Here is a 228,138-nt window from a genome sequence, read left to right as displayed (position 1 = left end):
GGTGTCTCCTGGAATGCGCCGTCCCTCAGGACGGGGACCGTCTCCGAGGTGTCGGCCTCGGCGGCCACCGCGACGTCCTGCGGATAGCCGTACTCGTACAGTTCACGCCCCGAATCGCAGCGGTGCAGCTCCGCCACGGGGTCGTCCGTCGCCTCCCACAGCGTGGCCGCCGCCCTCGCCTCGGGCGTCAGGGCGTACGGCCCCAGCGCGCACAGGGCCGACAGCACCGCGCCGGCGCCGAGGAGGTCCTCCAGGGCGGGGCGCAGGGAGCCGTCCGGCCACCGTTCGCCCGAGGCGATGACGGTCAGGGGGCGGGACTCGGAGCCGTACCCGTGCCGGGCCAGCCAGCGGGCGACGGCCGTGCGGTTGCGGAGCGAGGCGGCGACCACGGTGGCGTCCGCGGCCGCCGCGGAGATCGTGGAGCCGTTCGGGGAGGGCAGGACCAGGCGCGGAGTCGGCGGGGCGGCCCGCAGGGCGGCCGGGGAGAGGGTCCACGGCGTCCGCGGCGACGCCTCGCCGCGGCCGACGGCCAGCGCGGCGTCCAGCCCGGCCGCGTACGGCGCCGCCGTCTCGTCCCTCCAGCGGTACGGGAAGACGGCGGTGCCGGACTCCACCGCGACGCCGACCGACGTCGTGAAGGAGAGGACGTCGACGACCACGAGGCACGCGGCGTCGCGGGCGAGGACGGCGGCCTCCGTGGGCCCCCAGCCGAAGGTGACACCCATCAGAGTTCGGTCACCTTGCCGGCCGCGACCTCGACGCGGCGGGTCGTGCGGACCGCGTCCAGCATGCGCCGGTCGTGCGTGACCAGGAGGAGCGTGCCGGTGTAGGAGTCGAGCGCGGATTCCAGCTGCTCGATGGCCGGCAGGTCCAGGTGGTTCGTCGGCTCGTCGAGGACGAGGAGGTTGACGCCCCGGCCCTGGAGGAGGGCGAGCGCCGCGCGGGTCCGCTCGCCCGGGGAGAGCGTGGTGGCGGGGCGCAGGACGTGTTCGGCCTTGAGACCGAACTTGGCCAGCAGCGTCCGTACCTCCGCGGGCTCCGTCTCGGGGACGGCCGCGCAGAACGCGTCGAGCAGCGACTCCGAACCGTGGAAGAGCTTGCGGGCCTGGTCGACCTCGCCGACCACGACGCCCGAGCCGAGCACCGCGTCCCCCGCGTCGAGCGGGAGCCGGCCGAGGAGCGCGGCGAGGAGGGTCGACTTGCCGGCGCCGTTCGCGCCGGTGATCGCGACGCGGTCGGCCCAGTCGATCTGGAGGGTGGCCGGCCCGAATCGGAAGTCGCCGCGCAGGACCTCGGCCTCGCGCAGGGTCGCCACGACCGAGCCGGAGCGCGGCGCGGCGGCGATCTCCATCCGCAGCTCCCACTCCTTGCGGGGCTCGTCGACGGTGTCGAGCCGCTCGATCATCCGCTGCGTCTGCCGGGCCTTCGCGGCCTGCTTCTCGCTCGCCTCGCCCCGGAGCTTGCGGCCGATCTTGTCGTTGTCGGTGGCTTTACGGCGTGCGTTGCGCACGCCCTTGTCCATCCAGTTGTGCTGCATCAGGGCGCGGCCTTCGAGGGCGGCCTTCTTGTCGGCGTACTCCTCGTAGTCCTCGCGAGCGTGCCGACGGGCGGTGTCCCGCTCCTCCAGGTACGCCTCGTAGCCGCCGCCGTAGAGCGTGATCTGCTGCTGGGCGAGGTCCAGTTCGAGGACCTTGGTGACGGTGCGGGTGAGGAACTCACGGTCGTGGCTGATGACGACCGTGCCCGCGCGCAGCCCCTGGACGAAGCCTTCGAGCCGCTCCAGACCGTCGAGGTCCAGGTCGTTGGTGGGCTCGTCGAGCAGGAAGACGTCGTAGCGGGAGAGGAGGAGGGAGGCGAGGCCGGCGCGGGCCGCCTGGCCGCCGGAGAGCGAGGTCATCGGCTGGTCGAGGCCGACGGTGAGCCCGAGGGAGGCGGCGACCTCCTCGGCCCGCTCGTCCAGGTCGGCGCCGCCGAGGCCGAGCCACCGCTCCAGGCTCACGGCGTACGCGTCGTCGGCGCCGGGTGTCCCGTCGACGAGGCCCTGGGTGGCCTCGTCCATGGCGGTCTGGGCCGCCGCGACGCCCGTACGGCGGGCCAGGAACTCCCGGACCGTCTCGCCCTCGCGGCGCTCCGGCTCCTGCGGGAGGTGGCCGACGGAGGCCGTGGGCGGCGAGAGCTTGAGCTCGCCGTCCTCGGGGGTGTCGAGTCCGGCGAGCAGCCGCAGCAGGGTCGACTTGCCGGCGCCGTTGACACCGACGAGGCCGATGACGTCGCCGGGGGCGACGACGAGGTCGAGGCCGGCGAAGAGGGAGCGTTCGCCGTGGCCGGCGGCGAGGTCCTTGGCGACGAGAGTGGCAGTCATCAGGAGACGAATCGTATGCCACCGCTCAGGGGCCGACGGGGACGACCAGTTCTCCTCCGGTGGTACGGGCGACCAGGAAGGACTCGCCCTTCGCCGCCTTGGCGTCGAAGGGGATCCGATGGGTGCCCGGTTCCAGTACGCCCTCGAAGAGCACCTTCGTGTGGGTGCGGTGGAGGGGGTCGAGGCGGTGGGCGACGAGCTGGACGCCGACGGCCTGGGAGATCTCCACCGTGGCCGCCGTGGAGACGGCCGCCAGGGCGCTGAGGCGGCGCCGCTCGGGCGGGGTGGGGTCGAGGGCGGAGAGGATCTGGGCGACGAGGACGGGGATGACGGGGGCGAAACCCTCCAGGTAGGCGACGTCGACCGCGCCGGCGCGGGTCAGGTCGTCGCGGACCTGCCGCCGGAACGCCTCCGGCACGGCCCGGCCGAAGACGACGGCTCCGTAGCCGCGCTTCTCGGCGTCCGTCATGCCCGTGGTGTCGGGTACGACACCGGATCCGACGCCGACGGCGTCCAGGGCGGCGGCGAGCTCGTGGAGGACGGAGGTGCGGGCGCCGAAGAGCAGGGCGCGTCGGCCGCGGGCGGTGGACTCCGCCGGGCCCGCGGGTTGCAGGGTCGGCAGCAGGCGTTCGAGCTCGGCGCGGTACAGGTCGCCGCGGAAGCGGTACGGGCCGATGTCCTGCCGGACGTGGAGGTCGGCTGAGCCGCCGGTCCGGCGGGCGACGTCGCGCCAGACGATGTCCTCGCCGTCGCGGTCGACGACGGCGGTGACGGCGTCGTGGCAGCGTCCGTCGTGGTCCGGGCAGCCGTAGAGGGTGTGACGTCCGCCGGCCGGCGGGGCCCCGGCGTCGAGGAGGAGGCCGCGGACGCTCGCGGAGAGGGCCGCGGGCGGGACGTCGGAGGCGAGGGACGAGACGGCGTCGAGGTCGGGGAAGCGGAAGAGTAACGGCCGTCCGTCGACGACGAAGTCGAGGAACTTCCGGTGGGCGCGGGGGCTTCCGTCGGGGGCGATGCCTCCGGGGCGGATCGCGGGGGCCAGGGCGAAGGTCGCGTACTCGGCAGACATGCCGGTGAGTATTCCGCTCCGTCGACGGTCGCGCATGGTGCGCTGGTCCTAGGTCTGGGTACCGTCTCGGCTCATGGACGACGTGATCGTGGTGGGTGGCGGGGTCATCGGGCTGACGACGGCGGTGACGCTGGCGGAGCGTGGAGTCCGGGTGCGGGTGTGGTCGCGGGACGCGGTGACGGAGACGACGTCCGCGGTGGCGGGTGCGCTGTGGTGGCCGTACCGGATCGAGCCGGTGGAGGAGGTCGGCGGCTGGTCCCTGGAGTCGCTGCGGGTGTACGAGAAGCTGGCGGACGATCCGGCGGCGACGGGGGTGCGGCTGGTGGCCGGTGTCCATGCCGACACGGTCCTCGCCGAGCTGGGTGTCTGGGCCGGGGAGGTGCCGGGACTGCGGCAGTTGGCGGCGTCGGAGGTGCCGGGGCCGTACGGGACGGGGCTCGCGGCGCGGCTGCCCCTGCTCGACATGCCGGTCCATCTGGCGTGGCTGAAGGGCCGGTTGGAGGAGGCGGGCGGGGTCCTGGAGCGCCGCACGGTGACCGGTTTCGCCGAGGCGGCCGAGGCGGCGCGGGTGGTGGTGGACTGCACGGGTCTGGGCGCCAGGGAGCTCGTACCGGACGCGCGACTGCGGCCCGTGCGGGGGCAGTTGGTGCTGGTGGAGAACCCGGGGATCGAGGAGTGGTTCACGGCGGCCGACGCGGCGTCGGACGAGACGACGTACTTCTTCCCGCAGCCCGGCCGGCTGATCCTGGGCGGGACGGCGCAGGAGGGCGACGAACGGCCGGAGCCCGACCCGGCGACGGCGGCGGCGATCGTGGCGCGGTGCGCCCGGATCCGTCCGGAGATCGCCGACGCGCGGGTCATCGGCCATCGGGTGGGGCTGCGCCCGGCCCGCGCGGGCGGGGTCCGGATCGCCGCGGAGCCGCTGCCGACGGGCGGCCGGCTCGTCCACAACTACGGTCACGGCGGCGCGGGCGTCACGGTCGCCTGGGGCTGTGCCCGCAGGGCGGCGGAGCTGGTCCTCGCCTGATCGCCCCGTCAGACGACACGGCTCCGGGCCCGATCCTGGGATCGGGCCGGAGCCGGGCGTGTGGGGGTTACTTCCAGGGCTTCGGCGCGTTGTTGTCCGCGTCGACGCAGTTGCGGATCTGCCGGTCGAGCGCGTCGGCCTGGGCGCGGACCTTGCGGGCCTCCGCCGTGGCGCCGAGGCGCTGGAGCTTCGCCGCCTTCGCGCGAAGGTCCGCCGACTGCTGCCGCATCTTGCCGACGTTGCAGACGACCTTCTTGCCGGCCGCGTGCGCGGGCTCTGCCGTCACCGTCTGCCCGAGCAGCAGGCCCCCGGCCAGCAGCGTCGTGGCGGTGAGGGCGGTCAGGGTGCGGCGCAGCGGCGTCGCGTACTTCATGTGGTTCTCCAACTTCCGAGCCGTGGGGACTCGTTCAGGTACGGTCAATACCGGTCGGTAACCCTAGCCCACCTGGATCAGGGCTTCTCGTCCGGCGTCCCTGTGCCCGGACCGATCCGCAGCTCGAAGTCTCCGTCGTACTTCTCGTGGCCCGCGATCACGGCGAGTTCGATGACCTCCTCGCCCACCTCGCCCCGGACGATGAGCGGGTCGTGGCGCAGGTCCCGCATCAGCGCCACGCACATGCCGATCATCACGAGGACGAACGGTGCCGCGACCAGGATCGTGAGGTTCTGCAGGCCCGCGAGCGCGTCGCCCTGACCGTCGCCGATGAGGAGCATGATGGCGGCGACGGCGCCGGTCACCACGCCCCAGAACACGACCACGGGGCGGGTCGGTTCGAAGGTGCCACGCTGCGAGAGCGTGCCCATGACGATCGAGGCGGCGTCCGCGCCCGACACGAAGAAGATGCCGACGAGGATCATCACGAGCAGGCTCATCACGCCGGTGATGGGGAACTCCTGGAGGAGGCCGAAGAGTTGCCCCTCCGGGGTGGTCTCCTCCGCCAGCTCGCCCCGCTCGCTCAGCTTCATCGCCGTACCGCCGAAGACGGCGAACCAGACGAGGCTCACCGTGCTCGGCACGAGGATGACTCCGCCGACGAACTGACGGATCGTCCGGCCCTTGCTGATGCGCGCGATGAACATGCCGACGAAGGGCGTCCAGGAGATCCACCAGGCCCAGTAGAAGACCGTCCAGCTCCCCAGCCAGTCGTGGACGTTCTCCCCCGCGGTCACCTCGGTGCGGCCGATCAGCTGCGGCAGGTCACCGATGTAGGCGGCGATCGAGGTGGGCAGGAGATCGAGCACGACGATGGTCGGGCCGGCCACGAAGACGAACACGGCCAGGATCAGGGCGAGCACCATGTTGATGTTGGAGAGCCACTGGATGCCCTTCTCGACACCCGAGACGGCGGACAGCACGAACGCCACGGTCAGGACGGCGATGATGGCGACGAGCAGACCGGTTCCGGTCTTCTCCATCCAGTTCAACTCCTCGAACCCGCTGCCGATCTGGAGCGCGCCGAGACCGAGCGAGGCGGCCGAGCCGAAGAGGGTGGCGAAGATGGCCAGGATGTCGATGACCCGGCCGGGAGCGCCGTTGGCCGCCTTCTTCCCGATCAGCGGGACGAAGACGGCGCTGATGGTCTGCCGCCGACGGCGCCGGAAGGTGGAGTAGGCGATCGCGAGCCCCACGACGGCGTAGATCGCCCAGGGGTGGAGGGTCCAGTGGAAGAGGGTGGTGGCCATCGCGACCTGCATCCGCTCCGCCGAGTCGGCGGGGTTCGTGCCGGGCGGCGGGGTCCCGTAGTGGGCGAGCGGTTCGCTCACCCCGTAGAACATCAGGCCGATGCCCATGCCGGCGCTGAACATCATCGCGATCCACGACACGGTCCGGAACTCCGGGCCCTCCGTCTCGTGACCCAGGGTGATCCGGCCGTACCGGCTGATGGCGAGCCACAGGGCGAAGACGACGAAGCCGGAGGCGGCGAGCATGAACGCCCATCCCCCGTTACGGATCAGGCCGTCGAGGAGCTTGCTGGAGACGCTCTCCAGGCTGTCCGTGGCCGTGGCGCCCCAGACCACGAAGGCCACGGTGAGGACAGCGGTGACACCGAACACGACCCAGTCGGTCCGGGCCTTGGGGTGGTGTCCGGGGCGGCGCGGGAGGTCCGCCGTCACCGCCCGGACCTCCCGCTCCTCCCGGTCTCCCCCGTCCCCGGGCTCGCCCGCTCTCTGATCTTCCTGCGACACAGGTGCCACCTTTCACGGCATTACGGGACAAACCTCACCCGTAAGGCAGTACCACACGCGACGCGCTACGTCCGGCACCAACTCAGCCCGTTCGGCAGACCTCCACCGGCCGTCCGGTGGTGAGCCGGTAGGTCGCCCGGCCGTCCAGCAGCAGCGGGACGAGCGCGCGCTGCGACTGGCGCAGGGAGACGAACGCCCCCTGCCCCTCCCCGCGGACCGTGATCCCGTGCAGCGCCAGCTCGTCGCCGAACTCGGCGTACTGTGCCGCGTCCAGGCGGTAGCCGCAGGGCGGGTCCCGGAGGATCTCGGCGGGCTCGGCCGGATCGTTGTCGGCCCCGCCGAGGAGCACGGGCCCCCGGTCGGCGAAGCCCGTGTGGCGGGCCGCAGCCGTGGCCGCGCCGAGCCGGCCGCGGCGCTCCTCGACGTAGGAGAAGGCGCCCTTCAGCGCCGCGAGGTGGGTGCCGACACGGCGACGGTGGTTGCGGGCCTCGTCGGCCTTCTCCGCGTCCGTCAGGGCCTCGATCCGGGTCTCGACGAGCAGTCCGACGGAGTGCTTGACGCCGGCCGTGTTACGCAGGATGCGCTCCTGGCCGTCGCCCGCGACCTGCTTGACCGGCTGCCCGGTCAGGGGGTCGGTCCAGATCCCGTAGAGACCGCTGCTGAAGCCCGCCCGCCCGGCGGCCGGACGGACGTGGGACTCCGACAGGGCGTGGGCCTCGTCGTGCACGTGGTCGTCGGTGTTGAGGTTGCGGGGCCAGAGGGCGAGCAGGTCCTTGTCGTAGTACGGCGAGGTGCCGTCGTACTCGTGCAGGTCGTAGATCAGCTCGGGGCGCCGGTCGCGGATGAGGGCGGCGAGCGCCCGGCCCTCGGCGGTCTCCAGGGCGATGTGGTCGCGGTTGACGTCGACCCCGTCGGCGTTGCCCCGGGTGTCGGCCTCGCGTCCGTCCGGGTTGGCGGTGGGGACGACGAGGACGGTCGTACGGGAGAGAAATCGGAGGGTCTCCCGGTCCCGCGCGTACGCCAGGTCGCGCACCGTGGTCAGACAGGCCTCGCGGCCCGACGGCTCGTCACCGTGCTGCGAGCAGACCAGCAGCACGGTGGTGCGGGCGGCGCCGGGGCCGACCGTGGCGAGCCGGATCGGACGGCCCTGCTTCGTCGTGCCGACGGTCCGTACAGCGACCCGGTCGCTGCCCCGGTCGACGGCGGCGAGGAAGTCGGTCTCCTGCCGCTCCGTGGTCCACCGGGCTCCGTGGCTCTCCTCGAAGCCGGTCCGCGGGGGCGGCGCCGGGGCCCCGCCGCCGGCCGCCTCGGCGGGCACTCCGACGAGCGGGAGGCCGAGGGCGGCGGCGCCCGCCACGAGGGCGAGGGTGCGCCGGGAGCGGCGGCTCGGTGTGCGGGTCATCGGGCCTCACCCGGGACAGGGATGCCCGGGCGTGCGTGCCCGACACCGGTGAGCGGGGGCCCGGTCCGCGCCGGGCGTGCGTCGACCGTACCGGCCGTCGCCCGCGCGAAGGCCGAGGCGCCGCCGACGAGGGCGAGCCTTGCCGACGTACGGGTGAGGTCGAGGGTGAGGGTCGGTGTCGTGGACGGAGGATCGAGGAGGTCCTTGTCGGTGCCGCCGACGATCAGGGCCAGCCGGTGGCCGGCCGGGACGACGTGGTCGGTGGCCGCCAGCTTCAGCGTGATCGTGTACGCCGTGCCGGGGGTCAGCGGCCGGCCCTTCGCGGGGTTCGCCCAGGTGCCCAGGTCGGCCCAGCCGCGGCTGACGACGGTGAAGCCCACGTCCGCCGTGCGGGCCTCGGTCTCCTTGAAGCAGGCGCTGTCGCCGCTCGTGCTCGCACCCCAGCAGGACCGCTCGATGAGGGTGGTGATGCCCTCGCCCGCCGCCCCGTAGTCCCGGATCGTGTCGGGGCCGAGGTCGACGAGCACGGCGGTCAGATGCGCGGTCGCCGTCGTCGGGGTGGCGGTGACCGTCACCGTCGAGGAGCCGGAGAGCCGCAGGTCGCGGGTGAGCGTACGGGTCGTGAAACCGGCCTTGGCGGGGGTGGATTCGTCGATCCGCGCGGCCCAGTCGGTCTCGCCCTGGGCCGGGTCGTCGGTGAAGGTCTCCGTGGCGCCGGGGGCGGCCGGGGTCCGGCCGAGGGTGCCCACACCGGGCGCCGGCCCGGTGCCGGGACGCAGCGTGGTCGGCTCGGTGGCGCGCGGCGGCCAGACGCGGTCGGTGGTCCAGCGGTCCGGGGCCCGCTCGATGTCCGCCATCGGCTCGCGGTCGATGCCGTTGTCGTAGCCGAGGAGGTGGTGGTCGAACCAGCGGTGCAGAGTGCGGACCCAGTCGGCGCGCCGGAAGTCGAAGGGGTCGACATGGCCGGTCTGGGAGAGCCAGATCTTGCGCTCGACGCCGTGGGCGGCCAGCGCGTCCCACCACTGGCCGAACTGGTTGGCGCGGACGTTGAGGTCCTGCTGTCCGTGCACGACGAAGACGCTCGCCCTCACCTTCCGGGCGTCCGGGACGTGGTTCCGCTCGCTCCAGGCGCGGGTCCAGTCGCCGCTGTAGGGGGTGGCGGCGGTGATGCGCTCCTGGACCGCGCCGCAACGGCCTTGCGCCTCGGGGCTGTTGACGTACTCGGAGAGCCAGCTGGGGTTGGCGTCGTAGAGCGGGGCGCCCTGCGAGTGGAAGTAGTCGTACCAGGAGGAGATCGCGCCGATCGGGACGATCGTCTCCAGGCCCTCCACTCCGGTGGCGGCGACACCGTTGGCGACGGTGCCGTCCCAGCTCTTGCCGATCATGCCGACCTTGCCGGTGGACCAGGTGGTGGCGCGGGCCCGTTCGGAGCCGGTACGGGTCGTGTAGCCGCGGGCGCGGCCGTTCAGCCAGTCGACGACCGCCTTCGCGGACTGGACGTCGGAGCGGCCGCCGACGTCGTCGCAGCCGTCGGAGCGGTTGGTGCCGGCGAGGTCGACGGCGGCGAAGGCGTAGCCGCGCGGCACGAAGTAGTTGTCGTAGAAGAGCGGGAACTGTACGGGGTTCCCAGCCGCGTCGTAGGTCTTCTTCTGGCTCTCGTTGCCCCGCCCGCAGCAGGCGTAGTACGGGCTGGCGTCCATGATGACCGGGATCTTCCGGCCGGACGCCGCGGCCTCGCGGGGGCGGACGATGTCGACGGCGACCCGGTCGGCGCGGCCGTCGCCGTCGCCGTCGAGTCCGGTGTCCACCCAGACGGACTCCCGTACGGCGTCGCCGTAGGAGTACACCGGCCGGGACTCCCGTACCCCTGGGGCGGCCTGGTCGGCGGCGCCGGCCTGGGGGACGAGGGCGGACATCAGGGCGGCCGTCGCGGCCACGGCCAGGGTTCTGCACGACAGACGGGCTCCGCGGGTTCTCCGCACACGTATCGGCATGGGGCGGAACGTACCCCTGTCAACTCCTGCGCAAAAGAGTGCCGTCGTGAGCGGGAAGGGGTCAACGGCGGTCAGAGGGTTCGTTTCGGCCGAATGGCGATCGTGTGAAAGGAGGTGCTCTGGACGTGACGGGGCGTCGGGTGCTGAATAGCGTCGCTAAGGACCGAACACCCTTCGGGCGTCTTACTGATTCCTCTCCTCACCGACTTGGAGCTCTCGTGCACCGCAGACTTGTCGTTCCGAGCGCACTCGCGGCCTCTCTCCTGCTGGCGATCCCGGCATCGGCCGCCGACTACGTTCCGGGCGCATCGGGCATCGGCGACCCCTACTACCCGGCCAGTGGCAACGGCGGCTACGACGTCTCCCACTACGACCTGCGGCTGGCCTACCAGCCCGCGACGGACCTCCTGGAGGGCACGGCGACCATCGTCGCCACCACGAAACAGAACCTGTCCCGCTTCAACCTGGACCTCGGGCTGAAGGTGAGCGAGGTGCGGGTGAACGGCAGGAAGGCGCAGTTCACCACCAGCGGCGAACAGGAACTGGTGGTCACCCCGGCGGCCCCGCTGGAGAAGAACCGCACGGTCACGGTCGTCGTGCGGTACGCGGGCAAGCCCTCCGAGGTGAAGATCGGCGGCTGGACCGCCTGGCACCGCACTCCCGACGGCGGCGTGGCCGCCCAGGAGCCGGACTCGGCCGCCTGGTGGTTCCCGTCCAACGACCACCCCCGGGACAAGGCCACCTTCGACGTCTCGGTCTCGGTGCCGGACGGCACCCAGGCGATCAGCAACGGCGTGCTCCAGTCGCAGTCCTCGCGACTGGGCCGGACCCGCTTCAACTGGCGCTCGAACAAGCCGCAGGCGACCTATCTGGCCACGCTGGCGATAGGGAAGTTCGACATCACCACCGACACCACGGCGGGCGGGCTCCCGGTCCTCAACGCGTACAGCAAGGACCTCGGCGACAACGCGGGCGCGGCGCGCGCGTCGATCGAGCGCACGGCCGAGGTCGCGGAGTGGCTGGAGGAGGTGTTCGGGCCGTACCCCTTCAACGCGCTCGGCGGCTACGTCCCCAACGTGACCAGCGGATACGCCCTGGAGACGCAGACCCGGCCGTTCTACAGCCCCCGGCAGTTCGCCAACGGGTCGAACGTGTCGGTGGTCGTCCACGAGCTGGCGCACCAGTGGTACGGCGACAGCGTCTCGGTCGACAACTGGAAGGACATCTGGGTCAACGAGGGCTTCGCCCGCTACAGCCAGTGGCTGTGGTCGGAGAAGGAGGGCGAGGGGACGGCCCAGGAACTGGCGGACTACGTCTACGCGACCCGTACGGCCGAGGACCCGTTCTGGACCGTCGCGCCGGGTGACCCGGGGCCGGAGAACCAGTTCCACATCGCGGTGTACGACCGGGGCGCGCTGGCGCTCCAGGCGCTGCGCAACGAGATCGGCGACGAGGACTTCTTCGCGATCCTGAAGGGCTGGCCGACGGAGTTCCGGTACGGCAACGCCGACGTCAAGGACTTCGTGACGTACGCGGAGCGGATCTCGGGCAAGCCGCTGGCCGCGCTCTTCGACACCTGGCTGTACGAGCCGGTGAAGCCGGCCGCGTCGACGGCGGGTGAGGCGAAGGCCGGCGGGGCGGCGGACAGGGCCAGGGCCGCTGTGCGGTCGGCGCACGGCGGGGCCACGGCCACGGCGCCGGCGGCGAAGCCGGTGCAGCCGAAGTCCTGGAAGAAGATCGCGGCGACGAACACGATCCACGAGCACGGGGGCCACTGAGCCTTCGCGTACGCGCACCGCTTCCGCCCCCCCCCGGGCGGGGCGGGGCGCGTCCATGTGCCGTGGGTAGGCTCGCCGGCTGTACGGATGCGACAGGCGGGAGCGGACGGTGGCAGTGGTGACGGAGCGGTACGGCGACCCGGCGGTGCGGGAGGCCGTCGCGCGGCGGGTCGAGGCCGAGTGGGGGCTCGAACTGCCCGGCTCCTTCTTCCGGTTCGCGGACTTCCTCGCCGCACTCGGTCCCGTCGAGCGGCGGGCGCTGGCGGACCTGGGGCTCGCGCCGTACGGGGTGACGGACCTGTTCGCCGACCCGGAGGCGCTCCCCGGGGAGGGGCTCGACGTGCGGGTGCACGGCCGGTACTACCGCGATCCGCCGGAGTTCCTCACCTTCCTGCACGGCGGCTCGGGGGGACTGCACTTCGGGCTCTGGTCCGACGACGGGCGCGTGTGCGACGGCGTCGCCTCGTATTGCAACGACGACGGCGAGGGGATCCAGCGGTACCACCGGACCCCGCTGGAGGCCGTGCGCGCCCGGATCGAGGCGGCGCAGCGCGATCTCGCCGACTACGCGGCCGACGGGGACGAGGACGAACTCGCGCGCCTGGAGGATCTGGGGCGCCTGCGGACGGCCCTGACTGCCGTCGAGACCGGGGAGCGCGCGGATACGGGTCAGGCGTACGCCGACGCCCACCTGTACCGGCGGCAGCCCGTCGACCCCGCCCGGATCACGACCATGGACGGCGCGGGGGCCCTGGTCTCCGGCGCGACGGTGCTGGACCGTCCGCCGCTGGGCGCGGCCGACGAGTACCGCTTCGGCACCGCCATGGAGGAGCTCTTCGACGACGCCGAGGCCGTACGCGCGGCCCGCGACGAGGCGCTCCGGAGGGCGACGGCCGGCGATCCGGCCGAGGCGCTGGTGCTCGGGCGCGACCTGCACCGGGCGTCGTACGGCAGGGCGGAGCACGAGGCGTACGCGGGCGAGCTGCTGGCGGTGGCCTACCGCGAGCTCGGCCGTCCGGCGCTCGCGGGTATCGCGGCGGCCCATCGACGGCACCGGGCGCTGCCGACGGTGGACGTCCTGCGACCCGCCCGCTGAACGGGCCGGCGAGGGGTTTCCCCCTCCGCGCCCACGCGGCCGGAGAGAGCGCTTCACAGGAGGCCTCGCGGGACGCCCGACAGGACGCCGACCAGGAGTTACCCTCGACGCTGTCAGCACCGTCGCACCACCGTGCCCGTGGGGAGCCAGCCTTGAGCGAAACGACGTCCGGGACACGCCCGACCCTGGAAGCCGTCGCCGCGCGCGCCGGGGTGTCCCGGGCGACGGTGTCCCGTGTCGTCAACGGCGGCGCCGGGGTGCGGGACGCCCTCGCGGAGAAGGTGCGCGAGGCCGTCGAGGAGCTCGGCTACGTCCCCAACCACGCCGCGCGGACCCTGGTGACCCGGCGCAACGGCGCCGTCGCCGTGATCATCGCCGAGCCCGAGTTCCGGATCTTCTCCGACCCGTTCTTCGAGCAGCAGGTGCGTGGTATCAGCCGCGAACTCACCGCGCACGACGCCCAGTTGGTTCTCCTCTGGGTGGAGGGCCCCGGTGACCACGAGCGCATCGCGCGCTATCTCGGCGGCGGCCATGTCGACGGGGCGCTCGCCTTCTCGCTCCACAACGACGACCAGCTCCCGGAGATCGTCCGGCGTGCCCAGGTGCCGACGGTCTTCGGCGGACGGCCCGGCTGGACGGGGCCCGCGGGCGAGCCGCCCGTCCCGTACGTCGACTGCGACAACCGCGGTGGCGCCCGCACCGCCGTCCGTCATCTGCGCTCGCTCGGCCGCCGGAACATCGCGCACATCACCGGACCGCGCGACCAGACCTCGGCGCTCGACCGGCTCGACGGGTACCGCGACGAACTGCCGGACGCCGGAGCCGACCTGGTGGCCGAGGGGGCGTTCACGGAGGAGAGCGGAGCGCGCGCGATGACGGAACTGCTGCGCCGCCGCCCCGATCTGGACGCGGTGTTCGCCGCCAACGACCTGATGGCCTCGGGTGCGCTGCGCGCGCTGCGCGAGCACGGCCGGCGCGTCCCGGAGGACGTGGCGCTCGTCGGCTTCGACGACGTCCTCCCGGTGGCCGCGGTGACCGATCCCCCGCTCACGACGGTCCGCCAGGACATCGAGGGAATGGGCCGGCTGATGGTACGACTGCTGATGCGCACGCTCGACGGCGCGGGCGACACCGAGCCCGTGATCACCGAGACCGAGCTGGTCCGCAGGGCCTCCGCCTGACCCTTCCCGACCAGGGATTCCACCCTTCGGGACGCGCGTACGGCTCCTGAAGCGGCCGGACAAGTTCCGGCGTACTCCGAGCTGTTACGCGTTCGACTCTTGACGGGAACCCGGGCCGGGAGGCACGCTCCAGACGCATTCCTGAGAGCGCTCTCAAAACGGAGGCTTCCCATGCCCACTGCCCGAGCCGCCAGAACGACCGCCGCCGTGAGGATCGGCGCGGTCGTCCTCACCGGGGCCCTGCTCGCCGCCTGCGGATCCGGGGGATCCGACGGCTCGTCCGACAGCGCGGGCGGAAAGGTCACGATCACTGTCGACCTCTTCGGCTCGTTCGGCTACAAGGAGGCCGGGCTCTACGCGGCGTACGAGAAGCTGCACCCGAACGTCACCATCAAGCAGACCGACACCGAGGACGAGCAGGACTACTGGAAGTCGCTCCAGACCCGGCTGGCGGGCGGCGGCGGGCTCGCCGACGTCCAGGGCATCGAGGTCGGCCGGATCGCCTCCGTGACCCAGCAGCAGGCGGACAAGTTCGAGGACCTCACGAAGTACGGCGCGGAGTCGCTGAAGGGCGAGTTCGCCGACGCCAAGTGGTCCGCCGCGACCACCAAGGACGGCAAGGTGCTGGGGCTCGGCACGGACGTCGGCCCCGAGGCCATGTGCTACCGCACGGACCTGTTCAAGCAGGCCGGACTCCCCACGGACCGCGCCGAGCTGGCACAGAAGTGGTCCACCTGGGACGGCTATCTGGAGCTCGGCCGGCAGTACAAGGCCAAGGCCCCGGGCAAGAGCGCCTGGCTGGACAGTGTCGGCAGCCTGTTCACGGTCATGATCGGCCAGGAGAAGGAGCGGTACTACGACGCGTCCGGCACCCTGATCTACGCCGACAGCCCGGCCGTGAAGACCGCCTGGGAGACCTCGGCGAAGGCCGCGCAGGAGGGGCTGAGCGCCAAGCTCGACCAGTGGTCGCCGCAGTGGAACCAGGCGTTCTCGACCGGCTCCTTCGCCACGCTCCCCTGCCCCGCGTGGATGCTGGGCTACATCAAGGGCCAGGCCGGTGACGCCGGCAAGGGCAAGTGGGACATCGCCAAGCTGCCCGGCGGTGCCGGGAACTGGGGCGGCTCGTACCTGTCCGTACCGCGCGCGGCGAAGCACAAGAAGGAGGCGTACGAGCTGATCAAGTGGCTCACCGCCCCCGAGCAGCAGGCCGCGCTCTTCACGAAGCAGGGGAACTTCCCCTCGTCGACCGGCGCCATCGCCCAGGTCGCGACGGCGACGGACCCGTACTTCTCCGGTGCGCCGATCGGGCAGATCTTCGGCGACGCGGCCAAGGCGGCCCCGGTGCAGGTGCTCGGGGTCCACGACAAGAACGTGGCCGACCAGATCACCAACGCGCTGAGCGAGGTGGAGCGTAAGGGCACCTCGCCGGAGAAGGCGTGGTCCAACGCGCGGAAGGGCGTCGAGAACGCCGTCGGCTGACCCGCGGCCGGGGGCGGGGAGCCCACCTCCCGCCCCCGGCCCGCGGGCCGCACCCCCGGAAGGCCGTCGACGGGCCGCACGCCCGGGAGGCTCTCCTCCCCCGGCCAGCGGACCGCACGCCCGGGAGGCTCTCCTGCCCGGGCCTTCCGGACGCGCCGGCCCCGATGCCCGCCCACGCGGCTGCTCCCCCGCCTCTCCCGTTCATCCGACCCGAAGGGCCGCACCGTGACCCTGACCGCCTCCGGGCCGACGAGGGCGCCCGTCCCGCCGTCGTCGGCCCGGTCCTCCGGACCGGCGCGTCGCCGCCGACGGTCCTCGCTCGTCCCGTACGCCTATCTCGCCCCGTTCTTCACCCTGTTCGCCGCGTTCGGCCTCTTCCCGCTGCTCTACACCGCCTTCGTCTCGCTCTACCGCGTCGAGCTCCAGACCCCCGGCGACATGGAGTGGCGCGGCTTCGGCAACTACGCGGCGCTGCTGACCGACGAATTCTTCTGGACCGCGCTGCGCAACACGTTCACCATCGGGGTCCTCTCCACCGTGCCGCAGCTCGCCATGGCGCTCGGCCTCGCCCACCTGCTCAACTACAAGCTGCGCGGCCGGACGTTCTTCCGCACGGCGATGCTGCTGCCGTACGCGACCTCCGTCGCCGCCGCCACGCTCGTCTTCGCCCAGCTCTTCGGCAAGGACTACGGGCTCATCAACTACGCGCTGTCACTGGTGGGTTTCGGCCCGGTCGACTGGCAGAACTCCACGCTCGCCTCGCAGATCGCCGTCTCGTCGATCGTCGTCTGGCGCTGGACGGGCTACAACGCGCTGATCTACCTCGCGGGCATGCAGTCCATCCCGGCCGAGCTGTACGAGGCGGCGGAGGTGGACGGGGCATCCCGCTGGCGGCAGTTCTTCCACGTCACCCTGCCCGGGCTCCGCCCCACGATCGTGTTCACCACGGTCGTCTCCACGATCGGCGCGACCCAGCTCTTCGGCGAGCCGCTGCTCTTCGAGGGCTCCGTCTCGGGCGGCATCTCCCACCAGTACCAGACGCTCGGTCTCTATCTGTACGAACAGGGCTGGGGCTTCTTCCACCTCGGCCGCGCCGCCGCCATCGCCTGGCTGATGTTCCTGCTGATCCTCGTCCTGGTCGGGGTCAACGCCCTGATCGTGCGCCGCCGTTCACGGAAGGAGGGCCGGGCATGACCACGCGTGTCGCCGGCCGTACGGGCCGCGGAGGCCGGATCACGTACGCGATCCTGATCCTCGCCGTCCTCGTCTCCGCCTTCCCGTTCTACTGGACGATCGTCGCCGCCAGCCGTTCCAACGCGGACCTCGCGCAGGTGCCGCCGACGCTGCTGCCCGGGCCGAACCTCTTCCGCAACTTCGAGGCGGTGATGGAGGAGGCGGACATCGGAAAGGCCCTCGTCAACTCCCTGATCGTCTCCGGCTCCATCACCGTCGGCACGGTCCTCTGCTGCACACTGGCCGGCTTCGCCTTCGCCAAACTGCGCTTCCGGGGCCGGGGCGCACTGCTCGCGATCACGGTCGGCACGATGATGATCCCGCCGCAGCTGGGGGTGATCCCCCTCTTCATGCTCATCGCCGAGCTGGGATGGGTGAACCAGCTGCAGTCGGTCATCCTGCCGGGTCTCGTCTCGGCCTTCGGGGTGTTCTTCATGCGCCAGTTCCTGGTGCAGGCCCTGCCGGACGAGCTGATCGAGGCGGCTCGCGTCGACGGCGCCTCCTCGGCGCGGATCTTCTGGTCGATCGTGGTGCCCGTGGCCCGGCCGGGGATGGCCGTGCTCGGGCTGCTCACCTTCATGGCCGCGTGGAACGACTTCTTCTGGCCGGTCATCGCGCTCTCCTCACAGGAGCCGACCGTGCAGGTCGCGCTCCGCCAGCTCGGCGGCGGGTACGTCCACGACCAGTCCGTGATCATGGCGGGCACCCTGCTGGGCACGCTGCCCGTGCTGCTCGTCTTCGGCCTGCTGGGCCGGCAGATCGTGGGCGGCATCATGCAGGGCGCCGTCAAGGGCTGAGCCGTCCCGGACCGCCCCTCCCTCCCCTCTCACAGAAGGTCTCCGTCCATGAACGCTCTCTTCCCTGACGGCTTCCGCTGGGGCGCGGCCACCGCCGCGTACCAGATCGAGGGCGCCGCCTCCGAGGACGGCCGTACCCCGTCCATCTGGGACACCTTCAGCCGTACGCCGGGCAAGGTACGCAACGGCGACACCGGTGACATCGCCGCCGACCACTACCACCGGGTGCGCCAGGACGTGGCCCTGATGAAGGAGCTGGGCCTCACGGACTACCGCTTCTCCCTCTCCTGGTCCCGGATCCAGCCGACCGGACGCGGCCCGGCCGTCCAGAAGGGGCTCGACTTCTACCGGGGGCTGGCCGACGAGCTCCTCGACGCCGGGATCCGGCCGGTCGCCACGCTCTACCACTGGGATCTGCCCCAGGAGCTGGAGGACGCCGGCGGCTGGCCGGAGCGGGCGACGGCGGAGCGCTTCGCGGAGTACGCCGGGCTCGCCGCCGAGGCCCTCGGCGACCGGGTCACCACATGGACGACCCTCAACGAACCCTGGTGCGCGGCGTTCCTCGGATACGGTTCCGGTGTCCACGCGCCCGGCCGCACCGACGACGAGGCCGCCCTGCGCGCCGCGCACCATCTCAACCTGGCCCACGGCCTGGCCGCCGGGGTGCTGCGCGCGGCCGTGCCCGCGTCGACGGAGCTCTCGCTGACCCTCAATCTCCACGCGATCAGGGCGCTGTCCGACTCGCCCGAGGACCGGGACGCGGCCCGCCGCATCGACGCCGTCGGCAACCGGATCTTCCTCGACCCGGTCTTCCACGGCCGCCTCCCGGCCGATCTGGTCGAGGACACCGCGCGGATCACCGACTGGTCCTTCGTCCGCGACGGCGACCTGGAGGCCGTCTCCACGCCGATCGACTCACTCGGGGTCAACTACTACTCCCCCTCCGTCGTCGGCGCGGGCGTCTCGGAGTCCCCCTCGCCGTGGCCGGGCGCGCCGGAGCGGGTGCGGTTCGTCCCCGCGCCGGGACCGCGCACGGCGATGGACTGGCCGGTGGACGCGGACGGCCTGTACGAACTGCTGGTCCGGCTCCGCGACGAGCTGCCCGGGGTGCCGCTGCTGATCACCGAGAACGGCGCCGCGTACGACGACTACGCCGACCCGGAGGGGGACGTCCACGATCCGGAGCGGGTGGCGTACCTCGACGCCCATCTCGCGGCCGCGCACCGCGCGATCGCCGACGGCGCCGACGTCCGGGGGTACTTCCTCTGGTCCCTGCTCGACAACTTCGAGTGGGCGTACGGCTACGGGAAGCGGTTCGGGATCGTCCACGTGGACTTCGCGAGCCAGCGCCGTACGCCCAAGGACAGCGCGCGCTGGTACGCGGAGGTGATCAGGCGCGGCGGACTGTCGCGCTGAGCCGCCGCGCGGCGCGTCTCAGCGTGCTGTCGCGCCGAGCCTGGCCTCGCGGCGCGCCTCAGCGTGCTGTCGCGCCGAGCCTCGCCTCGCGGCGCGCCTCACGCGCGATCGGCAGGTAGCGCAGTCGCTCGGGGAGTACGGGTACCACGGCCCGTACGACCCGGGCGAGGCGGCGGAGCCGGCGCTCCTGCGCGTCGGTCCACTCCAGGCCGACGGCCTCGCGGGCGTCCGGCGGCATCAGGCCGATGGTGACGAAGGCGCGGAAGCGGGCGAGCCGGGGCAGGAGGACCGGCCACAGCGCCCGGAGCAGCAGCCGCAGCGGAAGGGGACCACGGTCGGGCGGCGGCACCGGCTGGTCGGTGGCGACCAGCTCGCGCAGGACGACGGTGGCCTCGAGCTCGCCGAGCATCTTCCGGTAGTAGGGCCAGAAATCCTCGACGGTCTGGGGCATGTCCCGGTCGTGGATGCCGAGGATGCGGCCGACCTGGAGCCACTCGGAGTAGAGCCGACGCTCCTGGGCCTCGGTGAGCGGGCGGTGCAGCAGGCGCAGACCGTGCTGGTAGACGGGGAAGCCGGTGGCGTGCACCCAGGCGTAGTTGGACGGGGTGAGCGCGTGGTAGCGGCGGCCGTGGGCGTCGGTGCCCTGGATCGTCCGGTGGAGCGCGCGGAGCCGGCGGCCTTCCTCGGCGGCGGCCTCGCCTCCGTACACCCAGAGCAGGGCGGAGCGCAGGGAGCGCTCGCCGCGGCCCCAGGGGTCGGTGCGGAAGACGGAGTATTGGTCGACGCCGGCTCCCACGGCGGGGTGGGCGACCTGGAGGGCGAGGGCGGAGGGCAGCATCAGAAGCCCCCGGACGTCGCCGGCGACGCTCCAGAGGACCCCACCGACGGGAGGCGGCGCGGGTGCGTCCCGCGTGGGCGCGCGGCCCTCGTCCGCCGCGGTGCCTGCCGAGCCCACCGGGGCGTCCGTAGGGGCCGAGCGCCGCGCCGCACCGCCCGGGGGGCTCTTCGGTCCGGTCATGCGGGCACTCTCCTCACGTTCTCAGCCTGCCTCGGCCGGCCGTCTCCGGCAAAGGGCGCACATGGATCGGGGCCGTACTCCGGGCCTCGGCCCGGGGTACGGCCCCGATCTCGTGGTGCGTGTGGGCGTCAGCCCCGGTCGGCGCCGACCGGCTCGCCGACGATGCGGCCGGCCAGGGCGCGCGCCCAGGCCTCGACGTCCTGGTTGAGCTCGCGCTCGGCGGAGGCGCGCTCGGTGGCGATGCGCTCGGCACCGGCGGCGAGGATCGCGTCGCGCTCGCGGACACCCTCGGCGCGGGCGGCGGCGATGGCGGCCGCGCCCTCCTCGGTGGCCTGCGAGCGGATGCGGGCCGCCTCGTGGCGGGCGTCGGCCAGCTCGGCCTCGTACTGCTCGCGGATCTGCGTGGCCTCGGCGCGCAGGTCGTCGGCGCGCTCGGTGCCGCCGGCGATGGCGTCCTCGCGCTGGGCGAGGGTCCGGTTGATCTTCGGCAGGATGCCCTTCGCCAGGATGAGGAAGGTGAGGGCGAACAACACCACGCCGAGGATGAGCTCAGCGGTGACGGGGTTGAGCGGACCGAGGTCCATGTCGAAAATCGTCGAATTCTGCGCGAGGGTCATGCGCGCATGATACCCGCTCGGAATCGCCGCCTTCTCCGGCGGTCCTCGACCGTCGGCACGTTCATGCTGACATGACCGCGCAAGATTCCTGGCACCCAATGGCTACCGCAAGGTAACTACGGCTGATTTGATGTGCCGCGCCGCTCCAACCCCCCACCTACACACGGGAGTTTCAGTGCCGCTCGCCGCACACCGCCGTCGTGCCTCCGGCGCCGCCCTGTCCCTGGCCCTCGCCGCCGCGACCCTGGCCACGGCAGCCCCCTCGGCCTCTGCCTCGGCCGCCGAGGCCCCGCGCCTGAAGGTGCTCAGCTACAACGCCTTCCTCTTCAGCAAGACGCTCTACCCGAACTGGGGACAGGACCACCGGGCCAAGGCGATACCCGCCGCCTCCTTCTACCAGGGCCACGACGTCGTCGTGATCCAGGAGGCCTTCGACAACTCCTCCTCGGACGCGCTCAAGGCGAATTCGGCCGCCCAGTACCCGTACCAGACCCCCGTCATGGGCCGCAGCAAGTCCGGCTGGGACGCCACCGGCGGGGCCTACTCCGCCACGACGCCGGAGGACGGCGGCGTGACGATCCTCAGCAAGTGGCCGATCGTCCGCAAGGAGCAGTACGTCTACAAGGACGCGTGCGGCGCGGACTGGTACTCGAACAAGGGCTTCGTCTACACCGTCCTCGACGTGAACGGCACCAAGGTCCACGTCGTCGGCACCCACGCCCAGTCCACCGACCCGGGCTGCTCCGCGGGCGAGGCGGCCCAGATGCGCAGCCGCCAGTTCAAGGCGATGGACGCCTTCCTCGACGCCAAGAACATCCCGGCGAACGAGCAGGTCATCGTGGCCGGCGACATGAACGTCGACTCCCGGACGCCCGAGTACGCAACGATGCTCGGCGACGCGGGCCTGGCCGGCGCGGACGCCCGCACGGGCCACCCGTACTCCTTCGACACCGAACTGAACTCGATCGCCTCCGAGCGCTACCCGGACGACCCGCGCGAGGACCTCGACCACGTCCTGTACCGCTCGGGCAACGCGCGCCCGGCGAACTGGACGAACCACGTGGTCCTGGAGAAGAGCGCGCCCTGGACGGTCTCCAGCTGGGGCACGCAGTACACGTACACCAACCTGTCCGACCACTACCCGGTGACCGCGTTCTGACCGGGAACCGTCCGACCTGACCGCACCCGGCCCGCCGCGCCTCGCGCCCGGCGGGCCGGGTGCGTACTAGTACCCGTACACGCCGAACTGGGTGTAGACCCAGAGGCCCAGGATCCCGGCGACGCAGAGCACGACCACCCAGGAACCGAGGCTCGTGTGGCGGCTTCTGCGGGGGCGGGCGGACTTGGCCGGGCGCTCGGCGCGGGGTGCCCGGGAGGGGCGCTTGGTACGGGCCCGGGACGGTTCCGTGTCCGCGGCGGCGACGTCGGCGAGGAGCCGACGGCAGACGGCGGCCAGCTCTGCCGTACCGACGGAGAGGTCCACCACGGTCTCCGACCGTGCCGGCGCCGTGGTGCCGCCGTCCAGGAGGCGGCCGGCGCGCAGCCGTGCCTGGTCCTTGCCGCCGGTCGGGGCGAGGCTGATCCAGCGCCCGACGTGCTCACCCCGGATCACGACCCCACCGCCCCGCTCCCGGTACACGGTGTGCTCCTTCCACAGGACCGCGGCCAACTCCGCGGCCGTCTCCCTGAGTTCCGTGTACATGACCCTCCCCGTGACTGTTCCCCGATTCGAACAAGCACGTGACTCTAGCGGCAGGTACACGCCACACCGCGCGCGGGTGGGAGGGTGCCCCGTACGTCCGCTTACGCTTCGAAGTCGTACACCGCGCCGCTGTCGGACCGGGTCGGGCGGCCCGGGGCCGTACGGGCCCCGGGGGTCGGTCCTTCGGGCGCGTCACCGGGTGGTGAGGCGGGGCTCCCGGGACGGGGTCGGGGCGAGGCGGTGGCGGCGGGTCGGGAGCAGCATCGTCGGGTGGGTGACGCTCCAGACCGTGGACGCGCAGATGAGCTCCTTGATGCGGGCGCCCATCCGGCCCGTGACGACCGTGGACGTGACCTGGTCGTCGTGGGTCACGCGCTGCAGGATTCCGTCGCGGCGGCCGAGGCTGACGCACTGGGCGGCGTAGCCGATCTCCGTCTCGGGCACCTTGCGGCCGGTCAGGCGCGCGGCGAGGGCGTCGGCGGCCAGCCAGGCCATCGGAGTCGCCGTGGCGCAGGACATCCGCAGGGGCCTGCCGCCCGGCCCTTCGGCGAGGGCCGCGTCGCCGACGGCGTACACGTCGGGGTGGGAGACCGAACGCATCGTGCCGTCGACGACGATCCGCCCGGTGTCGGACACCTCCAGGCCGCTGGCGGCCGCGATCGGGTGCACGGCGAAGCCCGCGGTCCACACGGTCACCTGGGCCGGGATCCCGCCCGACGCACCCACGACCACGCGGTCCGCTTCGACGCGCGTGATGTCGGCCTGCTCGTGGACCGTGATGCCGAGCCGGTCGAACGCGCCGCGCAGGTGGCGGCGGGCCTTGTCGCTGAGCCAGTCGCCGACACCGCCGCGGGCGGCGACGGCCACCTTGAGCCCCGGGTGCGCCTCGGCGATCTCGGCGGCCGCCTCGATCGCGGTCAGGCCGCCACCCGCGACCAGCACCGTCCCACCCGGCTCCAACTCGCCCAGCCGCGCCCGCAGTCGCAGCGCCTCCCGCTTCCCGGCGACGTTGTGGGCGTGCTCGGCGACACCGGGCACGCCGTGGTCGGTGGCCGTGCTCCCCAGGGCGTACACGAGGGTGTCGTAGCCGATCGTCTCGGCGCCCCGCTCCGTGGTGGTGACCTCGACGCTCCTGCCGTCCACGTCGACCGCGGTGACCCGCGCCTGGCGGACCTGGACGCCGGTGCCCGCGTAGATGTCGCGCAGCGGGCGGTGCGGCAGGTCCTGCCCGCCCGCGAGCTGGTGCAGACGCACGCGCTCGACGAACTCGGTGTCGCCGTTGACCAGGGTGATCTCGACGTCGTCGCGGTGCAGCCGCTTGGCGAGGCGACCGGCGGTGATGGCTCCGGCGTACCCGGCTCCGAGGACGACAATGCGGTGCTTCATGGCTCGCTCCTATCCGGTGGGACTCACCTCCTGAACCGGACAGCCCTGCGATCCCTGACAACCCCCGGGTGTGACGTGGGTCACCACATCTCCGCGAGGGGGCGATGGGGGCCGTCGGCCGCCCACTGGCGCGTGATGCGTTCCAGCTTGTCGGGGTTGACCTGGATGTGGAGCGCCCCGACGCCGCCGGGGGCCGTGTCGAGGGAGAGGACGCCGACGACCCGCTCGCCGACCGCCACCAGCACGGCGGGTCCGCCGTTGACGACGGCGGAGTGGAACGCCGGCCGGCCGCCGACGATGGCGCGCTTGTGATCGGCCGGCCGGAACAGACCCCGTAGGTACCGCGCGATCCCGAGCGCGCCGACGACCGGGGCCCGGCGGGCCGGAACCCGCGGGCCGCCGTCGGCCACGCTGACCGCGTCGTCGGTCAGCAGCCGGATCAGCGGCTCGGTGTCACCGCTGAGCGCCGCGGCGAGGAACTCCTCGACGACCTTCCGCGCGGCGGCCGCGTCGACCTCGGTACGGGCCCGGTCGGTGGAGAGGTGCTGCTTGGCGCGCCGGTAGATCTGCTGGCAGTTCGCCTCGGTGAGGTCGAGGATCTCCGCGATCTCACGGTGCGCGTACCCGAACGCCTCGCGCAGCACGTACACCACGCGTTCGTTGGGCGACAGCCGCTCCATGAGGGTGAGCATCGCGATGGAGACCGACTCGCGCTGCTCGACGGTGTCGGCCGGGCCGAGCATCCGGTCACCGGCGAGGACCGGCTCCGGGAGCCACTGCCCGACATAGGTCTCCCGCCTGGCCCGCGCGGAGGTGAGCTGGTTGAGGCAGAGGTTGGTGAGCACCTTCGTCAGCCACGCCTCGGGCGTCTCGATCCGTTCCCGGTCCGCCGCGTGCCACCGCAGGAACGTGTCCTGCACCGCGTCCTCGGCGTCACCGGCCGATCCCAACAGCCGGTAGGCGATGGCCTCCAGACGGCCCCTGGAGCTCTCGAACAGATCGGTCTCGTACATGCGGAGCGACATCACGCCATGATCGGCCATGTGCGCGGGCGGCGTCCACCCGCCCCGACATCGCCCGGAGCCGCGGAGCGACCTCGCGCGCGGCCTTTTACAACACTGATGAGACAGCAATACTGTTGCACCGAGGCGACGGCACCGGAAGCGAGGCACCTCAGATGGCCACCGAGACCGAGGCGCAGCCCGAACAGCCCGACCGGCCGGAGCAGCGCGATGGCGCGCCGACGTTCACCGTCGACGAGCTGGCGGCCCGGGCCGGCGTCACCGTGCGGACCGTCCGCTTCTACGGCACCAAGGGGCTGCTGCCGCCGCCTGTCATCGGTCCGCGCCGGGTCGGGCACTACGGGCCCGGCCACCTCTCCCGCCTGGCCCTGATCGAGGAGCTCCAGCGCCAGGGGATGACCCTCGCCGCGATCGAACGCTACCTGCACCAGCTGCCGCCGGACCTCAGCGAGCGCGACCTCGCCGTCCACCGGGCCCTGGTCGCCGCCTGGGCGCCCGAGTCCGCCGAGGAGATCACCCGGCGCGAGCTGGAGCGGCGCGCCGGGCGGGCCCTCGCCGACGAGGACGTCGACCGCCTCGCCGCCATGGGGGTCCTCGACAAGGGCGCCGACCCGGACGTCTTCCGCCTCGACGCCTCGCTGCTGCGGCTCGGCGTCGAGCTGCTCGACGTGCCCATCGCGCACGAGACGATCCTCGCCTCCCGCACCGTCCTCCTGGAGCACGCCCGCCTGGCGGCCCAGGAGTTGTCCCGGCTCTTCCGGGAGGAGGTCTGGAACCCCTACCGGGAGAGCGCCGAGGACCCGGACCACCTCGCCGCAATGAAGTCGCTCTCCGCGCACATGCAGCCGATGGTGATCCAGGCCCTCGTCACCGCCTTCCAGCGCTCCCTCAGCGAGGAGCTGCGGACGGCTTTCAGGAGTCCGTGAACACCTCGCCCCGCTCCGCCTTCTCCACCAGCAGCGCCGGCGGCAGGAAGCGGTCCCCGTACTTCTCCGCCAGCTCACGCGCGCGTGCCACGAAACCGGGAAGCCCGCCCTCGTAGCCGTTGATGTACTGGAGCACACCACCGGTCCAGGCCGGGAAGCCGATCCCCATGATGGAGCCGATGTTGGCGTCGGCGACCGAGATGAGGACGTTCTCCTCCAGGCAGCGGACCGAGTCCAGCGCCTCGGAGAAGAGCATCCGCTCCTTCATGTCCTCGAAGGGGATCTCGACGTCGGCCCGGGTGAAGTGCTCGCGCAGGCCGGGCCAGAGGCCGATCCGCTTGCCGCTCTCGTCGTACGCGTAGAAGCCCGCGCCGCCGCTGCGTCCCGTACGCCCGAACTCGTCCACCATCCGGTCGATCACCGCGTCCGAGGGGTGCCCGGCCCAGGTGCCGCCGGCCTCCTCGACCGCGCGCCGGGTCTCGTTGCGGATCTTCCGGGGCAGCGTGAGGGTCAGCTCGTCCATCAGGGAGAGCACCTTGGCCGGGTAGCCGGCCTGCGCGGCCGCCTGCTCGACCGAGGCCGGGTCGGCGCCCTCGCCGACCATCGCCACGCCCTCGTTGATGAACTGGCCGATCACCCGGGAGGTGAAGAAGCCGCGCGAGTCGTTGACGACGATCGGGGTCTTCTTGATCTGCCGTACCAGGTCGAAGGCGCGGGCCAGGGCCTCGTCGCCGGTGCGCTCGCCCTTGATGATCTCCACCAGCGGCATCTTGTCGACCGGCGAGAAGAAGTGCAGTCCGATGAAGTCGTCCGGGCGGGAGACCCCTTCGGCGAGCACGGTGATCGGCAGCGTCGAGGTGTTGGAGCAGAGCAGCGCGTCCGGCTCGACGACGTCCTGGATCTCCTCGAAGACCTTGTGCTTGAGCGCGGTGTCCTCGAAGACGGCCTCGATCACGGCGTCGCAGCCGGCCAGGTCGGCCGGGTCGCCGGTCGGGGTGATCCGGGCGAGCAGCTCGTCCGCCTTCTCCTGGGTGGTGCGCCCCCGGGAGACGGCCTTGGCGCACAGCTTCTCGGAGTAGCCCTTCCCCTTGGCCGCCGCGTCCGCCGTGACGTCCTTGAGGACGACTTCGATGCCCGCGCGGGCGCAGGAGTACGCGATGCCGGCGCCCATCATGCCCGCGCCGAGGACGGCGACCTTGCGGACGGGGCGCGGCTCGATGCCCTGGGGGCGGTTGGCGCCGGAGTTGACGGCCTGGAGGTCGAAGAAGAAGGCCTGGATCATGTTCTTCGCCGTCTGGCCGGTGACCAGCTCGGTGAAGTAGCGGGCCTCGATGGTCAGCGCGGTCTCGAAGTCGACCTGGGAGCCTTCGACGGCGCAGGCGAGGATGTTGCGCGGGGCCGGGTAGGGCGCGCCGGCCAGCTGCTTCTTCAGGTTGGCCGGGAAGGCCGGCAGGTTGGCGGCGAACCGCGGGTTCGACGGGGTGCCGCCGGGGATCTTGTAGCCCTTGACGTCCCAGGGCTGCTGCGACTCCGGGTGCGCGTCGATGAAGGCGCGCGCCTGGGCCAGCATCTCCTCGGGCGTGGCCGCCACCGCGTGGACCAGCCCGTTCTCCAGCGCCCGCTGCGGGGAGTACTGGGTGCCCTGGAGCAGCACCTTCAGCAGGGCGTCGGCGATGCCCATGAGGCGTACGGTACGGGTGACACCGCCGCCCGCCGGGAGGAGACCGAGGGTGACCTCGGGCAGGCCGATCTTGGAGCCGGGGGCGTCGAGCGCGACGCGGTGGTGGGAGGCGAGGGCGATCTCGTAACCGCCGCCGAGCGCCGCTCCGTTGATGGCGGCGACGACCGGCTTGCCGAGGGTCTCGATCCGGCGCAGCGAGCGCTTGATCTCGGTGCCGGTGTCGAAGGCGATCCGCGCGTCCTCCGGGCGCAGCCGGATCATGTCCTTCAGGTCGCCGCCCGCGAAGAAGGTCTTCTTCGCGGAGGTGTAGATGATGCCGCGGATGGAGTCCTTCTCGGCCTCGGCGCGGTCGGCGATCGCCGCGATGGAGTCCTTGAACGCCTGGTTCATGGTGTTCGCGGACTGGTTGGGGTCGTCCAGGACGAGGGTGACGACGCCGGTCTCGTCCTGCTCCCAGCGGATGGTGGTGCTCTGGCTCATTGCTGCATCTCCGTAAGGCTGGTGAAGTCCGGTGGCGGGAGGGACGGTCAGACGCGCTCGACGATCGTGGCGATGCCCATGCCGCCGCCGACGCACAGCGTGGCCAGGCCGTAGCGCTTGTCCTGGCGCTCCAGCTCGTCGATGAGGGTGCCGAGGATCATCGCGCCGGTCGCGCCGAGCGGGTGGCCGAGCGCGATCGCTCCGCCATTGACGTTGACCTTGTCGAGGCTGATGCCCATGTCCTTGACGAAGCGGAGCACGACGCCCGCGAAGGCCTCGTTGATCTCGACCAGGTCGATGTCGTCCATCGTCAGGCCGGCCTTGGCGAGCGCCTTGCGGGTGGCGGGCGCGGGCCCGGTGAGCATGATGGTCGGCTCGGAGCCGGAGACGGCGGCGGCGACGATCCGGGCGCGCGGGGTCAGCCCGTACCGCTCACCGACCTCACGGGAGCCGATGGCGACGAGCGAGGCGCCGTCGACGATGCCGGAGGAGTTGCCGGCGTGGTGGACGTGGTCGATCTTCTCCACCCAGTGGTACTTCTGCAGCGCGACCGCGTCGAAGCCGCCCATGTCGCCGATGGCGGCGAAGGAGGGCTTGAGGGAGGCGAGCGAGTCGGCGGTGGTGCCGGGGCGCATGTGCTCGTCGTGGTCGAGGACGACCAGGCCGCTGTGCCGGTCCTTGACGGGGACGACGGACCGGTCGAAGCGGCCGTCCTTCCAGGCGGCCGCGGCGCGCTCCTGGGAGAGCGCGGCGTACTCGTCGACGTCGCGGCGGGAGAAGCCCTCGATGGTGGCGATGAGGTCGGCGCCGATGCCCTGGGGCACGAAGCCGGTCTCGTAGTTGGTCATCGGGTCGGCGAACCAGGCGCCGCCGTCGGAGGCCATCGGGACGCGGGACATGGACTCGACGCCACCGGCGAGGACGAGGTCCTCCCAGCCCGAGCGGACCTTCATCGCGGCCATGTTGACGGCTTCGAGACCGGAGGCGCAGAAGCGGTTCTCCTGGACGCCCGCGACGGTGTCGGGCAGGCCCGCGGCGATGGCGGCGATGCGGGCGATGTCGGAGCCCTGGTCGCCGACCGGGCCGACGACGCCGAGGACGATGTCGTCGACGGCGGCCGGGTCGAGACTGGGGAAGCGGTCGCGGATCTCGTGGATGAGTCCGACGACCAGGTCGATGGGCTTGGTGCCGTGCAGGGCGCCGTTGGCCTTGCCGCGGCCGCGCGGAGTGCGGATCGCGTCGTACACGTACGCTTCGGTGCTCACGAGAAGCCTTTCAACGATTCGGCGATGAGGGTGGGGAAGAGGGGTCAGCCGAGGAGGGAACGTCCGATGATCTCCTTCATGATCTCGGTCGTCCCGCCGTAGATGGTCTGGATGCGGCCGTCGGTGAACGCACGGGCGACGGGGAATTCGGCCATGTAGCCGTATCCCCCGTGCAGTTGCAGACAGCGGTCCGCGACCCGCTTCTGCAGCTCGGTGGCCCACCACTTGGCCATCGAGGCGTGGACCGCGTCGAGTTCCCCGTTCGAGTGATCGACGATGCACCGGTCGAGGAACGTACGGGTGACGGCGCACTCGGTCGCCATCTCCGCGATCTCGAAGCGGATGTGCTGGAGCCTGGCCAGCGGGCGCCCGAAGGCCTCGCGCTCCTTCACGTACCGCGTGGTGATCTCCAGGAGGTGTTCGGCGGCGGCGATGCCGGCCACGGCGATGGCCATCCGCTCCTGGGCGAGATTGGTCATGAGGTGGACGAAGGCGCCGTTGAGTTCGCCGAGGAGGTTCTCCTTGGGGACCTTGACGTCGTGGAAGAACAGTTCGGCCGTGTCCTGGGACTTCTGGCCGATCTTGTCGAGGTTCCGGCCGCGCTCGAACCCCTCCGCGCCGCGCTCGACGACCAGCAGCGAGAGCCCGTGCGCGCCGCCTTCGGGGGTCGTCCTCGCGACGACGATCACCAGGTCGGCGAGGATGCCGTTGGAGATGAAGGTCTTGGAGCCGTTCAGGACCCAGTGGTCGCCGCGGTCCTCGGCGCTGGTGCGGATCCCCTGGAGGTCGGAGCCCGCGCCCGGCTCGGTCATCGCGATGGCGGTGATCAGCTCGCCCGTGCAGAACCCGGGCAGCCAGCGGCGCTTCTGCTCCTCGGTGGCGAGCGAGGTGAGGTAGGGGCCGATGATGTCGTTGTGCAGGCCGAGGGCTATGCCCGGCGCCCCGGCCCGGGTGAACTCCTCGGCGAGGACGGCGCTGTAACGGAAGTCGGCGTTGCCGCCGCCGCCGTACTCCTCGTCGACGGCGAGGCCGAGCAGCCCCTGCCGTCCGGCGGCGCGCCAGGCCTCGCGCGCGACGATGCCGTCCTTCTCCCACTGCTCGTAGTGGGGCAGCACCTCCTTGGCGAGGAAGGTACGGACGGTCTCGCGGAACGCCTCGTGGTCGGCGGTGTAGAGCTGGCGCTTCATGCTTCGGGCTCCTGAGGGGCTTCGTCGCGGATCAGGGAGGGTACGGCCCAGTCCCGGGCGACCTCGTCGGTGTCGGCGCCGGGTGTGGCGGGTCCGGTGCGGACGGCGCCCGGGGTGACGGAGAAGCGGGGCGCGGGGGCGGGCTGGGTGAGGCCGCCGTGCTCGACGAAGGTGGCGCGGGCGGCGAGGTGCGGGTGGGCGGGGGCCTCACGGAGGGAGAGGACCGGTGCCACACAGGCGTCGGTCCCCTCGAAGACGGCGGTCCATTCCTCGCGCGTACGGGTCCGGAAGCGCGCGGCGACGGTCGTGCGCAGCTCGTCCCACCGTCCGAAGTCCCGTCGGGCGGGGGCGAGGTCCTCGATGCCGAGGAGGCGCGTGAACTCGTCGTAGAACTGCTGCTCCAGGGCGCCGACGGCCATGTACTGCCCGTCGGAGGTCTCGTAGGTGCCGTAGAAGGGGCAGCCGCCGTCGAGCAGGTTGGAGCCGCGCCGGTCCTGCCAGCCGCCGGACGCCAGCATCCCGTGGATCATGCTCGCGAGGTGGGCGGTGCCGTCGACGATGGCCGCGTCGACGACCTGGCCCTCACCGTGCGCGCGGGCGTGCTGGAGCGCGGCGAGGACGCCGACGACGAGGTAGAGCGAGCCGCCGGCGTAGTCGCCGACGAGGTTGGCGGGGACGGTGGGCGGGCCTGCCGGGTCGGGGCCGATCATGCCGAGGGTGCCGGTGATCGCGATGTACGCGATGTCGTGTCCTGCGGTCGTCGCGAGAGGCCCGTCCTGGCCCCAGCCGGTCATCCGGCCGTAGACGAGCTTCGGGTTGCGGGCGAGGCAGGCGTCCGGTCCGACACCGAGGCGCTCGGCGACGCCGGGCCGATAGCCCTCGATCAGGATGTCGGCCCTGTCGACGAGGTCGAGGACGGTCTCGGGGCCGCCGTCGGCCTTGAGGTCGACGAGGACGGAGCGCTTGTTGCGGTTGGTGAGGTCGTACTCCGGGTCGATGCCGAGCCCCGCCCCGCCGGGCCGGTCGATCCGTACGACGTCGGCGCCGAGGTCGGCGAGGAGCATGGCCGCGAAGGGCCCCGGCCCGATCCCCGCCAGTTCCACCACACGCACCCCGGTGAGCGGCCCGCTCCGGGCGTTCCGGGTCGTTGCCGTCGTCGCCGCCATCAAGCCCCCAGCTATGTGACACCAATGATGTAACACCGGTGATGCTAGGAACACGTTCCACTCCGCACAAGCCCCCCGGCCGAGCAAGCGCTTGGAAATTCGCTCGGAGGGAAGGGGCATCCCGATCCTGCGCAGGATCACCCCGGCGACCACCACTGGCGGGACCGGCGGGAGGTACCGCTAGGCTCCGCCGTCGCAGGGGAAGCCGTAGGTGAAGGCGAGGGGCTGGATGGAGACCGGGAACGGCACGGGGCGGGACGCGAGCGAGCGGACGTACGACGTCGTCCTCTTCGGGGCGACGGGGTTCGTGGGCGAGCTGACCGCGGAGTATCTGGCCGAGTACGCTCCGGCCGGGTGCCGGTGGGCACTCGCCGGGCGCAGCCGCGACAAGCTGACGGCGCTGCGTGAGCGGCTGGCGGCACGCTGGCCGCGGTGCGCCGAGCTTCCGCTGGTGGTCGCCGACTCGGCCGACGCGGACGCGGTACGCGAACTGGCCGCGTCCACACGGGTGGTGGCCACCACCGTGGGTCCGTACGTCTGGTACGGCGAGGGCCTGGTCGCGGCCTGCGCGGAGGCCGGCACGGACTATGTGGACCTCACCGGCGAGTCGGAGTTCGTCGACGAGATGTACGTGCGGTACGACGCACGCGCCCGGGAGACCGGGGCGCGCCTGGTGCACGCGTGCGGCTTCGACTCCGTACCCCACGACCTGGGCGTGTACTTCACCGTCCAGCAGCTGCCGAAGGACGTGCCGCTGCGGATCGACGGCTTCGTGCGCGCCGGTGCGGTCTTCTCGGGCGGGACCTTCGCGTCGGCCCTGACGGCGATGGGGCGCGGCCGGGAGATGATGCGTGCCGCGCGCGAACGCCGCCTGTACGAACCGCGGTTGGTGGGCCGACGGGCTCGCGCACCGCTGGGCGGGCCGCGCTTCAGCGGGGAGACCGGCACCTGGGCGCTGCCGCTGCCGACCATCGACGCCCAGGTGGTGTCGCGTTCGGCGCGGGCGCTCGAGTCGTACGGCCCCGACTTCCGCTACCGGCACTACGCGTCGGTCAAGACGCTCCCGATGGCGCTCGGCGGCACCGCCGTGATCGGCGCGGGCGTGGCCGCGGCCCAACTGGCCCCCGTACGGCGCTGGATGATGGACCGTTACGAGCCGGGCCAGGGCCCGAGCGCGGAGCGGCGCGCCCGCAGCTGGTTCTCCGTCCGCTTCGTCGGCGAGGGCGGTGGGCGTCGCGTCTTCACGGAGGTGTCGGGCGGCGATCCCGGGTACGGCGAGACGGCGAAGATCCTGGCCGAGTCGGCGCTCTGCCTCGCCCTGGACGACCTGCCGAAGACCTCGGGGCAGGTCACGACGGCCGTGGCCATGGGTGACGCCCTGCTCGGCCGGCTGCGGGAGGCCGGTATCCGCTTCCGGGTGGCGTACAGGGGCTGACGCCGGGCGTGTGCCTCAGTGGCGTACGAGACAGAAGGGGTGGCCGGCCGGGTCCGCGTAGATCCGCCAGGCCCGGTCGCCGCCCCCGTCGTCGAGCAGCCACGCCCCGGCCTCGAGCACCGCGTGGTGGGCGGCGTCCTGATCGGTCACGCGGATGTCCAGGTGGAACTGCTGCTCGGGCGCGCCCCAGACCGGCGGCTGGTGGTCGGCCACGCCCTGGAAGGCGAGGACCGGCGCGCCGGCCGCGTCGTGCAGGGTGGCCCAGGCGTCGCCGACGGCCCACTGGGGATCCGGCCGGTTGATCTCACCGCCCAGCACCTTCTGGTAGAAACCGGCCAGTTCCATGACGTCGGTGCAGTCCAGGACGACGCACTGCAGGCTCCCGATCATGCGATCACCCATGCGGCGACGGTGTAGACCATGGCGCAGACCCAGGCCAGGGCGGCGAGCCCGGCGGTGGCGAGCAGGATGATCAGGCCGCGGTCGGCCGAGCGCGGCGGGGCGGTTGCGGGGGATGTCATGCATCCCAGCCTGCCGTCCATGATCGATTCTCGCCATCCGTACGCGTACTCAGTCGTCTACTCATCCCCCTAGGCCCGGTCGTCGAAATGGCTCCCGGCCGCGAGCGGCGTCTGGCGCGGTGCATCGCAAGGCGGAGGATCGCCCTCGTACTGGACGTACTCGGGCGGCTCCGACAACGCGGCGAGGTGCCGTGCCAGGCGTCGGGAGCAGGGGGCCATTTCGACGACAGGGCCTAGGCGCCCTGGGCTTCGCGCAGGGCGCGGCGGCAGAGGGAGTCGGCGTGGCGGGTGCTCTCGGGGAGGCGAAAGCGCGGGGCGAGCAGCAGCGTGTGGGCGCAGGCGTTGTCGAGGGAGACCCGGTGGCCGACGGAGACGAAGACGGGTTTGACCCCCGCCTGGGTGCGCAGGGCGCGGCCGACCTCCTCCGCACCGGCCACGAGGGGGCTGACGTCGCCGCGGGCCTGGCCGGGCGGGTCGTAGGAGAAGGTGAACGGGTTCTTCGCGACGCCGATCGAGGGGCGTCCGGTCAGCACGCCGAGGTGGCTCGCGAGGCCGAAGCGGCGCGGGTGCGCGAGGCCGTATCCGTCGCAGACGAGCAGCCCCGGGTCGGCGGTCAGCGAGGCGAGCGCGGCGAGCACCGTCGGGATCTCGCGGAAGGCGAGGAGACCGGGGACGTAGGGGAACGACACCCGGCCGACCGCCGTCGCCTCCTCCACCACGTCGTGGGTCCGGGCGTCGAGCACGACGGCCGCGGCGACGACGAGATCGCGCTCGTCGTCGTACGCGACGTCGAGCCCCGTGACATGCCCCGTGCCGGGCTGCGGTCCCGCCTCGTCGAGGACGAGCCGGGACCGCAGCTCCCCCTGCACGGCCCGGGCCGAGGTCTCGTCGGTGGGCCAACCCTCGGGAACGTCGATGATCGTCATGATGACGGCCACCCTACGGCGCCCCTCCGTCCGACAGGCGAGCTGTTCTCCCGTCGCCCGCCGGCCCGCGGGTAGCCTGGCGATCATGTTCGTACTGGAATTGACCTATACCGCCCCCGTCGAGCGGGCGGACGCGCTGCTCGACGCGCACGTCGCGTGGCTCGACGCGCAGTACACCGCCGGTGTGTTCATCGCCTCCGGGCGGAAGAACCCGCGCGACGGCGGCATCATCCTCGCCGCCGGGGTCGACCGCGCGGAGATCGAGAAGATCGTGGCGGCCGACCCGTTCACCGTCGAGGACGTGTGCGCCTACCGGATCACCGAGTTCTACGCGACCAAGACGGCCGACGCGCTCGCCCCGTACCGGGAGCAGCTGCCCGCGTAGGGGCTGTCCGACGGACCGGCGCCGGGGCTCTGAGCCACCGGCCCTGATCCGTCGGCCCTGATCCGCCGTCCCCCTGGGACCCCCGGGGCCGCTATCTCCGGCCGAGGCGGGCGATGCGGCCCTGCTCGCCGGAGGCCCAGCACGCGCCGTCCCGCGTGCAGTCGACCGTGTCGTACGAGCCGGTGTCGACGGTCCGCCAGGTGCGGCCGCCGTCGGTCGTCAGGTCCGTTCCGGTCGGTCCGACGGCGAGAGCGGCCCTGGAGGAGTGCGGGAGCCAGGCGACGCCGGAACGGTAGGCGGGCGGCGGGGCGGAAGCGGCCTTCCAGCGGCGTCCGCCGTCGCCGGTGACCGCGGCCGCCTGCGGCGAGGGCTGGTCCTTGCGGTAGTCGCCGCCGACCGCGATCCCGTGCGTACGGTCGCGGAAGGCGAGCCCGAAGACGCCCCGCGCGGGATCGCCCGCCGGAACGGTCGTCTCGGCGACGGTCCAGTTCAGACCCCGGTCGCGGGAGTGCAGCACGCGGGCCGTGGCGCCGCCGCCGGTCGCCAGCCAGACGTCCTTGGGTCCGGAGGAGACCAGGCACTGCCCGCTCGCGGCGAACCCGGCCTCGCCCGGCAGCGCCGCCGGCATCCCCTTGTCGGGGAGCACCGTCCAGGAACGTCCGCCGTCGCGGGTCGACAGGATGCGGTACTTCCCGTCCACCGGGTCGCTCATGGCGAGCCCGTTGCGGTGGTCGAAGAACGTGATGCAGTCGTAGAACGCCCGCGGGTCGGTGTTGCGGAAGGACTCCGTCCAGGTCGCCCCGCCGTCGTCCGTGCGCAGGACCCGTGACGCCTCGCCCTCCCCGATCGCGAGGACCACGGCGCGCCGGGCGTCGAACGCCTCCACGTCCCGGAGCTCCAGCTCCCCGGCTCCCGGCGGCGACACGTTCCGCCAGCTCCGGCCGCCGTCCGTGGTCCGCAGCACCGTCCCCTTCGAGCCCGCGGCCCAGGCGGTCCTGCGGTCGACGGCCGCGAGACCCCGGAAGCGGGCGTCCACGCCGGTCTCGGTCAGCTGCCAGTCGGCCCCGCCCCCCGCGACCTGCGACGCCACAGGCGAGGCCGCGCGCGGCGCTTGTGGCGACGCGGCCTGCGGCGCGCCGTGCGCCGGGGCCGTGAGGGCCAGTGCGAGGGCCGCCCCGCTCAGCCCCACCGACATCGTTCGTCTCGTCTTCCCCTTGGACGTCATGGCGCCGGAAGCTAGTCCACCCCGGTGGCCCCGTCCAGGGTGCCTCGGCCCGGGCGCGCGCGGTGACACAGCTCACGTCACCCTCCAGTGCACGTTCCGGCCCGTTCGTTCGTCTTCCCTTGTGTCAGGGAGACGTCACGAACCGAAGCCGCGCGACAGGAGCTGGCCTTGTCCACCGTCATCGAGCAAGCCGTGCAGGCCCGTCTGGTCGCATCCGCTCCCCGGATGGAAACCGTCCCCGCCACACTCCGGTACGACCGCGAGGACCCCTTCGCCGTGAGCATGGCGTTCCCGCCGCCCGCGACGCTGGAGGGCGTCGAGGTGTCCTGGGCCTTCTCGCGCGAACTCCTCGCGGAGGGCGTGGACGGGCCGGCCGGGCTCGGGGACGTCCGGGTCCGCCCGTACGGCTACGACCGGACCGTGGTCGAGTTCCACGCGCCCGAGGGCGTGGCCGTGGTGCACGTCCTGACGTCCGAGCTGCGGCACTTCCTGGAGCGTTCGCAGCATCTGGTCCCGGCCGGGCGCGAGCACCAGTACCTGGACTGGGACCAGGACCTGGCCCAGCTCCTGGACGACTGAGCGCGTACCTCCGCGGTCGCGGCCGGGAGAGCGCTCCTTCGCCGCCGGGCCCGAGTGCGCGCTCCGCGTCGGCTCCCCGCCCCGTCCGCCGGCCCGCCCGTAAATCGATTGTGTACCGCCCCGCGCCGGGCGTACCGTCCTGATCTGGCCCTGTTGTCGCCCGATCGGAGAAGGCCGTTGCTCGTCTGAGGATGCGAGACACCGTGCCGCGCGTGCCCTTTGATGCCGCGTGTGCCGTCTTCGCCCTCGGCGTACGAGCTTCCTCTGCCTGCCCGCGCCCCGGTGTCTCACCCGTTGCCCCAGCCCACGCTCTCGCAACAGGGAGGCCCCCATGGCGACCCATCCCACTTTCATCACCTGCTCGTCCGTCTCGTTCTCGTGGCCGGACGGCACCGAGGTCCTGGACGACTTCCGGCTCGCGGTCGGCCCCGGCCGGACCGGCCTCATCGGTCTGAACGGCTCCGGAAAGTCGACGCTCCTCAAGCTCGTCGCGGGTGAGCTGACACCGGCCGACGGCACGATCCGTACGGTCGGCGAGGTCGGCTACCTCCCGCAGAACCTCGTCCTCGACACCGCGCTGCGGGTCGACGAGGCCCTCGGCATCGCGGCGACGCGGGCCGCGCTGCACGCCATCGAGGCGGGCGATCCCGCCGAGGAGCACTTCGCGGCGGTCGGCGACGACTGGGACGTGGAGGAGCGGGCCCGCGCCACCCTCGACCAGCTGGGCCTCGGGCACATCGGCCTCGACCGGACCATCGGCGAGGTGTCGGGCGGCGAGTCGGTCCTGCTGCGGCTCGCGGCGCTGCTGCTGGCCCGGCCGGACATCCTGCTGCTCGACGAGCCGACCAACAATCTCGATCTGCACGCCCGCGCACGGCTCTACGAGGCGGTGGACGCCTGGTCGGGTGTGCTGGTCGTGGTGAGCCACGACCGTCAACTCCTGGAGCGTGTCGACCAGATCGCCGATCTGCGCGACGGCGAGGTCACCTGGTACGGCGGCGCCTACTCCGCGTACGAGGAGGCGCTCGCGGCCGAACAGGACGCGGCGGAGCGGATGGTGCGCGTCGCGGAGGCCGACGTACAGCGCCAGAAGCGGGAACTCTCCGACGCCCAGGTCAAGTTGGCGAAGCGCAAGCGGTTCGCGCAGAAGAGCGCCCAGAACAAGGTGGTGCCGAAGATCGTCGCCAACAACCGCAGGAGCGCGGCGCAGGTGTCGGCGGGCAAGCACCGCGCCCTGCACCCCGAGCGGCTGGCCGAGGCGCGGGAGCGGCTGGACGTGGCGGAGGAGGCGGTACGGGACGACGACGAGATCAGGATCGAGCTGCCGCGCACCACGGTCCATCCGGGCCGCGGGGTGCTGACACTGCGCGAGCTCGAACTGCGTTACGGCTCCCGGGTGGGCGGCGAGTTCGAGCTGCGCGGGCCGGAGCGCATCGCGCTCGTGGGGCGGAACGGGGCCGGCAAGACGACCCTGCTGCGGACGATCGCCGGGGAGCTGCAGCCGGTCTCGGGCGAGGTCGTGACGCACGTGCCGCTCCGCTTCCTGCCGCAGCGACTCGACGTGCTCGACGACGAGTTGAGCGTGGTGGAGAACGTCGCCCGGTTCGCGCCGGAGGCGACGGCGAACACCATCAGGGCGCGGCTCGCGCGGTTCCTGTTCCGGGGCGCGCGGGCGGATCAGCCGACCGGCACTCTCTCGGGCGGGGAGCGCTTCCGGGCGACCCTGGCGGCGCTGCTCCTCGCCGAGCCGGCACCGCAGCTGCTGATGCTGGACGAGCCGACCAACAACCTGGACATGGCGTCCGTGCGGAAACTGACGGCGGCGCTGGAGGCGTACGAAGGGGCGCTGATCGTGGCGAGCCACGACGTCCCGTTCCTGGAGTCGCTCGGGATCACCCGCTGGCTGCTGCTCGACGGCGAGCTGCTGCCGGCGACGGCGGAGGCGGTGCGGGAGGGCATGCCACGCGCGTGACGGCGCGGGGCTCGCGCGACGCCCGTCGGGTGACGGATGACGGTGAGGGGTGACGGGAGCCGGGCCGCGGCCCCGCTCCCCGGCTTTCCGGGCCGGGAGCCGCGGGGGCCGGATCCCGACCGTGGAAGGCGATCTTCCGGTGTTCTCCACGCTCCGCGCCGGGTGTGGTGGATCACCTGCTCTGCGTAGCCATGATCACGACACCCCCGACACACCGGGGCTGTGACCTGCCTCTCCGTACGACCTCACCAGCAGCACACATAACGGAACGTAACCGGACATCGCCGAGACGGGCTTGGCCGACGCCTTACGGGGCCTTAACCTACGGTTTCGTAACCTACGAATGCGTAGGTATTTTCCGTCCCCCCTTCTCCGTCCCCAGGAGTCCTCGTGACGCTCACTTCTCCCCACCTCGGCAGCTCGACCGGGTGGACCGACGCCCGCCTGCTGTACGCGCTGGAAGAAGTCGTGGAGAAGGAGCTCAACCGGCATCTCAAGGTCACCAAGGACTGGATGCCGCACGAGTACGTCCCGTGGTCCGACGGGCGGAACTTCCCCGGGTTCTTCGAGGACGGCGAGGCCTGGGAGCCGTCCCAGTCCAAGGTCACCGAGATCGGCAAGATCGCCCTCGTGGTGAACCTGCTCACCGAGGACAACCTGCCCAGCTACCACCACGAGATCGCCTCGCTCTTCGGCCGCGACGGCGCCTGGGGCACCTGGGTGCACCGCTGGACCGCCGAGGAGGGCCGTCACGGCATCGTGATGCGCGACTACCTCCTGGCGTCGCGCGCCGTGGACCCGGACAAGCTGGAGCAGTTCCGGATGGCGCACATGAGCGAGGGCTTCGAGTCCGACAACCGGCACTCGATGCTGCACTCGGTCGCGTACGTCGCCTTCCAGGAACTCGCCACCCGCATCTCGCACCGGAACACGGGCCACCAGTCCGGCGACCCGGTCTGCGACCGGATGCTGGCGCGCATCGCCACCGACGAGAACCTGCACATGGTCTTCTACCGCAACCTGCTGGGCGCGGCCTTCGAGATCGCCCCGGACCTGACGATGCAGGCCGTGCGGGACGTCGTGGTGAACTTCCGGATGCCGGGACACGGCATGCCGGGCTTCGAGCGGGCGGCGGCGCAGATGGCGATCGGCGAGATCTACAACATGCGCATCCACCACGACGACGTGCTGCAGCCGGTCCTGCGCTTCCTCAAGGTGCTCCAGATCGACGGTCTCGGCCCGGAGGGTCTGAAGGCCCAGGAGGAGCTGGGGCTGTACATGAACGGCCTGGACAGCGAGGCCTCGAAGTTCGACGAGAAGCTGGCGGCGCGCAAGGCACGCCTGGAGGCCCGCAAGGCGGGCTGACCCGCCACCGGGGGCCCCACGGGCCCACGGGATGGCGCCGACAGGTGCCAGGAGTAGTGCCGTGACTCAGGTGCCAGGAGTCAGGTGTCAGGAGTCAGGTGCCGGGGCTTGATGAAGGCGCTCGCCCTCGCCCGCGTCCCTTTACGGACGCAGGTGACGGCGGGCGCCTTCCGCGCGCTTCAGCCGACCCCGCTCCTTCTCGGAGAGGCCGCCCCACACCCCGAACCGTTCGTCGTGCTCCAGCGCGTACTGGAGGCAGGCGACCCGCCCTTCGCACGCTCCGCACAGCTGCTTCGCCTCGCGCGTCGAGGAGCCGGGGGCCGGGAAGAAGAACTCGGGCCCGGTCTGGGCGCACAGCGCGTTCTCCTGCCAGGACATGTCGGGTGCGGCCGGGGCGGTCATCACGGTGGTGTCGTTCTGCATGGCCGATACGCTGCCCTTCGGCCGTAAACGGTCCATCAACGTTCGATCAATGCGGCGCGCCGGACGTGCCGGGAGCCGTCGCGCCGCAGGTCATGCCGCCTCCTCGACCGGGGTGCTCGTGATCACCGCGAAGCGCGCGCCGAACGGGTCGGCGAGCTTCGCCAGGCGGCCGACGCCCTCCATCGCGATCGGGGCGAGCCGCACCGCGCCGCCGAGCCGCTCGGCCGCCGACACCGCCGCGGCGGTGTCGGGGACCTCGAAGTAGGGCAGCCAGGCCGGACCGCCCGAGGCCTCGACGGGGTCGAGACCGAGCGGGACGACACCGCCGAACATCGCTTCCTCCCCCTGCCCCGCCGGGTTCAGCACGAGGTACGAGCCGCTGCCCTCAGGCATCGGCACGGTGGAGGTCTCCAGGCCGAAGACGGAGCCGTAGAACGCGACGGCCGCGTCCACGTCCGGCGTGTGGAGCTCGGCCCAGGTCAGCGAGTTCGGGCCGTCGACGAGGTCGAGGCCCTTGTTCCTACCGGGCTGCCAGGTGGCGAACCAGGCGCCCGCCGGGTCCGCGAAGACGGCCATGCGGCCGAGGTCGATGACGTCCATCGGCTCGAACAGGACCGTGCCGCCGCCCGCCTGGACCGCCTGTGCCGTGGCGTCGGCGTCGGCCGACTGGAAGTACAGCGTCCACGCGGGCGGGCCGCCCTGCCCGGGCTCGACCGTCATGCCTCCGGCGACCGTGGCATCGCCCGAGCGGAACATCCCGTAGCCGCCGGCCTCGGGTCCCGCGGAGACGAAGTCCCAGCCGAAGACGCCGTGGTAGAAGCCGGCCGCCCGGTCGATGTCCGGAGTGCCGAGGTCGATCCAGTTCGGGGAGCCGGTGACGAAACGCGTCGTGAGCATGGTGGCGCTCCTTCGGGGCCCCGGGAGGTGGTACGTCTCCGAGTCTCCTCCGGACCCGGGGCCCGCGCGCGGTCAGGTCAGCGGGTTCGCCGCCCCGGGCCGGCGGAAGAGGGCCGTCCACAGGAACGCCTCGCCGAAGTGCGGGGAGTCGGCAGGCTCGTCCCGCATGCGGCGCAGCTCGACCTCCGTCAGATCGGCGAAGATCCAGCGCAGGGACTCCGGCGTGTAGGCGAGACCACCGTGCAGGCCCGGCTCGCGGTAGAAGTCGGCGTCGGGCAGCTCCGAACCCATGGCGCCCGACGCGAAGCAGGTCAGGGCGAGGTGCCCGCCGGGCGCGAGCAGCCGGTCGAGCAGGGCGAGGTAGCTGACGCGACGGTGGGGCGGCAGATGGTGGAAGCAGCCCGAGTCGACGATCAGGTCGTACGGGCCGGTGAGCGCGCTCCCGGCGAGCTCGAAGGCGTCCCCGTGGTGGAACCGCACCTGGGCACCCGCCTCCTGGACGCGCTGCCGGGCCCAGGTGATCGCTTCGTCGGAGAGGTCCACGGCGTCGACCTCGAAGCCCTGGGTCGCCAGATACAGGGCGTTGCGCCCCGGGCCGCAGCCCAGGTCGAGGGCGCGGCCGCCGGGCGCCACCCACCCGCGTTCGAGGCAGGAGACGAGACTCTCGTCCGGCTTCGCGACGAAGAACGGCACCGCTCTGGAGCGGTCGCCGTAGAAGCCGTTCCACCAGCCGGCCGCGTCGGCGGTCCAGCGGTCGGCCTCCCTCGCGAAGAGCCCGTCGAGGAGCTTCAGCACATCGTCGACGTCACGTATGTTCCGGTCCATCCGGCACCCCTTTCCTGTACCGGGAACGGTAGGGGAAATCGCGATGAAAGCCCAGGTCAGGGGCTGTTTCGCCGAGCCCGCGAAAGGGCGCGTACGGCCGTTCGCCGGAAGGTGGCGAGGGGGTCGGCCCACCCCCTCGCGATCACCGGTGCGCGGGTGCTCACGGCCCCGCCCAGGGCCGTCCGGGGGCCTTCTCCCGCCGCCCTGGGCCCGCTTTTCCCGGCGGTCGCGTCAGTCGGCCTTCTTCGCCCTGCTCGGCTGGACCCGCTTCGGTTCGCCGGGCATCTTCGGGTACTCCGGCGGGTAGGGCAGGTCGCCGAGGCCGTGGTCCGCCTCGTCACGGCGGGCCAGTTCCAGCAGGCTCTCCAGGCTGAAGCGGTGGTCGTCCATGTCGGCGTGAACGTCGCCCACCTCCGCGTACCGGGCCGGCATCGTCCTGATGTCGAAGTCCCGCGGAGTCGCGTCGTCGATCTCGTCCCAACTCAGCGGCGCGGAGACCGGGGCGTGCGGGCGGGGCCGCACGGAGTAGGCGGAGGCGATCGTGCGGTCGCGGGCCGTCTGGTTGTAGTCGACGAAGATCCGCTCGCCGCGCTCCTCCTTCCACCACTTGATCGTCACGCGCTCCGGCATCCGGCGCTCCAGCTCGCGGCCGCAGGCGATGGCCGCGCGGCGGACCTGGGTGAAGGTCCAGCGGGGCTCGATCGGCACGAAGACGTGCAGCCCGCGTCCGCCCGAGGTCTTGGGCCAGCCGCGCACGCCGTGCTCGTCCAGGACGGCGCGCAGCTCGTGGGCGGCGCGTACGGCGTCGGCGTAGTCGGTGCCGGGCTGGGGGTCGAGGTCGATCCGCAGCTCGTCGGGGTGGTCGGTGTCCTCGCGCCGCACCGGCCACGGGTGGAAGGTGACCGCGCCGAGGTTGGCCGCCCACAGGACGGCCGCCGGTTCGGTCGGGCACATCTCGTCGGCCGACCGGCCGCTGGGGAAGGTGATGTGCGCGGTCGGGATCCAGTCCGGGAGGTATTTGGGGGCGCGCTTCTGGAAGAAGGACTCGCCGGTCACTCCGTCGGGGTAGCGCTCCAGGGTCGTGGGCCGGTCCCGCAGCGCGCGGGTGATGCCGTCGCCGACGGCCAGGTAGTAGCTGACCATGTCGAGCTTGGTGTAGCCGGGTTCGGGGAAGTACACCTTGTCCGGATTGGAGACGCGCACGGTCCGCTCTCCGACTTCCAGCTCCACCGCTGCCGCCTTGGTCGCCATGCGAGTCAGCGTAGAGCTCGCCGACATTCCCCGCATACCGGACAATCGGGCCATGGATCTGCCGGTGATGCCGCCCGTGAAGCCGATGCTGGCCAAGGCCGTGAAGAAGATTCCGCCGGGCATGCAGTACGAGGCCAAATGGGACGGCTTCCGCGCCATCGTCCACCGCGACGGCCCGGAGCTGGTCATCGGCAGCCGTACGGGCAAGCCGCTGACCCGCTACTTCCCCGAGCTCGTCGACGCGCTGCTCCCCCGGCTCCCGCAGCGCTGCGTGGTCGACGGCGAGATCGTGATCGAGCACGGCGGCCGGCTCGACTTCGACCGGCTCACCGAGCGCATCCACCCCGCCGACTCCCGCGTGCGGATGCTGGCCGAGAGGACCCCGGCCCGGTTCATCGCCTTCGACCTGCTCGCCCTCGGCGACGACTCCCTGCTGGAGACACCCCTCACCGACCGGCGGGCCGCCCTGGAGGAGGCCCTGCGCGAGGCCGACGCCCCGGTCCATCTGGCGCCCGCGACCACGGACCCGGAGGTCGCCGCCCGCTGGTTCGAGCAGTACGAGGGGGCCGGCCTGGACGGGGTGATCGCCAAGCCGCTGGATCTGCCGTACCGGCCCGACGCCCGGCTGATGTACAAGATCAAGCACGAGCGCACGGCGGATGTGGTCGTGGCCGGCTACCGCTTCCACAAGAGCGGGCCGGTGGTCGGCTCGCTGCTGCTCGGCCTGTACGACGACGGTGGCACGCTCCAGCACGTCGGGGTCTGCGCGGCCTTCACCGCCAAGCGCCGCGAGGAGCTGGTCGCCGAGCTGGAGCCGCTGCGGATGGACCCGCCCGACGGGCACCCGTGGGCGGCCTGGGCGGAGGAGGCCGCGCACGCCGGCGCACGGCTGCCGGGGGCGCCGAGCCGCTGGTCGGGCAAGAAGGACCTGTCGTGGGTGGCCCTGCGACCGGAGCGGGTCTGCGAGGTGGGGTACGACCACATGGAGGGCGACCGGTTCCGGCACACGGCCCAGTTCAAGCGGTGGCGGCCGGACCGTACGCCGGAGTCCTGCGGTTACGGCCAGCTGGAGGAGCCGGTCTCGTACGACCTCTCCGAGGTGCTGGCGTAGCCGCCGGTACGGGCCTAGGGCGTGTTTCGGAAGTAGCGTCGTCCGCCCGAAGGGCGGGGCCGGGGGCGTCTGGTGCGTGCGATCGCAAGGCGGAGGGAGGAGAGCGCAGCGGGCTGCGCCGACGACCGACAACGCGGCGAGCGTGCGTGCCAGGCGTTCCCGGCCAGACGGGACTTTCGAAACACGCCCTAGCAGCCCGGTACCGGCCGCGTCGTCAGCGGAGGTGTCCTCGTCAGATGACGGAGGTGTGCGTCAGCGGCGCCGTGTCGGGCACACTCGTCGCCTCCTTCGAGCCGAACGGGGCGGTCGCGCTGCCGGTGCCCTTGTACAGGTACGTGCCGTTGGGGCCGTACGCGTAGAGGTCCGGGCGACCGTCGCGGTTCGCGTCGCCGACGCCGACGAGGTGCGTGTACGCGTTCCAGCCGGAGCCGACCCTCGTACGGGGCGCGAACGTACCGTCGCCCCGGCCCTGGTAGAGCCAGAGGACACCGGAGGAGTCGCGGGCGACGAGATCCCCGGCGGCGCTTCCGGCGATGTCGCCGACGGCGGTGAGCTGGTTGAAGATGCCCCAGCCGGTGCCGACCTTGACGCGGGCGGAGTACGGCGCCGTGGCGCTGCCCGTGCCCTTGTAGAGGTAGAGCGCACCGGCGGTGTCGGTGGCGAGGAGGTCGGGGCGCCCGTCGCCGTTGAGGTCGGAGCCCGCGGCGATCTTGTTGTAGATCTGCCAGCCGGGACCGATCTTCACGCGGCTCGCGAAGGTGCCGTCCCCCTTCCCGAGGTAGTGCCAGAGGACACCGCTGGTGTCGCGGGCGACCAGGTCACCGGCCGGGCCGCCAGCGATGTCGCCCGCCGCCTCGATCTGGTTGAACATGTTCCAGCCGCTGCCGACGAGCTCCTGCTCCGCCGGGCGCAGTTGCCCGTTGGTGACGTCGTAGTGGGAGTCGGTGCGCCAGAGCTTGCCCGCGCTGTCGCGCACGAGCACGTCCGGGGAGCCGTTGTCGTCGTAGTCGTGCGGGGCGGCCTTGCGCGTGGCCGTGAAGGCGCCCGTCTCCTTCAGCGTCTGGCCGATGCCGTTCATCGGCTCGGCGCTGATCTCCCAGGTGTACGCGCCGGGGAGCGCGCTCTCGGCACCGTAGCGGTCGTTGTCGAGGTCGGCGGTCCAGTCGAAGCGCACGACGCCGTTCTCGGGCTGGACCGAGCCCACGACGTACACCTTGCCGGTCTGCACGTGCCGCAGGGTCACCTGGGCGCGCACGTTGTACCGGGAGAGCGTGAACTCGAGCGGGATCCTGCCGCCGTGGGCGTCGAGGTCGACCACGGCCGGGACCTTGCTTCCGAGCAGGGCGACCTTGGTGGACTCGCCGCTGCTCGCGACGAGCGTCGCGGCCGGGGTGCCGTCCGCCCCGGGCGCGATCCGGTAGACGCCCTCGCCCTGCTCGACTGTTCCGCCGCGCACCGTCTGAGCGCCGTCGGGCGCGACGGCGGCGGTGAGGGTGTGGTCGAGGAGCTTGCGGGTGGTGGTCCCGTCCTTCAGGCTGCGCGCGGTCAGGGCTGCCAGGGGCTCCGGCTCGACGTCGTCCGTGAGGCCGCTGCGGGTGCCGTACGTGACCCAGTCGCCGACCAGGCCGAGCTCGACGTCCTTGCGCCACGCCGCGCCGACCTCGAACCTCTGCTGGTTCTTGGTGGCGCGGTCGACGGCCACGACGGTGACGTTCTCGTTCGCGTCGTACTCGACCCATGCGAAGTGCGTGGCGGAGACGGCGAAGTTGCTCTTGCCGGTCGTGGCGACGGGGGGAACCTCGTACGTCTCCGTGATCGCGTTGGCCGCCAGGTCGAGCAGGCCGATGTGCTTCTCGGCGTCCGCGTCCGTGCCGGTGGAGTAGGTCACGAGGGCGTGGGTGGCCGTGCCGGCCTTGACGGTGACGCCCGTGGCGTTGCCCGGGAGACCGGCGGTCATCTTGCCCGACCCGCTGGTCGTGGTGTGCATGTGGATGAGCCGGTCGCCGTTCACGTTGAGCACCGTGGTGAACAGGGCCTTGCCGGCGGCGCCCGCGTAGGTGTGACCGGTCTCGAAGGTGACCGACCGCAGCTTCGCCCCCGTCGCCACGTCGGTGAGAGAGGCCTTGGTGGCTCCGTGGGAGGCCACGATGTCCCCCGAGCCGGTGCTCTCGAAACCCCAGCCGATGTCCTTCACGGCCGAGCCGTCGGCCGGGACCCAGTGGGCGCTGTAGGTGGGGCCGGCCTCGTCCATCGGCGGGACCTCGGTGGAGGTCAGGAAGCCTGTCGCGGTCGCGCCGAAGACGGTGCTCTTGGCGGGGAACGGCGCGACCTCGGCCGCGGCCGCGGTGTGCGTGGCCTCGACGGCCGGCGCGGCGACCGCCGGAGCGGCCAGCGCGCCCCCACCGGCGGTGACGGCGAGAACGGTGACGACGGAGACGACGAGCCGACGACGCGCGGGACGGGCGTGGATCAAGACGGATTCCTCTCAAGCGACCAGACGCACCCGGGGGATGCGCCTGGTCAGACCCTTGATCGTGTCGAATGGTTGTACCCGTCCTCAATGGATTTCACGGCCGATCGAGTCTCGGGAAGACGCCCATCCGAGTTGACGTAGAACGAAGCGTTGGCGGTGGTCCCGCGGGGAGGGCCGTACGCGCCTCCCGTACGGCGCCGTCCTCCCGTACCTCGGTGGGAAAGCGGTCCCGCAGACCGGGGTGTCTTTGCGTCGGCCCGTGGAGGGCTCCTGTTCGCGGCGGGCGGGCGGAGAGTGAGCGAAGCCTCGGGAGCTACCGGCAAGTCAACTTGCTGAGCCGTAACCCGATTTCAACCCCGTGCGCACGATCGCCGTGGACGGGACGCACACCGAACGGCCCGCACCTCCCGGAGTGAGATGCTTCACACTCCCCCGCGGGGCACCGAGACCGTGTTCGGCGAACAATCGACCGATACGGAAGGTCGTTTCGGAAGGAAGATCGGCCCGCGCGGCGCGCACCTGCGAGAACACCGCGCGACGTCGTGCGGCGGAGAGCGAGGGCGCGCCCGGACCGTCCGCACACCCCGCCGAACGGCGGGCGTGCCGTTGCGCCGCGGAGACATCCCCGTCGACGAACCCGGAAGCCCATCCTGTACGTATGGAGAGGGATACCCCACCCCCGACCCGTACCCACAAGGACTGGCCCGTGATCACCTCGCCCTCGCCCCTCGTCCCCGTCCCGATCCCCGACCGTGTGGCCGCCATGATCGGCTCCTGTCTGCCGCTGCACGTCCTGCAGGCGGAGATCGACGCCGACAGCGCGGCGCGCGAGGTGCTGCGCTTCCGAGGGCCGCTCTGCGCGGAGGACCGGGCGGACCGGGAACACGCGCTGTCCGCCCTGGCGCGGGCGAACAAGATCCTGGCCAAGCACCACCCGCTGCTCCCGGTCCGCCGCTGACCCTTCCGCCCGCGCCGACCGGTCCGCCTGCGCCGGCCGTCCGCCGCTGACCCGTCCGCCCCCGCCGACCCGTCCGACCACGTTGGCCCGTTCGGGGCGCGGTCCCGGCGCCGCACCGGTTCGGACGTCTCCCGCATGCGGGCGGGCCCGGCCGGTGTGAGGCTGCCAGGGTGACCACCACCAGCCAAGCCGCACCTGCGCCCCCGGCCGCCGAGCCACCCGTGCTCGACAGCCGTCGCCGCAACATCGTCTTCGGCACGATCATGCTCGGCGTCCTCCTCGCCGCGCTCGACCAGACGATCGTCGGCACCGCCCTGCCGACCATCGTCTCGGACCTCGGTGGCGCCGCCCACATGTCCTGGGTGGTCACCTCGTACCTGCTGGCCGAGACGGTCGCCACTGTCCTGGTCGGCAAGTTCGGCGACCTGTTCGGGCGCAAGGTGATCTTCCAGATCTCCGCGATCGTCTTCATCACCGGCTCGTTCCTCTGCGGACTCGCCACCAACATGACCCTGCTGATCGTCTGGCGCGGACTGCAGGGCATCGGCGCCGGCGGTCTGATGGTCACCTCCATGGCGCTGATCGCCGATGTGATCCCGCTGCGCGACCGCGGCAAGTACCAGGGCGCGATCGGCGCCGTCTTCGGCGTCTCCACGGTCATCGGCCCGCTGCTCGGCGGGCTCTTCACCGACCATCTGACCTGGCGCTGGGCGTTCTACGTGAACGTCCCGATCGCGATCCTGGTCGTGATCGCGGCCGCCCGCACGATCCCCTCCGTACGGTCCGCGAGCAAGCCGGTCATCGACTACGCCGGCATCGCGCTGGTCGCCGCCGGATCCAGCGCCCTGATCCTGGCGACCAGTTGGGGCGGGAACGAGTACGCGTGGGGCTCCGGCGTCATCATCGGACTCTTCGCCGGCGGTCTGATCGCGCTGGCGCTGTTCTGCTGGGTGGAGACCCGGGCCGCCGAACCGATGCTGCCCATGCGGCTCTTCGCCAACCCGGTGTTCACCGTCTGCTCCGTGCTCAGCTTCGTCGTCGGCTTCGCGATGCTCGGCTCGATGACCTTCCTGCCCTCGTACCTCCAGTACGTCGACGGGGACTCGGCCACCGTCTCCGGCATCCGGACGCTGCCGATGGTCCTCGGCCTGCTGATCGCCTCGATCTACAGCGGCAACGTGGTCAGCAAGACCGGCACCTACCGGATCTTCCCCATCGTGGGCTGTCTGGTGATGGGGGTCGGTCTCTTCCTCCTGTCGCTGATGGACACCGGCACCAGCGCCTGGCTGGAGTCGCTGTACATGTTCGTGCTCGGCGCCGGCATCGGCCTGTGCATGCAGGTGCTGACCATCGCCGTGCAGAACACGGTGGACTACGCCGACCTCGGCACCGCCACCTCGGGCGTCACCTTCTTCCGTACGCTCGGCAGCTCCTTCGGCACGGCGGTCTTCGGCACCATCTACGCCAACTCCCTGAAGCCCAACCTGGCCCAGGGGGTCGGCGAGGCGGCGGCCGTCGCGGGACCGGGCCTGGACCCGTCCGAGATCGCCACGGCCGCGACGAGTCCGGCCGGCGTGCACGCCCTGCCGGACGAGGTGGCCGCGCCGATCGTCCAGGCGTACGCGGACACCCTGCACACGGTCTTCCTCTGGACGGTGCCGGTCGCGGCGATCGGCTTCGTCGTGGCGCTCTTCCTCAAGCAGGTACCGCTCCGGGACACGGCCCGCGCCTCGGCGCCCGACATGGGCGAGGGGTTCGGCTCGCCGACCACGGCGGGCGACTCGGCCAAGCTGCTCGAACTCACCGTCGGAAGGATCCTGCAGAAGACGGACCTGGAGACCGCGCGCCGGATCGTCGCCGACTCCGACACCCGGCTCGACACCGCGGCCGCGTGGGCGGTGATGCAGGTCGAGCTCTTCACGAGGACGGTCGGGCACGCCAGTCTCGGCCTGATCTCCGCCGGCCGCCGGGTCCCCCCGGAGGTCCTGCTGCCGGTGTTCGACCGCATGGTCGACGAGGGGTTCCTGACCCGGGACGGCAACCTCCTCTCCCACACCCCGGCGGGGCGGCGCGAGGCAGAGGTCATCACCCACGCGTGGGGCGACTGGCTGAGCGACCGGGTCGAACGGGAGACCGGCCGGCCGAGCGGCCCGGAGCTCAGGGCCGCGACGGACGCGATCACGAAGAAGCTGATCGCGGAGGACCTGGCGCAGGGCCTGCCGCGGAACCGCCGGGAGCCGGTCGGCGTCACGTCCTGATCCGCGGACCCGTGTCCGGCGACCGGCGGGCCGCTCAGGGCTCGTCGATGAAGTCGCCGTCCACGTACACCCACGCGCCCTCGTGGCGCCGGAAGCGGCTGCGTTCGTGGAGCGAGCCGGCCTCGCCTCCGTGGGTGTAGCGGGCGACGAAGGTGACCGTGCCGGACCGGTGGAAGGCCGTGCCGTCGCCGGTGTCGCGGATCTCAAGACCCGCCCACCGCATCTTCGGGTCGAAGTCGACCTCGCCGGGGCGGGTCTCCGGGGCCCAGGTCCGCAGCAGGTACCCGGCGTCGCGCGTGACGAAGGCGCTGTAGCGGGAGCGCATGAGCAGTTCGGCGGTGGGCGCGGTGGCCGGCCCGGAGTGGAAGCGTCCGCAGCACTCCCCGTACGGCGCGGGCAGGCCGCACGGGCAGGGCGAGCTCGCGGTGACGGCGGGCGAGTTCGCGGTGACGGCGGGCGCGGAGGGCGTGGCGGGGCGCCGCTTGGGGCGGGTGGGGCGTCGGGACATGACGTCATTGTCCCGTGTACGCGGGGACGGGATCGCGCCATGTGCGCGGTGTGGCCCGCACGACGCTTCCGGGAGCCGGGGGAGGCCCTTATGCTCCTGCGCCGGACGTGACCGTTACCGCCGGTAAGGCAAAGGGGCTGGGGCATGAACCGTACGGGTACCTCGCGACGCACCTTCGTGACCACGGCCGCCGCGGCCACCGCGGCCGCCGCCACGGCCACCGTCGGAGCGACGCCGGCCCAGGCGAGCGCCGCGGCCGCGGGGGCGACGGACGGGCCGCTCTCGGTCGCGGTCCTCGGCGGCGGCGTCGCGGGCCTGACCGCCGCCCACGAACTGGCCGAACGCGGCTTCCGCGTCACCGTCTACGAGCGCCGGGCGCTCGGCGGCAAGGCCCGCTCGATGGACGTGCCCGACAGCGCACGCGGCGCCCGCCGGCCCCTCCCCGCCGAACACGGATTCCGCTTCATCCCCGGGATCTACCACAACCTCCCCGACACGATGCGGCGCATCCCCTTCCCGGGGAACGCCAACGGCGTGTGGGACAACCTCGTCGCCCCGGCCGAGATGGCCTTCGCCCGCACCGGCCGCGAGGACCTCCGCATCCCGCTCCCCTGGCCCGGCCACCGGCCCGCCGAACTCACCCTCGACGAGATCCGCCGGGCACTGACCGCGCTCCTGGAGACCGCCGGCTCGATCCCGCTCCACGAGACCGCGTACTTCGTCAACCGCTTCCTGGTCTTCCTCACCAGCTGCGACGAGCGGCGGAACCGGACCTGGGAGGCCACCCCCTGGTGGGAGTTCCTGCGGGCCGGGCGGATGAGCTACGACTACCAGCGCATCCTCGCCGTCGGCCTCACCCGGAACATCGTGGCCACCAAGGCGGAGGAGGCCAGCACCCGTACGGTCGCCACGCTCCTGGAGGCGTTCGCCTTCAACGCGCTCGGCCGCGGCGCCGACGGACCGCTCGACCGGATCCTCGACCTGCCCACCAACGAGGCCTGGATCGACCCGTGGGTCAGCCATCTGACGGGCCTGGGCGTGGAGTTCAAGGTCGGCTGGACGGTACGGGAGATGGCGTACGACGCGGCGGGGCGGAGGATCTCCGCCGCCGTGATCGAGGACCCCGGCGGCGTACGGCGCTCGGTGACCGCCGACCACTACATCTCCGCGATGCCGGTGGAGCACGCCCGGCGGACCTGGGGCGCCGCGCTGCGGGCGGCCGATCCTCAGCTGGCCCGGTGCGACAGGCTGGAGACGGACTGGATGACGGGCATCCAGTTCTATCTGACCGAACGGGCGCCGCTGCTCGCCGGACACGCCAACCTGATCGACTCGCCCTGGTCCCTGACCTGCATCCAGCAGGCCCACCACTGGCCCACCCGTGACTTCCCTGCCGACTACGGCGACGGGTCGGTCGTGGACTGTCTGTCCGTCGACGTCTCCGAGTGGGACGTGCCCGGCATCCTCTACGGCAGGACGGCCAAGCAGTGCACCCGTACGGAGGTCGCGCGCGAGGTCTGGGCGCAGCTCAAGGCCGCGTTCAACGACACGGGCCGTACCGTGCTGAAGGACGGCGCCCTGCACTCGTGGTTCCTGGACCCGGGCGTGGACGGTCTGGGCACGCCGAACCCGACCAACGACGACCAGCTCCTCATCCACCCGGTCGGCACCTTCCACAACCGCCCGCAGGCCGCCACGAACGTGCCGAACTTCTATCTGGCCGGGGACTACGTGGCCGTCGACATCGACCTGGCCACCATGGAGGGCGCCAACGCCTCCGCCCGGCAGGCCGTCAACGCGCTGCTCGACCGGACGGCCTCGACGGCGGCGCGCTGCACGGTCCAGCCGCTGTTCCGCGCCCCCGAGCTGGAGTCGCTCAAGCGCCACGACCGACTGCGGTACCGGCTCGGCCTGCGCAACGCGCTCGACGTGGGGTGATCCGGCCGGCCGGTCAGGGGCGGTAGCGCAGGGGATGGTCCTCGGGGACCTCGACGACGACGATCTCCACGCCGTCGGGGTCCGCGATCCACATCTCGACCAGTCCCCAGGGTTCGGTCACCGGCTCCCGCAGGATCTCGACGCCCTGGCCGACGAGGTCCCGGTGCGCCGTCCGCACGTCCGCCACCTGGAGCCAGAGCCGCAGCCGTGGCGCGGGCTCGGCAGGGGCGGCGCGCCCGGAGACCTCCAGGAAGCCGCCGCCCAGGAAGTAGACGGTGCCCCGGTCGGGCCCGGTGCCGAACTCGCGGTACACCGTGAGGCCGAGCCGGTCTCCGTAGAAGCGCCGCGAGCGGTCGGGGTCGGACGGCCGGAGCAGGATCCGGCTGCTCAGTACATGCATCCCGGTAGCGTACGACCATGAAACTGACGATTCTCGGAGGCGGCGGATTCCGGGTCCCGCTGGTGTACGGCGCGCTGCTCGGCGACCACGCCGAGGGGCGGGTCACGCGGGTGACGCTGCACGACCTCGACGGCGGGCGGCTCTCGGCCATCGCCCGGGTCCTCGCCGAGCAGGGGGCGGGGGTGCCGGACGCGCCTGAGGTGACGGCGACGACGGATCTGGACGAGGCGCTGCGGGGGGCGGACTTCGTCTTCTCGGCGATCCGGGTCGGCGGTCTCGCGGGGCGGGCGGCCGACGAGCGGATCGCCCTCGCCGAGGGGGTCCTGGGCCAGGAGACGGTCGGCGCGGGCGGCATCGCGTACGGGCTGCGGACCGTGCCGGTCGCGGTGCAGATCGCACGGCGGATCTCGGTCCTGGCCCCGGACGCCTGGGTCATCAACTTCACCAATCCGGCGGGTCTGGTGACGGAGGCGATGGCGCGGGTGCTCGGCGACCGGGTCGTCGGCATCTGTGACTCCCCCGTCGGGCTCGGCCGCCGGGTCGCCCGGATCCTTGGCGCCGACCCGGACGAGGCGTGGATCGACTACGTCGGGCTCAACCACCTCGGCTGGCTGCGGGGGCTGCGCGTCGGCGGACGCGACGAGCTGCCGCGGCTGCTCGCGGACGAGCAGGCGCTCGGCTCCTTCGAGGAGGGCCGGCTCTTCGGCCCCGAGTGGCTGCGCTCGCTCGGCGCGATCCCCAACGAGTACCTGCACTACTACTACTTCAACCGCGAGGCCGTCCGCGCCTACCAGCAGGCCGAGCGGACGCGCGGCGCCTATCTCAGCGACCAGCAGGCCGGGTTCTACGGGGAGATGGGGAAGGCGGACACGCCTCCCCTGGCCACCTGGCACCGTACGCTCGCCGACCGCGAGGCGACCTACATGGCCGCCAACCGGGAGGCGGCCGGCATCGGCGAGCGCGACGAGGAGGACCTGGAGTCGGGCGGGTACGAGAAGGTGGCCCTGGCGCTGATGCGGGCGATCACGCGGAACGAGCGGGCCACGCTCATCCTCAACGTCCGTAACGGCACGACCCTTTCGGTGCTGGACGCGGACGCGGTGATCGAGGTGCCCTGCGTCGTGGACGCGGCCGGCGCCCATCCGGTCTCCGTGGCGCCCCTGCCGTACCACGCGGTGGGTCTGGTGACGGCGGTCAAGGCGGTCGAGCGCGAGGTGCTCGCGGCGGCGGAGAGCGGATCACGGGCGACGGCGGTGAAGGCGTTCGCGCTGCACCCGCTGGTCGACTCGGTCTCGGTGGCGCGCCGGCTCGTCGACGGCTACACGGCCGAACACGCGGAACTGGCGTACCTGCGCAGCTGACACGGCGACCGGACGACTGTCCGGCGAACATCTTTACGCCACAGGGGGCGCGGCATACGCTCGCGCCCCATGGACTCACCTGGCACACGTCTTCGAAGGGCGATGGCCCGTCTCGCCACGGGCTGTCTGCTGACCGCCGGACTGGTGGGAGCAGGACCGGCGGTCGCCGAGTCCGCGGCGCCCGCCGGCATCGCCCCCGCCTCGGCGGAGGTCGTCCCCGTCCAGCTCACCGGACCCGCCGAGAAGCGCTTCAACCTCGTGGTCATGGGCGACGGCTACACGGCCGAGGAGACGGACGAGTTCCGGGCGGACGTCGACAGGCACCTGGGCGTGCTGTGGAGCATCGAGCCGTTCGCCTCGTACCGCTCGTACATCAACGTCTGGGCGGTGGAGGTCCCTTCGCCGGAGTCGGGGGTGGACTGCGATCCGGGGCTCGACGCGCCCCGGCGCGACACCCCGCTCGACATGGCCTTCTGGGGCGGCTGCAACCCCGGCAGCGTACAGCGGCTGCTGACCGTCGACAGCGCGAAGGCCGGCGCGCTCGCCGATCTGGTCCCGGGCACGACCGGCGCCAACCGGCAGATCGTGGCCCTGGCGAACAGCGACACCTACGGGGGCGCGGGCGGCAGCTACGCCACCGCGTCCGGCGGGAACGCGCTGTCCTCGCTGATCACCCCGCACGAGATCGGCCACTCGCTGGGCGGGCTCCAGGACGAGTACGACTACTACGCGCGCGGGGTCGCGGGCGGCACGTACGAGGGGACGGAGCCCGCGTCGGCGCACCACACCCTGCTGACCGAGCGGCAGATGCGGGAGCAGCGCGCCAAGTGGTGGCGCTGGCTGGGCGAGCCGAGCGAGGCGGGCGGCGTCATCGGCCGGCACGAGGGCGGTCTGTACAGCACCGAGGGCGTCTGGCGGCCGAGCAGGCACTCGATCATGAAGACGCTGGGCTACGCCTTCGACCAGGTCGAGCGCGAGGTGATGGTGCGGGCGATCTCGGCCAAGGTGAACCTCGTCGAGGCCCACACACCCACCGCGGCGCCGATCGGGGCCGACCGGACGGTCTGGGTCGACACCCTGCATCCGCTGGGCGGTGAACTCGACGTGGTGTGGAAGCTCGACGGCCGGACGCTCGACACCGGGGGCGCCCGTACGGTCGACCTGCGTGCGCTGCGCCTCTCCCCCGGCGCGCACACCCTGACGGCGACGGTGAGCGATCCGACGCCCTTCGTGCGCGACCCCGCCGTCCGCGGTTCGGCGGCGCTGACGCGCACGGTGAGCTGGACCGTGGACCGCGCCCTGACCACACCGGAGGCGGCGGTGGAGGCGGCGTTCACGGGCCACACCCCGACGACGTCCCCGGTCGGCGCGCGCTCGGTGGTCCACGCCGACACGACCCATCCTGTGCGCCGTACCCTTCCCGTCCGGTGGCGGCTCGACGGCCGTCCGGTCGCCAACCCGGGCAACGACCGTGATCTGGACCTGCGTTCGCTGCGGCTCACCCCCGGCAGCCACGCGCTCACCGCCCGGATCCCGGGCAGCGGAGCCGAGTTGACGTGGACGGTGGACGCCCGGCCGGCGACGGCGTCGTACGAGCTCTCCGAGCCGCTGCGCACGGTGCACCGGCCGGGCCGTCCCGTCGAGTACGTCTACGACGGCGCGTTCACGATGGGGCTGACGGCCCGCGACGACCAACCCGGCTCCGTGGTAAGCCAGTTCCGGGTGGACGGCGACGGCTGGTACACGTACTACGGCTGGCCGACCGATGCCGAGGCGCCGTTCCGCTTCTCGCCGAGCGGGACGGTCATCGACGATCTCGTCTACGGAAAGCTGGGACGGAGCCGGGCGGTGCCGTGGGACGACGCCACGCCGGACTACGGCACGCATACGGTCGAGTACCGCACGATCGACGCGGCGGGCAACGTGGGCCCGGCGAAGTCCTTCCTGGTGACACTCGTCAAGCCCCGGAGCTGAGGCAGCCCGGCGCCGGGCGTCGGAGGCACACGAAGGCCCGCGGACCGGAGGGTCCGCGGGCCTTCGACGCGTACCGGCGCCCGTCCGTCAGCCCTTGCGGCCGACGGCGGCCCAGCCGGGGATCGGGTCGTCGCCCTGGACCGGGACGACCTCACCGAGCTCCGGGTGCCACTCGGCGGTCAGCGTGACCCCGGGCTCGACGAGCTCGAGCCCGTCGAAGAACGCGGCCAGCTCGTCGCGCGAGCGGGGCCGCAGCGTCAGTCCGCGGGCCTTGTACATGCCCACGGCCTTCGCGGCGCCCTCCGGGTCGAAGTCCCCGGTGACGTGCGAGAGGACGAGGTAGCTGCCGGGAGCCAGCTTGTCGACGAGCTTGCCGACCAGGTCGTACGCCCCGTCCTCGTCCCCGACGAAGTGCAGCAGGGCGAGCATCGACAGAGCGATGGGCTGGTCGAAATCAAGGATCTTTCCGGCCCTTTCGAGGATGACCTCGGGGTCGCGGGCGTCCGCCTGGATGTACTCGGTGGCCCCTTCGGGCGTCGATCGCAGCAGCGCGGCCGCGTGCGCGAGCACGATCGGGTCGTTGTCGCAGTAGACGATCCGCGAATCGGGCGCGGCCCGCTGGGCTATCTGGTGCAGGTTCGGCTCGGTCGGGATGCCGGTGCCGATGTCCAGGTACTGCCGTACGCCGTTGGCGCTGAGCCAGCGGATGGCGCGGTGCATGAAGGCCCGGTTGACCCGCGCCATGTCCCGGCCGCGGGCGTCGACGGTGAGAAGCTGCCTGGCCATCTCCTCGTCGACGGGGTAGTTGTCCTTGCCGCCCAGGAACCAGTCGTACATCCGCGCGGGGTGCGGCTTGCTGGTGTCGATCCGTACGGTTGCGGGGTCCTGGCTCATCGGGGCTCCTGGTCCGGGAGTGGAACTACTGGCACTGCAGCAAGAGTTACGCGACGGTAGGGGTGTGACGGAAGGGGTCAGGTGAGCAGAAAGTCGGCCTGACCTGATTTCGCTCCCTGGATGAACGCGGCGATCTCGCCGTGGGTGTAGATGAGCGCCGGTCCTTCAGGGTCTGCGGACTGTCGCACGGCGACTCTGCCGTCGGCCAGCTTCATGGCCTCCACGCAGTTGCCCCCGTTGCCGCCGCTCCACGGCTTGTGCCAGCCTTCGGCACCGAGATCCGCGGCGGGCATGCCGTTGTATATGCGATCCATTCACAGCTCCTCGCGGAGACCCCGGAGGATCTCCTTCGTGCGTTGTGCAGTCGCGGCCTGAGCCGCCATTCGGTCCATGACCTCGAGATGGGAGGCCACCTCGGGGCGCGCGTCGAGATAGACGGCGCCGGTGAGGTACTCGCTGTAGACCATGTCCGGGAGTTCGGGCACGGCGAAGCGGAAGAGGACGAACGGTCCGTACGTTCCGGGATGATGGCCGGACGCGAACTCCGCGATCTGCAGGGTGACGTTCGGCAGCTCGGACGCTTCGAGCAGCCGGTCGAGCTGGTCGCGCATCACTTCGGGCCCGTCACCGACCGGTCGGCGGAAGACCGTCTCGTCCATGATCACCCAGAGCTTCGGGGCGTCCTCCCTGGTCAGCAGGGACTGACGCTCCATCCGCAGGGCTACATGACGATCGATCTCCTCGGCACTGCCGCCGCCGACCGCCCCGCTGCGCAGAATGGCGCGGGCGTACCCCTCGGTCTGCAGCAGACCGGGGACGAACTGGGGCTCGTACGCGCGGATGAGGCTCGCGGCCCCCTCCAGGCTGACGTACATGGAGAACCAGCCGGGCAGCACGTCATGGAACCGCTGCCACCAGCCGGGAAGGTTGGCCTCCTCGGCGAGGGCGACGAACGCCTCGGCCTCGGATTCCGTGATGCCGTACGCCTTCAGCAGGAGCTGGACGTACGGGATCTTCAGCGCGACCTCCGCGGTCTCCATGCGGCGGATGGTGGCCGGAGCGACGCGGAGGATCCTGGCGGCCTCCTCCCGCTTCAGGCCGGCCCGCTCGCGCAGATCCTGCAGACGCTTGCCGAGAACGACCTGTCCCACCGTGGGGGCGGACCGCGGCTCGCTCACTCTCAGACCTCCCCGACGCGCTGTTTGGCTTGAGTGTGCCACGAACCCGGCCAGAGAGAACACAGCACTCTGCAATTTTCAGAGTGCCACTTGCCAAGTGTCCGAGTCGGGAGCAGAGTATTCCGGTGAACCAGTACGCGCTGCTGCCGTGCGCTGCCTCGGGGGCGACTCACGGCACTGCTTACCCACTGTTGTGAGGAACCGGTCGTGGCTTCTGGTAACGCGCTCCCCTCAGGTCTCATGAGCCCCCGCGTCATGCAGCAGCGCCCACACACCGATGTTCTCCGTCACGACGTCCGCCGGTTCGCCTTCGAGCTTCCCGCCCGTACGGATTCCGTCTCGCGCGCCCGCCGGCTGGCGGAGGAGCGGCTTATCCTCTGGGGCTGCGACCCCGATATACGCGACACGGTCACGTTGATCGTCTCCGAGCTGGTCACCAACGCGGTCGTGCACACCGCGAGCAGCCATGTCGTCTGTGAACTCCGCGAGGGGGAAGAGCAGTTGCGCATAGCGGTACGGGACGAGGGCGGCCCCGCCGATCCGCTGATCCGGGACTGCGGCGAGGAGGAACGCGGCCGGGGGCTGGTGCTCGTGGAAGCGCTGTCCAGCGCGTGGGGAGCGGACAGTACGGGACACGGCACGGCGCGTGTCGTCTGGGCCGAGCTGGCCCACGGCATGGGGTACACGTGCTGAGGTCGATGGCGACCCTCCTGACGCCGAGGTCGCGCAGGGTCCCGGAGCAGAGCGGCACCGGCCGGGCGGCCGGCGCGGACGCCCCGACGGGCGACGGCTCGACCCGCCTGGTCGTCCCCCAGGACTTCCTCACGACGCTGGGCTGCGACGCGGTCGGCGTGCCCGCGCGCTACGGCTTCCGGATCCTGTCCCGGCTGCCTTCCAAGGGCTGTGTCTACGCGGACACCGACTGGTGGTGGTGGCTGGTCCCGACCGGCTCGGACCTGGACGTGACCTGGCCGCTGCCGTCCTGCTACGCCCCCGGCGCGGAGATCCCCGACCGCCGCCCCCGCCTGATCCACCACCCCGACGGCACGTCTCCGTACACCCCGCCGATCCCCCTCTATCTGCTCACCTGCCAGCTGACCGGGATCGCACCCTCCTGGACGGCCCTGCGCACGCGGAGTGACGGCGTGGTGTCGTGACGACGTAGGGTCGGGGCATGTTCACCCCACAGGGCCCGACCGTCCGTGAGCTGACCGTCCAGGCGCTCTCCTCGGTGGAGCGCGGCTACGACCTGCTGGCGGAGAAGTTCGACGCGACGCCGTTCCGCACCTCGGACCCGATGCTGTCGGCGGTCACGGACGCCCTGCGCCCCCTCGGCCCCTTCGACGCGGGCCTCGACCTGTGCTGCGGCACGGGCGCCGGCCTCTCCGTCCTGCGTTCCCTGTGCGCGGGCCGGGTCACGGGCGTCGACTTCAGCGCGGGCATGCTGGCGGAGGCGGGCCGGGCCCACCCCACGGCCACCCTGGTCCGGGCGGACGCGCTCGCTCTGCCCTTCGCCCCCGCGTTCGACCTGGCGGTCAGTTTCGGGGCCTTCGGCCATTTCCTCCCGAAGGACCAGCCCACCCTCTTCCGCCAGGTCCACGCGTCGCTCCGGCCGGGCGGCCTCCTCGCCTTCCCCCTCCCGGCACCGCCCCGCGTCGGTTCGCTCCCGTACTGGACGCTGCTGGGCTTCGACGCGGCGATGCGCGTACGGAACGCCCTGTGGCGACCGCCCTTCGTCATGTACTACCGGACGTTCCGCCTCGCGGACGTGCGCGAGCGGCTGACCCGGGCGGGCTTCGCGGTGGAGACCCGTCCGATCGACGCCCTGGGCCGGCGGGAGGACGGAAGCCCGCGGTGCCGTCTGGTGGTGGCGCGGAAGACGGCCGTGTGACCGATCGGGGACGGCGCCCGGGGGGAACACCGGGGGCCGGTCACACGAAAACGCGGATGGCGACTGTCGAGTCGCCATCCGCGCATTTCTCTTGTGTCCGAGGGGGGACTTGAACCCCCACGCCCGATAAAGGGCACTAGCACCTCAAGCTAGCGCGTCTGCCATTCCGCCACCCGGACCAGGTGTCTGTCGTCCCGGGGTGTTCCCCGCGGCGACATGGACAACTCTACCAGGGGTTTGAGGTGCCTTTCACCTACGTTTCCCGTGGTCAGTGACGTGCGGAGACCCGGGAGTCCTTGATCGGGTCCGGTCACCACGGCCGCGTACACAGAGTGTCGTCGTACGCCTACGCGTGGTCGCGACCCGGGCCGCCTAGCCTGCGCTGGGTGAGCAACGCCTTCGAACAGCGCGGGCCCGCCGGCCGCGTGCCCACGTACCGCAGACCCCGGATGCTGTCGCCCATGCGGGAGCATCTGCGGGACACCTTCTGGTTCGCCCCGGTCGCGGCTCTGGTGGCCGTCTTCCTGCTGTGGCTGGTCGCGACCGAGGTGGACACCGCCATCGTGCGGCATCTGCAGGGCGAGGAGTCGTACGACGAGGTCACCGAGCTGATCGGGATCGTCGACGACGCCAAGACCATCGTGACGACGATCAGCTCCGCGATGATGACCTTCATCGGTGTCGTCTTCTCCATCTCGCTGGTCGCCGTCCAGATGGCCAGCGGACAGTTCACCCCCCGCGTCGTCCGGATCTTCATCCGGAGCCGCATCACCAAGGCGACCTTCTCCGTCTTCCTCGCGACGTTCGCCCTCTCCCTGCTCGTCCTCACCTCCTACGACAGCGAGACCGATCCGCGGTACGTGACGACCGTGCCGCTGGTGTCGTCGGTGCTGACCCTGCTCATGGTGGCCCTGAGCCTGCTGCTCTTCGTGGCGTACGTGAACTCGACGTTGCGGCTGATGCGGGTGGGTCACGTGGTGGACCGGATCACCCGCGAGGCGTTCGGTGTCCTCGCGAAGCAGCCCTGGTACGCGGGTGAGGCCGTCGAGCACGGGGAGGCGCCCGACCACGTCCTGCACCGGGGGCACGCCGGGCTGCTGCGGGATGTGAACGTCGCCCTGCTCGTGCGGCTCGCCCGGCGTCACGGGGTCGTGCTGCGGCTGCTGCCGCGGATCGGGGACTTCGTCGTGCCGGGGACGCCGATCCTGGCCGTGTACGGGGGGCGGGTGCCCCGCCGGATCGGGGCGGCCGTCTCGGTCGGGGTGGAGCGGACCTTCCACCAGGACCTCGGTTTCGGGCTGCGGCAGCTCGCGGACATCGGGCTGCGGGCGCTCTCCCCGGCCGTCAACGACCCGACGACCGCCGTCCAGTGCCTGGACCGGATCACCCAGTTCCTGGCCGCCGTGGCGAACCGCCCGCTGGGGGCGGTCCACCACCGTGACCGCAAGGGCACGGTCCGGCTGGTGCAGGACGTGCCGGGGTGGACGGATCTGGTCGATCTGGGCCTCACCGAACTCCGGGGCTGCGCGCCGGGCAACCCTCAGGTGTCACGGCGGATGCTGGCGGGGATCGAGGATCTCCTCTCCCTTGTGCCGGCGGAGCGCCGGGAGCCCCTGGTCCGGCACCGCACGCTGCTGACGCAGCTGGTGGAACGTACGGCACCGGAGGCGGCCGACCGCGCGTTCGCCCTGGAGGGGGACCGCCAGGGGATCGGGTGATCCGGACGTCCGTGTCACGAGGCGGCGGGCTGCGGGGCCTTCGTGCTCGCCGGCCGGGACGTGTACGCCTGACGGGCCCGGGGTTTCAGCGGTGCTTCTCGCGCAGGGAGTGCAGGTGCGCGCTGGACTTGCGGGCGAACGCGAAGGATTCGACCGGGTTGTCGTGTTCGGCCTGCCAGTGGTGGGCGCGGTAGCCGTGGTGGGTGCGGTTCACCGCGGAGATGAAGCGCCGGTAGTCGATGTCTCCGTCACCGACGTCTGCCATGCGGTAGCCGTCGGTGGCGGATGCGTCGCGTTCGCCGTCCTTGACGTGGAAGAGCGGGTAGCGGTGGGGCTGGTCGAGGACGTAGCGCAGCGGGTCGAAGGGCGCGGGGGTGCCGTCGGCGCGGCGGGAGTAGCGGTGCTGGGCCACGTAGGCCCAGTAGACGTCCATTTCGAGGTGGACGAGTTCGGGGTCGGTCTCGGCGAGCAGGACGTCGTAGAGCCGGACGCTGGGCCGGTCGGTGGCGAAGGAGAACTCCTCGGCGTGGTTGTGCTGGTAGAACTTCATGCCGCGCTTCTTCGCCTCGGCTCCGTACCGGTTGAACTCCTCGGCGCAGCGCTTCCATCCGTCGACGGTGGCGCCGTAGCGCCAGGGGCCCGAGGCGGTGCCGATGTGCGGGAGGCCGAGGGCCTGGGCGTCGTCGAGGACCTTGTCGAGGTTCTGGGCGAACGTGTACGCGTGGGGGTCGGAGGAGTAGTACCCGACGTGGCTGCCGATGCCGCGCAGGCCGTTGTCGCGGGTGAGCCGCCGGAGTTCGGCGAGGGTGATCGGGCCGGCGGAGCCCTGGGTGTAGCCGGCGAACTCGACCTCGTCGTATCCGTACCTGCTCAGCTCGGCGAAGACGGCGGCGAAGCCGAGGGTGGCGACCTTGTCGCGCAGGGAGTAGAGCTGGATGCCGAGGCGGCCGGGCGGCAGGACGGGGCGGCCCTTGCCGTGGTCATGGCCGTGTTCGTGGCCGGGGCCGTCGCCGTGTCCGGGGCCGTGTCCGTGGCTCTGACCGGCCGACTGGGCGGCGGCGGCCTGCGGTGCGGCGGCTCCGAGGAGGGCGGCGGCGGTGGCGCCGGCGGCGATGCCGAGCATGTTCCGGCGCTTGAGCCTGTGGGTGAGTTCGGCGTCGGGGGTGGTCTGCGAAATGCGGCGGGAGCGGGTCATCTGTGGATAACTCCTGGTTGTCGGTCGGGTCTGCTTCACTGGAGTCCGGTCAGTGAAGACCGGCCAGTTGGAGCAGGAGGGACTTCACATCGGTGGCCGCTACGCGGCCGCTCACAGCGCGGGGGGTGGAGCACAGAATGAGCGGACCTTCGTCGTCGCTCGTGGGGAGGCGGCCATGGCTGCCGCGAATAGGTGACGGGTCGAGGGGCACGACCGCCAGCCGGTAGCGCATGCCGAGCTTCTTGCGGGCGATCGCCTTCGCCGCCTTGACCCGTACGTAGGGGTCGAGCGGGTCCATGAAGAGTTCGGCGGGGTCGTAGCCGGGTTTGCGGTGGATCTCGACGAGCTGGGCGAAGTCGGGCGCGTGCGCGTCGTCGAGCCAGTAGTAGTACGTGAACCACGCGTCGGGTTCGGCGAGGGCGACGAGCTCCCCCGAGCGGGGGTGGTCGAGGCCGTGCTCCTTCTTTCCCTCGTCGTCGAGGAGTCGCTCGATGCCGGGCAGTCCGGCGAGGGTGTCACGGACGGCGTCGAGGTCCTCGGGGCGTCGGACGTACACGTGGGCGAGCTGGTGGTCGGCGACCGCGAAGGCACGCGAGGCCATCGGGTCCAGGTACTCCATGCCGTCCTGGGTGTGGACCTCCAGGAGGCCTGCGCGGCGCAGGGCGCGGTTGATGTCGACGGGCCGGTCCACCCGGGTGATGCCGTACTCGGAGAGGGCGACGACCGTCCGGCCTTCTGCGCGGGCGTCGTCGAGGAGGGGGGCGAGCGCGGCGTCCAGTTCGGCCGCGGCGCGGAAGGCGCGCGGGTCGTCGGGGCCGTAGCGCTGGAGGTCGTAGTCGAGGTGGGGGACGTAGGCGAGGGCGAGGTCGGGGCGGCGGGTGCGGAGGATGTGGCGGGTGGCGTCGATGATCCACTGGCTGGAGACCAGGTCGGCGCCGGGGCCCCAGAAGTGGAAGAGGGGGAAGGTGCCGAGTCTCTCGGTGAGTTCGTCGTGGAGGGCCGGGGGCCGGGTGTAGCAGTCGGGTTCCTTGCGGCCGTCGGCGTAGTAGACGGGGCGGGGGGTGACGGTGATGTCGGTGTCCGCGCCCATGGCGTACCACCAGCAGATGTTGGCGACGGTGTAGCCGGGGTGGGCGCGGCGGGCGGCGTCCCAGAGTCTGTCGCCGGAGACGAGGCCGTTGTGCTGGCGCCAGAGGAGGACGTCGCCGAGTTCGCGGAAGTACCAGCCGTTGGCGACGATGCCGTGCTCGGAGGGGAGGGTGCCGGTGAGGAAGGTGGACTGGGCGGTGCAGGTGACGGCCGGCAGGACGGTGGAGAGCGCCGCTTGTGATCCGGTCCGGCCGAGGGATCGCAGGTGGGGCATGTGCTCCAGGAGGCGGGGGGTGAGGCCGACGACGTCGAGGACGAGAAGGGGGGTGGGCCGGGTGTCGCTCCGGGGGCTGGTCATGGGAGTTCCTTGAGGCCGAGGTCGGTCAGCAGGTCGCGGGCCAGGGTGAGTTCGGCGGCGATTCCGTCGGCGAGGCGGGCGCGGTTGCGGGGGCGCCGGTCGGCCGGCAGGGCCTGCCAGGTGTAGGTCTCGACCTCCAGGTGGCGGGTGCGGGGGTGCGGGCCTCCCACGAGGAGGGAGAGCGTGGTCGTGAGCACCGGAAGAGTGGAGGTGAGGGGAGGCTCGGGCGGGGCGTGCAGGGGGACGTGGAAGTGGGAGCGCCAGGCGGCGCCGTCCGGCAGGGCCCGGCCGGAGACGGCTTCCGGGAGGTCGTCGGTGCCGCGCAGCCCGGCGGCGGTCCGGGTGCGGGTCTGGTGGAGGAAGCGGGGTTCGGCGAAGGCGGCGAGTGCGGAGCGGACCTCGGGGAGGTGGGGGTGCTCGGCGTGGAGGGCGGCCGAGAGCTGGGTCTTGACCACAGGGATACCGGCGGCCTCGAGGGCGCCCAGGGCGGTGTGCGGGTCTTCGAAGGAGGTGGCGAGATGGCAGGTGTCGACGCAGACGCCGATGCGGGGGCTTGAGACGGCGGTGAGCGGGGCGATGGCGTCGGCGGTGGTCTCGACCCTGCAGCCGGGTTCCGGTTCGAGTCCGATCCGGATGCTCTTTCCGGTGAGCTCTTCGAGGGCGTCGAGGCGCTCGGCGAGGGTGGTCAGGGCGGCCAGGGCCGTGTCGGCGGCTCGGGAGTCGAAGGGGGTGCGCCAGGCGAGCGGCAGGGTGGAGACGGAGCCCTCGGTGACGTCGTCGGGAAGGAGTGCGGCGAGAAGACGGGCGAGGTCGGTGGTGTGGGCGAGACGTTCGGGGCGGGTCCAGTCCGGCTGGTAGACGCGGTACTTGACCTCGGCCGCGCCGAACCCTTCGTACGGGAAGCCGTTGAGGGTGACGACCTCCAGGCCGCGGCGGTCGATCTCGGCGCGGAGCGCCCGCAGGGAGCCCGGGTCGGTGATGAGGGCCTGGGCGGCGTCCCGGGCGAGCCAGAGGCCGATGCCGAGCCGGTCGCGGCCGAGGCGCCGGCGGACGGGTTCGCAGTGGTCGCGCAGTTGGGCGACGACGCCGTCGAGGGTCTCGGCCGGGTGGACGTTGGTGCAGTAGGCGAGGTGGACAGTGGTGCCGTCGGGGTGGCGGAAGCGCATGGGCGGGCCCGCCTCATTCCCCGCCGCGGAGGATGGAGTTGCCCTCGTGGGAGGTGTCCGGTGAAGGGGGGTCGAGCCGCAGGCGGCCGCTGAGTCCGTAGAAGGCGACGGGGTTGCGCCAGAGCACCCGGTCGACGTCGTCCTCGGAGAATCCGGCGGCGAGCATGGCGTCGCCGACCTTGCGGGTCTTGAGCGGGTCGCTCTTGCCCCAGTCGGCGGCCGAGTTCACCAGGACCCGCTCGGGCCCGTGGTCCTTGAGCACGGCGACCATGCGGTCCTCGTCCATCTTGGTGTCGGGGTAGACGGAGAAGCCCAGCCAGGCGCCGCTGTCGGCGGCCTCCTTGACCGTGGTCTCGTTGAGGTGGTCGAGAAGGACCCGTTCGGTGGGGAGCGCGGACTCGCGGACGACGTCGAGGGTCCGGCGCAGGCCGGCGAGCTTGTCGCGGTGGGGGGTGTGGACGAGGGCGGGCAGGCCGTGGTCGGCGGCGAGCTGGAGCTGCGACGCGAGGGCGGTGTCCTCGGCGGGGGTCATGGAGTCGTAGCCGATCTCGCCGACGGCGACGACGTTGTCCTTTTCGAGGTAGCGGGGCAGGACGTCGAGGACGGGGGTGCAGCGGGGGTCGTTGGCCTCCTTGGGGTTGAGGGCGAGGGTGCAGTGGTGGGCGATGCCGTACTGGGCGGCCCGGAAAGGTTCCCAGCCGAGGAGGGAGTCGAAGTAGTCGAGGAAGGAGGCGGGCGAGGTGCGGGGCTGACCGAGCCAGAAGGAGGGTTCGACGAGGGCGCGGACTCCGGCGTCGTACATCGCCTGGTAGTCGTCCGTGGTGCGCGAGGACATGTGGATGTGGGGGTCGAAGATGCGCATCAGGACTCCTCCGTGGGGGCGGTGAGGGCGAGGACGCGGTGGAGATCGGCGGGGACGGTGCGGCCGGCGGCGGTGCGTTCGGCGGCGTAGTCGGTGAGCATCCGGGCGAGTTCGGTGTCGTCCCGGGCGCGGTCGTGCAGCCCGGCGACGGTGTCGACGGGGACGCCGGTGAAGAGGCACTTGAGGACGGCGTGGCGCCAGGCGTGGGGGGCGAGGTGGGAGGCGGCGTACGGGCCGAGGGCGGCGGCGACGAGGTCGGTGTCGTTCGTGCGGAGGGCGTCCTCGACGAGGGGCAGGGCCTCGGGTCCTGTGACGAGTGAGGGGAGGGAGAGGAGCACGGCGCGGCGTTCGGCGGCTGAGCCGTGGTGGTAGAGGCGGGTGAGGACGGCGGATTCGGCGCGGGCGGCCTTGAGGAGGAGGACCCGGACGGAGTCGGCGTGCTCGGGACCGCAGTGCCGGCCGGCGGAGGCGAAGCGCAGCTCCCACAGGGCCGTGCGGGCGGTGGCGGCGGTGAGGGCCTCGTCGAGCCAGGCCCGGGCGGTGTCGCTCAGCATGCCGGGGCCTCCTGTGGGGCGGAGTGTCTGCGCAGGAATGCGAGGGAGGAGCGGGCGAGTTCGGGGCCGGCGTGGGAGTGGCGGGGCAGTTCGACGACCGTCAGGCCCGGGTAGCCGGCGGCGGTGATCTCGGCGAGGGCGGCGAGGACGGGCGGGAAGTCGATCTCGCCGTCGCCGAACGGGAGGTGCTCGTGGACTCCGCGCCGCATGTCCTCGATCTGGACGTGGTGCAGCCAGGGTGCGGCGGCGCGGACGCAGTCGGCGGGGGGCGCCTCTTCCAGGCACTGGCAGTGGCCGATGTCGAGGGTGAGGCCGAGGTGGCGGGGGTCCGGGTCGCCGAGGAGGCCGCGGAGGGTGTGGAAGTCGTCGAGGGTGGCGAGGAGGTGACCGGGTTCGGGTTCGATGGCGAGGGGGACGCGGGCGGCGGCCGCGGCTTCGAGGACGGGGGCGAGAGATCCGGTGAGGCGTTTCCAGGCGGTCTCGTCGGTGGTCGCCGCGGGGGTGACGCCGCTGAAGCAGTGCACGGCGTGGGCGCCCAGGTCGGCGGCGACGCGGACGGCGCGCAGGAGGAGGCGGACGCGTACGGCGCGGGCGTCGGGGTCCGGGTCGAGCAGGGAGGGTCCGTGCTTGCGGCGGGGGTCGAGGACGTAGCGGGCGCCGGTCTCGACGGTCACGCCGAGGCCCAGGGTGTCCAGGCGCCGGGCCACCTGGGCGGTCCGGGCCGGGAGGTCGGGCGCGAGGGGGTCGAGGTGCATGTGGTCGAGGGTGAGTCCGACGCCGTCGTGGCCGAGGTCGGCGAGGAGGGCGAGTGCGTCGTCGAGCCGGAGGTCGGTGAGGCCATTGGTGCCGTAGCCGAAGCGGATGGGGGGCGCGGCGGGGCTCGTGGGGTGTGTGGGGGGCGCGGCGGGGCTCGTGAGGTGTGTGGGGGGCACGGCGGGACTCGGGGGCAGCGTGGGGTGTGTGGAGCTCATGTCGGGCTCACCTTCCGGGCGAGAGCGCGGGCGAGCGGGGCGAGGCCGAGCACCAGGAGCGCGGTGCCGGGCGCGCCGGCCCGGGCGGCGAGGGTGGCCTGGAGGGGGATCAGGGCGCGGATGCCGGCGCCGACGGAGCGCTGGGTGAGGGGAGGTGAGGGGTTGAGGGCCGCGTGGAGGAGGGGGGTGGCCGGGGTGCGGGCGTAGGAGGTGGCGAGGGCGGCCGTGACGAGGGTGCCCACCGCCGGGGCGAGGCGCGCTGCTCCGGTCGATGGCCTTCGGGCGGTCAACGCCGCCGCCAGGGCCAGTGTGGTGGCGAGGGCCAGGAGTGGGGTGCGTGTCGAGCCGCCCTGGGTCTCGTGGCGGGAGACCGAGGTGACCGCGTAGGTGTGGGCGCCGACGGCCGCGGCCGCCTGCCACGCGGCCGCTCGCGGGCGGGCCCGGCGGGGGCCCGGGGCGGAGGGGCTCGTGGACGTGGCGACCGTGCCGAGGAGGAGGTTCAGGGCCCGGGCCGTGGCCATGGTGGCGGGGGCTGCCGGGGTGTGTTTGAGGTGGAGGTCGTAGGACCAGACCGTCGCGGTGAGGGCGGTGGCGGTAGCGAGGGAGGGGCGGCCGGCCCGGGCGGCGAGGGTCAGGCCCGCGGCGGTCAGGAGGGCGGCGGCGCCGAGGGCGGCACGGGGGGTGATGCGGCCGGAGGGGAGGGGGCGGTGGGGGCGGTCGACGGCGTCCTCGGCGCGGTCGGCCCAGTCGTTGAGCGCCATGCCGGCTTCGTAGAGACAGAGGGAGGAGCCGATGGCCAGCAGGGTGGAGCGGTTGGGGCGCAGGCCGGCGGCCGCCGCGCCCGCCAGGGCGTCGCCCGGCACCGTGGCCAGTGCGGAGATGCGGAGGAGTTCCGCCCAGGCGGCCGTGCGGCCGCTCGCCCGGGTCACCGGACGTCTCCCAGGCGGGCGCCGAACGCCACGAGCCGGGTGTACTGGTCGGCGAGGCCCGCGGGCGGGTCGCCCTCCGGGTCCTTGAAGTAGAAGGCGAGGTCTTCCAGCGGGCCGGTGAAGCCGCGTTCGTGGGCGCGGGCGGTCAGCCGGGCGAGGTCGATGACGAGGGGCGCGGCGAGGGCGGAGTCGCAGCCCTGCCAGGTGGTCTGGAGGGTCATCCGGGAGCCGAGGAAGCCGTCGAAGGCGATGTGGTCCCAGGCGGTCTTCCACTCGCCCAGGGCCGGGACGTCGTCGATGTGGACCTCGCCCTCCGGGACGTGGCCGAAGACGTCCGCGAGGACGCGTTCCTTGCCCGCGTTCTTCGCCGCGGCCGCGGCCGGGTCGGCGAGGGCCGCGCCGTCGCCGCCGCCGAGCAGGTTGGTGCCCGACCAGGCCCGTACGGTCAGGGCGCGTTGGTGGAACATCGGGGCGAGGACGGAGCGCAGGAGGGTCTGGCCGGTCTTCCCGTCGCGTCCCGCGTGGGGAAGGCCGCTCGCGGCGAGGGGGTCGGTGAGGGCGGGGTGGCGCAGCCCGGTGGAGGGGGTGAAGTTGACGTGGGGGCAGCCGGCGCGCAGGGCTGCGGCCGCGTAGAGGGAGCTGGGCGGGAGCGCGGCGCCCTCCGGCGCCGCCTCGGTGGAGGCGACGTTGACCACGACGACGCGGTCCAGGTCGAGCCGGTGCCGGAAGTCCGTGATGTCGGCGGCGAAGGAGGCGATGAGCTCTTCCTCCTCGCGGGTGTCGCCCGGCAGCGGGCCGCCGGGGCGGATCTCCGCGTCGGCGGCGTGCAGTTCGGCCGCGACGGCGGTGGCGAGTCCGTGCGGGAGGACGCCCGCGACGGTGAGTTGCTCGGCGCGTTTGGGCAGCGGACACGCCGCCGTGTCGTGTCCGCCGAAGACGAGGGTGGCGAGGGGTGGGAGGCCGGCGGCGGCGAAGGCGGCGGTCTCGGTGACCATGCCGGTCGGCGGGTGCAGGCCCGCGGTGGTCGCGGCGCAGCCGGCCACCGCCGTGGTGGCCACGGAGCCTCTCGCGCCGATGAGCCAGACTCCCGTACGTGTTCCTGTGGTCACGACCCTGCCTCCCTGGACTGTGGTGGAGACGGCGGGCGGGGGGTACGGCGCCTCCCCGCCCGCCGCCGGCTGAGCGGGCGCTCTACGAGGGGAGCTCCCTGAGTTTGATGTTGCGGAAGGACACCTGGTCGTCGGCTCCGTGGTTCTGGATGCCGATGTGGCCGTCCTTGAGGCTGCGGGCCGGGTCCGTGTTGGTGAAGTCGTTGATCTTCACTCCGTTGAGGAACACCTGGAGCCGCTCGCCGCGCACGCGGATCTCGTAGCTGTTCCACTGCCCGGGCGGTCGCAGCACGCGGTCCCTCGCGGACAGGTCGGCGGACTTGAAGCCGTAGACGGCTCCAGTGGTCCGGTCGGCGGCGTCGGTCGCGTCGATCTGGATCTCGTACCCCTTGTTCACGGCGGACCAGGGGTCGTCGGAGGCGGGGAAGCCGACGAAGATGCCCGAGTTGTCGTCGCCCGCCGCCTTCCAGTCGAGCGTGAGGGAGTAGGAGGAGAGCTCCTTGGCCTGGTACCAGAGCATCCCCATGCCGCCGACCGAGCGCAGTTCGCCGTCGACGACGTCGAAGCTGCCGGGGCCGGCCTGCTTCCAGCCCTCGTTCGTCTGGCCGTTGAAGAGGTCGCGGTAACCGGTCTGCGGCCGGCAGTCGGCCGCGGTCCGGCCGGTGGCGTAGCGGAGTCCGCCGAGGAGGTGCTGCCGGAAGGCCGGCTCGGCGTACGACTCCTTGGTGTGGCCGCCGCCGGTGTAGAAGGAGCGGCCGCCGCCGTAGGTCTTGCACCAGGCGATCGGGTGGTCGCCCTTCATGGTGCCGCCCTGGTAGGTGGTCTCGTCGAGGGTGGCGAGGATCCGGGCCTGACCGCGCGGGTTGGTGCGGTAGTTGTACCACTCGTCGGTGCGCTGCCAGGGGCCGTCGAGGTGGGCGGTGGCGGGGTGGTCGTGGTCCTCGACGCGTACGGTCGCGGGCTGGATCTGCGGGTGCGAGGCGAAGTGGGCGCCGACGAGTCCGCCGTAGAACTCCCAGTCGTACTCGGTGTCGGCGGCGGCGTGGATGCCCATGTAGCCGCCGCCGGTGGAGACGTAGTTCTCGAAGGCGGCCTGCTGTTCGGCGTTGAGGACGTCGCCGGTGGTGGAGAGGAAGACGACGGCGTCGTAGCGGGCGAGGTTGTTGGTGGTGAACTGGCGGGGTTCCTCGGTGGCGTCGACGGTGATGTCGCTGCCGGCGCCGAGCTCCTTGAGGGCGGTGATGCCGGTGCCGATGGAGTCGTGCCTGAATCCGGCGGTCTTGGAGAAGACCAGGACCCGTTTGGCGTCGCGGTTCACCGGGGCGTGGGAGAACGTGAAGTCGTCGACGTCGTAGAGCGCGCCGGAGCCGCCCTTGAAGACGAGGAAGAGTTCGGTGGTGGTGCGGGGCAGGTTGCGCAGCGGTACGTCGATGTCCTGGAAGGTCTCCCAGCCGCCGGTGACGGGGACGGGCGCGGAGCCGTGGAGTGTCCCGTTGGGCGAGCCGGTGCGGACTTCGAGGAAGCCGCCGACGCCGCCGGAGGAGACGCGGGCGGTGAGCTTGGTGGCTCCGCTCACGTGGTAGGGCTTGAAGGAGATCCAGTCGCCGTCGTTGATGTCGCCGACGGTGCGTCCGCCGTTCGCCTCGGTCTTGTCGAAGACGTCGACGCCGTTCTGGGCGTCGAAGTGCTCGGCCTGGCGGTGGCGGGGCTGGAGCTTGGCCTGGTCGTGGGTGGTGAGGGCGGCCTGGCCGCCGCCTCCGCCGTCGGTGTACTCGGCGTCGAAGACGGCGAAGATGTTGGCGTCGTCGTCGTGGCCGCCGTCGGAGGAGGTCTTGATGGTGCCGGTGCAGCCGTTGGCCGAGGTGACGGGGTGGCCGTGGCTGTCGTGGCCGAGGATGTAGGTGACCTTGACCTTGGCGCAGTCGATCGCGCCGTCCTCCGGGTCGGTGACCTTCACCTTGAAGGGGATGTCGTCGCCGAAGGAGAAGAGGGCGCCCTCGGCGGGGAGTTCGAGGGTGACCTTGGGCGCGGTGTTGCCGACGACGACGTGGACGGAGGCGGAGCCCGTACGGCCACTGGCGTCCTTCGCCGTCACGGTCGCCGTGTAGGTGCCGTTCTTGCGGTACGTGTGGGTGGGGTTGGCGGTCGTGGAGGTTCCGCCGTCGCCGAAGTCCCAGCTGTAGGTGAGGGCGTCGCCGTCACCGTCGGTGGTGCCGGCGGAGGAGAAGGCGACCTTCAGGGGGGCTGTGCCGGAGGTCTTGTTCGCGCTCGCCTCGGCGACCGGGGAGCGTCCGCCGGTGGCGTTCTCGATGCGGTACAGCCCGGAGTTGTGGTCGCCGCCGAACCAGGCGGTGCCGTAGTCGAGGACGTACAGCGCTCCGTCGGGGCCGAAGGCCATGTCCATCACCTGGGTGCCCGTCCAGGGGACGGAGTTGATGGACTGGACGGCTCCGTCGGCGCCCTGTTCGATGCGCTTGATCCAGCGGCGCCCGAACTCCCCGGCGAAGAAGTCGCCGTCGTAGGCCTCGGGGAACTTGACCGGGGAGGTGGAGGCGGCGTCGTAGCGGTAGACGGGACCGCCCATCGGGGACTCGGATCCGGTGCCGAACTCCGGTACGGAGCCGCCGTTGTAGGGGATCCAGGCCGGCTCGGCCGGGGGAAGGTCGACGAGTCCGGTGTTGTACGGGGAGTCGTTCTTCGGCGCGCCGCAGTCGAAGGCCGCGCCGGACTCCTTGGTCGCGAAGTCGTAGTCGAGGTAGGCGTCGTTCTTGCCGGTGCAGAAGGGCCAGCCGAAGTTGCCGGGCTTGGTGATGCGGGCGAACTCGACCTGGCCGGCGGGGCCGCGCTTGGGGTCGGCGGCGCCGGCGTCGGGGCCGTAGTCGCCGACGTACAGGACGCCGGTCGCCTTGTCGACGCTGAAGCGGAAGGGGTTGCGGAAGCCCATCGCGTAGATCTCGGGGCGGGTCTTCGCGGTGCCGGGGGCGAAGAGGTTCCCGTCGGGGACGGTGTACGAGCCGTCGTCGGCGACCTTGATGCGCAGGATCTTGCCGCGGAGGTCGTTGGTGTTGCCGGATGTGCGCCGGGCGTCGAACGCGGGGTTGCGGCCGGGGCGTTCGTCGATGGGGGTGAAGCCGTCGGAGGCGAAGGGGTTGGAGTCGTCGCCGGTCGAGAGGTAGAGGTTGCCCTGGGCGTCGAAGTCGATGTCGCCGCCGACATGGCAGCAGATGCCGCGGGTGGCGGGGATGTCGATGACCTTCTTCTCGCTGGCGTTGTCCAGCGTGCCGTCGGCCTTCAGGGTGAAGCGGGAGAGGCGGTTGACGCCGTCGTACTTCGCGAAGTCGGCGGCCGTGCCGTTCTCGGGGGCGTCCCCGGCCGGGGTGTCGAGCGGCGGGGCGTAGTAGAGGTAGATCGCCTTGTTGCGGGCGAAGTCCGGGTCGAGCCCGATGCCCTGGAGGCCTTCCTCGTCGTGGGAGTAGACGGGGACGGTGCCGATGACCTCGGTGTTGCCCGCCGCGTCGGTGCGGCGCAGCTCGCCGTTCCGTGAGGTGTGCAGGACGCTGCGGTCGGGGAGCACGGCCAGCGACATCGGTTCGCCGACCTCCTCACCGCCCTTGGCGAGGGTGACCTGCTGGAACTCCTCGGCTGCGGCGGCGGTGCCTTCCGGCTCGGCCGCGAGGGCCTGCTGCCCGCCGAGGGCGAGGAGTCCGACGGCGAGGAGGGCGAGTGACTTTCTGGCTCGGAGTCGTTTGCTGTGCACGGATCTCCTCCGGAGTAGGGCCGGGTGTGCGGTTGTCCGGGGACCGGCGCGCGCCGTCGCGCAGGTCACAGAGCACGGTTACGTCATGTACGCATCAGGGACCGTAGCGGGGTTCGTCCTCAGCGGAAAGCCCTTGCGCACGGGCCCTGTCGAACTTTTCACAGCGACAGGACAAAGCCTGCGGAGGGCACGGCGGAGCAGCCCGGGTGGCATCACCGTCACCCAGGCGCTCACCTGTGCCGTCGGGTCAGTCGTGGCCGCCGAAGGCCGCGTCGAAAGAGGCCGCGGGCGGGTCGAAGTCGTACCGCTTGAGATGGGCAAGCGCTTCCGGAGCGCCCGTCAGCCGGTCCATCCCGGCGTCCTCCCACTCCACGGAGACGGGCCCCGCGTAGCCGATCGAGCGGAGCATCCGGAAGACGTCCTCCCACGGCACGTCACCGTGCCCGGCCGAGACGAAGTCCCAGCCGCGCCGGGGGTCGCCCCACGGCAGGTGCGAGCCGAGCCGCCCGTTGCGCCCGTCGAGACGTTTGCGGGCCTCCTTGCAGTCCACGTGGTAGATCCGGTCGCGGAAGTCCCAGAGGAAACCGACCGGGTCCAGGTCCTGCCAGACGAAGTGGCTCGGGTCGAAGTTCAGCCCGAAGGCCGGCCGCCGGTCCACCGCGTCGAGCGCCCGCTGCGTCGTCCAGTAGTCGTACGCGATCTCGCTCGGGTGGACCTCGTGCGCGAAGCGCACCCCCTCGGCGTCGAAGACGTCCAGGATCGGGTTCCAGCGCTCCGCGAAGTCCTCGAAGCCGCGCTCGACCATCCGCTCCGGGACCGGCGGGAACATCGCCACCAGATGCCAGATCGACGAGCCGGTGAAGCCGATGACGGTGTCGACGCCGAGGGCGGCGGCGGCCCGGGCGGTGTCGGCGAGCTCGCGCGCCGCCCGCTGCCGTACACCTTCCGGCTCGCCGTCACCCCAGATCCGGGCCGGCACGATCGCCTGATGGCGTTCGTCGATGGGGTGGTCGCAGACGGCCTGGCCCACGAGGTGGTTGGAGATCGCCCAGCACTTCAGGCCGTACTTCTCCAGGAGGGCGCGGCGGCCGTCGACGTACGACGGGTCGGCGAGGGCCTTGTCGACCTCGAAGTGGTCGCCCCAGCAGGCGAGTTCGAGGCCGTCGTAGCCGAAGTCACGGGCGAGCCGGCAGACCTCCTCCAGCGGCAGGTCGGCCCACTGGCCGGTGAAGAGGGTGAAGGGACGGGTCACGGTCGAAGCCTCCTAGGGCGTGTTTCGGAAGTAGCGTCGTCCGCCCGAAGGGCGGGGCCGGGACGCCCTAGACCTGTACGGGGGTGTAGACGGCGTTCTTCTCGGCGCTCTCCTCCACGGCCGCCAGCACCCGCTGGACCTGGAGCCCGTCGGCGAAGGACGGGGCGGGGCGGCCCCCCGACGCGACGGCGAGGACCAGGTCGCGGGCCTGGTGCACGAAGGTGTGCTCGTAGCCGAGCGCGTGGCCCGGAGGCCACCAGCCCTCCAGGTACGGATGGTCCGGCTCGGTCACCAGGATCCGGCGGAAGCCCGCGGACGCGGCCGGCTCCGTGTGGTCGTGGAAGGAGAGCTCGTTGAGCCGCTCCAGGTCGAAGGCGAGCGACCCCTTCTCCCCGTTGATCTCCAGACGCAGCGCGTTCTTCCGGCCCGCCGCCATCCGGGTCGCCTCGAAGGAGGCGAGCGCCCCGGAGGCGAGCCGCCCGGTGAAGAGCGCGGCGTCGTCCACCGTCACCGTCCCGTACGAGCCGCCCGTGGCCGCGCCGGAGAGTCCGGCCGAGACGCCGGCGAGCAGCGGACGTTCCCGTACGAAGGTCTCGGTGAGCGCCGAGACCCCGACCAGGAGCTCCCCCGCGAGGTACTGCGCGAGGTCGACGGCGTGCGCGCCGAGATCGCCGAGGGCCCCGGAGCCCGCGTGCTCGCGCTCCAGGCGCCAGGTCAGCGGGAACGCGGGGTCGACGAGCCAGTCCTGGAGGTAGGTGACCCGTACGTGCCGCAGCGCTCCGAGCCTGCCGTCGGCGACGAGCCGGCGGGCGTACGCGACGGCCGGGACCCGCCGGTAGTTGAAGCCGACCATGGCGACCTGGCCACGGGCGGCCGCCGCCTCCGCGGCGGCGACCATGGCCTCGGCCTCCGCGACCGAGTTGGCGAGCGGCTTCTCGCAGAGGACGTGCTTGCCCGCCTCCAGCGCGGCGACGGCGATCTCCGCATGACTGTCGCCCGGGGTGCAGACGTCCACGAGCTGGACGTCGTCACGGGCGACGAGCGCACGCCAGTCGGTCTCGGCGGCCGCCCAGCCGTGCTGGGCGGCCGCCGCCCGTACCGCGGCCCGGTCACGGCCGGCGACGGCGGCGAGCACGGGTCGCAGCGGCAGGTCGAAGACACGCCCCGCGGTGCGCCACCCTTGTGAGTGGGCGGCGCCCATGAACGCGTAGCCGACCATGCCGATGCCGAGTGACGGCGCCGTGGCCTCGCCGGCCTCGCTCTCCCGCTGTTCCATACGGTTCCTCCTCATCGGTTGCACGGTGGGGGGTGCCGGGCTCGGGCCGGCGGCCGGACCCCGGTCAGCTGAAGCCGGTGGGCAGGTACTCGTCGACGTTCTCCTTGGTCACGACGGCCGAGTAGAGGGTGATGGAGGCCGGGATCTCCAGCTCCGACATGCCCCCGACGCCCTTCTTCTGGCCGAGCGCGCGGGCCAGGTCGATGGCGGAGGCGGCCATGGTCGGCGGGTAGAGGACGGTGGCCTTGAGCACGCCGTCGTCGGCCTTGATGGCGTCCATCGCGGACTTGGCGCCCGCGCCACCGACCATGAGGAAGTCCTTGCGGCCGGCCTGGGCGATGGCCCGCAGAGCGCCCACGCCCTGGTCGTCGTCGTGGTTCCACAGGGCGTCGAACTTCGACTGGGCCTGGAGGAGCTGGGCCATCTTGGCCTGACCGGACTCGACGGTGAAGTCGGCGGCCTGGCGGGCCACCTTGCGGATGTTGGGGTAGTTCTTGAGGGCGTCGTCGAAGCCCTGGGTGCGCTGCTTGGTCAGCTCCAGGCTGTCCATGCCGGCGAGCTCGATGACCGTGGCGTTCGGCTTGTCCTTGAGCTGCTCGCCGATGTAGCGGCCCGCGTTGAGGCCCATGCCGTAGTTGTCGCCGCCGATCCAGCAGCGGTAGGCCTGCGGGGAGGCGAAGACGCGGTCCAAGTTGATGACGGGGATGCCCGCCTTCATGGCCTGGAGGCCGACCTGGGTGAGCGCCTTGCCGTCGGCGGGCAGGATGACCAGGACGTCGACCTTCTTGTTGATCAGGGTCTGGATCTGGCCGATCTGGGTCGCGGTGTCGTTGGAACCCTCGGTGATCTCCAGGGTGACCTCGGAGTACTTCTTCGCGCGCTCCTTGGCGTTCTGGTTGATGGCGTTGAGCCAGCCGTGGTCGGCCTGGGGGCCGGCGAAGCCGATGGTGACGGGGGTGCCGGGCTTGTCGTCGGCGGCGGGGATGTTGCTCGCGGCCGGGGCGGCGTTCTTGGGCTCGTTGCTGGTGCAGGCGGTGAGGAGCGCGCCGGCGGAGACGGCGGCGGTGCCGAAAAGCAGTCCTCTGCGGCTGGTTTCTGGCATGGCGATGGATCCCTTCGGGGGTGAGGGAGATGCGGGGAGAACGGGGGCGAGGGAGGTGGGGGTCAGGCCTCGCCGTGGCGCGCGGTGCGGCGCTGGACCAGGACGGCGGCGACGATGATCGCGCCCTTGGCGATCTGCTGGACGTCGCTCTGCAGGTTGTTGAGCGCGAAGATGTTGGTGATCGTGGTGAAGACCAGGACACCGAGGACGGAGCCGACGATCGTGCCGCGGCCACCGGTGAGCAGGGTGCCGCCGATGATCGCGGCGGCGATGGCGTCGAGTTCGTACAGATTGCCGTTGGTGTTCTGGCCGGAGCCGGAGAGGATGATCAGCAGGAAGGCCGCGATCCCGCAGCACAGCCCGGAGAGCAGATAGAGGTAGAGGCGCTGCCGGCGTACGTCGATGCCGGCGAGCCGGGCGGCTTCCGCGTTGCCTCCGACGGCGACGGTGCGGCGGCCGAAGGTGGTCCGGTTGAGGACCAGCCAGCCGACGACGGTGACGGCGGCGAAGACGAGGACCAGCGGCGGGATGCCCAGGATGTAGGCGTCGGGGATGCCGAGGTCGAGTACGGAGTCGACGGTGACGATCTGCGTCCGGCCGTCGGTGATCTGCAGGGCGAGACCGCGGGCCGAGGCGAGCATGGCGAGGGTCGCGATGAAGGGGACCATCCCGCCGTACGCGATGAGCAGTCCGTTCACCAGGCCGCAGCCGAGGCCCACGACGACGGCCGTGAAGAGGATGCCGGCGAACCCGTACTCCTGTGTCGCCAGCGTCGTCGCCCATACGGAGGCGAGGGCGACGATCGCGCCGACGGAGAGGTCGATGCCGCCGCTGGTGATGACGAAGGTCATGCCGACGGTGACGACGCCGATCACCGAGGCCTGGGTGAGGACGAGTTGGAGGTTGGAGACGGCGAGGAACTCGTCGGGCCGGGTCAGGCCGCCGACCGCGATCAGGACGGCGAGCACCCCGAGCAGGGAGAGATTGCGGACGTCGGCGCGCAGCCCGAGCGGGATGCCGCGCGGACGCCCGCCGCCGTCCTGCGCAGGCGCCTCGGGGTTCTTGGCGGTGGACAGCGTCATGACGTGGGGCTCCCTTCCATCACGAGGTCGAGTACGCGGTGTTCGTCGAGCTCGCGGGCGGGGGCCGTGTGGACGACACGGCCCTCCCTGAGCACCAGGACGCGGTCGGCCAGGCCCAGGACCTCGGGCACTTCGCTCGACACGAGGAGGACGGCGAGGCCGTCGTCGGCGAGACGGCGGATGACGGCGTACAGCTCGGCGCGGGCGCCGACGTCGACACCGCGGGTCGGTTCGTCCAGCAGGAGGACGCGGCAGCCGCGCAGCAACCAGCGGGCGAGGACGGCCTTCTGCTGGTTTCCGCCGGAGAGGGTACGGATCGGGGCGTCGGGGTTGTCGGGCCTCAGGGACAGTTCCCGGGTGGCCGCCCGGGACGCCTCGCGTTCGCCGCCGCGGTCGATCCAGCCGGCGCGCGAGAAGCGCGCGAGCGTGGAGACCGAGACGTTTCGGGTGACGGACTCCAGCATCAGCAGGCCCTGGGCCTTGCGCTCCTCGGGGGCGAGACCGAGGCCGGCGCGGACGGCGGCGCGGACGCTGCCGGGGCGCAGGGCGCGGCCGTCGACGAGGACCCGGCCGGCGGTGGCCTTCCGGGCGCCGAAGACCGTCTCCAGGATCTCGGAACGGCCCGATCCGACGAGCCCGGCGAGGCCGACGATCTCCCCGGGCCGCAGTTCGAGGTCGACGGGGTCGAACTCGCCCTCCCTGGCGAGGCCCTGGAGCTGGAGCACGGGTGGAGCGGCCGGGGGGTCGGCGGGGCGCGGCGGGAAGACGTACTCGACGTTGCGGCCCGTCATCAGGGCAACGATGTCACCGGTGGGGGTGGAGGCGGCGGGCAGGCCGCCGGCCACGGCGCGGCCGTCCTTGAGGACGGTGACCCGGTCGCCGATGCGGCGGATCTCCTCCAGGCGGTGGGAGATGTAGACGACGGCGACACCGTCCGCGGTGAGGTCGGCGACGATACGGAAGAGGTTGTCGACCTCGTCGGGGTCGAGGGCGGCCGAGGGCTCGTCCATGACGATGAGCCGGACGTCGTGGGAGAGGGCGCGGGCCATCGAGACGATCTGCTGCTGCGCGGCGGAGAGGTCGCCGACGCGGCGGGCGGGGTCGATCTCGGGATGGCCGAGCCGCTTGAGGAGCGCGGCCGTGGATGCCTTGGCGGCGCGGCCGCGGACGACGAATCCCGCCGTGGTGGGCTCGTGGCCGAGGTGGACGTTCTCGGCGACGCTCAGCCCTTCGACGAGGTCGAGCTCCTGGTAGATGGTGGCGATGCCGAGGCGCATGGCGGCGATCGGGGAGCGGAGCTGGACGGGTTCGCCGCGCCAGGTGATCCGGCCGCCGTCGGGCTGGTGGGCGCCCGCGAGGACCTTGATCAGGGTGGACTTCCCGGCGCCGTTCTGGCCGAGGAGGCAGTGGACCTCGCCGGGGGCGACCTCGAGGTCGACGCCGTCGAGGGCGCGGACGCCGGGGAAGGACTTGGTGATGGCGGACATGGTGAGCAGGGGTGGCGGCTCTTGCGGCATGGGTGGGATCCCCTCGGCGGGTGCGGGTGGCGCCTGAGCGAGTGGGGGCTGGGGCGGGTCCGGCGGGACGGGCCGGCGGGTGGGACGGCGGAACAGGCCGGCGGACGGGCCGTTGGGTGGGTCGGGGCGGGACAGGCCGGGCGGATGGGTCGGCGGGACGGGCCAGCGGGTGGGCCGGCGAGGGCCGGCGGGACGGGTCGGCGAGTGGGTCGGCGTCACCCGTTCCGCCGTCCGGAACGGGTGCCGACGGACCACCGGCAGGCGGGTTACGCCGGGGAGAAGAGGTGGTCGCTGATGAGGCGGGCCGCGCCGATCACTCCGGCGGTCGGGCCCAGCTCGCCCAGCACGATGGGGAGATTGCCGGTGGCCAGCGGCAGGGACTGCCGGTAGACCTGGGTGCGGACACTGGCGAGGAGGTTGTGACCGAGGCCGGTGACCCCGCCGCCGATCACCACCAGACCGGGATTGAAGAAGCTGACGAGTCCGGCGATGACCTGCCCGACCCGGTTGCCGCCCTCGCGGATGAGGGCGAGTGCGGTGGCGTCCCCGGCGGCGGCCGCCGCTGCGACGTCCACCGCCGTGAGCCGGCCGGCCGCCGCGAGGCGTCCGGCGAGCTCGTCCGACCGGCCCGCGCGCGCCGCGTCCTCGGCGTCGCGGGCCAGGGCGGCGCCGCTGAAGTGGGCCTCCAGGCAGCCCTTGTTGCCGCACGCGCAGGAGCGGCCGTCCGGTTCCACCTGGATGTGCCCGATGTCGCCGGCACTGCCCGTCGTACCGCGGTAGACCTGACCGCCGACGACGATGCCGCAGCCGATGCCCGTACCGATCTTGACGCAGAGGAAGTCGCCGACCGAGCGGGCGACACCGGCGTGCTGCTCCCCCATGGCCATGAGGTTCACGTCGTTGTCGACCATGACCGGGCAGCCGAGTTCCTGGCTGAGCGCCTCCCGCACGGGGAAGCCGTCCCAGCCGGGCATGATCGGAGGTGCGACCGGGATGCCCTCGGGGAAGCGGACCGGACCGGGGACGCCGATGCCGGCACCGTCGAAGCCCTCGGCGAGCCCGGAGGCGCGCAGTTTGGACGCCATGGCGAGCGCCTGCTCGAAGACGGCGACCGGGCCCTCGCGGACGTCCATGGGGTGGTTGAGATGCCCGAGCACCTCCAACTCGGCGTTGGTGACGGCCACGTCGACGGACGTGGCACCGATGTCGATGCCGAGGAAGCGGAGTTCGGGGGCGAGCCTGATGTTGTGCGAACGGCGCCCGCCGCGGGAGGCGGCGAGACCGTCCGCGACGACGAGGCCGGTCTCGAGGAGCCGGTCCACCTCGACGGCCAGCTTGGAGCGCGAGAGGTCGATCTGATCGCCCAGCTGCGCACGGGAGTTGGGACCTCCGTCGCGCAGCAGGCGCAGCAGTCGCGCCTGGTGCGCGTTGGCGGGTCGTGCCGTCATGCGTCTCACGCGCCCCTCCCCTGACGATTCGGCGAAGCCCTTCGTTCGGCGGTCTCCTCCGGGCTTTCGAGGGGAACGTAGCAGTGGCGTCCGGGAGTGGGAAGAAGTTGCGCAGCAATCCGGACCGACTTTTTCCCCAGTGAGGACAAAGCTCGGTCGGGAAGCGACGCGGAAGACGGTTCCGAGGGCGGTGCGGCAGGGGTGCGGCAGCCGGTGCGCAACGGCGTCGCCCCGGACGCCGGGCCGCTCAGCGCACCTCGGTCAGACGGGCGGAGACGACGACGTTTCCGGAGTATCCGCGCCGGGGAGAGAAGGCTCCCCCGCAGGTGAGGAGGCGCAGCTCGGGCCGGGCGGACGCGCGGTAGATCCGCTCGGCCGGGAAGCCCTCCTTCGGGACGACCTCGATGCCGTACACGGAGAAGACGGCCGTCCTGCCGTCCTGGCGGACGATCTCCACGCGCTGCCCCTTCTTCAGCGCCCCGAGCTCGTGGAAGACGCTCGGCCCGTCCGGGGTGTCGACATGGCCGACGACGACCGCCGTGCCCTTCTCTCCGGGGGTGACCGCGCCGGTGAACCAGCCGGCGAGACGCGTCTCGTACGCGGGCGGTGTGGCGATCCACCCTTCGGGGTCGAGGCCGACGGGCGTGAGGGGCGCGTCGAGGCGTACGGCGGGGGCGCGGACGCGCGTGGGCCGGGAGGCCGACAGCGGATCCGGGCCCGGCGCGGGGGCGAGGGCGGGCGCGTGGCCCGGGGCCGCGGCCGCGAGCGGCTGAGGGGGGCCTCCGGCCCGCCACTCCTCCGTACCGCCCCGCACCAGGTGGACCCCTACGAGCAGGACGACGGCGACGACGCCCCACGCGCCGCGCCTGGACGATCCGCTCGACCCGTGCACGATTCGCACTCCCGGTGTACGCGATGGCGCTCCCCCGCCCCGGACCTCGTCACCCCGGGGCGGAGAAGCCGTATCAGCCGCGGCCGTCCGCGCGCCGACGGCGCAGCAGCAGCACACCGCCGCCGCCGAGCGCGCCCGCGATCAGCGCGGTGCCCGTGGCGGCCTCGACGGCACCGAGCTGCCCGGCGCCGCCACCGAAGCCGGCCTTGACGCCCTTCTGGGCGCCGGTGTCGTGGCCACCCGTGGAGGTGCCGGTGGAGCCCCCGGCGACGACGAGGGCGGCGGTCCCCTTCTCGCCCTTGCAGTCGAAGGTGACCTGGTACTCCGCGCCGATCCTGGCCTCGACGTCGACGGTCGCGGTCCCCGCACGGCCCTCGGTGAGCGTGACGGTCTCGAAGATCCCGGAGGTGACGGTCACGGAGGGGGCCTCGCAGGCGTCGGACTTCAGCGTGACCGTGCCGCCGGGGGCCACCGTCGAGGGCGAGACGGAGAAGCCGAACGAGGTGATGTTCTGCCCGGTGCCGTCCGGCGGAGCGACGACGCTCGCGGTGGGCTCTTCCTGCGCGCCGTCGACGGGTGGTTCCTCGACGGGTGGTTCCTCGACGGGCGCCGCTTCGGCGGGCGTCCCGACGCCCGCCGCACTGTCGACGGGCGTTCCGCCCTCCTGCGCACCGCCGGAGGGCGTTGCGCCGACCGACGTACCCGTACCCGCGCTCCCCGTGCCCGCGCCCGCCGTGTCCTCGGTCCCCGTGCTCGCGCTCCCCGTGCCCGCGCTCGACGCGCCTTCGCCCGCCGTGCCCGCGCTTTCGTCGGCCAGGGCGGCCGTCGGCGCGGTGAGCGAGAGGGCGACCGTGGCGAGCAGGGCCGCGGAAGCAACACGTATCGCGCGCATGGCGATCCTCCAGATCGGACGAGGGACGCCCGGCGGCCAGTCGCCGCGTACGGCGGGAGATGTCCCTCGCCCCGTCCGAAGCTAGGGCGGCCCCGGGCCCCTCGCCACCGGGCTCCGCCGAACGGGGCCCCCTGCAACTCGCCCGCACCAAGGGCGCGGGCGGCCACGGCCGCGCGGGGTCACGGAACGCGGACGACCTGCCCCGCGTACGAGAGGTTGCCGCCGAAGCCGAAGAGCAGGGTCGGCGCCCCCGACGGGAGCTCCCCCCGCTCGACCAGCTTGGCGAGCGCCAGCGGGATCGAGGCCGCCGAGGTGTTGCCGGACTCGACCACGTCGCGCGCCACGACCGCGTTGACCGCGCCGATCTTCGCGGCGAGCGGCTCGATGATCCGCAGGTTCGCCTGGTGCAGCACGACGCCGGCCAGCTCCTCGGGCGCGAGCCCCGAGCGCGCGCACACCTGGCGGGCGAGGGCGGGCAGCTGCTGGGTGGCCCAGCGGTAGACGGACTGGCCCTCCTGCGCGAAGCGCGGCGGGGTGCCCTCGATACGGACGGCGTGGCCCATCTCCGGGACGGAACCCCACAGCACCGGCCCGATGCCGGGCTCGGCGTCGTCCGCCACGGCTTCGACGACCGCGGCGCCCGCCCCGTCGCCGACGAGCACGCAGGTGGTGCGGTCGGTCCAGTCCGTGACCTCGGTCATCTTGTCGGCGCCGATGACCAGGGCGCGGCGGGCGGACCCCGCCCGGATCGCGTGGTCGGCGGTGGCGAGGGCGTGGGTGAAGCCGGCGCAGACCACGTTGAGGTCCATGGTGGCGGGCGAGCCCATGCCGAGCCGGGCGGCGACGCGGGCCGCGGTGTTGGGCGAGCGGTCGATCGCCGTGGAGGTGGCGACGAGGACCAGGTCGATGTCGGCGGCGCCCAGACCGGCGGCGGCGAGCGCCTTGCCGGCGGCGTGCGCGGCGAGCTCGTCGACCGGCTCGTCGGGTCCGGCCATGTGGCGGGTCCTGATGCCGACGCGGCTGCTGATCCACTCGTCGCTGGTGTCGACCAGCGCGGCCAGGTCTTCGTTGGTCAGCACCTTGGCGGGCTGATAGTGCCCGAGCGCGGCGATACGAGTGCCCGTCATGCCCGGGACCCCCTTGGGTTCTGTGACGCGTGGTGCGCTTGCGCCGTTCAAGCGGAAGCAGGACCACCCAGTCTTGCCAGCGACTGATGGGTAACCGGGCACGTAAACCACCAAGATTCGCCCGTACCTGTTGGGAGACCGTGACAACGGGGAGGAACGGGCGGGCGCCGGATGCGGTGTCGGCCATGACCCGTGGCAACCTCTGTATCAAGGGCCGTTTCGGCTTCCCGCACGTACAGAATCGGGTGTAACCAATGGGACGGGTCACCGAGCGACGGCGCGTCATCCGGATCCGGGGCGCGGCCGTCAACGAACGCCCGGACACGCTGGTGGCCGAGGAGCCGCTGGAGATCCGGCTGAACGGCCGCCCGCTCGCCATCACCATGCGCACGCCAGGCGACGACTTCGCGCTCGCCGCCGGGTTCCTGGTCAGCGAGGGGGTGCTCGGCGCCGCGTCCGACGTACGGAACATCGTGTACTGCGCGGGCGCCAAGGACGACGGCACGAACACGTACAACGTGGTGGACGTCCAGCTGGCGCCCGGTGTGCCCGTCCCGGACATCACCCTGGAGCGGAACGTGTACACGACGTCGTCGTGCGGGCTGTGCGGCAAGGCCAGCCTGGACGCCGTACGGACCACGGCGCGCTTCCCGATCGCCGACACTCCCCCGCTCCGGCTCACGCCCGAGCTGCTCGCCCGCCTCCCCGACCGGCTGAGGGCCGCGCAGCGGGTCTTCGACCGGACCGGGGGACTCCACGCGGCGGCGCTGTTCTCGGAGGACGGCGAGCTGCTCGACGTACGGGAGGACGTGGGCCGCCACAACGCGGTGGACAAGCTGGTCGGCCGGGCCCTGAGCGACGGGCGGCTGCCGCTGGACCGGGCGGTCCTGCTGGTCTCCGGCCGGGCCTCGTTCGAGCTGGCGCAGAAGGCGGTGATGGCGGGCATCCCGGTGCTCGCGGCGGTCTCCGCGCCGTCCTCGCTGGCCGTGGACCTGGCCGCGGAGACCGGGCTCACGCTGGTCGGCTTCCTGCGCGGCCAGGACATGAACGTGTACGCGGGCGAGCACCGGATCGCCCTCGGGGCCGCGGCCTCCCAGGGCTGACGGGACCCGCGCGCCGCACGGGTCGGGCCATCGGAGGGCGGGGAGCGCCGCACGGGGTCGGGCCATCGGACGGCGGGCGCCCCCTGCGCCGGCCGGTCCCGCGCCCCCGTCGGCGGCGCTCTAACGCGCGCGGCGTCCGGCGCGGGTGCGGGTCGTCCCGGTCGGCGGGTCGATCATCTGGAGCGTGAGGGTCGCCGGGGGTTCGGCGATTCCGGGGCCGCCCGCCGCGGTCCACGCGAGGATGTCGTCGAGGCAGTCGTCGTCCGCGGTGAAGCCGATCCACGCGGCGCGCCCGCCGCGGCGGCGGCCCTCGGTGGAGGGCTGGACCACGACGACGTTGGCCTGCGCGCAAGGGCCGAGGCAGTCGCTCGTACGGACGGACAGCCGGCCGCCGGATTCCGCCGCGGCGTGACGGAGCCGGGCGAGCTGGCCCTCGTGGTCGACACCGGGGTTCTTGCCCGCGTCGCCGCAGCAGCAGCCGCGGCAGACGACGAGGGAGCAGGGGCGGGCGCCGTAGCGTATCGGTACGGGAGTCACTCGGGTCCGTCCAGGGTGATCGTGTCGACGGGGGCGACGGTGCCGAGGCGCGGGAAGTCCAGGGTCACCGAGGCGTGGTGCTCGTCGGCGGTGAGGGCGGCCATGGCGTCCTCGGCGAAGACCGGTCCGTAGCCGAGGTCGCAGGCGGCGCGGGCGGTGGACTCGACGCCGAGGTTGGTGGCGATGCCGGCGAACACGACGGTGGTGACCGTGTGCTCGGCGAGGAGTGCGTGCAGGCCGGTGTCCTGGAACCCCCCGATCGTCCGCTTGACGACCACGTGGTCGCCCGGGTGGACGAGGGTGGGGACGAGGTCGCTGCCGGGCGGCTGGGTCTCGACGTTCGGCCGCTCGACCCTGAGGTGGACGACGGGCGCGCCGACGGCCCGGAAGGTCTGGGCGAGTCGGTCCGCGGCGGCGACGACGTCGGTTCCGGGGCGGGGGGCGAGCGGCAGCGCGACGATGCGTTCCATCAGGTCGACGAGGACGAGGGCGGTGCGGCCGGGATCGAGTGCGGGCATGGGAGCACGGTAGCGGGCTCGATGATCATCGGGAGCGGTGCGGGGACGTGATCCCGCCAACGCCGACGCCGGTGCGGAGACGTGACCGCGTCGACGCCGACGGTCGCGGCGGGGACGTGCCCCTTGCGAACGCCGAGGCCGGTGCGGGGACGTGACGCCCGTGCGGGGACCTGACCCTGCCGACGCCGGCGCCGCCCCCCGGGCCGCCTCAGCCCGACGCCGTCGCGGCCTCCGTGGCCCGCTCGGGCGGCGCCGCCGCGCTGCCCGGCTCCGGGTCCCGCGCGCGGCGCTTGGCGATCACCGCGCAGACCATCAGCTGCATCTGGTGGAAGAGCATCAGCGGAAGGACCGCCAGCGAGGCCTGGGCCCCGAACAGCACGCTCGCCATCGGCAGCCCGGCCGCCAGGCTCTTCTTCGAGCCCGCGAACTGGATCGCGATCCCGTCCGCCCGGTCGAAGCCGAGCCGCTGCGCGCCGAACCAGGTCAGCGTCAGCATCACGGTGAGCAGGACCGCCTCGACCAGGAGCAGGAGTCCGAGCCGCGCGGGGGTGACCTGGTGCCAGATGCCGGCGACCATGCCGTGGCTGAAGGCCGTGTAGACGACGAGCAGGATCGAGCCCCGGTCGACGTACCCCAGCACCTTCTTCCTCCGTACGAGGAACCCTCCGACCCAGCGCCGCAGCAGCTGCCCCGCCAGGAACGGCACGAGCAGCTGGAGCACGATCTTCAGCAGGGAGTCGGCCGAGAACCCGCCCGCGCCTCCGCCGATCAGGAGCGCGGCGAGCAGCGGGGTGAGCACGATCCCGGCCAGGGAGGAGAAGGAGCCCGCGCAGATCGCGGCCGGGACGTTCCCCCGGGCGATCGAGGTGAAGGCGATGGAGGACTGGACGGTGGACGGTACGAGGCAGAGGAAGAGCAGGCCGCTGTAGAGCGGGGGCGTCAGAACGGCCGGTACGAGCCCCTTCGCCGCGAGCCCGAGAAGCGGGAACACGACGAAGGTGGCCGCGAGGACGGAGAGATGGAGCCGCCAGTGCTTGAGCCCGTCCAGCGCCTCGCGGGTGGAGAGCCGCGCGCCGTAGAGGAAGAACAGCAGGGCGATGGCCGCCGTCGAGGCCCCGTCGGCGACGCTCGCGGCGGTGCCGGAGGCGGGCAGCAGGGCCGCCAGGCCCACCGTGCCCAGCAGCGCCGCGATGTACGGGTCGATCGGCGGCCGGGACGGCAGAAGGGTGGTACGGCGGCTCATGTGCTCCACTGCTCTCGGACGACAGGTCGTGCCTGCCCATCCTGCTCCCCGGAACGGCGATCGGGAATCCCGTACAGCGCTTTTACTGTCATCACGCATCACGATGACCGTCTAGTCTGGACGTCGTGTACGAACCCGCGCAGCTCCGTACCTTTCTCGCCGTCGCCCAGACGCTGAGCTTCACCCAGGCCGCCCGGCGGCTCGGTGTGCGCCAGTCGACCGTGAGCCAGCATGTGCGGCGTCTCGAGGACGCCGTCGGGCGGCCGCTGTTCACCCGTGACACCCACAGCGTCGAGGTGACGGAGGACGGCGAGGTGATGCTCGGCTTCGCCCGGACGATCCTGCAGGCCCACGAGCGGGCCGCCGCCTTCTTCACCGGGACCCGGCTGCGCGGACGGCTGCGGTTCGGTGCCTCGGAGGACTTCGTGGTGACCCGGCTGCCGGAGATCCTGGAGTCCTTCCGGCGCGAGCACCCCGAGGTGGATCTGGAGCTGACGGTCGAGCTGTCCGGGACGCTCGAGGCGCGGCTGGAGTCGGGGCGGCTCGATCTGATCCTCGCCAAGCGGCGCACGGAGGAGAGCGGGGGCGAGCTGGTCTGGCAGGACTCGCTGATCTGGATCGGCTCACCGGGGCTGCGGCTCGATCCGGACCGTCCGGTGCCGCTGATCGTCTTCCCGCCGCCCGGCATCACCCGCGCCCGGGCGCTCGAAGCGCTGGGGGCGCAGGGGCGGCCCTGGCGGATCGCGTGCACGAGCAGCAGCCTGAGCGCCAACATCGCGGCGGCCCGTGCCGGTCTCGGGGTGATGGCGCACACCCGGGGACTGGTGCCGCCCGGCCTCACGCCGCTGCCCGCCAGGGCGGGGCTGCCGGAGCTGGGCGATGTCGACTTCGTTCTGCGCAAGGGCCGGCGGCGCGGGGCGGCCCAGGAGGCGGCCGACGCCCTTGCCTCGGCGATCCTCGCCGGTGGCGACCGGCTCCACCGGCCCCGCCGGTCCTCCGGTCCCCTGCCCCCGTGAGCCCCTCGGCCCCCTCCGCCCCGGGGCCTCGGCCCCGTGTGCGGTGGGCGAGGTGAGCAGCCGGTACAGATTCCGTGGAGATTGCGGCGCACCCTGCTTACTCCTCGGTCAGTAACGACCGCCGACCGCCTGCCACTTAGCTCCTCCCCCTCCCCTGACCTGTGACGACACCCAATGTCCCGGCTTGGTGAAGGCCCTCCCGCCCGTCAGTCGGGTGGGGTACCGTCACCCGCGCCGTACGGAGCGCGACAACGAGCGGTCGAGGAGCAGGTCATTGCGCGAGTTCACCGTGCCGCCCATCGAGGCGGCGCCTCAGGTCGGCGGTCTGGCGGACGCCGTGTTCGACCATGCCGAGCAGACTCCCGACCGGGTCGCGCTCGGCCGCAAGGACGGCGCCGGCCAGTGGCAGGACGTGACGTCCGCGCAGTTCCGGGACGAGGTGCTGGCGCTCGCCAAGGGGCTGATCGCGCACGGCGTACGGTTCAACGACCGGGTCGCCATCATGGCCAGGACCCGCTACGAGTGGACGCTGTTCGACTTCGCGCTGTGGACGGTGGGCGCCCAGTCGGTGCCGATCTACCCCACGTCCTCGGCCGACCAGGTCTACTGGATGCTGCACGACGCGGAGGTCACGGCCTGCGTGGTGGAGCACGAGGACCACGCGATGACGATCGGCTCGGTGGTCGACCGGCTGCCCCGCCTCAAGCGGCTGTGGCAGCTGGACGCGGGCGCGGTCGAGGAGCTCACCGCGGCGGGCGCCGAGATCGACGAGGACGTCGTGCAGCGGCACCGTCGGGCGGTGACACCGGAATCCGTGGCCACGATCATCTACACCTCGGGCACCACGGGCCGCCCCAAGGGCTGTGTGATCACCCACTCCAACTTCATGTTCGAGACGGACATGCTGGTCGGCCGCTGGGAGCCGGTCTTCCACTCCAAGCCCGGCGACGAGGCGTCGACCCTGCTCTTCCTGCCGCTCGCCCATGTCTTCGGGCGCATGGTGGAGGTGGCGGCGATCCAGAGCGGGGTGAAGCTGGGCCATCAGCCGGCCCTGCAGGCCTCGGCGCTCCTGCCCGATCTGGCCGCCTTCCGGCCGACGTTCATCCTGGCCGTGCCGTACGTCTTCGAGAAGGTGTTCCACGCCGCCCGCCGCAAGGCGGAGAGCGCCGGGAAGGTGGGCCCCTTCGACAAGGCGGTCGACGTGGCGGTCAAGTACGCCGAGGCGATGGAGCACAGGGCGTTCGGGATCGGCCCCGGCCCGTCGGCCGGTCTCCGGATGCAGCACCAGTTCTTCGAGAAGGTCGTGTACGGGAAGGTCCGCGAGGCCATGGGCGGGCGGGTCCGGCACGCGATGTCGGGCGGCTCGGGCATGGACCGTCGCCTGGGCCTCTTCTTCGAGGGCGCCGGGGTGACGGTGTTCGAGGGGTACGGCCTGACGGAGTCCTCGGCGGCGGCGACGGCGAATCCGCCCGAGCGCGTCAAGTACGGGACGGTCGGGCAGCCGGTTCCGGGGACGACGGTGCACATCGCCGAGGACGGTGAGGTGTGGCTGCACGGCGGTCAGGTCTTCTCCGGGTACCTCAACAACCCGCAGGCCACCGCCGCCGTCCTCAACGACGGCTGGCTGGCCACCGGCGATCTGGGAATGCTCGACGAGGACGGCTATCTGACCATCACCGGGCGGAAGAAGGAGATCCTGGTGACGTCGGGCGGCAAGAGCGTCTCGCCGTCCGGGCTGGAGGAGCGCGTACGGGCACATCCGCTGATCGCCCAGTGCATCGTGGTGGGCAACGACCGCCCGTACATCGCGGCGCTGGTGACGATGGATCAGGAGGCGGTCGAGCACTGGCTGGCGATGCAGGGACGGGCGCCGATTCCGGCCGCCGAACTGGTACGGGACCCGACCCTGGAGACCGAGATCCGGCGGGCCGTCGTGGCGGCCAACACCCTGGTCTCACAGGCGGAGTCCATCCGGACGTTCCGGATCCTGGCCCATCCGTTCAGCGAGGAGCACGGCCTGCTCACACCCTCCCTGAAGCTGAAGCGCAAAGCGATCGAGAAGGCGTACGCGACGGAGGTCGCGGCGCTGTACGGCTGACCGTGACGCCGGTCAAGGGCTTCTGACGCATCATCAATTGACGCTGCATCAGTTATTGACGGTTCATCAGCCCGGTCACAGAATGCGGTCACCCGACGGAGGGACCACCGACCGTGCCGCGACCGATCCGCACCCTCGCCGCCGCAGCGGCGGCCCTGCTCCTCGCCACCGCCTGCAACTCCGCCTCCACCGGAGGGACTTCGGAGAAGGCCGGCCCCTCCGGCTCCTCCGTACGCGGAGTGACCGCCGACGCGATCAAGGTCGGCGGCATCGTCTCCATGACCACCGCCAGCGGCTACTCCAAGAAGGACACCGACCTCGGCGCGAAGGCGCGCTACGACCGCGCCAACGCCGAGGGCGGGATCAACGGCCGGAGGATCGACTACCTCGGCGCCGAGGACGACGGTCAGGATCCGGCCAGGAACCTGGCCGCGGCCCGCAAGCTCGTCCAGCAGGACAAGGTCTTCGCCGTCTCCCCCATGAGCTCGGTCACCTTCGCCGGGGCCGACTTCCTCGACGGCCGGAAGGTCCCGACCGTGGGCTGGGGCACCCTCCCCTCGTTCTGCGGTCCGCGGCACATCTACGGCTTCAACGGCTGTCTCGTCCCCACCCCCGGCGGCACCCTCAACCAGACCTGGCCGGAGGGGCTCGCCGCCGTCCTCGGTGGTTCGCGCGGCAGGTCGGTCGCGCTGATCGCGGGCGACAACGACGCCGGCAAGTTCGGCATCCGTACCTTCACCCAGGGGTTCAAGGCGGCCGGCTTCCAGGTCCCCTACGCCAAGGCCGTGGTGCCCGCGACCTCGATGCCCAGCGACTGGTCGGCGTACACCAAGGAGATCCTGCGCTCGGGCCCCGGCGGCCGCGCCCCCGACGCCGTCGTCTCCGTGATGCAGACGCCGTACAACATCGGCCTGTTCACCGCCCTCAAGCGGGCCGGGTACAGGGGCCTGCTCTCCGATCCGACGGACTACGACCCCGGGCTGCTCGAGAAGGACGCGACGAAGCAGGCGCTCGACGGGGTGCACGTGCTGCTGCAGTTCCAGCCGTTCGAGGCCGACAGCCCCGCGATGCGGCAGTTCAAGGCGGACATCAGGAAGGCGGCGGGCGACAAGGACGTGCCGCTCAACATGCACATGATGACGGGGTACATGAGCGCCGACCTCTTCCTCTCGATCGCCGAGAAGGCGGGCAAGGACCTCACCGTCGAGTCGTTCCAGAAGGCGGCGGACGGCTTCTCCGACACCGGCACGCTCGTGGGCGACCGCGCCGAGCCCAAGGGGCAGAAGGAGAGCTTCGGCTGCGGGGCGCTGGTCCGGCTGAAGGACGGGCGGTACGAGGTGGCCGTGCCCTTCAGGTGCTATCCGCCGATCCCCTTCGGCTGAGGGGCGCGTCGCGTGGGTGACCTGCTGGGCTTCGTCCTGAGCGGGCTGGTCTCGGGCGCGCTGTACGCGCTGCTCGCGACCGGACTCGTCCTGTCGTACTCCGCCTCCGGACTCTTCAACTTCGCGCACGGCGCCACCGCCTACCTCTGCGCGCTGGCCTTCTACGAGCTGCACTCCGGCTTCGGCTGGCCGGCCGTGCCGACCGCGCTGCTGCTGGTGTTCGTGGTGGCGCCCGCGCTCGGCTGGGGACTGGACCGGCTGATGTTCCGCAAGCTCGCCGGGGTCGGCGAGACGGCGCAGATCGTGGCCACGATCGGTCTGCTGGTCGCCCTGCCGGCGGCCGGACTGTGGGTGGTCGAGCTCCTGGAACGGGCCGGTGCCCCGGTCCTGCCGGCCGAGAACCAGTTCGGCCTGCCCGGCGTCGGGCCGAGTCCGGCGGTGTCCTGGCAGCCCCTCGACGGCGTCGGCATCGACTCCGACCAGCTGATCACCTGGGTCGCGACCGCGCTCGCGGCCGCCGGGCTGTGGGTGCTGATGCGGCACACCCGGCTCGGGCTGCTGCTGCGGGCGGCCGTCGACAACCGCTCGCTGACCGAGCTGCGGGGAATCAGCGCGGACCGGCTCTCCTCGATCGCGTGGATGCTGTCGTCGGGCCTCGCGGGCCTGGCCGGTGTCCTCGCGACCCCGCTCCTCGGGCTCTCAGCCCACGACTACACCCTGTTCCTCTTCGTCTCCGCGACGGCGGCGGTACTCGGGCGGTTCGCGTCGGTACCTCTCGCGTTCGCGGGCGGGCTCGGGCTCGGGGTGCTCCAGAACCTGGTGGCCGGGTACTCCTCCTTCGCCGAGGACATCACCGGCTTCCGTACCGCCGTACCGTTCCTCATCCTCTTCGCCGGCCTCGTCGTCCTCGCGCAGCGCCGGCGCGCGGCGGGCACGGCGGCGGCGGACCCGCCACCGGTCGACTATCTGGCCGGGAAGGGCCTCGGCCGCCGATGGGGGGCCTGGGTGGTGGCGGGCGTCCTGCTCGGGACGGCCTTCTACACCGTCACCACGCCCTTCTGGAGCGGGATCCTGGCCCAAGGACTGGCGATCGGGCTGGTGTTCATGTCGTTCACCGTGGTCACCGGCCTCGGGGCGATGGTCTCGCTCGCCCAGGCGACGTTCGTGACCGGCGCCGCCCTGGTCGCCGGGCTGCTGATGAGCCACGGCTGGCCCTTCGTCGCCGCCGCCGCGGTCGGCACGGCCGCGGCGGCGCTGCTCGGCGCGGTGGTCGCGCTGCCCGCGCTGCGGCTGGGCGGGAGGTCGCTGGCGCTGGCCACGCTGGCCCTGGCCTTCCTCGCGGACCAGGTCCTCTTCCAGCTCGGGTGGCTGCGCAACGGCGACACCGGGTGGGAGATCCCCCGGCCGGTGGTGGGCCCGGTGGACCTGGCCGACGACCGGGCGCTGGGGCTCGCGCTCGTGGTGCTCTGCGGTGCGGTCGTGGCGCTGCTGACCTGGCTGCGCGGCTCCCGGTGGGGCCGGGCGGTCCTCGCGGTGCGATCGGCCCCGGAGGCCGCTTCGGCGTCGGGCGTGTCGGTGGTGCGGACGAAGCTCCTGCTCTTCACGGTGTCGGCGGGGCTCGCGGGCTTCGGGGGCGTGCTGTACGCCTCGTACAGCACACGGATCACGGCGACGGACTTCACGGCGATGACCGGTCTGGTGTGGCTGGCCGTCGTCGTGGCGGCGGGCGTGCGACGGCCGCAGTTCGCGGTGGTGGCGGGGCTGGTCTTCGCCGTGGTCCCGCACCTGCTGGCGACGTACGTCACGGAGTCCGCGCATCTGCCGGTGATCCTCTTCGGCCTGGCGGGCCTCGCGCTGGCGAACGACCCGGACGGCTACTGCGCGGCGTGGCCTTCCAGGCGGGCGGCACGGGCGAGCGCCCGAGCGGACGCACGCGCACGGGCCGGCGCCGGGGCCGGGGCGCGGGCGTCGGAGGACGCACGGCCGGAGGACGCACGGGGTGGCGCGCGGACGGCGGAGGACGCCCTTGTACGCCTGCCCGCGCCGCGCGTGGCCGGGTCGGACGCCGTCCGGGCCGGGGGTGCGGCCCGGGGGTCGGTCGACGGCCCCGCCACGGCGCCCTTCGCTCTCGAACTGCGGGGCCTGCGTGCCGGGTACGGCGGCGCGTCCGTGGTGCACGGTGTGGACCTCGCGGTGCGCGGCGGCGAGGTGCTGGTGCTGCTCGGTCCCAACGGCGCCGGGAAGTCCACCGTGTGCCGCGTGGCCGCGGGCCTGCTGCGGCCCGCGGGAGGTCTCGTACGCGTACGGGGTGAGGAGGCCACGCGGGACACGGCGGTCGCGCGGTCGCGGCGCGGGGTGCGGCTCGCACCCGAGGGGCGGGGGATCTTCGCCGGCCTCTCCATCGAGGAGAACCTGGCCTTCCAGCTGCCGGTGCCCGGGGACCGGGACGCCGTGTACGAGCGCTTCCCCGTGCTCGCCGCCCGCCGCACGGTTCCCGCCGGCTCGCTGTCGGGCGGGGAGCAGCAGCTCCTCGCGCTGGCGCCGCTGCTCCAGCACCCGCCGGACGTACTCGTCGCCGACGAACCCTCCCTCGGCCTCGCGCCCCGCGTCGTGGACGAGGTCTTCCGGCTCCTGACCGAGCTCCGCGCGCATGGCACCGCGCTGGTCCTGGTCGAGGAGAAGGCAGCCGAGGTGCTCGGCATCGCCGACACCGTCGCGTACCTCGCACAGGGGGAGATCGCCTGGACCGGGCCGCGCTCCGAGGTGGATCCGGACCGGCTCGCCGAGGCCTACCTGGGAACGGGAGTCCGCCGATGACAAGTGCGCTGCTCCGCGCGGAGGGGATCGGCGTCCGCTTCGGCGGCGTCCACGCCCTGCGCGACGTGTCGGTCGACGTCCGCCCCGGCGAGGTCTGCGGCCTGATCGGGCCCAACGGCGCGGGCAAGACGACGCTCTTCGACGTCCTGTCCGGGATCCGCCGGCCGGACGCGGGCGGGATCGAGTACGCCGGTACGGACATCACCCGCCGCTCCCCCGTCTGGCGGGCCCGGCACGGAATCCGCCGCACCTTCCAACGCCAGCAGCTCTTCGGGCAGTTGACGGTGGCCGACAACCTGGTCGTGGCGCAGGACTGGCGGGGCGGGCCGCGCCGGGGCGCGCGCGGCCACCGGGAACGGGCCGCCGCCGTGCTCCACGAGTGCGGGCTCGACGCGCTCGCGGGCTCGTACGCGGGAGCGCTGCCCGTCGGCCAGGCCCGCATGGTCGAGCTCGCCCGGGCGCTCGCCGACCCGCCCCGGGTCCTTCTGCTCGACGAGCCCGCCTCCGGCACGACCGCCGAGGAGCGCCGTCAGATCGCCGCCGTCGTGCGCCACGCGGCCGACGAGGAGAACTGCGCGGTGCTGCTCGTGGAGCACAACGTGGCCTTCGTGATGGAGCTGTGCTCGCGCGTCGTGGTGCTGGACCTCGGCCGGGTCCTCGCCGAGGGGACGCCCGCCGGGGTCCGGGCCGATCCGGCGGTCCGGGAGGCGTACCTCGGTGCCGCCGCGGGTACGGGCAGCCAGGCGGGCGCGTACACGGCTCCCGCCGAGGCGGAATGCGATCAGGCCCCCGATCGTTGACGCCAGGAGTACCGCCCCCCCCCCCGACGACGTAAGGATCAACCGCACGTGAGCAACAAGGTCCCCTCCCTCACCCTGAACAACGGCGTGGAGATGCCGCAGCTCGGCTTCGGCGTCTGGCAGGTGCCGGACGACGAGGCGACCAGGGCGGTGGCGACCGCCCTGGAGTCGGGTTACCGCTCCATCGACACGGCCGCGATCTACGAGAACGAGACGGGCACCGGCCGGGCGATCGCCTCCTCCGGCCTCCGCCGCGAGGAGCTGTTCGTCACCACCAAGCTGTGGAACAGCGAGCAGGGCCACGACGCGACGCTGCGGGCCTTCGACGCCTCGCTCGACAAGCTGGGCCTGGACTACGTCGACCTGTACCTGATCCACTGGCCGGTGCCGGCCAAGGACGCCTACGTCGACACGTACCGGGCGTTCGAGAAGATCTACGCCGACGGCCGCGCGAAGGCGATCGGCGTCTCCAACTTCCTTCCTGAGCACCTGGACCGGCTGATCGGCGAGACCTCCGTCGTCCCGGCCGTCAACCAGATCGAGCTCCACCCCCACCTTCAGCAGCAGGCCTCGCGCGAGGCGCACGCCCGGTACGGCATCGCGACCGAGGCCTGGTCGCCGCTGGGCCAGGGCAAGGGCCTCCTGGAGGTCCCGGCGATCGTGGCCGTGGCGCAGAAGCACGGCCGTACGCCGGCCCAGGTGGTGCTGCGCTGGCATCTGCAGACGGGGAACGTGGTCATCCCGAAGTCGGTGACGCCGTCCCGTATCCAGGAGAACATCGACGTCTTCGGCTTCGAGCTGGACGACGAGGACATGGCCGCGATCGCCGTCCTCGACGAGAACCGGCGCCTGGGTCCGAACCCGGGCGAGTTCAACGTCGGTGCCTGACACTTCGGCGCCCGACCTTCCGGAGCCTGATCGAGCGCGGCCCGCGGGGGCGCCGGATATCCGGTGCCTCCGCGGGCCTTCGCGCGATCGGACCGTCAGGCCGAGCGCGCCGAGTGCGGGCCCTCGCGCGGTCAGACCGTCAGGACGATCTTGCCGCGGGTGCGGCCGGACTCGCCGAGCTCGTGGGCCTTGGCCGCCTCGGCCAGCGGCAGGACGGTGTCGATCTCCGGCCGCAGCCGGCCCGTCTCCACCAGCTCGGCGAGGCCGAGCAGCCCGGCGTAGTCGGGCTCGACGAGCGTGAAGCCGGTGCGGATGCCGCGCTCCGACGCCGCGGGTACGGCGTCGGGCGAGGGAAGCGTCACCAGCGTGCCGCCGTCCCGCAGCACGGGCAGCGAGCGCGTGCCGTAGTCGGCTCCGTAGGTGTCGAGGACGATGTCCACGTCCCGTACGGCCTCCGCGAAGTCGGTGGTCGTGTAGTCGATCGGCTCGTCGACACCGAGGCCGCGCAGGAAGTCGTGCTTGGCCGCGCTCGCCGTGCCGATGACGTACGCGCCCCGGGCCTTGGCGATCTGCACCGCGAGGTGGCCGACGCCGCCGGCCGCCGCGTGGACCAGGACCCGCTGTCCGGGACGCAGGGCGGCCGTCTCGACGAGCGCCTGCCAGGCGGTGAGCCCGGCGAGCGGGAGCGCGGCGGCCTCCACGTGGGTGAGGCCGGCGGGCTTGCGGGCGAAGTGGCGCGCGGGAGCGGTGACGTACTCGGCGTAGGCACCGGCCTGTTCCGGGAAGCGGGGCATGCCGAAGACCTCGTCACCGGGCGCGTAGAGCGTGACGCCGAGGCCGACGGCCTCGACGACGCCGGAGACGTCGTAGCCGAGGACCGGGGTCTCGCCCCACATGCCGAAGCCTCCGGTGGCGCGGGACTTCCAGTCGATCGGGTTGAGACCCGCCGCGTGGACCCGGACGAGGATCTCGGTCGGCCCCGGCTCGGGCCGGGCGACCCGGGTCTCGGCGAGGACCTCGGGGCCGCCCCACGCGGTGGCGGCGATCGCGCGCATGGTGGCGGGGGCTGCGGTGGGGGTGTCGTTCATGGGGAGACGCTCCTGGTGGCGGTGTTTCCTGGTCCTCCCCAGCTTCGAGGCGGCTCCCCTCCACCAGTACTGGCCAGAACGCCATGATGTGACAGAATCTGGCCATGACCACCATCGTGTCACCGCACCGGGTCGCCGTACTGGCTCTGGACGGAGTGATCCCCTTCGAGCTGGGCATCCCCTCCCGGATTCTCGGCGCCGCGTTCGACGACGACGGCGCGCCCCTCTACGACGTCCGCGTGTGCACCCTCGACGGTGCCCCGGTCCGCACCTCCGACGGCTTCTCGATCGTCGCCGAGCACGGGCCCGAGGAGCTTGCGGTGGCCGACACCGTCGTCGTACCCCCCACCCACGAGCTGCGGACCCTCGCCGACGAGGGCCGCCTGGCGGCCGAGGTGCAGGGGGCGCTGGGGCTGATCAGGCCCGGCACGCGGGTGGTGTCGATCTGCACGGGCGCGTACGCGCTGGCGGCGGCCGGACTGCTCGACGGGCGCCCCGCCACCACCCACTGGTGGGAGGCCGCCCACTTCCGGTCCCTCTTCCCGGACGTACGGCTCGACGAGGACGTGCTGTTCGTGGACGACGGGGACGTCCTGACCTCGGCGGGGGCGGCGGCCGGGGTCGACCTCTGCCTCCACCTGGTCCGACGGGACCACGGCAGCGCCACCGCCAACGCGGTCGCGCGACGCTGTGTCGTCCCGCCGTGGCGGGACGGCGGTCAGGCGCAGTACATCGAGCGCCCGGTCCCCGAGCCGGCCACGACCACCACCGCCCCCACCCGCGCGTGGGCGCTCGAACGGCTCGACCGGCCGCTGACGCTGACGGAGCTGGCCGGGCACGCGCGGATGAGCGTACGGACCTTCACGCGCCGCTTCAGGGACGAGGCGGGGACGACTCCGGGTCAGTGGCTGACCGCCCAACGGGTCGAGCTGGCCAAGCAGTTGCTGGAGACCAGCGATCTGACGGTCGACCACATCGCCGACCGGACCGGGTTCGGCAGCGGGAACTCGCTGCGTCAGCACATGCGCGCCCTGGTCGGGATCTCCCCGGCCGCCTACCGGCGCGCCTTCCATCTCACGGCCAAGGAAAAGGAGTTCGCCCTGTGAGCGGTTCGCCCACACCGGTCGAGGAGGGTCTCTACCGGGTACGGAACGTGGCCAGCGGGCTGCTCCTGGAGGTGTTCGAGGGATCGGGCCGCAGCGGCGCCAACGTGCAGCAGGGCAAGGAGAACGGCACGCCCGGCCAGCACTGGCACATCGTGCCGGTGCCGAACGGCGGAGGACTGCACCACCTGGTGAACGCGGCGAGCGGCAAACGGCTGGACGTGGCGAACGCCTCGACGGAGAACGGCGCCAACATCCAGCAGTGGAAGGCGAACAACTTCGGCGCTCAGGAGTGGATCATCGAGCAGGACCTCCAGTCGCCGGGCACGGTGGCGCTGGTCAGTTTCATCAGCGGGCTGCTGCTGGAGGTCGAGGACGGCTCGATGGACGACGGCGGGAACGTGCGGCAGTGGGAGGACACCGACTCCCCCTCCCAGTGGTGGCAGTTGGAGCCGGTGTCCTGACCCGCCGGGGGCCGCCGATCGCAGGGGTCGCCGAACGCGGGGGTCGCCTGACGCGGGGTGCGGCTCAGCCCTTGCGGGCGGTGTGGACCGTGGAGGCGGAGAGCATGAAGAGGTCGGTGCGCCGGTGCACGGAGAGCGGGTCCGCCGGGTCGAGCAGCCGGTCGAAGCTCGCCCGGTCCTCGGCGTCGAGCCGCTCGGAGAGCGGTTCTCGCAGCCGCGTGAAGTGGGCGACGATCCCCTCCCGGACGACGGCCGGGACCGGCGCCGGGATGTCCGTGAGGAAGGTCCGGGTGCCGCTGGGGGTGAGGCCCGCGCCCGCGAGCAGCGCCCGCCAGTCGTCCGCCTCGTCCTTGCTGTCCGGGAGTTCGGCCCGCATTAGGGCGAACCAGTCGGCGTGCGCGGCCTCGATCCTGGTCTCCAGGCCGGGCCGGCCGAAGCCGATGTTCGCGGGCAGGTGGCGGGCGTAGAGCCCGCCCTCGACGAGAGCGATCAGACCGCCGGGCCGCAGCAGACCGGCGAAGGAGGCGAGGGCGGCACGCTGGTCGCCGATGTGATGCGTGGAGTTGCCGGCCCAGATCAGGTCGGCCTCGCCCAAGGAGTCGAAGTCCGCGGGGAGTTCGGCGCGCAGGATGGAGACGCGGCCGGCCAGACCGCGGGCCTCGGCGCGGGCGCGGGCCCGCTCCAGGAGCTCCGGGCTCCCGTCCACGGCGACGACCTCGGCGAACGGGAGCGCCTCGGCGAGCAGGGTGCTGATCACCCCGGGCCCGCTGCCGACGTCGAGGGCCCGGCGGACGCCGACGGCCGGGACGAGTTCTCCCAGCCAGGCGGCGGCCCGGGTGTAGAGGGGGCTGTGGATCTCGGCCTGGCGCTCCAGGAGCGGCGCCATCGCGGCCCAGTCGAGGTGGGTGGCGTGGTGCTGGTGACCGTGGTGCCCGTGGTCGTGATCGTGGTCGTGAGTCATGGTGCCAGCGTGCGGTCGGCACACGCGAAACGCGAGAATTCTTGCCGTTCCGGCAATAACTCTCACTCCCTCCGCCGATACTCCTGCGGGCTGACGCCCCGGACCCTCTTGAACGCGGCGCTCAGCGCGAAGGCGCTGCTGTAGCCGACCTGCCGGGCGACGGACTCGACCGTCGCGTCCGTCTCCCGCAGCAGGTCGGCGGCGCGCGCGAGCCGCCAGCCGGTGAGGTACGCCATGGGCGGCTCGCCGACGAGTTCGGCGAAGCGGCGGGCGAGCCCGGCCCGCGACACGCCCGCCTTGGCCGCCAGGGAGGCGACGGTCCAGGGGTGGGCCGGGTCGTTCTCGAGGAGGCGCAGGGCGCGGCCGACGACGGGATCGGCCATGGCGCGGTACCAGGCCGGGGCCTGGGCGCCCGGCCGGGAGAACCAGGCACGGACGGCGGCGATCAGGAGCAGGTCGAGGACGCGGTCGAGGACGACGCTCTGACCGGGTTCGTCGCGGGAGATCTCCTCGTCCAGGAACGGCATCAGGGGGCACCGCCACACGTCCGCGGGCAGGTGGAGCAGGGGCGGCAGCGCGTCGAGGAGGCGGTGACTGACCTCGCCGTCCAGCTGGTAGGTACCGACGAGGACGGTGCTTGAGCCGTCGAGCGCGTTGCCCCAGGTCCGTACGCCCAGGTGCATGGACTCCGCGAGCGGCTCCCCGCTCAGGGTGGTGCAGACGCCGCCGGGGCCGATGGTCGCCCGGGGCGGGGCGTCGGGGGCGTCGGCGACGGTGTACGGCTCCGGGCCGCGCGCGATGGCGATGTCGCCGGGCCGCAGCAGGACGGGCTCACCCCGGTCGGGGACGATCCAGGCCTCGCCGTCGGTGACGCACATGAGGCAGAGCGGGGCGCGGTCCTCGATCCGAACGGACCACGGCGGCTCCATGATCATCCGTAGCAGGAAGGCCCCTTTGGCCCGCGGTCCGTCGAGGAGTCCGGCGAGAGCGTCCATGGGCGGCAAGCCTAGATGCTGCCGGGCGGGCCGTTCGCGAGTCGACCGATGACCACGGTGACTCAGGAGGGAGGCTCCCGGGAGGACGGCTCTCGGGATGTACGTTCCCGAGGTGAAGGCTCCCGGGGTGATGCTCCGTAGGAGGTGGCGAGGGTGGCGGCGCGGGCCCGCAGCGAGTCGCGCAGCCACCGCGGGGCCAGGGCCTCCGCGTCCGTGGCGAGCTGCCACAGCGCCCATTCGGCGTGTCTGCGGTCCTGGAAACTCACCTCCAGCCGCAGCCGGCCGTCCGGGCCCGCTTCTTCGGAGTGGACGGCCAGCGCGGTGCCCACCAGCTCCTCCCGCCGCTCCGGGTTCATCCGTACCACCACCGTGACCTGGTCGCCCCCGGTCCGGAACCGCGTGCTGCGTTCCTGCCAGGCCCGCTCCAGGTCGACCCGGTCCGCTCGCTGTGCGGGTTCGGGGAGCTCCTCGGCGGCAACGACCCGGGACAGCCGGTAGGTGCGGTCCTCGCCGGACTTCGTGGCCAGCAGGTAGCCCTGGTCGCGTACGGTGACCAGCCCGACCGGGTCCACCGTGCGCCACTGGGGCGGCCGGCCGGCGGCCGCGTAGCGGATGCGCAGCTTGTGGCCGGCGAACACCGCGCGGCGGACCTCGGCCACGAGCGTGTCGGGCACCTCCTCGGCGGCGACGCGGCGCGAGAGGAGGTCGGTCTCCGGATCGATGAGCAGCCGCTCGGCCACGCCGGCCGCGGTGGCCCGTTGGCTTTCGGGCAGCGCGTCGACCACCTTGAGCATGGCGGATGCGAGCGCCGAGCCGAGGCCGAACACCTGGGCGCCTCGCCGTGATCCGGCGACCAGCAGGGCGAGCGCCTCGTCGTGGTTCAGTCCGGTGAGCTCGGTCTGGAAACCGGGCAACAACGCGAACCCGCCGTGCCGGCCGCGTTCGGCGTAGACCGGGACGCCGGCGGCGGACAGCGCCTCCATGTCGCGCAGCACGGTGCGGGTGGACACGTCCAGTTCGCGTGCCAGCGTGGCCGCGGACAGCCGACCGCGTCGGCGCAGCAGCAGGACCAGCGAGACCAGTCGATCGGCGCGCATGCGAAAACTCTAGCCACATACATGACATGCGGTGTCGTGATTCGTTGGCAGGCTTCCCACACAGCGTCGCAGCCGCGCGGTGACCGCGCCGGTGGACGTGCGTACTCCCTCTGAATCGAATGGAGCTGATGTGGCTGTGGAACGAACGGCTGTCAACCCGGTGACGTGGTCGGTGGAGTTGGGGTTCAACCAGGGTGAGGTCGTCTCCGGGCAGACACGGACCCTGTACATCTCGGGTCAGACGGCGATGAGCGACGAGGGCAAGCCCCAGCACGACGGCGACATGGCGGCCCAGTTGGCACTGAGCCTCGACAACCTGGAGGCCGTACTCGGCGAAGCCGGCATGTCCCTCGCGAACCTCGTCCGGCTCAACGTCTGCACCACCGACGTCGACCTGCTCTTCCAGCACTACGGAGTGCTGGCGGCGCGGCTGGGTGCCGCCGGGGTGGCGCCTGCCACCACCATGCTCGGGGTGACCCGGCTGGCGATCCCCAGCCTGATGGTCGAGCTCGAAGGAACCGCCGTCGCGTGACGCGGCCTCGCCGTCTCCGCCGCTCGTGCCGCTCGCACCGGCACGAGCGGCGGACAGGGGGCGCCGGTCAGGGGCGCCGGGAAAGGGGCGCCAGGCCGGTGGGCCTCCCGTGCCTGGACGGACGCGTATGGGAGTGAGTCTGTGGAACATGGGAAGCAAGCCCGGATCCCGCCAGTCTTGAGCCATGACGACGAACACGAACACCACGCAGACGGTTCTGGTGACGAGCGCGACCGGCAAGACGGGCCGTCGGGTGGCGGAGCTGCTCACGGCCCGCGGCACGACCGTGCGGGCGGGCTCGCGCTCCGGTACGACCCGCTTCGACTGGGAGGACGTGAGCACGTGGGCCCCGGCGCTGCGGGGCGCCGACGCCGCGTACGTGAACTACTACCCGGACCTCGCCGCGCCCGGCGCGGTCGAGGCCATGCGGACCTTCGGCGAGCTGGCCGCGGCGAACGGCGTGCGGCGGCTGACCCTGCTGTCCGGGCGCGGCGAGCCGGAGGCGGTGCGGGCCGAGGACGCGCTGCGCGTCTCGCTGCCCGAACTGACCGTCGTACGTGCCTCGTTCTTCGCTCAGAACTTCACCGAGGGCGCGATGGCGGAGGGCGTGGCGGAGGGGACGATCGCGTTCCCGGCGGGCGACACGGCGGAGCCGTTCATCGACGCCGGCGACCTGGCGGAGGTGATCGCCGAGACGCTGGCCCGGGACGGTCACGCGGGTCTGGTCCACGAGGTGACCGGCCCTCGGCTGCTGACCTTCGCGGAGGTGGCGGCGGAGGTCTCGCGGGCCTCGGGCCACGAGGTGGCGTACGTCCCGATGAGCGAAGGCGAGTACGCCTCGCTGCTCCAGCAGTTCGGGCTCCCGGCGCCGGACGCGCAGTGGCTCTCGGCGCTCTTCTCCATGCTGCTCGACGGCCACAACGCGTCGGTGACGGACGGAGTGAAGCGGGTCCTGGGCCGCGAGCCGCGCGACTTCACGGCCTTCGCGGCGGAGGCGTGGCGGACGACGGGGGCGTAGCTCCGTAGCGTGCCGCGAGGCGGGTGACGGTCTCGGTGATCCGGGCGCGGAGTTCGGCGGGTTGCAGGACCTCGACGTCCGCCCCGAGCGCGAGGAAGGTGTCGTGGGCGTGGGCGAGGGACTCGATGGGGAGGGTGGCCAGGGTCCAGCCGTCCGGCTCCGGGGAGCCGTTGACGGCGCAGGCCCGGGCCGCCTCGCCCGTGAGCCGCCTCGCACCGTCCGGGGGGAGCCGGACCACCGCTTCGCCCTGGTGGAGCCGGGCGTGGAAACCGGCTTGGGAGTCGCGCCAGTGGGCGACCAGGTCGAAGCCGTCCGGGATCTCGCACTCCTCCTCGGTGACGTCGAGTTCGAGGATCTGGTCGACCCGGTAGGTCCTCGGCCCGGGCCCCGCGACGAGGTACCAGCGGCCGGCCTTGAGGACGAGTCCGTACGGTTCGAGGCGCCGGTCGACGTCGGTGGGCTCCTTCCAGCGGCGGTAACGGACGGCGAGGACCCGGCCGGCCCGTACGGCCTCCGCGACCTGGGGCAGGAAGGGCGCGTCGGTGTCCTCCGCGTACCAGCCGGGCGCGTCGATGTGGAACCGGGCCCGCAGCCGGTCGACATGGTCGCGCAGCGGCGTCGGCAGGGAGGCGCGCAGCTTGAGCTGGGCGTCGACGAAGTGGCCCCCGAGCCCGAGTTCGGCCGCGGCGCCGGGGATTCCGGCGAGGAAGAGGGCCTCGGCCTCTCCCGTGTACAGGTCGGTCAGCCGGGAGCGGTGGCCGGTGAGCAGCTGGTAGCCGCCGGAGTGGCCCGCGTCGCCGTAGAGCGGGACCCCGGCCGCGTGCAGGGACTCGACGTCGCGGTAGATCGTGCGGACGGACACCTCCAGCTCGGCGGCGAGCTGGGCGGCGGTCATCCGGCCCCGGGTCTGGAGCAGCAGGAGGACGGAGATCAGACGGCTGGACTTCACTGACACAAGGTGTCAGTGAAGCGCTCCTACAGTCCAGCCATGACTTTCACGGAGAGCCTGAACGCCCACGTCCTCGACTCCCTCCCCGCCGGTCCGACGGGAGACCGCGCATGAGCGGCGCCGACGGCTTCGGCTTCCTCGACGGGCGCTGGCTGGTCCACAACCGTCGCCTCGCCGACTTCCTCGATCCCGCGAGCGGCTGGGAGGAGTTCGACGGGCACACCACGGGTCGTCTCTTCTGGGACGGCCGCGCACATGTCGACGAGATCGTCTTCCCGTCGAAGGGGTTCAGCGGTCTGACGCTGCGGCTGTACGAGCCGGAGACCGGCGAGTGGACCCTGAACTGGTCCAACAGCCGTACGGGTCGCCTCGATCCACCGGTCAGGGGGCGGTGGGCCGAGGACGGCACCGGGGAGTTCCACGGCGTGGACACCTATGCAGGCAAGGACGTGCGGGTGCGCTTCCGCTGGTCGGGTGTGTCGGCCTCCACCGCCCGCTGGGAGCAGGCGTTCGCGCTCGACGGCGGGGAGTGGGTGACGAACTGGGTGATGGAGTTCAGCCGCGTCTGACGGGCCGCCGGTAGGACACGAGCCGGTAGTCGGGGTCGTCACGGGGGCGGTCCTGGTCCGGCAGTGCGGCCAGTGCGGCCACGAGCGCGGCCGTCGTCGCGGGTGAGCCGTCGAACCACGAGGCGAAGTAGCCGCGGCGGAGCTTCTCGGCGGTGCCGCGCGGGGTGTTCCCCTGGCCGTGGCCGGTGAAGCGGGTGACGCCGGCCGCCTCCAGGCCGTGGACGGCCGCGTGCGCCGCGACCAGGTCGGCGCGGTCGGAGCTCGCCCGGTACGAGCGGTGGCCGGCGAGGATGGCGTCGATGTCGCTGCCGACGTCGTGGGCCGCGTCCTTGTCGACGGTCGCGATCAGGACGCCGCCCGGGCGCAGCACCCGCGCCGCCTCGGCGACGACGGCCTCCGTGAAGGGAACGAGGTGCAGCAGCCAGACGGCGCTGACCGCGTCGACGGAGGCGTCCGGGAGCGGCAGGCGCCGGGCGTCGGCGAGGACGATCCCGCCCGGGACGCGCCGCACGGCCTTGCGGGCCATGCCGGGCGCGGCGTCGGCACCGTAGACGCGCAGGCCCGGGCGGGTGAGCCGCTCGGTGACGAGCCCGGTGCCGCAGGCGAGGTCGAGCAGCGTACGGGCGCCGGGCGGCACCAGACGCAGCACGGCCTCGGCCGCGGCCCCGGCGCGCGGAACACCGCCGCGCGTCTCGTCGTAACGGTCCGCCTCGGCGTCGTAGTCGAGCAAGGTCTCCCCCATGGGGGAGAGCCTAGGTCGTGTCCGGTGGATCGGGGCAGGAGCGGCGTCGGACGGGGGTCAGCTCGCGCCGTGGCCGGAGGCGATGTCCTCGACGCGGGTGGCCAGTTCGAAGTCCTTGTCCGTGACCGCGGGGCCCGCGGAGTGGGTGTTCACGGACACCGCGACCGTGTTGTAGCCGAGCGTCAGGTCGGAGTGGTGGTCGAGTTCCTGCTGGATCTGCGCCACGTGGACGACCATCGCGGTGGCCGCGAAGTGGTCGCCGAGGCGGTACGTGCGGGTGATCCGGTCGTCCGTCAGGGACCAGCCGGGGAGCTCTCGCAGGCGGTCCTCGATCTCCTTCTGCGACAGCGGCTCTGTGGGCATGTCCGTACTCCCTCCGGTCGGGGTTGCTCACGGTGACGATACGGTCCCGGGGACTCGATGCCCGGGCCGACACCTGGGATAGCGTCGGGCCATGACAACAGTCCCGACCGACACGGGAGTAGGCCCGCTGCTCCGCGGCTGGCGCGAGGAGCGGCGGCTGAGCCAGTTGGCGCTTGCGCTGCGGGCCGATTCCTCCGCCCGGCACATCTCCTTCATCGAGACGGGCCGGTCCCGGCCGAGCGAGGAAATGATCCTCCGCCTCGCCGAGCACCTGGACGTGCCCGTACGGGAGCGGAACGCCCTGCTGCTGGCGGCCGGGTACGCCCCCCGGTACACGGAGTCGGCCCTCGACGAACCGCGGCTGGAGACGCTGCGGGAGGGCATCGAGCAGCTGCTGCGGGGGTACGACCCGTATCCGGCGCTCGTGGTCGACGGTTCGTACACGGTGGTGGCGGCGAACCAGGCCATCGGGGTCCTGCTCTCCGGCGTGGCCGAGCATCTGCTGACGCCTCCGCTGAACGCCATGCGGATCACGCTCCACCCGGAGGGCCTTGCGCCGCGGATCCGGAACCTGCGGGAGTGGCGGGGGCATCTGCTGGCCCAGATGGAGCGGCAGATCGCCCTCTCCCGCTCCGGCCCGCTGCGCAGGCTGTACGAGGAGGTGTCGGCGTACCCGCTGCCGGAGGGCGCCTCGGACGCCGACGACCGGGAGGACCCGGAACCGTACCCCTATTTCGCGCTGCCCCTGCGGATCGAGCACGACGGGCGGGTGCTGTCGTTCGTCTCCTCGATCTCGACGTTCAACACCCCGACGGATGTGACGGTCGCCGAGCTGGCCATCGAGACGCTGCTCCCGGCCGACCCGGCGACGGTCGCGTATCTGGGGTCGCTCAGGGGGTAGCGGCGGCGCGCAGGGCGGACCACTGGAGGCCGGCGAAGCCGGCGACGGTGGCGGCCTGCGCGGGGATCCACACCAGCCCGGCAGTGGTGGGCTCCAGCCAGGCGACGAGCGCGAGGACGCTCAGCACGGCCCAGAGGATGTTGATGTCGACGACGGCCTTGACGCCGCGGACGGGCGGCGCCGGGCGGCTCGCCACCCAGGCGACCGCGGCGGCGTACAGGGTGAGGAGCAGGCCGAGTTCGACGAGGAGCCCGGGGTCGACACCGAGCAGTTCGCCGAGCGGTCCGGAGGCGGCTAGGTAGGCGAGCCCGTTGGCCCCGGTGACGACGGCGTCGAGAGCGAGGAAGCGGCGCAGCATGGACTGCGGCCGTGTGGTGCGGGAAAGACCGGCGAGCAGGGCCTGCGACATGACGGATCACCCTCCAGGGGGACGTTCGGACCGGCGGTGGCACCGAAGCTCGGCCGGAGTGCGCCGGCCGAGTCCCGGTGAACACCACGATGCCGCCGGGCTCCACGGGGGTCGATTACGCGCGAGGTAATGGGGGCCGTCGAGGACTGGGCCGAGAGCCCGGGCGGAGGGCCGGCGTGCTCTGGCTGTACGACGTGACCGGCAACGGTTACGGGGCGGTGCCTTCCGAAGTCCAGGCGCGGCGCGGAACAGCGTGAGGGCCTCGCCGACCGCTCCCCCAGAACACCCCCTCCTACACATCGTGACGAGTTGTCGACATGGAGTGATGGACTCCGCATGACGGCGGCCCCCACGGGCAGAACGTCGGTGGCACGAAACCGTCCTCACCGGGGAGCCATCCATGCAAGCTTCGTCTCCGGCCTCCGAGCCGGTCTTCACCGCGGACTTCAGCTCAGCGGAGCAGTGGGTCGCCGGGCGCTCGTGGGCGTATCCCGACGGCGGTCCGGTCAACCCGGGGGACAACAAACTGGACCACCTGGTGGAGGACCCCGACTACAGCCGCTCCGGGGTCTTCCGGGCCACCCGCCGGCGTGACGGGCTGTGGGACGCCGGTCTGCTGACGACCGAGGGCAGCCCGGAGGGGTTCGAGGTGCGGGCCGGGGACGTGCTGGAGGCGCGCGTGCGGCTGCCCGAGGAGACCGGGGCCTGGCCCGCGATCTGGACCTGGCGCGACGGAGGGCAGGAGATCGACGTCTTCGAGTACCACCCCGACAACCCCGACCTGCTCGAACTGTCGAACCGCGTGCGCGGCGCCCACCGCTACCACCGCTCCCCCTCCGTGCGCCCCGGCGGCTGGATCAGGCTGCGCACCGAGTTCGGAGCCCGCTCGGTGGTGTGGTGGCTCGACGACGTGAAGGTCTTCTCCGACGGGCGCGGGGTCGACCACTCCTGGCACGCCTATCTGATCGTCAACCTCTCGGTCTGCGCGGGCCGTTACCATCCGGCGCCGGACGCGGAGGCCCGTGAGATGTCGTACGAGGTCCGCGACCTGCGGGTGTTCCGGCCGGGCGGGTGAGCGGGCACGGCCGCCGAGGCGCCTCCTGTGAACCGGCCATAACTCCCTTGCCCCGCATGGGTATTGTTCGCGCCGGGGCGGCGGGGGGCCGCCGGGACGGGGGGAGACGCCATGGCGTGGCACAGGGACCGGGCACGGATGGTGGCGGCCGGGGACGAACACCGGGTCACACCGGCGGAGCTCTTCTTCGACCTGGTGTTCGTGTACGCCATCACTCAGGTGACCGCCCTGATGGCGGCCGCCCCGTCGCCGATGCGCGTGGTCGGCGCCATGGTCGTGCTCGCGCTGCTGTGGTGGTGCTGGTGCTGCTTCGCGTGGCTGGGCAATGTCGTCCGGGCGGACTCCGGGGCGCTGTTCGCGGTGCTCGTCATCGTCATGGCGGTCGTCTTCATCGTCTCGCTGGTGGTTCCCGAGGTGTTCGCGGACGACCCCGGCGGGCTGTCGGCGCCCCTTCTCTTCGTGCTCTGCTACGGCGCCGTGCGCACGCTCCACCTGGTCTCGTACTGGCTCTCCGGCCCCGGCGACGCCGCCCTGCGGGCCACCCTGCGCCGCACCGCGCTGCTGTCCGTGGCGCCGCCGCTGGTGCTGCTGCTGATCGGCTCCGCGTACACCGGCAAGGTCCAACTCCTGCTGTGGCTGGGCGCGGTGGTCATCGACTACGGCGGGATCTACGTCACGGGAGCCTCCGGCTGGCGGGTCAACTCCCCCGGGCACTTCTCCGAGCGGCACGGGCTGATCGTCATCATCGCGCTCGGCGAGTCGATCGTGGCGATGGGCGTGGGGGTCTCCGGCTTCCCGATCACGGTCGCCGTCCTCGGCGCGGCGGCCGCCGGGCTGCTGCTCTCGGCCGCGCTCTGGGCCCTGTACTTCCGGCGGCTCGCGGAGGGTGCGGAACACCGGCTGGCCGCACTGGAGGGCGACGGGCGGACCCGCTTCGCCCGGGACGTGTACACCTTCCTGCACCTTCCGCTGGTCGCGGGCGTGGTGCTCTGCGCACTCGGGATGAAGAAGGTCCTGCAACAGGTCTCCGACACCGGCCACTACGGCCTCTCCGAGCCGCTGCACGGCGTCGTGGCCTGGTCGCTCACCGGCGGGGTCGGTGTCTTTCTGCTCGGCGGCGCCGCGATCGTGCTGCGCACCTCCGGCCGTCGGCCCACCGTCCTCGCCGTGGGCGGGGTGTGCGCGCTGGCGTCCGGCGGGCTCGTCGGTCTGGTTCCCGCCCTGGTGGCGCTGGTGGTTCTCGCCGCCGGTCTGACGGCGCTCGTCGCCGTGCACGGCAGGGGCGCCGCCGCGCCGGTCGCCCACGGAGCCGGCTGACGGCGGGCCGCGGGTGGCGGGCGCTGATGGGGGGGCGGGGGGCGGCGGGCGGCAGGCGCTGACGGGGAGCGGCGGGTCCGGTCCGTCCGTCCATCCGTCCCGCCCGTCCCCCCTGCTCAGTACGCGGCGGGGCGGTGCTGGATGTAGGCGCGCAGCCGGTCCGTGTCGCCGGCCGTCCAGCCCTCCGGCGGGGCCACCGCCGCCCAGCCGTCCACGGCCCCGGCCCCGTAGCGGTGGCCGTGCGGCGCCTGCACGCCGTACGAGACGGCCATGTCCACCGAGGTCTGCCAGAAGGCGACGAAGGGGAACCAGTCGATCTCGGAGGTGATGTCCGGGCCGAGCGGGTCCGCGAGCCACTCGGGCCGCTCGAACAGCAGGTCCGGCGACCACCAGACGACCGGGTCGGAGGCGTTCTGCAGATAGACCGCGCGCGGGTGCCGCCAGTCGGCCGGGGGTCGGACGAGGTCCTGCCGCGGGAACTGGGCGAAGCGCACCCGCGCGCCGCCCTCGTACTGCGGGCGCCACACCGGGCTGCCGGGGTCGCGGTCGCGGCGGATCTGCTTCGAGATCGGGGAGAAGTTCGGGGTACCGAGGAGCAGGGCCCCGTCGGTACGGGCGAGCAGGTCGTCGGGGCCGTCGAAGGACGCCTCGACGGCGTACGCGCCGAGGCTCTCGCCGGTGACGAGGAACGCGGGCCGCCGGCCGGCGGGGAGCGCGTCGATGCGGGCGCGGACGGCCCGGACGAGGGCCCGGGTGGCCTGGCCGGCCTTCTCCTTGTCGACGAGGAAGGAGACCCAGCTGGGCAGGTACGAGTACTGGACGGCGACGATCGCGGTGTCGCCGCCGTACATGAACTCCAGCGGCTCGGCCACGTTCGGGTTGACCCAGCCGGTGCCGGTGGTGCCGGCGACGACGAGGACCCGGCGGTCGAAGGCGCCGGTGCGTTCCAGCTCGCGGACGGCGAGCCCGGCCTGGGCGTCGAAGGGTCGTTCCTCCTCGAACGCGGCGGGCAGCGCGGAGGGTATGTAGACGCGGACCGGGTCGATCGCGGGGTCTCCGCTCACGGCGGTGATCCGGTCGCGAGTGGGGACGGAGCCGGTGAAGTTGCGGCCCTGGTAGCCGAGGTCCTGCCAGGGGATGAGGGAGCCCGGTCCGCCGGAGACGTACCGCGAGACGGGCCGGTGGATTCCTTCCTTCGTACCGTCGTTGGTCGCCTCGGCGATCCGGTCGGCGATGTCGACGACCCCCCGGTCGAACACCACGTCCCGGACGCCGACGAGGACGGCGAGGGTGGAGATCAGGGCGCCGACGGCGAAGGCGAGGGGCTTGGGCAGGAGCCGGCCGAGCAGGCGGATCAGCTTGGCGGAACCGAGCCGGACGGCGCGGGCCAGGAGGAGCAGCGCGAGCAGGAGCGCGATCGCCATGAGCGCGATCATCGGCGCGTGCCAGGTGAGGCCGGGCGGCAGCCCTTGCAGGACCCGGAGCTGACGCTGCATCCGGGCGCTCTCGGAGATCAGCCAGACCGAGAGGAGCGGGGCGATCGCCCAGTACGCCTGCCAGCACCGGGCCCGGACCCGCTCGCCGGGCAGGCGGCGCACGAGGGCACGGAACAGCCAGGCGGCGCAGGACCCGATCGCGTAGCCGATGGCGGCGGTGATGCCGCCGACGACGCCCTGGAGGTACCAGGGGCGCGGGACGAGGGAGGGGGTGAGGGAGGCCCAGAAGAAGAGCGTGGCGACGGCGAGCGCGGTGAGGTCGGGCCAGCGCCGGATCAGGTACGCGGGATCGGGGCGGTCCCAGTAGGGGTGCCGGGCGACGGAGAGAAGCCGCGCGCCGGGCGCCGTCGGACGCTCGGCGGGGCCGCCAGGGCCGGCGGGGCCGGCGGACCGATCGGGTGTGGTGTACCGGTCGGTCGAGGTCATCGGATCAGCCTCGACCACGGGTGCACCGTCGCGCAACTCGGTCCGCCGACAGGGCCTAGCGGGTGCGGTGTTCCTTCCCGAGCGGGGCGGGCGCCGGTTCGGACTCCCGGACCGGCGCGCGTTCCGGCTCACGGGACGCGACGCGTTCGTTGCGGGCGGCCTCGGCGCGCAGCAGGGCGCGCAGCACGGCGAAGGGGTCGACGGGCATGGTGAAGCTCCTTGCGGTGGGGGGTGAGTGGCTGTGAGAGGTACGGGCCTCTCAGCAGCGCATCACCACGCACCGCCGGACGCCGCCGCGCGGCCGGGTCACGGGGACGGGGGTGACGGTCCGGCCCCCCGCGGGAGCCGGACGCGCGCCGCGGGCACGGACGTAGCGGTACCGCGAGCGGAGCCTTCCCGGGGCGGTGGCCTCGGTCTCGGCGACCTCCTGCGTCTCGGCGCCGGAGTCCGGTGTCTGGCTCGCGGACGGCGGTCTGGCCTCCATGCCGGCCGGGCAGAAGGCGCCGGCGCCCACGCCGAACAGGGCGGCGAGCACCAGCGTCAGGACGACCACGGCACGCCGCGCCCGACCCGCCGGGGCGGCGGGTTCGGCGCGGGGCACGGGGGCGCTGTCCATGAACATGCGTCCTGCCCCGGGGCGGGGCCGACGTGCCGGTGCGGGCGGCGGATCCGCCCGGGCGGCCTACGCGGAGAGACCCGAATTCACGCGCTCGGCCGCGCCGTCGGGCGTCTCCCGCCGCGCCTTGCGGGCCGACATCCCCGCGTACACGAGCACGCCGGCGAAGAGGAACAGCACGCCCTGGTAGACCGCCGCGTATCCGGAGCCCGCCACGAGCCACATGGAGAAGGCGAAGGCGACCGCCGCGAGGACTCCGTCGCGGATCAGACGCGCGCGGTCGACGCGCTCGGAGCGGCCGGAGAGCAGGAAGTAGATCTGGGCGGCGGTGGAGAGGAGGTACGGGACGGTGGCGGTGAAGGTGGTGACGAGGACCAGGATCTCGAAGACGCTCTCGGTGCCGACCGTGTAGTTGTAGACCGTCAGCAGCGAGGCGAGGATGACGGTCACGAGCACACCGACCGTGGGGACGCCCCGCCGCTTCCGGGCGAAGACCTCCGGGAAGAGCCCGTCGCGCGCGGCCGCGTAGGGGGTCTGGGCGCTGAGCAGCGTCCAGCCGTTGAGCGCGCCGAGCATGGAGACGACGGCCATGCAGGCGATGGCGGTGCCGCCCCACGAGCCGCCGACCATGGCGTTCACGGCGTCCGAGAAGGGCGCGGAGGAGCCGACGAGCCGGTCGTGGGCGACGGTGCCGAAGACGGCGATCGTGCCGAGGAGGTAGATCGCGACGGCGCCCAGTGTGCCGAGGACGGTGGCGCGGCCGACGTTGCGCCGCGGGTCGCGGACCTCGCCGGCGCTGACGGCCGCCGACTCGACGCCGAGGTAGCTGAAGAGCAGGATCGCCGCCGAGGCGGAGACCGCGCCGAGCGCACCGCCGTCGCCCGGCTGGAAGGGCCCGAGGTTGGCGCTGTCGAAGAAGAACAGCCCGCCGACGGCGACCAGCAGGAGCGGGACGAACTTGAGGACGGTCGCGATCAGCTGGACGGCGCCGACGTAGCGGGTGCCGGCCAGGTTGGCGAGCGCCGGCAGCCACTGGAGCGTGAGCGCGGCGGCGATGGTGGCGGCCTTCGACTCGTGGACGGGGATCAGCACGTCGAGGTAGCCGACGGCGGCCACGGCGAGCGCGGCGTTGGAGACCCAGGCGGTGATCCAGTACGACCATGCGGCGAGGAATCCGGCGAAGTCACCGAAGGCCGCGCGGGCGTAGACGTAGGGGCCGCCGGTCTGCGGGTGGCGGTGGGCGAGGCGGCCGAAGACGAGCGCGAGGGCGATCGCGCCGAGGGTGAGGACGCCGAACGCGACCAGGCTGATCGTGCCGTACGGGGCGACGGAGGCGGGCAGCAGGAAGATTCCGCCGCCGATGATGTTGCCCATGACCAGGGCGGTGGCGATGGGCAGTCCGAACCGCCGGGCGTGCTTGTTCTGTTCCGGGGAGGGGCCGGAGGGGCCGCAGGGATCAGAAAGACCGGAGGGCTCGGAAGGGCCGGCAGTGCCGGAAGGGGCGGAAGGGTCGGAGGTGTCGACCGCGGAACGGTCGGACATGGCCGTGCTCATGGGGGGTGGTGCGCCTCTCGTCGTGCAAACCCGACCATGGTCCGGGAGGTGGGGCACCCCACCAAATCAGCTCTTTTTCTCCCGTACGACCGGGCCATCAACCGGAAGAAATGCTTCCGCATCGCGGGTGGGCGGGGAAATCTCCAGCGGTACCTGAGGCCCCGCGCACTCCCGCAGCCAGCGGCGCAGCACCCGGTGCAGCTGCTCCGCGCCGACCAGTTCGGCGCCGTCGGGGGCCGGCGCCGAGAAGTCCACGGGCGACAGCAGGAAGGGGCGCCCCTGCTCGCCGCCGAGGCCGCCGTGCGAGCCGATCTGCTCCTCGAAGGCGTGCACGGTCCCGGTCGCGGGGTCGTACATCGAGTTGACCATGATGTCGGCGACGTGCGGGAAGCCGTCGGTGCGCCGGACCGCGTCCGCCGCGCCCGGCCCGAAGACCGCGAGGGGTCCGTCGTCGGCGAGCTCGGCGACCGGCACCTCCGCCCCGTCCCCTCCGAGCACGACCGAACCGTGCTCGGCGCTCGCGACCAGCAGGAAGCCGACGCCCGGGTGGTTGGCGAGGGTGCGGAGCAGCGCGGGGTGGCGGCGGTCGATCTCCTCGCGGGTCAGCCGGTGCGGCACGCCGGGGAAGGAGATCAGCCCCAGGTTCCCGGAGGCGAGCACCATGGGATCGGCCTTGTCGCGCACCTGGTCGCCCGCCTGAACCCCGTGCTCGTCCTCGTCCACCGGCCGGTGCAGGGCGCTGCGCAGCGCGTCGCGCGCCGCGTCACGGGCCTCCGAGCCGCTGCGGGTACGCCGGACCCTGCGCGGCACGGGCAGCCCGCAGCCCGCCCGTACGAGGTCCCGCAGCGTCAGCCCGTACACCCCCTCGAAGGTCGGGCCGGAGCTCTGGCCGTGGTCGGAGAGGAGCACGATCCGGTACGGGCGGGGCGCGTGCTCCGCGACCTTGGCGATCAGCGCGATCGACCGGTCGAGCCGGGCGAGGACCCGGTCGGTGTCGTGGCCGTGCGGGCCGGAGTGGTGCGCGACCTCGTCGTACGCGACGAGGTCGGCGTAGACGGCGGTCCGGCCGGCCAGCAGGTCCCCGATCACCGCGGCCACGACCACGTCCCGTTCCACGACCGTGGCGAAGGCCCGGATGAAGGGGTAGGTGCCGCCGCGCGAGACCCTCGGGGCCTCCTTGCGCAGCCGCGCGCGGGTCGACTGGGCCATCTCGCGGACGGTCTCGGCGACGAAGGAGCCCGCCGTGCGGACGGCGTTGGCGGGGTCCGAGAAGTACGCGAAGTATCCGGCGCGGGATCGGTTGCTGCGGCCCCGGCGGGCGGCCATCGACAGGACGAGCGCGAGCTGGTCGGCGCCGCCGCTGAACAGGTTGCCGCGCGAGGCGCCGTCGACGGTGAGGAGCCCGCCGTCCCCGGTGCGGGCGATGGCCCGCCGCTGGAGCTCGACGGCGCTCGCGGGCCGGTTGGAGACCATCAGCCGGCCGGTGTCCTTCTCGTACCAGCGGAAGGCGGGCACGTCCTCGTTGGAGCCGTGCAGGATGCCGAGCTGGCTGGCGCCGGTCTGGCTCGACCAGTCGGTACGCCAGGGGGTGAGCCGGTGGGTGGTGTCCAGCCAGCCGGCGACGGTCGGCATCAGGCCGTCGGCGACGGCGTCGCGCAGCACCCGGTGGCCGACGCCGTCGAGTTGCAGGAAGAGCGTGCCGGGGACGGGGGCGGGGCCTCCCCCTACGCCCGGCGGCGTGGGGGAACCCCCCACCACGGCCCGGGCGCGCGTGCGGTCGGCGAGGCGGTGGAGACGGCGGCGGTAGGCGTCGTCGTCGCGGACCGCGAGCGCGGTGGAGGTCGCCGAGGCGACGGCCGACATCACGGCGGCGACCACGACCGCGGTCTCGGGGTCGGCCGCGCCGCGGCCGTCGGGGATCAGCCAGAGCGCGATCAGCAGCAGCGAGCCGTTGAGGAAGAACACCAACAGGCCGAGGACCAGGGCCGGTACAAGCAGCAGCGCGCGGACGACGACGGGCCACACGAGCGCGCTGAGGAGACCGAAGGCCCCGGCGCCCCAGACGGCCGTGAGCGCGGTGCGGGTGATGGTGTCGCCGTCGGCGGACTGGAGTTGGAAGTCGGGCAGCAGTCCGGCCAGGGCGAGCATGGTCAGGGTGGACACAGCCCAGACCACGATCACCCGCGCCAGTGCGCTCCCCGCGGTCCGCCATCGGCCCGCGGTACGCCATCGCCCGTCACCCACGCCTGGTTCACCTTTCACCCGGTACCTGCCTCAAGCGTGGCACATCGCCCACGCGGCGCAGGGCGGGGTGGGGCGGGGTGGGGGCAAGGTCCTAACAGCCGTCGTAGCCGGCGGTGGGCATGGAGAGGCGGCGGTGCACGCCGGCCTTGGCCGCGGCGTCGTAGGACGGCTCGTCGGCATCCGCGGTCTCCAGCCGGACGCCACGTCGCTCGCACTCCGCGAAGAACCCCGGCACGTCCGTCAACGCCCGTGCCAGGACGCGCTCGTTGGGGGCGACGAAGAGGTCGACGTGGCCGGCGTCCACGTCCGCCCAGAGCGCGGCGTGGTCGGGCCGGATCCCGTAGAAGAGCAGCTGTCTCGTCACGACGTAGCCCTTGTCCAGGGCCCAGCGGGCGCACATGACGTGCTGGCTGCGCGTGTCGACCAGGAAGGGGTCGCTGTCGAGTTCCTCGAGCGGGGTGAGGCTGGCGATCGCCGCCACCCGAACGTCGTCCATGGACCGACCCTACTCCCCACCCGGGCGCCCGAGGAGGGCGCGTCCGGGCTCCCGAGGAGGGCGCGTCCGGGCTCCCGCCGGCACTCACGGTGGCGAGGAGCAGCCACAGGTGTGGCAGATCTCTGCCCCCGCGAACCACCGTGGACGCCCCGCGTCGCCCGCTCCGTACATCTACCCTCGTGAACAGTGGAGTGCCGAGCGGAAGGGCGGCGTACCGGTGGAGGTCACCTGGTGGGGTCATGCCAGCTGCACGGTCGAGGACTCGGGGGTCCGGATCCTCACGGATCCCCTCTTCGTCCGCCGGCTGGCGCATCTGCGGCGCAGGCGCGGCGCGCTGCCGCCGCCCGAGGCCGCGCGCGCCGACGCGGTGCTCGTCTCCCATCTGCACGCCGACCATCTCCATCTGCCCTCGCTCGCCCTCCTCGCGCCCGGGACCCGGCTGATCGTTCCGCGCAGTGCTCCCGGGGCCGTACCGGGGCTGCGCAGGCTCGACCGGAGGGGGCTGCGGCTGACCGAGGTCGGACCGGGCGACGCGGTGACGGTGGAGGGTGTGACCGTACGGGCGGTGCCGGCGCTGCACGACGGCCGGCGCCTGCCGGTGGGGCCGCACCGCTCCCCCGCGCTGGGCTATGTCGTCGAGGGCGAGGCGCGGACGTACTTCGCCGGTGACACCGGTCTCTTCGACGGGATGGCGGAGGCGGTCGGGCCGGTGGACGTGGCGCTGCTCCCGGTCGGCGGCTGGGGGCCGTATCTGGGGCACGGTCATCTGGACGCCGGGCGGGCCGCGCGGGCGCTCGCCGAGCTCTCCCCGGCGGCGGCGGTCCCGGTGCACTACGGCACGTACTGGCCGATCGGTCTCGACGCGGTGCGCCCGCACGAGTTCCACGCGCCGGGTGACGAGTTCGTCCGGCACGCGGCGCGGCTCGCGCCGAAGGTGGCGGTGCATCTGCTCGGCCACGGCGAGCGCGTGCGGCCCGAGGTCGCCCGGTGATCGACGCGCTGTTGCGCGCGGCGGGGGAGTTGCCGCCCGCGTCGACGCAGCAGGCGGTCGGCTACCCCTCGCTCTTCCTGCTCGTGGCGCTCGGCGCGCTGGTGCCGGTCGTGCCGACCGGGGCGATCGTCAGCTCGGCGGCCGTGGTCGCCTTCCACCAGGCGGCTCCCTTCACCCTGTTCTTCGTCTTCCTGGTGTCCGCCTCCGCCGCGCTCCTGGGGGATGTGGCGCTGTACTGGCTGGGACAGCGCGGGGTCCGTTCGAAGAACGGCTCGCGGTGGCTGGCGGTGCTGCGCGGCCGGGCCGCCCCCGACCGGCTCGCGCAGGCGCAGGAGAAGCTCGCCGGCCACCAGGTGTCGGTGCTGGTGCTGTCGCGCCTGGTACCGGCGGGGCGGATCCCGGTGATGCTGGCGTGTCTCCTCGCGGGGCTGCCGCTGCGCCGGTTCGTGCGCGGTGATGTGCCGGCCTGTCTGGCCTGGGCGGCGACGTACGGGCTGATCGGGATCCTGGGTGGCTCGCTGTTCCCTGAGCCGTGGCAGGGCGTGCTGGCGGCGGTGGCGCTGACGGTGCTGATCAGCCTGGCCCCGGCGCTGTGGCGGCGGGTACGCGGTTCGGGGCGGCGCGGCGACCGGTCAGGGAGCGAGCACGCGTGAGGCGCCGACCGGGAGGTCCCAGAGGTTCTCGCGGGGCAGCCCGGCCCGGTCCCAGGCGGCTCTGAGCCGGGTGAGGGGTTCGAGGACCGGTTCGGAGGAGAGCACGAACGTGGCCCAGTGCATGGGTGCCATGCGGCGCGCGCCGAGGTCCTGGAAGGCGCGGACGGCCTCCTCGGGGTCGGTGTGGACGTCGCTGAGCCACCAGCGCGGGTCGTAGGCACCGATCGGGAGCAGGGCCAGGTCGATGCCCGGGTGGCGGGCGCCGATCTCGGCGAACCAGTGGCCGTAGCCGGTGTCGCCGGCGAAGTACACCGTGCGGCCGGAGCCGTCGGTGAGCGCCCAGCCGCCCCACAGCGAGCGGCAGGTGTCGAGGAGGGTCCGCTTGGACCAGTGGTGGGAGGGGACGAACTCGAAGCGCACGCCGTCGAGTTCGGCCGCCTCCCACCAGTCGAGTTCGGTGACGTGGCCGAACCGGCGGCGGACGAACCAGCGGCCGAGTCCGGCGGGGACGAAGACCGGGGTGTCCTTGGGGAGTCGCCTCAGGGTGGGCGCGTCGAGGTGGTCGAAGTGGTTGTGGCTGATGACGACGGCGTCCACGGGCGGCAGGTCCTCCCAGCGGACCCCGACGGGGGTGATCCGGGCGGGGGTGCCGAGGATGCGGCGGGACCAGACGGGGTCGGTGAGGACGGTGAGGCCGCCGACCCGCAGGATCCAGCTGGCGTGGCCCGCCCAGGTGACGGCGAGGGTTCCCGGTCCGGCGTCGGGCAGCGGGCCGGGGGCGAACGGCAGCAGCGGGATGTCGCGCAGGCCGTCGGGGCCGGGGCGCACGGCGCCCTCGCGGGCGAGGCGGGCCATCGCGCGGACGCCGGGGAGCGGTGCGGTGAGGCGGTCGGCGAAGGAGCGGGGCCAGTCCGTCCTGGTCCGGCCGAGGGGCTGGAGGACGGAAGGCGGAGCGGGGACGGGTGAGGGAGCGGGGGCGGGGGCGGTCCGGCCGTCGCGTACGGAATGCGGGGCCTGCGCCGGCCGTTCCGTCTGTTCCGTCATCTGCGGGCTCCGTTCTACGCGGTTCGTCGGGGCGGTCGTGTCAGCGGAGTTCCTCCAGGGCTTCTGCGAACGAGCTCAACGCGCGGGCCACGTGCGGCAGTTCCACCGGGTCCGGTGAGGCGAGGGACTCCGTCCGCTCCTCCTCGGTCGCTCCCAGGAAGGCGCCGGTGTCGAAGCGCACCCGCAGGGCGCCGAGTTCGTCGCCGAAGCGGTGGCCGCCGGGAACGGGGGTGGCGAGCCGTCGGCCGAGGTGGTTCTCCAGCTCCATGGAGTCGGTGACGCCCCGGGCGGCGAGCCCGGCCCGCAGCGGTCCGAGGTCGGCGTAGAGGTGGCGGCCCGCCTGGGGCGGCCGGGCGAGGGCGCCGGCGGTGAGGACGGCGCGGTGGGCGGCGGCGGCCACGCGCGCGTGGAGGGCCGCGGCGAGGGCGACCCGTACGGTGACCTCCTCGGGCTCGTCCAGGGCGTGCGCGGCGGCGGGGGCGACCGGTCCCGCGACGAAGGCGCCGAGCGCGGTGAGGATGTCGAGGGTGCGGGCGCGCGGGTCGGTGTAGCGGTCGGCACGGTCAGGGGCAGTGGGCGGGAAGCGGGCCACGGCGCAGGGCCAGGCGGCCGGGAGGAGGGCGCCGGACAGGTCGTACAGGACGGTGACGTCCTCGGGGCACATCTCGGCGGGGCTGAGGAGCACGGTGTCGTGGCGCCGGTGGAGGGTGTCGCGCCAGGTCTCGTCGCTGATGATGTGCAGCCCCTCGGCGACGGCGGCCTCGCACGCCTCGCGGACCAGTTCGGGCGGGGCGACGGTGGCGGTGGGGTCGTCGGCGACGGAGAGCAGCAGCAGCCGGGGGTGGCCGCCCTCGGCACGGACCCGCCGGACGGTTTCGAGCAGGGCGTACGGGTCGGGGACGCCGCCGCACTCGGCGGGGGTGGGTACGTGGTAGGCGGGGCGGCCCAGGAGCCGGGCCTGCGGGGTCCACCAGGCGGGGCAGGGCCGGGGCATCAGGATGTCGCCGCCGTGGGCCGCGATCAGGGCGAGCATCAGGGGCTGGGCGCCAGGTGCGGCGACGACGTCCTCGGCGTGGGTCCGCAGGCCGCGCCGCCACCAGTAGCCGCTCGCGGCCTCGCGGAGCACGGGCCCGCCGCCGGGCGGTTCGACGGCGGTACGGCCCGCGGCGGCGGCGAGGATCGCGGCGAGCCCGGGCAGCACGGGCAGACCGGGCTCCGGGGCGGGTGGTCCGTAGCGCACGGGTCCGCGCCCTTCCGGGGCCGTCTGCCGCATCTCCCGCACCTCCCGAACACGGGCCGCCGCCCCGCACGGCGCCTCACTGCCCTTTATACGAAGGTTGAGCGGCGTTCGCCGCCCCAGCGGCCGGGGGCCGCGCCGCCGGTACGGGGTTCCGGCCGGGACCGCGCGGCGCCCGGGGGCGGCTCCCCACGGCCGAAGGCGCCGCCCGTGGGCCGTCGGAGGGCCAGCCTCCGCGCGCGGCACGGATGCTCAGGGCCGTACGGGTGAGGTCCGTTGCGGGCGGGCGGGCGGGTGCGTGCCGTGACGGGCGGAGGGGGCGCGGGCGGGCGCGGCCGTGGACGGTGGCGCGTCCCCGCCTTTCCCGCCCCGCTCGGCCCACTCAGCGGACCAGGACGCGTTCCAGCATCAGCTCGACCGCCGAGACGATCGCGTCCGCGTCGATGCCCGCCTCGTGGAGCTGTTCCTCCGGTGTCGCCGAGGCCGGCATGGAGCGGACGGCGAGCCGGGCCAGGCGCGGCACTCCGCCGTGTCCGTTGGCGTACGCCTCCGCGACCGCGTCGCCGAGGCCGCCCTCGGGCCGGTGGTCCTCGACGGTGAGGACGCACCCGGTCGTCCCGGCCGCGTCGTCGAGGGTCGCGGTGTCGACCGGCTTGACCGAGTAGAGGTCGATCACGCGGACCGGCAGCCCCTCCTCCGCCAGCCGGTCGGCGGCCTTCAGGGCCTCGTGGACGGTGATCCCGGCGGCGACGACGGTCGCCCGGTCGTCCTCGCCGTGGCTGCGGAGCACCTTGCTCCCGCCGACCGGGAAGTCCTCCTCGGGCCCGTAGAGGACAGGGGTGGCGCCGCGGGTGGTACGCAGGTAGCGGACCCCGTCCAGGTCCGCCATGGCCGTGACGAGCCGCGCCGTCTGGTGGGCGTCGCACGGGTAGAGGACGGTGCTGCCGTGGACCGCGCGCATCATGGCGAGGTCCTCGAGGCCCATCTGGCTCGGCCCGTCCTGGCCGATCGAGACGCCCGCGTGGGAGCCGACCAGGTTGATCCCGGCCCGGCTGACGGCCGCCATCCGGATGAAGTCGTGGGCACGGCTGAGGAAGGCGGCGAAGGTCGAGGCGTACGGGACGTAGCCGCGTGCCTGGAGGCCGACGGCGGCCCCGACGAGCTGCTGCTCCGCGATCCAGCACTCGAAATAGCGCTCGGGGTGCGCCTTGGCGAACTGCTCGGTGCGGGTCGAGTCGCCGACCTCGCCGTCGAGCGCGACGACGTCGCCGCGCGTCTGCCCGAGGGCGGCGAGGGCCTGTCCGTAGGCGTCCCGGGTGGCGACCTCCTCGCCCCGGTCGTACGTGGGGAGCGCCGGCGACGCGCCGTTCGGCACCGGGCGGGGCACCAGGGCGGCGGGCGGGTCGGTGACCCGGACGCTGAGGTCGCTGGGACCGCCGAGCTCGGCGACGGCGGCCTCGGCGTCCGGGAGGGGCTTGCCGTGTTTGCCTTCGCGGTTCTCGACGGCGGCGACACCGCGGCCCTTGCGGGTGGCGGCGAGGACCGCCGTGGGCCGGCCGACGGTCGCGCGGGCCTCGCGCAGGGCCGCGTCGACGGCCTGCACGTCGTGGCCGTCGATCCTTACGGTGTGCCAGCCGAAGGCCTCCAGGCGGCCGGCGTAGGCGCCGAGGTCGTGCTGGTGGCGGGTGGGGCCGCGCTGGCCGAGCCGGTTGACGTCGACGATCAGGGTGAGGTTGTCGAGGCCGCAGTACGCGGCGTGCTCGACGGCCTCCCAGACGGATCCCTCGGCCATCTCGCTGTCCCCGGCGAGCACCCACACCTGGTACGGGACGCGGTCGAGGAACTTTCCGGCGAGCGCCATGCCGACCCCGACGGGCAGGCCCTGGCCCAGCGAGCCGGTGGCGACGTCGACCCAGGGCAGCCGGGGGGTGGGATGGCCTTCGAGGAGGCTGCCCGCCCGGCGGAAGGTCAGCAGCTCGCTCTCGCCGACGACGCCCGCGGCCCGGTACATGCCGTAGAGGAGCGGCGAGGCGTGCCCCTTGGAGAGCACGAACCGGTCGTTGCCCGGGTGGTCGGGGCGGTCGAAGTCGTAGCGCAGGTGCCGGGCGAGGAGGACCGCGCCGATCTCGGCGGCCGACATGGCGGAGGTCGGATGGCCGGAACCGGCGGCGTCGGCGGCGCGTACGGCGTCGACGCGCAGCTGGCGGGCGAGCGAGGACATCGTTTCGTACCGCATCGAGAACCTTCCTCCACATGACGGCGGCGGCTTCCGGTCGCGGTGGTTCCGCACTCCCCCGGGTACCCGGGGAGCCGGGCCGTACTCCCGCCGATGCCCGGTCGCCGGTCCGCCGGCGGCGGCTCTCGCGCCTGCGGCCCGCCTGCTCCCCCGCCTGCCGAAATCCGCTCGCCGCGGACGGGGGGAAGCGCCGAGAATGCGGCGCATGCCGATCCGTGAAGCGCTGCCCCGGGACGCGGCGGCGATCGCCGCCGTCCACGTCCGGTCCTGGCAGGCCGCCTATGGCGACCTTCTCCCCCGCTCCTGGCTCGCCGGCCTGGACGTCGACGAGCGCGCCGCCGTGTGGTCGGCCCGACTGGCGGCGCCGGAGCCTCCCTCCGTGCTCGTGGCGACGGAGGCCGACGGCCGGGCGGTGGGGTTCTGCTCCTTCCGCGCGTGGCCGGAGGACGATCTCGATCCCGCGACGACCGGGGAGATCGCCGCGCTCTACGTGCTGCCGGAGGTCTGGGGCTCGGGAGTGGGCCGGGGGCTGCTCGCCGCGTCCGAGAAGGCGCTGACGGCGGACGGGTTCCAGGAGGCGGCGCTGTGGGTCCTCGCGGAGAACGCGCGGGGGCGGCGCTTCTACGAGGCCGCGGGCTGGCGGGCGGACGGCACGGTCGCCCAGGAGACGACGGGGGGCCGGACCCTCGACGAACTCCGGTACCGGCGAAGCCTGTTCACCTGAGTCCACGCATGCCCATATAGCAAGACGCTCATCTCACCATTCGACCGAGGCGCGTACCGTGACCGTACCCACCCACACGAGGGAGTCCGGTCATGACGCATGCCTCCGAACCGTCCAGGCCCCGAGAGACCGCCGTCTACACCCATGGGCACCACGAGTCGGTGCTGCGCTCGCACAGTTGGCGCACCGCCGCGAACTCGGCGGCCTATCTGGTACCCGAGCTGCGTCCCGGCCTGGACGTCCTGGACGTGGGGTGCGGCCCCGGCACGATCACCGCCGACCTGGCCGCGCTGGTCGCACCGGGCCGGGTGACCGCGGTCGACGCCGCCGAGGACGTGCTGGACAAGGCGCGGGCCGTGGCCGCCGAACGGGGCCTGAGGAACGTGGAGTTCGCGGTCGGCGACGTCCACGCCCTGGACTTCCCCGACGACTCCTTCGACGTCGTCCACGCCCATCAGGTGCTGCAGCACGTCGGCGACCCGGTCCGGGCGCTGCGCGAGATGCGGCGGGTCTGCCGTCCGGGCGGGGTGGTCGCCGCCCGGGACAGCGACTACGGCTCCTTCGCCTGGTACCCGGAGCCGCCGGCCCTGAACGACTGGCAGGAGCTGTACCGCCGGGTCGCGCGCGCCAACGGCGGTGAACCGGACGCCGGCCGAAGGCTGTTCTCCTGGGCGCGGCGGGCGGGGTTCACGGACGTCACCACGACGGCCGCCACATGGTGCTTCGCGACACCGGAGGAGCGGGCGTGGTGGAGCGGACTGTGGGCGGACCGGACGACCGACTCCGTCTACGCGGAGCTGGTGGTGGAGGGCGGCCACGCGACGGCGGAGACGCTGCGCGCGATCTCCGAGGCGTGGCGCGCGTGGGGGCGGCGGGAGGACGGCTGGTTCATGGTCTCCCACGGCGAGATCCTCTGCCGGGTCCGGTGATCCTCAACTAGGCTGGCCCGTATGGAGATTCTCGGGACCACTCTGCGTGTCTGCGTCGAAGACCTCGAACCCGCGGTGACGTTCTACGAGCGGCTCACCGGCTCCCCCGCCCTGCGTTTCGAGCGGGGAGGGGTGTCGGTGGCGGCCGTCGGCTGCTTCCTCCTGATGAGCGGCCCCGAGGCGGAGCTGGAGGTCCTGCGCAAGGTCGCGGCGACCGTCTCCGTCCAGGACGTGGACGCGGCGTTCACCGCGCTGACGGAGGCGGGTGCCAAGATCCTGGCCGGTCCGGTGCCGACCCCGGTGGGCCGCAACCTGATCGCGGTCCACCCGGACGGCTCGGTCTTCGAGTACGTCGACCGGCGGCCCTGACCGAGAGCCGGCCGGAGGCCCTGGCCGGGTCCGCCTCGGGTCAGGCGGTGGGCGCCCCCTGGCCGAGGGCGCGTTCCACCGCCTCGTAGGTGACGCCGTGGTCCGCGAGGACCTCGGCGACGACGCCGGGGCGGGCGGTCAGGGCGAGCAGCAGGTGCTCGTCGCCGATGGTCTTCTCCCGGCGGCCGAGGCAGATCCGCAGGGACCGCTCCAGGACGCTCGCGGCCTCGCGGCTGAACGTGGGCCTTCCGAAGCGCCGGGAACCCCCCTGACGGTCGTCGGCGAGGGCGCCGAGCCCGTGGGCCTCCTCTACGCGGGCGACGATCTCCGGCACGTCGATCCCGAGACCCGCGAGCGCCTCCATGTCGGCCTTCGAAAGGCCTCCCCGCCGATGGGCGTCGGAGAGCTCCGTCTCCAGCGAGGCCCGCCGGTCGGTCACGCCGAGGGCCCGCAGCACGAAGGACGCCTTGGTCCCCTCCGCGTCGAACAGCGCGAGCAGCAGATGCTCTTCGGTGACCGCGGGGGCGCGGTCGCGCCGGGCACGCTCCACCGCCTCGATCACCGCGGCCCGGGCCCCTGCCGAGAATCGCTCGAACATCAATTCCTCCCGTACTTCTTGTGCACGGCCTGCCGGCTCACGCCCAGCTCCGCCGCGATCTCCTGCCACGACCAGCCCTGGGCGCGCGCACTGCGCACCTGGACCGCTTCCAGTTGTTCGAGGAGCCGCCGCAGGGCGGACACGGCCCGCAGGCCGACCCGGGGATCACGGTCCCCCGCCCGTGCGGCGAGTTCGGTTGCATCGGTCATGGCGTCAACCTACGTTGACACCCCTCGCGTGTCAACCATGGTTGACACGCGAGGGCGCCGGGGCCGGGGGCCCCGCCGCCCGGACCGGGGAAGCGGTGGACGAGGAAAGAGGCGGGCCAGGGAAGCGTCCGGGCTAGGGGCGCATCCGGAACTCGTACCGGGCGGGCAGCGGCTCGTCGGTCAGGGCGGACCACACCTCGCCCAGCACCTCGGCGCCCTCCTTCAGATCCGCCACCTCGAAGCCCGCGTCGAAGACGGCGCGGGCCTCGGCCCTCCTCCCCTCGGCGAGGAGGAGGCGGGCCTCCAGAAGCCGGAACGCGCCCCGGGCGAGCACCGGTTCCGGCAGACGGTCCCGGAGCGCGCGGGCCCGGGCGACACCGCCGGCCGTCAGGAGCGCGTCGAGAGCCTGCCGGCCCAGGGCCGCGGTCACGACGGCGTCGGCTTCGGCGGGCAGGGCGTCGAAGGCCTCGGCGTACCGTTCGGCGGCGCGCACCCGGTGTCCGCCGTCCTGGTCGGCGACGGCCAGGCAGTACAGCAACGGCCAGCGCACGCCCTGTTGCCCGAGTCCGCGTTCCCAGCTCCGTACGGCCTGGGCGAGGTCGCCCGCGTGCCACTGCGCGAGCCCTAGGTGGTACTCGGTCAGGGGCTCGGCGGGCGCGGTCTCCAGCATGTCCCGCCAGTGGCCGGCGACCAGGGACGGGCCGGGTGCGGCGCCGTCGGCCAGGGGCGGCAGAACCCCCGTGCGGAGCAGCTCCAGCCACGGCTTCTGCTCCGCCCCGAGGGTCGACGCGGGGAACGGCGTACCGGGCAGCTCATGGCCCTGGGCCAGGACTTCGAGAGCGCCCCAGCCGGATCCCGTGGCGAGTACGGTGCCCGGTTCGGCGTCCGCCGGGCCGGCGCGCCACGCCTCGTACGTGGCGTCGACGGCTGCGCGCGGCAGGGCCGACTCCAGGGACCGCTCCACCTCCGCGCGGGCCGCGGCCCAGTCCTCGCCGTGGACGGCTCCGGGCGCGGCGGTCACCGGTCCGTACGCCTCCAGCCAGCTGAACTCCGCGCCGCCCTCCAGCTTCAGATGCTCCAGCTGGGTCCGGGCGAGTCCCGCCTGTATCTCGGCGTAGCCGGGGGCGCCGGGGGCGGTGAGCCACTGCTGCCAGCGCCGCCCGCCCCGGGAGGAACCCCAGAGGAACAGCTTGCGTCCGCGCAACACGTCCGTCGACGTCTGGACGAGTCCCGCGCCGGTCTCGTCGACGGCCGCGATCCAGCGCCTCCGCGTGTCGGGGAGGTCGTAGAAGTAGTCGGCGGGCAGGGCTCCGCGCTCCGGATACGTGTGGTCCTGGCCGTCCTCGGCGACCGGGACGGGGACGCGGCGCAGACCGCGCTCGTAGCCGTGGTACCAGGCCGCGTCGGCCGGGGCGAGGATCCGGCGGTCCTCGGGGACGGCGGTGTTGGACCACCAGTAGACGGGGACGGCCCGCTCGTGCGGGTTGCGGATCCGCACGCCGACGTGCAGGAAGTCGCTGTCCTCGGGGAGCCACAGGTCGACCTGGAAGGGCAGGTCGCGCAGCCGCTCCCACTCCCACAGCCGGAGCATCTCGCCGCCGTCGGGGGCCGGGACGACCGCGGCGTGCAGGGGCGAGCAGGAGAGGGTGGTGTGTCCGGTGGCGCCGATGTTCCACTCGATGCCGCCGGCGAACCAGGCGCCGTTGAGCGCGAAGGCGGCGGGCTGGAACACCGGGTTGCGGTGGACGAGTTCGCGCCCGGTGGGCTTGTGGTGCAGGGAGTGGACGCGGCCGCCCAGGCCGGGCAGCACGGTCGCCCGCAGCCGGTCGTTCTCGATGACGATCACGTCGAGTTCGGTGGGCACGCGCTCGCGTCCATAGCCGTCGCGGACCGGTACGGGCAGCAGGGTGCGCAGCGGCGCGTACCCGAGCTGCCGGACCATGTCGCGCGGCAGCCCCTCCGTGGCGCGCGCGTCGACCGCCGCCGCACCGTCGAGGGTGCGCAGGGCGGGCAGCGGGTTGTCCGGTCCCAACGGGGCCGCGGGCAGGGTCAGTACGGCACGTCGCACGGTCGTCATGTCCGCCATGGAACACGGCGGGCGGGCGGCCGACCAGGGGGTCTGGCCGTCAGTCTTCGGCAAAGGCGGCGACCACGAGGTCCGTGAGCAGCGCTCCGGCGGTGCCGTCCGGGTCGAGATCGGGGTCGTAGATCGTGACGTTGAGCCCGACGCAGCGCTCGGATCGGACCAGGGTCCGCAGCAGGGGGACGAGTTCGTCGGGCAGGAGGCCGTCGGGGTCGGGGCTGTCGACGGCCGGCATGACGGAGGGGTCGAGGACGTCGGCGTCCAGGTGCACCCAGAAGCCGTCGAGCGCCGGGGTCCCGAAGGCGGTGACCGTGGCGGCGGCGAGCTCGGCGGGGCCCCAGGCGCGCAGGTCGGCGACGGTGACGACGGGGACCTTCAGGGCGCGCAGTTCGACGAGTTCGGGATCGTCGTGGTAGGCGTCACGGATGCCGAAGAGCCGGATGTCCTCCTCGCGGAGGTAGGGCGCGAGACCCTCCAGGTCGGTGAGGTCCTGCTGGCCGCGGCCGGTGGCCAGGGCCAGTTCCTCGCCGCCCGCCGCGCCGACCCGGTCCGAGTTGCCGGGGTGGCGGAAGTCCGGGGAGGCGTCGATCGCGGCGAGGCCGTAGCGGCCGATGCGGCGCAGGGCGAGCGAGGCGCCGAGCTGGATCGAGCAGTCGCCGCCGAGGACGAGGGGGAAGTCCCCGGCCCGTACGTGGTGCTCGATCCGGTCCGCGAGGGTACGGGTGTACGTCGCGAGCGCGGCCGCGTTGAAGACGCCGTCGCCCTCCTGCCAGTCGCCGCGGTCGTAGCGCGGCGGGACGACGACTCCGCCCTCCAGAGCGCCGAGCCGCCGCACGATCCGGTTCTCGCGCAGGGCTCCGGCGAGCTTGTGGCAGCCGGGGACGGTGCCGGGGAGCGGTGGGCGCAGGCCGAGGTTGGACGGGGCGTCGAGGGCCACGATATTCCGCATGCGCCTCATCCTCTCCGCCGTAGTCTGGATCTTCAATGCTTTCGGCGAACGACGTGAGGACCAGGGGAATGAGCACCCAGCACACCTACCGGGTGATCGTGCGCGGCACCTTCGACGGGCTCTCGGAGGAGAGCCGGGCGCGGTTGCTCGTCGAGGTCGACGCGCACGGGATGTCGGCGATGCGGTTCACCCCGGAGGGCTCGCTCGCCTATGACAGGACGCTGAAGCACTTCTCGTACCGTCTGGTCGTGGTCGCCGACGCGGCGGACGGCGCGGAGATGGCCGGCGTGATCGCCGAGGACCGGGTGGAGTCGGCGCTGCGGGAGCTCGGGCACGGCCACGGCGACCTCAGGTCCTCCGTCACCGACATGGACACCATGAAGATCAACTACAAGCGGTGATCGCCCACCGCTCGTGGTCCCGCCAGGCGCCGTCGATGTGGAGCATGGCGGGCGAGAACCCTTCGAGCCGGAAACCGGCCCGGCGTACGAGCGCGCGGGAGGCGGCGTTGCCGGGCTGGATGTTGGCTTCGAGCCGGTGCAGCCCGAGCGGCCCGAAGGCGTACGGGAGGACCAGCCGCAGCGCCTCGCCCATCAGCCCGCGCCCCGCGGCGTGCGCGAAGGCCCCGTAGCCGAGGGCGCCGCTGAGGAACGCTCCGCGGACGATGTTGTTGATGTTGACGAATCCGGCGATCCGCCCCCGCTGCTCGCGCTCGCACACGAGGAAGCCGGCTCTGGCGGGGTCGTCGGTCACGGCCCGCGCGTAGGTCGCGAAGGTGTCCGGGCTGTCGGGCGGAAAGAGCCAGGGGTGGTGCAGTTCGCGGCTCTCGCGCGCCCGTGCGGTGAACTCCTCGGCGTCGTCGAGGGAGTAGGGCCGCAGCCCCACGCGGGCACCGGCGGTGAGGTACGGACCGAGATCGTCGGACATGGCCCCAGGCTAACCAGGCAGCGAGCCGGGGCGCGGTCGGGGCCGTCTCTGGGGTGAGTCAGAGCTCGGTCGGGGCCGCCTCTGCGGTGAGCCGGGGCACTCGGTCGGGGGGCCGGGTCAGCAGCGAGCCGGGGCGCGGTCGGGGCCGGGTCAGCGGCGGGCCGAGCGGACCCGGAGCGGGCAGCTCTCGCCCTTCTTCACCACCCCGATCACGACGTTCGTCCGCCCGAGCACCGCGCCCTCGGTCGGGTACTGCGTGCACACCCGCCAGTTCGGCGGCCAGAGGACCCGCCGGTCGCGGCCGCCGACGTCGTGGACGTCGACCCGGGTGCGCGGGGCGAGTGCGGTGAAGACCTGCCAGAGGCCCTTGCCGAGGAGGGCGGGCATCGCCCGGGCCTCCTCCGTCTCCGCCGTCTCCCCCGGCGCCTGGTCCGCCGACGCGACCGCCATCGCGGCCAGTGCGACGACGGCGACCGCGCCCAGGAGCGTCGCCCGCCTCATGGGCGCCGCCCGACGGTGACGGCCGTCCTCGTGGCCCGGGCGGGCGTGCGGGGTCCGGAGCGCCCGGGGCCGTCGGTGCCGGATGTCTCCGTGGGGCTCATGCCCGGACCTCTCCTCCGTCGTACGGGGCCGCCCCCGTGGGACCAGGATGAAGGGATCCGGTCCGCACGGGGGCGGTGGGAGGGGCCGTACGGGTGAGGGTGCGGCCCCTCCCGCCGTACCCGGTCAGTGGTGGGCGAGGACCGTCCGCGCCTCGTCGGCCGGCACGTCGGCCGTGTCGGCCGGGTCGGGACGCTGGATGAGCAGGGCGGTCACGACACCGATGCCGAGCAGGGCGAGCGCCGCGTACATCGCGTGCTGGTACCCCGCCTCGGTCGGCCCGCCCGCGTCGCTGCCCGCCGTGATCATGGCGGAGGCCAGGGCGATGCCGAGGGAGGCCCCGATGCCGAAGCAGGCTCCGTTGAGCCCGGAGAGCGAGCCCGGCTTGTCCTTGGGGGCCGAAGTGACGGCGAGGCCGTTGAGGCCGGTCAGCATGAAGCCGCCGTAGGTGATGCCGAGGGCCGCGAGCGAGGCGACGAGGATCCACTCGTCGTGCAGGAAGAAGGTGGCGAGGAGGAAGATCGCGAAGTTGGCGACGGCGCCGGTGACGACGATCCTGCGCCAGCCGATCTTCGGGCCGAGGCGACCGGTCAGCGGGGCGGAGACCACGCCGATCAGCTGGATCGGGGTGAGGAAGAGGACGGCGGCGGTCACGGCGGAGAGGCCGAGGCCGACCCGGGCGTCCTGCGAGAAGAGCGGGATCGTCAGCGCGACGGCTCCGAAGGCGCCGCCCAGGGTGCAGACGGTGGTGAGCAGCAGCGGCCAGGCACGGCGCGAGGCCAGGACCTCGATGTCGATGACCGGGTTGGCCGCGGTCTTCTGCGAGACGACGAAGAAGACGAGCGAGGCGAGGCCGCCGAGCAGGAACCCGAGGGTGAGGACCGAGGTCCAGCCCCAGGCGGCGCCCTGGGCGAGGCCGACGAGGACACCGGTGAGGCCGAGTGCGAGGGCGGCGATGCCACGGGAGTCGAAGCGGCCCTCGGCGGCGGTGGGCGGCACGTCGGGGACGTAGCGGCGGACGCCGATCAGGCCCGCGACGGCGATCAGGGTGGAGCAGACGAAGATGCCGCGGAAGCCGATGGTGTCGGCGATCTGGCCGCCGGCGATGGCGTCGATGCCGGCGAGGCCGCCGTTGACGGCGGTGATGATGCCCGCCGCCTTGCCGAAGCCGGCCGGGGAGAGCAGCTGGTTCAGGGTGAGAAAGGCGAGGGTGAACATCGCGGCCGAGATGCCCTGGAGGATGCGGCCGGCGATGAAGACCTCGATGTTCGGCGCGAAGACGCAGAGCAGGTTGCCGGCGATCAGGACGAAGGCGCAGACGATCATCATCGGCTTGCGGCCGCGCTGGTCGCTGAGGCGGGCGAGGGTGACCTGGCCGATGGCAGCCATCAGGAAGAAGAGGGTCTGCGACAGACCGGCGGCGGCCGTGGTGGTGCCGAGGCGCTCGATGACATCCGGGAGTGCGGGGCTGAGCATCGTGGCGTTGATCTGGTAGCCGAGGACGGCGAGCACCATCGCCAGGAGCATGGGCCCACGGCCCTTGAGGTCGGATGTTGCTGACATGTGGGCCCCTTTGCCGTGGATGTCATGTCGATGAACCGAGCTTGTCTGACAAGCAATGCCCAGACAGAGTGAGTTCTACGCGCGTCACACGTCAAGTCCCTTTGACCTGTGATTCCGCATACCGTTCACTTGCCGACAACGGGGCGAAGGAGGGGCAGTGGCAGTCGGAGGACAGCAGCGGCGACCGGTCGTGGTGCTCTACGAGCGGATCGCGGACGCCATCCACGACGGCACCTACCCCCCGGGCTCGACCCTCCCCTCCGAGCCGAAGCTCGCCGGTGAGCTCGGCGTCAGCAGGCCCGCCCTGCGCGAGGCCCTGCTGCTGCTCCAGGAGGACGGCCTGCTCTCCGTCCGGCGCGGGGTGGGGCGGACCGTCAACGACCACCCGCCGCGCCGCGGCTTCGAGCACATCCAGCCCCTGGAGGAGCTGATCGGCGCGGGCGCCCCGCTGCGCGTGAGGGCCCTGCTCCGGGCCGTGGAGGAGCCGACCGACTTCACCACCCAGCACCTGCTCGCCCCGGCCAGGGCCGAGCTGCGGTTCTGGGAGTCGTTGCTGGCCGGGGAGGGTGCGGCGGCCGCGCTCAGCCAGGAGTGGGCGGCTGCCGACGACGTACTGGAGCGGGCGCATCCTGACTTCGCCGAGGCGCTGCGCTCGGAGCCGGCGCCCGAGCGGACCTCGATGCTGGCGGTGCTCTGCGGGGCCTCTCGGGGGATGCCGCTCGGGGCGCACAGCAGCGTGACCGCGACCCTGCTCGGGCAGCGCCGCGGCGAGCAGCTCGGCCGGCCCGCCGACACCCCGGCGGTGCTCGTCACCCAGGTGGTGCGGGTCGGGGAGACCCCGATCCTGGCGGCCAAGCACATGCTCCCCACGGGCGCCCCGGCGCTGCCGGTCCTCCAGTCGAGCTGAGGCCCGGGGGGCCGGGGCGACCGCCGTCACAGCGGCCCGGCCCCGGCGTGGCGTACACTTCCGCGCCATGCACTTGTCTGACAACTCTGCCGCTCCGCTCAGCAGCCCGGTCTCCATACCCGTCGCCGAGTGGATCCGCCGCGCGCCGAAGGCCGTCCTCCACGACCACCTGGACGGCGGCCTGCGCCCCGCCACCATCGTCGAACTGGCCCGGGAGTGCGGCTACACCGCGCTGCCCACGGAGGACCCGGCCGCGCTCGCGGTCTGGTTCCGGGACGCCGCCGACTCCGGCTCGCTGGAGCGGTATCTGGAGACCTTCGCCCACACCTGCGCGGTCATGCAGACCCGCGAGGCGCTGCACCGCATCGCGGCCGAGTGCGCCGAGGACCTGGCGGTGGACGGCGTCGTCTACGCCGAGATCCGGTACGCCCCCGAACAGCACCTGGCGGGCGGCCTGAGCCTCGACGAGGTCGTCGAGGCGGTGAACGACGGCTTCCGCGAGGGCGAGCGCCGCTCCGGCGGCCGGATCACCGTCCGCACCCTCCTCACCGGCATGCGCCACACCGACCGTTCGCTGGAGATCGCGCGGCTCACGGTGGCCCACCGCGAGAACGGCGTGGCCGGCTTCGACATCGCCGGCGGCGAGATCGGCAACCCGCCGGCCCGCCACCTCCCCGCCTTCCAGCACCTCAAGCAGCACAACTGCCACTTCACGATCCACGCGGGCGAGGCCGTCGGCGCGGAGTCGATCCACGAGGCCGTCCAGGTCTGCGGCACCGAGCGGATCGGCCACGGCGTGCGGATCACGGACGACATCGCCGAGGACGGCACGCTCGGTCACCTCGCCGCGTACGTCCGCGACAACCGGATCGCGCTGGAGGTCTGTCCGACCTCCAACCTCCAGACGGGCGCGGCGAAGGACTACGCCTCGCACCCGATCGACGAGCTGCGCCGCCTCGGCTTCCGGATCACCCTCAACACGGACAACCGGCTGGTCTCCGGCACCACCATGAGCGAGGAGTTCCAGCACATGGCGGACGCCTTCGGCTACGGCCCGGAGGTCTTCGAGGAGTTCACGATCGCGGCGCTCGACTCCGCCTTCCTCCCGCTGCCGGAGCGGCGGCGGCTGATCGACGAGGTCGTCCGCCCCGGATACGCGGCGCTGTAGGGCCACCGGACGCCGTCCTCACGCATGAGCCCCGCCCTCCCCGGGCGGGGCTCATGCGTTGCAATGTGCCGCTCTACGCCGGTACGAGCGGCCCGCGCGGCGCCACCGTGCCGTAGAGCGCGGGACGGTCGATCCGGGCTCCTCGGTCGAGCCTGGCCTCGATGACGGCCCGCACCGCCGGCCACTCCTCGTCCAGGACCGAGTAGAAGGCGGTGGACCGCACGGCCCCGTCCAGGCCCCGCGAGTGCGCCCGGCGTACGCCTTCACAGGTGGCGCCGAGCCGTTCGATGGCGGCCCGGGAGCGCAGGTTCCTGGCGTCCGCGCGCATCGAGATCCTCCGTACGCCCCACGCCTCGAACGCGTGCCGAAGCATCAGCAGCTTGGCCTCGGTGTTGATCCCCGAGCCCTGGGCCCGGGGCGAGAGCCAGGTGTTCCCGATCTCGGCCGCGTCGGGCACCGCGGTGAGCGGATCTCCGTGCGGCACCCCGGGGACGGAGGGCCAGACCAGCGGTCCCTGCCAGTAGTCGAGTTCCAGGAACCGTGTCGCGCCCACGAGCCTCCCGTCGGCGGTACTGACGACGGCGAAGGGCAGCGCCCGGCCCGCGGCCTGTTCGGCCAGGGCACGTTCGATGTAGATCTCTGCCGCGTCCAGGCTGTGGGGGACGGGCGTGAACGCGTACGTCGTACGGTCCTCGGTACCGGCCGCGGCGATCGCGGCGGCGTGCTGTGGTGCAAGGGGTTCCAGCCGTACGGTGCGGCCGGACAGCACAACGGGAAGTGGCACGGGGCCTTCGGTCCTTCTGCGAGTGGGAGCTGCCCCGCGCCGACGTCACGGCGCGAAGGCGGTGGCACAGTCTCCGTCCCGCTGCCCACGGAGTGGGAAAAGAACAGGTAAAGAACGCCCGAAGGTCGCGTGAATCCACCCTTCTGGCTGCTACCCCACCTGGCCCTTGACAACGGGCAGCTCCAGGACGCCGGTGTCCTCCGGCGCGGCGGTGACGGTCACCGGCCTGATGCCCCGGTTCCCGCCGTACGCGTCGTCGCTGGCGGCGATCACGAACTCCAGCCGGTGACCCGTCTCGTAGCGGTGCACGATGCCCGGCAGCTCCACCGTGAACGGCCGGGTCGCGTCCGGTACCCGTACCGGCGCCACGAGCCGGTTGACCAGGGTCTTCCTCCCGTCCGGGGCGATGTCGTAGACCTTGGCGAAGAGCACGAGCTTGTCTGCGGCGTCGCCGGAGTCCTGGACGCGCTCGGTCCTCGGGGAGACCACCCTGAGCGTGGCCTTCGGGGAGCCGACGACGTCGACCGGGGCGGTGAGCGGGGCGCTGGTCCAGCCGAGGTAGGTGCCCTTGAGGTCGTACGGCTCGGGGTCGGGCAGCCCGATCAGCCCGGCGAGCGAGGACTCCGAGTGGCTTGTGGGGACCAGCCAGTTGCTGTACGAGCGCGAGCCCCGGGCGACCTTGGCTCGGTTGTCGACGAGCTTGCCGTCCCCGGAGAGGTAGAGCTTCTGGCTCAGGGCGGGAACCCGGGCGGCGGTGCCGTAGCCGCTCTGCCAGGAGCGGTAGTAGGCGAACTCCGCCCCCGTGTCGGTGCTCCGGTCGTGCCGCAGGTACCGGTCGAACCAGGCGAGGACACGCCGGCCGACGTAGCTGGTCTCCAGGTTGCCCTGCCCGAGGTCGAGTTCGCCGGGGGCCTGTCCCCCGCTGTGCCCCCAGGACTGCCAGATCATCTTGGTCTCGACACCGCGCGCCTCGAGCCGTTCGTAGGTGTTCTGGGCCTCGTTGAGGTTGAAGAGGCTGTCGGACTGGCCCTGGACGACGAGCGTCGGGGCCTTGACCCGGTCGAGGTACGAGACCGGGGAGACGCTCCGGGCGAAGTCGAGCATCTTCCGGGTGTCCGCGTCGGGGTAGCGGCCGGAGTTGAGCAGGCGGACGGTGTCGCAGGCGTCGGTGACGAAGTGCAGACAGCGAAGGCTGTTGATCCGGGAGGGGTCGAGGGAGGGAACGAGCAGCGGCTGCCCCTCACCCATCAGGTAGAAGCCGTTGGCCCACTGCCGTTTGAAGACGCCGGGGGTGGCGCGGTCGGCGCCGTTGGGGGCGAGGGAGTAGGCGAGGTCGTTCCAGGTGATGAGCGGGACGAGGGCGTCGAGCCGGGGGTCGGCGGAGGCGGTGGCGAGCTGGATCGCGCCGCCGTAGGAGCCGCCGACCATGCCGACGCGCGGGTCGCCCGCGCCGTCCTGGGTGACGAAGTCGGCGCGGGTGCCGTCGTCGGCGGCGCGGGTCCCGCCGAGGAAGTCGAGGAGCCGGGCGGCGGCCTGCCCGTCGATGCGGGGGTCGTCGAGGGAGATCAGGCAGCCGGACTTCCCGAAGCCGAGGCCCGAGTAGACGAGCCCGACGTAGCCCCGGGCGGCGAAGGCCTTGCCGATGGCGTCGGTCGACCCGTCCGCCTTGCTCCCGCCGAACCCGTTGGTGGCGAGCACCGCGGGCGCCGGATGCGCGGCGTCGACCCCGGCCGGCCGGTAGAGGTCGGCGTCGACCGTGCAGGTACGCCCGCCCGCCTCGACGGTGAAGGTCAGCGGGGTGACGGTGTACGGGCCGGCTTCGGCCCCGCTCGCGGGGCCGGCGAGGACGAGGGGCGCCGCCAGCGCCGCACTCGCGGCCAGCGCCGTGGTCGTGGACAGGGAACGGCGCTTGCGGGACGGCGGTCGCACACGGGACACGGACACGGGGCCTCCACGCTGAGGATTACCGACTGGTCAGTACCGAGCCGGGCCCATGGTGTGACACGTGTCAAAGGGTCGTCAACGCGCCTGACAGGAGTTGTTGACGGAGATTCAGTGAAGGTGCCGGGAGCCTCAGCGCAGCGCGGGAACGTCCAGCGTGAGCGTCGACGACTCCGCGTCCAGGACCCCCGGTACGCCCAGGGGGAAGGTGAGCGCCGTCTCCGCGTGCCCGAAGCCGAGCTCCTCCACCACCGGGACACCGAGGCCGCCCAGCCGGTCGGCGAGCACCGCGCGGACCTCGTCGTAAGGGCCGCACTCCACCCAGGAGCCCAGTCCGATGCCGGCGACCCCGTCCAGCCAACCGGAGCGCAGGAGTTGGGTGAGGATCCGGTCCAGGCGGTACGGCTCCTCGCCCACGTCCTCCAGGAGCAGCAGGCCCCCGCGGGCCGAGGGCCGGGCGTGCGGGGTGCCGAGGTCGGCGGCGAGCAGGCTGACGCAGCCGCCGAGGGTGACGCCGTGGGCGCGGCCGGGGGCCAGCGGGCGGGCGGTGTCCAGGCCGAGGGTCCGCACGGACTCGGGCTCGAAGAGGGTGGCCCGCAGGGACTCCTGGGTGCGGGGGTCCTTGTGGAAGGCGGCCGCGGCGACCATCGGCCCGTGCAGGGTGGCGAGTTCGGCTCGGACGGCGAACGCCTCGTGCAGGGCGGTGATGTCGCTGTAGCCGACGAAGACCTTGGGTCCCGCGGCCCGCATCGCCGTCCAGTCGATCAGGTCCACCATCCGCTGGACGCCGTAGCCGCCCCGGGCGCAGATCACCGCCGAGACCCCGGGGTCGCACCAGGCCTCCTGGAGGTCACGGGCGCGCGCCTCGTCCGTACCGGCGAGGTAGTCCAACTCCGGGTGAGCGTCCAGGACATGGGGTGCCACGACCGGTTCGAGGTCCCAGCCGCGCAGGATGTCGAGGCCCGCCGCGAGCCGGTCCTCCGGGACCGGTCCGCTGGGCGCGACGACGGCGACCCGGGCGCCGGGGCTCAGGCGCGGGGGCCGGTTCAGCGCGGTGGCCGTCACTTCTTCAGCTCCAGGAGCGGGACATCGGGGTGGGCGATGCCGAAGGTCTGGGCGTACAGGGAGAGTTCAGCCTCCAGTGCTCTGATCATCGTCTCGGCCATCCGGAAGCCGTGCCCCTCGCCCTCGAAGGCGATGGCGGCGTGCGGGATCCCCCGCCCGGCCATGCGCGCGAGGAACCGCTCGGCCTGCGCCGGCGGGCAGATCACGTCGTCCAGGCCCTGGAGCAGCAGGAACGGGACGGAGATCCGCTCGACGTGGCCGAGGGGGGAGCGCTCCTGATAGCGGGCCGGTACCTCGGCGAGCGGGCCGACGAGCGACTCCAGGTACTGGGACTCGAAGTCGTGGGTCTCGTCGGTGGCCCAGCCGAGGAGGTCCAGGATGGGGTAGATGATCGTGCCGCAGGCGTAGACGTCGGAGGTGACGAGGGAGGCGGCGGTGGTCCAGCCGCCCGCGCTGCCGCCGCGGACGGCGAGCCGGGCCGGGTCGGCGGTTCCCTCGGCGGCGAGCGCCTCCGCGACGGCGGCGCAGTCCTCCACGTCGACCACGCCCCACTGCTCGCGCAGCCGGTCGCGGTACTCCCGTCCGTAGCCGGTGGAGCCGCCGTAGTTGACCTCGGCGACGCCGATGCCCCGCGAGGTGAAGTAGGCGATCTCCAGGTCCAGGACGAGCGGCGCGTGGCCGGTCGGTCCGCCGTGGGCCCACACCACGTACGGCGGGAGTTCCTCGCCGGGCGCGATGCGGTCGGGGCTGTGCGGCGGGTAGACGTGGGCGTGGACCTCGCGGTTGTCGGGCCCGGTGAAGGTACGGATCTGGGGCTCGGGGTAGTACGACGGGTCGACCGGGTCGTCGTGGGCCGAGCCGATGACCCGGGCCCGGCCGGTACAGGTGTCGAGCTCCACGACCTCGTACGCGCTGCGCGGGCTGGCGGCGACGCCGACGACACGGCTGCCGTGCACGGCGAGGGTGGAGGCCCACTCGGTCCAGGGGCCGGCGGCGTCGACGAGTTCGCCGCTCTCGGGGTCGAGTATCCCGAGCGCGGTGGCGCCCTTGCCGTGGATGACGGCGACGAGGCCGTTCGCCAGGGGCTGGAACCAGCTGAGCCCGATCTTCCAGAGCGGTCCGCCGAACTCCTCGGCCCGGGAGCACAGGGCGACCGGCTCGCCGGTGGGGTCCGCGCGGTAGAGGTTCCACCAGCCGGTGCGGTCGCTGACGTACAGCAGCTGCCCGTCGGCGGTCCAGCCGACCTGCGGCACCGACTCCTCCGGTCCGCCGGCGACGGACCGGGCCCCCTGGAGGGTGCCGTCGGCCGTGATGTCGGCGAGGAGGACCTCGGTGCCGTCCCAGGGCATCCGGGGATGGTCCCAGGCGATCCAGGCGGCCTGCCGTCCGTCCGGGGAGAGCCGGGGTCCGGTGACGAACCGGTGGCGCCCGTCGGAGAGCTCGCGGATCGCTCCCCGGTCCTCCGCGGCCGATCCGTCGAGGGGTACGGCGGCGAGGACGCGGCGGACGTCGGTCGGCGCGGGGCCGGTGAACTCCTCCAGGACGCACCAGACTTCGCCCCGCTCGGGGTGGATCACCGGGTCGACCCAGCGCACTCCGCCGCCCACCGCGGAGACCGGGGTGAGCGGGCGGGGTCCGGTGCCCGTGGTGGCGTCGGGCTCGTACGCGTAGAGCCGCTGGTCGGGGAAGTGGCTGAAGACGAGGAGCGGGCCGCCGTCCGCGCGTGCCAGGCCCGCCCACGGCTGTCCGCCGTACTCGATCACCCGGCTGCGGACGTTCCAGGGGGCGGGGAGCACCGACCCCTCGGTGCCGTCGGCCCGTCGGCGTACGAGCGCGCGCCGGCCGCCCTCGGTGGGGCGGGGCGCGGTCCACCACACCTCGTCGCCGACGACGCCGACGTACTCGGGCCGCCCGTCGTGGCGGGCGGCCAGCGCGGCGTCGATCGGGGAGGGCCAGGTGCCGTAGGCGCCCGTGGGTACCATCGCCACTTCCTTTACGCGGACTTGCACGGATTCTCTCGAACCCGACTGAAACTACGCGGACTTCAGATAGTGGTCGAGGACCCGGACGCCGAAGTGCAGGGCATCGACCGGGACTCGCTCGTCGACGCCGTGGAACAGCGCTCCGTAGTCGAGCTCCGGAGGCAGCTTCAGCGGGGAGAAACCGTACCCGGTGATGCCGAGCCGGGAGAACTGCTTGGCGTCCGTTCCGCCGGACATGGAGAACGGCACGACGTGCCCGGTCGGATCGAAGTGCTCGACGGCGGCCCGCAGTCGGGCGAAGGTGGGCGAGTCGACGGGGGCCTCCAGGGGGACCTCGCGGTGGTGGAACTCCCACTCCACGTCCGGTCCGGTGAGCCGGTCCATCGTCTCGGTGAACTCCTCCTCACCCCCCGGCAGCATCCGGCCGTCGACGTAGGCGACGGCGTGCCCGGGGATGACGTTGACCTTGTAACCGGCGTCCAGCATCGTCGGGTTGGCGCTGTTGCGCACGGTCGGTTCGACGAGGGCGGCCGCGGGTCCGAGCTTCTCCAGGAACCGGTCGACGTCGAATCCGGCGGCGGTCACGTCGGTCTCGATGCCGTAGAGGGCGGCGAGTTCGGTGAGCGCGGCCCGTACGGTCGGGGTCAGGCGCACGGGCCAGGTGTGGTCGCCGATCCGGGCGACGGCCTGGGCGAGACGGGTGACCGCGTTGGCCGTGTTGACCTTGGAGCCGTGGCCCGCCCGGCCGTGGGCGGTGAGCTTGACCCAGGCGGTGCCCCGCTCGCCGGCGGCGATCGGGTAGAGCGTCATGCCGGGGGTCGGGTGGAAGCTGAACGCGCCGGACTCGCTGATGCCTTCCGTGCAGCCCTCGAAGAGCCCGGGGTGGTGGTCGGCGAGGAATCCGGAGCCGTCCTCGGCGCTGGCCTCCTCGTCCGCGGTGTAGGCGAGGACGATGTCCCGGCGCGGCCGGATCCCCTGGCGGGCCCAGGAGCGGACGACGGCGAGGACCATCGCGTCCATGTTCTTCATGTCGACGGCGCCGCGCCCCCACACCACTCCGTCGCGGACCTCGCCGGAGAAGGGGTGCACGGCCCAGTCGGCGGGCTCCGCGGGGACGACGTCGAGGTGACCGTGGACGAGCAGGGCGTCGGCGGAGGGGTCGGTGCCCTCGATGCGCGCCACCACGTTGGTCCGGCCGGGGGTCCGCTCCAGGAGGGCCGGTTCCAGGCCGGCGGCGGCGAGGCGCTCGGCGACGTACTCGGCGGCGGGCCGTTCGCGGCAGTCCCCACCGCCCCTGTTGGTGGTGTCGATGCGGATCAGCTCGGAGGTGAAGGTCACCACCTCGTCGAGCGCCGCGCCGTCCGGGCCTCCCTGGGCAGGCTCAGCCATACTGCTCCTCCACCGCTGCGGAGACGATCGTGGTGACCGCCTTGAACGTGCGAATGCCCTCGTACATGGTCTCGCTGGTGTACGCGACCCGGCGCTCGCCGCTCGGCGTCACGCCCGGGACGACGGTGGCGGCGCCCGCCAGATGCTCGGCGTCGAACTCCAGCTCGATCGTGAACGGCCCGCCCGGCTCGGGCTCGTACCGTACGGCGAGGGCGGCCGCGGAGTGCGCGGCGGCCCGGATGTCGCTCGCCGTGCGCTTGGGGGTCCGGCACACCGCCGCGTACCGCGAGACGTAGTCCTTGACGGCGACCTTGCGCGCCTCGGGCGCGTAGCCGAGGGCGTCGTCGCAGGTCAGATCGTCGCCCGTGACGAGGACGACGGGCACGCCGTACTCCGCCACCACATGGGCGTTGAGCAGTCCCTCGCTCGCCCGGACGCCGTTCAGCCAGACACCCGTGACGGAGTTGGCCAGATAGGTGTGGGCGAGGACGCCTTCGGTTCCGGCGCCGGTGTGGTAGCCGACGAAGGCGATGCCGTCGACGTCACCGTGCTGCACCCCCTCGACCATGGACAGGGTCTTGTGCCGGCCGGTGATCATCTCGGCCCGCTCGTCGAGCTGTTCGAGGAGCAGGTTCCGCATGCTCCAGTGCGCCTCGTTGACGAGCACCTCGTCGGCGCCGCCGTCGAAGAAGCCCAGCACCGCGGCGTTCACGTCGGAGGTGAACAGGGACCGGCACCGCTCCCACTGGGGCGTCCCGGGCAGCACGTCCCCGGGCCAGGTGACACCGGTGGCGCCTTCCATGTCGGCGCTGATCAGGATCTTCATCTCGCTCCCGGTCTCCTCGACGCAGCCCCACCTTAGGTGGGAAGCGGGAGTCGGCAAAGAGCGGCGGGGGTGCGGCGCCGGGCCGTCACCCGGAGGCGCCCGCCGGCCCTTCGCTCGTGGCCCACAGGGAACGGACATGGCCCAGGTGCCTCTTCATGCACCGCTCCGCTCCCCTGGCGTCACCCGCGAGCATCAGGTCGAGGAGCTCCAGGTGCTCCTCGGCCGACGGGATCAGCTCGCCGCGCTCGTCCAGCGCGGTGAGCCCGTACAGCCGGGACCGCTTGCGCAGCTCGCCGACGGTCTCGACGAGCCGTTCGTTGCCCGCGAGGCCGAGGAGGGTGAGGTGGAACCGGCGGTCGGCCTCCAGGTAGCCGATGAGGTCGTGGTCGCGGGCCGCGCGCACGATCTCCTCGGCGACGGGCCGCAGCGCCTCCAGATCCTCACGGGCGGCGGTCCGGGTGACCCGGCCGACGACGGGGATCTCGATGAGCGCGCGGATCTCGGTGTACTGGTCGAGATCGCGCTCGTCCACCTCGGTGACCCGGAACCCCTTGTTGCGGACCGGCTCGACCAGCCCCTCGCGCGCCAGGTCGAGCATCGCCTCGCGGACGGGCGTGGCGGAGATCCCGAAGTCCTCCGCCAGGGTCGGCGCGGAGTACACGACACCGGGCCGCAGCTCACCCGAGATGAGGGCGGCCCGCAGGGCATGGGCGACCTGGTCGCGCAGCCGCTCCACGGAGGCGTTGAGGTCGCGGCGGGTCAGGTGCCCCATGGTGACGGCGGTCCCTTCGTTCGGGTCTGGACCATCACCGTACAATGTCACGTTGTTTCCGCAGGTGACAGGGTGTAGGTGCGACTCGACGCGTAGAAGTCGAGAGCGGCCCTGCCCTGCTCGCGCGGACCGTGGCTCGACCCCCTGGCCCCGCCGAACGGCAGATGGAAGTCCACACCGCTGGAAGGGGCGTTGATCCGGACCATCCCGGTGTCGAGCCCGTCGAGCGCGTCGAGGCAGTACAGCGCGGTGTCCAGACCGGCCGTGTGGACCGAGGTGACCAGGCCGTACGGCACGGAGTTGGTGATCCGCACGGCCTGGGCCAGGTCGTCGGCGGGCAGCAGGGCCGCGATCGGCCCGAAGACCTCCTCGTGCAGCAGCGGGTGTTCCGCGGGGACCTTCTCGACCAGCGTCGGCGCCGCGTACCAGCCGGGTCCGGAGGGGAGCGTGCCGCCGGCGAGCGCGGACAGCCCCTGCCAGGCTCCGGCGACCCGGTCGCGGGCCCGCTCGTCGATGAGCGGGCCGCAGACGGTGGCCGGGTCGGCGGGGTCGCCGGCCGGGACGGCGCGCAGCGCCTCGGCGAGGGCCTCGCGCAGGGGGTCGAGGGCGGCGCCCACGGCGATCACCCGGCTGGTGGCGGTGCACTTCTGGCCCGCGTATCCCGCGAGGGCGGCGGCGATGTGGGCGGCGGCCTGTCCGATGTCCGCGTCCGGCAGCACGATCGCCGCGTTCAGGCCGCCCATCTCGGCCTGGACCGGGACGCCCCGGGCCGTGGCGTACGCCGCGACGGCCCGGCCGACGGCGGTCGAGCCGGTGAAGGAGACGACATCGGCGGCGGAGACGAGCGCGTTGCCCTCGGTCGCCCCGCCGGGCAGCACCGTGAACACCCCCTCGGGCAGCTCCTTCTCGACGATCTCGGCCAGACGCAGCGCGCACGCGGTGGCCTCGGGGGCGGGCTTGAGGGCGACGGTGTTGCCGACGGCGAGGGCCGGGGCCGCCTTCCAGCTCGGGATGGCGAAGGGGAAGTTCCAGGGGGTGATCAGCCCCGCCACGCCGTACGGCCGGCGCCGGGTCAGGAGCAGTCCGGGCCCCGCCGCGGTGTCGTGGACGGCTCCGGTCGGCTCGAAGGGGGCCTGGGCGTAGTAGCGCCAGATCGCGACCGTCCGGGCGATCTCCGCCCTGGCCTCCGTGAGCGGCTTGCCCACCTCGCGCACGGCGAGCGCGGCGAGTTCGGGCCCCGCGGCCTCGACGGCCGCCGCGACGGCGCCGAGGGCGGCGGAACGGGCCGCCGCCCCGCCGCGCAGCCAGCCGGCCTGGGCGGCGCGGGCCCGTTCGACGGCGTCGGCCACCGCGAACCCGCCCGGTGCCGGGATCCGCAGCAGGACGTCGGCCGGATCGGCCGGGTTGCGGGAGGTGAGCAGCGCGACGCCGGTGAGCTCGGCGAGATCGGCGGTCATAGGAGGAAGCCTCCGGGGAACGGGTCGTCGGGGTCGAGGAAGTACTGCGCCGTGCCGGTGATCCAGGCGCGGCCCGTCACGGTCGGTACGACGGCGGGCGCCCCGCCGACCTCGGTCTCGGCGACGAGCCTGCCGGTGAAGGTCGTTCCGATGAAGGAGTCGTTGACGAAGTCGCGGTGGAGCGGCAACTCGCCACGGGCGTGGAGCTGGGCCATCCGCGCCGAGGTCCCGGTGCCGCAGGGGGAGCGGTCGAACCAGCCGGGGTGGATGGCCATGGCGTGACGGGAGTGGCGGGCGTCGGAGCCGGGGGCCGCGAGATAGACGTGCTTGACCCCGGCGATCTCCGGTTGCTCCGGGTGGACGGGGCGGTCCGGCGAGGCGTCGATCGCCTCCATGATCGCGAGTCCGGCCGCGAGGAGGTCGTCCTTGCGGGCGCGGTCGAAGGGGAGTCCCAGGTCGCCGAGGGGGACGAAGGCGTAGAAGTTGCCGCCGAAGGCGAGGTCGTAGGTGACCGTTCCGTACCCGGGGACGGGCACCTTGCGGTCCAGACCGACGCAGAACGACGGCACGTTGGTGAGGGTGACCGACTTCGCGGCGCCGTCCTCCACCTGTACGTCGACGGCGACCAGGCCGGCCGGGGTGTCGAGCCGCACGGTGGTGACCGGTTCGCTCACCGGCACCATGCCGGTCTCCACGAGGACGGTGGCGACGCCGATCGTGCCGTGTCCGCACATCGGCAGCAGCCCGGAGACCTCGATGTAGAGCACGCCGTAGTCGGCGTCGGGCCGCGTGGGGGGCTGGAGGATGGCGCCGCTCATGGCCGCGTGCCCCCGTGGTTCGTACATCAGGAGCGTGCGGAGATGGTCCAGGTGCTCGATGAAGTGCAGCCTGCGCTCGGCCATGGTGGCGCCGGGGATCACCCCGACGCCACCGGTGATCACACGCGTGGGCATGCCCTCGGTGTGCGAGTCGACGGCGTGGAAGACATGACGGGTGCGCACGGGCTTCCTTTCGCTGGATGGATGTGCCGGACCATGACGGGCCGTCAGTGATGGCCGTCGGCCACGGCCTTCTCGGTGGCGGTCCGCACCCGGGCCTCCGTCTCGCCCGTGAGCGGAAGGCGCGGCGGACGGGTGGGGCCGCCGCGGAGGCCGACGATGTCCATGGAGAGCTTGATCGCCTGGACGAACTCCGTCCTGGAGTCCCACCGCAGCAGCGGGTGCAGGGACTTGTAGAGGGGAAGGGCGGTGTCCAGGTCGCCCACGACCGCGGCGTGGTACAGCTCCGCGCAGGTGGCGGGGAGGGCGTTGGGGTAGCCGGCGATCCAGCCGACGGCTCCGGCCAGGGCCAGTTCGAGCAGGACGTCGTCGGCGCCGATCAACAGGTCGAGTTCCGGTACGAGTTCGGCGATCTCGTACGCCCTGCGGACATCGCCGCTGAACTCCTTCACGGCGACGACGGAGCCGTCCTCGTACAGCCGCGCCAGCAGGTCGGGGGTGAGGTCGACCTTGGTGTCGATCGGGTTGTTGTACGCGACCACCGGCACGCCTGCGGCGGCCACCTCGGCGTAGTGGGCGCGTACGGCCGCCGCGTCGGCGCGGTAGGCGTTCGGGGGCAGCAGCAGGACGGAGCCGCAGCCGGCCTCGGCCGCCTGCTCCGCCCACCGCCGGGACTCGGCGCTGCCGTAGGCGGCCACTCCGGGCATGACGCGCGCCCCGTCGCCCGCCGCCTCGACGGCGGTGCGGACCACGCGGGCCCGCTCGTCGTCGGTGAGGGTCTGGTACTCGCCGAGCGAACCGTTGGGCACGACTCCGTCGCAGCCGTTGTCGATCAGCCGGCGGACGTGCTCGGCGTAGGCGTCGTGGTCGACGGAGAGGTCGTCCCGCAGGGGCAGGGTGGTGGCGACCATGATGCCGCGCCAGGGGGTGGTGGCGGTCCAGGAGGTGGCGGTCATGTCGACATGCCTTTCTGTATTGTGTGACATTTTGTTGAGCGATCCGCGGTGTCCACAAGGGGCCGGGAGCCTCTAGGGGATGTCTTGTGGATCAGGCGGGAGGGCGCCCCCGTCGGGCGCGGCGAGCGCCGACAGCGGGACCGGCGCCGCGAACGGGCGCCGCTCGGAGGGGGGTTCGACGGTGCCGCTACCGATGGCTGCCAGGCAGGCGACGGCCGTCCCGCACATCCGCCCCTGGCACCAGCCCATACCGGCCCGGGTGAACAGCTTGACGGTCCGGGCGTCGCGCGCCCCGAGGTCGGCGACCGCCTCGCGCACACGCCCGGCGGTCACCTCCTCGCAGCGGCAGACGTCCGTCTCGTCGCTCAGCCACCGCGTCCACCCGGGCCCGGGCGCATGGGCGGCGGTCATGACGTCCGCGAAGGCGCGCATACGGTCCCGGCGACGGCCCAGCTCCCGGACCCGGCCGCCGGGAACGCGGCGCGACCCCAGCCGGGCGGCCACCGCGATCCCCGCCAGTTCGCCTTCCGTACGCGCCAGTTCGGCGCCGCCCACGCCTCCGGTCTCGCCCGCCGCCCAGAGGCCGCGCACCGAGGTCTCCTGGGATCCGTCCACGGCGAGCGCCACGGTGGAGTCCGCCAGGCGGCGGGTGGCGCAGCCGAGCGTCACGGCCAGCTCGATCTGGGGCACCAGTCCGTGCCCGACGGCGAGCGCGTCGCAGGCGATCAGCCGGCCCGACCCCCGTACGGGCCGCCAGTCGCGGTCGAGGCGCGAGACGGTGACGGCCTCCACCCGGTCCCGGCCGTGCACCTCGGTGACGGCGCTGCGCGTCCGGAGCCGTACACCGTGCCGCACCAGCGCCCCGCCGTGGAGCAGCGCCTCGGCCGCCTTGCGCGGATTGGCCGCGAGCGTCAGCGGGCTCCGGGCGTAGCGCAGGTATCCGGACGCCTCCACGACGGCCGGCACGCGGGCCCCGGCCGCGGCGAGCGACGAGGCGACCGCGAGGAGCAGCGGTCCGCTGCCGGCCACCACGATCCTCCGGCCGGGGAGCACGAGGCCGGACTTGAGCATCGCCTGCGCTCCTCCGGCTCCCACGACACCGGGCAAGGTCCAGCCGGGGAAGGGAAGTTGACGTTCGTACGCTCCGGTGGCGAGGAGCACGGCACGGGCCCGGACCGTCGCGGGCCGTTCCTCGGCGCCGTCGGAGCCGGTGACGGCGTGCACCGTCCACGGGCCGTCGGCCGCCGTGTCGCTCCTGGTCACGCTCCAGACATGGTGCCCGGCCAGATGGGTCACGTCGGCGGCCTCCAGGCGTCGGCGCAGGTCGCGGAAGGCGGACCAGTCGTGGTGCAGGGCCTCGGGGCGTACGGCGCCGAGGGCCGGGGCCGGGTGGCGGTAGAACTGTCCGCCGGTCCGCTCGGAGGCGTCCACGAGGGCGACGGTCAGGCCGAGTTCGCCGGCGGCTACGGCGCCGGCGAGTCCGGCGGACCCGGCGCCGACCACCGCGAGGTCGTACGTCTCGGCCGTCTCGTCCCGTTCAGACCCCGATGCGGTCATGGCCGTGGCCCTCCTGGGTGGTGATCGCGTCGCCGGGACGGACAGGGACCAGGCAGGCGCGGCGGTTGGGCCGCCCGTTGACGGTGGCGAGGCAGTCGTAGCACTGGCCGATGCCGCAGAAAGCGCCGCGCGGCCGGGCGCCGTTCCTGGTCGTCCGCCAGGCGAGGATTCCGGCCGCCCACAGCGCTGCGGCGACGGTCTGTCCGGGCAGGGCGGCGATCGGGCGGCCGTCGAAGGTGATCTCGAACGGCGGTCCGGGCTGCGCCCCGACCAGGTCGGCGGGGGTACGGGCCACGGGGCCTCTCCTCTCGTGACGGTGTGAGCGGTTCGTGTCGGCGTGAGCGGTCTCGGTGTGAGCGGTCCGGGTCGGTGTGAGCGGTCCGGGTCGGTGCGGGCGCGTGTCGCTGTGAGCGATCCGGGTCGGTGTGTGCGCGTGTCGGTGTGAGCGGTTCAGAAGGTCGCGGCCGCGAAGCGGGCCGGGTCGAACGGCCCGATGTCGAGCGGGGGTTCGTCCCCGGTCAGACAGCGGGCGAGGATCTGCCCGGTCGCCGGCGCGAGCCCGATCCCGGCGCCCTCGTGCCCGCAGGCGTGCAGCAGGCCGGGGAGGCGCGGGTCGGGGCCGATCGCGGGCAGATGGTCCGGCAGGTACGGGCGGAAGCCGGCGTACGTCCGGATCGCCCGCACTTCGGCGAGCATCGGGAAGAGTGCGGTGGCTCCGGCCGCCAGGCGCCGCAGCACCTCGGTGGAGAGGGTGCGGTCGAATCCGACCCGCTCCCGGCTGGCGCCGATGAGGACCGGTCCTGCCGGGGTGCCCTCGACCACCGCCGAGGTCTGCAGGGCCGCCGATCCGCTGGCCACGTCCGCCACGTAGTCGGCCGCGTACACCTTGTGGCGCACGACGCGCGGCAGCGGTTCGGTGACCAGGACGAAGCCGCGGCGGGGCAGGACGGGGAGCTCCACTCCCGCGAGGCGCGCGAGGTCTCCGCCCCAGGTCCCGGCGGCGTTCACCAGGCGGGGGGCGTGGAGATCCCCCGCCGACGTACGGACTCCGCGCACCTCTCCCGCCGCGGTGGTGAGGATCGCCAGGACCTCTTCGCCGAGCCTGAGTCGGACGGCCCCGGGCCAGCCGCCCGCGCGCAGCAGGTGGGCGGCGGCGAGGGCGGGCATGACCTGGGCGTCCTGCGGATAGTGGAAGCCGCCCGCGAGGCCGGGCGCGAGGTGGGGTTCGAGTTCACGCAGCCGCTCGGCCGGGATCTCCGCGGCGTCGACCCCGGCCTTGGACTGTCCGGTGGCGAACGCGCGCAGGGCGTCCATGCCGTCCTCCCCCGAGGCGACGACGAGTCCGCCCTTGGGCTCGTACTCGATGTCCGGCGGGAGCAGTTCGGCCAGCTCCCGCCACAAGCCTCCCGAGATCAGGGCGAGTTCGAGTTCGGGCCCGGGCTCCTTGTCGGACACCAGGAGGTTCCCCTCCCCCGCCCCCGTGGTGCCTCCCGCGACGGGGCCGCGGTCGACGACGGTGACGGTGAGGCCGGCCCGCGCGGCGTAGTAGGCGCAGGCCGCGCCGACGACGCCGGCACCGACGACGATGACGTCCGAGCTGTTTCTCGTGAGCACGTCAGTAATATTTCACATTGCATAGCCCTCGCCAAGACCTGTGCGCGCCCCAAAAGCGGGCCGGCCCTCCCTGGGGAGGGAGGGCCGGCTCTGCTGGGCGGGGGGTCAGCTGCGCAGCGGCCCCTCACAGCTGTAACTCGACGTTCCGGCGACCCGGTTGGACCAGATCTCCACGGGCCCGAAGCTGCAGTTCATGTCGGCCAGGTTGGTGGAGGCCGCACCGGCCCGGTCCAGGAGGAAGTAGTCGACCGTCTCGGACATGTCCTTGAAGTTCTGGTCGTCGCTGGACCACCTGGTGAGGTTGGCCGTGATCCGGCCGGTGCAGGTGAACCGGCGCTTGCCCGGGTCGCCGTTCTCCACGCAGTCGGGCGTGTTGTACGTCGCGGTGGCGAAGGAGGACTTCACGGCGGCGAGCGTCGAGTCGCGCAGCCGGTCGTTGGGCGTGTACGTGGTGTTCGGGACGTAGAGGTCGTCGACCTTGGCGATCTGCGCGTCGAGGAAACGGTCGTAGCCGCGCTGGATGTAGGTGTCGGCCCCCGTCCGGTGGCGCCAGGAGTCGTACGCCTGGACGTCGTTGTCGCGCAGGTGGGTGTACATCTCGCGGAGCAGCGAGGGCTTCTCGGTCCACAGGTACTCGAAGAAGGTTCCGGCGTAGCTGTAGAAGCGGAAGCCGTCGCCGTCGTAGGTGGCGTTGAGGATCTGCTCCACGTTCATCCGCGGGCCGCCGCCCGCGGTGTCGGTGATGATGCTGCGGACGAGCGACTTGCGGACCGCGATGCCGTTGTCACGGGTGGCGCCGTCGAAGAACTCCGCCGTGCCCTCGTCCATCGCGGTCGTGCGGTCGCCCTCGTACCAGGGCCCCTCGCCGAAGAAGCCGGGGACGGCGAACCGGCCGTTGAGGTAGTGGACGTACTCGTGCCGGAAAAGCTCCTCCAGCGTGAGCGAGGAGTCCTGCGGAACGCGGCGCTGGTACGTGTAGAAGGTGGCGCCCCGCTCGATGTAGACGCCGCCGTTGTTCGTGTCCATCCCGGTGAGGATCGGGTGGTAGTTCTCGTAGTCGGCGCGCGAGGCGTACAGGACGATGTTCAGTGAGGTGTTGGGGTCGCCGGCGAGCGGCTGCTCGGTGCCGAGGACCCGGTGGTACTGGGCCTTGACCTGCTTGCTCGCGTAGTACAGCTGGTCGACGGTGGCCCGGTCGAGGGCGGTACGGACCTTGATCGCTCCGTTGTCGTAGGCGTACGTGTACGGGAAGATCTGCTTCTCGATGTCCTCCTTGCACACCCCGTACGGCTTGCAGGCCTCGTAGAAGTTGAGCCAGGAGACCAGGGTGGCCCAGGGCGCGCTGCCCCCGCCCCAGTCGTTCCGAACCGTGCCGACCAGGGCGCCGAGGTCGGCGACGACGGCGTCCTTCAGGCCGTCGATCTGGCCGAAGCGGCCATACTCGCCGAGGGCGTCCCGGGCGGCCCAGGCGTTGGCACCGCCCTTGAGGTGGGTGTACCCGGCGAAGGCCTTGAAGGCGGCCCGGTAGGCGGGGTCGGCGGCGGCCGCCGCGTGGAAGGCGGTGTCCTGGTTGCCCGGATAGACACCGAGGTAGTTGACGGAGAGGGCGGCCAGCGCGGCGCCCGCCCAGCCCGCGTCCTGGTGGGTGGCCGGTCGGTCGGGTCCCATGGTGGCCAGTACGTTCTTGATCAGGCCGAGCTGGTGATGGCGCAGCCCGGGGGCGCTGGCGGCGTAGAGCGCCTCGCGCAGGGTGCGGGCGTTGCCCGGGGTGGCGTCGAAGGTGCGGGCGGCGCCGCCGAAATCGGCGACGGCCCGGCGCATGGCGTCGACGGTCGGGGCGTCGGTGATGTCGATCTCGGACCGGCTGAAGTCGTGGTACGCGACGGCGTGCAGGTAGGTGAACATCTCCTCCAGGTGCGAGGAGTTCCTGCCGTCGTGGGAGGCGGCCAGGCTCGATATTCGGCGGGAGACGGCCTGGACGTGGGCGTCCGACATGACGGGCGTGAGCCGGGCGTCCCAGGTCCAGATCAGGCCGCGCAGACAGTCGTCGGCGGTGACGGCGGGGTCGGCGAGGAAGTCGGCGAACCGCTCGGGGGCCAGGCCGGTGATCCCGTCGAGGGTGCAGGGGACGCCGGCGGTGGTGGTGGTGACGGCCGCGGCGTGGGCCCGTGCGGCGGTGGCGGCGGGGGCCCGGCCGGGAACGCGGCCGGTGGCGAGGCCGCCGGGGGCCGGGGCGGGTGCGAAGCTCCGGCGCGGGGCCGAGGCGAGGCGGTCGACCTCGTCGAAGGGGTTCTCGCCGTGGCCGGCCGGGGCGGCGGCCGCGCCGGGCGCGCCGGCCGGGGCCGTGGTGGGCCGGGCGTCCGTGTCTGCCGCCGAGACCCCGGCCTGGCCGGCGGAGGCCAGGAGGGTGACCGCGATCGCGGAGGCGAGCAGGGACGAGCGCACGCGTCTGTGGATGGACAACAGAACTCCTGCAATAGGGGGTGGCTGTGGGGGTGGTGCGAGAACTGTTGTGGTTCGCACGGCATGTGACGGAGGTTCACCCAGGCCGTGTGCGCTGTAACATAGTAATGTGAAATTGCACTGACAACCCCTCAGGGCGCATCAGTTTCCCCGCCGCCGCTTGGCGCGGATCCACCCCGACCAGGTGGTCAATACAGGTCAAATCTCCCCAGCGGGTCCGGATAGGCTTGTCGGCGCATGTTCCCGTCCCGCCTCGCCCCGCCGTCAGGAGACCCCGCGTTGACCACCGCGTTCGCCGCCTCTGAAGCCACCCCCGAAGCCGCGCCCGACGCCACCACGGACGCCGCGTCCGACGCCGCCCCGGCCTCCGCCCCGGACGCTGCCTCCGAAACCGTCTCCGACGCCGCCCTCCTCACCACCGTCCCCGCCGCCGCCGAGGCGCCCGACGCCGGGACCACGGACTTCGTCGTCCAGGACGTGCCCGATGCGGTGGTCCGCGACGCCCGGGAGTTCGGCGTCTACGCCCGCACCGGCGGCTGGGCCTTCGCGCTGAAGGTGGCACGGAGCGTGCGGCCCGGCGGGCAGGCGGCCGACGCGTCCGGGAAGGTGTCCGCGAAGGCGTTCGCCGAGCTGGCGGAGTGCTCCCCCGAGCGCGTGATGCGGTTCTACAAGGCCTGGGACATGGCCGCCGACGACGGCGTCGTCCCGCAGTTCGAGGCGCTGGCGCCCGGCGAGGACATCGAGCTCCCGGAGGCCGACGTCTGGCTGTCGTACTACTCCTCCCGCTCCAGCGCCTCCTCCGTGCGCGGGCACGCGATCACCGCCGCGGCCGAGGCCGAGGGCATCCGCCCGACGAAGGCGCTGGAGGTCGCCGAGAACCCCACCGCCCTGCGGGCCGCGATCCTCGCCGACCCCGGAACGGCGGGGGCCGCGCACAGCGCGCTGCTCGACCGGATGAAGGAGGATCCGGCGCTGCAGACCGAGATGGCCCGCGCCATCGTCCGGACCGACGACCTGAAGAAGGCCGTGGCCGGCGAGGCCAAGGCGGCGGACCGGATCGCGTACGTGCGGCAGGTCGCGGAGAAGGGCCGGATCAGGACGCCCGCCGGGCAGACGGTCGAGGCGCCCGCCGCCCTGCGCGCGGAGGCCGAGCGGCACCTCTCCCTCATCGACGAGCTCGACGACGCCGAGGAGGCGGGCGAGTGGGCCGGTGAGGCGTACGACGCGGTGAAGGGCCTGGTCGCCGAGGCCGTCGAGGCGGATCCCGCCCTGCGTGTCCAGGAACGCCGGACGAAGTTCTACAACAGCCTGCAGAAGGCCACGAAGGTCTTCGAGGAGCTGACGCTCGACGAGGTCCTGGAGGAGGACGTCGTCGAGGACGACATGCTCCAGCGCCTCGAAGCCCTTCAGACGGCGATCAGCAGCTGCATCACCGCGCTGCGCAGGGCGACCGACGCCTCCTCCTGAGCCCGTTCAGTCCTCGTGACCGAGCTGGAGGTCGCGCTCGGTGCGCCCGCCGCCCGCGACCTGCAGCACGGTGGCGACCGGCGGATAGCCCGCCGCGATCACCGTGTACTCCCCCGAGGACAGGTCGACGAACCGGAAGGTGCCGTCCGGTCCGGTCGTCAGGGTGTCGACGACGTTCCCGGCCGCGTCGAGGAGCGTCACGCGCGCGTCCTCGACCGGCCGGCCGCCGCCCGCGCGCACCGTCCCGCGCAGCATCGCGCCGCCCGCCAGCTCGATGTCCTGGCGGGTCTCGCGGGAGGCCTGCACGCTCACCGGCAGCGCGGCGGGACGGAAGGCGGGGGCGCTGGCGGCCAGCGTGTACTCCCCCGCCACCAGCTCCGTGATGACGTAACCGCCCTCGCGTCCGCTCCGGGTCGAGGCGACGACCTCGCCGCGCACGTCGGTGAGGGTGACCGCCGCGTCCCGTACGGGGGTTCCGTCCGCGGTCACGACGGAGCCGGCGAGGCGGCCGGCGCCGCCGAGCACGACGTCGAGCTCCACCGGCCGTTCGCCGACGGTGACCGAGACGGCCTGCGGCTGGTGGCCGCCCGCCGCCGCGATCAGGACGTACGAGCCGGGGCCGGGGACGCTGAGGGCGTACCGCCCGTCCTCGCCGCTGCCGCCGCGCCCGATCTGCTGCCCCTGGACGTCGATGAGGGTCAGGGCCGCGCGCGGGACGCGGCTGCCGTCGTGGTGCTGGACGGCGCCGCAGACCGGGAGTCCCGCGGGGTACCCGGCGGCGGTGGCGGGGGCGTCGGCCGCCCGGGCCCGCGGCACGGCGGTGGGGGCCTCGGTGGTGGGGGTGTGGTGGGACACCAGCGGTTTCTCCTTGAGGAAGAAGGCGAGGACGAGACCGAGCACGAGGACCGGCACGAGGTAGAGGAAGATGCGCGGCATCGCGTCCGCGTACGCCTGGATGTAGGCGTCGCGCAGGGCGGGCGGCAGGGCGTGCACCGCCTGCGGGGTGATCGACTCGGCGGGCGGCGCGGCCCCTGCCGTACGGGGCAGGGAGTCGGCGAGGGCGTCGTCGAGCCGTGAGGCGAAGAGGGTGCCGAAGACGGCGGCGCCGACGCTGCCGCCGATCTGGCGGAAGTAGTTGTGGGCGCTGGTGGCGGTGCCGAGGTCGGCGGGGCGTACGGAGTTCTGGACCGCGAGGACGAGCACCGGCATGACCAGGCCGATGCCGACGCCGAGGACGGCCTGCCAGACGCTGTGGTGGAGGCGCGGGGTGTCCGTCTCCATCCGGGAGAGCAACCACATGCCGACGACGGAGATCGCGCCGCCGAGCACCGGGTAGATCCTGTAGTGGCCGGTGCGGGTGATGAGCTGCCCCGAGACGATCGAGGCGAGGACGATCCCGCCCATCAGGGGCAGCATCAGGAGACCCGACTCGGTGGCGGTGGCGCCCTCCACCATCTGCAGGAAGGTCGGCAGATAGCTGGCGGCGCCGAAGAGCGCGATGCCGACGACCGCGCCGACGAGACTGGTGACCGTGAAGACGGAGTCACGGAACAGCCGCAGCGGGATGAGGGGTTCGGGCGCGACGTGCTCGACGACGAGGAAGAGCAGGGTCGTCGCGGCGGCGCCGCAGGCGAGGCCGATGATGACCCGGGAGTCCCAGTCGTACTCGGTTCCGCCCCAACTGGTCAGCAGGACCAGGCAGGTGGAGGCGGCGGCGAGCAGGATCGCGCCGAGGACGTCGAGCCTGGCCCGGGTCTCCGGCTTGGGGAGCTTGAGCACCGTGGCGACGACGGCGAGTGTGACGAGCCCGAAGGGCACGTTGAAGTAGAAGCACCAGCGCCAGGAGACGTGGTCGGTGAAGAAGCCGCCGAGCAGGGGGCCCGCGACGGAGGCGAGACCGAAGGCGGCGCCGATGAGACCCATGTAGCGGCCGCGTTCGCGGGCCGGGACGATGTCCGCGATGATCGCCTGGACGCCGATCATCAGGCCGCCCGCGCCGACGCCCTGCACGGCGCGGAACGCGATGAGCTCGTCCATGGACCGTGACCAGCCGGCCAGGGCCGAGCCGATGACGAAGACCACGATGGCGAAGAGGAAGACGCCCTTGCGGCCGAAGAGGTCGCCAAGCTTGCCGTAGACGGGCAGGCCGATGGTGGCGGTCAGCAGATAGGCGGTGATCGCCCACGACATCCGGTCCAGGCCCTGGAGTTCACCGACGATCTTCGGCAGGGCGGTGGCGACGATCATCTGCTCCAGCGCGGCGAGCAGCAGCGCGAGCATGAGGCCGAGGAAGACGAGCCGGACGCGGCGGGGATCGAGGGCGGCCTCACCGGTCGGGGGCACGGGCGCCTGGCCGGAGGGCGGACTGTCCGCGACGCGCGGCACGTCGTCCTTCTCCAGCGTGATCGCACCCACGTGCTGCTCCCCTCGTCACGGCTTCAGCGCCGCGCCATTCTTCGCATTGCGCGCGAAGCGGGAGCAAGTCGGACGGTACGGGAGGTCAGTAGCGCCCAGGGGCGTGAACAGGCCCGGGAGGCGGCGCACTTGGGGCGCTCATCAGCGCGTTTACGGAGAGCTCCGCGACCCCCGGGCGCTCCGGGCGCCGGCAGGGGGGTCGCGGGAAAACCACTCGAACCGGTGAGCGCGGGAGCGTTACTTCTCCACCTCGGCGGCGAGGTTGGCCAGCACGGCGTCGTAGATGCGGCCGAGCCCCTTGGGCGCGAAGGTCCTCTCGAAGAAGCCGCCGATGCCTCCGGCGCCGTTCCAGACGGTGGTGACGACGGCCTTGGACTTCCCCTCGCCTGCGGGGGTGACGGTCCAGGTGGTGACCATGGAGGAGTTGCGGTCCTTCTCGACGAGCTGCCCCTCGGTGGGCTCGGTGACCTCCAGGAGGCAGTCGCGGACGCGCTTGCTGGTGGCCTGGAGCTTCCAGTGGACGAGGGTGCCCTGGCCGTCGCCGCCCTCCCGTACCTCGTACTCGCTGAAGTGCTCCGGCAGCACCTTCGCGCGCGTGCCGCTGTAGTCGGCCAGAGCGTCGAACACCGTCTCCGGGTCCGCCTCGATGATCCGCTCCGTGGTGGCCTCGACCTGCGCCATTGCACTTCCTCCAGCACTTGGTTCTTCAAGGGTGTGGCACCAGCCAACCACCTGGGCGCGGGCCTCCCAAATCCGGGTTCCGTACCGGGTCGCAAACGATCAAGGGAACATGTGTTCTATTCTGTGCGTACGGCCGAGTCCACTGCCACCGAGGAGGCGTCCATGCGCTGGGACAATCTGGGCGACGACCCCGCGGCCGCCGGGACCGCCCTGTTCGGTACGGAGGCGGTCACCACCCGAACCTTCGACACCCCGGAGTTCCGGGGGATCACCTTCCACGAGGTGCGGGCGCGTTCGATCGTGAACCGGGTACCGGGCGCCTCCCGCATGCCCTTCGAGTGGACGGTCAACCCGTATCGCGGCTGCACGCACGCGTGCGTCTACTGCTTCGCCCGCAAGACCCACAGCTATCTGGACCTCGACACGGGCCTCGGCTTCGACTCCCAGATCGTGGTGAAGATCAACGCGCCGGAGCTGGTACGCCGCCAGCTCGCCTCCCGCCGCTGGCAGGGCGCGCACATCGCGATGGGCACCAATGTCGACTGCTACCAGAGGGCCGAAGGGCGCTACCGCCTGATGCCGGGGATCATCGCGGCCCTGCGGGACCACGCCAACCCCTTCTCCATCCTCACCAAGGGCACCCTGATCCTGCGCGACCTCGACCTGCTCGTCCAGGCCGCGGAGGTGACCGAGGTCGGCATCTCCGTCTCCGTCGGCTTCACCGACCAGGAGCTGTGGCGCACCGTCGAGCCCGGCACGCCCTCCCCGCAGCGGCGCCTGGACGTCGTCCGCGCGCTCGGCGAACACGGCATCGGCTGCGGGGTGCTGATGGCCCCGGTGATCCCCTTCCTCGGTGACCGGCCCGAACAGCTCCGCGAGACCGTGCGCGCCGTGGCCGAGGCGGGCGCGACGTCCGTGACCCCGCTCGTCCTGCACCTGCGGCCGGGGGCGCGCGAGTGGTTCTTCACCTGGCTGCGGCAGCACCATCCGCACCTGGTGGGGCGGTACGAGCGGATGTACGCGGCCGGGGCCTACGCGCCGACCTGGTACCAACGCCGGATCACCCGTCAGGTGCACGAGCTGGCGGCCGAGTTCGGGATCGGCCCGGCCCACCGGGGCGCGCCGCGCCGGATCTCCGCGCCGGAGGAGCCCGCACCGACGGAGGCGCCCGAGCAGCTCAGCCTCCTCTGACGGATCGGACGGATCGGACGGATCCTTCGGATCGGACGGGGCGGGGGGATCTGGTGCGTCCGAGGGATCTGGTGGGTCGGATGGATCTGACGGGTCCTCTGATCGGGTCAACTCTTGGCGGAACAGGTCCTTCCGCATGCCGTTCGGGGCACGGACGCCCTATGACCACACGTGCAGGAATGCTGATCGCCGCTGGGGCGCTGGTCGCCGGGACGGCCACCGTCCTGCCCGCGTCCGCGGCTCCCCGGGCCGAGCCGACCCCCCGCCCGATCGCGCCGCTCGTCTGGAGCGGCTGTGCCACCTCGGCGTATCCCAAGCTCCAGTGCGCCACGCTCGACGTGCCGCTGAACCACGACGACCCGGCCGGCCGGAGCATCACGCTCGCGCTCACCCGGATCCCCCACACCGCGGCGGAGTCTCAGGGGCCGCTGGTCGTCAACCCCGGCGGACCGGGTGGCAGCGGCAGGACCATGGCCGGGTTCGTGGCCGCATCCCTGCCCGCGAAGGTGGCGGCGCAGTACGACGTCATCGGCTTCGACCCGCGCGGGGTCGGCCGGAGCGAGCCCGCGCTCGACTGCAGGCCGGGCCACTTCGACCCGGTGCGCCCCGACTCGCTGCCGAGCGGTGCGGAGGCCGAGCAGAAGGGCGTCGAGCGGGCGCGGGCGTTCGCCACGGCGTGCGGCGAGAAGTACGCCGACGTCCTGCCGTACATCGACACGGTCAGCACGGCCCGGGACATGGACGCGATCCGCGCGGCGCTCGGGGCGCCCCAGCTCAACTACCTGGGGTACTCCTACGGAACCTACCTCGGAGCCGTGTACGCGCGGCTGTACCCGGAGCGCGTGCGCCGGTTCGCGCTGGACTCGGTCGTCAACCCGCAGGGCGTCTGGTACGAGGACAACCTCGCGCAGGACGTCGCCTTCGACACCCGGCACAAGGACTTCATGGCCTGGGTGGCCCGCCAGAACACCACGTACAAGCTGGGCACGGACCCGGCGGCGGTCGAAGCCGCCTGGTACCGGATGCGCGACGCGCTCCGGGAGAGCCCGGCGGGCGGCAAGGTCGGCCCGGGCGAGCTGGAGGACACCTACCTGCCGGGCGGGTACTACAACGGCTACTGGCCGAGGCTGGCCGAGGCGTTCTCGGCGTACGTCAACGACAAGAACGCGGTCCCGCTCACCCGGGCGTACGAGAGCTACGGCGCGGCGGACGCGGCGGCGGACAACGGCTACTCGGTCTACGCGAGCGTGCAGTGCAGGGACGCCCAGTGGCCGCGCGACTGGAACACCTGGCGCACGGACAACTGGGACGTGCACGCCAAGGCGCCCTTCGCCACCTGGAACAACGCCTGGTACAACGCTCCGTGCGCGTTCTGGCCGGTGGACTCGCTGACGCCGCCCGACGTCTCGAACGACGAGGTGCCGGCGATGCTGATCCTCCAGGCCACGGACGACGCAGCCACTCCGTACGAGGGCGGTCTGGCCCTGCACAGGATGGTGCAGGGCTCCAGCCTGGTGGTCGAGGAGGGCGGCGGGAACCACGGGGTGACCCTGGCGGGCAACGACTGCCTGGACCAGCACCTGGCGACGTACCTCTCCACGGGGACCGTGCCGCGCGGCGACGGGCAGTCGGAGGTCGACGCGGTCTGCGCGGCGCTCCCGGAGCCGGCGCCGCTGAAGGCCGCCGGATCCCGCAGCGGGGCCGTGCCGGCTTCCGCCGCGGGCGGCACGGCCGGGGGCGCCACGGCCGCCGCGACCGGAGGCGCGGTGCTGCACGCGCTCCTCGGCCACGAGCGCTGAGGAGTCTCCGTAGCAGGGGGCCGGCCGGACTGTCAGTGGGGTACGCGAGGATGTCGGGCATGAGTACGCACCTGACCCATGTGCCCGCCCCCGACGGTATGGCGGCCAGCCCCCAGTACAGCCATGTCGTGTGGGGCACGGGCCGGTTCGTCGCGATATCCGGCCAGTGCTCCCTCGACGCCGCGGGCGCCGTCGTCGCGGCGGACGATCCGGCGGCCCAGGCCCGCCAGGTCTTCGCGAACCTGCGCCGTTGCCTCACCGCCGCGGGCGCGGGGTTCGAGGACGTGGTGAAGCTGACGTACTTCGTCACCGACGTCGCCCATCTGCCGGCCGTGCGTTCGGCGCGGGACGAGGCCTTCGGCTCGGCGCCGCTGCCGGCGAGCTCGGCGGTCCAGGTCGCCGCGCTGGTCCGCCCGGAGCTGCTGCTCGAGATTGAGGCCTTCGCCCTGGTCCCGGAGGGCGCCGCGTCCTAGGGCGTGTTTCGAAAGTCCCGTCTGGCCGGGAACGCCCGGCACGCACGCTCGCCGCGTTGTCGGTCGTCGGGGTCGACGGCGCTTCGGTCCGGTCCGCCGCTCCCCGGGCCCTGAGGTGCGGCGACCCGCCCTTTCGGGGTCGCCACGCCCGGAGGCGGGAGGGCGGACGGCGGGGGACGATGGGCGCATGCGATGGCGTGTGCGCAGCGGGGTGGCGGCCGTCCTTGTCGCCTTCCTGCTGTCGGCGGGCACCCCCGGACCGAGTGGCGGGGACACCGAGAAGCGGGTGGACATCGGTGGCGGGCGGAGTCTCTACCTCCACTGTTCGGGCTCCGGGAGCCCGACCGTGGTCCTGCTCTCCGGTCTCCACGAGTCGTCCGACCCGTGGTCGCTGACCGAGACCGAACCGCCGGTTCCGAAGGCGCCGGCGGTGCTGCCGGGCGTGGCCGGGTTCACCCGGGTGTGCACCTACGACCGGCCCGGCACCATCCGCTACACCCAGCCGCCCGAGCTCACCACCCGCAGCACGCCCGTGCGGGGGACCCGGGCGCTGGACACCATGGTCCAGGACCTGGACCGGGTGCTGACCGCGGGTGGCGTGCCGGGCCCGTACCTGCTCGTGGGTCACTCCTTCGGCGGAATGCTCGCCCTGCGGTACGCCCAGGAGCACCCGGACCGCACGCGCGGGCTCGTCCTGGTCGACGCCCTGGGGCCCGGGCTGAAGCCGGCGATGGGCGCGGACTGGGCGGAGTACGTCGCCTCGCTGCGCCACCCCGGTACGCCCTTCGACGACGACCCGGAGTTCGAGCAGGTGGACATCGACGGTGGCGTCGACGCCATCGACCGCGGCGGCCCGCTGCCCAGGGTCCCGCTCGCGGTACTCAGCAAGACCGAGCCCTTCGCCGCCCCGCCCACCATGGACAAGAACCTGCTCGCGAAGCTGGAGAAGGCCTGGCCCCGGGCCCAGCAGGCGCTGGTGGGTCTGCGGCCGCAGACCCCGCACCTGCTGGCGACCGGTAGCGACCACTACGTCCAGCTCCACGACCCGGATCTCACGATCGCGGCGATCCGCGTGGTCGCGGACCGTGCCGCGCCCCAGCCCGAGCCGGGCCCGAACACCCGCTAGGCCAGCCGCGCGAGCGCTTCCGCCGCGGCGGGGCCGAGGCGGGGGTGGGGCAGGGCGGCCTCCAGCGCCGGCTGGGCGCGCGGGTCGCCGAGGGTGCCGAGCCCTTCGACGCAGGCGATGGCGACCCGCCAGTGCGGGTCGTCGGCCGCCAGTCGGCGTTCGAGGACGGCGAGCAGGGCCGGAACGGACTCGGGCGCGCGCAGGTCGGCGAGCAGCCGGACCGGCAACAGGGCGTAGGCGACCCGCAGTTCGTTGGTGGCGAGGGCGGCGGCCGCCCGCGCGGTGCGCGGGTCGCCGAGCCGCGTCAGGGCGTACGCGGCGGAGACGCAGCGTTCCGGGTCGCGGTGGTTGAGGAGCAGGACCAGGGCTTCGAAGGCGCGCGGATCGCGGGCGAGGCCGAGCCGGAAGGCGGCGATCTCGCGAGCCCAGAGGGGTCGGCCCGGTGCGGTCAGGACGCGGGCGAACTCCTCGGGATCGTCGGTGGCGACGAGTTCTTCGAATGGCTTTCGATCGCCGTCCGCCCCGTTGTGGATCTCGTCCCGCAATCGATCGATCATCGAGCAGAATTCGGGGTCCTGGGCGATATCCATGGCCGTCAGCGTATCCGCGATCCAGATCACATTTTCTGAACTCCCCGGGACTGGCGCGCTCGTTACCCGCCGGTTAATCTCAGGTGAGCGGGTAACCCCCGCACCCTCACAACGGCCTGGTGACGCAGCCGTCGTGAGGTCGAGTGTGTCGGTTCGGCAGTTTTCGACGTGGCTCCGGGACAGAGTCCGTCACTCCTTTCCCTCGCGCGGCCTTCTCGCGCCTTCAAGTGATCCGCTTCGCTCATACGCGATCCGTTTCGCAGGTACGCGATCTGTTTCGCCCGCACGCGATCCGTAGATATCGCGCCCGCATTCGCCGCCTTCAGTCGTCACTCTTCCCTCCTGGAGTCCCCTGATGGACACCCCTCTCTCCACCATCGCCGTCGTCGGTCTCGGCACCATGGGCAAGGGCATCGCCGATGTCCTCGCCCGGGCCGGCCGCGAGGTCATCGGTATCGACATCAGCGAAGCCGCCGCCACCCAAGCGGTCGCCGCCCTGGAGGCCTCCACCGCCCGCGCGGTGGCCCGTGAGCGGATCACCGAGGAGGAGCGGCAGGACGTCCTCGCCCGCTTCCGCACCTACTCCGACCTCCAGGCGGCGGCCGACGCCGACCTCGTCATCGAGGTCGTGCCCGAGTCGTACGAGGCCAAGCAGGAGGTCTTCCGGGCCCTGGATGCCATCGTCCGGCCCGACGCGATCATCGCCACCGGCACCAACGCCCTCTCGGTGACCCGGCTCGCGGCCGACTCGGCCCACCCGGAGCGCGTGCTCGGCCTGCACTTCTTCACGCCGGTCCAGGCCATGAAGCTGGTGGAGGTCGTCTCCTCCGTCCTCACCGCGCCGCAGGCCGTGGAGGCCGTCACCACCCTCGCCCACGACCTGGGCAAGGAGCCCGTCGCGGTCGGCGACCGTCCCGGCTTCGTCGCGGACGGGCTGCTCTTCGGCTACCTCAACCAGGCCGCCGCGATGTACGAGGCGAAGTACGCCTCCCGCGAGGACATCGACGCCGCGATGAAGCTCGGCTGCGGTCTGCCGATGGGCCCGCTGGAGCTGCTCGACCTGATCGGCATCGACACGGCCCGTACCGTCCTCGACGCGATGTACAGCGAGTCGCGCGACCGGCTCCACGCCCCCGCCCCGATCCTCAAGCAGCTCAGCGAGGCGGGCCTATCGGGCCGCAAGTCGGGCCGCGGCTTCTACACGTACGACGCGGCCGGCTCGGCCACCGTGGTCCGCGACGCGCTGACCCCGCTGGAGAGCGCCGCCACGGCGGAGGGCCGCGAGATCCGCTCGGTCGGCGTCGCCGGCTCCGGCACCATGGCCTCCGGTATCGCCGAGGTCTTCGCCAAGGCCGGTTACGACGTGGTGCTCGCCGCCCGCTCCCAGGAGAAGGCCGACACCGCCAAGGCGCGGATAGCGAAGTCCCTCACCCGTTCGGTCGACAAGGGCCGGATGACCGGCGAGGCCCGGGACGAGACGCTGGCCCGGATCACCGCGGCCGGTTCGGTCGACGCGTTCGCCGAGGTCGACCTGGCCGTGGAGGCCGTCGCCGAGGACCTGGGGATCAAGCAGGAGCTGTTCGCACGGCTCGACAAGATCTGCAAGCCGGGCGCGGTGCTCGCCACCACGACCTCCTCGCTGCCCGTCGTCGCCTGCGCCCGCGCCACCTCGCGCCCGCAGGACGTCATCGGGATGCACTTCTTCAACCCGGCGCCCGCGATGAAGCTGGTGGAGATCGTCCGCACGGTCCTGACCGCCGACGACGTCCACGCCACGGTCCGCGAGGTCACCGCGAAGATCCGGAAGCACCCGGTGGACTGCGGCGACCGGGCCGGCTTCATCGTGAACGCCCTGCTCTTCCCGTACCTGAACAACGCGATCAAGATGGTCCAGGAGCACTACGCGACCCTGGACGACATCGACGCCGCCATGAAGCTCGGCGGCGGCTACCCGATGGGACCGTTCGAGCTGCTCGACGTCGTCGGCCTGGACGTCTCGCTCGCCATCGAGCAGGTCCTGCACCGCGAGTTCCGCGACCCGGGCCTGGCTCCGGCGCCGCTCCTGGAGCACCTGGTGGCGGCCGGCTGCCTGGGCCGCAAGACGGGGCGCGGCTTCCGCGAATATGCCCGACGCTGAGCCCTACGCGGGCTGGGGAGGGCTGCTGAGCCCCGGGGGTGCCGCCGGCACCCCGGGCACGGGCCCCGGCGGCCCTCCCCCACCTGGGCACACTCCCGCACTGATGCAGTACGTTCAGGACATGTCCAAGGCCGCGAAGTCACCCCGTGCCACGTCCCTGTCCACCTCCGACACCCCGGAGAGTGCGGCGGGCACCCGCGCGGCCGCGCAGCGGCTGAAGATGCGCCGTGAGCTGGCGGCGGCGGCCATGGAGCTCTTCGCGACCAAGGGGTACGAGGCGACGACGGTCGACGAGATCGCCGCGGCGGCCGGGGTCGCCCGCCGGACCTTCTTCCGCCACTTCCGCTCCAAGGAAGAGGCGATCTTCCCCGACCACGACGACACCCTGGTGCGGGCGGAGGCGGTGCTCAACGCGGCCCCGCCGCACGAGCACCCGCTGGACACGGTCTGCCGGGGCATCAAGGAAGTCATGAAGATGTACGCGGGGTCTCCGGCGGTCTCCGTGGAGCGGTACCGGCTCACCCGCGAGGTGCCCACCCTGCGCGAGCGGGAGATCGCCTCGGTGGCCCGGTACGAGCGGCTGTTCACCCGCTATCTGCTGGGCCACTTCGACGAGCGCGACCACCACGACGGGAACGACGACCCGCTGCTCGCCGAGGTCGCCGCGTCGGCCGTCGTCACGGCCCACAACCACGTCCTGCGCCGCTGGCTGCGGGCGGGCGGCCAGGGGGACGTGGAGGCGCAGCTGGACCACGCCTTCGCGATCGTGCGGGAGACGTTCGGTACGGGCATAGGCGCCCGGCCGGCCACGGCCCCGCAGCCGGGCTCCCAGACGGGCTCCCAGGGCTCCCAGCCGGCCACGCAGCCGCCCGTGGCGACCGCGTCCACCGAGGGCGGGGTGCTCGTGGCCGTGGCGCGTACGGACGCTCCGCTCGACGAGGTCATGCGCACCATCCAGCACGCGCTCCAGCGCGACTGACCAGCACCTTCCGGACGAGGGCCGCCCCACCAGGGGGCGGCCCTCGTCCGCTTTTGTCCGGGCGTTCGATCGATCATCGCTCATGTGTGACCGGCAGATTGCATATGAGTGAAATTGTTGGCACGCAGTGCCTTGTCAGGTGACACGCGGTGCCATACGTTGTTTGTGTCCGGGCGGCCGGCGCGCCGAGGTCTCCTCGTGCGCCGGCTGTCCCCACAAGCCATCGTGATTGTGCGCCCGGACGCCTGCGTCACAGGCACCCTCAGCGCCCACCCGGCGCAGCCACCGCACCACCCGCCGAACCGACGGCACACCTCCACAGCAGCACTCCAAGACGTAACCCTCAGTGCGTCCCCTCAGACGCCGCACCGCCGGAGGCACCCCGTGAAGGACATCCTGGACGCGATCCAGTCCCCGGACTCCACGTCCTCGGACTTCGCCAACATCAAGCTCCCCGAGTCGTACCGCGCCGTGACCGTCCACAAGGACGAGACGGAGATCTTCGCCGGCCTCGAGAGCCGCGACAAGGACCCGCGCAAGTCGCTCCACCTCGACGACGTGCCGCTCCCCGAGCTCGGCCCGGGCGAGGCCCTGGTCGCCGTCATGGCCAGCTCCGTGAACTACAACTCGGTCTGGACCTCGATCTTCGAGCCGGTGTCGACCTTCGGCTTCCTGGAGCGCTACGGCAGGCTCAGCGACCTCAGCAAGCGTCACGACCTGCCGTACCACGTCATCGGCTCCGACCTCGCGGGCGTCGTGCTGCGCACCGGCCCGGGCGTGAACTCCTGGAAGCCCGGCGACGAGGTCGTCGCGCACTGCCTCTCGGTCGAGCTGGAGTCCTCGGACGGCCACAACGACACGATGCTCGACCCCGAGCAGCGCATCTGGGGCTTCGAGACCAACTTCGGCGGCCTGGCGGAGATCGCGCTCGTCAAGTCCAACCAGCTGATGCCGAAGCCGGACCACCTGAGCTGGGAGGAGGCGGCGGCCCCCGGCCTCGTCAACTCGACCGCGTACCGCCAGCTGGTCTCCCGCAACGGCGCCGGCATGAAGCAGGGCGACAACGTCCTGATCTGGGGCGCGAGCGGCGGACTCGGCTCGTACGCCACGCAGTTCGCCCTGGCCGGCGGCGCCAACCCGATCTGTGTCGTCTCCTCCCCCGAGAAGGCCGACATCTGCCGGTCGATGGGCGCCGAGGCGGTCATCGACCGCAACGCCGAGGGCTACAAGTTCTGGAAGGACGAGCACACCCAGGACCCGAAGGAGTGGAAGCGCTTCGGCAAGCGCATCCGCGAGCTCACCGGCGGGGAGGACATCGACATCGTCTTCGAGCACCCCGGCCGCGAGACCTTCGGCGCGAGCGTCTACGTCACCCGCAAGGGCGGCACCATCACCACCTGTGCCTCCACCTCGGGCTACATGCACGAGTACGACAACCGGTACCTGTGGATGTCGCTCAAGCGGATCATCGGCTCGCACTTCGCCAACTACCGCGAGGCGTGGGAGGCCAACCGCCTGATAGCCAAGGGCAAGATCCACCCGACGCTCTCCAAGGTCTACTCCCTGGAGGAGACCGGCCAGGCCGCCTACGACGTGCACCGCAACCTGCACCAGGGCAAGGTCGGCGTCCTCGCGCTCGCCCCCGAAGAGGGCCTGGGCGTGCGTGACCCGGAGATGCGCGCGAAGCACATCGACGCCATCAACCGCTTCCGTAACATCTGAAACCGGGACCGTACATGACAGAGCGCCAGAAGGACCGGCCGTGGCTCATGCGGACCTACGCCGGTCACTCGACCGCCGAGGCGTCCAACGAGCTGTACCGGCGCAACCTCGCCAAGGGTCAGACCGGCCTCTCGGTCGCCTTCGACCTGCCCACGCAGACCGGCTACGACCCCGACCACATCCTCGCCCGCGGCGAGGTCGGCCGGGTCGGGGTCCCGGTGTCGCACCTCGGTGACATGCGCCGGCTGTTCCAGGACATCCCCCTGGAGCAGATGAACACCTCGATGACCATCAACGCCACGGCGATGTGGCTGCTGGCGCTCTACCAGGTGGTCGCCGAGGAGCAGGGTGCGGACGTCACCCGGCTCCAGGGCACCACCCAGAACGACATCGTGAAGGAGTACCTGTCGCGCGGGACGCACGTCTTCCCGCCCGGCCCGTCGCTGCGCCTCACGACGGACATGATCACCTACACGGTGAACAACATCCCGAAGTGGAACCCGATCAACATCTGCAGCTACCACCTGCAGGAGGCGGGAGCCACTCCGGTCCAGGAGATCTCGTACGCGATGTCCACCGCGATCGCGGTGCTCGACGCGGTACGGGACTCCGGCCAGGTCCCCGCGGACCGCTTCGGCGAGGTCGTCGCCCGCATCTCGTTCTTCGTGAACGCGGGCGTCCGCTTCATCGAGGAGATGTGCAAGATGCGCGCCTTCGGCCGCATCTGGGACAAGGTCACGCGCGAGCGGTACGGCATCGAGAACGAGAAGCAGCGCCGGTTCCGCTACGGCGTGCAGGTCAACTCGCTCGGTCTGACCGAGGCGCAGCCGGAGAACAACGTCCAGCGGATCGTGCTCGAGATGCTGGCCGTCACGCTCTCCAAGGACGCACGCGCGCGCGCCGTCCAGCTGCCGGCCTGGAACGAGGCACTCGGACTGCCCCGTCCCTGGGACCAGCAGTGGTCGCTCCGTATCCAGCAGGTGCTCGCCCACGAGTCCGACCTGCTGGAGTACGAGGACATCTTCGCCGGCTCGCACGTGATCGAGGCCAAGGTCGACTCGCTCGTCGAGGAGTGCCTGACCGAGATCGACCGGATCCAGCAGATGGGCGGCGCGATGGCCGCCGTCGAGTCGGGCTACCTCAAGTCGCAGCTCGTCTCCTCGCACGCCGAGCGGCGCGCCCGGATCGAGGCCGGCGACGAGAAGATCATCGGCGTCAACATCTTCCAGTCGACCGAGGAGAACCCCCTCACCGCCGACCTCGACACGGCGATCATGACGGTCGACCCGGCCAACGAGGCCAAGGTCGTCGCGAAGCTCCACGAGTGGCGCGACAACCGTGACGAGAGCCGGGCCCAGGAGTCGCTGGCGGCTCTCAAGGCGACGGCCGCCGGCGACGGCAACCTCTTCGCCGCCACCCTGGAGTGCGCGCGTGCGGGCGTCACGACCGGCGAGTGGTCCTGGGCCCTGCGGGACGTCTTCGGCGAGTTCCGCGCCCCCACCGGCGTCTCCTCCGCGCCCGTGGCGGTGACGGCCGAGGCGGGCACCCCGCTGGCTCTCGTACGCGACAAGGTGGCGCGGACGGCCGAGGAGCTGGGCTCCGGGCGGCTGCGCCTCCTGGTCGGCAAGCCGGGCCTGGACGGCCACTCCAACGGGGCCGAGCAGATCGCCGTACGCGCGCGTGACGCCGGTTTCGAGGTGGTCTACCAGGGGATCCGGCTGACGCCCGAGCAGATCGTCAACGCGGCCCTCGCCGAGGACGTGCACTGCGTGGGTCTGTCGATCCTCTCCGGCTCGCACGCCGAGCTGGTCCCGGACGTCCTCGACCGCCTCCGCGAGGCGGGGGCCAACGACGTGCCGGTCATCGTCGGCGGGATCATCCCGAACGCCGACGCCGCAGAACTGAAGCGGGCGGGTGTGGCCGCCGTCTTCACACCGAAGGACTTCGGTATCACGGAGATCATCGGCCGTATCGTCGACGAGATCCGGAAAGCGAACAAGCTCGACCCCCTGGAGGTCCCCGCATGACCAGCCCCGTGAACCGACTCCGCCCGCGTCGCTCCTGTCTGGCGGTCCCCGGATCCAACCCGCGCTTCCTGGAGAAGGCCCAGGGCCTCGCCGCCGACCAGGTCTTCCTCGACCTGGAGGACGCCTGTGCGCCGCTCGCCAAGCCCGAGGCACGGCACACCATCGTCAAGTTCCTCAACGAGGGCGACTGGACCGGCAAGACGCGGGTGGTGCGGGTCAACGACTGGACGACCCACTGGACCTACCGTGACGTCGTCACCGTCGTCGAGGGCGCCGGCCAGAACCTCGACTGCATCATGCTGCCGAAGGTCCAGGACGCCCAGCAGATCGTGGCGCTCGACCTCCTGCTGACGCAGATCGAGAAGACCATGGGCTTCGAGGTCGGCAAGATCGGCATCGAGGCGCAGATCGAGAACGCCCAGGGCCTCAACAACGTCAACGCGATCGCGACGGCCTCGCAGCGCGTCGAGACGATCATCTTCGGCCCGGCCGACTTCATGGCCTCCATCAACATGAAGTCCCTGGTCGTCGGCGAGCAGCCGCCCGGCTACGACGCCGACGCCTACCACTACATCCTGATGAAGATCCTGATGGCCGCCCGCGCCAACAACCTCCAGGCGATCGACGGCCCCTACCTGCAGATCCGCAACCCCGAGGGCTACCAGGCGGTCGCCCGCCGCGCCGCCGCCCTGGGCTTCGACGGCAAGTGGGTGCTCCACCCGGACCAGGTCGCCGCCGCGAACGAGATCTTCTCGCCCTCGCAGGAGGACTTCGACCACGCCGAGCTGATCCTGGACGCGTACGACTACTACACCTCCGAGGCCGGCGGCAAGAAGGGCTCGGCCATGCTCGGCGACGAGATGATCGACGAGGCCTCCCGCAAGATGGCCCTGGTCATCTCGGGCAAGGGCCGCGCCGCCGGCATGGAGCGCACCACCAAGTTCGAGATCCCGGAGGCCTGAGTCCCATGCAGTTCGGCCGTACCTACGAAGAGTTCGAAGTCGGCGCGGTGTACAAGCACTGGCCCGGAAAGACGGTCACCGAGTACGACGACCACCTCTTCTGCCTGCTGACGATGAACCACCATCCGCTGCACATGGATGTGAACTACGCCGAGAACACGACGGACTTCGGCAAGAACGTCGTTGTCGGCAACTACATCTACTCGCTGCTGCTCGGCATGTCCGTCCCGGACGTCTCGGGCAAGGCGATCGCCAACCTGGAGATCGAGTCGCTGCGTCACGTGGCGCCGACCTTCCACGGCGACACCATCTACGGCGAGACCACGGTCCTCGACAAGACGCCGTCGAAGTCGAAGAACGACCGCGGCATCGTCTACGTCGAGACCAAGGGCTACAAGCAGGACGGCACCCTCGTGTGCGTCTTCCGCCGCAAGGTGATGGTCCCCACCGAGACGTACATCAAGGAGCGCGGCGGCGAGCAGCCCGGCCGCCCCGAGCTGATCGAGCCCTCCAAGAAGACGGAGAAGTAGCCATGGCCCGACTCGCCCAGACCGCCGGGCTCACGGACGTCCAGCAGGAGATCCTCAAGACCGTCCGGGAGTTCGTCGACAAGGAGATCATCCCGGTCGCGACCGAGCTGGAGCACCGCGACGAGTACCCGCAGCAGATCGTCGACGGGCTCAAGGAGCTCGGCCTCTTCGGTCTGATGATCCCCGAGGAGTACGGGGGTCTGGGTGAGTCGCTGCTCACCTACGCGCTGTGCGTCGAGGAGATCGCCCGCGGCTGGATGTCGGTCTCCGGCATCATCAACACGCACTTCATCGTGGCGTACATGCTCAAGCAGCACGGCACCCAGGAGCAGAAGGACTACTTCCTTCCGCGGATGGCGGCCGGCGAGACGCGTGGCGCGTTCTCGATGTCGGAGCCGGCCCTCGGCTCGGATGTGTCGGCGATCACGTCCAAGGCGGTCAAGGACGGCGACGAGTACGTCCTGAACGGCCAGAAGATGTGGCTGACGAACGGCGGAACGTCAACGCTGGTCGCCGTTCTCGTCCGAAGTGACGAAGGACACCCCGAGGGTACGGCGCCCCACAAGTCGATGACGACCTTCCTCGTCGAGAAGGAGCCCGGCTTCGGAGAGGTCCGCCCCGGCCTCACCATCCCCGGGAAGATCGACAAGATGGGTTACAAGGGCGTCGACACGACCGAACTCATCATGGACGGACTGCGCATTCCGGCCAATCGGGTCCTCGGCGGGACCACCGGCCGAGGGTTTTACCAAATGATGGACGGCGTGGAGGTCGGCCGCGTGAACGTCGCGGCCCGTGGCTGCGGTGTCGCTCAGCGTGCTTTCGAACTGGGTGTCTCGTATGCCCAGCAGCGTCACACTTTCGGCAAGCCGATCGCCCAGCACCAGGCGATTCAGTTCAAGCTCGCCGAGATGGCTACCAAGGTCGAGGCCGCCCATGCCATGATGGTGAATGCAGCGCGCAAAAAGGACTCCGGGGAACGAAACGACCTCGAAGCAGGGATGGCGAAGTACCTCGCCTCCGAATACTGCAAGGAAGTCGTCGAGGACGCCTTCCGTATCCACGGTGGATACGGGTTCTCGAAGGAGTACGAGATCGAGCGCCTCTACCGCGAGGCTCCGATGCTGCTCATCGGTGAAGGTACCGCCGAGATCCAGAAAATGATCATTGGCCGCCGGTTGCTCGAGGAGTACCGGTTCCAGGGTTGATTGTCGCTTTTGAGTCGGTTCGGCCGCGAAGAAGATCACACCCTGTCAACGTTCTCTGAGCGTTTCCGGCCGACCGACTCGGCTTCTGGCTTACCCAGTTGCGGCTCCCAACCGATAGCATCGAAGGAAAGCCGCCGTCCCCCGTTGCCAGTGCGGCATCATCCGCTACGAAGGTCATCCATGCCCCACAGCCAAACCTCTGCACCTCGCGACAGCCTCGCCGGCGTACGCATCGCACGCGGAGCATCGCCGTGGCTTCTGCCGACCGTCGCCACCGCGGCGCTGAGCCTCGTGCGTGCGCGCAGGTCTCGGCGCGCCGCGGCCATCGCCGTGCCCACCACCGCTCTGGCGGCGGGCATGCTGTGGTTCTTCCGCGACCCCGAGCGCGAGATCGCTCAGGGCCGGGTCATCTCCCCCGCCGACGGTGTGGTGCAGAGCATCATGCCGTGGAAGGACGGACGCACCCGGGTCGCCATCTTCATGAGCCCGCTGAACGTCCACGTCAACCGCGCGCCGCTGGCCGGCACGGTGACGTCCGTGGAGCACATCCCCGGCGGGTTCGTCCCGGCGTTCAACAAGGAGAGCGAGAACAACGAGCGCGTTGTCTGGCACTTCGACACCGAGCTCGGTGACATCGAGATGGTGCAGATCGCCGGGGCAGTGGCCCGGCGCATCGTGCCGTACATCCCCCAGGGGACGAAGGTCGAGCAGGGCGAGCGCATCGGTCTGATCCGCTTCGGGTCACGCGTTGACATCTACCTTCCGGAGGGTGTGGACGTCGCCGTCGAGGTCGGTCAGACCACGACCGCGGGGGTGACTCGCATTGACCGTGATTGATCCCGACACCCGGGCCGCCGACTGGGTCGCCGACGGCGACGCGGAGGATGCCGAGGACGCCGAGGAGATGCCGCTGTCGTTGAGGCTGTCCATAGCGGACGCGCTCACGCTCGGTAACGCGACGTGTGGATTCATGGCGGTGTACTTCACCACCACCGGGATCCTCATCCCGCACCTCACGGGCAGCACCGAGACCGGCATGGCGCGCAACAGCGCCGCCACCGCCGTGATCCTGATGCTGGCCGCGGCGATCTTCGACCTGTTCGACGGCATCGTGGCGCGCAAGCTGCGCTCCTCCCCGATGGGCGCCGAGCTCGACAACCTGTCGGACCTGATCAGCTTCGGTCTGGCCCCGGCCTACTTCGTACTCGTGTACGGCATGGTCACGCCCGGCGCGCAGCAGAAGGTCTCGGCGGTGGCCGCGATCGTGGTGCTCCTCGCGGTGGTGCTGCGGCTGGCGAGATTCTCGTGCGTGACGCTGAAGGACGGCATGTTCCAGGGCATGCCGAGCCCCTTCGGCGCGCTGACGGTCGTCTCGATCGTGCTCCTGGAGCTGCCGTTCATCCCGACGCTGCTCGCGATCATCGGTGTCGCCTGGCTGATGGTGAGCCGGGTCGAGTACCCCAAGCCGCGGGGCATCCTCGCGGTGGCGATGCTCAGCTGGATCGTGGGTGCGATGGGTATGCTGGCGGCCTGGGCGTTCGACGCGCCGGGCGGGCAGCTCCTGCTCCAGACCGGCTGCGCGCTCCAGGTGGTGCTGGGCGCCGTGATCCCCCTCTTCGCGACGGCCCGGCGGGTGAACACCTTCCGCGGCAACCGGCGTGAGAGCCGGGAGGCGCGGCAGGCGGAGGCAGCTCAGCTGCCGTAGGCGATACCTGTACGACGAAGGGCCCGGGTGCGGGAAGCACCCGGGCCCTTCGTCGTGTCCGCCTCAGGTCAGCCGCTTGTAGTACAGCGTGGTGGGGCGGAGGGTCCCCGCGGGGTCGGCGGCGAAGTCCGGGATGACCCCGGCCCGCGTCCAGCCCGCCTTGCGGTAGAGCCCCTCGGCGGGGCTGTCGGTCTCGGTGTCCAGGACCAGGAGCGTGAGGCCCTCGCGCGCCGCGTGGGTCTCCGCGGCGGCCAGGAGGCGGCCGCCGAGGCCCTGGCCCCGGGCGGCACGGTGGACGATCAGCCGGGCGATCTCGCCCCGGTGCCGGCCGTTGGGCTTCCCGGTGCGGACGAGGGTGACCGTCCCCAGGACCTCGCCCGCGGGCCCGTGGGCCGCCCAGACCTCCCTGGCGCCCTGTTCGGCCTCCTCGGCGACCGTGTGCCACCAGGTGGCCGCCTCGGAGGGGTCCAGGGGAGCCAGGAAGCCGAGGGAGGCTCCGCCGTCCACGGCGTCGACGAGCAGGGCGGCGAGGCCCCGGGGAGCGTGGGCGCGGATCCGGACGGGGTCGAGTCGCTCGACGACGGCCGCGGTGGCGGGGGCGTCGGGCGACGCCGTGACGTGATCGTTCATGGGCCCGAGCTTCACACGCCCCTGTTTCCAGCGGGTGACACACGGCAGCCCCGCCGCGCGGGGTGCGCGGCGGGGCTGCCGTACGCCTGGCTCAGCCCGCCTTCGGGGTGAAGCCCTTGGCCGCGTCGGAGACGAAGGGCTCGCGGACCGTGCGCATCCCGCCCGGGACCGACTTGTCCGGCTGCAGGATGACGGACTCCCGCGAGGACGGGGCCTTCGGATCGCTGAAGTCGTGCGTGCCGAATCCGGCGTCGTACGCGTTCAGGGTCAGCAGCGCCTTGTCGATGCCGTCGCGGCTGAGGTCCTTGGCGTCGCAGGCCTTCTTCAGCGCCTCGCCGAAGACGCTCGCCGCCGTCCAGCCGGCGACGATGCCGTTGTCGAGGCTGTCGTTCGGGTACGCGGCCTTGTAGTCGGCGACGAGCTTCTTCGCCGCCGGGGTGTCCGCGCCGATCGGCAGGCTCGGGGAGGCGAACCAGTACATCTTCTCCAGGGCGGGACCGGCCTGGGTGCCGAGCAGCTGCGGGGCGAAGGCCGAGTTGTTGCCGATGACCGGCACCAGGAGCTTCGTCGCCGCCGCGACACCGACCAGGGAGGCGGCCTGGCGCGGGCCCGCGCTGATCACGATGGCCTTGACGCCCGCCTGCTTGAGCGCCGCCACCTGTGCGGACATGTCGTTGTCCGTGGGCTTTATCTTCTGCTCGACGACCGTGAGCCCCGCCTTCTCGGCCGCGAACTTCGAGCCCGCCAGCGCGTTCTCGCCGTAGTCGCCCTCGAAGTAGACGTGCCCCAGCTTGTCGCCCGACTTCAGCCCCTTCTCCTTCACGAGGAAGTCGACGGCGTTGATCGTCTCGACGTCGTACGTGGAGCCGAGGACGCGGATGTACGGGGAGCCGAGCAGCGAGGCCGACCAGGCCTGCGGCAGCACAAGCCCCTTGTCCTGGCCGTCGACGCGCTGCTTGACCGCGGCGACGAACGGGGAGCCGATGAACTGCATGTAGCCGGCGACCTTCGGCTCCAGCTCGGTGTAGGCGGAGAGCGCCTTCTGCGGGTCGTAGCCGTGGTCGCGGACCGTCAGCTCCAGCTGCCGCCCGCAGATCCCGCCGGCCGCGTTGACCTGCTTCACGTACAGCTGCTGCGCCTGTGTGACGCTCTTGCCGAGCGTGGCGTACACCCCGGTCATGTCGGTGAGCGCGCCGACCGCGATGGTCTTGTCGGTGACCCCCTTGCCGGACTTCACCCCGCCCGCGCCGGTGCCCTTCTCGTCGCCGCTCTTGGCCTTGGAGCTGCAGCCGGCGGCGGTCAGCGCCACGAGGGTGGCGAGCGCGACGGCCATGGTTCTGGTCGCCTGTCGTCGGTGGATCATCGTTCCTCCCCAGAGGAGTGCGAGGGTTGGGCGGTTCGCTTGGGTTTCCGGGCGGCCAGCCGGACCAGGCCTCCGGGCAGGAAGAGCACCGCCGCGACGACGGCGGCGCCGTAGAGATAGCGAGCGGCCTCCCCCGGTGCGATCCCGCCCGTCCCGGGGGCGGAGACCAGGGGCAGCGCGTCGCTGTACCGGTTGAGGAGCTGCGGCAGGAGGGAGACGAAGACGCCTCCGATCACCGCACCGGCGACCGAGCCGAGACCGCCGATGACGATCATGGCCAGGTATTCGAGGGAGAGCAGCATGCCGAAGTACTCCGGCACGGTCCGCTGGAAGACCAGCGCGAGCAGGACACCGGCAAGCCCCGCGTACATGGACGACAGGACGAAGACGGCGGCGCGGTAGCGGGCCACGGGGATGCCCATGACCCCGGCGGCGATCCGGTGGTCCCGGATGGCGTTCATGGCGCGGCCGGGGCGGCCGCGGAGGACCCCGCGGGCGAAGAGGGCGCCCGCCAGGAGGAGGGCGAGGCCGAGGTACCAGAGCTTCTCGGCGGAGCCGAACGGTACCTGGGCGACGAGGAGTTCGGTGTCGTCGAAGGTGAGGCCGAAGAGGCTGAGCGGCGGCACCGCCCGGCCGTTGAAGCCTCCCGTGAGGTCGTGCGCGTTGAACAGGACGTGCTGGCCGATGAAGATCAGCGCGAGGGTGGCGATGCCGAGGTACGCGCCCCTCAGCCGGCCCGCGATGGGGCTGAACACCCCGCCGGCCAGGCCCGCGAGGACCACGGCGAGGACGGCGGCGAGCCAGCCGGGGAGCCCGAGCCCGGTGAGGCCGTCCGTCCCGTCGCCGGCGAAGGCGCAGTAGCCGTACGCGCCGACGGCGAGGAAGAAGGCGTGGCCCATGGAGAGCTGGCCGGTGGCGCCGGTCAGCAGGTTGATGCCGATGGCGCCGATCGCGGCGGCCATGGCGAAGAGCCCGGCCTGGAGCCAGAAGCGGTCCAGGTAGAAGGGGAAGGCGGCGAGGACGAGACCGGCGGCGGCCCATCCGTAGACGCGGGGTCGGGCGAGCGTGGCGACGCCACGGCGGGGAAGTGCGTCAGACACGGGCCAGCTCCTTCGTACCGAAGAGTCCGGCCGGACGGATCAGCAGTACCGCGACCATCACCAGGTACGGGGCGAGGTCGCCGATGCCCCGGCCGAGGAAGGTCAGATCGCCCTGGTAGCCGGTGGCGAGGGATTCGGTGATCCCCACCAGGAGGCCTCCGACGAGGGCGCCGGTGGTGGAGTCCAGGCCGCCGAGGATGGCGGCGGGGAAGGCCTTCATCGCGGCGAACGAGGTGCTGCGCTCCAGGCCGGGGGTCGGGAAGACGGTGAGGAAGAGCGCGGCGACGGCGGCGAGTCCGCCGGCCACCGCCCAGGCGCCCAGCGAGACCCGGCCGAGGCGGATGCCCATGAGCGCGGCGGTCTCCTGGTTCTCGGCGGCCGCGCGCATGGCGACGCCCCAGGAGGTGTGGCGGAAGGCCAGGAGGAACGCGGTGATCAGGAGCGCCGCCGCGAGGAAGGCCGCGATCCGGGTCTGCGCCAGGGTGACCGGGCCGAAGGTGACGACGGCGTCGCCCCAGGGGTCGCCGAGCGAGAGGATGTCCGTGCCGATGCGGCGGGTCAGTTCGGTGGCGAGCAGGATGTCGACGCCGATGGTGACGATGGCGAGGACGCTGTGGTCGGAGCCGCGGTAGCGGCGCATGACGAGGAACTCGACAGCCGCGCCGACCAGGGCCGCGCCGCCGATGCCGACGAGCAGCGCCGGCCAGAAGCCGATCTCGTCATGGAGGACGGCGGTGAAGTAGCCGCCGGCGAGCAGCAGGGAGGCGTGCGCGAAGTTGACGACCTCGGTGGCGCGGAAGATCACCACGAAGCCGAGGGCGATGAGGGCGTAGATGGAGCCCAACGAGACGCCGTTGAACAGGAGTTCGGCGAAGGTGGTCACTCGGCGGTCTCCTCTCCGAGGTAGGCGCGGACGACCGCCGGGTCGTTCTGTACGTCGCCGGGGGCGCCGTCGGCGATCCGACGGCCGAAGTCGAGGACGGTGACGGCGTCGGCGAGCCGCATCACCACTCCCATGTCGTGTTCGACCAGGACGATGGAGATCCCGAGGCTGTCGCGGACGCCGGCGATGACGGCCGCGGTGCGGCGGCGCTCGTCGGCGGTCATGCCGGCCACGGGTTCGTCGAGCAGGAGCAGCTTGGGCTCCATACAGAGGGCGCGGGCCAGTTCGGCCAGCTTCTGCTGCCCGTACGGGAGCGATCCCGCGGGCTGCGCGAGCTGCTTCTCCAGTCCGACGAAGGCGGCGATCTCGCGCACGCGGGCGCGGTGCCGGGCGTCCTCACGGGCGGCGGCGGGCAGCCGGAGCCCCGCGGCGAGGAAGCCGGTCCTGGTCAGCCGGTGACGCCCGAGCATCAGGCTGTCCTCGACGGTGGCGCGCGGCGGGAGCGCGAGGTTCTGGAAGATACGGGCGACCCCGAGGTCGGCGATCTTGTGCGGAGGCAGGGCGGTGAGTTCGTGCTCGCCGAAGCGCACGCTGCCGGAGGTCGCCCGGTAGACGCCGGAGAGCACGTTGAAGCAGGTGGACTTGCCTGCGCCGTTGGGGCCGATGACGGCGTGGACGGTGCCGGGGCGGACGGTGAAGGAGACCGAGTCGAGGGCGGTGAGCCCGGCGAAGCGGACGGTGACGTCGCGGACGTCGAGCGCGGGCACGGCCGCGGCCGGGGCCCGGGACGCCTCGGCGTCGGCGGGGGCGGCTGCCTCTCCGGGAGGCGGGGTCGGGCTCATCGGTTCTCCCCACGGGACGGCGTCGGGCGGGAGGCGGCGGCGTGCGGTGCACGGCCGGGGGCCGGGCGAGCGGCGGTCGGTGCACGGCCGGGGGCCGGGCGAGCGGCGGTCGGTGCACGGCCGGGGGCCGGGCGAGCGGCGGTCGGTGCACGGCCGGGGGCCGGGCGAGCGGCGGTCGGTGTCATCGGCCGCCCTCCCAGCGGGAGAGGACGGGGTGGACGGCGGCGGCGCCCGCCGCGTCGGCGGCCGCCTCCTCGTCGACGACGCCCAGGTAGCGGCGGCGCACCTCGTCGGAGGCGGCGAGCTCGGCGGCCGGGCCGGAGAGGGTGACCTCGCCGACCTCCAGGACGTACGCCCGGGTCGCGAGCCGCAGCGCGAGCGCCGCGTTCTGCTCGACCAGGAGGACGGCCGTGCCCTGGGCGTTGATCTCGCGGATCGTGTCGGCGATCCGGGCGGCCATGAGCGGGGCGAGGCCGAGCGAGGGCTCGTCCAGGAGGAGCAGCTTCGGCGAGGCCATCAGGGCGCGGCCGACGGCGAGCATCTGCTGTTCGCCGCCGGAGAGGAGGCCGGCGCGCTGGTGGGCGCGTTCGGCGAGGACGGGGAAGAGTTCGTGGACCCGTTTCAGGGCCGCGGCCTTCCGCGCCCGGTCTCCCCGCGCGCCGAGCCCTCCCGCCCGCAGGTTGTCCTCGACCGTCATCCGGGCGAACACCTGCCGCCCCTCGGGCACCTGGGAGACCCCGGCCGCGACGACCCGGTCGGGGGCGAGCCCGCCGATCGGGCGGCCGCCGAAGCTCACGGTGCCGGAGGTGACGGCTCCGCCGTGGAACGACAGTGTGCGCGAGACGGCCCGCAGCAGCGTGGACTTTCCCGCTCCGTTGCCGCCGAGGACGGTGACGACACCGCCTTCCGGCACGGTGAGCGACACCTGCCTCAGGGCGCGTACCGGTCCGTATCCCGCCGACAGGTCCGCGACCTCGAGGGCGAGTGCGGTCCCTCCCATGGTTCCCCTTCCGTGGCCCGTTCAGTGGCGCTCACCCCAGCACCGCGGTGGCCGTGCGTCCACGTGCGGCGGCCGAAACGCTGCCGGTGACCAGCGGGCGCCGGGGTGGGTTGTGCACGCGCACAACACCGCGTGTCAGGGGCCTGCCGGGAAGGGGTCGGGGGTGGCATCCTCCGGGCATGGGACGGCGCAGACCGCGGACCGGCGACGACTGGAAGCTGTTGGCAGAGGCATGCACGGCACTTCTGGAGCGGCTGCCGGAGCTGGTGGACGAGCATCTGAGGGACCTGCACGAGTACGAACCGGCGTACGGCCGGATCGTGCCGTACGACACGCACTGGCAGGAGGCCCATGAGGCGATGCGGATCGGGATCGAGATGATCTCGGCGCCCCGGGACTCGCCGCGGCGGGATCTGGAGCACGCGGACGAGATGGGGCGGCGGCGGGCCGAGCAGGGGATGCCGCTGGAGCTGATGGTGCACGCGTACCGTCATGCCGGGCATCTGGTGTGGGACGCGCTGATCGAGGACGCCTCGGCGTTCCCGCCGCGACTGGCCGCGTTGACGCAGTCGGCGACGATCGTGTGGTCGGCGGTGGACGCGCAGGCGGACACGGCCTCGGAGGCGTACCGGTCGACGGAGCTGGAGCTGCGGCGGCGCACGGACGAGCAGCTCCAGGCGCTCCTCGACGCGCTGCTCCGCGGGCAGCGCTCGCCGGAGGTGACCTCACAGGCTGCGGCGGGCCTGGATCTGCCGGAGCACGGGCGGTACGCGGTGGTGGTGCTGCGGCACGACCGCCGGGAGGTGCCGGAGCCGTTCCACCGGAGGGTGCAGGGGGCCGGGGTGCGGTTCCTGTGGCGGATGGGCGCGGACTGCGAGATCGGGGTGGTGTCGCTGGCGGAGGGCACGGGCCTGGACGCGCTGTCGGAGCTGCTGCAGGGGCGTTGCCCGGGTCCCGGCGGGATCAGTCCGGTGGTGACGGGCCTCGCGGAGCTGGGCCGGGCGCGGCGCCTCGCGGAGCTGGCCCTGCGGACGAGTCCGCCGGAGTCCCGGCAGATCGTCCGGCTGGACCGCCGGATGGCGGGTGCGCTGGTGGTGGGGCAGCCCGAGCTGGCCGGTCTCCTGGTGGCGGACGTGCTCGGCGGCCTGCTGGAGCTGGACCCGGCGGACCGGGCGATCCTCCTGGAGACGCTCGACGTCTGGCTCGACTGCGAGGGGTCGGCGGGCCGCGCGGCCTCGCGGCTCTACTGTCACCGGAACACGGTCTTCAACCGGCTCCGCCGCCTGGAGCAGCTGACGTCACGGTCCTTGTCGCGCCCGCGGGACCTGACGGAGATGACCCTGGCCCTGGACGCGTTCCGCCTGACGGCGGCGGGGTGAGCGAGAGGGGAGCCCGCGGGGGACGACGTCCCTGAAGGGAGGGGCCCGTGCCGGCGGCTCGGGCCCCTGCTCCGTCAGGTCAGGAAGTCCTTGGCGATGTTCGCCGCGACCTCTTCCAGGAGCGGGCCCGCGTTCGCCATGGACTTGGCCGGCTCGGGTTCGAGGTCGGTGAGCGGGTAGGCGCGGCGGATACCGGCCCTGCCCAGGGCCTCGGGGGCGAGGGCCAGGCGACCGCAGACCGCGACGACCTCCTTGCCCGCCGCCCGCGCCGCCGCGGCGACACCCGCCGGGGCCTTGCCGTGGAGGGTCTGCTCGTCGAGCGAGCCCTCACCGGTGATGACGAGCGTGGCCCGCTCCAGCGCCGGGGCGAAGCCCAGGACGTCGAGCATCAGCTCGATGCCGGGGCGGAAGCTCGCGTCCAGGCCGACGAGCGCCCCGTACCCGATGCCGCCCGCACCGCCCGCGCCGGGCGCGACCGCGCACTCCGCGGCCTTGGGGCCGATGGCCTTCTCCAGGACGGTCACGAAGTGGGCGAGCGCCGTGTCCAGCGTCCGCACGTCCTCCGGGGTCGCGCCCTTCTGCGGACCGTAGACCGCGGGCGCGCCCTTCGGTCCGGTGAGCGGGTTGTCGACGTCGCTGGCGAGGATCAGCTCGACCGAGGCGAACCGCGGGTCGAGGCCGGTCAGGTCGGCGGAGGCGAGGGAGGCCAGAGCGGCTCCGCCCGGCCCCACCGGCTCGCCCTCGGCGTCCAGGAAGACCGCGCCGAGCGCGGCCAGCATCCCCGCGCCGCCGTCCGTCGTCGCGCTTCCGCCGACGCCGAAGACGATCGTCGTCGCGCCCGCGTCGAGCGCGGCCCGCAGCAGTTCGCCGGAGCCGTACGTCGTGGAGGTCAGCGGCGCGAACAGGCCGGCGGGCAGCAGCTGAAGGCCGGAGGCCTCCGCCATCTCCACGACGGCCGTGGTGCCGCGCAGCGCGAAGGCCGCCGTCACCGGGTCGCCGAGGGGCCCGGTCACCCGCACCTCACGGCGTTCGAAACCGGCCGCCACCGCGGCGGCGACCGTACCGTCGCCCCCGTCCGCGACCGGCAGGGTCTCCACTTCCAGCTCCGGGACGACCCGTCGCAGACCTGCTGTGACCCGCTCCGCGACCTGTACGGCCGTGAGCGAGCCCTTGAACTTGTCGGCCGCGACGAGTACGCGTGCGACCTCAGTTACTGCTCCGTCCGCCACCTTGCATCCCTTGCTTTCGAACGTGCAGTCGCGCCGAGCCGAGCCTATCCGCACCCCCCGACACCGTGCCACTCCCTGATGAGACGATATTCGGCACCATAGTGGGGCAATAGCCCTCAGCCTGCTCCTCCGGGCCCGTCGCCGTCCGCCGCCCGGAACCGGGCCAGCCGGTCGGCCAGGTCCGGCGGCCAGAGCGCCTCCTCGGCCGCCGCCAGCCCCCCCGGGCTCCACCAGCGCCCGTACTGGATGCGGTCCGCCGCGTGCGCGGCGGTCAGGTCACCGGCCGGCTCGCGGCGCGGCCCGTACGCCACGTAGATGTGCTCGTGCTGGCGTACGGGCACGCCGGCCCGGGTGAAGTCGTGCTCCCAGGTGCAGAGCAGCTCGCCCGGCTCGATCCCCTCCCAGCCGGTCTCCTCGCGCAGCTCGCGCACAGCGCCCTGCCGTGGGCTCTCCCCGGGTTCCAGGCCGCCGCCGGGCATCGCCCAGTGCACGCCGGCCTCCTCGTTGTCGTAGCGGAAGAGGTAGACGGCCCCGTCGGGGTCCAGTACGGCGATCCGCGCGGCGCGTCGTGGGGTGCGGGGTGGGGTGTCCACCGGTCAGCCCTGCGGAGGTTCGGGTGTCAGCGGGTTGCCCGCGCGGGGCGGGGCCGCGGCTTCGCCGGTGGCGACGCGGGCCTCCGTACGGTGGCCACGGGCGATGTAGTCGCGGACGACCGCCTCGACCGCGTCCCGCGGGTTGTTGATGCCCGCGAGGACCATGACTTCCACGACGAGTTCGGCGTCGAGTTCGATGTTGATGTTGGCCATGCCGGGAACCTAGCACCGCCGAAATCGGCTCGCGGCGACTTCCTCCGGCTGGAAGAGCGCGTCCGGCCCGGCGCCGGACTCGAACTCAAGCAGGCGCCGTTTGCGGTCGATCCCGCCGCCGTACCCGGTCAGGGAGCCGCTCGCCCCGACGACGCGATGGCACGGCACGACGATGCCGACCGGGTTCCTGCCGTTGGCCAGGCCGACGGCACGGGAGGCGCCGGGGCTGCCGAGGGCCTGTGCCAACTCGCCGTACGTGCGCGTCTCGCCGTACGGGATGAGGCGGAGCCGCTCCCAGACGCGGAGCTGGAACGGGGTGCCGATCAGTCTCAACGGCAGGTCGAACTCGGTCAGTTCACCGGCGAAGTACGCGTCGAGCTGACGGATCGCCTCGCCGAAGGGACGCGGGTCGGGCGCGCCGAAGGTCTCCTCGGCGGGGCGGTGGCGCTGGTCGGTCATGTGGACGCGGCTCAGGACGCCGTCCACGGCGACCAGGGTCAGGGCGTCGTAGGGGCTGTCGATGACGGTGTGCCGGACGTCGGGCATGGCGGGTCGGCTTCCTTATACGGGGAGGTGGTTGATCGGGTGGCTGTCGGTGGCCCACAGGTACTGGACGGCGTACGCGCGCCAGGGCCGCCACCGCGCGGCCCTGGCCGTCAGGGCCGCGGTGGTGGAGGGCAGGCCGAGGCCGCCGGCGGCGCGGCGGACGCCGAGATCGCCGGGGAGGAAGGCGTCGGGATCGCCGAGCGCCCGCATCGCGATGACCTCGGTGGTCCAGGGGCCGAAGCCGGGCAGGGCGAGGAGCCGGACGCGTGCCTCCTCCCAGTCGGTGGCCGGGCCGAGGCTCAGCGAGCCGTCGGCCAGGGCCCGGACCAGCGTGAGGAGGGTGGTGCGGCGGCTGCGGGGCAGGGCGAGGGAGTCGGGGTCGAGGCCGGCGAGGGAGTCGGGGGTCGGGAAGAGGTGGGTCAGCCCGCCCTCGGGGTCCTCCACGGGCACGCCGTACGCGGTGACCAGCCGGGCGGCGTGGGTGCGGGCGGCGGCGGTGGAGACCTGCTGGCCGAGCACGGCCCGGACGGCGAACTCGGCCGCGTCGACGGTCCTCGGCACGCGCCGTCCGGGCGCCCGGTCGACCAGCGGCGCGAGCAGCGGGTCCGTACGCAGCTGCTCGTCGACGGCGACCGGGTCGGCGTCGAGGTCGAGCATCCAGCGGCAGCGGCTGATGGCGAGGGTCAGGTCGCGGGGGTCGGTGAGGGAGAGCCGGCAGGCGATGTGGTCGGCCCGGGGGCTGAGGGCGACGATGCCGTGTCCGTGCGGGAGGGCGAGCGTGCGGCGGTAGGCGCCGTCCCGCCACTCCTCCACGCCGGGGACGGCGGTCGCGGCGAGATGACCGAAGAGGTTGGAGGGGTTGAGCGGGGAGCGGTACGGCAGCCGGAGCGCGATCACGCCCGGTGTGCGCGGGGCGTCGGAGGCGGCCGCGGAGCGTCCGGCCGGGGAGCGCTGCGCCCGGGTGCGCAGCTCGCCGGGGGCGAGCGCGAAGACCTCGCGGACGGTGTCGTTGAAGGTGCGGATGGAGGAGAAGCCGGCCGCGAAGGCGATCTCGGCCATCGGCATCGGCGTCGTCTCGATGAGCAGCCGCGCGGTCTGGGCGCGCTGCGCGCGGGCCAGGGCGAGCGGTCCGGCCCCGAGTTCGGCGAGGAGCTGGCGTTCGATCTGGCGGGTGGAGTAGCCGAGCCGGGCGGCCAGCCCCGGGACGCCTTCGCGGTCCACGATCCCGTCCTGGATCAGTCGCATGGCCCGCGCGACGGCGTCGGCGCGGACGTTCCACTCCGGGGAGCCGGGGCTCGTGTCGGGGCGGCACCGCTTGCACGCCCGGAATCCGGCGCGCTGACAGGACGCGGCGCTCGGGTGGAACACCATGTTCTCGGCCTTGGGCGGCACGACCGGGCAGCTGGGACGGCAGTAGATCCGGGTGGTCAGGACGGCGGTGAAGAACACGCCGTCGAAGCGGGCGTCCTTCGACCGGACGGCCCGCACGCAGCGCTCGGTGTCGGTGTGCATGGCTCCATGGTCGGGGACCGGCGGGACCCGCGCTGGCGAGAAAACGACATGGACCTCGCGGGGGCGGGCGCCGCCCGGAGCAGCGCGGCTGGCTCCGCCTCGATATCCCGCCGACACTGGAGCAGCATGGAAGAAGCGGATCCCGACGCCGCCGGCGGGCCGAGGAGCCGAGGAAGTGGACGGGTGACTGCATCCCTGACGACAGCCGAATCACCGAGAAGCACCCCATGAGCGGACGGCTGGGCCAGCGCCCCAAGGGGCTTGGGCTGCGCAGCGTCGCAGGACAGGTGTTCGCCCTCCAGGCGGTCATCGTGGTGCTGCTCGTCACCGTGGGCGCGCTGGCCCTGATCTTCCAGGCCCGGTACGACACGGAGCGTGACGCCCGCAATCGCTCGCTGGCCGCGGCGGAGGCCTTCGCGCACGCTCCGGGGCTCGTCGACACGCTGCGGGAGCCCGATCCGACCGCCCTGCTCCAGGAACGCGCCGAGAGCGCCCGGCGGGCCTCGGGGCTCGACTTCCTCGCCGTGATGACCCCCGACGGGATCCGCTACACGGACTCCCGGCCCGAGCTGATCGGGCAGCGCTCGACCGGCGACTTCGCGCGGGCCAGAGGGGGCGAGTCGTTCACGGAGATCTTCCACGGCGAGCCGTCGGACGCCGTCCGCGCCATCGTCCCGGTCCGTACGGAGGACGGCGCCATCGTCGGCCTGGTCAGCACCGGTATCGAGGTCGAGAACGTCGGCAACGTGGTCGAGGACCAGCTGCCGCTGCTGCTCGGGACGGCGGCGGGCGCCCTGCTGCTCGCGGTCGGCGGCGCGGCGCTGGTGAGCCGGCGGCTGCGGCGGCAGACGCATGGCCTGGGACCGGTCGAGATGACCCGGATCAACGAGCACCACGAGGCGGTGCTGCACGCCGTGCGCGAGGGGGTGCTCATCATCGACGCGGACCGGCGGCTGCTGCTCGCCAACGACGAGGCCCGGCGGCTGCTCGACCTGTCGCCCGAGTCCGAGCAGCGGCACGTCACCGAGCTGGGCCTCGATCCCCGTACCGCCGCGCTGCTCTCCTCCGGGCGGGTCGTCAACGACGAGGTGCATCTGGCGGGCGACCGGCTGCTCGCCGTCAACGTACGTCCCACCAAGCCGTACCGGGGGCGGCCCACCGGCACCGTGATGACCGTACGGGACTCGACCGAGCTCGCCACGGTCTCCGGCCGCGCCGAGGTGGCCAGGGGACGGCTCCAGCTGCTGTACGAGGCGGGGGTGCGGATCGGCACCACCCTGGACGTGGTGCGGACGGCCGAGGAGCTGTCGGAGGTCGCCGTCCCCCGCTTCGCCGACTTCGTGACGGTGGAACTGCTCGAACCGGTGCTGCGGGGCGAGGAGCCGACGGGCGCGATCACCGAGATGCGCCGGACGGCCCTGACGGGCGTCCACGACGACCATCCGTTCCAGCCGGTGGGCGACCGGATCCGGTGCGTCGTGCCGACCACGCCGATGGCGCAGGCGCTCGACAGCGGTCACGCGGTCCTGGTGGCCGAGCTGTCCACGGCCGACGGCTGGCGGGCCCAGGACCCCGAGGGGGCCGCCGGTGCCCTCGCGTACGGGATGCACTCGCTCGTCGCGGTGCCGGTCCTGGCCCGGGGCGTCGTCCTGGGGATGGCCAACTTCTGGCGGGCGGAGACGGAGGAGGCGTTCGGGGACGAGGATCTGAACTTCGCCGAGGAGCTGACCGCGCGCGCCGCGGTCTCCATCGACAACGCCCGCCGGTTCACCCGTGAGCACGAGATGGCGGTGACCCTCCAGCGCAGCCTGCTGCCGCGGATCCTGCCCGACCTGTCCGCGGTCGAGGTCGCCTACCGGTACCTGCCCGCGAAGGCGGGGGTGGGCGGGGACTGGTTCGACGTGATCCCGCTACCGGGCGCGCGGGTGGCGCTGGTGGTGGGCGACGTGGTCGGCCACGGGCTGCACGCGGCGGCGACGATGGGCCGGCTGCGGACGGCGGTCCACAACTTCTCCACCCTGGACCTGCCGCCGGACGAGCTCCTGGGCCACCTCGACGAACTGATCGACCGCATCGACCGGATCGACCGGGGCTCGGAGGGCGGCTCCGCGGCCGGCTCCATGGCGGGGACGGTGGAGGACCCCGCGGCAGGGGGCGGTGCGGAACGGGGCGACGAGGGACGCGAGCGGATCACCGGCGCCACCTGTCTGTACGTCGTCTACGACCCCGCCGACGGCCGCTGCATCATGGCCCGGGCCGGGCATCCGGGGCCCGCGCTCGTCCACCGGGACGGCCGGGTGGAGTTCCCGGAGATGCCCTCCGGGCTGCCGCTGGGCGTGGGCGGGATGCCCTTCGAGACCACGGAGCTGTACCTGCCGGAGGGGAGCCGTCTGGTGCTGTTCACGGACGGCCTCCTGGTCGACCGTGACCGGGACTTCGACACCGGTCTCGGGCTGCTGGGCGAGTCGCTGGCCACGACCGGCCGCAGCCCGGAACAGGCCTGCGCGGACGTTCTGGCGGCGCTGCTCGTGCCGGCGCCGGACGACGACATCGCGCTGCTCGTCGCCGACACCCGCCGCCTGGAGAGCGAGCGGATCGCCGAGTGGGACGTGCCCGGCGATCCGGCCGACGTCTCCCGGATCCGTAACGCGGGCGCCGCGCAGCTCGCCACGTGGGGTCTGGACGGCATCGCGTTCACGGCGGAACTCATCCTCAGCGAGCTGATCACCAACGCGATCCGGTACGGCGCCGAGCCCATCAAGGTCCGGCTGCTGCGCGACCGCCGGCTGATCTGCGAGATCTTCGACGGCAGCAGCACGGCCCCGCACCTGCGCTACGCGGCGACGACCGACGAGGGCGGCCGGGGCCTCTTCCTCGTGGCGCAGTTCGCCGAGCGGTGGGGCACCCGCTACACCGAGCGCGGCAAGGTCATCTGGGCCGAACTGCCTCTGACCACGGAGGATTCGGAGCTCCCGGCGATGGTGGTGCCGGATCTGGACGCGCTGGAGGACCTCGCCTGGTGAGCCTTCGGCAGCCCGGGCGGGACGGACCGGTCATCTCAACGAGGTGCGGGCGAGCAGCACGGCCACGTCGTCCCCCGGGGCGCAGGGCAGCAGCTGTTCCAGGATGTCGTCGCACAGCTCGCTGAGCGGCCGTTCGAGATGGAGCAGCACCTCGGCGAGCCGGTCCATGCCCTCGTCGAGGTCGCGGTCCCGGGCCTCGATGAGTCCGTCGGTGTAGAGCACGAGGAGGCTGCCGGGCGGGAGCAGGAGCTCCTCGGTCGCGAAGTCGAGTCCGCCGGTGCCGAGCGGGGTGCCGGGCGGCCCCTCCAGGAAGGTGATCGCGCCGTCAGCCGTGGCGACGGCGGGCGGCGGATGGCCGGCGCGGGCGATGACGACGCGACCGGTGGCCGGGTCGTGGACGGCGTAGACGCAGGTCGCCATCTCGTCCTCCCCCACGTCGGCCACGACGGCGTCGAGCGAGCGGAGGAGTTCCACGGGCGGCACGCCGTGCCGGGCGAGGGTCCGTACCGCCGTACGGAGCTGGCCCATGACGGCCGCGGCGTGGATGCCGTGGCCCATGACGTCGCCGATGACGAGTCCCGTACGGCCTTCGGGCAGCGCGATGACGTCGAACCAGTCGCCGCCGACGTCGTGGTCGCTCGCGGGGAGGTAGCGGCCGGTGAGCTCCAGGCCGTCGGCCTTGGGCAGGGCGTTGTTGGTGAGGCTGCGCTGGAGGGTGAGGGCGGCCTCGCGCTGGGTGGTGTACATGCGGGCGTTGTCGATGTTCAGGGCCGCGCGGGCGACGAGTTCGTCGATGAGGACGAAGTCCTGCTCGTCGAAGGGTTCGCGCTCGTTCAGGCGCGTCACGGTGACGGCGCCGAGGACCGTGCCGCGGGCGACGAGCGGGACGAGGCGCGCGGAGCCGATGCTGGTCTCGAAGTAGCCGCGCAGGGCTCCGGTGCGGGGGTCGGGGAAGAGCGCCGGGAGGTCGGAGTGGTAGAGGTTCATCGGCCGGGCCTCGGCGATGACGTCCTCGTACACGGTGCCCAGCGGGATCTGGAAGGTCTGTCCCGCGGTGAGCAGCGCGGTGGGGGCGGTGGGGTCGGGGAAGACGGCGGCGAGGCGGCGCAGCAGGCCGTGGGTGGCGGCCGCCTCGTCGGGTTCGAGCACGGATTCGAGCAGCTGTACGTCGGCGGAGTCGGCGAGCTGCGGCACGAGGACCTGGACGATCTCCTCGGCGGTCTGGCGCAGGTCGAGGGTGGTGCCGATCCGGGTGCCCGCCTCGGCGAGGAGGGCGAAGCGGCGGTTGGCCCGTTCGGCCTCGACGAGCGCCCGCTGCCCCTCGGTGATGTCGATCAGGGAGGCGATCACGCCGAGCCGCCGGCCCGAGCCGTCGAGGAGCGGGGCGTACGAGCAGGACCAGGTCCGGTCGTGGTCGGGGTCGGCCGGGGTCCTGCCGGTGCGGCGTACGTCGACGAAGGCGTGGCCGCTCTCCAGGACCTTGCGCATGGTGGCTTCGAGGGCGGCGGCGTTGACGCCGGGCACCACCTCGGTGAGCCGTCTGCCGAGGTGCTCGGCGGCGGGGACGCCGTTCATCCGCGCCAGGGCGTCGTTGACGCGGATGAACCGCAGGTCGGTGCCGAGGGTGCCGAGCCCGATCGGGGACTGGGTGAAGAGGCTCTGGAGCGCGGCGAGCGAGTCCCGCATGCGCAGGACCTCGGAGGTCTCGACCGCGATGAGCATGGCTCCCGGCCGTCCGCGGGGGTCGGCGTCGGGGACGATCCACATCTCCATGGTCACTTCGTGACCGTCGCGGTGCCGCACGGGCAGGGTGCCGACGACGGTCTCGCCCGCCTGCACGCGCCGGGTCAGCTGTCCGGCGAGTTCCTGGTTGGCGTCGGGCACCAGGATGGGGGCCGCAAGGTGTCCGACCACGTCCTCGGGGCGGTATCCGAGCAGGTCCTGGGCGGCGAGCGACCACTCGACTACCCGTCCGTCGCCATCCTCCCGCCACAGCGCGATGGGGAGGAGTTCGCGCAGGACACCGGCGTACCCGATGGCCGCCGGCGGCCGCTCCGGCGTCTCACTCGGCGACTGCGTAGTGTCCAACGATCCGACCTAACCCCGGGGGGTGCCTCCTACCCGATCACCCTAACCGAGCCCTCGACCCGGGGCCCTGTGTACGGCGCCGAAGGTGGGTGCCCGACGTGACCGGGTGGACAGCGGCGGAGCCGGCGGCTTCGGCACCGGGTGCCGCGGGGTGATCGCCTTCAGGGGGTCCCCCCTTACCGACCCGCCGGTAACTTGGCGCCGCCCACTCCCCCGCCGCCCTGTCAGGCACGCGATGCAGAGCTTCTTACGTGTGGTCCGAACCGCCCTCCTGACGGGCGCCCTGCTGTGCCGCCCGGCGCCCGCGGAGGGATGACGCTCACAGCGCGGGAACGGCGCGGGGCGTCTCCAGAGCGGTGGCGATGCCCTGCGCCAGGAACGGGATCCGGTGCGCGCAGACGCCCGCGATGTTGATGCGTCCCGCGTTCGTGCCGTAGATGGCGGACTGCCGGCGCATCCGGCGCATCTGGTCCGAGGTGAGCGGCAGCATCGAGAACATGCCCTTCTGGCTCCGGAGCGACGCTGCCGCCTCCGGGCACCCGAGAGCGTCGAGGTGCGCCGCGAGGTCGGCCCGGTTGGCCGTGATCCGCCCGCGCATGGCGTCGAGTTCCTCACGCCAGACGGCCCGCAGCCGCTGGTCCTCCAGGACGGTGGCGACGACGGCGGCGCCGTGGTCGGGCGGCATGGAGTACATCACGCGGGCGGCGTTCTGCAGGGCCGTCTCGACGTGCCGGAGCGTCTGCCGCGAGGGGCCGAGGACGATGGCGCACCCTGTGCGGTCGCTGTAGAGGCCGAAGTTCTTGGAGCAGCTGACGGCGATCAGCACCTCGGGCAGCCGGTCGGCGAGCATCCGGGTGGCCCACAGGTCGGCGTCGAGGCCGTCGCCGAGGCCGTGGTAGGCGAGGTCCACGAAGGGCACCCAGCCGTGCTCGGCGGCGAGTCCGGCGAGCGCCTCCCACGTCTCGGCGTCGGGGTCGACCCCCGTGGGGTTGTGGCAGCAGCCCTGGAGCAGGACCACGTCACCGCGCCCGGCGGCGCGCAGGTCGTCGACCATGCGGTCGCCGCACGCGTACGTCCGGACCGTCAGCCCGGCGCCCTCCAGTATCGGGCGGTGGTTGACGTACGCCGGGTCGCTGATCCACACCGTGGTGCCGGGGCGGGTCTGGCGTACGAGGTCGGCGACCAGACGGAGCGCTCCGGTGCCCGCCACCGTCTGGACGGCCGTCGCGCGCGCGGTCCTGGCCTCGGTGCCGAGGACCATGGACAGCATGGCCCGGTTGAAGGTGGTGTGGCCGGAGAGGCCGCGGTACTCCTTGGAGTCGGAGCGGCCCGCCAGGCGTATCTCGGCCTCCTTGACCGCGGCCATGACCGGGGTGACGCCGGTGTGGTCGCGGTAGACGCCGAGGACGAGATCCAGGCGCTCGGGGCGCGGGTCGGCGGCGAACTCGGCCGACAGGTCCCACAGCGGGTCGACGGGCGGGGCGGCGAGAAGCTCAAGCATCGGCGGAGACCTTGGTTCGGGGGCGCCGGTTGGCGAGCGCGACGCCGAGGGTGATGAGGGGGACGCCGACCACGACGGAGAGGGTCGGTGACTCGTCGAGGAGGGGTACGGCGAGCAGGACGACGGCGACCGGGCTGAGGCTGCCGACGACGGAGCTCCGCTCGGGTCCGAGGCGGCGGATGGCGAACGCGTACAGCAGTCCGGCGCACAGGCCGACGCCCAGGCCCTGGACGACGAGGAACAGCGCGATGTCGCCGCCGGCGGCGTGGGCGATTCCCGTGGGCAGTACACCGGTGAGGGCCAGCAGCGCGACGACGGCGAAGGAGGGCAGGCAGAGCAGTCCGATGGAGCCGACGGGGTCGAGGTCCACCTCGCGCAGGCCGACGGTGTACAGCGCCCACAGGCCGCTGGCGACGAGCAGTGTCCCGGCGCCGAGGAGGACGTCCCCGTCGAGGGCCGCCGTGTAGCGCCAGACCAGGGCCGCGACTCCGGCCACGATCAGGGCGAGACCTGCCGCCTGCGTACCGCGCGGGGCGCTCCTGCCGCCCGCGACCATGAGGGCGGAGACGAACAGCGGGACCATGCCGGGGACGATCGCCCCGACGAACGCGGCCGACGTCAGCGACCCGCCGTACATGGCCGCGAGGAAGAACGGGACACCCGCACCACAGATGATCTTGAGGGCGGGACCGGGCCGCACCGCGGCCAGCCGGTGCCTGCGCCGCCACAGGGCGGGGGCCAGGACGACGAGGGGCACGCCGAAGCGCAGCAGGGCGGCGTCGGCGGGGAGCAGGGTGGAGGCGCTGAGAGCCCGGGCGCTCAGCGCGAAGGCGGCCCAGATGGCGACGGTGAACAGCAGGGCCACGAGGCCCACGGTCTGCGGCGAGAGCGCTGTCGGCGACGCCGGTGTCTTCGCTGGTGGCGCCTCTGCCGGTGGTGCCCCCGCCGTCCGTATCCCGCCCACCGAAGAGTCCTCCCGCTCGCCCACACTGCTGCACGCAACGCTAGGGCTTCGGGCGGGGCAGCCGATTGCTAGTTCTGCCCTCCAGCCATAGCGTGGGGGCAGAATCTGCCAAGGATGACGGAGGAACGACCGTGGACGCCGTGGACTTCCGGATCATCCACGAGTTGCAGCAGGACGGCCGGCTGTCCAACCAGGACCTCGCCGACCGGATCAGGCTCTCCCCGTCGCCGTGCCTGCGCCGGGTGCGCCGCCTGGAGGAGGCCGGCCTGATCCGTGGCTACACGGCGATGGTGGACCAGGTCTCGTTCGGCCTGCCGATCACCGTCTTCGTACGGATCCGGCTGGAACGGCACACCGCCGACGCCGTCCGGGTCTTCGAGGAGCACGTCGGTCTCATCGAGCACATCCAGGACTGCTATCTGATGGCGGGCAGCAGCGACTACCTGCTCAGGGTCGTGATCGAGAGCCTGGAGGCGTACGAAGCCCTGGTGCGCAACCGGATCCACGCCATTCCGGGCATCGCGTCGATCGAGTCCAGCTTCGCCTTCGGCAGTGTGAAACAGTCCAAGATCTATCCGCGCCCCGGCGGCCCGCTGAGGTGAGGGCCGACGGGGGCGGCACGTCCGGCGTCCGGTCGGCCCGCTCGGACTCCTGGGTCGGACTCCTGGGTCAGAGGCCTGGGTCAGAGGCTTGGGTCAGAGGCCGAACTCCTGCGGGGAGACGCCGAGCGCCGCGCACGCCTCCCGCAGGACCTGCTCCTCCGCCGGGGCGATATAGCCGTCCGCGCCGGCGACGACGAAGCCGGTCTGCACGACCGCCCTGGCCTCCGTCGGCTTCTTCGCCGCCTTGGCGATCTCCTGCATGGCCTCGGCCTTGCCCTGCGGGAAGTTGACCGTCAACTGGTCGACGTGCTTGTTGAACCGCTGGCGCAGCTGGTCCGGCGGGAAGTTCCGCAGGACGTCGTTCTCCAGGATCAGTGACTCCACATGCTGCCGTTCGGCCGGGTCGACCGACCCGTCGGCCGCCGCGACCAGGGCGCACATGGCCATGCTGGCGTCCCGGTAGGCGCCGCTCTTGAGCTCCGTCTTGAGGGAGGTGAGCTGGGACTTGAGCATGCCCACGAGCTGAGCCTTCGATCCCCCGCCGGCCCCCGCGCCCGGCCGCCCGTGGCCACCGGGGCTCCGCGCTCCCTGCGACTGCTGCTGCAGCCCCTTGGCCTGCTCCTTGATCCGGTCCCACATCGCCATGCGTGCCACCTCGGCTGCCCGTTCGCTGGTCCGCGCGAGTCCCGCGCCTCCTCCTGACAACGCCACCCGGCCCGTCGAGGTTCCGAGGATCAGCCGAGGGCGGACTCGAAGGCCGCGTACGCCGTCGCGTCGAAGAGGACGAACCGCACCTCCTCCACCGCGGTGGCGGTGGCGCGCACCGTCCCGATCGCGATGCGGGCGCCGTCGTCGATCGGCCAGCCGTAGATCCCCGTGGAGATGGCGGGGAAGGCGACGGTACGCGCGCCCTGTTCGTCGGCCACCCGGAGCGACTCGCGGTAGCAGGAGGCCAGCTGCTCCGAGCGGTCCTCCTCGCGGGACCAGACCGGGCCCACGGTGTGGATCACCCACTGTGCGTCGAGCCGGCCCGCGGTCGTGGCGACGGCCCGGCCGGTGGGCAGCCCGCGGCCGTAGTGGCCCGCGCGGAGCTTGCGGCACTCCTCCAGGACGGCGGGGCCGCCCCGGCGGTGGATCGCGCCGTCGACGCCCCCTCCGCCGAGGAGGGAGGAGTTCGCCGCGTTGACGATCGCGTCGACCCGCTGCTCGGTGATGTCGCCACGGACGAGGACGAGGTCCGGTTCCGTACTCATACGGCCATCATCGCGCCGTGGCGCGCAGGCGGCGCCAGACCGCCTTGGCCGCGTTGTGGCCGGACATACCGTGCACGCCCGGCCCCGGCGGGGTGGCGGAGGAGCAGAGGAAGACGGCGGGATGCGGCGTGGCGTACGGGAAGAGGGAGAGCTTCGGGCGCAGCAGCAGCTGGAGGCCGCGGGCCGCGCCACAGGCGATGTCCCCGCCCACGTAGTTGGCGTTGCGGGCGGCGAGTTCGGGCGGCCCGGCGGTGGCGCGCGCGAGCACCCGGTCGCGGAAGCCGGGGGCGAAGCGCTCGATCTGACGCTCGATCGCCTCGGTGAGGTCGCCCTCCCAGCCGTTCGGCACATGGCCGTACGCCCAGAAGACGTGCTTGCCCTCGGGGGCGCGGCCCGGGTCGACGAGGCTGGGCTGCGCGGTGATCAGGAACGGCGCGCGGGGCGCCGTACCGGAGGAGGCCTGGTCGAGCGCGGCGCCGATCTCCTCCATACGGGCCCCGATCTGGACGGTGCCGGCCCGGCGAGGGGCCTCGGCCGTCCAGGGCACGGGCCCGTCGAGGGCGTAGTCGATCTTGAACACGCCCGCGCCGTACCGGTAGTGGTCGTAGTAGCCGCCGAAACCGGCGATCCGGGCGAGGGCGGTGGGCGAGGTGTCGAAGACGTACGCGCGGGCCGGCGGCAGGTCGTCGAGACGCTTGACCTCGTAGTCGGTGTGGACCGCGCCGCCCAGCTCCTTGAGATACGCGGTGAGGGCGTCCGAGATGGACTGCGAGCCGCCGCGGGGCATGGGCCAGCCGCTCTCGTGCGCGGCCAGCGCGAACACCAGACCGACCGCCGAGGTGGCGAACCCGCCCAGCGGGGCGATGACATGGGCGACGAGACCGGCGAACAGGGCGCGCGCCTTCTCGTCCCGGAAGCGGCGCATGAGCCAGGTGGCCGGCCGCAGCCCGTCGATGCCGAACCGGGCGAGCGTGACGGGATCCCGGGGCAGGGCGGTGAGCGGCAGGGACATGAAGTCCCGTGTCAGGGTGTCCCACTTGCCGAGGTACGGGGCGACGAGGCGGCGGTAGGTCCCGGCGTCGCGCGGCCCGAACGAGGCGGCGGTCTCGGCGACCGACCGGGAGAGCACGGCGGCCGTGCCGTCGTCCCAGGGGTGGGCCATGGGAAGGCGGGGGTGCAGCCATTCGAGGCCGTACCGGTCGAGCGGCATCGTCCTGAAGACGGGAGAGCCGATCCCGAGCGGGTGCACGGCGGAACATGGGTCGTGGCGGAAGCCGGGGAGGGTCAGCTCCTCGGTCCTGGCACCGCCGCCCACGGTGGACCGGGCTTCGAACACGGCGACGGAGAAGCCCCGTCGGGCCAGCTCCACGGCAGCGGTCAGCCCGTTGGGTCCCGCCCCCACGACGACGGCATCGAGCATCGACGGCACCTTCGGACTCCTTCGTCTGCCGATGGCCAAGGCTCCCAGGATATTCCTGGGCCTCTCAACCCCTCACCGCCCCCGCAGCAGTGTCCGGATCCGGTCGGCGGTGGCCCGGTCCCGCGCCGCGGTGAACGGCAGGGCGTTGCCCCCGGTGACGCGGAACGGCTCGCCCGCGAGCGTCGTGTGCGCGCCGCCGGCCTCGGTGACCAGGAGCAGACCGGCCGCGTGGTCCCAGGCGTACTCCCAACTGAAGGCGGTGGCATCGAGGTCGCCCCGGGCCACGGCCAGGTACTCGAGTCCGGCCGAGCCGCACGGGCGGGGGGCGACACCCTCCACGTCCAGGCCGAGCAGGGCGCGCTTCTGGTCCTCGGTGGTGTAGTCGGGGTGGGAGGTGGCGACCGCGAGGACCGCGCCGGGCGCCGGCGATCCGGACCGTATCGGCCGCCCGTTGAGCGTGGCGCCGCGACCGCGCACCGCTGTCGCCATCTCGTCCAGGACGGGCGCGTACGTCCAGGAGGCGAGGATCTCGCCCCGGAGCGCGAGCGCGACGAGGCTGCAGAACCCGGGCTCGCCGCGCACGAACTGGCGGGTGCCGTCCACGGGGTCGACGATCCACACCGGGGCGTCGCCCTGGAGCGCCTCGTAGACCGCGGGGTCGGCGTGGACGGACTCCTCGCCGACGACGACGGAGCCGGGCAGCAGCGCGGTCAGGGACGCGGTCAGGTGCTCCTCCGCCGCCCGGTCGGCGACCGTCACCAGGTCGTGCGGTCCGTTCTTCTCGACTATCTCGTGCGCGGCCAGCTGCCGGAAGCGCGGCGTGATCTCGGCCGCGGCCGCCTTGCGGACCGCCTCCTCCACCTCGGTCGTACCGCCGGCGAGGACGTGGTCAAGGAAGTCATCGATCATGCGTCCAGCTAAGCACGGCGCTCTGACATTCCGGGAGACCGTCCCTTAACCCTCTGTTTCCCCACTGGGTACCCTTTGGCCCGTTACGCCCTGTCGTCACCCTTCCGGCGCCCTGCCGTGAGCAGGGTGTAGAACAGCATGGAGGCGGCGAGGCCCACGGCCCAGCCGTAGTCGGCGAGGGGCTTCAGGAAGGGGATGAGACCGTTCTCCGGGAAAGGCCCCTTGCCGGGCGCGGAGTGCGAGCCGCCGACCGCCAGCACCCCGCCGACGAGGAAGGCCAGGACGGCGGCCGGGTTCCAGCCGCCCCGGTACCAGTACGGGCCGTCCGGCCGGTACAGGCCGGGCAGGTCGAGGACGGTCCGGCGGACGATCCAGTAGTCGGCGATGAGGATGCCGGCCACCGTGCCGAGCAGTCCGCCGACCAGGCCGAGCCAGGTGAAGATGTACAGCTCGGGGGTCTCGGTCAGCTTCCACGGCATGATCAGAACGCCGACGACCCCGGTGATCAGCGCGCCTCTGCGGAAGTCGACGACCTTCGGCGCGAGGTTGGCGAGGTCGTACGCGGGTGAGACCACGTTCGCCGCGATGTTCACCGAGAGGGTGGCGACGAGCACGGTCACCAGGGCGAAGAGCAGCCCGAAGACGTTGTCCGTCTTCGCGGCGAGCGCGACCGGGTCCCAGACGGGCGCGCCGTACACCGCCTGCGAGCCGGAGGTGACGAGGACGGAGAGCAGCGCGAAGAGCGTCATCGTCGTCGGCAGCCCCAGGGTCTGTCCCCAGACCTGCGCCCGCTGCCCGGACCCGAACCGCGTGAAGTCGGGGATGTTCAGGGAGAGCGTCGACCAGAAGGCGATCATGCCCATGAGGGAGGGGAAGAACACCGGCCAGAAGTCGGCGCCCCAGCCCAGCTTCGAGGGCTGGTCGAGCAGGGGTCCGAAGCCGCCCGCCTTGACGGCGATCCAGACCAGCAGCACGAGCGCGCCGACGATGACGAACGGCGCGGCCCAGTTCTCGAAGCGGCGCAGCGCCTCCATCCCCCGGTAGATGATGGCGAGTTCGAGGATCCAGAAGAGGACGAAACAGAGCCAGAGCGTCCATGGCTGGCCGCCCACCTGCGCCGCCTCGGACCAGCCGCCGAAGACCTTGTCGAGCAGGATGAAGATGCCCTGTCCGCCGATCCAGGTCTGGATGCCGAACCAGGCGCAGGCGACGCCGGCGCGGATGAGGGCGGGCAGGTTGGCGCCGCGCAGCCCGAAGGAGGCGCGGGCGAGGACGGGGAAGGGGATGCCGTACTTGGGTCCCGCGTGCCCGGTCAGGAGCATCGGCAGCAGCACGATGACATTGGCCAGGGCGATCGTGAGGACGGCCTGCTTCCAGTCCATGCCGAGCGCGACGAGTCCGGAGGCGAGCAGCCAGGAGGGGATGTTGTGGGCCATGCCGACCCAGAGGGCGGCGAAGTTGTACGTGGTCCAGCGGCGCCGCTCGACGGGGACGGGCAGCAGGTCGTCGTTGACGAACCGGGGGTCGGCGGGGGCGGTGCCGGGTGGTAGTTCGACGCGGCCGTCGGAGATCGCGGGTCTTCCGGAGGGGGCGGTTGCGGTCATGAGCGGCGGAACCCTTCGTTCGGGGACGGAACGAGGCCGTGCGGGGCGCGGGGGGTTCGGCAGGCGGAGGGCCTGCGGGCCTCGACGATAACAGCGATGCCACCGGCCGCCCTATGGGCCGGTGGCACGGAGAACGGCTGCGTTCCGGGGTAGTTGGCGCTCAGGCCGGATGACCGGGAGAGAAGTCCGTGACGTCGCTCAGCCGGAGCAGGCGGCCCGCCCAGGGGTGCCCGGGCGGGCTCTCGGCGACCGGGGCGAGGAGGAAGCCGACATGGTCGCCGCCGTCCAGACGCGCTTCCACCCGGCCGACGAACCAGGCGAGGGCATCGGTGAGGACGGGAGCACCGGCGCAGGCGGACACCGAGGAGGCACGGGCGAACTTGTCGACGAGGTCACCGGTCTCCTCACCGAACAGCCGTGCCGTCGCCCGCTGTTCGGGGCTGAGGACGTGGACCGCCAGGTGTCCGCCGCGACAGGCCACCTGGTAGGTGTGGTTCTCCCGCGACAGCCAGACGACGAAGCGGGGCGGGTCGATGGAGCATTGCGAGGCGAACCCGACGAGGCATCCGGCCCGCTCCCCGTCCGGCGCCGTGGTCGTCACCACGTACATGGGGTAGTCGAGCAGGTCGGTGAGTCCGTCCAGGCCGGTCACGGTCAGCTCTCCCCGGACAGCGGCAGCCGCAGCGCGGAGACTCCCCGGGCCCACGACTCCCGCAGGTGGTCGGCCAGCCGGTCCTCCAGCAGGATCGTCGCGGCGCAGCCGAAGACGACGTCGTCCTCCAACTCGGGCTCGGCGGCCAGCAGTCCGCCGATTACCTCGCGCCGCACGACCTGCTCGTGGACGGCGTCGGCCTCGACGTGCTCGGCGTAGAAGCGCTCGGCGGCAGGGCCGGCCCCACAGCGGCGCATCGCCCGGGCGAGGCGCCTCGAACCGGGCGAGGAGGTGACCTCGACGTAGCCGAAGTGCCCGACCAGCGCCCCTCGCAGGGCCCGGTGCAGGCCGAACAGGGACATGAGGTTGACGGTGGCCAGCAGCGGTGCGGGCGCGTGGTCGAGGTACCTGCCGTAGGCCGGGTCCAGGCCCAGGTCCTCCATGAGGTCGGCGAAGAGCCGGGCGTGGATGTCCGCGGCGCGTCCGGCGCCGAACTCGTCGTACTCGATCGCCACCATGCCGGCCTTGGCGCGCCCGGTCAGCCGCGGGATGACCCACGCGTGCGGATCGGCCTCCTTGAGGTGGTAGAGCGAGCGCAGCGCCGCGTACTCCCGCAGCTGCTCCAGCCGGCCGTCGGTCTCCAGGTGGCGGCTGACGCTGTCGCTCTGGTCGACCGGCTCGACCAGCAGGGGTGCGAACACCTCCTCGACCGACCGCCGGCCGGCCGGTACTCCCGCGCGCAGGGCGTGCAGGAACCGGGTCTCCAGGCCCTGCCGCAGACGCAGCAGGTCCGGGTCCCACTCGCGGGCGTCGTCCACTCCGTCGAAGCCGCGATAGTGCAGCTCGTACAGCAGGTAGAGGGCGAGTTGCAGGTCCTCTCCCCACGGGTCGGCCGTCAGGAGGGATCTGGGGTCGTACACGGGCGGGGAGCCCGTCCGCAGGGCCTCCCGTACGGACTCGGACAGTTCGCCCCGCGCCTGGGCGAGGGCGGGGCCCCTGCCGGTCGCGGCCACCGCGGGGCCCCTGCCGGTCGCGGTCACCGCCGGGGCCTCCGTCGTCGGCTCCGGTGCGGGGGCTTCCGGGGCCTGCGTCCGGGACCCGGGCGTGGGGGCCGCCGGGCGGCGCGCCGGGCCCTGGCCCTGGCGTTCGCGCGGTCGGTGGCTGGTGTCGCACCACGGGTAGGTCCGGCTGCGCCGGCAGGTGCACACGGCGACCGCGAACCGGTCCGAGCGGACCGGGGTGCCGTCGTCCAGCACGGTCTCGACGGGGCCCTCGACGAGCACCGGCCCCGCGGGGTCCACCGCCACGCGCCGAGGACGGCGGTCCGGACCCGGCGCGGTGCCCGGGTCGGAGGCGACGTCACGGTCGGCACCGGGACGGCTCTCAGGGGCGTCGCGCACGGATGATCACCAGTTCCTCCCGGTCCTCGACACCTCCGGCATACCCCTGGCTCTCCAGCCAGGCGCGCCGCGACCTCAGTACAGGACCCCAGGGCACCACGGTGCGCAGCGTCACCCGCGCCGGCAGCCCCGCTCCTCGCAGCCGCTGCACGGTGGTCGCCGCCCCGTTCATCCCCGAGTGGACGAGGAGCAGGACCCCGCCCGGGTTCAGCAGGGAAGGGGCGCGCTCGCAGATCCGGTCGATGACCTCCCGGCCGTCCGGCCCCGCGTCCCAGGCCCGCGCGGCCCCCCTCGACGGCGGTGGGCCGTGCGGGGACGGAACGTACGGCGGATTGGCCAGGACGAGGTCGAAGCGGCGGCCTCTCGTCCGCGCCGCGAAGTCGCCGTGCAGGACGCGCAGCGACAGTCCCTGGCGCAGCGCGTTGATCCGGGCCGCGATCACGGCCGACAGGGAGACGTCGATCGCCGTGACCTGGGCGCCGGTGGCGGCCGCGCACAGCGCGAGGGCTCCCGTGCCGGTCCCGATCTCCACGACGTGATGCTCCGGCCCGAGGCTCTCGCGGCGGAGGGCGTCGGCGAGCAGCCGGGTGTCGGCCTGGGGACGGTAGACACCTGGCAGCGCGACGAGCCGTTCGTGCACGCTTCTCGTGGAAAGGGCGGTACTGGTCACCGGGCACCTCCTGGGCGAGTCCGGCCGCCCGGCCGGGCGGATCGTGGGGCAACAGCACAGCGGCTTCCCCGAACCGGGGAACATATCCGTGCACGGTGTCCCGGCCGCCCGCTCACCAGCCGATGTCCGAGGCGGGCAGCACGCGGGCCGACATGTTCCGCTCCATCATCCGCAGCGCCGCCTGCGCCAGGTCCTCGTGGATGTGGGCGACCGCGTCCTCGGCCACGGTCACGGACAGGTGCCGGATGTGGGCGTCCAGGGCCGAGTAGAGGATGCACTGCTCGGTCACCTGACCGCACAGGACGAGGTGGCCGACGCCGAGCTTGCCGAGCAGGTAGGCCAGGGGCGTCTCGTAGAAGACCGAGTGGCGGGCCTTGACCACGAAGAGCGAGTCCTCGTCGGGCCGGATCGGTTCGACGAGGTCGGGGCGCCTGCCCGAGAGGGCGGTGTCGAGGATCTCCCCGTGGTGCGACCGCCACTGGCCGAAGTTGTCGTTCGCGTAGATCACCGGGACGTCGTGCTCGCGAGCGTGCCGCAGAAGGTCCACGACCACGGGGACGATCCCGGTCACGGACGGCAGAAGAAGATCGGCGTCGGCGTGCTCGTACGTGTTGAGCATGTCGACGACGACCAGCGCGGTCTTCGTCATGTCCTCCAACCTCGCAGACCCGTCGGCCGCCCACGACGTGGCGATGCCGTGCGGTGAGCCGAGTGGCGCAGTGCGCGGCCGGACGACGCGGGCGGAGGGCGGACGTCACGCCCGCGACTGCCCGGCGGGGGCGGCCAGCAGGGCGAGGAGGCCGGCGATCTCGTACCCCGCCTCGGCGGGGTGCCGGAACTGGGCCTTGGGGTTGATCTCGTACCGGTTCCGACGGCCGTCCGAGCCCCGGGTGCGCGTGACGTACCCGTCCGCCTCCAGATCGGCGACGATCGCCTGCACGGTCCGCTCGGTCACCCCGCACTCGGCCGCGACGTCTCTGAGCCGGACGCCGGGATCGCGGGAGAGCATCAGAAGGACCCGAGCGTGGTTGGTGAGGAACGTCCAGCTCGGGTGCTGGTGAGCACCATCTGCCATGGCATGCCTCTGCCCACGCCCTCCGTGGATCATGCGCTATACGTCCTGCTTTTCACGTATTTCTTGACGTATGTTCGAACGCGGCGCACCATGACGGTGGGAGCGCCCCAACGGAATCGACCGGCCCCGAGCGGCAGCCGCCGCCTCGCTCATCATGCTGGGGGTGCACGATGACCTCCCACGACCGCCACACCCCGTGCGGGGTATGCGGATGCCCGACCGGCTCGCGTCCGCACACGGGCCGCGCACCCGATTCCTCCTACCTGGACCCCCAGGACGCTCGCCACGACGGCCGTCGCCCCTTGCACGCCTGCAGCACCGAGCACCTCACGCTCCTCGAGGACCAGCTACGGGGCCGCCCGTACCACGAGGCGGAGCTGTGGTTCGCGAAGATCACCCGCACCATGGCGCAGCACCACTACGGCATCAGCATGGCCGACCTCAGCCGGGAGACCGGCCTCGACCTGAACCAGCTCGAAGCCGGAGCGCTCTGGATCACCCGGCTCCACTGCGCCCCGCACTCCGCGGCCCGCGACCGAGGCGCCGCCTGAACCGGTGGCACCGAGCGCCGCCGCGGTCAGGCGCTCATCGCCGGGATGACGTCGGAGCCGTAGGCGTCGATGGTCGCCTCCCTGGCGTCGTGCATCGCGTAGACGGCGAACTGGTCGACACCGAGCTCCCGCAGGCGCCGCAGCTTCTCGATATGCGCCTCGGCCGGGCCGAGGAGGCAGAAGCGGTCGACGATCTCGTCGGGGACGAAGTTCGTGGACGGGTTGTCCGCGCGGCCGTGGTGGCTGTAGTCGTAGCCGTGCCGGTCCTTGATGTACGCGGTGAGTTCCGCGGGGACCATGTCGGAGTGCTCCCCGTACTTCGCCACCAGGTCCGCGACATGGTTGCCGACCATGCCGCCGAACCACCTGCACTGCTCACGGGCGTGCGCCAGGTCGTCCCCGACGTAGGCGGGTGCGGCGACGCAGATCGTGAGCGCGTCGGGGTCGCGGCCGGCGTCCGTGGCGGCCTGGCGGACCGCCTTGACCATCCACTCGGTGAGGAACGGATCCGCGAGCTGGAGGATGAACCCGTCGGCCTTCTGCCCGGCGAGGGCCAGCGCCCTCGGCCCGTACGCCGCCATCCAGACCGGCAGCTTGCCGCCCGCCACCCACGGGATCCGGATCGGGTTGCCGTCCACCACCGCCTCGCGGCCCTCGGCGAGGTCACGGATGACGTCGATGGCCTCGCCGAGCCGGGCCAGCGTGTTGGGCTTGCGGCCCGCCACGCGCATCGCCGAGTCGCCGCGGCCGATGCCGCACACCGTCCGGTTGCCGTACATCTCGTTGAGGGTCGCGAAGGTGGAGGCGGTGACCTCCCAGGTCCGCGTGCCCGGGTTGGTCACCATGGGACCGACGTGCAGCTTCGTCGTGTGTTCGAGGATGCGGCTGTAGATGACGAAGGGCTCCTGCCAGAGCACGGCGGAGTCGAAGGTCCAGCCGTAGCGGAAGCCGTTGCGCTCCGCCCGGCGCATCAGCCCGACGACCTCGGAGGCGGGCGGGTCGGTCTGCAGGACGAGTCCGAAGTCCACGTCGTTCTCCTCGTTCAGGTACTGGCTAGTTCAGGTACTGACAGGTGGATCGCGGGGTGAAGGCGCCGTGCCCGGCGCGGCCGGTGAACTTCCGCTGGTCGATGACGACTTCGCCGCGCGAGAGGACGGTCTCGACCTGGCCGGTGACCGTCTTCCCCTCGTACGCGGAGTAGTCGACGTTCATGTGGTGGGTCTCCACCGACAGGGTCTGGACGGTGTGCGGGTCGTAGATCACGACGTCGGCGTCGGCCCCCGGGGCGATCGTGCCCTTCTGCGGGTAGAGGCCGAACATCCTGGCCGGGGTGGCGCAGGCGATCTCGATCCAGCGGCGGCGGCTGATGTGCCCGTCCACGACGGCCTGGTGGAGCAGGTCCATCCGGTTCTCCACGCCCGGCAGCCCGTTGGGGATCTTGGAGAAGTCGCCCCGGCCCAGCTCCTTCTGTCCGGTGAAGCAGAAGGGGCAGTGGTCGGTGGAGACCACCTGGAGGTCGTTGGTGCGCAGCCCGCGCCAGAGCGCCTCCTGGTGCTCCTTCGGCCTCAGCGGGGTCGAGCAGACGTACTTCGCGCCCTCGAAGTCCGGCTCGGCGAGGTTGTCGGTGGACAGGAAGAGGTACTGGGGGCAGGTCTCGCCGAAGACGGGGAGCCCCATGTCGCGCGCCGCCGCCAGCTCCCGTACCGCCTCGTCCGCCGAGACGTGGACGACGTAGAGCGGCGCCCCGGCGACCCGGGCGAGCTGGATGGCCCGGTGGGTGGCCTCGGCCTCCAGGAGGACCTTGCGGACCTCGCCGTGGTAGCGGGGGTCGCTCTCGCCCCGGGCGAGCGCCTGCTCCACGAGCACGTCGATCGCGATGCCGTTCTCGGCGTGCATCATGATCAGTCCGCCGTCGTGGGCGGCCCGCTGCATCGCCCGCAGGATCTGGCCGTCGTCCGAGTAGAAGACCCCCGGATAGGCCATGAACAGCTTGAACGAGCTCACGCCCTCCTGGACGAGCCGGTCCATCTCCTTGAGCGTCGACTCGTTCACGTCCGACATGATCATGTGGAAGCCGTAGTCGATCGCGCACTGGCCGTCGGCCTTGGCGTACCAGGCATCGAGCCCCTCACGCAGGGAGCGGCCGACGCTCTGTACGGCGAAGTCGACGATGGTGGTGGTGCCGCCCCAGGCGGCGGCCCGGGTGCCGGTCTCGAAGGTGTCGGAGGCGGAGGTGCCGCCGAAGGGCAGCTCCATGTGGGTGTGCGCGTCGACGCCGCCCGGGATGACGTAGCGGTCGGTCGCGTCGATGGTGCGGTCGGCGGTCCAGCCGGCGGCCGCGCCGGAGCCGTGCGCGGCGAGCGCGGCGATCCGGCCGTCCTCGATCAGGACGTCTGCGTGGATCTCGTCGGCGGCGGTGACGACGAGGCCGCCGCGGATGAGGGTACGGGTGCTCACGGGTGGTGTCCCCCTGGCTGAATGCGGTGGACTACAGGGAACGGAGGGCCTGTTCGAGGATGGCGGCACCCTCCTCGGCCTCGGCGACGGTGAGGGAGAGCGGCGGGGCGATCCGCAGCGAGCTGGTGTTGTGCCCGCCGCCCTTGCCGATGAGCAGCCCGTTCTCGCGGGCGGCCTCCAGGACGGCCGCGGCCGCCGCCGGGTCGGCCTCGTCGGTGCCGGGCCGGGTGAGCTCGATGCCGATCATCAGGCCGCGCCCGCGGACCTCCCGTACGGCCTCGACACCGGCGCCGACGGCCCGCAGCCGCTCGATCAGCAGGCCGCCGACACGCCGGGCGTTGCCCTGGAGGTCGTGTTCGAGGAGGTACGCGAGGTTGGCGATGCCCGCCGCCATGGTGACCGGCGAGCCGCCGAACGTGGAGATGGAGTTGGCGTCGATGCAGTTCATGATCTCGGCGCGGGCGACGACTCCGCCGACCGACATGCCGTTGCCGATGCCCTTGGCGAAGGTGAGGATGTCCGGCGGGCCCGCCTGGCCGTGCGCCTGCCAGCCCCAGAAGTGCTCGCCGGTGCGGCCCCAGCCGGTCTGGACCTCGTCGGAGATCCAGAGGATGCCGTGCCGGTCGAGGACGCGGCGGAAGGCGGCGTACAGCCCGTCGGGCGGGGAGGTGAAGCCGCCGACGCCCTGGATGGGTTCGGCGATCAGCGCGGCGACGTCCCGGGTGTGACCGAGGAGGTCCTCGAGGTCGGCGACGCAGGCGTCGACGAACCGCTCGTCGCTGTACTGGGCGTAGGGGCCGCGGGTGCGGACGCCGCCGTGCACGTACAGGGTCTGGAGCGGGGAGAGGCTCGTCGGGGACCAGGCGCGGTTGCCGGTGATGCCGACGGTGGAGAAGGAGCGTCCGTGGTAGCTGTTGCGCATCGCCAGGATCTGGTTGGAGCGGCGGTACGCGGTGGCGAGCAGCAGGGCCGTGTCGTTGGCCTCGGTGCCGGAGGTGGTGAAGAAGACGCGGGCGTCGGGGATGCCGGAGAGGGTGGCGATCCGCTCGGCCAGCTCCACCATGGGACGGTTGAGGTAGAGCGTGGAGGAGTGGATGATCCGTCCGGCCTGCTCGGCGACGGCCTTGGTGACCTCGGGCACGGCGTGGGCGGTCATGGTGGTGAGGATGCCGCCGAAGAAGTCCAGGTACCGGTTGCCGTCGGCGTCCCAGACGTGACGGCCCTCGCCGTGGGTGATCTCGATCGGGTTCCGGTAGTAGAGCGCGACCCAGTCGGGGATCACGGCGCGATGGCGGTCGTACAGGTCGTTCACGGCTGCACCAGCCCGTCGTAGGCGTCGGGGCGCCGGTCGCGGTAGAACGCCCACTGCTGCCGCACCTCGTCGATGAGGCGGAAGTCGAGGTCGCGGACGATGAGCTCCTCGGCCTTGTCGGAGGCGACCTCGCCGACGAACTGCCCGCGCGGGTCGACGAAGTAGCTGGTGCCGTAGAAGTCGTTGTCGCCGTACTCCTCGATGCCGACGCGGTTGATGGCGGCGACGAAGTACTCGTTGGCGACGGCGGCCGCGGGCTGTTCCAGCTGCCAGAGGTAGGAGGAGAGGCCTCGGTGGGTGGCCGACGGGTTGTAGACCAACTGGGCTCCGTTGAGTCCGAGTTGGCGCCAGCCCTCGGGGAAGTGCCGGTCGTAGCAGATGTAGACGCCGACCTTGCCGACGGCGGTGTCGAAGACCGGCCAGCCGACGTTGCCCGGGCGGAAGTAGAACTTCTCCCAGAAGCCCTTCACCTGAGGGATGTGGTGCTTGCGGTACTTGCCGAGGTAGCTGCCGTCGGCGTCGATGACCGCCGCGGTGTTGTAGTAGAAGCCGGCGCCCTCGACCTCGAAGACGGGGACGACGATCACCATGCCCGTCTCGCGGGCCAGCTCCCGCATGCGGGTGACGGTCGGCCCGTCCGGGACGGGCTCGGCCCAGCGGTAGTGCTCGGAATCCTGCACCTGGCAGAAGTAGGGGGCGTTGAAGACCTCCTGGAACCCGATGACCTTGGCGCCCTGGCGGGCCGCCTCGCGGGCGTGCTCCTCATGCTTGGCGATCATGGATTCGGTGTCGCCGGTCCAGGTCGCCTGGACGAGCGCGGCGCGTACGACGTCGGTCATGAGCTGCTCCTTCGGCACGGCGTCAGAGAGCCTCTACGCACGTAGACACGGTGCGTAGGAGGAGAACGTAAGCCCCGTCACACCGCGGAGCAAGACCACCGCCGTGAACCGCCGGAGTCGATCATGTTTCATACCCGAGTGGTCCATGTCGGACACGCACCGACACGATCGGGTTCCCGTACGGGCGGTGTCGTACGGGTCGGTGCCGCACGCGGGAAGGGCGCCGGCGAAGGGGACGAGGCGGGTCGTACGGGGCCGGGCGAGGCCGGGGCGGGGCCTGGGTCAGGCGCCCGCCAGGCCCGCCACGCGCAGGGCGTGCAGCAGGTCGCGTTCGAGGGCCGGGGAGAGCGCGCGGGCGGCGGTGCGGAGTTGGGGGACCAGGACGTGCGGGTCGGCGGCGGCGAGGTGGGCCGCGTCTTCGGGGGTACGGGCCTGGAGGAAGGCCGTGAGCAGGGCGTGGGCCTCGCGGTGGTGCCCCTCTGCGTGCAGCGCGGCGCACGCCCCCGCCAGTTCGTCGGCCGGCCGGGCGACCCCCTGCCGCAGCAGCCGCTCGCAGTCCTCGGGGCGGCCCGCGTCGGCGAGCGCCCCGGCGACGGCGGCGAGGTGACCGGGCGGCAGCAGGGCCGCCTCCCACAGGAGGGTGGCCCAGTCGGCGCCGAGGCCGACCCGGTGCAGCTCCGCGGCGAGCGCCGGGAGCCAGGCGGGAGGGCCGGCGACGGCCTCGCAGAGCAGCGCGTGCGCCTCGCCGCTGCGCCCCTGGGAGCGCAGCCGCTGGAGCGCGTAGACCGCGTTCCCGGCCGCGCGGGCCGCGTCCGCGGCGACCTCGCGTGGGGGCGTACGGGGCGCGGGGGCAGGCTCCGTCTCGACTCCGCCGAACCGGGCCCCTCGCGGAGCCGCCCCGGCCACCGGCAGCTCGGGCACGGACAGGGGCGCCGGTACGACCTGCTGGGCCTCCTCCGCCGCTTCACTCTCGTCGAGCCAGGCATACCGGGCCCCACGCGGCTTCCGCCGGACCGCGGGGGCGGGCTTCGGCGCGGCCTGATCGGGCCTCGGCGCGGCCGGTTCGGGCGCCGGATCCGGGGTGAGCCGCGGCGGGTGGGCGGGGGCCGGACCGGGGCCGGCAGCGGATCCGGGGCCGGTGGTGGCGGATCCGGGGCCGGCGGTGGATCTGGGAGCGTGGGTCGGGGCCGGTTCCCGCCCGTCCGTGAGCGCGGCGAGACGTGTCGTGAGTTCGGCGATCCGGGCCGTCGCTCGCGCGTGGTCGTCCTGGACCCAGGCCAGCTCACCACCGATCCGCTCGGCGTCCGGCCCGCCCGGGGCCTGCCGCAGCAGGGCACCGAGCTCCTGGGCGCGGCCCTCGGCGTACCGCCGCTCGCGCTCCATCGCCTCCAGACGCTCACCGAGCGCCCGCGCCCCGCCCGGCCGCCGGTCGTGGGCCGCGGCCGCCGCGCCGTGCAGGGCCCTGGCCCTGACGGCCCCGGGCCCGAGGGGCGGCTCACCGAGGTCCTGGAGCAGCGACTCGACGACGTCCCAGGGCAGGATCTCCGTACCGTCGAAGCAGGCCCGCAGCCCCTCCGGGTCACGGCTCGCGAAGACGCCGTACCAGCCCTCCCCCGGCACGAGCCGCGCCGCCATGGCTCTGAGGTGGCGTGCGAACGCGCCCACCTCCGCCGGGAGTTGATACACCGTCATATCGCCCGCACCGCCCGCGTACTCGACTCGGATCTTCCGGTCCCGAGGTATTCGACCCCAGTCGTGTTACGGGACGGCTACGGAAAGTTTTCGTACGGCGGCGAGGCGCTCGGCGAACGGGTCAGAAACTGACGGCTATTCCGGTGTGCGGCCGCTTGCCCAGCCGGGCGACCATGGCCGGCCAGTCGACGAGCCAGAACTGCCAGGTGTACTTGCGCGAGAGCAGCTTCCGCACGCGTCGCAGCTCCTCGCCCTCCAGGAGGCGGCCCGTGCCCTCCAGGCGCACCGCGCCCTCCTCCACGTTCCCGCGCAGGTCACAGACGGCGACGACGGTCCGCGGGTCGTTGCGCAGCCGCTTGACCTTCCAGGAGTCGCTGCGGGTCCAGGCGTACAGCTCGTCGCCCTCGACCGCGTACCAGACGGGGGTCGCCACTCCGGTGCCGTCACGGCGGAACGTGGTCAGACTGACGTAGCGGCCACGCCGCAGCTCCTCGGGAATCATGCGGCCGAGCCTAACCGCGCGCCCCACCCGAGGAACGCACGGCCGCCGGACGGGCGACGTCAGACGGGAGCGGGCGCGAGGGCGCACCGCGTGACGAGTTCGTCCATCGAGAGGCCGAGGACCGCCGCCAGCGCCGCGACGGTGAAGAAGGCGGGGGTCGGGGCCCGTCCGGTCTCGATCTTGCGGAGGGTCTCGGCCGAGAGTCCGGCCGCCGCGGCGATCTCGACCATCGAGCGGTCTCCGCGCGTCTCGCGCAGGAGGCGGCCGAGCCGCTCGCCGCGCTCGCGCTCTTCGGGGGTCAGGGGGGTGCGCACCATGCACACCACTCTAATACCGGTATAGTAATTGGCATGGTGGAGATCAAGACTGATGCATCCCTGCGTGCCATGCGCGACGCGGGACGGGTGGTGGCCGAGGCGCTGGCGGCCGCGCGGAAGAAGGCGGCGCCGGGGGTCACGGCGAAGGAGCTGGACCAGGCGGCCCGGGAGGTTCTCACGGCTGCCGGGGCCGGGTCGCCGTTCCTGGGCTACCGCCCCGACTGGGCGCCGGTGCCGTTCCCCGCGGTCGTCTGCGTCTCGGTGAACGACGCGATCGTGCACGGCATCCCGGGCGACCAGCCCCTCGCGGACGGGGACCTGGTCTCCGTCGACTGCGGGGCGCTCCTCGCAGGCTGGGCGGGCGACTCCGCCATCAGCTTCACGGTGGGCCGGGCGCGCCCCGAGGACACCCGGCTGGTCGAGACGGCGTACGCCGCGCTGGAGGCGGGCATCGGCGCGGCCCTCGTCGGCAACCGGATCGGCGACATCGCGCACGCGATCGGCCGGGTCTGCCGGAGCGCCGGGTACGGCATCCCCGACGGATTCGGCGGCCACGGCATCGGCCGGAAGATGCACGAGGACCCGGGCGTCCCCAACGAGGGACGCCCGGGCCGGGGCATGCCCCTGCGGCACGGCATGGTCCTCGCGATCGAGCCCATGCTGATCGGCGGCGGCGGGGACGACCACCACACGGCGCGGGACGGCTGGACGATCCGGACGAACGACGGCTCCCGCGCCGCCCACGCGGAGCACACGGTGGCGATCACGGACGACGGCCCGCGGATCCTCACGGCCCTGTGAGGCGCGGTCGGCGGGCGTCGCCGAACGCGGCTGGCGAGCGCGTCGTCGAGCCCGTCGCCGACCGCGGCCGGCGACGCGGACCGTCCGCCGTTCGCCGCCCGCACGTGGCGCCGCCGATGCCTCCCGCCGGCCGCTCCCCGCCTACCCCGCCGGTCGGCCCCGCCTATCCCGCCGGCCGCACGACCATCGCCGAGCCGCCACCCCTGCGTGCCTTCTCGGCCGCCGCGATCCAGCGTCCGTCCGGCAGCCGCTGGACGCCGGTCGCCGCGCCGATCTCCGGGTTCTGCCGGAAGCCGTGGCCGATGGCTTCGAGTTCGGCGCGCAACGGGCTGTTCCACAGGCCCGGTTCCAGCTCCGTCGTCGTCTGGTTGCGCTGGCTCGCCCGGGGCGCCGCGATGGCCTCGACGAGCGGAAGGTCCCGGTCCAGGACCCCGGTCAGGGTCTGGAGCACGGTGGTGATGATGGTCGCGCCGCCCGGGGAGCCGAGCGCGAGCACCGGCCGGTCGGACCGGTCGAGCACGATCGTCGGAGAGATGGAGGAGCGGGGCCGCTTCCCGGGACCGGGGAGGTTCGGGTCGTGGACCGCCGGGTTCGCCGGGGCGAAGGAGAAGTCGGTGAGCTCGTTGTTGAGCAGGAAGCCGCGGCCCGGGACCGTGATACCGCTGCCGCCCGTCGACTCGATGGTCAGCGTGTACGCGACGACGTTGCCCCACTTGTCGGCCACCGTGAGGTGCGTGGTGTTCTCACCCTCGTACGTCGTCGGCGCGGCCGTCCCCCGGTTCACGCACGCCGCCGGGGAGCGCGGGTCGCCCGGCGCGAGGGGGCTGGTGAGGACGGCGTCGTCGCGGATCAGGCACGCGCGGGAGTCGGCGTACCGCTGCGAGAGCAGCTCCCGTGTGGGCACGTCCTCGAAGGCCGGGTCGCCGACCCAGCGGCCCCGGTCGGCGAAGGCGATCCGGCTCGCCTCGATGAAGCGGTGCAGATAGGCGGCCTGGGAGGCGGTGGAGAGATCAGTGCGCTCCAGGATGTTGAGCGCCTCGCCGACGCTCGTGCCACCGGACGAGGAGGGGGCCATCCCGTAGACGTCGAGGCCCCGGTAGGAGACCTTCGTGGGCCGGCGCCGTTCGGTCTCGTAGGCGGCGAGGTCGCGCTCGGTCAGATCGCCGGAGCGGACGACCCGCGTGGCCCCGTCCCGTACGGGAGGCTTCCGGACGGTGTTCACGATGTCCCGCGCCAACGGCCCCCGGTAGAGCGCGCCGACGCCCTCACGGCCGAGCCTGTCGTACGTACGGGCCAGGTCGGGGTTCTTGAACGTCGAGCCGACCACGGGGAGCCGGCCGCCCGGCAGGAAGAGCGCGGAGGAGGCCGGGAAGTCCCGGAAGCGGGCCTCGTTGGAGGCCGTCTGGGCGCGGAAGGTCGCGTCCACGGTGAAGCCGTCGCGGGCGAGGCGCTCGGCGGGTTCGAGGAGGGTGCGCAGCGGCTTGCTGCCCCAGGCGTCGAGCGCGGCCTTCCAGGTCGCCGGGGTGCCAGGGGTGCCGACGCCCCGGCCGCTGGTCATGCCCTCCTCGAAGGGGATGGGCGCGCCGTTCTCCACGAAGAGGCCGGCGTCCGCCGAGGCGGGCGCGGTCTCGCGGCCGTCGATCGTCCGCACGGTGCGGGTCCTGGCGTCGTAGTGGACGAGGAAGCCGCCTCCGCCGATGCCCGCGGAGTACGGCTCGGTGACGCCGAGGGCCGCGGCGACGGCGACGGCGGCGTCGACGGCGTTGCCGCCCTTGCGGAGCACCTCGATCCCGGCGGCGGAGGCGTCGGCGTCGACACTGGCGACGGCGCCGCCGTACCCGACGGCGACGGGTTCCTTCACCGGTGGCCTCGGGCCGCCCGGTGGCGCCGCCGCGCCCACCGAGAGCACCGTCGCGGCGACGGCGAGCAGAGAGACCTTCCGAGCGGTGGAGCGTCGCACTTGTACCTCCAGTCAACGGCCGTCCGCGCAGCGTAACTTCCGTCCCGCCCTCTCGTCAGGACCGCCTCGAACGGCGGTGCGCCGGGCCGCTAGCATGCGCGCCCATGAATGAAGACCTGCGCAATGTCGTGCTGGGAGTCCTCGCGACGGGGGTCAGCGCCTCGCTGGGCTGGCTGGCCCGGACGTATCTCTGGCGCCGCACGCTCCGGCGCAAGCAGGCGTTCTTCGGGCTGCGCGACGGATCCGAGTGCCTGCTGGTGGTGAACCGCAAGGCGGGCAGTGAGCGGGCGGTGCACAACGTCGACGTCTCCGCCCTGCTCGAACTCTCCGCCCTGATCAAGGACTGCGGGGCGCGCCCGGAGATAGTCCAGCACGACGAGGCCCGGCAGGGTCTGGGGGACCGCGCGGAGTTCTGTGTCGGAGGACCGTACTCCAACCGCCGGATGGCCGCCCATCTGTCCTCCCTGCTGCCCGGTCTGACGATGAACGTGGAGTCGGAACCGGTCGCGGACCGGAGCAAGTTCACCGTCGGGGACGAGGTGTACCGGTTGGTGAACGGGGCCTCCGAGCACGCGATCCTCGCCCGTCTCACCGGCGGCGAGGGCGGGCGGCCGGTCTTCCTCCTCTGCGGCCAGGCCGCGGTCGCCAACCACGCCGCGAGCCGTTATCTGGCCCGGCACCACGAGAAGCTGGCGCGGAAGCACGGCTCCGGGCCCTTCGTACTCCTTCTCAAGGTGGTCAACTCCGACGCGTACGGCCCCGATGTGGTGGAGCTGGTGGCCGACGTCACGCGGGCCGCGCGGACCGCACCGGTCACCGCACCCGAACCGGCAGGGACTTGATCCCGTTGATGAAGTTGGACACGAGCCGCCGGGGCGGGGCGGTGAGGGTCAGGTCGTCCAGCGTGTCGCGTACCTCCTCGTGCAGGACGCGCAGTTGGAGCCGGGCGAAGTGGGCTCCGAGGCAGACGTGCGGTCCTTCGCCGAAGGACACATGAGGGTTGGGTGAACGGTCCAGGTCGAGGCGGTGGGGGTCGGTGAAGACGCGTTCGTCGTGGTTGGCGGAGGCGTGGAAGACGACCACCTTGTCGCCCGCGGCGACGGGCCGGCCGGCGAGTTCGGTGTCGCGGGTGGCGGTGCGGCGGAACGAGAGTACGGGCGGGTGGCGGCGCAGGAGCTCTTCGACGGCGCGGTCGACGCCGGTCTCGCCGCTCCACAGCCGCCTTCGTTCGTCGGGGTGTTCGGCGAGGGCGAGCAGCCCGCCGGGGGCGGCGCTGCGGACGGTGTCGTTGCCCGCGACGGTCAGCAGGAAGAAGAACATCTCCAGCTCGGCGGGGTGGAGCGCGGAGTGGGCGAGCGTGGTCATGATGTCGTCGGCGGGGTTCTTCCGCTTGTACGCGGCGAGTTCCTGGGCGTAGCCGAACATCTCGGCGAGCATGGCGGGCGACCGGGGGTTGACGGGCCGCCCCCGGTCGTCGAGGACGGGCGGCTCGTCGGGGTCCTGGTAGGCGATGACCCGCTCGGTCCAGCCGAGGAGCAGGCCCCGGTCGCTCGCGGGCACGCCGAGCAGGTCGGTGAGGTTGAGCAGCGCGTAGTCGTCGGTGACGGCGCCGACGAGGTCGGTCTCGGGCCCGGCGTCGACGGCCGCCTTCAGCAGCTCGCGCGCCCGCGCCCGCGCGGTCCCGGCGAACCGCTCGATCCGTCCGGGGGTGAAGGCGCGGCTGACGAGCCGCCGCAGCCGGCCGTGATGCGGCGGGTCCTGATTGAGCATCATGCGGCGGATGAACGGGAGATCGGCCGGGTCGGGGTCGCGGATCTGGGTGGCGCCGAGGTACGAGGAGTAGCCGGCGGAGTCCTTGAGCACCCGCACGACGTCGGCGTGGCGCGTCACGGCCCAGAACCCGGGCCCGGCGGGCCAGCCGAGGACTTCGTACTCCTGCTGCCAGGCGACGGGCCGGCGGTCGCGCAGCACACGGAAGGCCTCGTGCGGCGGCCCGTCGGCGTAGATCCGGGGGTCGAAGACGTCCGGTACGTCGCTGGTGTTCTCCACGCCCCCAGCTTGCGGCGACCGCCGCCGGAATTCCAGATCCCGCGTGTCACGCCCGGGCGGCGAATATCGCTCATGTCACATCCGACATCACCGGAATGGTTCATATATTCGGAACCGATTCCGGCCTCCGCCCCTCTCTCCCCCCGTACAGAGATCACCACCGGAGGTCGTCCCCGTGAAGCGCATACCCGTGCCCGCCCTGCTCGTCACCGCCGCACTGACCCTCGGGCTCTGTGCGTGTTCCGGCGGATCGGATGGAGCGGGTGACTCCGGAGGCGGTGACGCCAAGGGCGCGCCGAAGACGCGGATATCGGTGAACCTGACCGGCGAGACGGCCGAGGCCGGCGCTCCGGTCGTCGTCACCCTCACCGAGGGGCAGCGGCTCCAGCAGGTGAGCGTGACCGACTCCAAGGGCACGGTCCTCGACGGGAAGGTGGCCGCGGACGGGAAGAGCTGGACGTCCGCCCGGAAGGCGGCGCCCGGGACGGCGTACGCGATCGAGGCGCGGGACGCCGCCGGAGGCAGCGCGAAGGCCGCGTTCACCACCGCCGCCGCCGACAAGGTCAACAAGCTCACCCTGGCTCCGGGGAAGAACACCACCGTCGGCATCGCCCAGCCGCTGTCGATCGTGTTCGACCACCCGGTGAAGAACAAGCGGGAGGTCGAGAAGCACCTCAAGGTCACCACCTCGAACGGCACCGAGGGCTCCTGGGGCTGGATGCAGGACTGGTCGGGCAAGGACCGGGTCGACTGGCGGCCGAAGGAGTACTGGAAGTCCGGCACGAAGGTCACCCTGGACGCCGAGCTGAACGGGGTCGACTCCGGCGCCGGCGGCTGGTTCGTCCGCGACTACACCACCACCTTCTCGATCGGCCGGAACCAGCTGGTCAAGGTGGATCTCGACAACCACCGGCTGACGCTGCTGCGCGACGGGGCGACGGTCAAGAGCGTTCCCATGTCGGCCGGTACGCCCGGCGGCGAGAAGGCGTCCTGGCGCGGGAAGACCGTCCTGATGTCCAAGGAGGGCACCATCAACATGCGTTCCGAGACCGTCGGCCTCGGTGACGCGTACGACAAGATGGTCGACTACTCGATGCGCCTGACCTGGTCGGGCATGTACGCCCACGCGGCCCCCTGGAACTCCGCGTACTTCGGCAGCGCCAACAGGAGCTCGGGCTGCATCGGGATGAGCGACGCCGACGCGCGGAGCGTGTACGACCTGGTGCAGGTCGGCGACCCCTTCGAGATCACCGGCTCCGACGCCAAGGGAACGCAGGCGCTGAACAACGGCTACGGCGAGTGGAACCTCTCGTGGTCCGCGTGGCAGGCGAAGAGCGCCCTGCGCTGATCGCACGTTCAACAATCGTTACCCTCGCGTAACTTACCGACCAGTTACCCCAGGTAAGCCTGGCCGGTTACCGTCGGGTCACTTTGCACTGTCCCCACCAGTGACACGAGTGAGGAGTGACCCGTGCGTACACCTCTGGTCTTCGCCGTCTCGGCCGCCCTGGTGGCGGGGACGGCCCTCGGGCTCGCCCCCGCCGCCCACGCCGCCGAGTCCGGCACGTCCGTACGCTTCGTCGACATCGCAGGCGAGGGCGGCACCGTCCTCAAGGCCAACGTCGTCACCCCGGCCGGCGCCGACGGCTCCGCCCGCTACCCCGTGATCGTGCTCCCCACCAGCTGGGCCATGCCTCAGATCGAGTACCTCGCCCAGGCCCAGAAGCTCGCCGACTCCGGTTACGTCGTGGTGAGTTACAACTCGCGCGGCTTCTGGCAGTCCGGCGGCGAGATCGAGACCGCGGGGCCGAAGGACGTCGCCGACGCCTCCAAGGTCATCGACTGGGCCCTCGCCCACACCCCCGCCGACCCGGCGAAGGTCGGCATGGCGGGAGTGAGTTACGGCGCGGGGATCAGCCTCCTCGCCGCCGCGCACGACAAGCGGATCAGGGCCGTCGCCGCGCTGAGCGGCTGGGCCGACCTCATCGAGTCCATCTACAGCGGCCGCACACAGCACCTCCAGGCCGCCGGTCTGCTCGGCGGCGCCGGCTTTCTCACCGGGCGTCCCGGCCCCGAACTCCGGCAGATCCTGAGCGACTTCCTCGCCTCCAACCTCGCCAAGGAGGGGGAGATGATCGAGTGGGGCAGGCAGCGCTCCGCCGCGACCCAACTCGACCGGATCAACGCCAACGGCGCCGCGATCATGCTCGGCAACGCCTGGGGCGACACCATCTTCCCGCCCAACCAGTACGCCTCCTTCTACGAGAAGCTCCAGGGCCCCAAGCGCCTGGAGTTCCGCCCCGGCGACCACGCCACCGCCGAGGCCACCGGTCTGCTCGGGCTGCCCAACGACACCTGGACCAGCGCCCACCGCTGGTTCGACCGCTACCTCAAGGGCGCCGACAACGGCATCGACCGCGAGCAGCCCGTCCAGCTCAAGTCCCGCTCCACCGGCGGCTACGAGGGCTACCCGGACTGGAAGTCGGTCGGCGCGAACGAACGGAAGATCGCGCTCGGCGGCTCGCAGCGGATCTGGGCCAACGTCGACTCCGGCGCCAACGGCGGCATCGTGATGCTCTCCAACCTCCTGGACCAGATACTCCGGACCCCGCCCGTCGCCTCGATCCCGCTCCTCCCCCGCAGTTTCGCCGGGGTGTGGCAGTCCGAGCGGTACGGCTCGGCCCAGAAGGTGCGCGGCACGGCGAAGCTGCACACCACGGTCACCTCCACCAAGGAGAGCGGCACCTTCGTCGCGTACCTCTACGACGTGGGCCCGCTCGGCCTCGGCAAGCTGGTCAGCAACGCCCCGTACACCTTCCACGACAAAACGCCCGGCACACCCTTCGGCGTCGACCTGGAGCTCTTCTCCACGGCCTACGACGTGCCCGCGGGACACCGTCTCGCCCTGGTCGTCGACACCGTCGACCCGCTCTACATCGAGCACAACCCGACCGGCGCACAGCTGACCTTCTCCTCCCCGCAGACCGACCCCTCGTACCTGTCGGTCCCGCTGCGGGCGGAGTGATCACCGGCTGCTGCCGGGCGGATGGCTCCCTACGCGCCACCGCGCGGGCCGCTACGGCCCCTGGGGAGGACCTCCGCCCGGCAGCGGCGTTCCTGGTTCGGCCGGGGCGATTTCCACGAGACGTCACGCGGCTCGGTCAACGGATCGGCGACCGCCATACACTCCCCTGCCCCCTTCTCGGCTGTGTCGAGGCCAGCGCAAACTATCCAGCGCAAAAAGGGACTTAACGCTCGACACGCACAAACAGGGATAAGCCGTATTTACTGCAACGGGGTGGCCCGCGGGCCGGGGCGGGCGGCCGCGGCAGGGGCATCGCGGCGGGGGTCAGAACTCGGCGGACTCGCCGTACACCTGCGAGAGCTGCGGCGATCCGCTCATGGCCCAGTCGAGCCCGGCCTCCACCACGTTGATCTCCCGGCCCGAGGCCAGCCGCACCACCGGCTGGCCGCCGGGCCACACCTGCCAGCTCGCACCCGGCACGTTCCGGACGATGACCGTGCCCAGATAGAGCCCGGCGTCGTTGCCCAGCCAGGGCAGCTCCTCCGGGTCGTCGCGCCAGCGCGGCGGGAGCTGGTCGAGCGCGGCGAGCGAGCCCGGGGTGTCATCCAGCGTCACCCCGGCGTCCTGGACCCTGGCACGCAGCAGCTCGCACTCGGCGAGCAGCTCACCCACGCCCTCGGGGTCGCGGTCGAAGGCCGCGGCCAGCGGGGAATGATCGGCCGCATGCCGCTTGCGCCAGTTGTCCAAGAACGGGATGTTCATCCGAACAGCGTCGCATTTCACCCTCCCGTGGCACCACCCGGCGCGCGGAGATCATCCGCGGCGCAGCGCCTAGACGTCCAGGTCGACGACGACCGGGGCGTGGTCGGACGCCCCCTTGCCCTTGCGCTCCTCGCGGTCGACGTAGCTGTCCTTCACCGCGTCGGCGAACGGCTTGTTGCCGTACACGAGGTCGATGCGCATGCCCCGGTTCTTCGGGAAGCAGAGCTGGCGGTAGTCCCAGTACGTGAAGGGCTGGTCGTACTTCAGCGGGCGCGGGACGACGTCCGTGAGGCCCGCCTCGCGCAGGCCGGCCAGCGCGGCGCGCTCGGGCTCGGTGACGTGCGTGAGGCCCTCGAAGGCCGCCCGGTCCCAGACGTCGTCGTCGGTCGGCGCGATGTTGTAGTCACCGAGGACGGCGAAGGGCCGCTCCCCCGCCGCGTCCTCGGCGACGGACGCCCGGAGCGCCTCCAGCCAGCGGAGCTTGTACGCGTAGTGCTCGTGGGCGACCTCCCGGCCGTTCGGCACGTACACCGACCAGACGCGGACCGGTCCGCAGGTCGCGGAGATGGCCCGGGGCTCCTGGAGGGTCTCGTAGTCGGGGCCGCCGGGCAGTCCCGTGACGACGTCCTCCAGGCCGACCTTGGAGAGCAGCGCCACGCCGTTCCACCGGCCGGTGGCGTTGACCACCGAGGCGTACCCCAGCTCGCTCAGTGCGTCGGCGGGGAACTGCTCGACGGTGCACTTGGTCTCCTGGATGCACAGCACGTCCGTGCCGGTGCTCTCCAGCCAGGCCAGGAGTCGGGGCAGGCGGGCGGTGATCGAATTGACGTTCCAGGTCGCGATGCGCATGAGCGCAAGCCTAGCGGCGGGGTCTGACAGTCACCGGTTCCGCGCCCCGGGGATCACAGCTCGGTGGAGTCGCCCGGGGTGAGGTGGCCGTGGTCCGTGCCGCCGAGCGCGCCGATCTGCCGGTCATAGATGGGCCGGGCGAGGTCGGTGAGCAGGGCGTCGTGGATGTCGATCGCGCGGCGCGGCTTGACCTCGCGTACGTAGTCGATGACCTCGGCGATCTTGTTCCAGGGGGCCATCACCGGCAGCATCAGCGTGTCCACCGGGTGCTCGGGCACGGTCAGCGCGTCGCCCGGGTGGAAGACGGAGCCGTCCACGAGGAAGCCGACGTTGGTGATCCGGGGGATGTCCGGGTGGATCACCGCGTGCAGCTCGCCGTGGACCTGGACGTCGAAGCCCGCGGCCGTGAAGGCGTCGCCGTGGCCGACGGTGTGGACGCGGCCGGGGAAGGCGGCCGAGAGCTTCTCCGCGACGCTCCGCAGCGTCCAGATCTCGGCCGCCGGGTTGGCCTCGAGACCGGCCCGCAGCCGGTCCTCGGCGAAGTGGTCGGCGTGCTCGTGGGTGACGAGCAGGACGTCGGCGCCGACGGCGGAGTCCTCCTCGCTGAACGCGCCCGGGTCGACGACGAGCGTTCGCCCGTCCTTCTCCAGGCGGATGCAGGCGTGCGACTTCTTCGTCAGCTTCACAGGACTCCACCTCACGACGGGCCGTACCGGCCCGGTCAGCCTACGCCTGGGGGGTGGTCTCCTCCTTGATCACCCTGCCGACGACGCGCAGGGCGCTCTCGGCGGCGGGCAGCCCGCAGTAGACGGCGGTCTGGAGCACGACCTCGCGGAGCTCCTCGGGCGTCAGGCCGTTGCGCAGCGCGGCCCGGGTGTGGTCGGCGAGCGCGTCCAGGTGGCCGCCGGCGATCAGCGCGGTGAGGGTGACACAGCTGCGGGTGCGGCGGTCCAGGCCCTCCCTGCTCCACACCTCGCCCCAGGCGTAGCGGGTGAGGAGGGCCTGGAGGTCGGCGCCGAACTCGTCGGTCAGCGCCTGGTCGACATGCGCGTCCCCGAGGATCTCGCGGCGGATCTTGATGCCCTGGTCGTACGGGTCGGGCCGCACGGTCCCGGCGGACTCGCCCGCCGGCTCGGCGGGCGCGATCTCGGCGACGGGTACGACCGGGGTGGAGACGGGCGGCATCGCCAGGGCGGGCACGGCGCTCTGGGTGTCGTGCACGATCCCGGCGAAGTGGCCGGTGAGCAGCTCGGTGACGGCGGCGGGCTGCTCGACCGGGGCGAGGTGGGAGGCGCCGGGGACGACGGCGAGCCGGGCGTCGGCTATCCCGGCGACGAGGGTGCGGGCCTCGGCGGGGCCGGTGACCTGGTCGTCGGAGCCGACGAGCACGAGGGCGGGGATGCCGATGCGGCCGAGGGCTTCCCGTACGTCGAAGACGGCGAGCGCCTCGCAGGCGCCGATGTAGCAGCCGGGGTCGGTGGTGCGGACCATCTGCACGGCCCACTCGACGATCGCGGGCTGCGCGGCGCGGAAGGCGGGGGTGAACCACTGCTCGGGGGCGGTACGGGCCATGGGCTCGAGGCCGTTGGTACGGACGATCACCCCGCGCTGGCGGAACTCGTCGGCGCTGCCGAACCGGGGCGAGGCGGCCACCAGGGCGAGCGAGGCCACCCGGTGGGGTGCGCGCAGGGCGAGGTCGAGGCCGACCGCGCCGCCGATGGAGCAGCCGGCGTAGCCGAACCGCTGGACGCCCAGCTCGTCGAGGGTGGCGAGCAGCCGGTCGCCGAGCTCGGCGACGGAGGTGAAGGGCAGGGCGGGGGCGCCGCCGTGCCCCGGCAGGTCGAACCGGACGACGCGCCACTGGCGGGTGAGCTCGGGTATCTGACGGTCCCACATGTGCCAGGTGGTGCCCAGCGAGGGCCCCATGACCAGGACGGGAGCCTCTTCTGGCCCGTCAACGCGGTACTGCAGCGTATCGATCTCGGTCTCGCTCACCGGTTCACACCTTCATCTGTCACGATCTGTCACACGCCCCCTGCGAGACCTCCCCATGCCTCCGCTGCCGCGAGCAGGTCCGCCGCGTTCGTGTGCCCGGCTCACATCGCAAGCAGGTGATCCGGCACCCCGTTGTTCGACAGGAAGGTCAGGCACGACGCCCGAGCATCGTACAGACGGACCCCGCGAAGGCCACTTTCGTCCATGATCGTGTGGGCCCGCACCGGAGCCCGCGGGCTACGTCCGAAGAGTCAGGCAGCGGTCACCGGCCAGTTCCTCAGCGCCGCGCGAAGGCCCTCAGGGTCCTCGGCGTCGGCCGCCCAGGCGATATGGCCGTCGGGGCGGATCAGCAGGGGCCCGGGCAGGTTCCCGGCGGGGGCGGCGAGACGCAGCCACTCCGTCTCCGGCACCGGTCGCCCCCGGGTGACCAGCACGAACCGGCCGTCGCGCAGCACCTCGTACAGGCGCCGTCCGCCGGAGAGCCGGAGGTCGGGGGCCCGGCGGCCGGTGAGCCGGTGGCTGCCGCGCGGTGCCGGGTACGCGATGCCGATGCCGGAGAGCAGGCGCTCGCCGGTCGCCGTGAGCGAGTTCAGCCGGTTCGCGAGCGGCAGGCCGACCTCACGCAGGCGGCGCGTCAGACCGTTGCGGGGGGACCGCAGCACGCCCCGGGTGATCGCCCCGGAGACCCGCAGCGCCTGCCGCCCGACGGGGTGGCGCTCCCGCTCGTACGAGTCGAGCAGCGGCTGCCCCGCGCGGCCCTGGACCACGGCGGCCAGTTTCCAGCCCAGGTTGGCGGCGTCCTGGAGCCCCGTGTTCATCCCCATGCCGCCGGCGGGCGAATGCACGTGCGCGGCGTCGCCCGCCAGCAGCACCCGGCCCTCGCGGTAACGCACCGCCTGTCGCTCGTCGCTGTGGAACCGGGAGATCCAGCGCGGGTCGTGCATGCCGTAGTCGGAGCCCAGGACCCGGCGCAGCAACGCGGAGAGCTCCTCTGCCGCTACCGGCGCGTCGTCGGGTCGCTCGTCCCCCGCGACCCAGCCGATCGCCCGGTACCAGCCGTCGCCGAACGGCACCAGGGAGGCGAAGCCGTGCGCGTTGGAGTTGGTGGTCACCGCGTCGACGGGGATCTCGGTGAGCCGGATGTCGGCCAGCATCACCGAGCGCACCACCGACTTGCCGGGGAAGCCGATGCCGACCATCCGCCGCACCGAGCTGCGTACGCCGTCGCACCCGACCACGTACCCGGCGGTCCAGACGTCCTCGCCGGCCGTCTCCACCTCGACGCCGGCGTCGTTCTGGCGCAGCCGCGTCACCTCGGCGCCCCGCACGATCCGCACCCCGGCAGCGCCCGCCCGCCGCTCCAGGAGCCGTTCGACGTGGTACTGCGGGGTGATCAGAGCGAACGGGAAGCGCGAGCGCAGCCGGTGCAGGCGGAGTTCGATCCTGCCGAAGACGCCGATCACGGGCGCCTTGCGGCCGAGGGCGACGAGTTCGTCGCCGAGACCTCGGGCGTCGAGCAGCTCCAGGGTGCGGGCGTGCACCGCGAAGGAGCGGGTCATGGCGGTGTCGGCGGCATGTTCGCGCCGTTCGAGCAGGGTGACCCGCACCCCGGCGGTGGCGAGGTCGCCGGCCAGGAGGAGGCCGGTGGGACCTGCCCCGATGACGAGGACGTCGGCGGTCCGGGACGGCGGTCCGGATTTCGGGGTGATCTCGGGATTCGAGGTGCTCTCGGGATTCGAGGTGGTCTCGTTCACACCGTCGCCTCGATCATGTGCTGGTAGGTGTTGACCGGACGGACATCCCGTACGACCAGGCCCGCCCGCTCCACCAGTCCGAGCAGGCTCTGCCGGGTGTGCTTCCGGCCGCCGACGGTGAGCAGCATCCGCAGGTCCATCCCAGTGCTGAACATCTGGCCGGGGCCGTCGTCGACCAGGTTCTCCACGATGATCACCCTGGTGCCCGGACGGGCCGTGCGTACGACGTTGCCGAGCACGACGACCGCGTCCTCGTCGTTCATCCCCAGGACGTTCTTGAAGACGTACGCGTCGACGTCGGCCGGCACGGCCTCGCGGCAGTCCCCGGCGACCAGTACCGCCCGCTCGGCGAGCGCCCCGCCCTCGCACAGCCGGGCGTCCGCGCCGGCCAGCACGTCCGGCCGGTCGAAGAGGATTCCCCGCACGTCCGGGTGGTGTTCGAGGAGAGCGGCGAGGAGCCCGCCCTGGCCGCCGCCGATGTCGGCGACGGTCCGCGCGCCGGACAGCGGCACGGCCCCCGCGACGGCCCTGGCGGACTGGATGCTCGCCTGGGTCATCGCACGGTCGAAGACGGCCGCGGACTCCGGCCACGCGGAGTGCACCTGGTCGAAGAACTCCTGCCCGTGCAGGCCGACGAAGACGTCCCTGCCGGTGCGCACGGACTCGTCGAGCCGGCCCCACAGTTCCCAGGTCCACGGCTCGGTCATCCACAGCACGAGCTGGTCGAGGCTGTCCGGGGTGTTCGTGCGCAGCAGCCGGGAGATCTCCGAGGGGACGAAACGACCCTCGGAGTCCTCGGCGAACACCTGGTGGCAGGTGAGCGAGCGCAGCAGCCGCCGCAGCGCGTCCGGGTCGGCTCCGACGGTCCGCGCCAGGGCGTACGCCGTCGCCGGGCCGTCGCCGAGGGCGTCGGCGAGACCGAGCTTCACGGCCGCGCGTAGCGAGGCGGCGCAACTGGTGCTCAGCGCGCGCTCCAGCAGGCTCAGCACCTGCGGCTCGGTGGACAGCTCCGACAGCATCTCGGTGGGTGCGGTTGAACCGGTCACGAAAGGGGCCTTTCTATCGGGTCTGTCGGGCGGCGGCGGTGACACAGCCGGGGAAGTGCGCTTCAAGGGCTTGGCGGACTCCGTCACGCCAGGACCACTCACAGGCGCCGACCAGGCTCCTGCGGCGGGTGTCGTCGTACGCGACGACCGCGCGGGTGACGTCGCTCGGGACGAAGTCGACGGGCACCCCGGTGAGTTCCGACACGTAGGTAAGGAGGTCGCGTACGCCGACGACCTCGTCCCCGCCCCAGTTCACGACGGTCGCGGGGACCGTCGCCGCGGCCCACAGGCCCGGTACGTGCCGGGCGATGTCGTCGGTGTGGATCGGGGAGCAGTAGTGCTGGTCGGTGTGCGGGACCGCGACGGGTTCCCCGGCGAGCATCGTCCGATAGTGGATGACCGGGGCCCCGCCGTGCCCGTGCGGCCCGTAGGCGACGTTGAGCCGGGCGATGGTGGTGGGCAGGCCGAGTGTCACGGTGAGCGCCCGTACGGCCCCCTCGGCAGCCAGCTTGCCCACCGGGTAGGTCGGCAGGAAGGCCGAGTGGGCCGCCAGCGGGTCGTTCTCGGTGTACCGGTGGTCCAGTGCCCGGGGCGCGTACACCGCGCTGGTGGAGAGGAACAGGAACGATTCGGCAGTGCGGCAGTGGTTCATCAGACGGCCGGTGCCGACGGAGTTGACCGTCACCACCTCCTCGAAGTTCCCATCGCCCCGCTCCACCGCCGCGTGCAGGACGTGCGTGAAGTCTTCGGGTACCCCGTCCAGACCGTCCGCGGCCATGTCCCAGCGCCGGGTCCGGATGCCCCGGTCCCGCAGCCCGCGTTCCGTCTCCGGGTCCGAGAAGCGGCCCAGGCACCACACTTCGTTGTCCCGGGCGAGCGTCTCGGCGGCCGTGCGGGCGACCAGTCCCGTCGCCCCTGTGATCAGGATCTTGTTGCCGGTCGGCGTCTGCATCCGGATGGCTCCTTCATGAGATGTCGGACGGGGCGGACAGCGACCGAGCGAGCTCCGCGCGCAGGATCGACTGGAAGGCGGCCACGTGCCGGGCGCCCATGAGGGTGTAGTGCTCGCCGGGCACGTCCAGGAACCGGGGCGCCTCGCGGGTGAAGTCGGCCCACCGCGTCAGCTCGTTGTTCAGCCAGTCCTGCTTGCTGCCGCGGAGCGGGACGGCGTAGAAGACGCTCATCCGGGCGACATCGCCGGACGGCACGTAGCTCCGGCCGAGGTCGGTGAGGCCATCCGCGAGTTCCGCCCACGCGCTGAACCGTTCGAGGTCCAGGTCGAGTTCGGAGAGCCGTTCCGGGGGAGAGATGTCGATCAGGCGGCCGAGCTGCTCCTTCCTGTCCAGCGGCCGGAGTTCGGCGGGCAGCTTCTTCGCCTGCTGCTCGGAGACCAGGTCCAGGAACATGGCCAGGTTGACCGCGGTCTCGACGAAGTCGAGTTCCTCCATGCGGTACTTGATGTGCGGAGGGAGGTTGAAGCTGCCCAGGAAGTCGACGCGTTCGCCGTCCGCTTCAAGGAGCTTGGCCACCTCGAACGCGACCGCTGCGCCGAAGGAGTACCCGGCGATCGCATAGGGGCCGTGCGGCTGCCGGGACCGGATGGCGTCCACATACGCGCGTGCCATCTCGTCGAACGACGCGAACGCCTTCTCCCCCGGGTTGAAGCCGCGGGCCCTCAGCGCGTAGAACGGCCGCTCGTGAACGAAATACTTGGCGAGGTTGACGAAGACGAGCACCTCACCGACGCCCGGGTGCACGCAGAACAACGGTGTCCCGTCCCCGCTGGTCTGCAGCGGGACGATCGGGTCGTACGGAGCGGGCGTGTCGCTCCGGTCGGCCTCGATGCGGGCGGCGAGCGCGCGGACGCTCGGCGCGGTGAGGATGGCGAGGACCGGTGGCTCCGTGCCCGGGAAGCGCCGGGCGATCAGGCTTCTGAGGCGCAGGATGTCCAGTGACGTACCGCCGAGGTCGAAGAAGCTCGCCGTGGCGCTGATCGTCGCCGGGTCGGTCCCGAAGAGCTCGCCGTACAGCTCCGCGAGTGCTTCCTCACGGGCGCCCTCGGGAGCGACGTACCCGCCGAGCTGCCGGGTGACCAGGCCTTGGACGGACTCCAGGTGCTCGGCGTAGTCGCCGGCCTCCAGCCGGCGCCGCATGAGTGCGCGCGGGATCTTACCCAGACTCGTCTTCGGGAAGGCGTCCTTGGGCAGCGGAAGCAGCAGGGCGGGGCGGAAGCCCCAGTGCAGGACGACGCTGTTCCGGACGGCCATCAGCAGACGGTGCAGTGCCGGTTCGTCGTCGGCCACCTCGGGGGCGGCCGCGAACGCGACGGCGAGCTGCTCGGTGTCGCTGCCCTTCGGACGGGTCGGGAACGCGGCGACGAAGGACTTCTCGATGCCGTCGAGGCTGTCGAGCACCGACTCCAGGTCATGGCTGTAGTAGTTGACGCCGTTGACGATGACGCAGTCCTTGCTGCGTCCCACGAGGGTCAGCCGGCCCCCGTCGAGGCGGCCGAGGTCACCGGTCCGGAACCAGCCGTCCGCCGTGAAGGCGGCCTCGGTGGCCTCCTTGTCGTTCCAGTACCCGCCCGTGACCATCGGGCCGGTGAGCTGCACCTCGCCGGTCTCGCCCTCGCCCAGCAGCGTGCCAGTCTCCTCGGCTGCGATCCGGATGCGCAGCCCGTCGACCGGCCGGCCGACCGCCGCGAACTCGGCCTCGCGGTCGGCCTCGGGGAACTCCCGGTTGTAGATGCTGCCGGCGCAGGTCTCGGTCATCCCGAAGGCGGGCCAGAGGGCCTCACGGCGCAGCCCGTACGGAGCCAGCCGTTCGAGGAAGCCGAGGCCCGTGGCGACGGGGTTGGCCTCGCCACCGGAGATGATGTGCCGCAGACAGGACAGGTCCAGGGCGGGAGCGGCCGGCAGGCGGTCGGCGATCCTGTTGAGCTGGCCGAGCAGGAAGTTCGGCGTGAACGTCATCGTCACCCGGTGGGCGTCGATCAGCTCCAGGAAGCGCATCGGGGCGGCGAGCACCGTCTCCGGGGAGGTCTGCAGCTGGACGGCGCCGACGGACAGCGGAAGCAGGTGTGCTTCGAGGAGCGCGGCGACGTGGTCGTACGAGATCCAGTTCAGGGTGATGTCGTCCGAGGTCAGCGACTGCGTCCCGGCCTTCGCGGCCATGGAGGCCAGCAGATTGCCGTGGGTGAGCCGAACGGCCTTGGAGGCGCTGGTGGAACCGGAGGTGAGGACGAGGAGGGCGACGTCGTCGGGGGAGACCGGGGTGGTGCCTGTCTCGGTGCCCGCGCCTGCGTCCGTGGCGGCCGGCGCCAGGTTCTCCAAGGTGACGACCGACAGGTCCTGGACGGCGGGAAGTTCCTCGCGCGTGCGGACGTCGGTGACCAGGAGCGGCCCGTCGAGCAGGGTGTTGACGTGGCCGAGCTGGGCCGCCCAGCGCTGCGGGTCGTCGCGCACGGGGACCAGCGGACACACCGTGATCCCACCGAGCAGGCACGCCCAGAGTGCCGGCAGGAAGTCCTCGGTCCGCTCGAGGAGCAGCGCGACGATCCGGTCCTTGCCCACTCCGGACTTCCGCAGCCGGGCGAGGAGTCGCAGCGACTCCTCCAAGAGCTCCGGATACGTCTGGAGCCGGAAGTCGAGCGGTCGGTCTCCGGAGCCGTGGCGGACCCCGTGCTCCGGGAACCGCGTGGCGGCCCGGATCAGCAGCGCGCCCAGGGTGGTCATTTCGTGGTCAGTCGTCATCGTGCCCCCTCGAATATGGCGACGTTCCGGGTCACCCAGGCGGCGATGTCGCGGATGGGTGACCCGGGGGTGAAGAGTGCGGCCACGCCCATCTCGCGGAGCACCGGGATGTCGGCCTCCGGGATGATGCCGCCGCCGAAGAGGGTGATGTCCCGTGCGTCCGCTTCGTCGAGGAGTCTGAGGACCTCGGCGAAGAGCGTCATATGGGCCCCGGAAAGGACCGACAGGCCGATGCCGTCGGCGTCCTCCTGGACGGCGGTGTCGACGATCTGGCGCGGGGTCTGGTGGAGCCCCGTGTAGATGACCTCGACCCCGGCGTCCCGCAAGGCGCGAGCGATGACCTTCGCCCCTCGGTCGTGTCCGTCAAGGCCGGGCTTGGCGATCACGACCCGAATCGGCGTGTCCATCGGATTCCCCCTCTGTTTTCTGTTGTCCGTCGTCTTCGTCGTACGTCGGCGTCCGTGAGGTCTCAGGTGGTCGTCGGGCTGTAGATGCCCCAGACCTCGCGCAGCGCGTGGCAGACCTCGCCGACCGTGGCCCGGGCCTTGAGGGCGTCCTTCATCGGGTAGAGCACGTTGTCCGTGCCCTCGGCGGCCTTCTTCAGCGCGGCGAGCGCCGTGTCGACGGCCGCCCGGTCGCGCTCGGCGCGCAGCCGTGCAAGACGTTCGGCCTGCTGGGCCTCGATCGCCGGA

The 228,138-nt window shown here is 72.5% G+C and carries 205 protein-coding genes, 1 tRNA gene and 1 pseudogene (1 of these 207 only partly in view); 70 read left to right on the top strand and 137 right to left on the bottom strand.

Annotation, left to right across the window (positions count from 1 at the left end; translation table 11 throughout):
• The 3 genes in view from M5362_RS09005 to M5362_RS08995 are tightly spaced (at most 25 nt apart) and all read right to left on the bottom strand, a layout consistent with a single transcriptional unit that may run on beyond the window.
• Nucleotides 1–725: the 5' portion of a 2-phosphosulfolactate phosphatase gene (locus M5362_RS09005; protein WP_260226849.1), read on the bottom strand. 4 nt of this gene lie to the left of the window's left edge; the window shows 725 of its 729 coding nt (coding positions 1–725); the start codon lies at nt 723–725; its stop codon lies off the left edge, out of view.
• Entirely contained in the window at nt 725–2,362 is a 1,638-nt protein-coding gene (locus M5362_RS09000; protein WP_260226848.1) for an ABC-F family ATP-binding cassette domain-containing protein, read from the bottom strand. Before M5362_RS09000 ends, M5362_RS09005 begins: the two co-directional genes overlap by 1 nt.
• Nucleotides 2,363–2,387: 25 nt before the next feature.
• Nucleotides 2,388–3,428, bottom strand: coding sequence for an oxidoreductase (locus M5362_RS08995; RefSeq protein ID WP_260226847.1), 1,041 nt, complete (start codon nt 3,426–3,428; stop codon nt 2,388–2,390).
• Between the two features lie 73 nt (nt 3,429–3,501).
• Between M5362_RS08995 and M5362_RS08990 the strand changes: the two genes are divergently transcribed.
• Nucleotides 3,502–4,455, top strand: a complete 954-nt coding sequence (locus M5362_RS08990; RefSeq protein WP_260226846.1) for an FAD-dependent oxidoreductase — start codon at nt 3,502–3,504, stop codon at nt 4,453–4,455.
• Nucleotides 4,456–4,522: 67 nt separating this feature from the next.
• On the opposite strand, the gene M5362_RS08985 is transcribed toward M5362_RS08990, so the two are convergent.
• The 4 genes from M5362_RS08985 to M5362_RS08970 form a co-directional block, all read right to left on the bottom strand.
• Nucleotides 4,523–4,828, bottom strand: a complete 306-nt coding sequence (locus tag M5362_RS08985) for a hypothetical protein (RefSeq protein WP_260226845.1) — start codon at nt 4,826–4,828, stop codon at nt 4,523–4,525.
• A gap of 77 nt (nt 4,829–4,905) precedes the next feature.
• The gene (locus M5362_RS08980) at nt 4,906–6,642 is read right to left on the bottom strand and encodes a BCCT family transporter (RefSeq protein ID WP_374214430.1); all 1,737 of its coding nucleotides are present in this window, start codon (nt 6,640–6,642) and stop codon (nt 4,906–4,908) included.
• Between the two features lie 82 nt (nt 6,643–6,724).
• Nucleotides 6,725–8,044: a M14 family metallocarboxypeptidase gene (locus M5362_RS08975; protein WP_260226844.1), complete on the bottom strand. Its 1,320-nt coding sequence runs from the start codon at nt 8,042–8,044 to the stop codon at nt 6,725–6,727.
• A complete protein-coding gene (locus M5362_RS08970; protein ID WP_260226843.1) occupies nt 8,041–10,038 on the bottom strand; it encodes a Xaa-Pro dipeptidyl-peptidase in 1,998 nt (665 codons plus the stop codon). Before M5362_RS08970 ends, M5362_RS08975 begins: the two co-directional genes overlap by 4 nt.
• 218 nt (nt 10,039–10,256) lie before the next feature.
• Here M5362_RS08970 and M5362_RS08965 point away from each other — a divergent pair, with 218 nt between their 5' ends.
• From M5362_RS08965 to M5362_RS08935, 7 genes are all read left to right on the top strand, one after another.
• The gene (locus M5362_RS08965; protein ID WP_260226842.1) at nt 10,257–11,816 is read left to right on the top strand and encodes a M1 family metallopeptidase; all 1,560 of its coding nucleotides are present in this window, start codon (nt 10,257–10,259) and stop codon (nt 11,814–11,816) included.
• 109 nt (nt 11,817–11,925) lie between these two features.
• Nucleotides 11,926–12,912, top strand: a complete 987-nt coding sequence (locus tag M5362_RS08960; protein WP_260226841.1) for an HPF1 family protein — start codon at nt 11,926–11,928, stop codon at nt 12,910–12,912.
• Between the two features lie 152 nt (nt 12,913–13,064).
• A complete protein-coding gene (locus M5362_RS08955) occupies nt 13,065–14,093 on the top strand; it encodes a LacI family DNA-binding transcriptional regulator (protein WP_260226840.1) in 1,029 nt (342 codons plus the stop codon).
• Nucleotides 14,094–14,264: 171 nt separating this feature from the next.
• Nucleotides 14,265–15,572, top strand: a complete 1,308-nt coding sequence (locus M5362_RS08950) for an ABC transporter substrate-binding protein (protein WP_260226839.1) — start codon at nt 14,265–14,267, stop codon at nt 15,570–15,572.
• A gap of 225 nt (nt 15,573–15,797) precedes the next feature.
• Nucleotides 15,798–16,766, top strand: coding sequence for a carbohydrate ABC transporter permease (locus M5362_RS08945; protein WP_374214429.1), 969 nt, complete (start codon nt 15,798–15,800; stop codon nt 16,764–16,766).
• Nucleotides 16,763–17,602: a carbohydrate ABC transporter permease gene (locus M5362_RS08940; protein ID WP_260226838.1), complete on the top strand. Its 840-nt coding sequence runs from the start codon at nt 16,763–16,765 to the stop codon at nt 17,600–17,602. Before M5362_RS08945 ends, M5362_RS08940 begins: the two co-directional genes overlap by 4 nt.
• Before the next feature lie 48 nt (nt 17,603–17,650).
• Nucleotides 17,651–19,018: a GH1 family beta-glucosidase gene (locus M5362_RS08935; protein WP_260226837.1), complete on the top strand. Its 1,368-nt coding sequence runs from the start codon at nt 17,651–17,653 to the stop codon at nt 19,016–19,018.
• Between the two features lie 58 nt (nt 19,019–19,076).
• Here the strand turns inward: M5362_RS08935 and M5362_RS08930 are convergent, their stop codons facing one another.
• Nucleotides 19,077–20,036, bottom strand: a complete 960-nt coding sequence (locus M5362_RS08930; RefSeq protein WP_260226836.1) for an oxygenase MpaB family protein — start codon at nt 20,034–20,036, stop codon at nt 19,077–19,079.
• A gap of 128 nt (nt 20,037–20,164) precedes the next feature.
• The gene (locus tag M5362_RS08925; RefSeq protein ID WP_260226835.1) at nt 20,165–20,653 is read right to left on the bottom strand and encodes a hypothetical protein; all 489 of its coding nucleotides are present in this window, start codon (nt 20,651–20,653) and stop codon (nt 20,165–20,167) included.
• Nucleotides 20,654–20,783: 130 nt separating this feature from the next.
• On the opposite strand from M5362_RS08925, the gene sph reads away from it, so the two are divergent.
• Nucleotides 20,784–21,812, top strand: a complete 1,029-nt coding sequence (sph, locus tag M5362_RS08920) for a sphingomyelin phosphodiesterase (RefSeq protein ID WP_260226834.1) — start codon at nt 20,784–20,786, stop codon at nt 21,810–21,812.
• 66 nt (nt 21,813–21,878) lie between these two features.
• Here sph and M5362_RS08915 read toward each other — a convergent pair whose 3' ends face one another.
• From M5362_RS08915 to sigJ, 3 genes are all read right to left on the bottom strand, one after another.
• Entirely contained in the window at nt 21,879–22,355 is a 477-nt protein-coding gene (locus tag M5362_RS08915) for a hypothetical protein (protein WP_260226833.1), read from the bottom strand.
• Between the two features lie 192 nt (nt 22,356–22,547).
• Complete coding sequence (locus tag M5362_RS08910; RefSeq protein ID WP_260226832.1) at nt 22,548–23,741, bottom strand: NAD(P)/FAD-dependent oxidoreductase; 1,194 nt, start codon at nt 23,739–23,741, stop codon at nt 22,548–22,550.
• A gap of 80 nt (nt 23,742–23,821) precedes the next feature.
• A complete protein-coding gene (gene sigJ / locus M5362_RS08905) occupies nt 23,822–24,766 on the bottom strand; it encodes an RNA polymerase sigma factor SigJ (RefSeq protein WP_260226831.1) in 945 nt (314 codons plus the stop codon).
• A gap of 152 nt (nt 24,767–24,918) precedes the next feature.
• Here sigJ and M5362_RS08900 point away from each other — a divergent pair, with 152 nt between their 5' ends.
• A complete protein-coding gene (locus M5362_RS08900) occupies nt 24,919–25,689 on the top strand; it encodes a MerR family transcriptional regulator (protein ID WP_260226830.1) in 771 nt (256 codons plus the stop codon).
• On the opposite strand, the gene M5362_RS08895 is transcribed toward M5362_RS08900, so the two are convergent.
• Genes M5362_RS08895 through M5362_RS08880 form a run of 4 tightly spaced genes read right to left on the bottom strand, consistent with a single transcriptional unit; the run spans nt 25,676 to nt 31,468 of the window.
• Entirely contained in the window at nt 25,676–27,850 is a 2,175-nt protein-coding gene (locus M5362_RS08895) for a 3-hydroxyacyl-CoA dehydrogenase NAD-binding domain-containing protein (protein ID WP_260226829.1), read from the bottom strand. The two genes, M5362_RS08900 and M5362_RS08895, sit on opposite strands and share 14 nt — an antisense overlap.
• A gap of 47 nt (nt 27,851–27,897) precedes the next feature.
• The gene (locus M5362_RS08890) at nt 27,898–29,115 is read right to left on the bottom strand and encodes an acetyl-CoA C-acetyltransferase (protein ID WP_260226828.1); all 1,218 of its coding nucleotides are present in this window, start codon (nt 29,113–29,115) and stop codon (nt 27,898–27,900) included.
• Nucleotides 29,116–29,159: 44 nt separating this feature from the next.
• Entirely contained in the window at nt 29,160–30,302 is a 1,143-nt protein-coding gene (locus M5362_RS08885; protein WP_260226827.1) for an acyl-CoA dehydrogenase family protein, read from the bottom strand.
• On the bottom strand, nt 30,299–31,468 hold the full coding sequence (locus M5362_RS08880; RefSeq protein WP_260226826.1) for a CaiB/BaiF CoA-transferase family protein: 1,170 nt from the start codon (nt 31,466–31,468) through the stop codon (nt 30,299–30,301). Before M5362_RS08880 ends, M5362_RS08885 begins: the two co-directional genes overlap by 4 nt.
• 229 nt (nt 31,469–31,697) lie before the next feature.
• Here M5362_RS08880 and M5362_RS08875 point away from each other — a divergent pair, with 229 nt between their 5' ends.
• Nucleotides 31,698–32,903, top strand: a complete 1,206-nt coding sequence (locus tag M5362_RS08875) for a trans-acting enoyl reductase family protein (RefSeq protein ID WP_260226825.1) — start codon at nt 31,698–31,700, stop codon at nt 32,901–32,903.
• A 15-nt stretch (nt 32,904–32,918) separates the two neighbouring features.
• Here M5362_RS08875 and M5362_RS08870 read toward each other — a convergent pair whose 3' ends face one another.
• The 3 genes from M5362_RS08870 to M5362_RS08860 form a co-directional block, all read right to left on the bottom strand.
• A complete protein-coding gene (locus tag M5362_RS08870) occupies nt 32,919–33,293 on the bottom strand; it encodes a VOC family protein (RefSeq protein ID WP_260227151.1) in 375 nt (124 codons plus the stop codon).
• Nucleotides 33,290–33,424, bottom strand: a complete 135-nt coding sequence (gene mmpA / locus M5362_RS08865; RefSeq protein WP_260226824.1) for a morphogenic membrane protein MmpA — start codon at nt 33,422–33,424, stop codon at nt 33,290–33,292. Before mmpA ends, M5362_RS08870 begins: the two co-directional genes overlap by 4 nt.
• Nucleotides 33,425–33,657: 233 nt before the next feature.
• A complete protein-coding gene (locus tag M5362_RS08860; RefSeq protein WP_260226823.1) occupies nt 33,658–34,350 on the bottom strand; it encodes an endonuclease V in 693 nt (230 codons plus the stop codon).
• Between the two features lie 85 nt (nt 34,351–34,435).
• Here M5362_RS08860 and M5362_RS08855 point away from each other — a divergent pair, with 85 nt between their 5' ends.
• On the top strand, nt 34,436–34,735 hold the full coding sequence (locus M5362_RS08855) for a YciI family protein (protein ID WP_260226822.1): 300 nt from the start codon (nt 34,436–34,438) through the stop codon (nt 34,733–34,735).
• Between the two features lie 91 nt (nt 34,736–34,826).
• Here M5362_RS08855 and M5362_RS08850 read toward each other — a convergent pair whose 3' ends face one another.
• Nucleotides 34,827–35,960 carry a WD40/YVTN/BNR-like repeat-containing protein gene (locus M5362_RS08850; RefSeq protein WP_374214428.1) on the bottom strand — a complete coding sequence of 378 codons (1,134 nt, stop codon included), beginning with the start codon at nt 35,958–35,960 and terminating at the stop codon, nt 34,827–34,829.
• Nucleotides 35,961–36,128: 168 nt separating this feature from the next.
• Between M5362_RS08850 and M5362_RS08845 the strand changes: the two genes are divergently transcribed.
• The 3 genes from M5362_RS08845 to M5362_RS08835 all read left to right on the top strand — a co-directional run bounded on the left by M5362_RS08845 (nt 36,129) and on the right by M5362_RS08835 (nt 39,876).
• Nucleotides 36,129–36,539: an SsgA family sporulation/cell division regulator gene (locus M5362_RS08845; protein WP_260226821.1), complete on the top strand. Its 411-nt coding sequence runs from the start codon at nt 36,129–36,131 to the stop codon at nt 36,537–36,539.
• 331 nt (nt 36,540–36,870) lie between these two features.
• On the top strand, nt 36,871–38,511 hold the full coding sequence (locus M5362_RS08840) for an ABC-F family ATP-binding cassette domain-containing protein (protein ID WP_260226820.1): 1,641 nt from the start codon (nt 36,871–36,873) through the stop codon (nt 38,509–38,511).
• 390 nt (nt 38,512–38,901) lie between these two features.
• The gene (locus M5362_RS08835) at nt 38,902–39,876 is read left to right on the top strand and encodes an acyl-ACP desaturase (protein WP_260226819.1); all 975 of its coding nucleotides are present in this window, start codon (nt 38,902–38,904) and stop codon (nt 39,874–39,876) included.
• 141 nt (nt 39,877–40,017) lie between these two features.
• On the opposite strand, the gene M5362_RS08830 is transcribed toward M5362_RS08835, so the two are convergent.
• The 4 genes from M5362_RS08830 to ligD form a co-directional block, all read right to left on the bottom strand.
• Entirely contained in the window at nt 40,018–40,299 is a 282-nt protein-coding gene (locus tag M5362_RS08830; protein ID WP_260226818.1) for a WhiB family transcriptional regulator, read from the bottom strand.
• A 90-nt stretch (nt 40,300–40,389) separates the two neighbouring features.
• Nucleotides 40,390–41,196 (bottom strand): VOC family protein, encoded by an 807-nt coding sequence (locus M5362_RS08825; RefSeq protein ID WP_260226817.1) that lies wholly within the window; start codon nt 41,194–41,196, stop codon nt 40,390–40,392.
• Between the two features lie 72 nt (nt 41,197–41,268).
• The gene (locus tag M5362_RS08820) at nt 41,269–42,021 is read right to left on the bottom strand and encodes a cyclopropane-fatty-acyl-phospholipid synthase family protein (RefSeq protein WP_260226816.1); all 753 of its coding nucleotides are present in this window, start codon (nt 42,019–42,021) and stop codon (nt 41,269–41,271) included.
• A gap of 231 nt (nt 42,022–42,252) precedes the next feature.
• Nucleotides 42,253–43,272 carry a non-homologous end-joining DNA ligase gene (gene ligD, locus M5362_RS08815; protein WP_260226815.1) on the bottom strand — a complete coding sequence of 340 codons (1,020 nt, stop codon included), beginning with the start codon at nt 43,270–43,272 and terminating at the stop codon, nt 42,253–42,255.
• A 52-nt stretch (nt 43,273–43,324) separates the two neighbouring features.
• Between ligD and M5362_RS08810 the strand changes: the two genes are divergently transcribed.
• Complete coding sequence (locus M5362_RS08810) at nt 43,325–44,383, top strand: ATP-dependent DNA ligase (RefSeq protein WP_260226814.1); 1,059 nt, start codon at nt 43,325–43,327, stop codon at nt 44,381–44,383.
• A gap of 232 nt (nt 44,384–44,615) precedes the next feature.
• On the opposite strand, the gene M5362_RS08805 is transcribed toward M5362_RS08810, so the two are convergent.
• The gene (locus M5362_RS08805) at nt 44,616–46,856 is read right to left on the bottom strand and encodes a VCBS repeat-containing protein (RefSeq protein WP_260226813.1); all 2,241 of its coding nucleotides are present in this window, start codon (nt 46,854–46,856) and stop codon (nt 44,616–44,618) included.
• Between the two features lie 658 nt (nt 46,857–47,514).
• On the opposite strand from M5362_RS08805, the gene M5362_RS08800 reads away from it, so the two are divergent.
• Together M5362_RS08800 and M5362_RS08795 are read left to right on the top strand one after the other, a co-directional pair.
• A complete protein-coding gene (locus tag M5362_RS08800; RefSeq protein WP_261365747.1) occupies nt 47,515–47,814 on the top strand; it encodes a hypothetical protein in 300 nt (99 codons plus the stop codon).
• A 170-nt stretch (nt 47,815–47,984) separates the two neighbouring features.
• A complete protein-coding gene (locus tag M5362_RS08795) occupies nt 47,985–50,072 on the top strand; it encodes an MDR family MFS transporter (RefSeq protein ID WP_260226812.1) in 2,088 nt (695 codons plus the stop codon).
• Between the two features lie 34 nt (nt 50,073–50,106).
• Here the strand turns inward: M5362_RS08795 and M5362_RS08790 are convergent, their stop codons facing one another.
• Nucleotides 50,107–50,580 carry a YchJ family protein gene (locus M5362_RS08790; protein ID WP_260226811.1) on the bottom strand — a complete coding sequence of 158 codons (474 nt, stop codon included), beginning with the start codon at nt 50,578–50,580 and terminating at the stop codon, nt 50,107–50,109.
• A gap of 144 nt (nt 50,581–50,724) precedes the next feature.
• On the opposite strand from M5362_RS08790, the gene M5362_RS08785 reads away from it, so the two are divergent.
• Nucleotides 50,725–52,518, top strand: coding sequence for an FAD-dependent oxidoreductase (locus tag M5362_RS08785; RefSeq protein WP_260226810.1), 1,794 nt, complete (start codon nt 50,725–50,727; stop codon nt 52,516–52,518).
• A 13-nt stretch (nt 52,519–52,531) separates the two neighbouring features.
• Here the strand turns inward: M5362_RS08785 and M5362_RS08780 are convergent, their stop codons facing one another.
• Nucleotides 52,532–52,918, bottom strand: a complete 387-nt coding sequence (locus M5362_RS08780; protein WP_260226809.1) for a VOC family protein — start codon at nt 52,916–52,918, stop codon at nt 52,532–52,534.
• A 17-nt stretch (nt 52,919–52,935) separates the two neighbouring features.
• On the opposite strand from M5362_RS08780, the gene M5362_RS08775 reads away from it, so the two are divergent.
• Both M5362_RS08775 and M5362_RS08770 read left to right on the top strand, forming a co-directional pair.
• Complete coding sequence (locus tag M5362_RS08775) at nt 52,936–54,279, top strand: 6-phospho-beta-glucosidase (RefSeq protein WP_260226808.1); 1,344 nt, start codon at nt 52,936–52,938, stop codon at nt 54,277–54,279.
• Between the two features lie 69 nt (nt 54,280–54,348).
• On the top strand, nt 54,349–56,253 hold the full coding sequence (locus tag M5362_RS08770) for a M64 family metallopeptidase (protein WP_260226807.1): 1,905 nt from the start codon (nt 54,349–54,351) through the stop codon (nt 56,251–56,253).
• 87 nt (nt 56,254–56,340) lie between these two features.
• Here the strand turns inward: M5362_RS08770 and M5362_RS08765 are convergent, their stop codons facing one another.
• The 3 genes from M5362_RS08765 to M5362_RS08755 form a co-directional block, all read right to left on the bottom strand.
• Nucleotides 56,341–57,147, bottom strand: coding sequence for an SAM-dependent methyltransferase (locus M5362_RS08765; protein WP_260226806.1), 807 nt, complete (start codon nt 57,145–57,147; stop codon nt 56,341–56,343).
• Nucleotides 57,148–57,224: 77 nt separating this feature from the next.
• Nucleotides 57,225–57,461, bottom strand: a complete 237-nt coding sequence (locus M5362_RS08760) for a DUF397 domain-containing protein (RefSeq protein ID WP_137992288.1) — start codon at nt 57,459–57,461, stop codon at nt 57,225–57,227.
• Nucleotides 57,462–58,325 (bottom strand): helix-turn-helix transcriptional regulator, encoded by an 864-nt coding sequence (locus M5362_RS08755; RefSeq protein ID WP_260226805.1) that lies wholly within the window; start codon nt 58,323–58,325, stop codon nt 57,462–57,464.
• A gap of 255 nt (nt 58,326–58,580) precedes the next feature.
• On the opposite strand from M5362_RS08755, the gene M5362_RS08750 reads away from it, so the two are divergent.
• From M5362_RS08750 to M5362_RS08740, 3 genes are read left to right on the top strand one after another with little or no spacing between them, the layout of a single operon-like run.
• On the top strand, nt 58,581–59,018 hold the full coding sequence (locus M5362_RS08750; protein WP_260226804.1) for an ATP-binding protein: 438 nt from the start codon (nt 58,581–58,583) through the stop codon (nt 59,016–59,018).
• Nucleotides 59,012–59,482 (top strand): hypothetical protein, encoded by a 471-nt coding sequence (locus tag M5362_RS08745; protein WP_374214427.1) that lies wholly within the window; start codon nt 59,012–59,014, stop codon nt 59,480–59,482. Before M5362_RS08750 ends, M5362_RS08745 begins: the two co-directional genes overlap by 7 nt.
• A gap of 17 nt (nt 59,483–59,499) precedes the next feature.
• Complete coding sequence (locus M5362_RS08740) at nt 59,500–60,216, top strand: class I SAM-dependent methyltransferase (protein ID WP_260226803.1); 717 nt, start codon at nt 59,500–59,502, stop codon at nt 60,214–60,216.
• Nucleotides 60,217–60,310: 94 nt separating this feature from the next.
• On the opposite strand, the gene M5362_RS08735 is transcribed toward M5362_RS08740, so the two are convergent.
• A tRNA-Leu gene (locus M5362_RS08735) sits at nt 60,311–60,395 on the bottom strand.
• A 270-nt stretch (nt 60,396–60,665) separates the two neighbouring features.
• Here M5362_RS08735 and M5362_RS08730 point away from each other — a divergent pair.
• Nucleotides 60,666–61,934 (top strand): DUF2254 domain-containing protein, encoded by a 1,269-nt coding sequence (locus tag M5362_RS08730; protein WP_260227147.1) that lies wholly within the window; start codon nt 60,666–60,668, stop codon nt 61,932–61,934.
• A gap of 85 nt (nt 61,935–62,019) precedes the next feature.
• On the opposite strand, the gene M5362_RS08725 is transcribed toward M5362_RS08730, so the two are convergent.
• From M5362_RS08725 to M5362_RS08640, 18 genes are all read right to left on the bottom strand, one after another.
• Nucleotides 62,020–63,111: a sugar phosphate isomerase/epimerase gene (locus M5362_RS08725; RefSeq protein ID WP_260227146.1), complete on the bottom strand. Its 1,092-nt coding sequence runs from the start codon at nt 63,109–63,111 to the stop codon at nt 62,020–62,022.
• A gap of 67 nt (nt 63,112–63,178) precedes the next feature.
• Complete coding sequence (locus M5362_RS08720; RefSeq protein ID WP_260226802.1) at nt 63,179–64,576, bottom strand: nucleotide pyrophosphatase/phosphodiesterase family protein; 1,398 nt, start codon at nt 64,574–64,576, stop codon at nt 63,179–63,181.
• The gene (gene eboE, locus M5362_RS08715) at nt 64,573–65,742 is read right to left on the bottom strand and encodes a metabolite traffic protein EboE (protein WP_260226801.1); all 1,170 of its coding nucleotides are present in this window, start codon (nt 65,740–65,742) and stop codon (nt 64,573–64,575) included. The genes M5362_RS08720 and eboE overlap by 4 nt, the downstream gene beginning before the upstream one ends.
• A 13-nt stretch (nt 65,743–65,755) precedes the next feature.
• Nucleotides 65,756–66,604, bottom strand: coding sequence for a TatD family hydrolase (locus M5362_RS08710; protein WP_260226800.1), 849 nt, complete (start codon nt 66,602–66,604; stop codon nt 65,756–65,758).
• Complete coding sequence (locus tag M5362_RS08705) at nt 66,604–67,158, bottom strand: EboA domain-containing protein (protein ID WP_260226799.1); 555 nt, start codon at nt 67,156–67,158, stop codon at nt 66,604–66,606. The genes M5362_RS08710 and M5362_RS08705 overlap by 1 nt, the downstream gene beginning before the upstream one ends.
• Complete coding sequence (locus tag M5362_RS08700; protein ID WP_260226798.1) at nt 67,152–68,129, bottom strand: sugar phosphate isomerase/epimerase; 978 nt, start codon at nt 68,127–68,129, stop codon at nt 67,152–67,154. The genes M5362_RS08705 and M5362_RS08700 overlap by 7 nt, the downstream gene beginning before the upstream one ends.
• A complete protein-coding gene (locus M5362_RS08695; protein WP_260226797.1) occupies nt 68,126–69,058 on the bottom strand; it encodes an SCO3242 family prenyltransferase in 933 nt (310 codons plus the stop codon). Before M5362_RS08695 ends, M5362_RS08700 begins: the two co-directional genes overlap by 4 nt.
• Nucleotides 69,055–70,167: an inositol-3-phosphate synthase gene (locus M5362_RS08690; protein ID WP_260226796.1), complete on the bottom strand. Its 1,113-nt coding sequence runs from the start codon at nt 70,165–70,167 to the stop codon at nt 69,055–69,057. Before M5362_RS08690 ends, M5362_RS08695 begins: the two co-directional genes overlap by 4 nt.
• A gap of 82 nt (nt 70,168–70,249) precedes the next feature.
• On the bottom strand, nt 70,250–73,924 hold the full coding sequence (locus tag M5362_RS08685) for a ThuA domain-containing protein (RefSeq protein WP_260226795.1): 3,675 nt from the start codon (nt 73,922–73,924) through the stop codon (nt 70,250–70,252).
• A gap of 247 nt (nt 73,925–74,171) precedes the next feature.
• The gene (locus M5362_RS08680; protein ID WP_260226794.1) at nt 74,172–75,176 is read right to left on the bottom strand and encodes a sugar phosphate isomerase/epimerase; all 1,005 of its coding nucleotides are present in this window, start codon (nt 75,174–75,176) and stop codon (nt 74,172–74,174) included.
• Nucleotides 75,177–75,243: 67 nt separating this feature from the next.
• The gene (locus M5362_RS08675; RefSeq protein ID WP_260226793.1) at nt 75,244–76,452 is read right to left on the bottom strand and encodes a Gfo/Idh/MocA family protein; all 1,209 of its coding nucleotides are present in this window, start codon (nt 76,450–76,452) and stop codon (nt 75,244–75,246) included.
• A 64-nt stretch (nt 76,453–76,516) separates the two neighbouring features.
• Nucleotides 76,517–77,554 carry a substrate-binding domain-containing protein gene (locus tag M5362_RS08670; RefSeq protein WP_260226792.1) on the bottom strand — a complete coding sequence of 346 codons (1,038 nt, stop codon included), beginning with the start codon at nt 77,552–77,554 and terminating at the stop codon, nt 76,517–76,519.
• A 62-nt stretch (nt 77,555–77,616) separates the two neighbouring features.
• Nucleotides 77,617–78,636 (bottom strand): ABC transporter permease, encoded by a 1,020-nt coding sequence (locus M5362_RS08665; RefSeq protein WP_260226791.1) that lies wholly within the window; start codon nt 78,634–78,636, stop codon nt 77,617–77,619.
• On the bottom strand, nt 78,633–80,123 hold the full coding sequence (locus M5362_RS08660) for a sugar ABC transporter ATP-binding protein (RefSeq protein WP_260227145.1): 1,491 nt from the start codon (nt 80,121–80,123) through the stop codon (nt 78,633–78,635). Before M5362_RS08660 ends, M5362_RS08665 begins: the two co-directional genes overlap by 4 nt.
• Before the next feature lie 296 nt (nt 80,124–80,419).
• Nucleotides 80,420–81,601, bottom strand: coding sequence for an ROK family transcriptional regulator (locus tag M5362_RS08655; RefSeq protein WP_260226790.1), 1,182 nt, complete (start codon nt 81,599–81,601; stop codon nt 80,420–80,422).
• A 247-nt stretch (nt 81,602–81,848) separates the two neighbouring features.
• A complete protein-coding gene (locus tag M5362_RS08650) occupies nt 81,849–82,493 on the bottom strand; it encodes a class F sortase (RefSeq protein ID WP_260226789.1) in 645 nt (214 codons plus the stop codon).
• A gap of 73 nt (nt 82,494–82,566) precedes the next feature.
• Nucleotides 82,567–83,385 (bottom strand): hypothetical protein, encoded by an 819-nt coding sequence (locus M5362_RS08645; protein ID WP_260226788.1) that lies wholly within the window; start codon nt 83,383–83,385, stop codon nt 82,567–82,569.
• A 179-nt stretch (nt 83,386–83,564) separates the two neighbouring features.
• Entirely contained in the window at nt 83,565–84,512 is a 948-nt protein-coding gene (locus M5362_RS08640) for a beta-ketoacyl-ACP synthase III (protein WP_260226787.1), read from the bottom strand.
• Nucleotides 84,513–84,766: 254 nt separating this feature from the next.
• Between M5362_RS08640 and fdhD the strand changes: the two genes are divergently transcribed.
• Nucleotides 84,767–85,615 carry a formate dehydrogenase accessory sulfurtransferase FdhD gene (gene fdhD, locus M5362_RS08635; RefSeq protein WP_260226786.1) on the top strand — a complete coding sequence of 283 codons (849 nt, stop codon included), beginning with the start codon at nt 84,767–84,769 and terminating at the stop codon, nt 85,613–85,615.
• Between the two features lie 120 nt (nt 85,616–85,735).
• Here fdhD and M5362_RS08630 read toward each other — a convergent pair whose 3' ends face one another.
• The 3 genes from M5362_RS08630 to M5362_RS08620 form a co-directional block, all read right to left on the bottom strand.
• Nucleotides 85,736–86,152 carry a (2Fe-2S) ferredoxin domain-containing protein gene (locus M5362_RS08630; RefSeq protein WP_260226785.1) on the bottom strand — a complete coding sequence of 139 codons (417 nt, stop codon included), beginning with the start codon at nt 86,150–86,152 and terminating at the stop codon, nt 85,736–85,738.
• Nucleotides 86,149–86,670 carry an isochorismatase family protein gene (locus M5362_RS08625; RefSeq protein WP_260226784.1) on the bottom strand — a complete coding sequence of 174 codons (522 nt, stop codon included), beginning with the start codon at nt 86,668–86,670 and terminating at the stop codon, nt 86,149–86,151. Before M5362_RS08625 ends, M5362_RS08630 begins: the two co-directional genes overlap by 4 nt.
• A 208-nt stretch (nt 86,671–86,878) precedes the next feature.
• On the bottom strand, nt 86,879–87,913 hold the full coding sequence (locus M5362_RS08620) for a bile acid:sodium symporter family protein (RefSeq protein WP_260226783.1): 1,035 nt from the start codon (nt 87,911–87,913) through the stop codon (nt 86,879–86,881).
• A 125-nt stretch (nt 87,914–88,038) separates the two neighbouring features.
• Here M5362_RS08620 and M5362_RS08615 point away from each other — a divergent pair, with 125 nt between their 5' ends.
• The 6 genes from M5362_RS08615 (at nt 88,039) to M5362_RS08590 (ending at nt 96,914) form a co-directional block, all read left to right on the top strand.
• Complete coding sequence (locus M5362_RS08615) at nt 88,039–88,929, top strand: LysR substrate-binding domain-containing protein (RefSeq protein WP_260226782.1); 891 nt, start codon at nt 88,039–88,041, stop codon at nt 88,927–88,929.
• 274 nt (nt 88,930–89,203) lie between these two features.
• Nucleotides 89,204–91,027: a long-chain fatty acid--CoA ligase gene (locus M5362_RS08610; RefSeq protein WP_260226781.1), complete on the top strand. Its 1,824-nt coding sequence runs from the start codon at nt 89,204–89,206 to the stop codon at nt 91,025–91,027.
• Between the two features lie 113 nt (nt 91,028–91,140).
• A complete protein-coding gene (locus tag M5362_RS08605; protein ID WP_260226780.1) occupies nt 91,141–92,409 on the top strand; it encodes an ABC transporter substrate-binding protein in 1,269 nt (422 codons plus the stop codon).
• A gap of 12 nt (nt 92,410–92,421) precedes the next feature.
• A complete protein-coding gene (locus M5362_RS08600; protein WP_260226779.1) occupies nt 92,422–95,226 on the top strand; it encodes an ATP-binding cassette domain-containing protein in 2,805 nt (934 codons plus the stop codon).
• On the top strand, nt 95,223–96,026 hold the full coding sequence (locus M5362_RS08595) for an ABC transporter ATP-binding protein (protein WP_260226778.1): 804 nt from the start codon (nt 95,223–95,225) through the stop codon (nt 96,024–96,026). Before M5362_RS08600 ends, M5362_RS08595 begins: the two co-directional genes overlap by 4 nt.
• A 93-nt stretch (nt 96,027–96,119) precedes the next feature.
• A complete protein-coding gene (locus M5362_RS08590) occupies nt 96,120–96,914 on the top strand; it encodes an aldo/keto reductase (RefSeq protein WP_260227144.1) in 795 nt (264 codons plus the stop codon).
• Nucleotides 96,915–97,045: 131 nt separating this feature from the next.
• Here the strand turns inward: M5362_RS08590 and M5362_RS08585 are convergent, their stop codons facing one another.
• Nucleotides 97,046–98,002 (bottom strand): NADP-dependent oxidoreductase, encoded by a 957-nt coding sequence (locus tag M5362_RS08585; protein WP_260226777.1) that lies wholly within the window; start codon nt 98,000–98,002, stop codon nt 97,046–97,048.
• A gap of 104 nt (nt 98,003–98,106) precedes the next feature.
• Here M5362_RS08585 and M5362_RS08580 point away from each other — a divergent pair, with 104 nt between their 5' ends.
• Together M5362_RS08580 and M5362_RS08575 are read left to right on the top strand one after the other, a co-directional pair.
• Nucleotides 98,107–99,108, top strand: coding sequence for a GlxA family transcriptional regulator (locus tag M5362_RS08580; protein WP_260226776.1), 1,002 nt, complete (start codon nt 98,107–98,109; stop codon nt 99,106–99,108).
• Nucleotides 99,105–99,569 carry an RICIN domain-containing protein gene (locus M5362_RS08575; RefSeq protein ID WP_260226775.1) on the top strand — a complete coding sequence of 155 codons (465 nt, stop codon included), beginning with the start codon at nt 99,105–99,107 and terminating at the stop codon, nt 99,567–99,569. The genes M5362_RS08580 and M5362_RS08575 overlap by 4 nt, the downstream gene beginning before the upstream one ends.
• Before the next feature lie 64 nt (nt 99,570–99,633).
• Here the strand turns inward: M5362_RS08575 and M5362_RS08570 are convergent, their stop codons facing one another.
• The 3 genes from M5362_RS08570 to M5362_RS08560 form a co-directional block, all read right to left on the bottom strand.
• Nucleotides 99,634–100,530, bottom strand: coding sequence for a trans-aconitate 2-methyltransferase (locus tag M5362_RS08570; RefSeq protein ID WP_260226773.1), 897 nt, complete (start codon nt 100,528–100,530; stop codon nt 99,634–99,636).
• Nucleotides 100,531–100,592: 62 nt separating this feature from the next.
• Nucleotides 100,593–101,525 carry an AraC family transcriptional regulator gene (locus M5362_RS08565; RefSeq protein ID WP_260226771.1) on the bottom strand — a complete coding sequence of 311 codons (933 nt, stop codon included), beginning with the start codon at nt 101,523–101,525 and terminating at the stop codon, nt 100,593–100,595.
• 62 nt (nt 101,526–101,587) lie between these two features.
• On the bottom strand, nt 101,588–102,622 hold the full coding sequence (locus M5362_RS08560) for a YafY family protein (RefSeq protein ID WP_260226770.1): 1,035 nt from the start codon (nt 102,620–102,622) through the stop codon (nt 101,588–101,590).
• 136 nt (nt 102,623–102,758) lie between these two features.
• On the opposite strand from M5362_RS08560, the gene M5362_RS08555 reads away from it, so the two are divergent.
• Entirely contained in the window at nt 102,759–103,154 is a 396-nt protein-coding gene (locus M5362_RS08555) for a RidA family protein (protein ID WP_260226769.1), read from the top strand.
• Nucleotides 103,155–103,338: 184 nt separating this feature from the next.
• On the top strand, nt 103,339–104,172 hold the full coding sequence (locus M5362_RS08550) for an NmrA family transcriptional regulator (protein WP_260226768.1): 834 nt from the start codon (nt 103,339–103,341) through the stop codon (nt 104,170–104,172).
• Here M5362_RS08550 and M5362_RS08545 read toward each other — a convergent pair.
• Nucleotides 104,129–105,121: a YafY family protein gene (locus M5362_RS08545; protein ID WP_260226767.1), complete on the bottom strand. Its 993-nt coding sequence runs from the start codon at nt 105,119–105,121 to the stop codon at nt 104,129–104,131. The two genes, M5362_RS08550 and M5362_RS08545, sit on opposite strands and share 44 nt — an antisense overlap.
• A gap of 110 nt (nt 105,122–105,231) precedes the next feature.
• Here M5362_RS08545 and M5362_RS08540 point away from each other — a divergent pair, with 110 nt between their 5' ends.
• Entirely contained in the window at nt 105,232–105,690 is a 459-nt protein-coding gene (locus M5362_RS08540; protein WP_260226766.1) for a hypothetical protein, read from the top strand.
• Here the strand turns inward: M5362_RS08540 and M5362_RS08535 are convergent.
• Both M5362_RS08535 and M5362_RS08530 read right to left on the bottom strand, forming a co-directional pair.
• Nucleotides 105,677–106,420 (bottom strand): class I SAM-dependent methyltransferase, encoded by a 744-nt coding sequence (locus M5362_RS08535; RefSeq protein WP_260227143.1) that lies wholly within the window; start codon nt 106,418–106,420, stop codon nt 105,677–105,679. The genes M5362_RS08540 and M5362_RS08535 overlap by 14 nt on opposite strands.
• 69 nt (nt 106,421–106,489) lie before the next feature.
• Complete coding sequence (locus M5362_RS08530; RefSeq protein ID WP_260226765.1) at nt 106,490–106,795, bottom strand: 4a-hydroxytetrahydrobiopterin dehydratase; 306 nt, start codon at nt 106,793–106,795, stop codon at nt 106,490–106,492.
• 91 nt (nt 106,796–106,886) lie between these two features.
• Here M5362_RS08530 and M5362_RS08525 point away from each other — a divergent pair, with 91 nt between their 5' ends.
• Entirely contained in the window at nt 106,887–107,696 is an 810-nt protein-coding gene (locus tag M5362_RS08525; RefSeq protein WP_260226764.1) for a helix-turn-helix domain-containing protein, read from the top strand.
• On the opposite strand, the gene M5362_RS08520 is transcribed toward M5362_RS08525, so the two are convergent.
• Nucleotides 107,686–108,105, bottom strand: a complete 420-nt coding sequence (locus M5362_RS08520; RefSeq protein ID WP_260226763.1) for a hypothetical protein — start codon at nt 108,103–108,105, stop codon at nt 107,686–107,688. The two genes, M5362_RS08525 and M5362_RS08520, sit on opposite strands and share 11 nt — an antisense overlap.
• A 400-nt stretch (nt 108,106–108,505) precedes the next feature.
• Between M5362_RS08520 and M5362_RS08515 the strand changes: the two genes are divergently transcribed.
• Together M5362_RS08515 and M5362_RS08510 are read left to right on the top strand one after the other, a co-directional pair.
• Nucleotides 108,506–109,180: a beta-glucanase gene (locus M5362_RS08515; RefSeq protein ID WP_260226762.1), complete on the top strand. Its 675-nt coding sequence runs from the start codon at nt 108,506–108,508 to the stop codon at nt 109,178–109,180.
• Nucleotides 109,181–109,291: 111 nt separating this feature from the next.
• A complete protein-coding gene (locus M5362_RS08510) occupies nt 109,292–110,497 on the top strand; it encodes a low temperature requirement protein A (RefSeq protein ID WP_260226761.1) in 1,206 nt (401 codons plus the stop codon).
• 116 nt (nt 110,498–110,613) lie between these two features.
• Here the strand turns inward: M5362_RS08510 and M5362_RS08505 are convergent, their stop codons facing one another.
• From M5362_RS08505 to M5362_RS08480, 6 genes are all read right to left on the bottom strand, one after another.
• Complete coding sequence (locus M5362_RS08505) at nt 110,614–112,419, bottom strand: alpha/beta hydrolase (protein ID WP_260226760.1); 1,806 nt, start codon at nt 112,417–112,419, stop codon at nt 110,614–110,616.
• Between the two features lie 55 nt (nt 112,420–112,474).
• Nucleotides 112,475–112,627, bottom strand: coding sequence for a hypothetical protein (locus M5362_RS08500; protein WP_260226759.1), 153 nt, complete (start codon nt 112,625–112,627; stop codon nt 112,475–112,477).
• A 51-nt stretch (nt 112,628–112,678) separates the two neighbouring features.
• Complete coding sequence (locus M5362_RS08495; protein WP_260226758.1) at nt 112,679–113,035, bottom strand: hypothetical protein; 357 nt, start codon at nt 113,033–113,035, stop codon at nt 112,679–112,681.
• Nucleotides 113,036–113,101: 66 nt separating this feature from the next.
• Complete coding sequence (locus M5362_RS08490) at nt 113,102–114,577, bottom strand: APC family permease (RefSeq protein ID WP_260226757.1); 1,476 nt, start codon at nt 114,575–114,577, stop codon at nt 113,102–113,104.
• Nucleotides 114,578–114,655: 78 nt separating this feature from the next.
• Nucleotides 114,656–116,833 carry a phage holin family protein gene (locus M5362_RS08485; RefSeq protein ID WP_260226756.1) on the bottom strand — a complete coding sequence of 726 codons (2,178 nt, stop codon included), beginning with the start codon at nt 116,831–116,833 and terminating at the stop codon, nt 114,656–114,658.
• Nucleotides 116,834–116,924: 91 nt separating this feature from the next.
• The gene (locus tag M5362_RS08480) at nt 116,925–117,329 is read right to left on the bottom strand and encodes a hypothetical protein (RefSeq protein WP_260226755.1); all 405 of its coding nucleotides are present in this window, start codon (nt 117,327–117,329) and stop codon (nt 116,925–116,927) included.
• 217 nt (nt 117,330–117,546) lie between these two features.
• Between M5362_RS08480 and M5362_RS08475 the strand changes: the two genes are divergently transcribed.
• A complete protein-coding gene (locus M5362_RS08475) occupies nt 117,547–118,320 on the top strand; it encodes an MBL fold metallo-hydrolase (RefSeq protein ID WP_260227142.1) in 774 nt (257 codons plus the stop codon).
• A complete protein-coding gene (locus M5362_RS08470; RefSeq protein WP_260226754.1) occupies nt 118,317–118,973 on the top strand; it encodes a DedA family protein in 657 nt (218 codons plus the stop codon). Before M5362_RS08475 ends, M5362_RS08470 begins: the two co-directional genes overlap by 4 nt.
• On the opposite strand, the gene M5362_RS08465 is transcribed toward M5362_RS08470, so the two are convergent.
• The 3 genes from M5362_RS08465 to M5362_RS08455 form a co-directional block, all read right to left on the bottom strand.
• Nucleotides 118,953–120,017, bottom strand: coding sequence for an MBL fold metallo-hydrolase (locus tag M5362_RS08465; RefSeq protein ID WP_260226753.1), 1,065 nt, complete (start codon nt 120,015–120,017; stop codon nt 118,953–118,955). The genes M5362_RS08470 and M5362_RS08465 overlap by 21 nt on opposite strands.
• 40 nt (nt 120,018–120,057) lie before the next feature.
• On the bottom strand, nt 120,058–121,290 hold the full coding sequence (locus tag M5362_RS08460) for an aminotransferase class I/II-fold pyridoxal phosphate-dependent enzyme (RefSeq protein ID WP_260226752.1): 1,233 nt from the start codon (nt 121,288–121,290) through the stop codon (nt 120,058–120,060).
• Between the two features lie 346 nt (nt 121,291–121,636).
• Nucleotides 121,637–123,490: a transketolase gene (locus M5362_RS08455; RefSeq protein ID WP_260226751.1), complete on the bottom strand. Its 1,854-nt coding sequence runs from the start codon at nt 123,488–123,490 to the stop codon at nt 121,637–121,639.
• Between the two features lie 205 nt (nt 123,491–123,695).
• On the opposite strand from M5362_RS08455, the gene M5362_RS08450 reads away from it, so the two are divergent.
• The 3 genes from M5362_RS08450 (at nt 123,696) to M5362_RS08440 (ending at nt 125,512) form a co-directional block, all read left to right on the top strand.
• Nucleotides 123,696–124,214, top strand: coding sequence for a GNAT family N-acetyltransferase (locus tag M5362_RS08450; protein ID WP_260226750.1), 519 nt, complete (start codon nt 123,696–123,698; stop codon nt 124,212–124,214).
• A gap of 92 nt (nt 124,215–124,306) precedes the next feature.
• Entirely contained in the window at nt 124,307–125,143 is an 837-nt protein-coding gene (locus M5362_RS08445) for a methyltransferase domain-containing protein (RefSeq protein WP_260226749.1), read from the top strand.
• A gap of 21 nt (nt 125,144–125,164) precedes the next feature.
• Complete coding sequence (locus M5362_RS08440; protein WP_260226748.1) at nt 125,165–125,512, top strand: VOC family protein; 348 nt, start codon at nt 125,165–125,167, stop codon at nt 125,510–125,512.
• 40 nt (nt 125,513–125,552) lie between these two features.
• Here the strand turns inward: M5362_RS08440 and M5362_RS08435 are convergent, their stop codons facing one another.
• The 4 genes from M5362_RS08435 to M5362_RS08420 all read right to left on the bottom strand — a co-directional run bounded on the left by M5362_RS08435 (nt 125,553) and on the right by M5362_RS08420 (nt 129,351).
• The gene (locus tag M5362_RS08435; RefSeq protein ID WP_260226747.1) at nt 125,553–126,110 is read right to left on the bottom strand and encodes a Clp protease N-terminal domain-containing protein; all 558 of its coding nucleotides are present in this window, start codon (nt 126,108–126,110) and stop codon (nt 125,553–125,555) included.
• The gene (locus tag M5362_RS08430) at nt 126,110–126,319 is read right to left on the bottom strand and encodes a helix-turn-helix domain-containing protein (RefSeq protein ID WP_260226746.1); all 210 of its coding nucleotides are present in this window, start codon (nt 126,317–126,319) and stop codon (nt 126,110–126,112) included. The genes M5362_RS08435 and M5362_RS08430 overlap by 1 nt, the downstream gene beginning before the upstream one ends.
• Nucleotides 126,320–126,452: 133 nt before the next feature.
• Nucleotides 126,453–128,405 carry a DUF5107 domain-containing protein gene (locus M5362_RS08425; protein WP_260227141.1) on the bottom strand — a complete coding sequence of 651 codons (1,953 nt, stop codon included), beginning with the start codon at nt 128,403–128,405 and terminating at the stop codon, nt 126,453–126,455.
• A gap of 40 nt (nt 128,406–128,445) precedes the next feature.
• Nucleotides 128,446–129,351 (bottom strand): arginase family protein, encoded by a 906-nt coding sequence (locus M5362_RS08420; RefSeq protein ID WP_260226745.1) that lies wholly within the window; start codon nt 129,349–129,351, stop codon nt 128,446–128,448.
• A gap of 68 nt (nt 129,352–129,419) precedes the next feature.
• Here M5362_RS08420 and M5362_RS08415 point away from each other — a divergent pair, with 68 nt between their 5' ends.
• A complete protein-coding gene (locus tag M5362_RS08415; RefSeq protein ID WP_260226744.1) occupies nt 129,420–129,752 on the top strand; it encodes a DUF6204 family protein in 333 nt (110 codons plus the stop codon).
• On the opposite strand, the gene M5362_RS08410 is transcribed toward M5362_RS08415, so the two are convergent.
• From M5362_RS08410 to M5362_RS08400, 3 genes are all read right to left on the bottom strand, one after another.
• Nucleotides 129,736–130,278, bottom strand: a complete 543-nt coding sequence (locus tag M5362_RS08410; RefSeq protein WP_260226743.1) for a GNAT family N-acetyltransferase — start codon at nt 130,276–130,278, stop codon at nt 129,736–129,738. The genes M5362_RS08415 and M5362_RS08410 overlap by 17 nt on opposite strands.
• 150 nt (nt 130,279–130,428) lie before the next feature.
• Nucleotides 130,429–130,779: a hypothetical protein gene (locus M5362_RS08405; protein WP_260226742.1), complete on the bottom strand. Its 351-nt coding sequence runs from the start codon at nt 130,777–130,779 to the stop codon at nt 130,429–130,431.
• A gap of 225 nt (nt 130,780–131,004) precedes the next feature.
• Entirely contained in the window at nt 131,005–132,441 is a 1,437-nt protein-coding gene (locus M5362_RS08400; protein WP_260226741.1) for an MFS transporter, read from the bottom strand.
• A gap of 157 nt (nt 132,442–132,598) precedes the next feature.
• Here M5362_RS08400 and M5362_RS08395 point away from each other — a divergent pair, with 157 nt between their 5' ends.
• Nucleotides 132,599–133,348 (top strand): GntR family transcriptional regulator, encoded by a 750-nt coding sequence (locus tag M5362_RS08395; protein WP_260226740.1) that lies wholly within the window; start codon nt 132,599–132,601, stop codon nt 133,346–133,348.
• A gap of 67 nt (nt 133,349–133,415) precedes the next feature.
• Entirely contained in the window at nt 133,416–134,516 is a 1,101-nt protein-coding gene (locus tag M5362_RS08390) for an adenosine deaminase (protein WP_260226739.1), read from the top strand.
• Between the two features lie 73 nt (nt 134,517–134,589).
• On the opposite strand, the gene M5362_RS08385 is transcribed toward M5362_RS08390, so the two are convergent.
• The 14 genes from M5362_RS08385 to M5362_RS08320 form a co-directional block, all read right to left on the bottom strand.
• Nucleotides 134,590–135,300 carry a GNAT family N-acetyltransferase gene (locus tag M5362_RS08385; RefSeq protein WP_260226738.1) on the bottom strand — a complete coding sequence of 237 codons (711 nt, stop codon included), beginning with the start codon at nt 135,298–135,300 and terminating at the stop codon, nt 134,590–134,592.
• 150 nt (nt 135,301–135,450) lie between these two features.
• Entirely contained in the window at nt 135,451–137,229 is a 1,779-nt protein-coding gene (locus tag M5362_RS08380) for a CocE/NonD family hydrolase (protein ID WP_260227140.1), read from the bottom strand.
• A gap of 144 nt (nt 137,230–137,373) precedes the next feature.
• The gene (locus M5362_RS08375) at nt 137,374–138,306 is read right to left on the bottom strand and encodes an LD-carboxypeptidase (protein WP_260226737.1); all 933 of its coding nucleotides are present in this window, start codon (nt 138,304–138,306) and stop codon (nt 137,374–137,376) included.
• On the bottom strand, nt 138,303–140,288 hold the full coding sequence (locus M5362_RS08370; protein WP_260226736.1) for a prolyl oligopeptidase family serine peptidase: 1,986 nt from the start codon (nt 140,286–140,288) through the stop codon (nt 138,303–138,305). Before M5362_RS08370 ends, M5362_RS08375 begins: the two co-directional genes overlap by 4 nt.
• A gap of 51 nt (nt 140,289–140,339) precedes the next feature.
• Nucleotides 140,340–141,677: a M20/M25/M40 family metallo-hydrolase gene (locus tag M5362_RS08365; RefSeq protein ID WP_260226735.1), complete on the bottom strand. Its 1,338-nt coding sequence runs from the start codon at nt 141,675–141,677 to the stop codon at nt 140,340–140,342.
• Complete coding sequence (locus M5362_RS08360; RefSeq protein ID WP_260226734.1) at nt 141,670–142,503, bottom strand: M55 family metallopeptidase; 834 nt, start codon at nt 142,501–142,503, stop codon at nt 141,670–141,672. The genes M5362_RS08365 and M5362_RS08360 overlap by 8 nt, the downstream gene beginning before the upstream one ends.
• An 85-nt stretch (nt 142,504–142,588) precedes the next feature.
• Nucleotides 142,589–143,275 (bottom strand): GntR family transcriptional regulator, encoded by a 687-nt coding sequence (locus tag M5362_RS08355; RefSeq protein ID WP_260226733.1) that lies wholly within the window; start codon nt 143,273–143,275, stop codon nt 142,589–142,591.
• Nucleotides 143,276–143,322: 47 nt separating this feature from the next.
• A complete protein-coding gene (locus tag M5362_RS08350; protein WP_260226732.1) occupies nt 143,323–144,732 on the bottom strand; it encodes an aldehyde dehydrogenase in 1,410 nt (469 codons plus the stop codon).
• Nucleotides 144,729–145,733, bottom strand: a complete 1,005-nt coding sequence (locus M5362_RS08345) for a proline racemase family protein (RefSeq protein WP_260226731.1) — start codon at nt 145,731–145,733, stop codon at nt 144,729–144,731. The genes M5362_RS08350 and M5362_RS08345 overlap by 4 nt, the downstream gene beginning before the upstream one ends.
• Before the next feature lie 44 nt (nt 145,734–145,777).
• Complete coding sequence (locus M5362_RS08340) at nt 145,778–146,686, bottom strand: dihydrodipicolinate synthase family protein (RefSeq protein ID WP_260226730.1); 909 nt, start codon at nt 146,684–146,686, stop codon at nt 145,778–145,780.
• A 72-nt stretch (nt 146,687–146,758) separates the two neighbouring features.
• Nucleotides 146,759–148,243 carry an NAD(P)/FAD-dependent oxidoreductase gene (locus tag M5362_RS08335; protein ID WP_260226729.1) on the bottom strand — a complete coding sequence of 495 codons (1,485 nt, stop codon included), beginning with the start codon at nt 148,241–148,243 and terminating at the stop codon, nt 146,759–146,761.
• Complete coding sequence (locus M5362_RS08330) at nt 148,224–148,538, bottom strand: (2Fe-2S)-binding protein (RefSeq protein WP_260226728.1); 315 nt, start codon at nt 148,536–148,538, stop codon at nt 148,224–148,226. Before M5362_RS08330 ends, M5362_RS08335 begins: the two co-directional genes overlap by 20 nt.
• A gap of 155 nt (nt 148,539–148,693) precedes the next feature.
• Nucleotides 148,694–149,857 carry an FAD-binding oxidoreductase gene (locus M5362_RS08325; RefSeq protein WP_260226727.1) on the bottom strand — a complete coding sequence of 388 codons (1,164 nt, stop codon included), beginning with the start codon at nt 149,855–149,857 and terminating at the stop codon, nt 148,694–148,696.
• A 105-nt stretch (nt 149,858–149,962) separates the two neighbouring features.
• Complete coding sequence (locus M5362_RS08320) at nt 149,963–152,320, bottom strand: collagenase (RefSeq protein ID WP_260226726.1); 2,358 nt, start codon at nt 152,318–152,320, stop codon at nt 149,963–149,965.
• 279 nt (nt 152,321–152,599) lie between these two features.
• Here M5362_RS08320 and M5362_RS08315 point away from each other — a divergent pair, with 279 nt between their 5' ends.
• A complete protein-coding gene (locus M5362_RS08315) occupies nt 152,600–153,787 on the top strand; it encodes a hypothetical protein (protein ID WP_260226725.1) in 1,188 nt (395 codons plus the stop codon).
• Nucleotides 153,788–153,793: 6 nt separating this feature from the next.
• Here the strand turns inward: M5362_RS08315 and M5362_RS08310 are convergent, their stop codons facing one another.
• Together M5362_RS08310 and M5362_RS08305 are read right to left on the bottom strand one after the other, a co-directional pair.
• Nucleotides 153,794–156,202 (bottom strand): MFS transporter, encoded by a 2,409-nt coding sequence (locus M5362_RS08310; protein ID WP_374214426.1) that lies wholly within the window; start codon nt 156,200–156,202, stop codon nt 153,794–153,796.
• 237 nt (nt 156,203–156,439) lie between these two features.
• Nucleotides 156,440–156,883 (bottom strand): SRPBCC family protein, encoded by a 444-nt coding sequence (locus M5362_RS08305; protein ID WP_260226724.1) that lies wholly within the window; start codon nt 156,881–156,883, stop codon nt 156,440–156,442.
• Nucleotides 156,884–157,045: 162 nt separating this feature from the next.
• Here M5362_RS08305 and M5362_RS08300 point away from each other — a divergent pair, with 162 nt between their 5' ends.
• The 4 genes from M5362_RS08300 to M5362_RS08285 all read left to right on the top strand — a co-directional run bounded on the left by M5362_RS08300 (nt 157,046) and on the right by M5362_RS08285 (nt 161,472).
• Nucleotides 157,046–158,074, top strand: coding sequence for an Rv2578c family radical SAM protein (locus M5362_RS08300; protein ID WP_260226723.1), 1,029 nt, complete (start codon nt 157,046–157,048; stop codon nt 158,072–158,074).
• 161 nt (nt 158,075–158,235) lie between these two features.
• A complete protein-coding gene (locus M5362_RS08295) occupies nt 158,236–159,873 on the top strand; it encodes an alpha/beta hydrolase (protein ID WP_260226722.1) in 1,638 nt (545 codons plus the stop codon).
• 59 nt (nt 159,874–159,932) lie between these two features.
• Complete coding sequence (locus M5362_RS08290) at nt 159,933–160,346, top strand: RidA family protein (RefSeq protein WP_260226721.1); 414 nt, start codon at nt 159,933–159,935, stop codon at nt 160,344–160,346.
• Nucleotides 160,347–160,533: 187 nt separating this feature from the next.
• Nucleotides 160,534–161,472, top strand: coding sequence for an alpha/beta fold hydrolase (locus tag M5362_RS08285; RefSeq protein WP_260226720.1), 939 nt, complete (start codon nt 160,534–160,536; stop codon nt 161,470–161,472).
• Here M5362_RS08285 and M5362_RS08280 read toward each other — a convergent pair.
• Nucleotides 161,469–162,062: a HEAT repeat domain-containing protein gene (locus tag M5362_RS08280; RefSeq protein ID WP_260226719.1), complete on the bottom strand. Its 594-nt coding sequence runs from the start codon at nt 162,060–162,062 to the stop codon at nt 161,469–161,471. The genes M5362_RS08285 and M5362_RS08280 overlap by 4 nt on opposite strands.
• 355 nt (nt 162,063–162,417) lie before the next feature.
• Between M5362_RS08280 and M5362_RS08275 the strand changes: the two genes are divergently transcribed.
• The 9 genes from M5362_RS08275 (at nt 162,418) to pssA (ending at nt 173,332) form a co-directional block, all read left to right on the top strand.
• Nucleotides 162,418–164,199, top strand: a complete 1,782-nt coding sequence (locus M5362_RS08275) for a 3-hydroxyacyl-CoA dehydrogenase family protein (RefSeq protein ID WP_260226717.1) — start codon at nt 162,418–162,420, stop codon at nt 164,197–164,199.
• 121 nt (nt 164,200–164,320) lie between these two features.
• A complete protein-coding gene (locus M5362_RS08270) occupies nt 164,321–165,178 on the top strand; it encodes a TetR family transcriptional regulator (protein ID WP_260226716.1) in 858 nt (285 codons plus the stop codon).
• Nucleotides 165,179–165,562: 384 nt separating this feature from the next.
• Complete coding sequence (gene ccrA / locus M5362_RS08265) at nt 165,563–166,900, top strand: crotonyl-CoA carboxylase/reductase (protein WP_260226715.1); 1,338 nt, start codon at nt 165,563–165,565, stop codon at nt 166,898–166,900.
• A 14-nt stretch (nt 166,901–166,914) separates the two neighbouring features.
• Nucleotides 166,915–168,927, top strand: a complete 2,013-nt coding sequence (locus M5362_RS08260; protein ID WP_260226714.1) for a protein meaA — start codon at nt 166,915–166,917, stop codon at nt 168,925–168,927.
• Nucleotides 168,924–169,889 (top strand): CoA ester lyase, encoded by a 966-nt coding sequence (locus tag M5362_RS08255; protein WP_260226713.1) that lies wholly within the window; start codon nt 168,924–168,926, stop codon nt 169,887–169,889. The genes M5362_RS08260 and M5362_RS08255 overlap by 4 nt, the downstream gene beginning before the upstream one ends.
• A 5-nt stretch (nt 169,890–169,894) precedes the next feature.
• Nucleotides 169,895–170,419, top strand: a complete 525-nt coding sequence (locus M5362_RS08250; protein WP_260226712.1) for a MaoC family dehydratase — start codon at nt 169,895–169,897, stop codon at nt 170,417–170,419.
• Between the two features lie 2 nt (nt 170,420–170,421).
• Nucleotides 170,422–171,627, top strand: coding sequence for an acyl-CoA dehydrogenase family protein (locus M5362_RS08245; protein ID WP_260226711.1), 1,206 nt, complete (start codon nt 170,422–170,424; stop codon nt 171,625–171,627).
• Between the two features lie 180 nt (nt 171,628–171,807).
• Nucleotides 171,808–172,464, top strand: a complete 657-nt coding sequence (locus M5362_RS08240) for a phosphatidylserine decarboxylase (protein WP_260226710.1) — start codon at nt 171,808–171,810, stop codon at nt 172,462–172,464.
• Complete coding sequence (gene pssA, locus M5362_RS08235) at nt 172,457–173,332, top strand: CDP-diacylglycerol--serine O-phosphatidyltransferase (protein ID WP_260227138.1); 876 nt, start codon at nt 172,457–172,459, stop codon at nt 173,330–173,332. The genes M5362_RS08240 and pssA overlap by 8 nt, the downstream gene beginning before the upstream one ends.
• 63 nt (nt 173,333–173,395) lie before the next feature.
• Here the strand turns inward: pssA and M5362_RS08230 are convergent, their stop codons facing one another.
• The 6 genes from M5362_RS08230 to M5362_RS08205 all read right to left on the bottom strand — a co-directional run bounded on the left by M5362_RS08230 (nt 173,396) and on the right by M5362_RS08205 (nt 179,150).
• Entirely contained in the window at nt 173,396–173,962 is a 567-nt protein-coding gene (locus M5362_RS08230) for an N-acetyltransferase (RefSeq protein WP_260226709.1), read from the bottom strand.
• 91 nt (nt 173,963–174,053) lie between these two features.
• Nucleotides 174,054–175,325 carry an ABC transporter substrate-binding protein gene (locus M5362_RS08225; RefSeq protein WP_260226708.1) on the bottom strand — a complete coding sequence of 424 codons (1,272 nt, stop codon included), beginning with the start codon at nt 175,323–175,325 and terminating at the stop codon, nt 174,054–174,056.
• A complete protein-coding gene (locus M5362_RS08220) occupies nt 175,322–176,425 on the bottom strand; it encodes a branched-chain amino acid ABC transporter permease (protein ID WP_260226707.1) in 1,104 nt (367 codons plus the stop codon). Before M5362_RS08220 ends, M5362_RS08225 begins: the two co-directional genes overlap by 4 nt.
• Nucleotides 176,418–177,308: a branched-chain amino acid ABC transporter permease gene (locus tag M5362_RS08215; protein ID WP_260226706.1), complete on the bottom strand. Its 891-nt coding sequence runs from the start codon at nt 177,306–177,308 to the stop codon at nt 176,418–176,420. The genes M5362_RS08220 and M5362_RS08215 overlap by 8 nt, the downstream gene beginning before the upstream one ends.
• Nucleotides 177,305–178,075 carry an ABC transporter ATP-binding protein gene (locus M5362_RS08210; protein ID WP_260227137.1) on the bottom strand — a complete coding sequence of 257 codons (771 nt, stop codon included), beginning with the start codon at nt 178,073–178,075 and terminating at the stop codon, nt 177,305–177,307. The genes M5362_RS08215 and M5362_RS08210 overlap by 4 nt, the downstream gene beginning before the upstream one ends.
• A gap of 256 nt (nt 178,076–178,331) precedes the next feature.
• Nucleotides 178,332–179,150, bottom strand: a complete 819-nt coding sequence (locus M5362_RS08205) for an ABC transporter ATP-binding protein (protein WP_260226705.1) — start codon at nt 179,148–179,150, stop codon at nt 178,332–178,334.
• Between the two features lie 179 nt (nt 179,151–179,329).
• Here M5362_RS08205 and M5362_RS08200 point away from each other — a divergent pair, with 179 nt between their 5' ends.
• On the top strand, nt 179,330–180,529 hold the full coding sequence (locus M5362_RS08200) for a CdaR family transcriptional regulator (RefSeq protein ID WP_260226704.1): 1,200 nt from the start codon (nt 179,330–179,332) through the stop codon (nt 180,527–180,529).
• A gap of 74 nt (nt 180,530–180,603) precedes the next feature.
• Here M5362_RS08200 and M5362_RS08195 read toward each other — a convergent pair whose 3' ends face one another.
• The 5 genes from M5362_RS08195 to M5362_RS08175 all read right to left on the bottom strand — a co-directional run bounded on the left by M5362_RS08195 (nt 180,604) and on the right by M5362_RS08175 (nt 184,622).
• Complete coding sequence (locus M5362_RS08195) at nt 180,604–181,758, bottom strand: glycerate kinase (protein WP_260226703.1); 1,155 nt, start codon at nt 181,756–181,758, stop codon at nt 180,604–180,606.
• A gap of 116 nt (nt 181,759–181,874) precedes the next feature.
• The gene (locus M5362_RS08190) at nt 181,875–182,351 is read right to left on the bottom strand and encodes an NUDIX hydrolase (RefSeq protein ID WP_260226702.1); all 477 of its coding nucleotides are present in this window, start codon (nt 182,349–182,351) and stop codon (nt 181,875–181,877) included.
• 3 nt (nt 182,352–182,354) lie between these two features.
• Nucleotides 182,355–182,564: a type II toxin-antitoxin system VapB family antitoxin gene (locus M5362_RS08185; protein ID WP_260226701.1), complete on the bottom strand. Its 210-nt coding sequence runs from the start codon at nt 182,562–182,564 to the stop codon at nt 182,355–182,357.
• Between the two features lie 9 nt (nt 182,565–182,573).
• Nucleotides 182,574–183,110 carry a methylated-DNA--[protein]-cysteine S-methyltransferase gene (locus M5362_RS08180; RefSeq protein ID WP_260226700.1) on the bottom strand — a complete coding sequence of 179 codons (537 nt, stop codon included), beginning with the start codon at nt 183,108–183,110 and terminating at the stop codon, nt 182,574–182,576.
• Nucleotides 183,111–183,125: 15 nt separating this feature from the next.
• Nucleotides 183,126–184,622: an AlkA N-terminal domain-containing protein gene (locus tag M5362_RS08175; RefSeq protein WP_260226699.1), complete on the bottom strand. Its 1,497-nt coding sequence runs from the start codon at nt 184,620–184,622 to the stop codon at nt 183,126–183,128.
• A 227-nt stretch (nt 184,623–184,849) separates the two neighbouring features.
• Between M5362_RS08175 and M5362_RS08170 the strand changes: the two genes are divergently transcribed.
• Nucleotides 184,850–187,645, top strand: coding sequence for a SpoIIE family protein phosphatase (locus M5362_RS08170; protein ID WP_260226698.1), 2,796 nt, complete (start codon nt 184,850–184,852; stop codon nt 187,643–187,645).
• A gap of 30 nt (nt 187,646–187,675) precedes the next feature.
• Here the strand turns inward: M5362_RS08170 and M5362_RS08165 are convergent, their stop codons facing one another.
• From M5362_RS08165 to M5362_RS08155, 3 genes are all read right to left on the bottom strand, one after another.
• Nucleotides 187,676–189,733 carry a SpoIIE family protein phosphatase gene (locus M5362_RS08165; RefSeq protein ID WP_260226697.1) on the bottom strand — a complete coding sequence of 686 codons (2,058 nt, stop codon included), beginning with the start codon at nt 189,731–189,733 and terminating at the stop codon, nt 187,676–187,678.
• Nucleotides 189,734–190,052: 319 nt separating this feature from the next.
• Nucleotides 190,053–191,234, bottom strand: coding sequence for an aromatic amino acid transaminase (locus M5362_RS08160; RefSeq protein ID WP_260226696.1), 1,182 nt, complete (start codon nt 191,232–191,234; stop codon nt 190,053–190,055).
• A complete protein-coding gene (locus tag M5362_RS08155) occupies nt 191,227–192,099 on the bottom strand; it encodes a DMT family transporter (RefSeq protein WP_260226695.1) in 873 nt (290 codons plus the stop codon). The genes M5362_RS08160 and M5362_RS08155 overlap by 8 nt, the downstream gene beginning before the upstream one ends.
• Nucleotides 192,100–192,329: 230 nt before the next feature.
• Here M5362_RS08155 and M5362_RS08150 point away from each other — a divergent pair, with 230 nt between their 5' ends.
• Complete coding sequence (locus M5362_RS08150) at nt 192,330–192,800, top strand: Lrp/AsnC family transcriptional regulator (protein WP_260226694.1); 471 nt, start codon at nt 192,330–192,332, stop codon at nt 192,798–192,800.
• Nucleotides 192,801–192,893: 93 nt separating this feature from the next.
• Here the strand turns inward: M5362_RS08150 and M5362_RS08145 are convergent, their stop codons facing one another.
• From M5362_RS08145 to M5362_RS08095, 11 genes and pseudogenes are all read right to left on the bottom strand, one after another.
• Nucleotides 192,894–193,445: a tellurite resistance TerB family protein gene (locus M5362_RS08145; RefSeq protein ID WP_260226693.1), complete on the bottom strand. Its 552-nt coding sequence runs from the start codon at nt 193,443–193,445 to the stop codon at nt 192,894–192,896.
• Nucleotides 193,446–193,534: 89 nt separating this feature from the next.
• Nucleotides 193,535–194,053 (bottom strand): O-acetyl-ADP-ribose deacetylase, encoded by a 519-nt coding sequence (locus M5362_RS08140; RefSeq protein WP_260226692.1) that lies wholly within the window; start codon nt 194,051–194,053, stop codon nt 193,535–193,537.
• Between the two features lie 7 nt (nt 194,054–194,060).
• Nucleotides 194,061–195,473, bottom strand: a complete 1,413-nt coding sequence (locus M5362_RS08135; RefSeq protein WP_260226691.1) for an NAD(P)/FAD-dependent oxidoreductase — start codon at nt 195,471–195,473, stop codon at nt 194,061–194,063.
• Between the two features lie 72 nt (nt 195,474–195,545).
• Nucleotides 195,546–196,382, bottom strand: a complete 837-nt coding sequence (locus tag M5362_RS08130; RefSeq protein ID WP_260226690.1) for an inositol monophosphatase family protein — start codon at nt 196,380–196,382, stop codon at nt 195,546–195,548.
• 83 nt (nt 196,383–196,465) lie between these two features.
• The gene (locus M5362_RS08125) at nt 196,466–197,986 is read right to left on the bottom strand and encodes an NCS1 family nucleobase:cation symporter-1 (protein ID WP_260226689.1); all 1,521 of its coding nucleotides are present in this window, start codon (nt 197,984–197,986) and stop codon (nt 196,466–196,468) included.
• A 160-nt stretch (nt 197,987–198,146) separates the two neighbouring features.
• Nucleotides 198,147–198,638 carry a flavin reductase family protein gene (locus tag M5362_RS08120; RefSeq protein ID WP_260226688.1) on the bottom strand — a complete coding sequence of 164 codons (492 nt, stop codon included), beginning with the start codon at nt 198,636–198,638 and terminating at the stop codon, nt 198,147–198,149.
• A 2-nt stretch (nt 198,639–198,640) separates the two neighbouring features.
• Entirely contained in the window at nt 198,641–199,678 is a 1,038-nt protein-coding gene (locus tag M5362_RS08115; RefSeq protein ID WP_374214438.1) for an iron-containing redox enzyme family protein, read from the bottom strand.
• A 126-nt stretch (nt 199,679–199,804) separates the two neighbouring features.
• Nucleotides 199,805–199,921, bottom strand: a pseudogene (locus M5362_RS08110) (CDGSH iron-sulfur domain-containing protein); the annotation flags it as partial.
• Nucleotides 199,922–200,021: 100 nt separating this feature from the next.
• On the bottom strand, nt 200,022–200,708 hold the full coding sequence (locus tag M5362_RS08105; protein ID WP_260226687.1) for a HemK2/MTQ2 family protein methyltransferase: 687 nt from the start codon (nt 200,706–200,708) through the stop codon (nt 200,022–200,024).
• A gap of 112 nt (nt 200,709–200,820) precedes the next feature.
• On the bottom strand, nt 200,821–201,357 hold the full coding sequence (locus tag M5362_RS08100) for an isochorismatase family cysteine hydrolase (RefSeq protein ID WP_260226686.1): 537 nt from the start codon (nt 201,355–201,357) through the stop codon (nt 200,821–200,823).
• Nucleotides 201,358–201,462: 105 nt separating this feature from the next.
• Nucleotides 201,463–201,783, bottom strand: coding sequence for a helix-turn-helix domain-containing protein (locus M5362_RS08095; RefSeq protein ID WP_260226685.1), 321 nt, complete (start codon nt 201,781–201,783; stop codon nt 201,463–201,465).
• A gap of 302 nt (nt 201,784–202,085) precedes the next feature.
• Between M5362_RS08095 and M5362_RS08090 the strand changes: the two genes are divergently transcribed.
• On the top strand, nt 202,086–202,334 hold the full coding sequence (locus tag M5362_RS08090; RefSeq protein ID WP_260226684.1) for a hypothetical protein: 249 nt from the start codon (nt 202,086–202,088) through the stop codon (nt 202,332–202,334).
• A gap of 26 nt (nt 202,335–202,360) precedes the next feature.
• On the opposite strand, the gene M5362_RS08085 is transcribed toward M5362_RS08090, so the two are convergent.
• The 7 genes from M5362_RS08085 to M5362_RS08055 all read right to left on the bottom strand — a co-directional run bounded on the left by M5362_RS08085 (nt 202,361) and on the right by M5362_RS08055 (nt 209,453).
• Complete coding sequence (locus M5362_RS08085; RefSeq protein WP_260226683.1) at nt 202,361–203,362, bottom strand: TIGR03842 family LLM class F420-dependent oxidoreductase; 1,002 nt, start codon at nt 203,360–203,362, stop codon at nt 202,361–202,363.
• 25 nt (nt 203,363–203,387) lie between these two features.
• Nucleotides 203,388–204,791, bottom strand: a complete 1,404-nt coding sequence (hydA, locus tag M5362_RS08080) for a dihydropyrimidinase (RefSeq protein ID WP_260226682.1) — start codon at nt 204,789–204,791, stop codon at nt 203,388–203,390.
• A gap of 31 nt (nt 204,792–204,822) precedes the next feature.
• The gene (locus M5362_RS08075; protein ID WP_260226681.1) at nt 204,823–206,103 is read right to left on the bottom strand and encodes an aspartate aminotransferase family protein; all 1,281 of its coding nucleotides are present in this window, start codon (nt 206,101–206,103) and stop codon (nt 204,823–204,825) included.
• Nucleotides 206,100–206,942 (bottom strand): nitrilase-related carbon-nitrogen hydrolase, encoded by an 843-nt coding sequence (locus M5362_RS08070; protein ID WP_260226680.1) that lies wholly within the window; start codon nt 206,940–206,942, stop codon nt 206,100–206,102. The genes M5362_RS08075 and M5362_RS08070 overlap by 4 nt, the downstream gene beginning before the upstream one ends.
• Before the next feature lie 282 nt (nt 206,943–207,224).
• Nucleotides 207,225–208,634 (bottom strand): UL36 very large tegument protein, encoded by a 1,410-nt coding sequence (locus M5362_RS08065; RefSeq protein WP_260226679.1) that lies wholly within the window; start codon nt 208,632–208,634, stop codon nt 207,225–207,227.
• Nucleotides 208,635–208,755: 121 nt separating this feature from the next.
• On the bottom strand, nt 208,756–209,136 hold the full coding sequence (locus tag M5362_RS08060) for a PPOX class F420-dependent oxidoreductase (protein ID WP_260226678.1): 381 nt from the start codon (nt 209,134–209,136) through the stop codon (nt 208,756–208,758).
• 59 nt (nt 209,137–209,195) lie between these two features.
• Entirely contained in the window at nt 209,196–209,453 is a 258-nt protein-coding gene (locus tag M5362_RS08055) for a helix-turn-helix domain-containing protein (protein WP_260226677.1), read from the bottom strand.
• 33 nt (nt 209,454–209,486) lie between these two features.
• Between M5362_RS08055 and map the strand changes: the two genes are divergently transcribed.
• Nucleotides 209,487–210,254 (top strand): type I methionyl aminopeptidase, encoded by a 768-nt coding sequence (gene map / locus M5362_RS08050; protein WP_260226676.1) that lies wholly within the window; start codon nt 209,487–209,489, stop codon nt 210,252–210,254.
• A gap of 163 nt (nt 210,255–210,417) precedes the next feature.
• Here the strand turns inward: map and ggt are convergent, their stop codons facing one another.
• Nucleotides 210,418–212,214, bottom strand: a complete 1,797-nt coding sequence (gene ggt, locus M5362_RS08045) for a gamma-glutamyltransferase (RefSeq protein ID WP_260226675.1) — start codon at nt 212,212–212,214, stop codon at nt 210,418–210,420.
• Nucleotides 212,215–212,318: 104 nt separating this feature from the next.
• Here ggt and M5362_RS08040 point away from each other — a divergent pair, with 104 nt between their 5' ends.
• On the top strand, nt 212,319–213,056 hold the full coding sequence (locus M5362_RS08040) for a hypothetical protein (protein WP_260226674.1): 738 nt from the start codon (nt 212,319–212,321) through the stop codon (nt 213,054–213,056).
• On the opposite strand, the gene M5362_RS08035 is transcribed toward M5362_RS08040, so the two are convergent.
• Nucleotides 213,028–214,263 (bottom strand): cytochrome P450, encoded by a 1,236-nt coding sequence (locus M5362_RS08035; protein ID WP_260226673.1) that lies wholly within the window; start codon nt 214,261–214,263, stop codon nt 213,028–213,030. The genes M5362_RS08040 and M5362_RS08035 overlap by 29 nt on opposite strands.
• Nucleotides 214,264–214,438: 175 nt before the next feature.
• On the opposite strand from M5362_RS08035, the gene M5362_RS08030 reads away from it, so the two are divergent.
• Both M5362_RS08030 and M5362_RS08025 read left to right on the top strand, forming a co-directional pair.
• Nucleotides 214,439–215,611, top strand: a complete 1,173-nt coding sequence (locus M5362_RS08030) for an Ig-like domain-containing protein (RefSeq protein ID WP_260226672.1) — start codon at nt 214,439–214,441, stop codon at nt 215,609–215,611.
• Nucleotides 215,612–215,734: 123 nt separating this feature from the next.
• Nucleotides 215,735–217,288: a CocE/NonD family hydrolase gene (locus M5362_RS08025; protein WP_260226671.1), complete on the top strand. Its 1,554-nt coding sequence runs from the start codon at nt 215,735–215,737 to the stop codon at nt 217,286–217,288.
• A gap of 324 nt (nt 217,289–217,612) precedes the next feature.
• Here the strand turns inward: M5362_RS08025 and M5362_RS08020 are convergent, their stop codons facing one another.
• From M5362_RS08020 to M5362_RS07975, 10 genes are all read right to left on the bottom strand, one after another.
• Nucleotides 217,613–218,050 carry a DUF6278 family protein gene (locus M5362_RS08020; protein ID WP_260226670.1) on the bottom strand — a complete coding sequence of 146 codons (438 nt, stop codon included), beginning with the start codon at nt 218,048–218,050 and terminating at the stop codon, nt 217,613–217,615.
• 69 nt (nt 218,051–218,119) lie between these two features.
• Nucleotides 218,120–218,899, bottom strand: a complete 780-nt coding sequence (locus M5362_RS08015) for an exodeoxyribonuclease III (RefSeq protein WP_260226669.1) — start codon at nt 218,897–218,899, stop codon at nt 218,120–218,122.
• A gap of 53 nt (nt 218,900–218,952) precedes the next feature.
• Nucleotides 218,953–219,585: an MBL fold metallo-hydrolase gene (locus tag M5362_RS08010; RefSeq protein WP_374214425.1), complete on the bottom strand. Its 633-nt coding sequence runs from the start codon at nt 219,583–219,585 to the stop codon at nt 218,953–218,955.
• A 40-nt stretch (nt 219,586–219,625) separates the two neighbouring features.
• Nucleotides 219,626–220,894, bottom strand: coding sequence for an alpha/beta fold hydrolase (locus M5362_RS08005; protein WP_260226667.1), 1,269 nt, complete (start codon nt 220,892–220,894; stop codon nt 219,626–219,628).
• Nucleotides 220,895–221,145: 251 nt separating this feature from the next.
• Nucleotides 221,146–222,648, bottom strand: a complete 1,503-nt coding sequence (locus M5362_RS08000) for an FAD-dependent oxidoreductase (RefSeq protein ID WP_260226666.1) — start codon at nt 222,646–222,648, stop codon at nt 221,146–221,148.
• Nucleotides 222,645–223,667 (bottom strand): acetylserotonin O-methyltransferase, encoded by a 1,023-nt coding sequence (locus M5362_RS07995; protein ID WP_261365755.1) that lies wholly within the window; start codon nt 223,665–223,667, stop codon nt 222,645–222,647. Before M5362_RS07995 ends, M5362_RS08000 begins: the two co-directional genes overlap by 4 nt.
• 40 nt (nt 223,668–223,707) lie before the next feature.
• Entirely contained in the window at nt 223,708–224,646 is a 939-nt protein-coding gene (locus M5362_RS07990) for an NAD(P)-dependent oxidoreductase (RefSeq protein WP_260226664.1), read from the bottom strand.
• A gap of 13 nt (nt 224,647–224,659) precedes the next feature.
• Nucleotides 224,660–227,446 (bottom strand): non-ribosomal peptide synthetase, encoded by a 2,787-nt coding sequence (locus M5362_RS07985; RefSeq protein ID WP_260226663.1) that lies wholly within the window; start codon nt 227,444–227,446, stop codon nt 224,660–224,662.
• Nucleotides 227,443–227,853, bottom strand: coding sequence for a cobalamin B12-binding domain-containing protein (locus M5362_RS07980; protein ID WP_260226662.1), 411 nt, complete (start codon nt 227,851–227,853; stop codon nt 227,443–227,445). The genes M5362_RS07985 and M5362_RS07980 overlap by 4 nt, the downstream gene beginning before the upstream one ends.
• A gap of 62 nt (nt 227,854–227,915) precedes the next feature.
• A partial coding sequence (locus M5362_RS07975) for a methylmalonyl-CoA mutase family protein (protein ID WP_260226661.1) occupies nt 227,916–228,138 on the bottom strand: 223 nt, incomplete at its 5' end.

Source organism: Streptomyces sp. Je 1-79, assembly GCF_025195125.1.
Lineage (GTDB): Bacteria > Actinomycetota > Actinomycetes > Streptomycetales > Streptomycetaceae > Streptomyces.
The sequence above is the reverse complement of the archived record's forward strand: the minus strand, read 5'-3'. Positions and strand labels throughout refer to the sequence as shown.

Bases quoted from the DNA above. Each gene is read 5' to 3' on its own strand.
- M5362_RS07995 (WP_261365755.1), bottom strand. From the start codon at position 223,667: ATGCTGTCGGAGCTGTCCACCGAGCCGCAGGTGCTGAGCCTGCTGGAG.
- M5362_RS08445 (WP_260226749.1), top strand. From the start codon at position 124,307: ATGACGCATGCCTCCGAACCGTCCAGGCCCCGAGAGACCGCCGTCTAC.
- sph (WP_260226834.1), top strand. From the start codon at position 20,784: ATGTGCCGCGCCGCTCCAACCCCCCACCTACACACGGGAGTTTCAGTG.
- M5362_RS08585 (WP_260226777.1), bottom strand. From the start codon at position 98,002: ATGAACGACACCCCCACCGCAGCCCCCGCCACCATGCGCGCGATCGCC.
- M5362_RS08760 (WP_137992288.1), bottom strand. From the start codon at position 57,461: ATGGATCGCATATACAACGGCATGCCCGCCGCGGATCTCGGTGCCGAA.
- M5362_RS07980 (WP_260226662.1), bottom strand. From the start codon at position 227,853: ATGGACACGCCGATTCGGGTCGTGATCGCCAAGCCCGGCCTTGACGGA.
- M5362_RS08775 (WP_260226808.1), top strand. From the start codon at position 52,936: ATGAAACTGACGATTCTCGGAGGCGGCGGATTCCGGGTCCCGCTGGTG.
- M5362_RS08360 (WP_260226734.1), bottom strand. From the start codon at position 142,503: ATGAAGATCCTGATCAGCGCCGACATGGAAGGCGCCACCGGTGTCACC.
- M5362_RS08595 (WP_260226778.1), top strand. From the start codon at position 95,223: ATGACAAGTGCGCTGCTCCGCGCGGAGGGGATCGGCGTCCGCTTCGGC.
- M5362_RS08885 (WP_260226827.1), bottom strand. From the start codon at position 30,302: ATGAAGCGCCAGCTCTACACCGCCGACCACGAGGCGTTCCGCGAGACC.
- M5362_RS08790 (WP_260226811.1), bottom strand. From the start codon at position 50,580: ATGTCCCGACGCCCCACCCGCCCCAAGCGGCGCCCCGCCACGCCCTCC.
- M5362_RS08305 (WP_260226724.1), bottom strand. From the start codon at position 156,883: ATGGCGCAGGTCGAGGCCACCACGGAGCGGATCATCGAGGCGGACCCG.
- M5362_RS08985 (WP_260226845.1), bottom strand. From the start codon at position 4,828: ATGAAGTACGCGACGCCGCTGCGCCGCACCCTGACCGCCCTCACCGCC.
- M5362_RS08250 (WP_260226712.1), top strand. From the start codon at position 169,895: ATGCAGTTCGGCCGTACCTACGAAGAGTTCGAAGTCGGCGCGGTGTAC.
- M5362_RS08675 (WP_260226793.1), bottom strand. From the start codon at position 76,452: ATGGAACAGCGGGAGAGCGAGGCCGGCGAGGCCACGGCGCCGTCACTC.
- M5362_RS08540 (WP_260226766.1), top strand. From the start codon at position 105,232: ATGAGCGGCGCCGACGGCTTCGGCTTCCTCGACGGGCGCTGGCTGGTC.
- M5362_RS08970 (WP_260226843.1), bottom strand. From the start codon at position 10,038: ATGCCGATACGTGTGCGGAGAACCCGCGGAGCCCGTCTGTCGTGCAGA.
- M5362_RS08420 (WP_260226745.1), bottom strand. From the start codon at position 129,351: ATGCGGAATATCGTGGCCCTCGACGCCCCGTCCAACCTCGGCCTGCGC.
- eboE (WP_260226801.1), bottom strand. From the start codon at position 65,742: ATGCGCTTCCGCCACCCCGACGGCACCACTGTCCACCTCGCCTACTGC.
- M5362_RS08125 (WP_260226689.1), bottom strand. From the start codon at position 197,986: ATGACCGCAACCGCCCCCTCCGGAAGACCCGCGATCTCCGACGGCCGC.
- M5362_RS08040 (WP_260226674.1), top strand. From the start codon at position 212,319: ATGAATGAAGACCTGCGCAATGTCGTGCTGGGAGTCCTCGCGACGGGG.
- M5362_RS08780 (WP_260226809.1), bottom strand. From the start codon at position 52,918: ATGCATGTACTGAGCAGCCGGATCCTGCTCCGGCCGTCCGACCCCGAC.
- M5362_RS08455 (WP_260226751.1), bottom strand. From the start codon at position 123,490: ATGCGGTACGAAACGATGTCCTCGCTCGCCCGCCAGCTGCGCGTCGAC.
- M5362_RS08640 (WP_260226787.1), bottom strand. From the start codon at position 84,512: ATGACGGGCACTCGTATCGCCGCGCTCGGGCACTATCAGCCCGCCAAG.
- M5362_RS08565 (WP_260226771.1), bottom strand. From the start codon at position 101,525: ATGGACGCTCTCGCCGGACTCCTCGACGGACCGCGGGCCAAAGGGGCC.
- M5362_RS08180 (WP_260226700.1), bottom strand. From the start codon at position 183,110: ATGCCCGACGTCCGGCACACCGTCATCGACAGCCCCTACGACGCCCTG.
- M5362_RS08530 (WP_260226765.1), bottom strand. From the start codon at position 106,795: ATGCCCACAGAGCCGCTGTCGCAGAAGGAGATCGAGGACCGCCTGCGA.
- M5362_RS08015 (WP_260226669.1), bottom strand. From the start codon at position 218,899: ATGCGCATCGCGACCTGGAACGTCAATTCGATCACCGCCCGCCTGCCC.
- M5362_RS08860 (WP_260226823.1), bottom strand. From the start codon at position 34,350: ATGACGATCATCGACGTTCCCGAGGGTTGGCCCACCGACGAGACCTCG.
- M5362_RS08930 (WP_260226836.1), bottom strand. From the start codon at position 20,036: ATGACCGGACCGAAGAGCCCCCCGGGCGGTGCGGCGCGGCGCTCGGCC.
- M5362_RS08505 (WP_260226760.1), bottom strand. From the start codon at position 112,419: ATGACCTCGACCGACCGGTACACCACACCCGATCGGTCCGCCGGCCCC.
- M5362_RS08275 (WP_260226717.1), top strand. From the start codon at position 162,418: ATGGACACCCCTCTCTCCACCATCGCCGTCGTCGGTCTCGGCACCATG.
- M5362_RS08465 (WP_260226753.1), bottom strand. From the start codon at position 120,017: ATGACGGAACAGACGGAACGGCCGGCGCAGGCCCCGCATTCCGTACGC.
- M5362_RS08550 (WP_260226768.1), top strand. From the start codon at position 103,339: ATGACGACGAACACGAACACCACGCAGACGGTTCTGGTGACGAGCGCG.
- M5362_RS08300 (WP_260226723.1), top strand. From the start codon at position 157,046: ATGCGCTGGGACAATCTGGGCGACGACCCCGCGGCCGCCGGGACCGCC.
- M5362_RS08140 (WP_260226692.1), bottom strand. From the start codon at position 194,053: ATGAGTACGGAACCGGACCTCGTCCTCGTCCGTGGCGACATCACCGAG.
- M5362_RS08510 (WP_260226761.1), top strand. From the start codon at position 109,292: ATGGCGTGGCACAGGGACCGGGCACGGATGGTGGCGGCCGGGGACGAA.
- mmpA (WP_260226824.1), bottom strand. From the start codon at position 33,424: ATGACATCCCCCGCAACCGCCCCGCCGCGCTCGGCCGACCGCGGCCTG.
- sigJ (WP_260226831.1), bottom strand. From the start codon at position 24,766: ATGTCGCTCCGCATGTACGAGACCGATCTGTTCGAGAGCTCCAGGGGC.
- M5362_RS08765 (WP_260226806.1), bottom strand. From the start codon at position 57,147: ATGAGCCAGGACCCCGCAACCGTACGGATCGACACCAGCAAGCCGCAC.
- M5362_RS08065 (WP_260226679.1), bottom strand. From the start codon at position 208,634: ATGACGGTGTATCAACTCCCGGCGGAGGTGGGCGCGTTCGCACGCCAC.
- M5362_RS08480 (WP_260226755.1), bottom strand. From the start codon at position 117,329: ATGGACGACGTTCGGGTGGCGGCGATCGCCAGCCTCACCCCGCTCGAG.
- M5362_RS08370 (WP_260226736.1), bottom strand. From the start codon at position 140,288: ATGGTACCCACGGGCGCCTACGGCACCTGGCCCTCCCCGATCGACGCC.
- M5362_RS08925 (WP_260226835.1), bottom strand. From the start codon at position 20,653: ATGACCCTCGCGCAGAATTCGACGATTTTCGACATGGACCTCGGTCCG.
- M5362_RS08290 (WP_260226721.1), top strand. From the start codon at position 159,933: ATGAGTACGCACCTGACCCATGTGCCCGCCCCCGACGGTATGGCGGCC.
- M5362_RS08460 (WP_260226752.1), bottom strand. From the start codon at position 121,290: ATGCGGCAGACGGCCCCGGAAGGGCGCGGACCCGTGCGCTACGGACCA.
- M5362_RS08800 (WP_261365747.1), top strand. From the start codon at position 47,515: ATGGAGAGGGATACCCCACCCCCGACCCGTACCCACAAGGACTGGCCC.
- M5362_RS08350 (WP_260226732.1), bottom strand. From the start codon at position 144,732: ATGACCGCCGATCTCGCCGAGCTCACCGGCGTCGCGCTGCTCACCTCC.
- M5362_RS08415 (WP_260226744.1), top strand. From the start codon at position 129,420: ATGAGCACCCAGCACACCTACCGGGTGATCGTGCGCGGCACCTTCGAC.
- M5362_RS08135 (WP_260226691.1), bottom strand. From the start codon at position 195,473: ATGCTCGATGCCGTCGTCGTGGGGGCGGGACCCAACGGGCTGACCGCT.
- M5362_RS08160 (WP_260226696.1), bottom strand. From the start codon at position 191,234: ATGCTTGAGCTTCTCGCCGCCCCGCCCGTCGACCCGCTGTGGGACCTG.
- M5362_RS08295 (WP_260226722.1), top strand. From the start codon at position 158,236: ATGACCACACGTGCAGGAATGCTGATCGCCGCTGGGGCGCTGGTCGCC.
- M5362_RS08620 (WP_260226783.1), bottom strand. From the start codon at position 87,913: ATGAGCCGCCGTACCACCCTTCTGCCGTCCCGGCCGCCGATCGACCCG.
- M5362_RS08590 (WP_260227144.1), top strand. From the start codon at position 96,120: ATGCCGCAGCTCGGCTTCGGCGTCTGGCAGGTGCCGGACGACGAGGCG.
- M5362_RS08095 (WP_260226685.1), bottom strand. From the start codon at position 201,783: ATGGCAGATGGTGCTCACCAGCACCCGAGCTGGACGTTCCTCACCAAC.
- M5362_RS08280 (WP_260226719.1), bottom strand. From the start codon at position 162,062: ATGGATATCGCCCAGGACCCCGAATTCTGCTCGATGATCGATCGATTG.
- fdhD (WP_260226786.1), top strand. From the start codon at position 84,767: ATGGGACGGGTCACCGAGCGACGGCGCGTCATCCGGATCCGGGGCGCG.
- M5362_RS08570 (WP_260226773.1), bottom strand. From the start codon at position 100,530: ATGACTCACGACCACGATCACGACCACGGGCACCACGGTCACCAGCAC.
- M5362_RS08700 (WP_260226798.1), bottom strand. From the start codon at position 68,129: ATGAGCTCCACACACCCCACGCTGCCCCCGAGTCCCGCCGTGCCCCCC.
- M5362_RS08225 (WP_260226708.1), bottom strand. From the start codon at position 175,325: ATGATCCACCGACGACAGGCGACCAGAACCATGGCCGTCGCGCTCGCC.
- M5362_RS08990 (WP_260226846.1), top strand. From the start codon at position 3,502: ATGGACGACGTGATCGTGGTGGGTGGCGGGGTCATCGGGCTGACGACG.
- M5362_RS08825 (WP_260226817.1), bottom strand. From the start codon at position 41,196: ATGCTCACGACGCGTTTCGTCACCGGCTCCCCGAACTGGATCGACCTC.
- M5362_RS08645 (WP_260226788.1), bottom strand. From the start codon at position 83,385: ATGCGCGCGATACGTGTTGCTTCCGCGGCCCTGCTCGCCACGGTCGCC.
- M5362_RS08560 (WP_260226770.1), bottom strand. From the start codon at position 102,622: ATGCGCGCCGATCGACTGGTCTCGCTGGTCCTGCTGCTGCGCCGACGC.
- M5362_RS08070 (WP_260226680.1), bottom strand. From the start codon at position 206,942: ATGACCGACGTCGTACGCGCCGCGCTCGTCCAGGCGACCTGGACCGGC.
- M5362_RS08935 (WP_260226837.1), top strand. From the start codon at position 17,651: ATGAACGCTCTCTTCCCTGACGGCTTCCGCTGGGGCGCGGCCACCGCC.
- M5362_RS08055 (WP_260226677.1), bottom strand. From the start codon at position 209,453: ATGGTGCGCACCCCCCTGACCCCCGAAGAGCGCGAGCGCGGCGAGCGG.
- M5362_RS08020 (WP_260226670.1), bottom strand. From the start codon at position 218,050: ATGAACATCCCGTTCTTGGACAACTGGCGCAAGCGGCATGCGGCCGAT.
- map (WP_260226676.1), top strand. From the start codon at position 209,487: ATGGTGGAGATCAAGACTGATGCATCCCTGCGTGCCATGCGCGACGCG.
- M5362_RS08660 (WP_260227145.1), bottom strand. From the start codon at position 80,123: ATGTCCGCCATCACCAAGTCCTTCCCCGGCGTCCGCGCCCTCGACGGC.
- M5362_RS08060 (WP_260226678.1), bottom strand. From the start codon at position 209,136: ATGATTCCCGAGGAGCTGCGGCGTGGCCGCTACGTCAGTCTGACCACG.
- M5362_RS08495 (WP_260226758.1), bottom strand. From the start codon at position 113,035: ATGGACAGCGCCCCCGTGCCCCGCGCCGAACCCGCCGCCCCGGCGGGT.
- M5362_RS08950 (WP_260226839.1), top strand. From the start codon at position 14,265: ATGCCCACTGCCCGAGCCGCCAGAACGACCGCCGCCGTGAGGATCGGC.
- M5362_RS08435 (WP_260226747.1), bottom strand. From the start codon at position 126,110: ATGTTCGAGCGATTCTCGGCAGGGGCCCGGGCCGCGGTGATCGAGGCG.
- M5362_RS08525 (WP_260226764.1), top strand. From the start codon at position 106,887: ATGACAACAGTCCCGACCGACACGGGAGTAGGCCCGCTGCTCCGCGGC.
- M5362_RS08770 (WP_260226807.1), top strand. From the start codon at position 54,349: ATGGACTCACCTGGCACACGTCTTCGAAGGGCGATGGCCCGTCTCGCC.
- M5362_RS08230 (WP_260226709.1), bottom strand. From the start codon at position 173,962: ATGAACGATCACGTCACGGCGTCGCCCGACGCCCCCGCCACCGCGGCC.
- M5362_RS08840 (WP_260226820.1), top strand. From the start codon at position 36,871: ATGGCGACCCATCCCACTTTCATCACCTGCTCGTCCGTCTCGTTCTCG.
- M5362_RS08500 (WP_260226759.1), bottom strand. From the start codon at position 112,627: ATGCCCGTCGACCCCTTCGCCGTGCTGCGCGCCCTGCTGCGCGCCGAG.
- M5362_RS08900 (WP_260226830.1), top strand. From the start codon at position 24,919: ATGGCCACCGAGACCGAGGCGCAGCCCGAACAGCCCGACCGGCCGGAG.
- M5362_RS08720 (WP_260226802.1), bottom strand. From the start codon at position 64,576: ATGACCAGCCCCCGGAGCGACACCCGGCCCACCCCCCTTCTCGTCCTC.
- M5362_RS08355 (WP_260226733.1), bottom strand. From the start codon at position 143,275: ATGGGGCACCTGACCCGCCGCGACCTCAACGCCTCCGTGGAGCGGCTG.
- M5362_RS08665 (WP_260226791.1), bottom strand. From the start codon at position 78,636: ATGACGCTGTCCACCGCCAAGAACCCCGAGGCGCCTGCGCAGGACGGC.
- M5362_RS08710 (WP_260226800.1), bottom strand. From the start codon at position 66,604: ATGCGCATCTTCGACCCCCACATCCACATGTCCTCGCGCACCACGGAC.
- M5362_RS08390 (WP_260226739.1), top strand. From the start codon at position 133,416: ATGCACTTGTCTGACAACTCTGCCGCTCCGCTCAGCAGCCCGGTCTCC.
- M5362_RS08915 (WP_260226833.1), bottom strand. From the start codon at position 22,355: ATGTACACGGAACTCAGGGAGACGGCCGCGGAGTTGGCCGCGGTCCTG.
- M5362_RS08580 (WP_260226776.1), top strand. From the start codon at position 98,107: ATGACCACCATCGTGTCACCGCACCGGGTCGCCGTACTGGCTCTGGAC.
- M5362_RS08170 (WP_260226698.1), top strand. From the start codon at position 184,850: ATGAGCGGACGGCTGGGCCAGCGCCCCAAGGGGCTTGGGCTGCGCAGC.
- M5362_RS08185 (WP_260226701.1), bottom strand. From the start codon at position 182,564: ATGGCCAACATCAACATCGAACTCGACGCCGAACTCGTCGTGGAAGTC.
- M5362_RS08200 (WP_260226704.1), top strand. From the start codon at position 179,330: ATGGGACGGCGCAGACCGCGGACCGGCGACGACTGGAAGCTGTTGGCA.
- M5362_RS08910 (WP_260226832.1), bottom strand. From the start codon at position 23,741: ATGAAGCACCGCATTGTCGTCCTCGGAGCCGGGTACGCCGGAGCCATC.
- M5362_RS07990 (WP_260226664.1), bottom strand. From the start codon at position 224,646: ATGCAGACGCCGACCGGCAACAAGATCCTGATCACAGGGGCGACGGGA.
- M5362_RS08855 (WP_260226822.1), top strand. From the start codon at position 34,436: ATGTTCGTACTGGAATTGACCTATACCGCCCCCGTCGAGCGGGCGGAC.
- M5362_RS08740 (WP_260226803.1), top strand. From the start codon at position 59,500: ATGTTCACCCCACAGGGCCCGACCGTCCGTGAGCTGACCGTCCAGGCG.
- M5362_RS08400 (WP_260226741.1), bottom strand. From the start codon at position 132,441: ATGTCAGCAACATCCGACCTCAAGGGCCGTGGGCCCATGCTCCTGGCG.
- M5362_RS08670 (WP_260226792.1), bottom strand. From the start codon at position 77,554: ATGCCAGAAACCAGCCGCAGAGGACTGCTTTTCGGCACCGCCGCCGTC.
- M5362_RS07985 (WP_260226663.1), bottom strand. From the start codon at position 227,446: ATGACGACTGACCACGAAATGACCACCCTGGGCGCGCTGCTGATCCGG.
- M5362_RS08255 (WP_260226713.1), top strand. From the start codon at position 168,924: ATGACCAGCCCCGTGAACCGACTCCGCCCGCGTCGCTCCTGTCTGGCG.
- M5362_RS08875 (WP_260226825.1), top strand. From the start codon at position 31,698: ATGGAGACCGGGAACGGCACGGGGCGGGACGCGAGCGAGCGGACGTAC.
- M5362_RS08520 (WP_260226763.1), bottom strand. From the start codon at position 108,105: ATGTCGCAGGCCCTGCTCGCCGGTCTTTCCCGCACCACACGGCCGCAG.
- M5362_RS08405 (WP_260226742.1), bottom strand. From the start codon at position 130,779: ATGAGGCGGGCGACGCTCCTGGGCGCGGTCGCCGTCGTCGCACTGGCC.
- M5362_RS08655 (WP_260226790.1), bottom strand. From the start codon at position 81,601: ATGACGGCACGACCCGCCAACGCGCACCAGGCGCGACTGCTGCGCCTG.
- M5362_RS08750 (WP_260226804.1), top strand. From the start codon at position 58,581: ATGCAGCAGCGCCCACACACCGATGTTCTCCGTCACGACGTCCGCCGG.
- M5362_RS08515 (WP_260226762.1), top strand. From the start codon at position 108,506: ATGCAAGCTTCGTCTCCGGCCTCCGAGCCGGTCTTCACCGCGGACTTC.
- M5362_RS08975 (WP_260226844.1), bottom strand. From the start codon at position 8,044: ATGACCCGCACACCGAGCCGCCGCTCCCGGCGCACCCTCGCCCTCGTG.
- M5362_RS08440 (WP_260226748.1), top strand. From the start codon at position 125,165: ATGGAGATTCTCGGGACCACTCTGCGTGTCTGCGTCGAAGACCTCGAA.
- M5362_RS08365 (WP_260226735.1), bottom strand. From the start codon at position 141,677: ATGGCTGAGCCTGCCCAGGGAGGCCCGGACGGCGCGGCGCTCGACGAG.
- M5362_RS08995 (WP_260226847.1), bottom strand. From the start codon at position 3,428: ATGTCTGCCGAGTACGCGACCTTCGCCCTGGCCCCCGCGATCCGCCCC.
- M5362_RS08175 (WP_260226699.1), bottom strand. From the start codon at position 184,622: ATGCACACCGACACCGAGCGCTGCGTGCGGGCCGTCCGGTCGAAGGAC.
- M5362_RS08260 (WP_260226714.1), top strand. From the start codon at position 166,915: ATGACAGAGCGCCAGAAGGACCGGCCGTGGCTCATGCGGACCTACGCC.
- M5362_RS08240 (WP_260226710.1), top strand. From the start codon at position 171,808: ATGCCCCACAGCCAAACCTCTGCACCTCGCGACAGCCTCGCCGGCGTA.
- M5362_RS09000 (WP_260226848.1), bottom strand. From the start codon at position 2,362: ATGACTGCCACTCTCGTCGCCAAGGACCTCGCCGCCGGCCACGGCGAA.
- M5362_RS08705 (WP_260226799.1), bottom strand. From the start codon at position 67,158: ATGCTGAGCGACACCGCCCGGGCCTGGCTCGACGAGGCCCTCACCGCC.
- M5362_RS08145 (WP_260226693.1), bottom strand. From the start codon at position 193,445: ATGGCGATGTGGGACCGGATCAAGGAGCAGGCCAAGGGGCTGCAGCAG.
- M5362_RS08940 (WP_260226838.1), top strand. From the start codon at position 16,763: ATGACCACGCGTGTCGCCGGCCGTACGGGCCGCGGAGGCCGGATCACG.
- M5362_RS08785 (WP_260226810.1), top strand. From the start codon at position 50,725: ATGAACCGTACGGGTACCTCGCGACGCACCTTCGTGACCACGGCCGCC.
- M5362_RS08880 (WP_260226826.1), bottom strand. From the start codon at position 31,468: ATGGCGGCGACGACGGCAACGACCCGGAACGCCCGGAGCGGGCCGCTC.
- M5362_RS08895 (WP_260226829.1), bottom strand. From the start codon at position 27,850: ATGAGCCAGAGCACCACCATCCGCTGGGAGCAGGACGAGACCGGCGTC.
- M5362_RS08100 (WP_260226686.1), bottom strand. From the start codon at position 201,357: ATGACGAAGACCGCGCTGGTCGTCGTCGACATGCTCAACACGTACGAG.
- M5362_RS08850 (WP_374214428.1), bottom strand. From the start codon at position 35,960: ATGACGTCCAAGGGGAAGACGAGACGAACGATGTCGGTGGGGCTGAGC.
- ligD (WP_260226815.1), bottom strand. From the start codon at position 43,272: ATGGCGACCAAGGCGGCAGCGGTGGAGCTGGAAGTCGGAGAGCGGACC.
- M5362_RS08870 (WP_260227151.1), bottom strand. From the start codon at position 33,293: ATGATCGGGAGCCTGCAGTGCGTCGTCCTGGACTGCACCGACGTCATG.
- M5362_RS08410 (WP_260226743.1), bottom strand. From the start codon at position 130,278: ATGTCCGACGATCTCGGTCCGTACCTCACCGCCGGTGCCCGCGTGGGG.
- M5362_RS08245 (WP_260226711.1), top strand. From the start codon at position 170,422: ATGGCCCGACTCGCCCAGACCGCCGGGCTCACGGACGTCCAGCAGGAG.
- M5362_RS08335 (WP_260226729.1), bottom strand. From the start codon at position 148,243: ATGACCGCATCGGGGTCTGAACGGGACGAGACGGCCGAGACGTACGAC.
- M5362_RS08205 (WP_260226705.1), bottom strand. From the start codon at position 179,150: ATGGGAGGGACCGCACTCGCCCTCGAGGTCGCGGACCTGTCGGCGGGA.
- M5362_RS08130 (WP_260226690.1), bottom strand. From the start codon at position 196,382: ATGATCGATGACTTCCTTGACCACGTCCTCGCCGGCGGTACGACCGAG.
- M5362_RS08425 (WP_260227141.1), bottom strand. From the start codon at position 128,405: ATGGCGGACATGACGACCGTGCGACGTGCCGTACTGACCCTGCCCGCG.
- M5362_RS08340 (WP_260226730.1), bottom strand. From the start codon at position 146,686: ATGACCGCCACCTCCTGGACCGCCACCACCCCCTGGCGCGGCATCATG.
- M5362_RS08730 (WP_260227147.1), top strand. From the start codon at position 60,666: ATGCTGTCGCCCATGCGGGAGCATCTGCGGGACACCTTCTGGTTCGCC.
- M5362_RS08285 (WP_260226720.1), top strand. From the start codon at position 160,534: ATGCGATGGCGTGTGCGCAGCGGGGTGGCGGCCGTCCTTGTCGCCTTC.
- M5362_RS08820 (WP_260226816.1), bottom strand. From the start codon at position 42,021: ATGGACCGGAACATACGTGACGTCGACGATGTGCTGAAGCTCCTCGAC.
- M5362_RS08430 (WP_260226746.1), bottom strand. From the start codon at position 126,319: ATGACCGATGCAACCGAACTCGCCGCACGGGCGGGGGACCGTGATCCC.
- M5362_RS08810 (WP_260226814.1), top strand. From the start codon at position 43,325: ATGGATCTGCCGGTGATGCCGCCCGTGAAGCCGATGCTGGCCAAGGCC.
- M5362_RS08450 (WP_260226750.1), top strand. From the start codon at position 123,696: ATGCCGATCCGTGAAGCGCTGCCCCGGGACGCGGCGGCGATCGCCGCC.
- M5362_RS08490 (WP_260226757.1), bottom strand. From the start codon at position 114,577: ATGTCCGACCGTTCCGCGGTCGACACCTCCGACCCTTCCGCCCCTTCC.
- M5362_RS08830 (WP_260226818.1), bottom strand. From the start codon at position 40,299: ATGCAGAACGACACCACCGTGATGACCGCCCCGGCCGCACCCGACATG.
- M5362_RS08625 (WP_260226784.1), bottom strand. From the start codon at position 86,670: ATGCCCGCACTCGATCCCGGCCGCACCGCCCTCGTCCTCGTCGACCTG.
- M5362_RS08270 (WP_260226716.1), top strand. From the start codon at position 164,321: ATGTCCAAGGCCGCGAAGTCACCCCGTGCCACGTCCCTGTCCACCTCC.